Source organism: Streptomyces sp. NPDC004051, assembly GCF_053604275.1.
This window is the reverse complement of sequence record NZ_JBSGHG010000003.1, coordinates 1-224,658: the sequence shown is the minus strand read 5'-3', so window position 1 is coordinate 224,658 and position 224,658 is coordinate 1. Positions and strand designations below refer to the sequence as shown.

Annotated in this window: 208 protein-coding genes, 7 pseudogenes and 1 riboswitch (1 of these 216 only partly in view); of the genes and pseudogenes, 156 read left to right on the top strand and 59 right to left on the bottom strand. The window is 71.5% G+C overall.

The window, feature by feature from the left end; translation table 11 throughout:
• Positions 1-857: pseudogene (locus ACWEQO_RS06355) on the top strand (helix-turn-helix domain-containing protein); it begins 18 nt to the left of the window's first position.
• Positions 854-1,089: pseudogene (locus ACWEQO_RS06350) on the top strand (DUF397 domain-containing protein). The pseudogenes ACWEQO_RS06355 and ACWEQO_RS06350 overlap by 4 nt, the downstream one beginning before the upstream one ends.
• Here the strand turns inward: ACWEQO_RS06350 and ACWEQO_RS06345 are convergent.
• The gene (locus tag ACWEQO_RS06345; protein ID WP_452979513.1) at positions 1,073-2,530 is read right to left on the bottom strand and encodes an FAD-binding oxidoreductase; all 1,458 of its coding nucleotides are present in this window, start codon (positions 2,528-2,530) and stop codon (positions 1,073-1,075) included. The pseudogene ACWEQO_RS06350 and the gene ACWEQO_RS06345 overlap by 17 nt on opposite strands.
• A 335-nt stretch (positions 2,531-2,865) precedes the next feature.
• On the opposite strand from ACWEQO_RS06345, the gene gdhA reads away from it, so the two are divergent.
• From gdhA to truA, 33 genes are all read left to right on the top strand, one after another.
• The gene (gene gdhA, locus ACWEQO_RS06340) at positions 2,866-4,224 is read left to right on the top strand and encodes an NADP-specific glutamate dehydrogenase (protein WP_361449893.1); all 1,359 of its coding nucleotides are present in this window, start codon (positions 2,866-2,868) and stop codon (positions 4,222-4,224) included.
• A 114-nt stretch (positions 4,225-4,338) separates the two neighbouring features.
• A complete protein-coding gene (locus ACWEQO_RS06335; protein WP_361449896.1) occupies positions 4,339-4,671 on the top strand; it encodes a cupin domain-containing protein in 333 nt (110 codons plus the stop codon).
• 593 nt (positions 4,672-5,264) lie between these two features.
• A complete protein-coding gene (rpsJ, locus tag ACWEQO_RS06330) occupies positions 5,265-5,573 on the top strand; it encodes a 30S ribosomal protein S10 (RefSeq protein ID WP_003948644.1) in 309 nt (102 codons plus the stop codon).
• Positions 5,574-5,591: 18 nt separating this feature from the next.
• Entirely contained in the window at positions 5,592-6,236 is a 645-nt protein-coding gene (gene rplC, locus ACWEQO_RS06325; protein WP_202275736.1) for a 50S ribosomal protein L3, read from the top strand.
• Between the two features lie 7 nt (positions 6,237-6,243).
• Entirely contained in the window at positions 6,244-6,903 is a 660-nt protein-coding gene (gene rplD, locus ACWEQO_RS06320) for a 50S ribosomal protein L4 (protein ID WP_361449899.1), read from the top strand.
• On the top strand, positions 6,903-7,322 hold the full coding sequence (gene rplW / locus ACWEQO_RS06315; RefSeq protein WP_361449902.1) for a 50S ribosomal protein L23: 420 nt from the start codon (positions 6,903-6,905) through the stop codon (positions 7,320-7,322). The genes rplD and rplW overlap by 1 nt, the downstream gene beginning before the upstream one ends.
• 52 nt (positions 7,323-7,374) lie before the next feature.
• On the top strand, positions 7,375-8,211 hold the full coding sequence (rplB, locus tag ACWEQO_RS06310; protein ID WP_109381515.1) for a 50S ribosomal protein L2: 837 nt from the start codon (positions 7,375-7,377) through the stop codon (positions 8,209-8,211).
• Between the two features lie 12 nt (positions 8,212-8,223).
• Complete coding sequence (gene rpsS, locus ACWEQO_RS06305; RefSeq protein WP_003948639.1) at positions 8,224-8,505, top strand: 30S ribosomal protein S19; 282 nt, start codon at positions 8,224-8,226, stop codon at positions 8,503-8,505.
• 42 nt (positions 8,506-8,547) lie between these two features.
• Positions 8,548-8,895: a 50S ribosomal protein L22 gene (gene rplV / locus ACWEQO_RS06300; protein ID WP_030345431.1), complete on the top strand. Its 348-nt coding sequence runs from the start codon at positions 8,548-8,550 to the stop codon at positions 8,893-8,895.
• Positions 8,895-9,722, top strand: coding sequence for a 30S ribosomal protein S3 (gene rpsC, locus ACWEQO_RS06295; protein ID WP_004927271.1), 828 nt, complete (start codon positions 8,895-8,897; stop codon positions 9,720-9,722). The genes rplV and rpsC overlap by 1 nt, the downstream gene beginning before the upstream one ends.
• A 5-nt stretch (positions 9,723-9,727) precedes the next feature.
• Positions 9,728-10,147 (top strand): 50S ribosomal protein L16, encoded by a 420-nt coding sequence (gene rplP / locus ACWEQO_RS06290; RefSeq protein WP_109381513.1) that lies wholly within the window; start codon positions 9,728-9,730, stop codon positions 10,145-10,147.
• On the top strand, positions 10,147-10,371 hold the full coding sequence (gene rpmC, locus ACWEQO_RS06285; RefSeq protein ID WP_003974259.1) for a 50S ribosomal protein L29: 225 nt from the start codon (positions 10,147-10,149) through the stop codon (positions 10,369-10,371). The genes rplP and rpmC overlap by 1 nt, the downstream gene beginning before the upstream one ends.
• Positions 10,371-10,658 carry a 30S ribosomal protein S17 gene (gene rpsQ / locus ACWEQO_RS06280; protein WP_279334424.1) on the top strand — a complete coding sequence of 96 codons (288 nt, stop codon included), beginning with the start codon at positions 10,371-10,373 and terminating at the stop codon, positions 10,656-10,658. The genes rpmC and rpsQ overlap by 1 nt, the downstream gene beginning before the upstream one ends.
• 166 nt (positions 10,659-10,824) lie before the next feature.
• Entirely contained in the window at positions 10,825-11,193 is a 369-nt protein-coding gene (rplN, locus tag ACWEQO_RS06275; protein ID WP_003992364.1) for a 50S ribosomal protein L14, read from the top strand.
• 2 nt (positions 11,194-11,195) lie between these two features.
• On the top strand, positions 11,196-11,519 hold the full coding sequence (gene rplX / locus ACWEQO_RS06270; protein ID WP_361449910.1) for a 50S ribosomal protein L24: 324 nt from the start codon (positions 11,196-11,198) through the stop codon (positions 11,517-11,519).
• A complete protein-coding gene (rplE, locus tag ACWEQO_RS06265) occupies positions 11,519-12,076 on the top strand; it encodes a 50S ribosomal protein L5 (RefSeq protein WP_202275759.1) in 558 nt (185 codons plus the stop codon). Before rplX ends, rplE begins: the two co-directional genes overlap by 1 nt.
• A 5-nt stretch (positions 12,077-12,081) precedes the next feature.
• Positions 12,082-12,267 (top strand): type Z 30S ribosomal protein S14, encoded by a 186-nt coding sequence (locus ACWEQO_RS06260; protein ID WP_003948630.1) that lies wholly within the window; start codon positions 12,082-12,084, stop codon positions 12,265-12,267.
• 239 nt (positions 12,268-12,506) lie between these two features.
• Positions 12,507-12,905 carry a 30S ribosomal protein S8 gene (gene rpsH / locus ACWEQO_RS06255; protein WP_013001411.1) on the top strand — a complete coding sequence of 133 codons (399 nt, stop codon included), beginning with the start codon at positions 12,507-12,509 and terminating at the stop codon, positions 12,903-12,905.
• 24 nt (positions 12,906-12,929) lie between these two features.
• Positions 12,930-13,469, top strand: coding sequence for a 50S ribosomal protein L6 (gene rplF, locus ACWEQO_RS06250; protein ID WP_361449914.1), 540 nt, complete (start codon positions 12,930-12,932; stop codon positions 13,467-13,469).
• 3 nt (positions 13,470-13,472) lie between these two features.
• Positions 13,473-13,856, top strand: a complete 384-nt coding sequence (gene rplR / locus ACWEQO_RS06245) for a 50S ribosomal protein L18 (RefSeq protein ID WP_109381508.1) — start codon at positions 13,473-13,475, stop codon at positions 13,854-13,856.
• A 39-nt stretch (positions 13,857-13,895) separates the two neighbouring features.
• The gene (gene rpsE, locus ACWEQO_RS06240; RefSeq protein WP_109381507.1) at positions 13,896-14,501 is read left to right on the top strand and encodes a 30S ribosomal protein S5; all 606 of its coding nucleotides are present in this window, start codon (positions 13,896-13,898) and stop codon (positions 14,499-14,501) included.
• 2 nt (positions 14,502-14,503) lie between these two features.
• Positions 14,504-14,686 carry a 50S ribosomal protein L30 gene (gene rpmD, locus ACWEQO_RS06235; RefSeq protein WP_109381506.1) on the top strand — a complete coding sequence of 61 codons (183 nt, stop codon included), beginning with the start codon at positions 14,504-14,506 and terminating at the stop codon, positions 14,684-14,686.
• Between the two features lie 2 nt (positions 14,687-14,688).
• Complete coding sequence (rplO, locus tag ACWEQO_RS06230) at positions 14,689-15,144, top strand: 50S ribosomal protein L15 (RefSeq protein WP_023547373.1); 456 nt, start codon at positions 14,689-14,691, stop codon at positions 15,142-15,144.
• Positions 15,145-15,386: 242 nt separating this feature from the next.
• Positions 15,387-16,700, top strand: coding sequence for a preprotein translocase subunit SecY (gene secY, locus ACWEQO_RS06225; RefSeq protein WP_361449919.1), 1,314 nt, complete (start codon positions 15,387-15,389; stop codon positions 16,698-16,700).
• A complete protein-coding gene (locus ACWEQO_RS06220; RefSeq protein ID WP_361449922.1) occupies positions 16,700-17,353 on the top strand; it encodes an adenylate kinase in 654 nt (217 codons plus the stop codon). The genes secY and ACWEQO_RS06220 overlap by 1 nt, the downstream gene beginning before the upstream one ends.
• A 143-nt stretch (positions 17,354-17,496) precedes the next feature.
• Positions 17,497-18,333 carry a type I methionyl aminopeptidase gene (gene map, locus ACWEQO_RS06215; RefSeq protein WP_361449925.1) on the top strand — a complete coding sequence of 279 codons (837 nt, stop codon included), beginning with the start codon at positions 17,497-17,499 and terminating at the stop codon, positions 18,331-18,333.
• 255 nt (positions 18,334-18,588) lie between these two features.
• On the top strand, positions 18,589-18,810 hold the full coding sequence (gene infA / locus ACWEQO_RS06210) for a translation initiation factor IF-1 (RefSeq protein WP_003948620.1): 222 nt from the start codon (positions 18,589-18,591) through the stop codon (positions 18,808-18,810).
• Between the two features lie 65 nt (positions 18,811-18,875).
• Positions 18,876-18,989, top strand: a complete 114-nt coding sequence (rpmJ, locus tag ACWEQO_RS06205; protein WP_003974245.1) for a 50S ribosomal protein L36 — start codon at positions 18,876-18,878, stop codon at positions 18,987-18,989.
• Between the two features lie 207 nt (positions 18,990-19,196).
• Positions 19,197-19,577: a 30S ribosomal protein S13 gene (gene rpsM / locus ACWEQO_RS06200; protein WP_361157573.1), complete on the top strand. Its 381-nt coding sequence runs from the start codon at positions 19,197-19,199 to the stop codon at positions 19,575-19,577.
• Between the two features lie 65 nt (positions 19,578-19,642).
• On the top strand, positions 19,643-20,047 hold the full coding sequence (rpsK, locus tag ACWEQO_RS06195; RefSeq protein WP_003948617.1) for a 30S ribosomal protein S11: 405 nt from the start codon (positions 19,643-19,645) through the stop codon (positions 20,045-20,047).
• Between the two features lie 274 nt (positions 20,048-20,321).
• Positions 20,322-21,344, top strand: coding sequence for a DNA-directed RNA polymerase subunit alpha (locus tag ACWEQO_RS06190; protein ID WP_202275769.1), 1,023 nt, complete (start codon positions 20,322-20,324; stop codon positions 21,342-21,344).
• 185 nt (positions 21,345-21,529) lie between these two features.
• Complete coding sequence (gene rplQ / locus ACWEQO_RS06185; RefSeq protein WP_361449929.1) at positions 21,530-22,066, top strand: 50S ribosomal protein L17; 537 nt, start codon at positions 21,530-21,532, stop codon at positions 22,064-22,066.
• 76 nt (positions 22,067-22,142) lie between these two features.
• Positions 22,143-23,003, top strand: a complete 861-nt coding sequence (gene truA / locus ACWEQO_RS06180) for a tRNA pseudouridine(38-40) synthase TruA (RefSeq protein WP_452979490.1) — start codon at positions 22,143-22,145, stop codon at positions 23,001-23,003.
• A 48-nt stretch (positions 23,004-23,051) separates the two neighbouring features.
• Here truA and ACWEQO_RS06175 read toward each other — a convergent pair whose 3' ends face one another.
• Positions 23,052-23,870 (bottom strand): hypothetical protein, encoded by an 819-nt coding sequence (locus tag ACWEQO_RS06175; protein WP_452979487.1) that lies wholly within the window; start codon positions 23,868-23,870, stop codon positions 23,052-23,054.
• Positions 23,871-24,070: 200 nt separating this feature from the next.
• Here ACWEQO_RS06175 and ACWEQO_RS06170 point away from each other — a divergent pair, with 200 nt between their 5' ends.
• The 5 genes from ACWEQO_RS06170 (at position 24,071) to ACWEQO_RS06150 (ending at position 30,991) form a co-directional block, all read left to right on the top strand.
• On the top strand, positions 24,071-25,246 hold the full coding sequence (locus ACWEQO_RS06170; RefSeq protein WP_452979484.1) for a CapA family protein: 1,176 nt from the start codon (positions 24,071-24,073) through the stop codon (positions 25,244-25,246).
• Positions 25,247-25,453: 207 nt separating this feature from the next.
• On the top strand, positions 25,454-27,748 hold the full coding sequence (locus ACWEQO_RS06165) for a HAMP domain-containing protein (RefSeq protein WP_452979748.1): 2,295 nt from the start codon (positions 25,454-25,456) through the stop codon (positions 27,746-27,748).
• Between the two features lie 6 nt (positions 27,749-27,754).
• The gene (gene pgsB / locus ACWEQO_RS06160; RefSeq protein WP_452979480.1) at positions 27,755-29,344 is read left to right on the top strand and encodes a poly-gamma-glutamate synthase PgsB; all 1,590 of its coding nucleotides are present in this window, start codon (positions 27,755-27,757) and stop codon (positions 29,342-29,344) included.
• A 54-nt stretch (positions 29,345-29,398) separates the two neighbouring features.
• A complete protein-coding gene (locus ACWEQO_RS06155) occupies positions 29,399-29,881 on the top strand; it encodes a poly-gamma-glutamate biosynthesis protein PgsC/CapC (protein ID WP_109377689.1) in 483 nt (160 codons plus the stop codon).
• A 21-nt stretch (positions 29,882-29,902) separates the two neighbouring features.
• The gene (locus tag ACWEQO_RS06150) at positions 29,903-30,991 is read left to right on the top strand and encodes a C40 family peptidase (RefSeq protein WP_452979478.1); all 1,089 of its coding nucleotides are present in this window, start codon (positions 29,903-29,905) and stop codon (positions 30,989-30,991) included.
• Between the two features lie 103 nt (positions 30,992-31,094).
• On the opposite strand, the gene ACWEQO_RS06145 is transcribed toward ACWEQO_RS06150, so the two are convergent.
• Positions 31,095-31,979 (bottom strand): hypothetical protein, encoded by an 885-nt coding sequence (locus ACWEQO_RS06145; RefSeq protein WP_452979475.1) that lies wholly within the window; start codon positions 31,977-31,979, stop codon positions 31,095-31,097.
• Between the two features lie 394 nt (positions 31,980-32,373).
• Between ACWEQO_RS06145 and rplM the strand changes: the two genes are divergently transcribed.
• From rplM to glmM, 3 genes are all read left to right on the top strand, one after another.
• A complete protein-coding gene (gene rplM, locus ACWEQO_RS06140; RefSeq protein WP_202275777.1) occupies positions 32,374-32,817 on the top strand; it encodes a 50S ribosomal protein L13 in 444 nt (147 codons plus the stop codon).
• A 42-nt stretch (positions 32,818-32,859) separates the two neighbouring features.
• The gene (gene rpsI / locus ACWEQO_RS06135; protein ID WP_109377693.1) at positions 32,860-33,372 is read left to right on the top strand and encodes a 30S ribosomal protein S9; all 513 of its coding nucleotides are present in this window, start codon (positions 32,860-32,862) and stop codon (positions 33,370-33,372) included.
• A gap of 406 nt (positions 33,373-33,778) precedes the next feature.
• A complete protein-coding gene (glmM, locus tag ACWEQO_RS06130) occupies positions 33,779-35,137 on the top strand; it encodes a phosphoglucosamine mutase (protein ID WP_361449940.1) in 1,359 nt (452 codons plus the stop codon).
• A 230-nt stretch (positions 35,138-35,367) separates the two neighbouring features.
• On the opposite strand, the gene coaA is transcribed toward glmM, so the two are convergent.
• Positions 35,368-36,357 (bottom strand): type I pantothenate kinase, encoded by a 990-nt coding sequence (gene coaA, locus ACWEQO_RS06125; RefSeq protein WP_361449943.1) that lies wholly within the window; start codon positions 36,355-36,357, stop codon positions 35,368-35,370.
• A 149-nt stretch (positions 36,358-36,506) separates the two neighbouring features.
• Here coaA and glmS point away from each other — a divergent pair, with 149 nt between their 5' ends.
• The 8 genes from glmS to ACWEQO_RS06085 all read left to right on the top strand — a co-directional run bounded on the left by glmS (position 36,507) and on the right by ACWEQO_RS06085 (position 44,207).
• Positions 36,507-38,354, top strand: a complete 1,848-nt coding sequence (glmS, locus tag ACWEQO_RS06120; RefSeq protein ID WP_361449946.1) for a glutamine--fructose-6-phosphate transaminase (isomerizing) — start codon at positions 36,507-36,509, stop codon at positions 38,352-38,354.
• Positions 38,355-38,411: 57 nt separating this feature from the next.
• Complete coding sequence (locus ACWEQO_RS06115; RefSeq protein WP_109377859.1) at positions 38,412-38,783, top strand: holo-ACP synthase; 372 nt, start codon at positions 38,412-38,414, stop codon at positions 38,781-38,783.
• A 3-nt stretch (positions 38,784-38,786) separates the two neighbouring features.
• Positions 38,787-38,948, top strand: a complete 162-nt coding sequence (locus ACWEQO_RS06110; RefSeq protein ID WP_361449949.1) for a hypothetical protein — start codon at positions 38,787-38,789, stop codon at positions 38,946-38,948.
• Positions 38,949-39,106: 158 nt separating this feature from the next.
• Positions 39,107-40,561 carry an NAD(P)H-hydrate dehydratase gene (locus tag ACWEQO_RS06105; protein ID WP_452979469.1) on the top strand — a complete coding sequence of 485 codons (1,455 nt, stop codon included), beginning with the start codon at positions 39,107-39,109 and terminating at the stop codon, positions 40,559-40,561.
• Positions 40,562-40,692: 131 nt separating this feature from the next.
• On the top strand, positions 40,693-41,865 hold the full coding sequence (gene alr / locus ACWEQO_RS06100; RefSeq protein ID WP_452979466.1) for an alanine racemase: 1,173 nt from the start codon (positions 40,693-40,695) through the stop codon (positions 41,863-41,865).
• Positions 41,866-41,972: 107 nt separating this feature from the next.
• Positions 41,973-43,211 (top strand): alpha/beta fold hydrolase, encoded by a 1,239-nt coding sequence (locus ACWEQO_RS06095; protein WP_452979463.1) that lies wholly within the window; start codon positions 41,973-41,975, stop codon positions 43,209-43,211.
• A gap of 89 nt (positions 43,212-43,300) precedes the next feature.
• Positions 43,301-43,807 (top strand): tRNA (adenosine(37)-N6)-threonylcarbamoyltransferase complex ATPase subunit type 1 TsaE, encoded by a 507-nt coding sequence (gene tsaE / locus ACWEQO_RS06090; protein ID WP_361449961.1) that lies wholly within the window; start codon positions 43,301-43,303, stop codon positions 43,805-43,807.
• A gap of 199 nt (positions 43,808-44,006) precedes the next feature.
• Positions 44,007-44,207 carry a hypothetical protein gene (locus ACWEQO_RS06085; protein ID WP_452979458.1) on the top strand — a complete coding sequence of 67 codons (201 nt, stop codon included), beginning with the start codon at positions 44,007-44,009 and terminating at the stop codon, positions 44,205-44,207.
• Positions 44,208-44,234: 27 nt separating this feature from the next.
• On the opposite strand, the gene ACWEQO_RS06080 is transcribed toward ACWEQO_RS06085, so the two are convergent.
• Positions 44,235-44,819, bottom strand: a complete 585-nt coding sequence (locus ACWEQO_RS06080) for a hypothetical protein (protein WP_452979456.1) — start codon at positions 44,817-44,819, stop codon at positions 44,235-44,237.
• 175 nt (positions 44,820-44,994) lie between these two features.
• On the opposite strand from ACWEQO_RS06080, the gene tsaB reads away from it, so the two are divergent.
• The 6 genes from tsaB to ACWEQO_RS06050 all read left to right on the top strand — a co-directional run bounded on the left by tsaB (position 44,995) and on the right by ACWEQO_RS06050 (position 49,625).
• Positions 44,995-45,648 carry a tRNA (adenosine(37)-N6)-threonylcarbamoyltransferase complex dimerization subunit type 1 TsaB gene (gene tsaB, locus ACWEQO_RS06075; RefSeq protein WP_361449970.1) on the top strand — a complete coding sequence of 218 codons (654 nt, stop codon included), beginning with the start codon at positions 44,995-44,997 and terminating at the stop codon, positions 45,646-45,648.
• Positions 45,645-46,274, top strand: coding sequence for a GNAT family N-acetyltransferase (locus tag ACWEQO_RS06070; protein WP_452979453.1), 630 nt, complete (start codon positions 45,645-45,647; stop codon positions 46,272-46,274). Before tsaB ends, ACWEQO_RS06070 begins: the two co-directional genes overlap by 4 nt.
• A complete protein-coding gene (gene tsaD, locus ACWEQO_RS06065; RefSeq protein WP_452979450.1) occupies positions 46,267-47,394 on the top strand; it encodes a tRNA (adenosine(37)-N6)-threonylcarbamoyltransferase complex transferase subunit TsaD in 1,128 nt (375 codons plus the stop codon). Before ACWEQO_RS06070 ends, tsaD begins: the two co-directional genes overlap by 8 nt.
• Positions 47,391-47,651 (top strand): hypothetical protein, encoded by a 261-nt coding sequence (locus ACWEQO_RS06060; protein ID WP_452979448.1) that lies wholly within the window; start codon positions 47,391-47,393, stop codon positions 47,649-47,651. Before tsaD ends, ACWEQO_RS06060 begins: the two co-directional genes overlap by 4 nt.
• A gap of 118 nt (positions 47,652-47,769) precedes the next feature.
• The gene (locus tag ACWEQO_RS06055; protein ID WP_361449979.1) at positions 47,770-48,861 is read left to right on the top strand and encodes a LacI family DNA-binding transcriptional regulator; all 1,092 of its coding nucleotides are present in this window, start codon (positions 47,770-47,772) and stop codon (positions 48,859-48,861) included.
• Positions 48,862-48,992: 131 nt separating this feature from the next.
• Positions 48,993-49,625 (top strand): Uma2 family endonuclease, encoded by a 633-nt coding sequence (locus tag ACWEQO_RS06050; RefSeq protein ID WP_452979444.1) that lies wholly within the window; start codon positions 48,993-48,995, stop codon positions 49,623-49,625.
• 38 nt (positions 49,626-49,663) lie between these two features.
• On the opposite strand, the gene ACWEQO_RS06045 is transcribed toward ACWEQO_RS06050, so the two are convergent.
• A complete protein-coding gene (locus ACWEQO_RS06045) occupies positions 49,664-50,917 on the bottom strand; it encodes a class I SAM-dependent methyltransferase (RefSeq protein ID WP_452979441.1) in 1,254 nt (417 codons plus the stop codon).
• 157 nt (positions 50,918-51,074) lie between these two features.
• Here ACWEQO_RS06045 and ACWEQO_RS06040 point away from each other — a divergent pair, with 157 nt between their 5' ends.
• The 5 genes from ACWEQO_RS06040 (at position 51,075) to ACWEQO_RS06020 (ending at position 55,736) form a co-directional block, all read left to right on the top strand.
• On the top strand, positions 51,075-51,962 hold the full coding sequence (locus ACWEQO_RS06040; RefSeq protein ID WP_361449988.1) for a polysaccharide deacetylase family protein: 888 nt from the start codon (positions 51,075-51,077) through the stop codon (positions 51,960-51,962).
• Positions 51,962-52,738 (top strand): polysaccharide deacetylase family protein, encoded by a 777-nt coding sequence (locus ACWEQO_RS06035; protein WP_452979745.1) that lies wholly within the window; start codon positions 51,962-51,964, stop codon positions 52,736-52,738. The genes ACWEQO_RS06040 and ACWEQO_RS06035 overlap by 1 nt, the downstream gene beginning before the upstream one ends.
• Before the next feature lie 280 nt (positions 52,739-53,018).
• Positions 53,019-53,327 (top strand): co-chaperone GroES, encoded by a 309-nt coding sequence (groES, locus tag ACWEQO_RS06030; protein WP_109377710.1) that lies wholly within the window; start codon positions 53,019-53,021, stop codon positions 53,325-53,327.
• A 118-nt stretch (positions 53,328-53,445) separates the two neighbouring features.
• Entirely contained in the window at positions 53,446-55,071 is a 1,626-nt protein-coding gene (gene groL, locus ACWEQO_RS06025) for a chaperonin GroEL (RefSeq protein WP_361449994.1), read from the top strand.
• A 230-nt stretch (positions 55,072-55,301) separates the two neighbouring features.
• Positions 55,302-55,736 carry an ankyrin repeat domain-containing protein gene (locus ACWEQO_RS06020; RefSeq protein WP_452979436.1) on the top strand — a complete coding sequence of 145 codons (435 nt, stop codon included), beginning with the start codon at positions 55,302-55,304 and terminating at the stop codon, positions 55,734-55,736.
• Between the two features lie 70 nt (positions 55,737-55,806).
• Here ACWEQO_RS06020 and ACWEQO_RS06015 read toward each other — a convergent pair whose 3' ends face one another.
• Positions 55,807-56,580, bottom strand: a complete 774-nt coding sequence (locus ACWEQO_RS06015) for an SDR family NAD(P)-dependent oxidoreductase (RefSeq protein ID WP_361449999.1) — start codon at positions 56,578-56,580, stop codon at positions 55,807-55,809.
• Positions 56,581-56,697: 117 nt separating this feature from the next.
• Positions 56,698-57,378, bottom strand: a complete 681-nt coding sequence (locus ACWEQO_RS06010; RefSeq protein ID WP_452979432.1) for an MOSC domain-containing protein — start codon at positions 57,376-57,378, stop codon at positions 56,698-56,700.
• Positions 57,379-57,459: 81 nt separating this feature from the next.
• Between ACWEQO_RS06010 and ACWEQO_RS06005 the strand changes: the two genes are divergently transcribed.
• Entirely contained in the window at positions 57,460-58,356 is an 897-nt protein-coding gene (locus ACWEQO_RS06005; protein WP_361450005.1) for a LysR family transcriptional regulator, read from the top strand.
• A gap of 81 nt (positions 58,357-58,437) precedes the next feature.
• Here ACWEQO_RS06005 and ACWEQO_RS06000 read toward each other — a convergent pair whose 3' ends face one another.
• A complete protein-coding gene (locus tag ACWEQO_RS06000; protein ID WP_452979429.1) occupies positions 58,438-58,833 on the bottom strand; it encodes a WhiB family transcriptional regulator in 396 nt (131 codons plus the stop codon).
• A 379-nt stretch (positions 58,834-59,212) separates the two neighbouring features.
• Between ACWEQO_RS06000 and ACWEQO_RS05995 the strand changes: the two genes are divergently transcribed.
• From ACWEQO_RS05995 to ACWEQO_RS05980, 4 genes are all read left to right on the top strand, one after another.
• Positions 59,213-59,824 (top strand): response regulator transcription factor, encoded by a 612-nt coding sequence (locus ACWEQO_RS05995; protein WP_003948568.1) that lies wholly within the window; start codon positions 59,213-59,215, stop codon positions 59,822-59,824.
• Positions 59,825-60,315: 491 nt separating this feature from the next.
• The gene (locus ACWEQO_RS05990; protein WP_279334388.1) at positions 60,316-60,903 is read left to right on the top strand and encodes a sigma-70 family RNA polymerase sigma factor; all 588 of its coding nucleotides are present in this window, start codon (positions 60,316-60,318) and stop codon (positions 60,901-60,903) included.
• A gap of 175 nt (positions 60,904-61,078) precedes the next feature.
• Positions 61,079-62,581, top strand: a complete 1,503-nt coding sequence (gene guaB, locus ACWEQO_RS05985) for an IMP dehydrogenase (protein WP_361450012.1) — start codon at positions 61,079-61,081, stop codon at positions 62,579-62,581.
• 126 nt (positions 62,582-62,707) lie between these two features.
• Positions 62,708-63,832, top strand: coding sequence for a GuaB3 family IMP dehydrogenase-related protein (locus ACWEQO_RS05980; protein ID WP_361450015.1), 1,125 nt, complete (start codon positions 62,708-62,710; stop codon positions 63,830-63,832).
• 582 nt (positions 63,833-64,414) lie between these two features.
• Here ACWEQO_RS05980 and ACWEQO_RS05975 read toward each other — a convergent pair.
• A complete protein-coding gene (locus tag ACWEQO_RS05975) occupies positions 64,415-65,623 on the bottom strand; it encodes a nucleotide sugar dehydrogenase (RefSeq protein ID WP_452979424.1) in 1,209 nt (402 codons plus the stop codon).
• Between the two features lie 274 nt (positions 65,624-65,897).
• Between ACWEQO_RS05975 and ACWEQO_RS05970 the strand changes: the two genes are divergently transcribed.
• The gene (locus tag ACWEQO_RS05970; protein ID WP_361450021.1) at positions 65,898-67,604 is read left to right on the top strand and encodes a glycerol-3-phosphate dehydrogenase/oxidase; all 1,707 of its coding nucleotides are present in this window, start codon (positions 65,898-65,900) and stop codon (positions 67,602-67,604) included.
• A gap of 87 nt (positions 67,605-67,691) precedes the next feature.
• Here ACWEQO_RS05970 and ACWEQO_RS05965 read toward each other — a convergent pair.
• A pseudogene (locus ACWEQO_RS05965) lies at positions 67,692-68,732 on the bottom strand (serine hydrolase domain-containing protein).
• 171 nt (positions 68,733-68,903) lie between these two features.
• Here ACWEQO_RS05965 and ACWEQO_RS05960 point away from each other — a divergent pair.
• From ACWEQO_RS05960 to ACWEQO_RS05930, 7 genes are all read left to right on the top strand, one after another.
• Positions 68,904-71,030, top strand: coding sequence for a protein kinase domain-containing protein (locus ACWEQO_RS05960; RefSeq protein ID WP_452979420.1), 2,127 nt, complete (start codon positions 68,904-68,906; stop codon positions 71,028-71,030).
• Positions 71,031-71,183: 153 nt separating this feature from the next.
• Positions 71,184-73,721, top strand: coding sequence for a protein kinase (locus tag ACWEQO_RS05955; RefSeq protein ID WP_452979417.1), 2,538 nt, complete (start codon positions 71,184-71,186; stop codon positions 73,719-73,721).
• 285 nt (positions 73,722-74,006) lie between these two features.
• Entirely contained in the window at positions 74,007-75,623 is a 1,617-nt protein-coding gene (locus ACWEQO_RS05950; protein ID WP_452979742.1) for a protein kinase domain-containing protein, read from the top strand.
• Between the two features lie 63 nt (positions 75,624-75,686).
• A complete protein-coding gene (locus tag ACWEQO_RS05945; RefSeq protein ID WP_452979414.1) occupies positions 75,687-77,075 on the top strand; it encodes a serine/threonine-protein kinase in 1,389 nt (462 codons plus the stop codon).
• A gap of 99 nt (positions 77,076-77,174) precedes the next feature.
• Complete coding sequence (locus tag ACWEQO_RS05940; RefSeq protein WP_452979411.1) at positions 77,175-79,019, top strand: serine/threonine-protein kinase; 1,845 nt, start codon at positions 77,175-77,177, stop codon at positions 79,017-79,019.
• 121 nt (positions 79,020-79,140) lie between these two features.
• On the top strand, positions 79,141-80,757 hold the full coding sequence (locus tag ACWEQO_RS05935) for a succinic semialdehyde dehydrogenase (protein ID WP_452979408.1): 1,617 nt from the start codon (positions 79,141-79,143) through the stop codon (positions 80,755-80,757).
• 78 nt (positions 80,758-80,835) lie between these two features.
• On the top strand, positions 80,836-82,701 hold the full coding sequence (locus ACWEQO_RS05930) for a GMC oxidoreductase (RefSeq protein WP_452979406.1): 1,866 nt from the start codon (positions 80,836-80,838) through the stop codon (positions 82,699-82,701).
• A gap of 146 nt (positions 82,702-82,847) precedes the next feature.
• Here the strand turns inward: ACWEQO_RS05930 and ACWEQO_RS05925 are convergent, their stop codons facing one another.
• A complete protein-coding gene (locus ACWEQO_RS05925; RefSeq protein WP_452979404.1) occupies positions 82,848-83,885 on the bottom strand; it encodes a hypothetical protein in 1,038 nt (345 codons plus the stop codon).
• Positions 83,886-84,137: 252 nt separating this feature from the next.
• Between ACWEQO_RS05925 and ACWEQO_RS05920 the strand changes: the two genes are divergently transcribed.
• Positions 84,138-85,352, top strand: coding sequence for a hypothetical protein (locus ACWEQO_RS05920; RefSeq protein ID WP_452979402.1), 1,215 nt, complete (start codon positions 84,138-84,140; stop codon positions 85,350-85,352).
• Positions 85,353-85,688: 336 nt separating this feature from the next.
• On the opposite strand, the gene ACWEQO_RS05915 is transcribed toward ACWEQO_RS05920, so the two are convergent.
• On the bottom strand, positions 85,689-86,015 hold the full coding sequence (locus ACWEQO_RS05915) for a chorismate mutase (RefSeq protein WP_452979399.1): 327 nt from the start codon (positions 86,013-86,015) through the stop codon (positions 85,689-85,691).
• A 353-nt stretch (positions 86,016-86,368) separates the two neighbouring features.
• On the opposite strand from ACWEQO_RS05915, the gene guaA reads away from it, so the two are divergent.
• Positions 86,369-87,949 (top strand): glutamine-hydrolyzing GMP synthase, encoded by a 1,581-nt coding sequence (gene guaA / locus ACWEQO_RS05910; RefSeq protein ID WP_361450044.1) that lies wholly within the window; start codon positions 86,369-86,371, stop codon positions 87,947-87,949.
• A gap of 48 nt (positions 87,950-87,997) precedes the next feature.
• Here guaA and ACWEQO_RS05905 read toward each other — a convergent pair whose 3' ends face one another.
• Positions 87,998-88,471, bottom strand: a complete 474-nt coding sequence (locus tag ACWEQO_RS05905) for a pyridoxamine 5'-phosphate oxidase family protein (RefSeq protein WP_361450355.1) — start codon at positions 88,469-88,471, stop codon at positions 87,998-88,000.
• A gap of 308 nt (positions 88,472-88,779) precedes the next feature.
• Between ACWEQO_RS05905 and ACWEQO_RS05900 the strand changes: the two genes are divergently transcribed.
• Together ACWEQO_RS05900 and ACWEQO_RS05895 are read left to right on the top strand one after the other, a co-directional pair.
• Positions 88,780-90,072: a hypothetical protein gene (locus ACWEQO_RS05900; protein ID WP_452979396.1), complete on the top strand. Its 1,293-nt coding sequence runs from the start codon at positions 88,780-88,782 to the stop codon at positions 90,070-90,072.
• A gap of 160 nt (positions 90,073-90,232) precedes the next feature.
• A complete protein-coding gene (locus ACWEQO_RS05895; RefSeq protein ID WP_361450047.1) occupies positions 90,233-90,763 on the top strand; it encodes a DoxX family protein in 531 nt (176 codons plus the stop codon).
• A 50-nt stretch (positions 90,764-90,813) separates the two neighbouring features.
• Here the strand turns inward: ACWEQO_RS05895 and ACWEQO_RS05890 are convergent, their stop codons facing one another.
• Both ACWEQO_RS05890 and ACWEQO_RS05885 read right to left on the bottom strand, forming a co-directional pair.
• The gene (locus ACWEQO_RS05890) at positions 90,814-91,047 is read right to left on the bottom strand and encodes a hypothetical protein (protein ID WP_361450050.1); all 234 of its coding nucleotides are present in this window, start codon (positions 91,045-91,047) and stop codon (positions 90,814-90,816) included.
• Complete coding sequence (locus tag ACWEQO_RS05885; protein WP_361450053.1) at positions 91,034-92,416, bottom strand: PspC domain-containing protein; 1,383 nt, start codon at positions 92,414-92,416, stop codon at positions 91,034-91,036. The genes ACWEQO_RS05890 and ACWEQO_RS05885 overlap by 14 nt, the downstream gene beginning before the upstream one ends.
• A gap of 177 nt (positions 92,417-92,593) precedes the next feature.
• On the opposite strand from ACWEQO_RS05885, the gene ACWEQO_RS05880 reads away from it, so the two are divergent.
• Positions 92,594-93,886 carry an ATP-binding protein gene (locus tag ACWEQO_RS05880; protein ID WP_361450056.1) on the top strand — a complete coding sequence of 431 codons (1,293 nt, stop codon included), beginning with the start codon at positions 92,594-92,596 and terminating at the stop codon, positions 93,884-93,886.
• Positions 93,883-94,605 (top strand): response regulator transcription factor, encoded by a 723-nt coding sequence (locus ACWEQO_RS05875; protein WP_361450059.1) that lies wholly within the window; start codon positions 93,883-93,885, stop codon positions 94,603-94,605. The genes ACWEQO_RS05880 and ACWEQO_RS05875 overlap by 4 nt, the downstream gene beginning before the upstream one ends.
• Before the next feature lie 210 nt (positions 94,606-94,815).
• Here the strand turns inward: ACWEQO_RS05875 and ACWEQO_RS05870 are convergent, their stop codons facing one another.
• Positions 94,816-95,418 (bottom strand): GNAT family N-acetyltransferase, encoded by a 603-nt coding sequence (locus tag ACWEQO_RS05870; protein ID WP_452979389.1) that lies wholly within the window; start codon positions 95,416-95,418, stop codon positions 94,816-94,818.
• Positions 95,419-95,601: 183 nt separating this feature from the next.
• Between ACWEQO_RS05870 and ACWEQO_RS05865 the strand changes: the two genes are divergently transcribed.
• Positions 95,602-95,964: a DUF397 domain-containing protein gene (locus tag ACWEQO_RS05865; RefSeq protein ID WP_452979386.1), complete on the top strand. Its 363-nt coding sequence runs from the start codon at positions 95,602-95,604 to the stop codon at positions 95,962-95,964.
• Positions 95,965-96,068: 104 nt separating this feature from the next.
• Positions 96,069-96,422 (top strand): hypothetical protein, encoded by a 354-nt coding sequence (locus tag ACWEQO_RS05860; RefSeq protein WP_361450068.1) that lies wholly within the window; start codon positions 96,069-96,071, stop codon positions 96,420-96,422.
• Here the strand turns inward: ACWEQO_RS05860 and ACWEQO_RS05855 are convergent.
• Positions 96,400-97,425 (bottom strand): tellurite resistance/C4-dicarboxylate transporter family protein, encoded by a 1,026-nt coding sequence (locus ACWEQO_RS05855; RefSeq protein ID WP_452979383.1) that lies wholly within the window; start codon positions 97,423-97,425, stop codon positions 96,400-96,402. The two genes, ACWEQO_RS05860 and ACWEQO_RS05855, sit on opposite strands and share 23 nt — an antisense overlap.
• 51 nt (positions 97,426-97,476) lie before the next feature.
• Positions 97,477-98,697: an NlpC/P60 family protein gene (locus tag ACWEQO_RS05850; RefSeq protein WP_452979380.1), complete on the bottom strand. Its 1,221-nt coding sequence runs from the start codon at positions 98,695-98,697 to the stop codon at positions 97,477-97,479.
• Positions 98,698-99,051: 354 nt separating this feature from the next.
• Here ACWEQO_RS05850 and pcrA point away from each other — a divergent pair, with 354 nt between their 5' ends.
• Complete coding sequence (pcrA, locus tag ACWEQO_RS05845) at positions 99,052-101,535, top strand: DNA helicase PcrA (protein WP_452979377.1); 2,484 nt, start codon at positions 99,052-99,054, stop codon at positions 101,533-101,535.
• A gap of 92 nt (positions 101,536-101,627) precedes the next feature.
• On the opposite strand, the gene ACWEQO_RS05840 is transcribed toward pcrA, so the two are convergent.
• Both ACWEQO_RS05840 and ACWEQO_RS05835 read right to left on the bottom strand, forming a co-directional pair.
• Entirely contained in the window at positions 101,628-103,292 is a 1,665-nt protein-coding gene (locus ACWEQO_RS05840) for a M23 family metallopeptidase (protein WP_452979374.1), read from the bottom strand.
• Positions 103,293-103,492: 200 nt separating this feature from the next.
• Entirely contained in the window at positions 103,493-104,359 is an 867-nt protein-coding gene (locus ACWEQO_RS05835) for an esterase/lipase family protein (RefSeq protein ID WP_361450083.1), read from the bottom strand.
• A gap of 457 nt (positions 104,360-104,816) precedes the next feature.
• Between ACWEQO_RS05835 and ACWEQO_RS05830 the strand changes: the two genes are divergently transcribed.
• Positions 104,817-105,233, top strand: a complete 417-nt coding sequence (locus tag ACWEQO_RS05830; RefSeq protein WP_202275927.1) for a cobalamin B12-binding domain-containing protein — start codon at positions 104,817-104,819, stop codon at positions 105,231-105,233.
• Positions 105,234-105,318: 85 nt separating this feature from the next.
• Here ACWEQO_RS05830 and ACWEQO_RS05825 read toward each other — a convergent pair whose 3' ends face one another.
• The gene (locus ACWEQO_RS05825) at positions 105,319-107,055 is read right to left on the bottom strand and encodes a DUF5691 domain-containing protein (protein ID WP_452979370.1); all 1,737 of its coding nucleotides are present in this window, start codon (positions 107,053-107,055) and stop codon (positions 105,319-105,321) included.
• Positions 107,056-107,122: 67 nt separating this feature from the next.
• Positions 107,123-108,478: an SWIM zinc finger family protein gene (locus tag ACWEQO_RS05820; protein WP_452979367.1), complete on the bottom strand. Its 1,356-nt coding sequence runs from the start codon at positions 108,476-108,478 to the stop codon at positions 107,123-107,125.
• A 132-nt stretch (positions 108,479-108,610) separates the two neighbouring features.
• Between ACWEQO_RS05820 and ACWEQO_RS05815 the strand changes: the two genes are divergently transcribed.
• From ACWEQO_RS05815 to sucD, 5 genes are all read left to right on the top strand, one after another.
• Positions 108,611-109,780 carry an ATP-binding protein gene (locus ACWEQO_RS05815; RefSeq protein ID WP_452979364.1) on the top strand — a complete coding sequence of 390 codons (1,170 nt, stop codon included), beginning with the start codon at positions 108,611-108,613 and terminating at the stop codon, positions 109,778-109,780.
• Complete coding sequence (locus tag ACWEQO_RS05810; RefSeq protein WP_452979361.1) at positions 109,777-112,161, top strand: DUF5682 family protein; 2,385 nt, start codon at positions 109,777-109,779, stop codon at positions 112,159-112,161. Before ACWEQO_RS05815 ends, ACWEQO_RS05810 begins: the two co-directional genes overlap by 4 nt.
• Positions 112,162-112,223: 62 nt before the next feature.
• The gene (locus ACWEQO_RS05805; protein ID WP_361450098.1) at positions 112,224-113,387 is read left to right on the top strand and encodes a VWA domain-containing protein; all 1,164 of its coding nucleotides are present in this window, start codon (positions 112,224-112,226) and stop codon (positions 113,385-113,387) included.
• A 481-nt stretch (positions 113,388-113,868) separates the two neighbouring features.
• Complete coding sequence (gene sucC / locus ACWEQO_RS05800; protein WP_361450102.1) at positions 113,869-115,047, top strand: ADP-forming succinate--CoA ligase subunit beta; 1,179 nt, start codon at positions 113,869-113,871, stop codon at positions 115,045-115,047.
• A gap of 21 nt (positions 115,048-115,068) precedes the next feature.
• Complete coding sequence (gene sucD, locus ACWEQO_RS05795; protein ID WP_202278738.1) at positions 115,069-115,953, top strand: succinate--CoA ligase subunit alpha; 885 nt, start codon at positions 115,069-115,071, stop codon at positions 115,951-115,953.
• A gap of 114 nt (positions 115,954-116,067) precedes the next feature.
• Here the strand turns inward: sucD and ACWEQO_RS05790 are convergent, their stop codons facing one another.
• Entirely contained in the window at positions 116,068-117,252 is a 1,185-nt protein-coding gene (locus ACWEQO_RS05790) for a helix-turn-helix domain-containing protein (RefSeq protein WP_452979356.1), read from the bottom strand.
• Positions 117,253-117,348: 96 nt separating this feature from the next.
• Here ACWEQO_RS05790 and ACWEQO_RS05785 point away from each other — a divergent pair, with 96 nt between their 5' ends.
• Positions 117,349-118,995 (top strand): cell division protein PerM, encoded by a 1,647-nt coding sequence (locus ACWEQO_RS05785; protein WP_452979353.1) that lies wholly within the window; start codon positions 117,349-117,351, stop codon positions 118,993-118,995.
• A gap of 42 nt (positions 118,996-119,037) precedes the next feature.
• Here ACWEQO_RS05785 and ACWEQO_RS05780 read toward each other — a convergent pair whose 3' ends face one another.
• On the bottom strand, positions 119,038-119,820 hold the full coding sequence (locus ACWEQO_RS05780; RefSeq protein ID WP_452979351.1) for a hypothetical protein: 783 nt from the start codon (positions 119,818-119,820) through the stop codon (positions 119,038-119,040).
• Positions 119,821-120,213: 393 nt separating this feature from the next.
• Here ACWEQO_RS05780 and purN point away from each other — a divergent pair, with 393 nt between their 5' ends.
• Positions 120,214-120,852: a phosphoribosylglycinamide formyltransferase gene (gene purN / locus ACWEQO_RS05775; protein WP_452979348.1), complete on the top strand. Its 639-nt coding sequence runs from the start codon at positions 120,214-120,216 to the stop codon at positions 120,850-120,852.
• The gene (purH, locus tag ACWEQO_RS05770) at positions 120,849-122,411 is read left to right on the top strand and encodes a bifunctional phosphoribosylaminoimidazolecarboxamide formyltransferase/IMP cyclohydrolase (RefSeq protein WP_361450117.1); all 1,563 of its coding nucleotides are present in this window, start codon (positions 120,849-120,851) and stop codon (positions 122,409-122,411) included. Before purN ends, purH begins: the two co-directional genes overlap by 4 nt.
• 241 nt (positions 122,412-122,652) lie before the next feature.
• On the opposite strand, the gene ACWEQO_RS05765 is transcribed toward purH, so the two are convergent.
• Positions 122,653-123,231 (bottom strand): hypothetical protein, encoded by a 579-nt coding sequence (locus tag ACWEQO_RS05765; protein ID WP_452979346.1) that lies wholly within the window; start codon positions 123,229-123,231, stop codon positions 122,653-122,655.
• A 411-nt stretch (positions 123,232-123,642) separates the two neighbouring features.
• Between ACWEQO_RS05765 and ACWEQO_RS05760 the strand changes: the two genes are divergently transcribed.
• The 17 genes and pseudogenes from ACWEQO_RS05760 to ACWEQO_RS05680 all read left to right on the top strand — a co-directional run bounded on the left by ACWEQO_RS05760 (position 123,643) and on the right by ACWEQO_RS05680 (position 143,755).
• The gene (locus ACWEQO_RS05760) at positions 123,643-124,497 is read left to right on the top strand and encodes a bifunctional methylenetetrahydrofolate dehydrogenase/methenyltetrahydrofolate cyclohydrolase (protein WP_361450123.1); all 855 of its coding nucleotides are present in this window, start codon (positions 123,643-123,645) and stop codon (positions 124,495-124,497) included.
• Entirely contained in the window at positions 124,487-125,035 is a 549-nt protein-coding gene (locus tag ACWEQO_RS05755) for a DUF3017 domain-containing protein (RefSeq protein WP_361450126.1), read from the top strand. The genes ACWEQO_RS05760 and ACWEQO_RS05755 overlap by 11 nt, the downstream gene beginning before the upstream one ends.
• Positions 125,036-125,527: 492 nt before the next feature.
• A complete protein-coding gene (locus ACWEQO_RS05750) occupies positions 125,528-126,610 on the top strand; it encodes a DUF2690 domain-containing protein (protein WP_452979341.1) in 1,083 nt (360 codons plus the stop codon).
• Positions 126,611-127,065: 455 nt separating this feature from the next.
• Positions 127,066-128,055 carry a malate dehydrogenase gene (locus ACWEQO_RS05745; protein ID WP_361450132.1) on the top strand — a complete coding sequence of 330 codons (990 nt, stop codon included), beginning with the start codon at positions 127,066-127,068 and terminating at the stop codon, positions 128,053-128,055.
• A gap of 214 nt (positions 128,056-128,269) precedes the next feature.
• The gene (locus ACWEQO_RS05740) at positions 128,270-129,994 is read left to right on the top strand and encodes a hypothetical protein (RefSeq protein ID WP_452979338.1); all 1,725 of its coding nucleotides are present in this window, start codon (positions 128,270-128,272) and stop codon (positions 129,992-129,994) included.
• Positions 129,981-130,337, top strand: a complete 357-nt coding sequence (locus tag ACWEQO_RS05735; RefSeq protein ID WP_361450138.1) for a hypothetical protein — start codon at positions 129,981-129,983, stop codon at positions 130,335-130,337. The genes ACWEQO_RS05740 and ACWEQO_RS05735 overlap by 14 nt, the downstream gene beginning before the upstream one ends.
• Before the next feature lie 58 nt (positions 130,338-130,395).
• Positions 130,396-131,436, top strand: coding sequence for a hypothetical protein (locus ACWEQO_RS05730; RefSeq protein WP_452979335.1), 1,041 nt, complete (start codon positions 130,396-130,398; stop codon positions 131,434-131,436).
• A 211-nt stretch (positions 131,437-131,647) separates the two neighbouring features.
• A complete protein-coding gene (locus tag ACWEQO_RS05725) occupies positions 131,648-133,168 on the top strand; it encodes an aldehyde dehydrogenase family protein (protein WP_361450144.1) in 1,521 nt (506 codons plus the stop codon).
• Positions 133,169-133,344: 176 nt separating this feature from the next.
• Positions 133,345-134,880 carry a GMC family oxidoreductase gene (locus ACWEQO_RS05720; protein ID WP_361450147.1) on the top strand — a complete coding sequence of 512 codons (1,536 nt, stop codon included), beginning with the start codon at positions 133,345-133,347 and terminating at the stop codon, positions 134,878-134,880.
• The gene (locus ACWEQO_RS05715; protein ID WP_452979737.1) at positions 134,880-136,010 is read left to right on the top strand and encodes a quaternary amine ABC transporter ATP-binding protein; all 1,131 of its coding nucleotides are present in this window, start codon (positions 134,880-134,882) and stop codon (positions 136,008-136,010) included. Before ACWEQO_RS05720 ends, ACWEQO_RS05715 begins: the two co-directional genes overlap by 1 nt.
• On the top strand, positions 136,010-137,953 hold the full coding sequence (locus tag ACWEQO_RS05710) for an ABC transporter permease (protein WP_452979331.1): 1,944 nt from the start codon (positions 136,010-136,012) through the stop codon (positions 137,951-137,953). The genes ACWEQO_RS05715 and ACWEQO_RS05710 overlap by 1 nt, the downstream gene beginning before the upstream one ends.
• Before the next feature lies 1 nt (position 137,954).
• A complete protein-coding gene (locus tag ACWEQO_RS05705) occupies positions 137,955-138,911 on the top strand; it encodes an ABC transporter substrate-binding protein (protein ID WP_361450156.1) in 957 nt (318 codons plus the stop codon).
• Positions 138,911-139,174 (top strand): annotated as a pseudogene (locus tag ACWEQO_RS05700) (glutathionylspermidine synthase family protein); the annotation flags it as partial. The gene ACWEQO_RS05705 and the pseudogene ACWEQO_RS05700, both read left to right, overlap by 1 nt.
• Before the next feature lie 90 nt (positions 139,175-139,264).
• Positions 139,265-139,372, top strand: a riboswitch (ZMP/ZTP riboswitch).
• A 32-nt stretch (positions 139,373-139,404) separates the two neighbouring features.
• Complete coding sequence (locus ACWEQO_RS05695) at positions 139,405-140,853, top strand: glycine hydroxymethyltransferase (protein WP_452979327.1); 1,449 nt, start codon at positions 139,405-139,407, stop codon at positions 140,851-140,853.
• Between the two features lie 165 nt (positions 140,854-141,018).
• Complete coding sequence (gene trpS / locus ACWEQO_RS05690; RefSeq protein WP_452979324.1) at positions 141,019-142,026, top strand: tryptophan--tRNA ligase; 1,008 nt, start codon at positions 141,019-141,021, stop codon at positions 142,024-142,026.
• Between the two features lie 186 nt (positions 142,027-142,212).
• A complete protein-coding gene (locus ACWEQO_RS05685; protein ID WP_452979321.1) occupies positions 142,213-142,791 on the top strand; it encodes a 2'-5' RNA ligase family protein in 579 nt (192 codons plus the stop codon).
• Positions 142,792-142,843: 52 nt separating this feature from the next.
• Positions 142,844-143,755, top strand: a complete 912-nt coding sequence (locus tag ACWEQO_RS05680; RefSeq protein WP_452979318.1) for a YihY/virulence factor BrkB family protein — start codon at positions 142,844-142,846, stop codon at positions 143,753-143,755.
• On the opposite strand, the gene ACWEQO_RS05675 is transcribed toward ACWEQO_RS05680, so the two are convergent.
• Positions 143,703-144,974: a D-alanyl-D-alanine carboxypeptidase family protein gene (locus tag ACWEQO_RS05675; protein ID WP_452979315.1), complete on the bottom strand. Its 1,272-nt coding sequence runs from the start codon at positions 144,972-144,974 to the stop codon at positions 143,703-143,705. The two genes, ACWEQO_RS05680 and ACWEQO_RS05675, sit on opposite strands and share 53 nt — an antisense overlap.
• A gap of 172 nt (positions 144,975-145,146) precedes the next feature.
• On the opposite strand from ACWEQO_RS05675, the gene ACWEQO_RS05670 reads away from it, so the two are divergent.
• Positions 145,147-145,395: an SCO4848 family membrane protein gene (locus tag ACWEQO_RS05670; protein ID WP_361450174.1), complete on the top strand. Its 249-nt coding sequence runs from the start codon at positions 145,147-145,149 to the stop codon at positions 145,393-145,395.
• Between the two features lie 24 nt (positions 145,396-145,419).
• Positions 145,420-146,811, top strand: coding sequence for a metallophosphoesterase (locus ACWEQO_RS05665; RefSeq protein ID WP_452979311.1), 1,392 nt, complete (start codon positions 145,420-145,422; stop codon positions 146,809-146,811).
• Positions 146,812-146,874: 63 nt separating this feature from the next.
• Here ACWEQO_RS05665 and ACWEQO_RS05660 read toward each other — a convergent pair whose 3' ends face one another.
• Both ACWEQO_RS05660 and ACWEQO_RS05655 read right to left on the bottom strand, forming a co-directional pair.
• Positions 146,875-147,648 carry a TetR/AcrR family transcriptional regulator gene (locus ACWEQO_RS05660; protein ID WP_361450180.1) on the bottom strand — a complete coding sequence of 258 codons (774 nt, stop codon included), beginning with the start codon at positions 147,646-147,648 and terminating at the stop codon, positions 146,875-146,877.
• Between the two features lie 63 nt (positions 147,649-147,711).
• Positions 147,712-148,323, bottom strand: a complete 612-nt coding sequence (locus tag ACWEQO_RS05655) for a Uma2 family endonuclease (protein ID WP_452979308.1) — start codon at positions 148,321-148,323, stop codon at positions 147,712-147,714.
• A gap of 223 nt (positions 148,324-148,546) precedes the next feature.
• On the opposite strand from ACWEQO_RS05655, the gene ACWEQO_RS05650 reads away from it, so the two are divergent.
• The 3 genes from ACWEQO_RS05650 to ACWEQO_RS05640 all read left to right on the top strand — a co-directional run bounded on the left by ACWEQO_RS05650 (position 148,547) and on the right by ACWEQO_RS05640 (position 149,920).
• Positions 148,547-149,020: a TM2 domain-containing protein gene (locus ACWEQO_RS05650; protein WP_452979305.1), complete on the top strand. Its 474-nt coding sequence runs from the start codon at positions 148,547-148,549 to the stop codon at positions 149,018-149,020.
• The gene (locus ACWEQO_RS05645; RefSeq protein WP_452979302.1) at positions 149,013-149,435 is read left to right on the top strand and encodes a DUF2752 domain-containing protein; all 423 of its coding nucleotides are present in this window, start codon (positions 149,013-149,015) and stop codon (positions 149,433-149,435) included. Before ACWEQO_RS05650 ends, ACWEQO_RS05645 begins: the two co-directional genes overlap by 8 nt.
• 218 nt (positions 149,436-149,653) lie before the next feature.
• On the top strand, positions 149,654-149,920 hold the full coding sequence (locus ACWEQO_RS05640) for a TM2 domain-containing protein (protein WP_452979299.1): 267 nt from the start codon (positions 149,654-149,656) through the stop codon (positions 149,918-149,920).
• 101 nt (positions 149,921-150,021) lie between these two features.
• Here ACWEQO_RS05640 and ACWEQO_RS05635 read toward each other — a convergent pair whose 3' ends face one another.
• The 5 genes from ACWEQO_RS05635 to ACWEQO_RS05615 all read right to left on the bottom strand — a co-directional run bounded on the left by ACWEQO_RS05635 (position 150,022) and on the right by ACWEQO_RS05615 (position 154,284).
• Positions 150,022-150,801 carry a succinate dehydrogenase iron-sulfur subunit gene (locus ACWEQO_RS05635; protein WP_452979297.1) on the bottom strand — a complete coding sequence of 260 codons (780 nt, stop codon included), beginning with the start codon at positions 150,799-150,801 and terminating at the stop codon, positions 150,022-150,024.
• Positions 150,801-152,555 (bottom strand): succinate dehydrogenase flavoprotein subunit, encoded by a 1,755-nt coding sequence (gene sdhA, locus ACWEQO_RS05630; protein ID WP_361450198.1) that lies wholly within the window; start codon positions 152,553-152,555, stop codon positions 150,801-150,803. The genes ACWEQO_RS05635 and sdhA overlap by 1 nt, the downstream gene beginning before the upstream one ends.
• Before the next feature lie 19 nt (positions 152,556-152,574).
• The gene (locus tag ACWEQO_RS05625; RefSeq protein ID WP_361450201.1) at positions 152,575-153,057 is read right to left on the bottom strand and encodes a succinate dehydrogenase hydrophobic membrane anchor subunit; all 483 of its coding nucleotides are present in this window, start codon (positions 153,055-153,057) and stop codon (positions 152,575-152,577) included.
• A gap of 5 nt (positions 153,058-153,062) precedes the next feature.
• Positions 153,063-153,443, bottom strand: a complete 381-nt coding sequence (gene sdhC, locus ACWEQO_RS05620) for a succinate dehydrogenase, cytochrome b556 subunit (protein WP_279334318.1) — start codon at positions 153,441-153,443, stop codon at positions 153,063-153,065.
• Between the two features lie 235 nt (positions 153,444-153,678).
• A complete protein-coding gene (locus ACWEQO_RS05615) occupies positions 153,679-154,284 on the bottom strand; it encodes a 2-oxo-4-hydroxy-4-carboxy-5-ureidoimidazoline decarboxylase (protein WP_452979734.1) in 606 nt (201 codons plus the stop codon).
• Positions 154,285-154,599: 315 nt separating this feature from the next.
• On the opposite strand from ACWEQO_RS05615, the gene ACWEQO_RS05610 reads away from it, so the two are divergent.
• The 3 genes from ACWEQO_RS05610 (at position 154,600) to ACWEQO_RS05600 (ending at position 157,538) form a co-directional block, all read left to right on the top strand.
• A complete protein-coding gene (locus ACWEQO_RS05610) occupies positions 154,600-156,177 on the top strand; it encodes a beta-N-acetylhexosaminidase (RefSeq protein ID WP_452979731.1) in 1,578 nt (525 codons plus the stop codon).
• A 116-nt stretch (positions 156,178-156,293) separates the two neighbouring features.
• The gene (locus ACWEQO_RS05605; RefSeq protein WP_452979291.1) at positions 156,294-156,851 is read left to right on the top strand and encodes a hypothetical protein; all 558 of its coding nucleotides are present in this window, start codon (positions 156,294-156,296) and stop codon (positions 156,849-156,851) included.
• A 108-nt stretch (positions 156,852-156,959) separates the two neighbouring features.
• On the top strand, positions 156,960-157,538 hold the full coding sequence (locus tag ACWEQO_RS05600; RefSeq protein ID WP_361450210.1) for a hypothetical protein: 579 nt from the start codon (positions 156,960-156,962) through the stop codon (positions 157,536-157,538).
• A gap of 57 nt (positions 157,539-157,595) precedes the next feature.
• On the opposite strand, the gene ACWEQO_RS05595 is transcribed toward ACWEQO_RS05600, so the two are convergent.
• On the bottom strand, positions 157,596-158,090 hold the full coding sequence (locus ACWEQO_RS05595; protein WP_361450213.1) for a DUF1877 family protein: 495 nt from the start codon (positions 158,088-158,090) through the stop codon (positions 157,596-157,598).
• Between the two features lie 229 nt (positions 158,091-158,319).
• Here ACWEQO_RS05595 and ACWEQO_RS05590 point away from each other — a divergent pair, with 229 nt between their 5' ends.
• The 5 genes from ACWEQO_RS05590 (at position 158,320) to ACWEQO_RS05570 (ending at position 162,797) form a co-directional block, all read left to right on the top strand.
• Entirely contained in the window at positions 158,320-158,727 is a 408-nt protein-coding gene (locus tag ACWEQO_RS05590; RefSeq protein WP_452979728.1) for a hypothetical protein, read from the top strand.
• A 195-nt stretch (positions 158,728-158,922) separates the two neighbouring features.
• Complete coding sequence (locus ACWEQO_RS05585) at positions 158,923-159,540, top strand: RNA polymerase sigma factor (RefSeq protein WP_361450216.1); 618 nt, start codon at positions 158,923-158,925, stop codon at positions 159,538-159,540.
• A gap of 241 nt (positions 159,541-159,781) precedes the next feature.
• On the top strand, positions 159,782-160,609 hold the full coding sequence (locus ACWEQO_RS05580; RefSeq protein ID WP_452979286.1) for a hypothetical protein: 828 nt from the start codon (positions 159,782-159,784) through the stop codon (positions 160,607-160,609).
• 362 nt (positions 160,610-160,971) lie between these two features.
• Positions 160,972-161,646 carry an RNA polymerase sigma factor gene (locus ACWEQO_RS05575; RefSeq protein ID WP_361450221.1) on the top strand — a complete coding sequence of 225 codons (675 nt, stop codon included), beginning with the start codon at positions 160,972-160,974 and terminating at the stop codon, positions 161,644-161,646.
• Positions 161,646-162,797 (top strand): hypothetical protein, encoded by a 1,152-nt coding sequence (locus tag ACWEQO_RS05570; RefSeq protein ID WP_452979282.1) that lies wholly within the window; start codon positions 161,646-161,648, stop codon positions 162,795-162,797. The genes ACWEQO_RS05575 and ACWEQO_RS05570 overlap by 1 nt, the downstream gene beginning before the upstream one ends.
• A 214-nt stretch (positions 162,798-163,011) precedes the next feature.
• Here the strand turns inward: ACWEQO_RS05570 and ACWEQO_RS05565 are convergent, their stop codons facing one another.
• Positions 163,012-163,887 (bottom strand): L,D-transpeptidase family protein, encoded by an 876-nt coding sequence (locus tag ACWEQO_RS05565; protein WP_452979279.1) that lies wholly within the window; start codon positions 163,885-163,887, stop codon positions 163,012-163,014.
• Between the two features lie 331 nt (positions 163,888-164,218).
• On the opposite strand from ACWEQO_RS05565, the gene ACWEQO_RS05560 reads away from it, so the two are divergent.
• The 3 genes from ACWEQO_RS05560 (at position 164,219) to leuE (ending at position 167,179) form a co-directional block, all read left to right on the top strand.
• A complete protein-coding gene (locus ACWEQO_RS05560; protein WP_452979276.1) occupies positions 164,219-165,817 on the top strand; it encodes an acyl-CoA mutase large subunit family protein in 1,599 nt (532 codons plus the stop codon).
• Positions 165,818-165,909: 92 nt separating this feature from the next.
• Positions 165,910-166,485 (top strand): Uma2 family endonuclease, encoded by a 576-nt coding sequence (locus tag ACWEQO_RS05555; protein ID WP_452979273.1) that lies wholly within the window; start codon positions 165,910-165,912, stop codon positions 166,483-166,485.
• 43 nt (positions 166,486-166,528) lie between these two features.
• Entirely contained in the window at positions 166,529-167,179 is a 651-nt protein-coding gene (gene leuE / locus ACWEQO_RS05550; RefSeq protein WP_452979270.1) for a leucine efflux protein LeuE, read from the top strand.
• A 52-nt stretch (positions 167,180-167,231) separates the two neighbouring features.
• Here leuE and ACWEQO_RS05545 read toward each other — a convergent pair.
• Positions 167,232-168,377: pseudogene (locus ACWEQO_RS05545) on the bottom strand (acyltransferase family protein).
• A gap of 239 nt (positions 168,378-168,616) precedes the next feature.
• On the opposite strand from ACWEQO_RS05545, the gene ACWEQO_RS05540 reads away from it, so the two are divergent.
• Both ACWEQO_RS05540 and ACWEQO_RS05535 read left to right on the top strand, forming a co-directional pair.
• Positions 168,617-170,083: a glycosyltransferase family 29 protein gene (locus tag ACWEQO_RS05540; protein ID WP_452979268.1), complete on the top strand. Its 1,467-nt coding sequence runs from the start codon at positions 168,617-168,619 to the stop codon at positions 170,081-170,083.
• A complete protein-coding gene (locus ACWEQO_RS05535) occupies positions 170,080-172,413 on the top strand; it encodes a glycosyltransferase (RefSeq protein ID WP_452979265.1) in 2,334 nt (777 codons plus the stop codon). The genes ACWEQO_RS05540 and ACWEQO_RS05535 overlap by 4 nt, the downstream gene beginning before the upstream one ends.
• A gap of 97 nt (positions 172,414-172,510) precedes the next feature.
• Here the strand turns inward: ACWEQO_RS05535 and ACWEQO_RS05530 are convergent, their stop codons facing one another.
• Both ACWEQO_RS05530 and ACWEQO_RS05525 read right to left on the bottom strand, forming a co-directional pair.
• Complete coding sequence (locus ACWEQO_RS05530; protein WP_452979262.1) at positions 172,511-173,848, bottom strand: polysialyltransferase family glycosyltransferase; 1,338 nt, start codon at positions 173,846-173,848, stop codon at positions 172,511-172,513.
• The gene (locus ACWEQO_RS05525) at positions 173,845-174,825 is read right to left on the bottom strand and encodes a glycosyltransferase family 2 protein (protein WP_452979259.1); all 981 of its coding nucleotides are present in this window, start codon (positions 174,823-174,825) and stop codon (positions 173,845-173,847) included. The genes ACWEQO_RS05530 and ACWEQO_RS05525 overlap by 4 nt, the downstream gene beginning before the upstream one ends.
• 198 nt (positions 174,826-175,023) lie before the next feature.
• Between ACWEQO_RS05525 and ACWEQO_RS05520 the strand changes: the two genes are divergently transcribed.
• The 6 genes from ACWEQO_RS05520 (at position 175,024) to ACWEQO_RS05495 (ending at position 181,318) form a co-directional block, all read left to right on the top strand.
• Positions 175,024-176,391, top strand: coding sequence for a DUF6716 putative glycosyltransferase (locus ACWEQO_RS05520; protein WP_452979256.1), 1,368 nt, complete (start codon positions 175,024-175,026; stop codon positions 176,389-176,391).
• Positions 176,392-176,423: 32 nt separating this feature from the next.
• Complete coding sequence (locus ACWEQO_RS05515; protein WP_452979253.1) at positions 176,424-177,746, top strand: cytidylyltransferase domain-containing protein; 1,323 nt, start codon at positions 176,424-176,426, stop codon at positions 177,744-177,746.
• Between the two features lie 21 nt (positions 177,747-177,767).
• Complete coding sequence (locus ACWEQO_RS05510) at positions 177,768-178,706, top strand: N-acetylneuraminate synthase family protein (protein WP_452979725.1); 939 nt, start codon at positions 177,768-177,770, stop codon at positions 178,704-178,706.
• 49 nt (positions 178,707-178,755) lie between these two features.
• The gene (locus tag ACWEQO_RS05505) at positions 178,756-179,829 is read left to right on the top strand and encodes a hypothetical protein (RefSeq protein ID WP_452979250.1); all 1,074 of its coding nucleotides are present in this window, start codon (positions 178,756-178,758) and stop codon (positions 179,827-179,829) included.
• Positions 179,830-179,866: 37 nt separating this feature from the next.
• Positions 179,867-180,262, top strand: coding sequence for a contact-dependent growth inhibition system immunity protein (locus tag ACWEQO_RS05500; protein ID WP_452979248.1), 396 nt, complete (start codon positions 179,867-179,869; stop codon positions 180,260-180,262).
• A 630-nt stretch (positions 180,263-180,892) separates the two neighbouring features.
• Positions 180,893-181,318: a hypothetical protein gene (locus tag ACWEQO_RS05495; RefSeq protein WP_452979245.1), complete on the top strand. Its 426-nt coding sequence runs from the start codon at positions 180,893-180,895 to the stop codon at positions 181,316-181,318.
• Here ACWEQO_RS05495 and ACWEQO_RS05490 read toward each other — a convergent pair.
• The gene (locus ACWEQO_RS05490) at positions 181,263-181,703 is read right to left on the bottom strand and encodes a GNAT family N-acetyltransferase (protein WP_452979242.1); all 441 of its coding nucleotides are present in this window, start codon (positions 181,701-181,703) and stop codon (positions 181,263-181,265) included. The genes ACWEQO_RS05495 and ACWEQO_RS05490 overlap by 56 nt on opposite strands.
• A gap of 196 nt (positions 181,704-181,899) precedes the next feature.
• A complete protein-coding gene (locus ACWEQO_RS05485; protein WP_452979239.1) occupies positions 181,900-183,189 on the bottom strand; it encodes a helix-turn-helix domain-containing protein in 1,290 nt (429 codons plus the stop codon).
• Positions 183,190-183,359: 170 nt separating this feature from the next.
• Between ACWEQO_RS05485 and ACWEQO_RS05480 the strand changes: the two genes are divergently transcribed.
• Together ACWEQO_RS05480 and ACWEQO_RS05475 are read left to right on the top strand one after the other, a co-directional pair.
• A complete protein-coding gene (locus tag ACWEQO_RS05480) occupies positions 183,360-184,445 on the top strand; it encodes an S-(hydroxymethyl)mycothiol dehydrogenase (protein ID WP_452979236.1) in 1,086 nt (361 codons plus the stop codon).
• On the top strand, positions 184,442-185,071 hold the full coding sequence (locus tag ACWEQO_RS05475) for an MBL fold metallo-hydrolase (protein WP_452979233.1): 630 nt from the start codon (positions 184,442-184,444) through the stop codon (positions 185,069-185,071). The genes ACWEQO_RS05480 and ACWEQO_RS05475 overlap by 4 nt, the downstream gene beginning before the upstream one ends.
• Before the next feature lie 187 nt (positions 185,072-185,258).
• On the opposite strand, the gene ACWEQO_RS05470 is transcribed toward ACWEQO_RS05475, so the two are convergent.
• Positions 185,259-185,459, bottom strand: a complete 201-nt coding sequence (locus ACWEQO_RS05470) for a hypothetical protein (protein WP_452979231.1) — start codon at positions 185,457-185,459, stop codon at positions 185,259-185,261.
• Positions 185,460-186,018: 559 nt separating this feature from the next.
• Between ACWEQO_RS05470 and ACWEQO_RS05465 the strand changes: the two are divergent.
• Both ACWEQO_RS05465 and ACWEQO_RS05460 read left to right on the top strand, forming a co-directional pair.
• A pseudogene (locus ACWEQO_RS05465) lies at positions 186,019-186,596 on the top strand (IS607 family transposase).
• Positions 186,589-188,232: an IS200/IS605 family accessory protein TnpB-related protein gene (locus ACWEQO_RS05460; RefSeq protein ID WP_452979229.1), complete on the top strand. Its 1,644-nt coding sequence runs from the start codon at positions 186,589-186,591 to the stop codon at positions 188,230-188,232. Before ACWEQO_RS05465 ends, ACWEQO_RS05460 begins: the two are co-directional and overlap by 8 nt.
• A 4-nt stretch (positions 188,233-188,236) precedes the next feature.
• On the opposite strand, the pseudogene ACWEQO_RS05455 reads toward ACWEQO_RS05460, so the two are convergent.
• Positions 188,237-188,792 (bottom strand): annotated as a pseudogene (locus tag ACWEQO_RS05455) (class I SAM-dependent methyltransferase); the annotation flags it as partial.
• Between the two features lie 397 nt (positions 188,793-189,189).
• On the opposite strand from ACWEQO_RS05455, the gene ACWEQO_RS05450 reads away from it, so the two are divergent.
• From ACWEQO_RS05450 to ACWEQO_RS05410, 9 genes are all read left to right on the top strand, one after another.
• Positions 189,190-190,473 (top strand): amidohydrolase, encoded by a 1,284-nt coding sequence (locus ACWEQO_RS05450; RefSeq protein ID WP_361450373.1) that lies wholly within the window; start codon positions 189,190-189,192, stop codon positions 190,471-190,473.
• Positions 190,474-190,701: 228 nt separating this feature from the next.
• A complete protein-coding gene (locus tag ACWEQO_RS05445; protein ID WP_361450277.1) occupies positions 190,702-191,760 on the top strand; it encodes a BMP family lipoprotein in 1,059 nt (352 codons plus the stop codon).
• 315 nt (positions 191,761-192,075) lie between these two features.
• On the top strand, positions 192,076-193,125 hold the full coding sequence (locus tag ACWEQO_RS05440) for a BMP family lipoprotein (RefSeq protein WP_361450280.1): 1,050 nt from the start codon (positions 192,076-192,078) through the stop codon (positions 193,123-193,125).
• A 206-nt stretch (positions 193,126-193,331) separates the two neighbouring features.
• A complete protein-coding gene (locus ACWEQO_RS05435; protein ID WP_361450282.1) occupies positions 193,332-194,900 on the top strand; it encodes an ABC transporter ATP-binding protein in 1,569 nt (522 codons plus the stop codon).
• The gene (locus ACWEQO_RS05430) at positions 194,900-196,024 is read left to right on the top strand and encodes an ABC transporter permease (RefSeq protein ID WP_361450285.1); all 1,125 of its coding nucleotides are present in this window, start codon (positions 194,900-194,902) and stop codon (positions 196,022-196,024) included. Before ACWEQO_RS05435 ends, ACWEQO_RS05430 begins: the two co-directional genes overlap by 1 nt.
• A complete protein-coding gene (locus ACWEQO_RS05425; protein ID WP_452979224.1) occupies positions 196,021-197,295 on the top strand; it encodes an ABC transporter permease in 1,275 nt (424 codons plus the stop codon). The genes ACWEQO_RS05430 and ACWEQO_RS05425 overlap by 4 nt, the downstream gene beginning before the upstream one ends.
• Positions 197,292-197,705, top strand: coding sequence for a cytidine deaminase (locus tag ACWEQO_RS05420; protein WP_452979221.1), 414 nt, complete (start codon positions 197,292-197,294; stop codon positions 197,703-197,705). The genes ACWEQO_RS05425 and ACWEQO_RS05420 overlap by 4 nt, the downstream gene beginning before the upstream one ends.
• 94 nt (positions 197,706-197,799) lie before the next feature.
• On the top strand, positions 197,800-199,077 hold the full coding sequence (locus ACWEQO_RS05415; RefSeq protein ID WP_361450376.1) for a thymidine phosphorylase: 1,278 nt from the start codon (positions 197,800-197,802) through the stop codon (positions 199,075-199,077).
• Between the two features lie 122 nt (positions 199,078-199,199).
• A complete protein-coding gene (locus ACWEQO_RS05410; RefSeq protein WP_452979218.1) occupies positions 199,200-199,784 on the top strand; it encodes a Uma2 family endonuclease in 585 nt (194 codons plus the stop codon).
• A gap of 1 nt (position 199,785) precedes the next feature.
• Here the strand turns inward: ACWEQO_RS05410 and ACWEQO_RS05405 are convergent, their stop codons facing one another.
• Positions 199,786-200,706, bottom strand: coding sequence for an AEC family transporter (locus ACWEQO_RS05405; protein WP_452979215.1), 921 nt, complete (start codon positions 200,704-200,706; stop codon positions 199,786-199,788).
• Positions 200,707-200,844: 138 nt separating this feature from the next.
• Here ACWEQO_RS05405 and ACWEQO_RS05400 point away from each other — a divergent pair, with 138 nt between their 5' ends.
• On the top strand, positions 200,845-201,258 hold the full coding sequence (locus ACWEQO_RS05400; protein WP_452979212.1) for an STAS domain-containing protein: 414 nt from the start codon (positions 200,845-200,847) through the stop codon (positions 201,256-201,258).
• Here the strand turns inward: ACWEQO_RS05400 and ACWEQO_RS05395 are convergent.
• Both ACWEQO_RS05395 and ACWEQO_RS05390 read right to left on the bottom strand, forming a co-directional pair.
• The gene (locus ACWEQO_RS05395) at positions 201,142-202,158 is read right to left on the bottom strand and encodes a sigma-70 family RNA polymerase sigma factor (protein ID WP_452979209.1); all 1,017 of its coding nucleotides are present in this window, start codon (positions 202,156-202,158) and stop codon (positions 201,142-201,144) included. The genes ACWEQO_RS05400 and ACWEQO_RS05395 overlap by 117 nt on opposite strands.
• 170 nt (positions 202,159-202,328) lie before the next feature.
• Positions 202,329-203,654 (bottom strand): MFS transporter, encoded by a 1,326-nt coding sequence (locus ACWEQO_RS05390; protein WP_452979206.1) that lies wholly within the window; start codon positions 203,652-203,654, stop codon positions 202,329-202,331.
• A 63-nt stretch (positions 203,655-203,717) separates the two neighbouring features.
• Between ACWEQO_RS05390 and ACWEQO_RS05385 the strand changes: the two genes are divergently transcribed.
• Positions 203,718-204,671 (top strand): LysR family transcriptional regulator, encoded by a 954-nt coding sequence (locus ACWEQO_RS05385; RefSeq protein WP_452979203.1) that lies wholly within the window; start codon positions 203,718-203,720, stop codon positions 204,669-204,671.
• Between the two features lie 36 nt (positions 204,672-204,707).
• On the opposite strand, the gene ACWEQO_RS05380 is transcribed toward ACWEQO_RS05385, so the two are convergent.
• A complete protein-coding gene (locus ACWEQO_RS05380; RefSeq protein ID WP_361450312.1) occupies positions 204,708-205,487 on the bottom strand; it encodes an alpha/beta hydrolase in 780 nt (259 codons plus the stop codon).
• A gap of 112 nt (positions 205,488-205,599) precedes the next feature.
• Between ACWEQO_RS05380 and ACWEQO_RS05375 the strand changes: the two genes are divergently transcribed.
• The gene (locus ACWEQO_RS05375) at positions 205,600-206,757 is read left to right on the top strand and encodes an adenosine deaminase (protein WP_452979201.1); all 1,158 of its coding nucleotides are present in this window, start codon (positions 205,600-205,602) and stop codon (positions 206,755-206,757) included.
• A 136-nt stretch (positions 206,758-206,893) separates the two neighbouring features.
• A complete protein-coding gene (locus ACWEQO_RS05370) occupies positions 206,894-207,247 on the top strand; it encodes an ATP-binding protein (protein WP_361450318.1) in 354 nt (117 codons plus the stop codon).
• Between the two features lie 116 nt (positions 207,248-207,363).
• Here the strand turns inward: ACWEQO_RS05370 and ACWEQO_RS05365 are convergent, their stop codons facing one another.
• The 5 genes from ACWEQO_RS05365 to afsQ1 all read right to left on the bottom strand — a co-directional run bounded on the left by ACWEQO_RS05365 (position 207,364) and on the right by afsQ1 (position 211,507).
• On the bottom strand, positions 207,364-207,564 hold the full coding sequence (locus ACWEQO_RS05365) for a PspC domain-containing protein (protein ID WP_361450321.1): 201 nt from the start codon (positions 207,562-207,564) through the stop codon (positions 207,364-207,366).
• Between the two features lie 82 nt (positions 207,565-207,646).
• Positions 207,647-208,228: a VanZ family protein gene (locus tag ACWEQO_RS05360; protein ID WP_452979198.1), complete on the bottom strand. Its 582-nt coding sequence runs from the start codon at positions 208,226-208,228 to the stop codon at positions 207,647-207,649.
• A gap of 113 nt (positions 208,229-208,341) precedes the next feature.
• Entirely contained in the window at positions 208,342-209,022 is a 681-nt protein-coding gene (locus tag ACWEQO_RS05355) for a hypothetical protein (protein ID WP_361450327.1), read from the bottom strand.
• Entirely contained in the window at positions 209,019-210,833 is a 1,815-nt protein-coding gene (locus ACWEQO_RS05350; RefSeq protein ID WP_452979194.1) for an ATP-binding protein, read from the bottom strand. Before ACWEQO_RS05350 ends, ACWEQO_RS05355 begins: the two co-directional genes overlap by 4 nt.
• Positions 210,830-211,507: a two-component system response regulator AfsQ1 gene (afsQ1, locus tag ACWEQO_RS05345; protein WP_158101933.1), complete on the bottom strand. Its 678-nt coding sequence runs from the start codon at positions 211,505-211,507 to the stop codon at positions 210,830-210,832. Before afsQ1 ends, ACWEQO_RS05350 begins: the two co-directional genes overlap by 4 nt.
• Before the next feature lie 277 nt (positions 211,508-211,784).
• Between afsQ1 and ACWEQO_RS05340 the strand changes: the two genes are divergently transcribed.
• Positions 211,785-212,534, top strand: coding sequence for a SigE family RNA polymerase sigma factor (locus ACWEQO_RS05340; protein WP_361450334.1), 750 nt, complete (start codon positions 211,785-211,787; stop codon positions 212,532-212,534).
• Between the two features lie 202 nt (positions 212,535-212,736).
• Here ACWEQO_RS05340 and ACWEQO_RS05335 read toward each other — a convergent pair whose 3' ends face one another.
• A complete protein-coding gene (locus ACWEQO_RS05335) occupies positions 212,737-213,435 on the bottom strand; it encodes a uridine kinase (RefSeq protein ID WP_452979191.1) in 699 nt (232 codons plus the stop codon).
• A gap of 127 nt (positions 213,436-213,562) precedes the next feature.
• On the opposite strand from ACWEQO_RS05335, the gene ACWEQO_RS05330 reads away from it, so the two are divergent.
• Positions 213,563-213,901 (top strand): hypothetical protein, encoded by a 339-nt coding sequence (locus tag ACWEQO_RS05330; RefSeq protein WP_452979189.1) that lies wholly within the window; start codon positions 213,563-213,565, stop codon positions 213,899-213,901.
• Between the two features lie 372 nt (positions 213,902-214,273).
• Here the strand turns inward: ACWEQO_RS05330 and ACWEQO_RS05325 are convergent, their stop codons facing one another.
• Genes ACWEQO_RS05325 through deoC form a run of 3 tightly spaced genes read right to left on the bottom strand, consistent with a single transcriptional unit; the run spans position 214,274 to position 217,642 of the window.
• On the bottom strand, positions 214,274-215,254 hold the full coding sequence (locus tag ACWEQO_RS05325; RefSeq protein WP_452979187.1) for an aldehyde dehydrogenase family protein: 981 nt from the start codon (positions 215,252-215,254) through the stop codon (positions 214,274-214,276).
• Positions 215,247-216,683 (bottom strand): aldehyde dehydrogenase family protein, encoded by a 1,437-nt coding sequence (locus ACWEQO_RS05320; protein WP_452979184.1) that lies wholly within the window; start codon positions 216,681-216,683, stop codon positions 215,247-215,249. The genes ACWEQO_RS05325 and ACWEQO_RS05320 overlap by 8 nt, the downstream gene beginning before the upstream one ends.
• A 5-nt stretch (positions 216,684-216,688) precedes the next feature.
• Positions 216,689-217,642 carry a deoxyribose-phosphate aldolase gene (deoC, locus tag ACWEQO_RS05315; protein ID WP_452979720.1) on the bottom strand — a complete coding sequence of 318 codons (954 nt, stop codon included), beginning with the start codon at positions 217,640-217,642 and terminating at the stop codon, positions 216,689-216,691.
• Between the two features lie 112 nt (positions 217,643-217,754).
• On the opposite strand from deoC, the gene ACWEQO_RS05310 reads away from it, so the two are divergent.
• On the top strand, positions 217,755-218,480 hold the full coding sequence (locus ACWEQO_RS05310; RefSeq protein ID WP_452979181.1) for a PH domain-containing protein: 726 nt from the start codon (positions 217,755-217,757) through the stop codon (positions 218,478-218,480).
• Positions 218,481-218,551: 71 nt separating this feature from the next.
• Here ACWEQO_RS05310 and ACWEQO_RS05305 read toward each other — a convergent pair whose 3' ends face one another.
• From ACWEQO_RS05305 to ACWEQO_RS05295, 3 genes are all read right to left on the bottom strand, one after another.
• Positions 218,552-220,246, bottom strand: coding sequence for a phospho-sugar mutase (locus ACWEQO_RS05305; protein ID WP_452979178.1), 1,695 nt, complete (start codon positions 220,244-220,246; stop codon positions 218,552-218,554).
• 77 nt (positions 220,247-220,323) lie between these two features.
• Positions 220,324-221,148, bottom strand: a complete 825-nt coding sequence (locus ACWEQO_RS05300) for a purine-nucleoside phosphorylase (RefSeq protein WP_361462961.1) — start codon at positions 221,146-221,148, stop codon at positions 220,324-220,326.
• Positions 221,149-221,310: 162 nt separating this feature from the next.
• A complete protein-coding gene (locus ACWEQO_RS05295; protein ID WP_361462959.1) occupies positions 221,311-221,829 on the bottom strand; it encodes a gamma-glutamylcyclotransferase in 519 nt (172 codons plus the stop codon).
• 86 nt (positions 221,830-221,915) lie between these two features.
• On the opposite strand from ACWEQO_RS05295, the gene ACWEQO_RS05290 reads away from it, so the two are divergent.
• Together ACWEQO_RS05290 and ACWEQO_RS05285 are read left to right on the top strand one after the other, a co-directional pair.
• Complete coding sequence (locus ACWEQO_RS05290) at positions 221,916-223,376, top strand: NAD(P)H-quinone dehydrogenase (protein ID WP_361462957.1); 1,461 nt, start codon at positions 221,916-221,918, stop codon at positions 223,374-223,376.
• A gap of 198 nt (positions 223,377-223,574) precedes the next feature.
• A complete protein-coding gene (locus ACWEQO_RS05285; protein WP_361462954.1) occupies positions 223,575-224,537 on the top strand; it encodes a DeoR/GlpR family DNA-binding transcription regulator in 963 nt (320 codons plus the stop codon).
• The last annotated feature ends 121 nt before the right edge of the window (positions 224,538-224,658 follow it).

Genomic DNA, 224,658 nt, shown 5'->3' with positions numbered 1-224,658 from the left:
GCGGTACGGGTCAGGAGTGAGGCGGACGAGCCGGGGTGGGAGGTGGACCCGGACGACGAGTGGGGCGTCGCGGTCATCACCACGGTGGGGCGGCAGTTGAAGCTGCGGCGCGAGGCGATGGGCATGCGGGTCGGCGAGTTCGGGGCGGTGGTCGGGTACGGGGACGGCCTGGTCCACAAGGTCGAGGGCGGCAAGCGAATTCCCCGGCAGGGGTATCTGGACAGGGCCGACGAGGTGTTGGGGGCGGGCGGGCTCATCTCGGCGGCCTGGGAGGACGTGAAGAAGGTCCGGTACCCGAAGAGCGTGCGGGCGCTGGCGGAGCTGGAGGCCAAGGCGGTCGAGCTTGGCGTGTACGTCGGGCTCAGCATCCACGGGTTGTTGCGGACACCGGAGCATGCGCGAGCCTTGTTCGAAGCATGGCAGCCGCCGTACTCGGAGGAGGGGGCGGAGAGCCTGTTTGCTGCTCGCATGGCCCGGAAGTCGATCTTCGAGCGGTCTCCTGCTCCGGCTCTCAGCTTCGTCCTGGAAGAGACGACGCTGCGTCGGCGCGTTGGGGGCACGATGGTGTGGCGACAGCAGCTCGAACACCTGCTGGAGGTGGGGCGGTTGCGTAATGTCACGTTGCAGGTGATGCCTACCGGCGCGGGGGCTCACCCCGGCTTGGACGGCAGAATCGAGGTGCTGAAGTTCACCGACGGCGCGGCGGCAGGGCGTTCCGACGGTGCTTTCAGCGGACGGCCGACTTTCGATCCGAAGCAGCTGCGGATCCTTGAGCTGCGGTATGGGACGATCCGGGCGCAGGCTCTCCCCCTCGGGAGTCGCTGGCCTTCATCGAGCAAGTGCTGGGAGAGACGTGATCCGCAAGGCTTCTGTCGGGGACGCCTCTGAACCGGCCTGGTTCAAGAGCGGCTACAGCAACGGCCCCGACGGGAACTCCTGCGTCGAGGTCGCGATAGCGCCCCGTGCCGTTCACGGCCGTGACTCCAAGAACACGGGAGGCCCCGGTTCGTGGTCACCCGTGATGCTTGGGCGAACTTCCTGACGTACGCCTCGGAAGCTGACCCTCACCCTCTCAACTCTTCGGCTTGATGTTCGCGTTGAGGTGGAAGAGGTTCGCGGGGTCGTACGTCGCCTTGACCGCCGAGAGGCGTTCGTAGTTCGTGCCGTAGCCCTCGCGCAGAAGTCGCTCGCCCTCCTCGAGGAAGCCGGGGAAGTTGAGGTAGACGCCTCCGGTGGAGAACGAGCTCAGATCGGCGAAGGTCTCGCGCACCCAGGCCATGTTCTCGGCCGAGTCGGCCTCCGCCTCCCAGTTCGCCTCGATTCCGAGCAGGTAGGGGGCGTCGCGGTTGGCGAAGGCGGTCTCCTCCTCGCCGACGCGGGCCATGGCGCCGCCCTGGTACCAGACGTCGATGGTGCTGCGGGGCGAAGGCGCCGCGGCGGCGCGCTCGGCGAGCCGCTCGATCAGTTCGTCGCCGAGTTCGGGCACGTTCACGGACTTCCAGTAGTAGTGCAGGCCGTCGGGGTAGTCCTCGTCCAGGATCGCCTGGACCTCGGAGTAGGGCATGGGGCCGCTGAGGTCGAAGAGCGGGTCGGCGATCTCCCGCAGCGGCTGCAGCAGCCGCTCGCCCTCCACCGGGTCGCCCGGGTACGGCGCGAGCAGGGCGGTGAAGTCCTTCCCGTGCACCTCGGGCGGGAAGGGCTCCGCCGCGGGGACCTTGCCGAGGACTCCGATCGGGGCGAAGTCGTCCGGCCGCCGGGACAGGTACTGCTCGCAGGCCCGCAGCACCTCCCCGGTGCGGTCCGCGGGGTAGAGCACGAAGCAGAGGAAGACCTCCGGCCCGAGGGGATGCAGGCGGTACTCGAACGAGGTGACGACGCCGAAGTTGCCGCCACCGCCCCGGACCGCCCAGAAGAGGTCCTGGTTCTGGCTCTCGTCGGCGACCAGGAGTCGCCCGTCCGCGGTGACCACCCGTACGGACAGGAGGTTGTCGCAGCTCAACCCGTGTTTGCGCCGGAGCCAGCCCATGCCCCCGGACAAGGTCAGGCCGGCCGTCCCGGTCTCCGTCACCACGCCCAGCGGAGTGGCGAGCCCATGACGCTGGGTCTCCCGGTCGATGTCCCCCAACGTGCAGCCGCCCTGCGCGACCACCCTGCGCCGCTCCGGGTCGACGTCGACCCCTCGCATCTCCGACAGGTCGATGACCAGACCACCGTCGCAGACCGCCTGACCGGCGACGCCGTGCCCGCCCCCGCGCACGGCGACGAGCATCTCGTTGTCGCGGGCGAAGTCGACCGCGGCGGCCACGTCCTCGTCGCCCGCGCACCGGACCACCAGTGCCGGACGCCTGTCGATCATGCCGTTCCAGAGCTGTCGGGCCGGTTCGTATTCGGCCTCCCCGGGCCGGACGATCCGGCCCCGCAACCCGGAGGCGAACGCGTCCACCAGGGAGTTCGGAACGTCCGCCTGCCCGCCGCGCCGCCCTTCCTCCCCCTTGACCGGCGTGCCGCTGCGGCCGTGACTCCCGTCCATGGGGACCACCTCCCGGCTTTCAGCATCACGCCTGGCGGGAAGAGGTGCCATCCGGGATCCCTGCGTACCGTGGGACTCGTTGCCGAGGGCGGTCGCCTCCGGTCGAGGGCCCGCCCCGCCCGGCCGGGTCGGCCGTCCCGCGCTGCGTACGAAGGGTCTCAAATAGCGGACAATCGTGCGAGGCCCTTGGCCTTCTGCTTAACACATGAGTAACACTGAAGGGTCGACTGCTGTATCGAAAATCCACGAGGCGGTCGCCGTCCTGCGCGAGGCAATGGCGCCGCGCGCCCATCACCGGGCCCGTTCCGGTGTCAGCCGCGCCAGAAAGGGACCCCGTGACTTCACGACCCGACTTCACCTCCTCGCTCGAGCAGCTGCGTACCGAGATCCTGCGCCGCAATCCGGCCGAACCCGAGTTCCACCAGGCCGCGCGCGAGGTGCTGGACACCCTCGGGCCGGTGCTCAGGGCGCGTCCGGAGTACGCGGAACCGGGACTCGTCGAGCGGCTCATCGAACCGGAGCGGCAGATCATCTTCCGGGTGCCGTGGCAGGACGACCAGGGATGCGTTCACGTCAACCGCGGATTCCGGATCGAATACAACAGCGCCCTCGGCCCCTACAAGGGCGGTCTGCGTTTCCACCCCTCGGTGAACCTCGGGATCATCAAGTTCCTGGGCTTCGAGCAGGTCTTCAAGAACGCGCTGACCGGGCTCGGCATCGGCGGCGGCAAGGGCGGCAGCGACTTCGACCCGCAGGGCCGCAGCGACGCGGAGGTCATGCGTTTCTGTCAGTCGTTCATGACGGAGCTGTACCGGCACATCGGTGAGTACACCGACGTGCCGGCGGGCGACATCGGTGTCGGCGCCCGCGAGATCGGCTACCTGTTCGGCCAGTACCGTCGGATCACCAACCGCTGGGAGGGCGGCGTCCTGACCGGCAAGCGCGCCGGCTGGGGCGGCTCGCTGATACGGCCGGAGGCGACCGGATACGGCAACGTGCTGTTCGCGGAGGCGATGCTGCACGAGCGCGGCGAGGAACTGGAGGGCCAGACCGCGGTCGTCTCCGGATCGGGAAACGTCGCGATCTACACCATCCAGAAGCTGACGGCCCTCGGCGCCAACCCGGTGACCTGCTCCGACTCCAGCGGCTACGTGGTCGACGAGAAGGGCATCGACCTGGAGCTGCTGTGCCAGATCAAGGAGGTCGAGCGCGGCCGGGTGAGCGCGTACGCCGAGCGGCGCGGCGCCTCCGCGCGGTTCGTGCCCGGCGGGCGGGTCTGGGAGGTCCCGGCCGACATCGCCCTGCCGTCGGCGACGCAGAACGAGCTGAACGCGGACGCCGCCGCCGTGCTCATCCGCAACGGCGTGAAGGCGGTGTCGGAGGGCGCGAACATGCCGACGACGCCGGACGCCGTGCAGCTCTTCCAGAAGGCCGGAGTCGCCTTCGGGCCCGGCAAGGCCGCGAACGCGGGCGGGGTCGCGGTCAGCGCGCTGGAGATGACGCAGAACGCGTCGCGCACGACGTGGAAGGCCGACCAGGTCGAGAACGAGCTGGCCCGCATCATGACCGACATCCACAACACGTGCGCCGAGACCGCCGAGCGTTACGGCGCCCCCGGCGACTACGTCGCAGGCGCGAACATCGCCGGCTTCGAGCGGGTCGCGGACGCGATCCTGGCGCAGGGCGTCATCTGACGGTTCCGGTCTCGAGCGGGGGGAGGGCCGAGGGTCCTCCCCCCGCTCGGCCTGAGGGGGAGTACCCCACATGGCCCTGGTGTGCGCCTCACGCGGCCGGGAAGACTGGGCCGCATGCAGAAGCTCTCCCTCGACGCCCTCGCCCGCGAGCACCTCGAACGCGCTGCCGCCGCCTCCACCGGCCGCAGCGCGAGCACGGTCTACGGCGGCCACGAGCACGTCCTGCGCCAGACCCTCCTCGCCCTGACCGCCGGCACCTCCCTCGCCGAGCACGACAGCCCCGGCGAGGCGACCCTGCTGGTCCTGAGCGGTCGTGTCCGCCTCACCAGCGGCGACACCTCGTGGGAGGGCCGGACCGGCGACCTGCTCACCATCCCACCGGCCCGCCACGGCCTGGAGGCGCTGGAGGACGCGGCGGTGATCCTCACGGTCGCCAAGAAGGACTGAGAAGCCCGCGGGGATCCGGAGTCCTGGTGAGTGAACGTCTGTGCCGACAAGCGGAGTTGGCGCTGCCGGACGCTCACCGGGTGAGCGCCTCGGGCCGAGGCCTTCCGGTCGGAGCGGTAGCCCGGTGGGCCGCGGCGGGCGGGCATGGGCGGGAGCGCGCGCCGACAGGCGGCGGCGCCGTGTTTGACGCCGGGCGTCCCCGGGGTATTGTCATCGGCCCGATTGGCCAGCCCCCGCTCTTTGTGGCAAACTAGCGGGGTTGCTCGGTCGAGTGCCGATGCTGCGCGCCTCCCGCCGGGGGGACCGGAAGCGAGTCCCACAGTACTCGTCGTCCCACGCATTGTGCCGAGAGGCGCAGGGGCGGACGTACGGGAATCTTCCGGGAAGCGTCAGCGGGGTGCAGACCAGGCGCCCGGTGGGCCTCTCGCCCCCATCCGCGGTTCCGGAAGGGTCCGCACTCCCCATACAGGGAAGTTCCGACAAGGGGCATCCATGTCAGCGGGAATGCGACACGCCCGACCGCGTGGGTCGGAGGGGAGGGCGGGAACACCGGGTTCCGGAGCGTTTACGAGAGACAGGACTACGAAGTAGCCATGGCGGGACAGAAGATCCGCATCCGGCTCAAGGCCTACGACCACGAGGTCATCGATTCCTCGGCGAAGAAGATCGTCGAGACGGTGACGCGTACTGGTGCGTCGGTCGCGGGCCCGGTGCCGCTGCCCACTGAGAAGAACGTGTACTGCGTCATCAAGTCGCCGCACAAGTACAAGGACTCGCGCGAGCACTTCGAGATGCGCACGCACAAGCGCCTCATCGACATCCTCGACCCGACTCCCAAGACCGTTGACTCTCTGATGCGACTCGACCTCCCGGCCGGTGTCGACATCGAGATCAAGCTCTGAGGGCCGGTGATCTGAGAGATGACCAAGCAGATCAAGGGCATCCTGGGCGAGAAGCTCGGCATGACGCAGGTGTGGGACGAGAGCAACCGCGTTGTTCCCGTCACCGTCGTCAAGGCCGGGCCCAACGTCGTCACCCAGGTCCGTACGAACGACGTCGACGGCTACGAGTCCGTGCAGATCGCCTTCGGTGAGATCGACCCGCGCAAGGTGAACAAGCCCCTCAAGGGCCACTTCGCGAAGGCCGACGTCACCCCCCGTCGCCACCTCGTCGAGCTCCGCACCGCGGACGCCTCCGAGTACACGCTGGGCCAGGAAGTCACCGCCGAGGTGTTCGAGGCCGGCGTGAAGGTCGACGTGACGGCGAAGAGCAAGGGCAAGGGCTTCGCCGGCGTCATGAAGCGCCACAACTTCAAGGGCAACAACTCCTCGCACGGTGCCAAGCGTGTGCACCGCATGCCCGGCTCCATCGGCGGTTGCGCCACCCCGGGTCGTGTGTTCAAGGGCCAGCGCATGGCGGGCCGCATGGGCAACGAGCGGGTCACCACCCAGAACCTGACCGTCCACGCCGTTGACGCGGAGAAGGGTCTGCTGCTCATCAAGGGCGCGGTTCCCGGTCCGAACGGCGGCCTCGTCCTGGTCCGCACCGCGGCCAAGGGGGCCTGAGGTAACGATGAGCACTGTTGACATCCTTTCGCCGGCAGGCGACAAGGCCGGTACCGTCGAGCTCCCCGCGGAGATCTTCGGCGTGGAGAAGGTCAGCATTCCGCTGATCCACCAGGTCGTCGTCGCCCAGCTGGCTGCTGCCCGCCAGGGCACGCACAAGACCAAGACCCGCGGTGAAGTCCGTGGTGGCGGCAGGAAGCCGTACCGCCAGAAGGGCACCGGCCGCGCCCGTCAGGGCTCGACCCGTGCGCCGCAGTTCGCCGGCGGTGGCGTCGTCCACGGCCCGCAGCCGCGCGACTACTCGCAGCGGACCCCGAAGAAGATGAAGGCCGCGGCCCTGCGCCACGCTCTCACCGACCGGGCCCGCCACGACCGCATTCACGTCGTCACCGGCGTGATCGAGGGCGAGACCCCCTCCACGAAGGCCGCCAAGACGCTGTTCGGCAAGATCTCGGAGCGCAAGAACCTGCTCCTGGTCGTCGACCGCGCCGACGAGGCCGCGTGGCTGTCCGCCCGCAACCTGCCCCAGGTGCACATCCTGGAGCCGGGCCAGCTGAACACGTACGACGTTCTCGTCTCGGACGACGTGGTCTTCACCAAGACCGCTTTCGAGTCCTTCGTCGCCGGCCCGAACAAGGCCAACGACAACGAAGGGAGCGAGGTCTGATGGCTGTCCGTCACCCCTCCGTCGCCTCCAAGGCGGCGAAGAAGGCCAAGGAAGCGCGCCTCAAGAAGGCACGCCGCCACGCCACCGAAGGCAAGAACACCGTCGTCACCCCGGCGAGCAAGGCGTTCACGGACCCCCGTGACGTCCTGATCAAGCCGGTCGTGTCGGAGAAGAGCTACGCGCTCATCGACGAGAACAAGTACACGTTCATCGTCGCTCCTGGCTCCAACAAGACGGAGATCAAGGAGGCCGTGCAGGCGGTCTTCTCGGTCAAGGTCACCGGCGTCAACACGATCAACCGCCAGGGCAAGCGCAAGCGCACGCGCACCGGCTTCGGCCAGCGCACGGGCACCAGGCGCGCGATCGTGACCCTCGCCGAGGGCGACCGTATCGACATCTTCGGCGGTCCGACCTCCTGACGGAGGTCGGAACGTCCAGATTTCGGAACAAACTTCCGAGGACTGAGAGACAATGGGTATCCGCAAGTACAAGCCGACGACCCCGGGCCGTCGTGGCTCCAGCGTCGCCGACTTCGTCGAGATCACGCGGTCCACGCCGGAGAAGTCGCTGGTCCGTCCCCTGCACAGCAAGGGCGGCCGTAACAATTCCGGTCGTGTGACCGTTCGTCACCAGGGTGGCGGACACAAGCGCGCCTACCGTGTGATCGACTTCCGTCGTCACGACAAGGACGGCGTGCCGGCGAAGGTCGCGCACATCGAGTACGACCCCAACCGCACCGCGCGCATCGCGCTCCTGCACTACGCGGACGGCGAGAAGCGCTACATCCTCGCGCCGCGTGGCCTGAGCCAGGGCGACCGCGTCGAGAACGGTCCCGGGGCCGACATCAAGCCGGGCAACAACCTCGCCCTGCGCAACATCCCGGTCGGTACGACGCTGCACGCCATCGAGCTGCGTCCCGGCGGCGGCGCCAAGTTCGCCCGCTCCGCCGGCGCCTCGGTGCAGCTGCTCGCGAAGGAGGGCCAGATGGCCCACCTGCGCATGCCGTCCGGTGAGATCCGCCTGGTCGACGTCCGCTGCCGCGGCACCATCGGCGAGGTCGGCAACGCCGAGCAGAGCAACATCAGCTGGGGCAAGGCCGGTCGTAAGCGCTGGCTGGGCGTCCGCCCGAGCGTGCGTGGTGTGGTCATGAACCCGGTGGACCACCCGCACGGTGGTGGTGAGGGCCGTACCTCCGGTGGTCGCCACCCGGTGTCCCCGTGGGGCCAGAAGGAAGGCCGTACCCGGGCGCCCAAGAAGGCGTCGAACAAGTACATCGTCCGCCGCCGCAAGACGAACAAGAAGCGCTAAGGACGGGTTGAGATGCCTCGTAGCCTGAAGAAGGGGCCCTTCGTCGACGACCACCTGATCAAGAAGGTGGACGTCCAGAACGAAGCCGGCACCAAGAACGTCATCAAGACCTGGTCCCGTCGCTCGATGATCGTCCCGGCCATGCTCGGCCACACGATCGCGGTGCACAACGGCAAGACCCACATTCCGGTGTTCGTCACCGAGTCGATGGTCGGCCACAAGCTCGGCGAGTTCTCGCCGACGCGCACCTTCCGGGGTCACGTCAAGGACGACCGGAAGTCGAAGCGCCGCTAAAGGCGGGGTGGAATGACCATGACAGACACTGGAAGGACAACCATGGAAGCCAGGGCCCAGGCGCGGTACATCCGCGTCACGCCCATGAAGGCCCGCCGCGTGGTGGACCTCATCCGTGGCATGAACGCCACGGAGGCTCAGGCGGTCCTGCGTTTTGCCCCGCAGGCCGCGAGCGTGCCGGTCGGCAAGGTGCTGGACAGCGCCATTGCCAACGCCGCGCACAACTACGACCACACCGACGCCGACAGCCTCTTCATCTCCGAGGCGTACGTCGACGAGGGTCCGACCCTGAAGCGGTTCCGTCCGCGTGCCCAGGGTCGTGCCTACCGGATCCGCAAGCGGACCAGCCACATCACCGTGGTCGTCAGCAGCAAGGAAGGAACCCGGTAATGGGCCAGAAGGTAAACCCGCACGGGTTCCGGCTCGGTGTCACGACCGACTTCAAGTCGCGTTGGTACGCCGACAAGCTGTACAAGGACTACGTCAAGGAAGACGTCGCCATCCGTCGGATGATGACGTCCGGCATGGAGCGCGCCGGCATCTCGAAGGTGGAGATCGAGCGCACCCGTGACCGTGTGCGGGTGGACATCCACACCGCGCGTCCGGGCATCGTCATCGGCCGCCGCGGCGCCGAGGCCGACCGCATCCGCGGCGACCTCGAGAAGCTCACCGGCAAGCAGGTCCAGCTGAACATCCTCGAGGTCAAGAACCCCGAGACGGATGCTCAGCTCGTGGCCCAGGCCGTCGCCGAGCAGCTCTCCTCCCGCGTCTCCTTCCGCCGTGCCATGCGCAAGAGCATGCAGTCGGCGATGAAGGCGGGCGCCAAGGGCATCAAGATCCAGTGCGGTGGCCGTCTCGGCGGCGCCGAGATGTCCCGCTCGGAGTTCTACCGCGAGGGCCGTGTGCCCCTGCACACGCTCCGCGCGAACGTGGACTACGGCTTCTTCGAGGCCAAGACGACCTTCGGCCGCATCGGCGTGAAGGTCTGGATCTACAAGGGCGACGTCAAGAACATCGCCGAGGTCCGCGCCGAGAACGCCGCTGCCCGCGCCGGCAACCGCCCGGCCCGTGGCGGTGCCGACCGCCCGGCCCGTGGTGGCCGCGGTGGCGAGCGTGGCGGGCGCGGTCGCAAGCCGCAGCAGGCTCCGGCTGCCGAGGCCCCCAAGGCCGAGGCTCCCGCCGCCGCTCCGGCTGAGAGCACCGGAACGGAGGCCTGACCGACATGCTGATCCCCCGTAGGGTCAAGCACCGCAAGCAGCACCACCCCAGTCGCAGCGGCATGTCCAAGGGCGGAACGCAGGTCGCGTTCGGCGAGTACGGCATCCAGGCGCTGACCCCGGCGTATGTGACGAACCGCCAGATCGAGGCGGCTCGTATCGCCATGACCCGCCACATCAAGCGTGGTGGCAAGGTCTGGATCAACATCTACCCGGACCGCCCGCTGACGAAGAAGCCGGCCGAGACCCGCATGGGTTCCGGTAAGGGTTCTCCGGAGTGGTGGATCGCCAACGTCAAGCCCGGACGCGTCATGTTCGAGCTGTCGTACCCCAACGAGAAGATCGCCCGTGAGGCGCTGACCCGTGCGGCCCACAAGCTGCCGATGAAGTGCCGGATCGTCAAGCGCGAGGCAGGTGAAGCGTGATGTCGGCCGGTACCAAGGCGTCCGAGCTGCGCGAGCTGGGCAACGAGGAGCTTCTGGCGAAGCTCCGCGAGGCCAAGGAAGAGCTGTTCAACCTCCGCTTCCAGGCGGCGACCGGACAGCTCGAGAACCACGGCCGGCTGAAGGCCGTCCGCAAGGACATCGCGCGGATCTACACCCTGATGCGCGAGCGTGAGCTGGGCATCGAAACGGTGGAGAGCGCCTGATGAGCGAGAACAACGTGACCGAGACGAACACTGAGGCTCGCGGTTTCCGCAAGAGCCGCGAGGGCATCGTCGTCAGCGACAAGATGGACAAGACCGTCGTCGTCGCCGTCGAGGACCGCAAGAAGCACGGGCTGTACGGCAAGGTCATCCGCAGCACGAGCAAGCTCAAGGCCCACGACGAGCAGAACGCCGCCGGCGTCGGCGACCGCGTCCTCCTGATGGAGACCCGGCCGCTGTCCGCGACGAAGCACTGGCGCATCGTCGAGATCCTCGAGAAGGCCAAGTAGGTAGTTCCCGCAAGGGAATTCCCAAAAGTACGTTCCTGCGGGGCACCCCTCGCAGGACAGTTCCGCCAGGCTCCGACGGGGCTGCGGCGCTTGATCGAGCTCGACCGAGTTCGACCGGAAGCGCGTCAGCCCCGTCGGGGAACCGGCAGACAATCAGGAGATAGACGTGATCCAGCAGGAGTCGCGACTGCGTGTCGCCGACAACACGGGAGCGAAGGAAATCCTTTGCATCCGTGTGCTCGGTGGCTCCGGTCGCCGCTACGCGGGCATCGGCGACGTCATCGTCGCCACCGTCAAGGACGCGATCCCCGGCGGCAACGTGAAGAAGGGTGACGTCATCAAGGCGGTCATCGTTCGGACCGTCAAGGAGCGCCGCCGTCCGGACGGCTCGTACATCCGCTTCGACGAGAACGCCGCCGTCATTCTGAAGAACGACGGCGACCCCCGTGGCACCCGTATCTTCGGCCCGGTCGGCCGAGAGCTGCGCGAGAAGAAGTTCATGAAGATCATCTCCCTCGCGCCGGAGGTGCTGTGAGCATGAAGATCAAGAAGGGTGACCTGGTCCAGGTCATCACCGGCAAGGACAAGGGCAAGCAGGGCAAGGTCATTGCCGCTTACCCGCGCGAGGAGCGCGTCCTGGTCGAGGGTGTCAACCGGGTCAAGAAGCACACCAAGGCCGCCCCGACCGCCGGTGGTTCGCAGGCCGGCGGGATCGTGACCACCGAGGCCCCCGTCCACGTGAGCAACGTTCAGCTCGTCGTGGAGAAGGACGGCAAGAAGGTCGTGACCCGCGTCGGCTACCGCTTCGACGACGAAGGCAACAAGATCCGCGTTGCCAAGCGGACGGGTGAGGACATCTGATGGCTACCACCACCACTCCGCGTCTGAAGACGAAGTACCGCGAGGAGATCGCGGGCAAGCTGCGTGAGGAGTTCTCCTACGAGAACGTCATGCAGATTCCCGGCCTCGTCAAGATCGTGGTCAACATGGGTGTGGGCGACGCCGCCCGCGACTCCAAGCTGATCGAGGGCGCCGTGCGCGACCTCACCACGATCACCGGTCAGAAGCCGGCCGTCACCAAGGCCCGCAAGTCCATCGCGCAGTTCAAGCTGCGTGAGGGACAGCCGATCGGCGCCCACGTCACGCTCCGTGGCGACCGCATGTGGGAGTTCCTGGACCGCACCCTGTCGCTCGCGCTGCCGCGCATCCGCGACTTCCGCGGTCTGTCCCCCAAGCAGTTCGACGGCCGTGGCAACTACACCTTCGGTCTCACCGAGCAGGTCATGTTCCACGAGATCGACCAGGACAAGATCGACCGTGTCCGGGGTATGGACATCACCGTGGTCACCACGGCGACCAACGACGCAGAGGGCCGTGCCCTTCTCCGTCACCTCGGCTTCCCGTTCAAGGAGGCGTGAGCGAGATGGCGAAGAAGGCTCTCATCGCGAAGGCTGCTCGCAAGCCCAAGTTCGGAGTGCGCGGCTACACCCGCTGCCAGCGCTGCGGTCGTCCGCACTCCGTGTACCGCAAGTTCGGCCTGTGCCGCGTGTGCCTTCGTGAGATGGCTCACCGTGGCGAGCTGCCGGGCGTGACCAAGAGTTCCTGGTAATCCGGTAGTTCCGGACTCCCAGGGCTCTCGGTAAGCAACGGGAATCGGCGGGAGGCCCGCTCCACATGGCTTAGGCTTGTGGGGTTGGGCACCTGCCGTGCCCCGAAGCACGCGGGCGACAACCCGCTCATGTTTGCTTACTACGCCGTAGGTCCACCGCGCCGCACCCGTCCCGTCTCGGATCGGGGAGAGGGATGGCGCACCAGGAAACCACGGCGAGAGAGGCCGAAGGCCAATTCATGACCATGACTGATCCGATCGCAGACATGCTGACGCGTCTGCGGAACGCGAACTCGGCGTACCACGACTCCGTGACGATGCCGGCGTCCAAGATCAAGTCTCACATCGCGGAGATCCTCCAGCAGGAGGGCTTCATCACGGGCTGGAAGGTCGAGGACGCCGAGGTCGGCAAGAACCTCGTCCTGGAGCTGAAGTTCGGCCCCAACCGTGAGCGCTCCATCGCGGGCATCAAGCGGATCTCCAAGCCCGGTCTCCGGGTGTACGCGAAGTCCACCTCCCTGCCGAAGGTGCTGGGCGGCCTCGGCGTGGCGATCATCTCCACGTCGCACGGGCTCCTCACCGACAAGCAGGCCGGCAAGAAGGGCGTGGGTGGGGAAGTCCTCGCCTACGTCTGGTAGCGGAAGGGAACGGAGGAAACAGCTATGTCGCGCATCGGCAAGCTCCCCATCGCGGTTCCCGCCGGCGTGGACGTCACCATCGACGGCCGTACGGTCGCGGTCAAGGGCCCGAAGGGCACACTGACCCACACCGTGGTGGCACCGATCGAGGTCGCCAAGGGTGAGGACGGCGTGCTGAACGTCACCCGCCCCGACGACGAGCGTCAGAACAAGGCCCTGCACGGCCTGTCCCGCACGCTGGTGGCGAACATGATCACCGGCGTGACCCAGGGTTACGTGAAGAAGCTCGAGATCAGCGGTGTCGGTTACCGCGTGCTCGCCAAGGGTTCGAACCTGGAGTTCTCCCTCGGCTACAGCCACCCGATCCTGATCGAGGCCCCCGAGGGCATCACCTTCAAGGTGGAGTCCGCGACCCGTTTCTCGGTCGAGGGCATCGACAAGCAGAAGGTCGGCGAGGTTGCGGCGAACATCCGCAAGCTGCGCAAGCCCGACCCGTACAAGGCCAAGGGCGTCAAGTACGAGGGCGAAGTCATCCGCCGCAAGGTCGGAAAGGCGGGTAAGTAAGCCATGGCATACGGGCAGAAGATCCTCAAGGGCGACGCCTACAAGCGTGCCGCGATCAAGCGTCGTCACCTGCGGATCCGCAAGAAGGTCGCCGGCACCGCCGAGCGTCCTCGCCTGGTCGTGACCCGCTCCAACCGCCACATCGTGGCGCAGGTGATCGACGACCTGAAGGGCCACACCGTGGCGTCGGCGTCCACCCTGGACGCATCGATCCGCGGCGGCGAGGCCGACAAGTCCGCGCAGGCCAAGCAGGTCGGGGCCCTGGTCGCCGAGCGCGCCAAGGCCGCCGGTGTCGAGGCCGTGGTGTTCGACCGTGGTGGCAACCAGTACGCGGGGCGCATCGCCGCCCTGGCGGACGCCGCCCGCGAAGCCGGGCTCAAGTTCTGAGCCTGCCGTAGCTAGCGGAAACAGAGAGAGGTAATTCCAATGGCTGGACCCCAGCGCCGCGGTGGCGGTGCCGGTGGCGGCGAGCGGCGGGACCGGAAGGGCCGTGACGGCGGCGCAGCTGCCGCCGACAAGACCGCATACGTTGAGCGCGTCGTCGCGATCAACCGTGTCGCCAAGGTTGTGAAGGGTGGTCGTCGCTTCAGCTTCACCGCGCTGGTCGTGGTGGGCGACGGTGACGGCACCGTGGGTGTCGGATACGGCAAGGCCAAGGAGGTGCCGGCCGCCATCGCCAAGGGCGTTGAGGAGGCCAAGAAGCACTTCTTCAAGGTCCCCCGCATCCAGGGCACCATCCCGCACCCGATCCAGGGTGAGAAGGCTGCCGGTGTCGTGCTGCTCAAGCCGGCGTCCCCGGGTACCGGCGTGATCGCCGGTGGTCCGGTGCGTGCCGTGCTCGAGTGCGCCGGTATCCACGACGTGCTGTCGAAGTCGCTCGGCTCGCACAACCAGATCAACATCGTGCACGCGACCGTGGAGGCCCTCAAGGGCCTGCAGCGTCCCGAGGAGGTCGCGGCCCGCCGCGGTCTGCCGCTCGAGGACGTCGCCCCCGCGGCTCTCCTCCGTGCACGTGCCGGGGCGGGTGCGTAATCATGGCGCAGCTCAGGATTACGCAGGTCAAGTCCTACATCGGCAGCAAGCAGAACCACCGTGACACGCTGCGTTCGCTCGGCCTGAAGAAGGTCAACGACGTGGTCGTCAAGGAGGACCGCCCCGAGTTCCGCGGAATGGTGCACACCGTCCGCCACCTCGTGACGGTCGAGGAGGTCGACTGATCATGGCGGAGCAGAACCCGCTCAAGATCCACAACCTCCGTCCCGCCCCGGGCGCCAAGACCGCCAAGACCCGTGTGGGTCGTGGTGAGGCGTCCAAGGGTAAGACGGCCGGTCGTGGTACGAAGGGCACCAAGGCCCGTTACCAGGTTCCGGAGCGCTTCGAGGGTGGCCAGATGCCGCTCCACATGCGTCTCCCGAAGCTGAAGGGCTTCAAGAACCCGTTCAAGACCGAGTTCCAGGTCGTGAACCTCGACAAGCTGGCCGCGCTCTACCCCGAGGGTGGCGAGGTCACCGTCGAGGGTCTGGTGGCCAAGGGGGCCGTTCGCAAGAACAGCCTCGTCAAGGTCCTCGGCCAGGGCGAGATCTCCGTGGCGCTGCAGGTGACGGTCGACGCCGTCTCCGGCTCCGCCAAGGAGAAGATCACCGCCGCCGGCGGTACCGTCACCGAGCTCGTCTGAACCACTCAGGCGTGCCGATGACTTGAGCGATCCCTACCGGGGGTACCCCAACATTTGGGGTATCCCCGGTCGGTCGTTCCAAGGGCGGTGGTCTCGCCGGTAAGGTGGCCTGCACTGCCCACTTTCCCCGGGCGCCCCACTCGGGCACTCCGGAGGGAAGTTGTCCGTTACGTATTCGTCCCTCATCGGAATCTCACGACCATCACCCTTGACGCGGTTGCGCGGGGGTCGCAGGAGGCACCGTGCTCACCGCGTTCGCCCGGGCGTTCAAGACGCCCGACCTGCGCAAGAAACTGCTGTTCACGCTCGGCATCATCGTGGTGTACCGGATCGGTACGAACATCCCGATTCCTGGTGTCGACTATCGGAACGTCCAGATCTGTATCGACGCGGCCCAGGCGAACCAGGGCATCTTCGGTCTGGTCAACATGTTCAGCGGCGGCGCGCTGCTGCAGATCACGGTCTTCGCGCTGGGCATCATGCCGTACATCACGGCGAGCATCATTCTGCAGCTGCTGACCGTGGTGATCCCGCGCCTGGAAGCCCTGAAGAAGGAGGGCCAGGCCGGCACCGCCAAGATCACGCAGTACACGCGTTACCTGACGGTGGCGCTCGCCGTCCTGCAGGGCACCGGCCTGGTGGCCACCGCCCGCAGCGGCGCCCTCTTCCAGGGCTGCCCGGTGGCGAACCAGATCGTCCCCGACCAGTCCATGTTCGTGACCATCACCATGGTCATCACCATGACCGCCGGCACGGCCGTCGTGATGTGGCTCGGTGAGCTCATCACCGACCGCGGCATCGGCAACGGCATGTCGATCCTGATGTTCATCTCGATCGCCGCGACCTTCCCCTCCGCCCTGTGGGCCATCAAGGAGCAGGGCGACCTGGCGGACGGCTGGATCGAGTTCGGCACGGTCATGCTCGTCGGTCTGGTCATGGTCGGCCTGGTCGTCTTCGTCGAACAGGCCCAGCGCCGGATTCCCGTGCAGTACGCGAAGCGCATGATCGGCCGCCGGTCCTACGGCGGCACGTCCACCTACATTCCCCTCAAGGTGAACCAGGCGGGCGTCATCCCCGTCATCTTCGCCTCGTCGCTGCTCTACATTCCGGCGCTGATCGTCCAGTTCTCCAGCTCCACGGCGGGCTGGGCGAACTGGGTCACGAAGAACCTCGCCGACACCGGGGCCACGGCGCACATCATTCTGTACTTCTTCTTGATCGTTTTCTTCGCGTTCTTCTATGTGGCGATTACCTTCAACCCCGAAGAAGTCGCCGACAACATGAAGAAGTATGGTGGCTTCATCCCGGGCATCCGGGCTGGCCGACCGACCGCTGAGTACCTGAGCTACGTACTCAACCGGATCACCTGGCCGGGCTCGCTGTACTTGGGTCTGATCTCTCTCGTGCCGACGATGGCGTTGGCCGGTTTCGGGGCAAACCAGAACTTCCCGTTCGGCGGGACCAGCATCCTGATCATCGTGGGTGTCGGTCTCGAGACGGTGAGGCAGATCGAGAGCCAGCTCCAGCAGCGCAATTACGAAGGGTTCCTCCGCTGATGCGAATCGTCCTCGTCGGGCCGCCCGGTGCTGGCAAAGGCACCCAGGCCACCCGCCTTGCCGAGAAGCTGAGCATCCCCCACATCTCCACGGGCGACCTGTTCCGTGCCAACATCAGTCGGCAGACCGAGCTGGGCAAGCTCGCGAAGTCGTACATGGACGAGGGCAACCTCGTGCCGGACGAGGTCACCATCGCCATGGCGAAGGACCGTATGGAGCAGCCGGACGCCGAGGCCGGCTTCCTGCTGGACGGATTCCCGAGGAACGTCTCCCAGGCGGAGTCGCTCGACGAGCTGCTGGAGTCCGAGGGCATCACGCTGGACGCGGTGCTCGACCTGGAGGCCCCCGAGGCCGAGGTGGTCAAGCGGATCGCCGGGCGGCGGATCTGCCGCAAGGACTCCAGCCACGTCTTCCACGTGACGTACAGCAAGCCGAAGCAGGAGGGCGTCTGCGACGTCTGCGGCGGCGAGCTGTACCAGCGCGACGACGACGCGGAGGAGACGGTGCGCACCCGGCTGGAGGTCTACCACACGCAGACCGAGCCGATCATCGACTACTACCGGGCCCAGGGCCTCGTGGTGACGATCTCGGCGCTGGGTCCGGTCGACGAGGTCACCGGGCGTGCGCTGGAGGCGCTCAACCGCGATCAGTGACGGTGCGCGTCCGGCCGCGGTTCCCTGCGGGGGCCGCGGCCGACGTGTGCGCGGGGGAGGGGCGGACAGCCTCCCCCCGTATCGTTGACGGTGTCCGTATCTCTCTCCGGATATCCCTCCGGTCCAGAAAGGCCGTAGCCCTCATGGTGCAGATCAAGACCCCCGAGCAGATCGCCAAGATGCGTGAGGCGGGGCTGGTGGTCGCCGCCATCCACGCGGCCACGCGTGAGGCGGCCGTGCCCGGGGCCACGACGAGGGATCTGGACCAGGTCGCCCGCAAGGTGCTCGCCGAGCACAACGCCAAGCCGAACTTCCTCGGCTACGGCGGCTTCCCCGCGACGATCTGCACCTCCGTCAACGAGGTCGTCGTCCACGGCATCCCCTCCGACGAGGTCGTCCTCAAGGACGGGGACGTCATCTCCATCGACTGCGGCGCCGTCATCGACGGCTGGCACGGCGACGCGGCCTACACCGCCTTCGTCGGGTCGGGGCACGCGCCGGAGCTGGTCGAGCTGTCCCGGGTGACCGAGGAGTCGATGTGGGCCGGCGTCGCGGCCATGAAGCAGGGCAACCGGCTGGTCGACGTCTCCCGCGCCATCGAGACCTACATCCGCCGGCAGCCGAAGCCCGGCGGCGGGCGCTACGGGATCATCGAGGACTACGGCGGCCACGGCATCGGCACCGAGATGCACATGGACCCGCATCTGCTGAACTACGTCGACCGCCGCCGGGGCAAGGGACCCAAGCTGGTCCCGGGCTTCTGCCTGGCCATCGAGCCGATGGTCTCGCTGGGCACCGCGAAGACGCGGGTGCTGGAGGACGACTGGACCGTCATCACGACGGACGGCACCTGGTCCTCGCACTGGGAGCACTCGGTCGCGCTGACCGAGGCGGGACCGCTGGTGCTGACGGCGCCGGACGGGGGGAAGGCGAAGCTCGCCGAGTACGGGGTGACGGCGGCGCCCGACCCGCTGGCCTGACGGCGGCCCGCGCCGCGACCGCCGGTCGGAGGCCGCGGCGCGGCCGCTCGAAGCCTGTGAGGCGCCCCGGCGCCGGACCCGGGGCTCGGCGAAGCCCGCGGGTTAAGGATCTCGCGGCTGGGGCAGACTTTCTCGATTCGTCTTTCGGGGTGCCCTGACGTAGACTGACTCGTCGGCTCTTGTGCATCCGCATGCCTGCATGTGATCACGGTGCGCAGCGGAGTCGATCAAGGTAGTCGATTCGAAGGGCGAAGCGTGGCCAAGAAGCAAGGTGCCATCGAGATCGAGGGCACTGTCGTCGAGTCTCTTCCGAACGCCATGTTCAAGGTCGAGCTCCAGAACGGCCACCAGGTCCTGGCACACATCAGCGGCAAGATGCGTATGCACTACATCCGTATCCTCCCTGACGACCGGGTCGTGGTGGAGCTCTCTCCGTATGACCTGACCCGGGGTCGGATCGTCTACCGGTACAAGTGAGCAAGTAGATCTTGCCCCCTCCCCCTGCGGTGCGGGGGCACTGAGCCCGGAGAACTTCACATCCCATGAAGGTCAAGCCGAGCGTCAAGAAGATCTGCGACAAGTGCAGGGTGATCCGCCGTCACGGCCGGGTCATGGTTATCTGCGACAACCCGCGCCACAAGCAGCGCCAGGGCTGACCCGCACGATCCACCCTCTGCGACTTTCCCGCAGAACTTCGCGCGACGCGAGCAACATGTTCATACGCAGAACCCGAGCCGCACGGCTCGACACCCCCGGGCTCGGAGGCTGGGGACCCGGTTCGTACCAAATCGCCGGACCAGGCGAGGACGGCGGCCGGGGGACGGTTCTGTGGAAGACCTCCGACAACCAACTGGAGCCATTGAATGGCACGCGTTTCCGGTGTTGACATCCCGCGCGAAAAGCGCGTGGAGATCGCCCTCACCTACGTGTTCGGCATCGGCCGAACCCTTTCGCAGCAGACGCTGGCCGCTGTCGGCGTCGACCCGAACACCCGCGTTCGCGACCTCTCCGAGGAGCAGCTCGTCGCGATCCGCGAGTACGTCGACAACAACATCAAGACCGAGGGTGACCTCCGTCGCGAGATCCAGGCCGACATCCGCCGCAAGGTCGAGATCGGCACCTACCAGGGTCTGCGTCACCGTCGCGGTCTGCCCGTCCGCGGTCAGCGCACCAGCACCAACGCGCGTACCCGCAAGGGCCCGCGTCGCGCCATCGCCGGCAAGAAGAAGCCGGGCAAGAAGTAGTCCGCAGCGGACACCTGTCCACGGTCTTCGCTGTAGGACCGACCACCTCCCGTAGGAGTTTGTAGATGCCCCCCAAGGGTCGTCAGGGCGCTGCCAAGAAGGTGCGCCGCAAGGAAAAGAAGAACGTCGCTCACGGCCACGCGCACATCAAGAGCACGTTCAACAACACGATCGTGTCCATCACGGACCCGACCGGCAACGTGATCTCCTGGGCCTCCGCCGGCCACGTCGGCTTCAAGGGCTCCCGGAAGTCCACGCCGTTCGCCGCGCAGATGGCCGCCGAGTCGGCTGCCCGTCGCGCGCAGGAGCACGGCATGCGCAAGGTCGACGTGTTCGTCAAGGGCCCGGGTTCCGGTCGTGAGACCGCCATCCGTTCGCTCCAGGCGACCGGTCTCGAGGTCGGCTCCATCCAGGACGTCACCCCGACCCCGCACAACGGCTGCCGCCCGCCGAAGCGCCGCCGCGTCTGAGTCGTCGGTTCGGTCCGGTCGGCCTCCTGCTGGGGGTGCGGGGGTCGCCCCCCGCACGGTCGCAGCACGGCTGCCGCCCGCCGAAGCGCCGCCGCCTCCGAGTCGCGGTGTCGCGTCCGGGCCATCGGTCCGGTCGTAGTGGTTTTTTCGGGCGGTACGTTCCCTGTTCGGGTCGTACCGCCCGTACCCTTGCAGTACCCGCGCCTTTCACCGGGTGCGGTTTCCGTCGGGCGTCAAATAGCGGGCGTCCACGAGAGAAGGATTTGATCCACACATGCTGATCGCTCAGCGTCCTTCGTTGACCGAAGAGGTCGTCGACGAGTTCCGCTCCCGGTTCGTGATCGAGCCGCTGGAGCCGGGCTTCGGCTACACCCTCGGCAACTCCCTCCGCCGCACCCTCCTGTCGTCGATCCCCGGTGCCGCTGTCACCAGCATCCGCATCGACGGCGTCCTGCACGAGTTCACCACCGTGCCGGGCGTCAAGGAGGACGTCACCGACCTGATCCTCAACATCAAGCAGCTGGTCGTGTCCTCCGAGCACGACGAGCCCGTGGTGATGTACCTGCGCAAGCAGGGTCCGGGCCAGGTCACCGCCGCCGACATCGCGCCCCCGGCCGGTGTCGAGGTGCACAACCCCGACCTCGTCCTCGCCACGCTCAACGGCAAGGGCAAGCTGGAGATGGAGCTGACCGTCGAGCGCGGTCGCGGCTACGTCTCCGCCGTGCAGAACAAGCAGGTGGGCCAGGAGATCGGCCGTATCCCGGTCGACTCCATCTACAGCCCCGTGCTGAAGGTCACGTACAAGGTCGAGGCGACCCGTGTCGAGCAGCGCACCGACTTCGACAAGCTGATCGTCGACGTCGAGACCAAGCAGGCCATGCGTCCGCGTGACGCCATGGCGTCGGCCGGCAAGACCCTGGTCGAGCTGTTCGGTCTGGCCCGTGAGCTGAACATCGACGCCGAGGGCATCGACATGGGTCCGTCCCCGACGGACGCCGCTCTCGCCGCCGACCTGGCGCTGCCGATCGAGGAGCTGGAGCTCACCGTCCGGTCGTACAACTGCCTCAAGCGTGAGGGCATCCACTCCGTGGGTGAGCTGGTCGCGCGCTCCGAGGCGGACCTCCTCGACATCCGCAACTTCGGTGCGAAGTCGATCGACGAGGTCAAGGCGAAGCTGGCGGGGATGGGACTCGCCCTCAAAGACAGCCCGCCTGGCTTCGACCCCACCGCTGCAGCGGACGCCTTCGGAGCGGACGACGACGCGGACGCCGGGTTCGTAGAGACCGAGCAGTACTGAGCTCGGGCTCGACGGTTCGTTTTTGGCTGCGGGCCCGTTGTGGCTGGTCGCGCCCACGCGACGGAGTCGCATATCGACACCTCCCCGCGCCCCTTCGGGGCGCGGGGTCTCCGACAGGCGACCGCCTGCTCGGATACTGACTCCGGTACCTGATACGGCCGGGGCAGACACCTAGGAGACACACCATGCCGAAGCCCGCCAAGGGTGCCCGTATGGGCGGCAGCGCCTCGCACGAGAAGCTGATGCTCGCGAACCTCGCGAAGTCGCTCTTCGAGCACGGGCGCATCACCACCACCGAGGCGAAGGCGCGCAGGCTGCGCCCGTACGCCGAGCGTCTGGTCACCAAGGCGAAGAAGGGCGACCTTCACAACCGCCGTCAGGTGCTCCAGGTGATCACGGACAAGAGCATCGTCCACACGCTCTTCACCGAGATCGGCCCGCGGTACGAGAACCGTCCCGGTGGCTACACCCGTATCACCAAGATCGGTAACCGCCGTGGCGACAACGCGCCCATGGCCGTCATCGAGCTGGTCGAGGCCCTGACGGTCGCCCAGGAGGCCACCGGTGAGGCCGAGGCCGCGACCAAGCGCGCGGTCAAGGAAGACGCCCTGAAGAAGGACGAGGCCGTCGAGGCCGCCGAGGCTCCGGCCGAGGACGCCAAGGCCGACCTGACCAAGGACGAGGCCGCCGAGGCCCCGGCCGAGGACGCCAAGGACGCCTGAGGCAGCGCTGCTTCACGCTGAGCGGGTCCGCCCTTGTGGGGCGGGCCCGCTTTCGCGTGCCTGAGAGGATCTGTACGTGAGTGACGAAGTAGAGCCCGGACGCGTCCGTATCCGTCTCGATCTGTCCTACGACGGGACCGAGTTCTCCGGCTGGGCCAAGCAGGCCGGAGGCAGGCGGACCGTGCAGGGGGAGATCGAGGACGCCCTGCGGACCGTCACCCGGTCCGGGGAGACGACGTACGAGCTGACCGTGGCCGGCCGGACCGACGCCGGGGTGCACGCGCGCGGCCAGGTGGCCCACGTCGACCTGCCGGTCGAACTGTGGGCGGAGCACCGGGAGAAGCTGCTCAAGCGGCTCGCCGGACGGCTCCCGCGCGATGTGCGGATCTGGTCCCTCACCGAGGCCCCCGCGGGCTTCGACGCCCGCTTCTCCGCGATCTGGCGGCGCTACGCGTACCGCGTCACCGACCACCCCGGCGGGGTGGACCCGTTGCTGCGCGGTCATGTGCTGTGGCACGACTGGCCACTCGACGTCGACGCGATGAACGAGGCCGCCCGGCGGCTGCTGGGGGAGCACGACTTCGCCGCGTACTGCAAGCGGCGGGAGGGCGCCACGACCATCCGGACGCTCCAGGAGCTGAGCCTGCTGCGCGACGCGGACGGGGTGATCACGGCGACGGTCCGGGCCGACGCCTTCTGCCACAACATGGTGCGCTCGCTGATCGGGGCGCTGCTGTTCGTCGGCGACGGGCACCGCACGCCCGACTGGCCGGGCAAGGTGCTGGCGGCTGGCGTACGGGACTCGGCGGTACACGTCGTCCGCCCGCACGGGCTGACCCTGGAGGAGGTCGGCTACCCGGCCGACGAGCTCCTGGCCGCCCGCAACAAGGAGGCCCGCAACAAGCGCACACTGCCGACGACGGCACGGTGCTGCTGACCCGCGCCGCGTCCGCCTCGCCGCTCGGCCCCCTGCGCGGCACCTTGTTCAGCGCCCTGCTCCTTCCTCCGCCCAGGTCGTGAGCAGGCCCGACAGGGCGGCCACGACCTGGGCGGCGTCGGGGCCGTCGCCGCGGCCGTCCGGGGCCAGTTCCAGATGCAGGAAGGTGGCGTGGTGCTGCTGCGCCGCCCTGCCCTGGACGTTGGTGGTGCCCTCCAGGGGGCAGCGGGCCGACCAGCCCCGGCAGACCCGCAGTCCGTCCGTCTCCAGCCGGTCGGCCAGGGCGGAGGCCTCGCCGGGTGCGCTCTGCGCGGCGCCGCTGGAGAGGACGGCGTCGTAGCGGTCCACGGAGGATTCGGCGAAGCCGTGCAGCTGGATGCCGGGCACCCCGCGCTTCTGCAGTTCCACGACGATCAGGTGGAAGGCGCTGTCCTCGCGGTGGGCCACATCGGCGTTGCCGTCGCCTGCCCGGCGGTGAGCGCCGGCCAGGACCAACGCGCCGCCCGGATTGTCCTCCAGCAGGCGCACCCCGAGCGCCTCGGTCTTCCGGTCGGAGACGGGGTGCGGCACCTGTGCGTTCCAGCGGACGGTGGAGTCCGCGTTCAGATACAGGCGGCCCCAGCCTGTGCTCGCACCCTTGCCCGAAGCCGCGACCTCGTCGTAGCGGCGGCCGGTCGAGGTGTCGGTGAGGCGGGTCACGCGCAGGCCGATCGGGGCGAGGATCTCGCCCGCCTCGCGTGCGTCCCGGTCGAGGAGTCGTCCGATGCCGCGGGCGAGCCGGTCGCGCTGGTCGGAGTCGGGAGGCGTGTAGGGGTCGTCGCGATTGAAGGCCTCCGTGTAGCTGAGGACACGGCTGCGGAGATCCACCAGCTCCCGGGAGGCCGGAACAGTTTCCTCCGATTTTCGCTCCGGGTCGGCCTGGCAACCCGTCAATGTCAGAAAAAGCAGCAACAGGGCGATAACCGGACGGAAATGTGACTGTCTCGTAATGGATATTGGCGTGATGGCTGTGGGGACCGTGTGAACATGACCGAGTGACACTGCGCAAGTCTCTCCCTAAGGTTCGGGTGGCTGCCACCCTGGTCGCGCTGACCGGCCTGCTGGTCTCATGCGGTACGGCTGACGGTTCCGTGGAGCCGCAGGCCAAGCCGGGGGGACGTTCCTTCACCGTCGCGGCCACGGGTGACGTGCTCATCCACCCCGAGCTGGTCGACCAGGCCGCCAAGGACGCCAAGGAGACCGGTGAGGGAGAGAAAGGGCTGGACTTCGGGCCGCTGCTCGCCGGGGTGAAGCCTGTCATCAGTGAGGCGGATCTGGCCATCTGCCACATGGAGACACCCGTGGGCAAGCCGGAGGGCCCCTTCGAGGGGTACCCGGAGTTCCTGGTCCCGCCGCAGGTCCTGACGTCGTTGAAGGACGTGGGCTACGACACCTGCTCGACGGCCTCCAACCACACGTTCGACCACGGGCTGGACGGAGTGCGACGCACGCTGGACGTCATGGACGAGGTGGGCCTCGGACACGCCGGATCGGCGCGGTCGGCCAAGGAGGCGGAGCGGATCAACATCCGTGAGGTCGAGGGCGTCAAGGTCGCGCATCTCTCCTACTCCTGGGAGTCGTTCCTGAATCCGACGCCCGAGAAGCAGAAGTGGGCGTTGAACCGGCTTGACACCGGCGAGATCAAGAGGGCCGAGGCGCGGGCCCGTCAAGAGGGCGCCGAGGTGGTGATCCTCACGGTCCACTGGGGGCTGGAGCACTACAACGAGCCCAGCGTGCCGCAGTTGCAGCTGGCGCAGCGGCTCACCGAGGAGACGGGCATCGACCTCGTCATCGGCCACCACGCCCACGTCGTCCAGCCGATCCAGAAGGTGAACGGCACCTGGGTCGCCTACAGCCTCGGCAACCATGTGGCTCGGCACTCCTCGCCGACCGGACTGACCGAGGAAGGGGCCATCGGCTGGTTCGAGTTCCAGGAGACCACCGAAGGCTGGGACGTCACCGCGCGCTACCGCACCACGCTGGTGGACATTCCGCCCGAGGTGGAGGACGAGGAAGAGGTGCCCGAGGGCGCGGTGCGGGACCTCCGGCTGGTGGACGCCCAGCAGATGCTCGACGAGCCGGGGGACCTGTCCGAGGAGCGGCTCGCCCGCTACCGGCTGGCGATCGACCGGACCCGGGGCTTCCTCTACAACCGGGGGGCACCCGGCGGTGACGGCCTGGAACAGCTCTCGCTGGAGAAGTGACAGGTCCCACACCCGAAGTCCGCGCCGGGGGTGCAACCTTGTCGGCGTTTATCAGTCTATTTAGTGACGACGTCGCACGGCCGAGGTAGTGGTACCCCGGCGTACGTCCGGCGCTCGCGTCAAGACCAAGGAAGACCACCGGTGACATCGAGCCATGTCGCGCCGCCCTCAGCGCAGAGACAGCGCCGCAGCCGCAGACGGGCGGACATGCCCCTGCTCGGCGGCATCCGCCCGCCGATCGCGGTGCTGTGCGTACTGATCCTCGCCCTGGCCGGGCTGACCGCCAAGGTGCTCGGTCCCGGTGGTGACCCCGTCGTGCCCAAGGCGGTGCTCTCCTCCCAGCAGCACTTCGCCGAGGACGGGGCGATCGCCCTGCGTGCCTCGATCGACGAGCGGGTCACGGACCTGCGGCGCACTGCCACCGCGCTGAACGCCGGTAAGCCGGCCGAGCCGGAGGACGTCCTGTCCGACCTGGGCAGGACGTACCAGAAGTGGACCGGCACCACGGTGGTGGACCTGGAGAGCGGGGACGTGCTCGCCGCGCGTGGCGAACGCATCCCGCTCGCCTGGCTGGACGAAGAGGCCCTCACCGGAGAGACCGCCCTCGTCCCGCGGATGGTGCGGCTGGAAACCGGTGACGTCCGGCTGATGACCATGGTGGTCCTCGACTGGAAGGACCGTCCGCAGCAGCTGCTGATCGCCTCCAACAGCCTGTCCGTGCCGTCCATCACGCTGGGTCCCTTCCGCACCATGGCGGTCGTGGCACGGGACGGCGAGGTGCTCGCGACGGCCGGTTTCGAGCGGTCCGAGGCGCTCAACTCGGACCAGCAGCGCGCGGAGCTCGAATTCCTCCAGAAGCAGATGTCCGACCTGTCCGGCCAAGCGGCCGAGCGGGCGGAGCAGCACCCCGTCACCGCCAAGGCGCCAGGTTCCCGCGGCTACCCCGGCGTCAGCGGGAACCTGGTGGGCGACGACTACAACGGTCGCGTCGTCACCGTCGGCTACGCCTCCCTGGCTTCCTCCGACCCCGAGGAGAAGGACAGTGTCGCGGCGGGCCTCGGACTCACCGTCGTGGCCATGCTGCCCGTGGTCGCCGAGCAGAGCGTCGGCGCGGCGGACCGGGAACTGTACGGGCTGATCGCGGCCGGCGCCCTGGTGGTGCTCGGACTGCTGGCCGCCGCGGTGCTGTGGGCGCGGGTGCAGCGTCCGCTGCTGCGTCTGTTCCTGGAGTCCCGCCGGCTTGCCCGGGGCGACCTGACCCGTCCCGTCGGCACCTTCCGCGGCGGCGAAGCCGCCCGTATCGGCTCCGCCCTGGAACGGCTCCGGGGCCAGCTCGGCGGTCCGGGCGGTTCCGATGACCCCGGTGGGACGGGCGGCGGGAAGCCGGGCGGCCGGTTCCGGTTCGGCATCCGGGCGCAGCTCGTGGTGACCGCGGTGCTGCTGCTCCTGTGGTGCCTGCCGGTCGGCCTGCTGCTGAACCGCACCGACGACTCGGTCAGCGTGCCCGCCACCATGGTCAACGACCAGCGTGACCGTACCGACCTGGTGTCCGACCGGGTCCGCCGGGCGCTGAACGAGGCCCAGGCCGACCTGGTCTCCGCCTCCCGTCTCGTCGACGTGGCCGACCGGGACGCCACCGAGAACATGCTCAAGGACGCCCTGCGCAAGCACACCCGGTACGCGGCGCTGTACGTCGTCGACGCGGGCGGGGAGGTCGTCGCCCGCGCCGGTGGCGACCCGCACGACTGGAGCGACGACAAGAAGCTGCCCCTGGTCAGGGTGTCCGGGGAGGGCGGCAAGAAGCCGGTGCTCCAGGCCGGCGCCCCCGTGCCCGAGGAGAAGGGCGTCACCCTGGTGGGTGAGGTGCGGATCGAGTTCCTGAACTCACTGCTGAAACGTCCCGGCCTCGGTGAGGTCCGGGTGGTGGACCCCAAGGGCCGCACCCTCGCCGCCAGCAACGGCTTCCTCGCCTTCGAGAACTTGCCCCGCGAGGCCCTGACCGACCTGGTCCGGGCGGGCAGCGTGCAGGTCGGCGCCGGACCCGTCGAGAACGGGCTGCTCATCCGGGACGGCGGCAACATCACCGTCGCCGCTGCGGCTCCTTTCTCCGGCGGCGGTGTCGCCGCCGACATCGGCTGGACCGTGGTCAGCTGGCAGAACGCCGACCGCTTCCAGATCACCGCGTACGAGCGCGAGGACCGCAGTGTGCTCGCCGGCCTGCTCGGTCTCGCCGCGATCGTGGTCTGCCTGGGTTGGGTGCACCTGGTGGTCGCCCGGCCGCTGCGGGCCCTCGCCACCAGCGCCGAGAAGCTGGCCGACGGCGACCTGAAGTCGGTGCTCTACCCCACGTACCACGACGAGGTGGGAGCGGTCGTCCGAAGCCTCGAATTGATCCGTCAGCAGCTCCAGGCCCGCAGGCAGAACCAGTCCCGCCGCCCCGCCGAACCCCGGCCGACCGAGCCCCGACCCGGTGAACCCCGGCTCGGCGCCGGAGGAAGGTGACCCGCCGTGCTCTACCTCTACTTCGCCCTGCTGGTCTGCTGCGTGCTCCTGCTCGTCGCGGGCATCGTCGAGCAGCGCCGGCACTACGCCGCCCTGCACTCCATACCGTCCCGGGTGCTCGTCAACGGCATCCGGGGCAAGTCCTCCATCACCCGGCTGTGTGCCGGCGCCCTGCGCGGCGGTGACCTGACCACGGTCGCCAAGACGACCGGCACGGCCGCCCGCTTCATCCACCCGGACGCGACCGAGGAGCCGGTCTACCGCAAGTTCGGCATCGCCAACGTGGTGGAGCAGATCGGTATCGTCCGCCGGGCCGCCGCCTACCGGCCCGACGCGCTCGTCATCGAGTGCATGGCGGTCATGCCGGCCCTGCAGGAGGTCAACCAGAGCAAGCTGATCCGTTCGACGATCGGCGTGCTGTGCAACGTACGTGAGGACCACCTCGCCGAGATGGGCCCCACGCTCGACGACGTGGCCCGCTCGCTGTGCCGTTCCATGCCACAGGACGGCATCTGCGTCACCGCCGAGAAGGATCGTTTCGACATCCTTCAGGAGGAGGCCGACGCCCGGAACTGCAAGCTGATCTACGCGGACCCCGAGACGGTGACCGACGAGGAGCTGCGCGGCTTCAGCTGGTTCACGTTCAAGGAGAACGTCGCGATCGCCCTGGTCGTGGCCGAGCTGCTCGGGGTGGAACGCAAGGTCGCCCTGCAGGGCATGTACGACGCCCCGCCGGACCCCGGTGTGCTCTCCGTCGAGCGGTACGTGACCGAGGAGGGCAAGCGGCTCGCCTTCGCCAACGTCTTCGCGGCCAACGACCCCGAGTCGACGCTGATGAACATCAACCAGCTGCTCGACCTCGGCGCGATCAGCCGTCCGCTGAACGTCGTCATCAACTGCCGCCCGGACCGCGTGGAGCGAAACGGGCAGATGGGCGAGATCGTCCCCGACCTCCAACCGGACAACGTCTTCGTCATCGGGCACCCCGCCAAGAGCGCCATCGACGCCATCCCCGCCGAGTGGCGGGATCGCGCGGTGGACCTGGGCGGCGACCGCCGGGACGCGCACGAGTTCATGCCGGAACTGCTCGGCCGCATGGCCGACGGCTCCTCCCTCGTCGCCATCGGCAACATCCACGGCCAGGGTGAGGAACTCCTGGAGTACCTGGCCGAACTCCCGGCGGACGAGACACCCGAAGCGGAGCAGCCGGCCGACGCGGAGCGGACGTCGGCCCCGGATGACGCCGTTCCGGCGCAGCAGGTCCCCCGCCTGGACCCGTTCGCTGCCTACCCGACGGCGTACGAGGAGCGCTACCAGGCCTCTCAGACCCAGGAGATCCCCGTCATCCGCCGCAACCTCCTCGCCCAGCAGGCGGCGCTCCAGAAGCAGCAGGCCCCACAGGCCCCACAGGCCCAGGGGGGCCAGTACGAGCAGCAGGGCTGGTTCGCGCAGCGGCCCGCACAGGGTGTTCCGCAGCAGGGGCAGTACCAGGAGCACGCACCCGAGCAGGGACACCGGCCGTACTACGACGGGCCCGACGGCGGGCCCTGGCTTCCGACCGACGAGGACAGCGGTGGACCGCCCCCGCACCGCTGACCTCCCGCGGACCGACCGCCCTCCTTCCTACCGCACACCTGCCCGGAGACCCCGTTGATCACCGCCGCCCTGACCCCCGAGATGGCCGCCCTGGGCATCGCCATAGGTCTGTTCTTCTCGCTGCTGTGCTACCTCACCACCAACCTGTCGCCCGGCGGCATGATCACCCCGGGCTGGCTGGCGCTCACCCTCATCGAGGACCTGCAGCGCGCGGCGATGGTGGTGGGTGTGACCGCCCTGACCTACGCGGGCACCAAGGTGATGCAGCGACTGGTGATCCTTTACGGCAAACGGCTGTTCGCCGCGGTGGTGCTGCTGGGCGTGCTGCTCCAGGCCACCGTGATGATCGTGCTCTCGCTCGAGTTCCCTCTGCTGTACGGCAACCAGACCCTCGGGTTCATCGTGCCCGGTCTGATCGCCTATCAGATGGTGCGCCAGCCCAAGGGGCCCACTCTGCTGGCCACGGGCACCGTCTCACTCATGGCCTACATCGTCATCGCCGCCGGCCTGCTGCTCGGCGTCATGCCCACTGTCTGACAACAACCGAGGAGCATTTCGATGGCTGGGAAAGGGAAGAAGAAGACGCGCCACATCGTCCCCGGACTGGTGGTGCTCACGCTCGTCGCGGGGTCCGGCTACCTGACCGTGGAGCTGCGCAAGCAGGAGGCCCCCGCGGTCACCGAGGTCCGCAACGTCGGTGTCCTGGACGGCAACCGCGGGTCCGGGAGCGGGTCGGACGACGACAGCAAGGCGACCTGGTCCCGGCTGGAGAACCCGGCGCGCTCGGTGCTGCGCGGTGGCGACGGACAGATCATGGCGGTCCTCACCGACGGGGCGCGCACCGCGACGCTGACCGGGAAGGCCCGCACCTTCGAGGAGCCGACCTCGACCAAGTCCAAGGTGTCCACCCGGGACTGGGTTCGGCTGCTGCCTGAGGAGTGGAAGAAGGGCGCGGAGAAGGAGCAGTGGTTCAAGGACTGGTACGCCGAGAACAAGGACAGCGAGGAGGACGATCTCTTCGCGTTCGCCTTCCAGTACGTGGCCGGCGCCCCGGACAAGAAGGACGAGCAGGGCACGCTCTACGCCGGTGACGCCGACTTCGGCCCGCTGAACACCAGCGGCGCGGAAGGTGGCGACCTGCGCCTGGAGCAGTCCGACTTCTACGACTTCCTCGGCGTTCAGTACCCCTTCCGGGACGGTGCCGTCGGAACGCCGGAAGCCATGCGGGCCAGGGCCCTGGACTGCTCCGGCTTCATCCGTATGGTGCTCGGCTACCGCGCCCGCTATCCGCTGATGTCCCTGGACAGTGCCGTCGGCGACGGGCTGCCGCGTACCGCCAACGGCATGGCCCGCTCCAAGCTGGGCGCCGACGTGCTCCCGCTGACCGGGGTCTCCGCGGAGGATCGGCCCGCCAACATCGACCAGCTCCAGCCCGGCGACCTGGTCTTCTTCAAGCTCGACACGCGGACCAAGGAGCGGCTGGACCACGTGGGCATGGTGCTCGGCTACGACACCGAGGGCCACTTGATCTTCGTCTCCAGCCGCGAAGAGGTGAACGGCCCGACCATCGGCGACATCGGTGGTGTCTCCCGACTGGACGGCAACGGGTACTACGCGAAGACGCTGCGCAGCGCGAAGCGGCTGTGAGGCGCCGCTGAGGCAGCCGTGAGGCGGGGGGTGCGGGGCCGGCCGAGGGCGCGGTCGGCCCCGCGGGCGGTCGTGGCCCGGGCGGTCGTGGCCCGGGCGGTCGTCACTCGTTCGCGGCGGCCGATGCCTGGGCCTCGCCGCGGCGGCGGATCTGGCGGAAGGTGAACTCGGCGAGATCGTCACCGGTGCTGAAGACGGTCTTGTCCTGCTCCGTGACGTCCTTGGCGGAGGTGAAGCCGGACAGGGTGAAGTAGGCGTAGCGGCCGTAGGAGTTGGTGGTCGAGCGGCAGACCGCGCCGTCGCAGAACTCCTTGACGCCGCCGCCCGCGAGGGACTTGACGATGCTCCTCGTGTCGGCCTGCTGCTTGGCCCTGGCGGCCTGGGCCTCGGTGTCGAAGACGGCCACGCCCACCGTCACCGCGACGTCGTCCTTGGTGTAGGTGACCCGGAGCAGGCGGCTGCAGCCGTTGTCGGTGAGGACCTTGGGCAGCGTGGCCTTCGCGGCCGAGGCGCAGTCGCGGGTGTCGGCCGTCGGGCCCTTCTTGTACACCGTCTCGCCCATGGTGAGCTGCGTGCCCGGGAAGAGGACGTCCGGGGCCAGCGGCGCCCGGTCCTTCTTCACGCTGGAGACGAAGTCCTTCGGGTCCAGCGGCGGCGGGGCGCTCGTCGGGGCGAACGAGGGGACCGCGCCGGTCGGGCTCGGCAGGTCGGCGGTGGCCGGCACCTGGGAGGACGGCCCGCCCGCGACCTGGTTGCCGCCGTTCGACGAGACGACGCCCGTCGCCACGGCCGTGCCTATCGCGACGGTGGCGATCGCGCCGCCGCCGATGAGCAGCAGCCGGCGCCGTTTGTGACGTGTCTCGGACGCCTCGGCCAGTGCGGCCCAGTCGGGTGACTGGCTGTTGCCGCCCCCGCCGCTCCAGGGCTGCTGCGACTGCGGTTTCCAGGGATCCCACTGCGAAGGAGGTCCCCCCTGCCCATAACTCATGGGGCGCATCTTAGACGGGGCGCGGGGTGTGCCGGACCGCCCCAACCCCGCGTACGGACCACGGCGTTGCCGCCCCGGTGATGAGCAAAAGCGACATCTCCGGGTGGTTGGTGCACCCCATGGGCCGCGGCACGGCGGCGGACGGCTGTAGAGTCGGTGTCGCCCACGCCCGGAGGACTCGTTTTGACCCGTCCGGCCGAGGGCGGGTATTCTGCATGTTTGTTATGTGTATTGGCTTGCTCATTCTCACGTGAGGGGCCCTTACACCGGTCCACCGGGCCGATGACCAGCGACCAGCACGCGGTTTGCGTCACCGCGGTGCGGTCAGGGCTGTCGTGATCGTCTTCGGTGGCCATGTCAGGACCACTCACTGAAGAAGCGAAGGCTACGAACCGTGCGTACGTACAGCCCCAAGCCCGGCGATGTGACGCGCCAGTGGCACGTCATCGACGCTCAGGACGTCGTCCTGGGTCGTCTGGCCTCCACTGCGGCCTCCATCCTGCGCGGCAAGCACAAGCCGATCTACGCGCCTCACGTCGACACCGGTGACTTCGTCATCATCATCAACGCCGACAAGGTGCACCTCTCCGGCAACAAGCGGACCCAGAAGCTGGCGTACCGCCACTCGGGCTACCCGGGCGGTCTGCGCTCCGTCCGCTACGACGAGCTGCTGGAGAAGAACCCCGAGAAGGCCATCGAGAAGGCCGTCAAGGGCATGCTCCCCAAGAACACCCTGGGCCGTCAGATGCTCTCGAAGCTGAAGGTCTACGCGGGCGACCAGCACCCGCACGCTGCCCAGCAGCCGGTGCCGTTCGAGATCACCCAGGTCGCGCAGTAAGTCCGGCCACCCCCTAAGACTGAACAGAATCTGAGGAGCATCGTGGCCGAGACCACTGCCGAGCAGCCGCTCGAAGAGATCGACATCGACAGCTACACCACCGAGTCCGAGGTGCCCGTCGAGGGCGAGTACACCTCGGAGTCCATGGCCTCCCGCTTCGGCGAGCCGCAGCCGGCCGCCGGCCTGGGCCGTCGCAAGAACGCCATCGCCCGCGTCCGGATCATCCCGGGCTCCGGCAAGTGGAAGATCAACGGTCGCACCCTCGAGGACTACTTCCCGAACAAGGTGCACCAGCAGGAAGTCAACGAGCCCTTCAAGGTGCTCGAGCTCGAGGGTCGCTACGACATCGTCGCCCGCATCGCGGGTGGCGGCGTCTCCGGTCAGGCCGGTGCGCTCCGTCTCGGTGTCGCCCGTGCGCTGAACGAGGCGGACGTCGACAACAACCGCGGCGCGCTCAAGAAGGCCGGCTTCCTGCGCCGCGACGACCGCGCGGTCGAGCGGAAGAAGGCCGGTCTGAAGAAGGCCCGCAAGGCCCCGCAGTACAGCAAGCGCTGATTGCAGCTGCCCCTGCATGTACTCCGAACGCCCCGGCGGCACGCCACAGTGCCGCCGGGGCGTTCGTTTTCTCACTGCAGCAGGCGTATAACGACACAAGACGCTCGAAGGCTAATGTGATCGGATAGTTGGGTAGCGCCTGTCTTGGACCGCAGGTGCGGGGGCCCCGGGGCGGCGCGACCGTCGAACACCCCGAGCACCCCGAACACCCCGAACACCGCACCGGCAGCGCAACCGTCGAACGCGCCGGCCGGTCAAACCCCTCGGTACAGCTCACAACGCCTCGGCCGACACCACGGCACCGTTTCCGGCACCGTCCCCGGTTCCGCCTTCGGTACCTCTTTCGACAGGGCCGTCGACATGGTTTCGAGACGGCTTCGATACTGACGCTTCCTCAGGAGGACAAGTGGGACGACTCTTCGGCACGGACGGGGTGCGCGGCGTCGCCAACGCGGACCTGACCGCCGAGATGGCACTGGGTCTCTCCGTGGCCGCCGCGCACGTACTGGCCGAGGCGGGCACGTTCGAAGGGCACCGGCCGACCGCCGTGGTCGGACGCGACCCGCGGGCGTCCGGTGAGTTCCTGGAGGCCGCCATGGTCGCCGGGCTGGCGAGCGCCGGCGTGGACGTCCTGCGGGTCGGCGTGCTGCCGACGCCCGCCGTGGCGCACCTCACCGGAGCGCTCGGCGCGGACCTCGGGGTGATGCTGTCCGCGAGCCACAACGCCATGCCCGACAACGGCATCAAGTTCTTCGCGCGCGGCGGCCACAAGCTCGCCGACGAGCTGGAGGACCGGATCGAGTCCGTGTACGAGGAGCACCGCACCGGCGCCCCCTGGGACCGCCCGACCGGGGCCGGTGTGGGCCGTGTGCGGGACTACGAGGAGGGGCTCGACACCTACGTCTCCCACCTCGTCGGCGTCCTGCCGAACCGGTTGGACGGTCTGCGCATCGTCCTCGACGAGGCGCACGGCGCCGCCTTCCGGGTCTCGCCGGAGGCGTTCGCGCGGGCCGGGGCCGAGGTCATCACCATCGGCGCCCAGCCGGACGGGCTGAACATCAACGACGGCTGTGGTTCCACCCACCTGGACCGGCTGAAGGCCGCGGTCGTCGAGCACGGGGCCGACCTCGGCATCGCGCACGACGGCGACGCCGACCGGTGCCTGGCCGTCGACCACACCGGTGCCGAGGTGGACGGCGACCAGATCCTCGCCGTGCTCGCCCTGGCGATGCGGGAGCGTTCCGCACTGCGCTCCGACACCGTCGTCGCGACCGTGATGTCCAACCTCGGCTTCAAGCTCGCCATGGAACGCGAGGGCATCCACTTCGTCCAGACCGCGGTCGGCGACCGGTACGTCCTGGAGCAGATGAAGGAGAGGGGCTACGCCCTCGGCGGCGAGCAGTCCGGCCACGTCATCGTCCTCGACCACGCGACCACGGGCGACGGCACGCTCACCGGCCTGCTGCTGGCGGCGCGCGTCGCCGAGACCGGGCGTCCGCTGCGCGAGCTGGCCTCGGTGATGGAGCGGCTGCCGCAGGTGCTCATCAACGTGCCGGACGTGGACAAGTCCCGGGTGCGGACCTCCACGGAGCTCTCCGCGGCCGTGACGGAGGCCGAGCGCGAGCTGGGCGAGACCGGCCGCGTGCTGCTCCGTCCCTCGGGCACCGAACCGCTGGTCCGCGTGATGGTCGAGGCCGCCGACATCGACCAGGCCCGCACGGTCGCGGGACGCCTCGCGGACGCGGTGAAGTCGGCGCTGGGTTAGGTCCCGGGCCGGGACGCGGGGACCCGGGCGGGCGTTCGTACCGGCAGGCCCGGAAGCTTTTCCGGGCCGGCAGGGCCGGGGCGCCGGCGCCGGCGCCGCTCAGCCGGTCGGACAGGAGCCGCTCGGTGGAGCTCCGGGCCCGGGTCGTCCCGCCGTGGGCCGGGGCCGCGGCCGTGTCCTTCCCGGCCGGCGTGCCGGGTGAGGCACGGCGGCCGGGAAGGACACGGCCGTCACAGCTTGCGCAGCCGGAGGCGCTGGACCTTGTGGTCCGGGCCCTTGCGGACGACGAGGGTGGCGCGGCCGCGGGTGGGGGCGATGTTCTCCACCAGGTTGGGCTCGTTGATGGTGCGCCACATCGTGGCGGCGTAGTCGAGCGCCTCCGCCTCCGAGACCTGCGTGTACTTGCGGAAGTACGAGGACGGGTCCTGGAAGGCGGTCGCGCGCAGCTTGCGGAAGCGGCTGAGGTACCAGCGCTCGATGTCCTCGGTGCGGGCGTCCACGTACACGCTGAAGTCGAAGTAGTCGGCGAGACCGACGCGGGTACGGCCGTCCTTGCCCGGCAGCGCCGGCTGCAGGACGTTCAGCCCCTCGACGATCAGGATGTCCGGGCGGCGCACGGTGAGCAGCTCACCGGGGACGATGTCGTAGATGAGGTGGGAGTAGACCGGCGCCGTCACCTCGTCCTTGCCGGCCTTGACGTCGGCGACGAAACGGGTCAGCGCGCGGCGGTCGAACGACTCGGGGAAGCCTTTGCGCGACATCAGGCCGCGTGCCTGGAGCTCCTTGGTGGGCAGCAGGAACCCGTCCGTGGTGACCAGCTCGACGCGCGGGTGCTCGGGCCAGCGGGACAGCAGGGCCTGGAGCAGGCGGGAGACGGTGGACTTGCCGACGGCGACGGAACCGGCGACCCCTATGACGAAGGGGGTGCCGGACTGGGAGCCCTGTTCGCCGAGGAAGGTGTTCAGGGCCCCGCGCAGGCCGTCGGTGGCGCCGACGTAGAGGTTGAGCAGTCGGGACAGCGGGAGGTAGATGTCCCGCACCTCGTCGAGGTCGATGACGTCCCCGAGGCCGCGCAGCCGTTCCACCTCGTCGGCGGAGAGCGGCAGCGGCGTCTTGTGGCGCAGGGCGCTCCACTCGGCTCGGGTGAGGTCGAGGTAGGGAGTCGCCTCCGGCCGCTGCCGGTGGGCGCTCCGGGAGGTCGAGGAGGCCGGTGAGATCACGTTCCATTGTTAACGGAGTTCGAACGGGACGGCTGGTGTGCTGCGTCACTCTCCTCCCGGTGCGCCGGTGCCCGCGCACCGGTGGGAATTTCCGATGCCGGGCACGCGGCGGCCGTTCTCCGGACCTGACGGATCATAAGCTGCCGGGTATGTGCGGAATCGTGGGATACGTGGGGCCGCAGTCGGCGCTGGACGTCGTGACGGCCGGACTGAAACGGCTGGAGTACCGGGGCTACGACTCGGCGGGCGTGGCCGTCCTCGCGGACGGCGGGCTCGCCACGGCGAAACGGGCGGGGAAACTGGTCAACCTGGAGAAGGAACTGGCCGCCCGGCCGCTCCCCACCGGGGCGACCGGCATCGGCCACACCCGCTGGGCCACGCACGGCGGCCCCACCGACGCCAACGCCCACCCGCACCTCGACAACGCGGGCCGGGTCGCCGTCGTCCACAACGGCATCATCGAGAACTTCGCCGAACTGCGGACCGAGCTCGCCGAGCGCGGCCACGACCTGGCCTCCGAGACGGACACCGAGGTCGTCGCCCACCTGCTCGCCGAGGAGTTCTCCTCCTGCGCGGACCTGGCCGAGGCGATGCGCCTGGTCTGCCGCCGCCTGCTCGGCGCCTTCACCCTGGTCGCCGTCCACGCGGACGCGCCGGACATGGTCGTCGGCGCCCGCCGCAACTCGCCGCTCGTGGTGGGCGTCGGCGCGGGCGAGTCCTTCCTCGCCTCGGACGTCGCCGCGTTCATCGACCACACCCGCTCCGCGATCGAACTGGGCCAGGACCAGGTGGTCGAGCTGCGCCGGGACGGAGTCACGGTCACCGGCTTCGACGGCACGCCGGCGGACGTCCGCACGTACCACGTCGACTGGGACGCCTCCGCCGCCGAGAAGGCCGGGTACGCCTCCTTCATGCTCAAGGAGATCGCCGAGCAGCCGAAGGCGGTCGCCGACACCCTGCTGGGCCGCATCGACGGCTTCGGCACCCTCTCCCTGGACGAGGTGCGGATCCCCCCGGAGGCGCTGCGCGAGGCCGACAAGGTCGTCATCGTCGCCTGCGGCACGGCCTTCCACGCCGGGCTGATCGCCAAGTACGCCATCGAGCACTGGACGCGGATTCCCTGCGAGGTCGAGCTGGCGAGCGAGTTCCGCTACCGGGACCCGATCCTGGACCAGCAGACCCTGGTCATCGCCGTCTCCCAGTCCGGCGAGACCATGGACACGCTGATGGCCCTGCGGCACGCCCGCGAACAGGGCGCCCGGGTCCTGGCCATCTGCAACACCAACGGCTCGACCATCCCGCGCGAGTCGGACGCCGTGCTCTACACCCACGCCGGCCCCGAGGTCGCCGTCGCCTCGACCAAGGCCTTCCTGACCCAGCTGGTCGCCTGCTACCTGGTCGCCCTGTACCTGGCCCAGGTCCGCGGCACGAAGTACGGCGACGAGATCCGCGCCGTCGTCCGGGACCTGTCCTCCATCGCCGGGTCGGTGGAGCGCGTCCTGGGGACGATGGAACCGGTACGGGAACTCGCCCGCGCCCTCGCCCACGAGGACACGGTGCTGTTCCTGGGCCGGCACGTCGGCTACCCGGTCGCCCTGGAGGGCGCGCTCAAGCTCAAGGAACTGGCCTACATGCACGCGGAGGGCTTCGCCGCGGGCGAGCTGAAGCACGGGCCGATCGCCCTGGTCGAGGACGGGCTGCCCGTGGTCGTCGTCGTCCCGTCACCGCGCGGCCGCTCCGTCCTCCACGACAAGATCGTCTCCAACATCCAGGAGATCCGCGCCCGGGGCGCCCGCACCATCGTCGTCGCCGAGGACGGCGACGACGAGGTGACCCCCTACGCCGACCACCTCATCCGCATCCCACCGACCCCGACCCTCCTCCAGCCGCTGGTGGCCACGGTGCCGTTGCAGGTCTTCGCCTGCGAACTCGCCACCGCCCGCGGCAACGAGGTCGACCAGCCTCGGAACCTGGCGAAGTCGGTCACGGTCGAGTGAACCCGCCGGGCCCCGGCACCGCGGTACACCGCCCTGCACCGCCGTAAAGTGCTCGTCATGAGCATCATCGGGGTCGGGATCGACGTGGCCGAGATCGAGCGGTTCGCGGCGTCGTTGGAGCGGACGCCCGGGCTCGCGCGGCGGCTGTTCGTGGAGGGCGAGCTGCTGCTGGCGAGCGGGGAGCGGCGCGGGGTCGCCTCGCTGGCCGCGCGGTTCGCCGCCAAGGAGGCGCTGGCCAAGGCGCTCGGGGCGCCCGGTGGGCTGTACTGGACCGATGCCGAGGTGTACTGCGAGGACAGCGGGCAGCCGCGGCTGCGGGTGAAGGGGACGGTCGCGGCGCGGGCCGCCGAACTGGGCGTGCGGTCGTGGCACGTCTCGCTCAGCCACGACGCCGGCGTGGCCTCGGCGGTCGTGGTCGCGGAAGGGTGACGGGTGGCTGCCGCGGGACGGAGCCCGCTGGGGTTTCCCGGGGTCGGGGTCGAGCTGCCGGTGTGGGGGCAGGTGTTTCTCGGCATCGCGGCCGTGCTGGTCGTGGTGTTCGCGCTGGTGCGGATGGTCCGGCTGATGCGGCAGGGAGGCAAACGGCGCCGATGACCGGCCGGACGGGGAGCACCCGGCCGGTCGGCGGCACGGCATGCCGTCAGGGGATGCGACGGGCGTGCGGCCTTCGACCCCTTTCGGCCGGCTTTCGAGGTGCGGTGCGGCTTTCCGGACACGGGAGTCGGACGGTGCGGTGCGGGACACTCGGACGTATGCGGACTGCGTACAGCGTGGAGACGGTCAGGGCGGCGGAGCGGGAACTGATGGCGCGGCTGCCGGAGGGCGCGCTGATGCAGCGCGCCGCCGCCGGGCTCGCCGCGGCCTGCGCGGAGCTGCTGGGACGGGTCTACGGCAGCAGGGTCGTCCTGCTGGTCGGCAGCGGGGACAACGGCGGCGACGCCCTCTACGCCGGTGCCCGGCTGGCCCGGCGCGGCGCGGGCGTCACGGCGGTGCTGCTCGCGCCGGAGCGCGCCCATGCCGCCGGGCTCGCGGCGTTGCGCGGGGCGGGCGGCCGGGCCGTGGGGACCGGTGAGGGCGAGGAGTCGATCCGGCGGGCCGACCTCGTGGTGGACGGCATCGTCGGGATCGGCGGCAAGGGCGGGCTGCGGCCGGACGCGGTGCCGCTGGCCGAGGCCGCCGAGCGGTCCCGGGCCGCGGTCGTCGCCGTCGACCTGCCGAGCGGCGTCGACGCGGACACCGGAGAGGTCCGCGGCACCGCGCTCCGGGCCGACCTCACGGTGACCTTCGGGACGCACAAGCCGGGGCTGCTCGTCGATCCGGCACGGGAGTACGCGGGGTCGGTGCGGCTCGTCGACATCGGGCTGGAACTGCCGGGCGAGCCGGTGCTGGAGGCGCTCCAGCACGCCGACGCGGCACGGCTGCTGCCGGTGCCCGGCGCGGAGAGCGACAAGTACCGGCGCGGTGTCGTCGGGGTCGCCGCCGGGTCCGCCCGCTATCCCGGCGCCGCCGTGCTCGCGGTGTCCGGCGCGCTGCGGGGCGGCGCCGGGGCCGTACGGTACGTCGGTCCCGCCGCGCGGGACGTGATCGCCCGCTTCCCCGAGACGCTGGTGTCCGACCGGGGGCCGAAGCACGCCGGGCGGGTGCAGGCGTGGGTCGTCGGGCCCGGTGCAGGTGACGACGCCGGGCCCGTGGCGGAGGCGCTGGCGGCGGACGTACCGGTGCTGATCGACGCGGACGGGCTGCGGCTGGCCGACGCCTCGGCCGTACGGGCCCGCCGGGCGCCCACCCTGATGACCCCGCACGCCGGCGAGGCCGCCGCGCTGCTCGGCGTGGAGCGGGAGGAGGTCGAGGGCGGTCGGCTGGCCGCGGTGCGTGAACTGGCCGGACGGTACGGGGCGACCGTGCTGCTCAAGGGCTCCACGACACTGGTCGCCGACCCGGACGCCGGGACGGGTGCCGGGGCGGCGACGGCCGTACGGGTGAACCCGACCGGCACGTCCTGGCTGGCCACGGCCGGGAGCGGGGACGTCCTGTCCGGGCTGGCGGGCTCGCTGCTGGCCGCCGGACTGCCGCCGCTGGACGCGGGCAGCGCGGCGGCCTATCTGCACGGTCTCGCCGGACGATGCGCGGCGGACGGCGCGCCGGTGGGGGCGCACGACGTGGCGGAGGCACTCCCGGCGGCCTGGCGGGACGTCGTCCGAGGGTGAGTCCGGGTGCGGCCGGGGAAGGCCGGGGAGGGCCGGGGAGGGCCGGGGAGGGGTGCGGCCGGGAGGGACTGCCCGGTGCTCTCGTACCGTTCCCGGTGGGGTGCCGTACCACTCTGAGACACTGGGGTGCGATGAACGAGACAGATGCTGTGCGGGGCGCGACGCTGCGGGCCCGCGCCGAGATCGACCTGGGCGCGCTGCGCGCCAACGTGCGGAGCCTGCGCGCCCACGCGCCCGGCGCCGCCTTCATGGCCGTGGTCAAGGCGGACGGCTACGGGCACGGTGCGCTGCCGTGCGCGCGGGCGGCCGTCGAGGCCGGGGCGACCTGGCTCGGTACGGCCACCCCGCAGGAGGCCCTGGCGCTGCGCGCGCCCGGCGCCGGGGTGCCGGACGACGTACGCGTGATGTGCTGGCTGTGGACGCCCGGCGGGCCCTGGCGGGAGGCGATCGAGGCCGATCTCGACGTCTCCGTCAGCGGCCTGTGGGCACTGGAGGAGGTCACCGCGGCCGCGCGTCTCGCCGGACGGCCCGCGCGCGTCCACCTCAAGGCCGACACCGGCCTCGGGCGGGGCGGCTGCGTGCCCGGGGACTGGGCCGAGCTGGTCGCCGGGGCGCTGCGCGCCGAGGCCGACGGTCTGCTGCGCGTCGTCGGCCTGTGGTCGCACCTCGCCTGCGCCGACGAGCCGGGGCACCCCTCCGTCGAGGCCCAGCTCACCCGCTTCCGGGAGATGGTGGCGCAGGCCGAGCAGCAGGGCGTCGACCCCGAGGTCCGGCACATCGCCAACTCGGCCGCCACCCTCACCCTTCCCGAGAGCCACTTCGACCTCGTCCGGTCCGGCATCGCGCTCTACGGCGTCTCGCCCAGCCCCGAGATCGGCGCCCCCGCCGACTTCGGACTGCGTCAGGTGATGACCCTGACCGCCTCCCTCGCCCTGGTGAAGCACGTCCCGGGCGGAGAGGGCGTCGGGTACGGCCACCACTACGTCACCCCGGGCGAGACCACCCTCGGCCTCGTCCCGCTCGGCTACGCGGACGGCATCCCGCGGCACGCCTCCTCCGCCGGTCCGGTGCTGGTGGAGGGCAAGTGGCGCACGGTCGCGGGGCGGATCGCGATGGACCAGTTCACCGTCGACCTGGGCGGGGACGAGCCCCGGGCGGGCGCCGAGGCGGTCCTCTTCGGCCCCGGCGACCGCGGCGAACCCACCGTCGAGGACTGGGCGCAGGCCGCGGGCACCATCGGGTACGAGATCGTCACCCGGATCGGAACCCGCGTTCCGCGCGTCCATGTGAATACGGTGCCGTAGACCCGACGGCGTCGGCGCGGCGCCGTGGACGCGGCGCCACCGGCGCGGCGCCTGCGGCGGCGCCCGTCGCGGGCACGGCAGGCACGGAACAACGGAGGAGCCCGTACGTGAGCGAGAGCAGCGCGGAGGCGGTCACGACCGCCGTCAAGGCGGCCGCCGACTCCGCTGCCGCGTCGTCCGGCGGCTGGCGCCGGGCGACCGGTGTCGCCGGTGCCGCGCTGGGCGTGCTCGCGACGGGCGCCGCCGCGGGCGTCGCCATAGAGCGGATGACGGTCGGCCGGAGCATACGCAAGAAGGCCCGGCTCGCCCTCGACTCCACGGGACCCTACGGCTCGCTGCGCGGCACCCCGGGCACGGCGTACGCCGAGGACGGCACGGAGCTGTACTACGAGGTCGACGACCTCGACCCCGACCCCGCCGCCGCTCCCGCACGGCGCCGCCGGCTCTTCGGCCGCAAGCCGCCCGCCCCCGCCACCGTCGTCTTCAGCCACGGCTACTGCCTCAGCCAGGACTCCTGGCACTTCCAGCGGGCCGCGCTCCGGGGCGTCGTACGGACCGTGCACTGGGACCAGCGCAGCCACGGCCGCTCCGGGCGGGGCGCGGCCCAGACCGAGCGGGGCGAGCCGGTCACCATCGACCAGCTCGGACAGGACCTCAAGGCCGTCATCGACGCCGCCGCCCCCGAAGGGCCCCTGGTGCTGGTCGGGCACTCCATGGGCGGGATGACGGTGATGGCCCTCGCCGACCGGTACCCCGAGCTGATCCGCGAGCGGGTCGTCGCCGTCGCCCTCGTCGGCACCTCGTCGGGACGGCTCGGCGAGGTCAACTTCGGGCTGCCCGTGGCCGGGGTCAACGCGGTGCGGCGGGTGCTGCCCGGGGTGCTGAAAGCACTGGGACAGCGGGCCGAGCTGGTGGAGAAGGGGCGCCGGGCCACGGCGGACCTGTTCGCCGGAGTCATCAAGCGGTACTCGTTCGCGACCCGGGACATCGACCCGGTCGTCGCCCGTTTCGCCGAGCGGATGATCGAGTCCACCCCGATCGACGTCGTCGCCGAGTACTACCCGGCGTTCAGCGACCACGACAAGACAGAGGCCCTCGCCCACTTCGCCGGTCTCCCGGTGCTGGTGCTGGCCGGGGTGCGGGACCTGGTGACGCCCAGCGAGCACAGCGAGGCCATCGCCGGCCTGCTGCCGGACGCGGAACTCGTGCTGGTGCCCGACGCCGGGCACCTGGTGATCCTGGAGCATCCGGACGTGGTCACCGACCGCCTCGCCGACCTGCTCGCCCGCGCCGGGGCGGTGGCCACCCCGACTACCGTGGGTGCCTGTGACTCCGCCTCCCCCTGACAGGGGGCGGCTTCCGGTCCTCGGCTGCGGTCCAGCCCGAACCGGCCCCTTGCGGGGTGTGTTTACCGTACTACTGCGAGTGAGTGATGATGAAAGAAGTCGCAGCGTCGCCCCCGTCCGTCCGACTGGTCGTCGACTCCCCCGAGCAGATGCGGAATCTGGGCCGCAGGCTCGCCGAGCTGCTGCGCGCCGGCGACCTCGTGATGCTCACCGGTGAGCTGGGCGCGGGCAAGACCACGCTGACCCGCGGGCTCGGCGAGGGGCTCGGGGTGCGCGGTGCCGTCACCTCGCCGACGTTCGTGATCGCCCGCGTCCACCCGTCCCTGGGGGACGGCCCGCCGCTGCTCCACGTCGACGCGTACCGGCTCTCCGGCGGGCTGGACGAGATGGAGGACCTCGATCTCGACGTCTCGCTGCCCGAGTCGGTGATCGTCGTGGAGTGGGGCGAGGGCAGGATCGAGGAACTGACCGACGACCGGCTCCAGCTCGTCATCCACCGCGCGGTCGGCGACACGACGGACGAGGTGCGGCACGTGACGCTGACCGGTCTGGGCGACCGCTGGGCGGGCGCCGACCTGAGCGTGCTGTCGGCCTGAGCCGGAAGGCGTCGGCCCGAAGAGGTCGCGGGAGGGCGGGTGGAGGCCGGGCGGAGGCCGCCTCCCCGTATGTTCTCCCTATGTTCCGACAAGGTGTCGGCACGGTGTTGCGTTCGGCGTCCCGGGCGTGGTCACATGGTGTCCAGCTCGTGGTTAGGTCTGCCTAACCAAGTCCGCCCCCGGCCCCCAGGAGGCGTCCATGTCGGCCATCGAGAGCTCCAGCCGGACAGCCGGGACGACGACCGGGACACGGCCGCAGTCGTTCACCGGGGTTTCGATGAGGGACCTGCTGGCCGCCGGTGCGGCCGCCGCCGCGGTCTCCACCCCGCCCCGCGCCCCCGAGCCGCTGCCGCAGTCGCGGCCCACGGAGCCGACCGGCACCCACCGCGACGCCGCCTGACCTGTCGGGACGGGCCGCCGCCGACGGCTACCGGACGACGACTACCTTGCGGCCGATCGTCGCGAACTTCCACATCGCCATGCCGTCCGCCCGGGTCTCGCGGACACCGCCCGTGCGGACCTTCGGGTCGAGTCGCGGGGTCGAGCCGTCGACGGCCGCGCTGAAACCGATCACCGTGCCGTCGTTGTCGGCGAAGCGGACGACGTGCTCGACCGGGACACCGTCCGATCCGGTGACCTTCCCGGAGCGCGAGGTGACCCGGTAGGTGCCCGGCTCCGGATCCACCGTGCCGGGCTCGACCGTGAAGGTGCGCCTGACCTTGCCGCTCCTGTCGACGAGCCACACCCGGTCGGTGTCCAGCGCGTACACGACCCGGGTGCCCCGGCCGGAGCCTCTGGGCGGGGCCGTGAGGGTGCCGGTGTGCTGGGTGCCGTCCGCGCCGTCCGGGGCGTCGGCGCCCCGGTCGGCCCGCACGACGCCCGGGGAGGTGCTCGCGCGGGCGGCGTGCGGGTGGGCCGAGGCGCTCGACGCCGCCTGGTGCCCCAGGAAGGCGACCGTCGCGAGGGCGGCCGAGGTCAGTCCCGCCACGATCGCCGAACTGCTGCCCGCCACCACCCTCACCCCAGTCCCACATCTGCCGGCTGCCGCCCGCCGTCTGTCGCCTGCAACCTGTCAGTGATTGTCGGAAATGATCCGGAATTGTGCGTACGCCGATGCGACGGTAGCAGTACGTAGCCGTCCGACCGGGTCGTCCGACACGGGCCGTGGGGAGCCGTAGGCTGTTTGTGTGCTCTTGCTCGCTCTGGATACCGCCACCCCCGCCGTCACCGTCGCGCTGCACGACGGCGACGACGTCATCGCCTCCTCGAGCCAGGTGGACGCCCGCCGGCACGGCGAGTTGCTGCTCCCGGCCATCGACCGGGTGCTCGGCGAAGCCGGCCTGACGACGGGCGCCGTCACCGGGATCGTCGTGGGCATCGGTCCCGGCCCGTACACCGGGCTGCGGGTCGGCCTGATGACCGCGGACACCTTCGGGCTCGCGCTCGGCGTCCCCGTGCACGGTGTGTGCACGTTGGACGGCCTCGCCTACGCCGCCGACCTGGAGGGTCCCTTCGTGGTGGCGACCGACGCCCGCCGCAAGGAGGTCTACTGGGCGCGCTACGCCGACTCCCGCACCCGCCTCACCGACCCCGCCGTCGACCGCCCCGCCGACATCGCCGGGCAGGTCGAGGGCCTGCCCGCGGTCGGCGCGGGAGCGCTGCTGTACCCCGACACCTTCCCCAGGGCGCACGAGCCGGAGCACGTGTCGGCCGCGGCCCTCGCACGGCTGGCCGCCGAGCGGCTGGCGGCGGGGGAGGAACTGCCCGCGCCCCGACCGCTGTATCTGCGGCGGCCCGATGCCCAGGTCCCCAAGAACTACAAGGTGGTCACCCCCAAGTGACAGGACCCGAGAACGCCGTACTGCGCGAGATGCGCTGGTGGGACATCGAGCCGGTGCTCCAGGTGGAGCGCGAACTGTTCCCCGAGGACGCCTGGTCGCGGGGGATGTTCTGGTCGGAACTGGCCCATGCGCGCGGGCCCGCCGCGACCCGCAGGTACGTGGTCGCCGAGGAGGGCGGCCGCCTCGTCGGATACGCGGGGCTCACCGCCGCGGGTGCGCAGCCCGACGGCGACGGGGCGCCCGACGGTGACGGAGCCTCCGACGGGGGTGCCGCCGGGGTGGCCGACGTCCAGACCATCGCCGTCACCCGGGACCACTGGGGCACCGGCCTCGGTTCGCGGCTGCTGACGGAACTGCTGCGGGCGGCGACCGCGTTCGAGTGCGCCGAGGTGTTCCTGGAGTGCCGGATCGACAACGTCCGTGCCCAGAAGCTGTACGAGCGCTTCGGCTTCGAGACCATCGGGGTCAGGAAGGGCTACTACCAGCCGGGGAACGTGGACGCCCTGGTGATGCGCCTGACCGACCCGGCGGCCTCTGCGAACCCGCCGAACTCGATGAACCCGCAGGACCCGCAGGACCCGACGAACCCCGTGAACGGCGTAGAAGGAACCGAGACCCATGGCTGACGAACCCCTGGTGCTGGGGATCGAGACCTCCTGCGACGAGACCGGTGTCGGAGTCGTCCGGGGCACCACCCTGCTGGCCGACGCCGTCGCCTCCAGCGTCGACGAGCACGCACGCTTCGGCGGCGTCGTCCCGGAGGTGGCCTCCCGGGCGCACCTTGAGGCGATGGTGCCGACGATCGAGCGCGCGCTGAAGGAGGCGGGCGTGAGCGCCCGCGACCTCGACGGCATCGCCGTCACCGCCGGTCCGGGCCTCGCCGGCGCGCTGCTCGTCGGCGTCTCGGCGGCCAAGGCGTACGCCTACGCCCTCGGCAAGCCCCTCTACGGCGTCAACCACCTCGCCTCGCACATCTGCGTCGACCAGCTGGAGCACGGGCCGCTGCCCGAACCGACGATGGCGCTGCTGGTGTCCGGTGGACACTCCTCGCTGCTGCTGTCCTCGGACATCACCTCCGACGTCCGCCCCATGGGCGCCACCATCGACGACGCGGCGGGCGAGGCCTTCGACAAGGTCGCGCGCGTGCTGAACCTCGGCTTCCCCGGCGGCCCGGTCATCGACCGGTACGCGCGCGAGGGGGACCCGAACGCGATCGCGTTCCCGCGCGGGCTCACCGGTCCGCGCGATCCGGCGTACGACTTCTCCTTCTCCGGTCTCAAGACGGCCGTGGCCCGCTGGATCGAGGCCAAGCGGGCGGCGGGGGAGGAGGTCCCGGTGCGTGACGTGTCGGCGTCCTTCCAGGAGGCGGTCGTGGACGTGCTCACCCGCAAGGCCGTACGCGCCTGCAAGGACGAGGGCGTCGACCATCTGATGATCGGCGGCGGAGTGGCCGCCAACTCCCGGCTGCGGGCGCTGGCCCAGGAGCGCTGCGAGGCGGCCGGCATCCGACTGCGCGTGCCACGCCCCAAGCTGTGCACGGACAACGGTGCGATGGTGGCCGCCCTGGGCGCGGAGATGGTCGCCCGGAACCGGGCCGCCTCCGACTGGGACCTGTCCGCCGACTCGTCCCTCCCGGTGACGGAACCCCACGTCCCGGGCGAGCCCCGCAGCCACGACCACGCCCACAGCCATGACCACGACCACGACCACATTCATGAGGTCAGCAAGGAGAACCTGTACTCGTGACCGTCGCGTTGATGTGGGAGGCGCGGGCGGTACCCGACCGGGGCGAGGACCTGCTGGCCTGGGCGCGGACCCAGGAGCTCGACGGCGCCCCGCCCCTGCGCCGGGAGACCTTCCGCGCCCCGCAGGACCGCGTCCTGGTCATCACCTGGTGGGACGCCCCGTACGACGCCGCCCTCCCCGAACTTCCCGAACCGCCCGCCGAGTTGACCACCCGCCCGGTCCACCGCTGGCGCTTCGAGTCGGTGGCGGCGGACTGACCGGCGTCCCGCTCGATCGCCGAACGCCGAATGTTTCGGTCCTTGTCTCGAATATTCTGGGGTTCCGTGACGCGGAAGAGGCTTCGTGGAGGAGGTCCGCGGGGATACGATCGCCGCCATGACTTCCTCGCAGCCCGCTGAAAACCGGTCGCGAGGGCGCAGAGCGCAGACTGCGACCCTCGCCGAGATCGCCCGCGAGGCCGGTGTCTCCGCGCCGACTGTTTCGAAGGTGCTGAACGGGCGTGCCGATGTCGCCCCCGCCACCCGCAGCCGGGTCGAGGAACTGCTGCGCACCTACGGCTACCGGCGCCGACGTGCCGAGGCCACCCGCTCGCCGCTGATCGACCTGGTCTTCCACGAGTTGGAGAGCGCCTGGGCGATGGAGGTCATCCGGGGCGTGGAGAACGTGGCCAGGGACGCCGGACTGAGCGTCGTGCTCTCCGAGAGCGCGGGGCGGCTCACGCCGGGGCGCACCTGGGCCGACCAGGTCGCCGCGCGCCGTCCGCACGGGGTGATCCTCGTCCTGTCCGGCCTCGACGAGTCCGGGCGGGCGCTGCTGACCAGCCGGTCCATCCCGTTCGTGGTGATGGACCCGGCCGGCGACCCGGGCACCGACGTGCCCTCCATCGGCGCGACCAACTGGCAGGGCGGCCTCGCCGCCACCCGGCATCTGGTCGAGCTGGGGCACACCAGGATCGGGGCGATCAGCGGCCCCTCGCGGATGATGTGCAGCCGCGCCCGCATCGACGGTTACCGGGCGGCGCTGGAGACCGGCGGGCTCCCGGTGGACCCCGGGCTGATCATGTCCGGCGACTTCCACCACGAGACCGGTTACCGCCAGGGCCTCGCCCTGCTGCGCCGTGAGGACCGGCCCACGGCGGTCTTCGCCGGCAACGACCTCCAGGCGCTCGGTCTCTACGAGGCCGCGCGTGAGCTGGGCCTGCGGATCCCCGAGGATCTGAGCGTGGTCGGGTTCGACGATCTGCCGGTGGCCCGTTGGGTGGGGCCGCCGCTGACGACCGTACGGCAGCCGCTGACCGAGATGGCCGAGGCGGCGGCCAGGCTGGTCCTCGACCTGGGCAAGGGCGAGGACGCGGCGGCCGCGACCCGGGTGGAACTGGCCACCAGCCTGGTGGTGCGCAGCAGCACGGGAGCACCGCCGGCCGGGCGCGCCGGTGCCGCGGCGGACGGGAGGCTCGCGGGGCCGTGATCACTTGATCACCCGATCGGCTGAACGGTACCGGTTGCGGCGGGTGGCGGCTCTTCGTGGCCGTAGCGTCGCGGTGTCGCTTGTGCCGCAGTGGCGCCCGCGCCCACACTTGAAGGAGGAGGTGCTTCTCGATGACCGCTCTCGCAGAAGAGGTGGCCCCAGTGGCGTACAAGCCTGTTTCCGAGCCGGGTTCCGACCTGGACGAGGTCCTGTGGCAGGCGTGGAAGGCCATGGATCTCCCCGAGGGCTACCGGGCCGAGATCATCGAAGGGTCCATCGAGGTGTCGCCTACCGGTCGTCGTCGTCATGGCGTGCTCGTCAACCGTCTCCGCCGCGCGCTGGACGCCCACCTGGGGGAGAGCGGTTACGCGGCTCTCCAGGACGTCAACGCCATCCACCGTCAGAAGGCCTGGGTGCCCGACCTGTTCGTGGCCCCCCTCGATCTCGACGAGATCCCCGACGAGGACGGTCTCGGTGTGGACGCCGCCGGGGTCGGGATGGTCGTCCAGGTCACCTCGCCCGGCCACCGGAACCTCCAGCGCGACCGCGTCCGCAAGCGCCGGGAGTACGCCCGCGCCGGGATTCCGGTGTACGTGATCGTCGACGACTTCGACGACGAGGGAGCCGTGCTCGTCCTGACGTCCCCCGATCCCAAGAAGGCCAAGTACGCCGACGAGCACCGTGTCCCCTACGGCACCGACGCGGTGATCCCGGAGGGGCCGGCCAAGGGCTTCGCCGTCGGCAAGGCGATCGTCGGGTCCTGAGCCGACCCCGCGGGGCCTCACCGGGCCGCCTGCGGGCCTCACCGCACCGGGTGCCCCAGCAACATCGTCGGGGCGCCCGCGACGCGGGTGAGGAAGACCGTGACGGACTCGGGGCCGTGGGGTCTGGGCAGGGCCTTACGGCGGAGTTCCTCCGGTTCCACCGCCGATCCGCGCTTCTTGACGGTCAGTGTGCCGATGCGGCGCTCACGCAGCAGTGCCTTCAGCTTCTTGACGTTGAAGGGGAGCCGGTCGGTGATCTCGTAGGCGGTGGCGTACGGGGTGGGGCGGTGCTCGTCGGCGGTGACATAGGCGATGGTCGGGTCGATGAGCCCGCCGTCGAGCTGTTCGGCGACCTCGGCGACGAGATGGGCGCGGATGACGGCGCCGTCGGGCTCGTACAGGTACCGGCCGGGCGGGCGCACCTCGGGGTCCGGCAGTCCGCGGGAGAGGAGCGTGTGCGGGCCGGGCAGCAGGGTCGCCCGGATCGCAGGGGCCGCCGGGGTCGTAGGGGCCGCCGGGGTCGCGTCCTCCGCCCCGGCGGCAGAGGTCCGCCCGTGGCCGAACCACAGCACCGCCTCCTTCACCTCCCCGCCGTCCGAGATCCACTCGGCCTCCGCGTCGGCGGGGACGGCCTCGTGCGGGATGCCCGGTGCCACCTTCAGCGCGGCGGCGCGGGGCGCCCTGCGGGCCGCCTCGACCGCCCAGGACAGCGGCGGTGAGTAGGCCTCGGGGTCGAAGACGCGACCGCGGCCGCCCCGCCGGGCCGGATCGACGAAGACGGCGTCGTAACCGGCCGGGTCCACCTCCGTGACATCGGCCTCCCGCACCTCGATCAGCCCGGCCAGGCCCAGCTCGTCGGCGTTCGCGCGGGCCGCCGCCGCGGTGAGCGGGTCCCGGTCCACCGCCAGCACCCGGATCCCGGCCCGGGCCAGCGCGATCGCGTCCCCGCCGATCCCGCAGCACAGGTCGGCCACCGAGGTCACGCCCGACTCCTTCAGCCGCCGCGCCCGGTACGCCGCCACGCTCGCCCGGGTCGACTGCTCGACTCCGTTCGGCGTGAAGAACATGCGCGCGGCGTCCTGGGCCCCGAACTTCGCCACCGCCCGCTGCCGCAGGCGCGCCTGGCCGAGCGCCGCCGAGACCAGTTCCGCCGGATGCTCGCGGCGCAGCCGGGTCGCGACGGCGAGTTCTCGCGCCGGATCGGTGTCGCGCACCTCCTCGAGCAGGGCGCGGCCCTCGGGGGTGAGGAGCGGGGCGAGGGGCGAGGCGGAGAGGGGGGTGCGGTCGTTCACCGGCCCATTGTGGGTCAGGCGCGGGCCGGCTGTGGGCCAGTCGGTGGACGGTGTGCGGCCGGCCGCGGTGTCGGGCCGGCTCCGGGGCGGTGGACTGCGAGGATCCGGCTCCATGCGAGTAGTAGGACAAAACGATAAAAGACAGTCACGGTGGGGTGTGCGGGCAGGTGTTGCCGTACTCACCCTCGCAGCCCTCGCCCCCCTGGCCGCGGGCTGCGGAAAGGACTCCACCGCCCCGGACCCGGCCGAGGGCGGCCGGCGGCCCCTCGCCGCGCCCCCGGCCCGTGAGCACGGCCCCCACGCCGCCGAACCGCGCGCCGCGTACGCCGCGCGCGCGGCCGCCGCGAAACGCTGGGGGCTCCAGGAGGTGCCCCTGGCCGCCCCGCCGGCGCCCGGGAAGAAGCCGAGGATCACCACCCGTGAGGGCTTCGAGGTCGACGGCCACCGGCGACTGGACCTCCCCCCGGTCTTCACCACCGTCCCCACGGACGAGAAGGTCGTCTTCCTCACCATCGACGACGGCGCCGAGAAGGACCCGGCGTTCCTGCGCATGATGAGCGAGCTGAAGATCCCGTACACCGCCTTCCTCAGCGACTACGTCATCAGGGAGGACTACGGCTACTTCGAGGAGATGCAGGACCGGGGCGTCGGCCTGAACAACCACACCCTGAGCCACCCGCCCCTGCGCGGCCTGTCCTACGTCCGCCAGAAGCGCGAGATCTGCGGCATGCAGGACGTCCTCGAGGAGCGGTACGGCCACCGCCCCGTCCTGTTCCGCCCGCCGTTCGGCACCTATGACAAGAACACCCTGCGCGCGGCCAAGTCCTGCGGCGTCGAGTACGTCCCGCTGTGGAACGAGGAGGTCTTCGTCGACCGCTGGGACTACCGCGAAGGGGACGGGAAACTGCGCCCCGGCGACATCGTCCTCACCCACTTCCGGGGCCGGAACGAGTGGAAGGGCACCATGCCCGACATGATCCGCCGCTTCCTGGACAAGGTCACGGCCGAGGGGTACGCGGTGGGACGCCTGGAGGACTACCTGTGATCCGGCGGGGGGCGGCCGTGGCGGTCCTCCCGGCAGTGCTGGCGGCGCTGGCGGTGCTGGCGGCGTCGGCGGTGCTGGTGGGTTGCGGCCCGCCGGCCGGGCGGCCGGTCGTGGGCCCCGCCGGCCGAGGGGGTGGGGGCGCCGGGGGCGCGGGGGACGGAGCGGGGCAGTCGCCCGGCCGCGTCCCGCCCGTCGTGGACCGGGTGCCGACCCGGGACGCGGTCGTCTTCCTGACCTACGACGACGGCGCCGAACGCGACCCCCGTTTCATCGACCTCGTACGGCAGCGCCGCCTTCCCGTCAGCATGTTCCTCACGGACAGTGTGGTGGGGCCGGGCTACGGCCACTTCGCCCGCCTGCGTTCGGTCGGTGCGAGTCTGCAGAACCACACCCTCGACCACCCCGCCCTGCGCGGCCTGCCCTACGCCGGCCAGCGCGCCGAGATCTGCGGCCAGCAGCACAAGCTCCAGTCCCGCTTCGGCGTCCGTCCCCACCTCTTCCGCCCGCCCTACGGCACGTACGACGCCACGACCCTCCGCGCCGCCGCCGACTGCGGCATCACGGCGGTCGTGCTCTGGCGGGTGACGCTGGAGGGCGACGGCACCCTCACGTACGCCCGGGGCGCCCGCCGCCTGGGCCCCGGCGACATCATCTCCGTCCCCGCCGGTGAGATCCCGCCCCTGACCCTGGCGGAGCGGACGGCACGTCTGCTGCGCGGGCTGGAGGAACAGGGGCTGAGGGTCGGGAGGCTGGAGGACCACCTGCGGCACCGGTGAGCACCCGGCCCGTCCGGGGCGCTCCCGGGGCCGGTCGTCGGAGCGCCGGGCGGCCGCGCACACCCGTACGACCGACGCGTTCCACCGCCGACGCGAACACAGGGAATTGGCACTCCGCTTGACCGAGTGCTAATCGCGGTCATAGTCTCGGGTCTGGCACTCCCCCCTGGAGAGTGCCAACACACGCGACGGGCAGGTCCGGCACCCGCGACGACGGATCGACCTGGTCGCCACCTCAGACAGTTAACCCCGTGAGATCTCCGAAGGGGGAGGTCGGATCGTGACGACCGCCAGCTCCAAGGTTGCCATCAAGCCGCTCGAGGACCGCATCGTGGTCCAGCCGCTCGACGCCGAGCAGACCACGGCTTCGGGCCTGGTCATTCCGGACACCGCCAAGGAGAAGCCCCAGGAGGGCGTCGTCCTGGCCATCGGTCCGGGCCGCATCGAGGACGGCAAGCGCGTCGAACTCGACGTGAAGGTCGGCGACGTCGTGCTCTACAGCAAGTACGGCGGCACCGAGGTGAAGTACAACAACGAGGAGTACCTCGTTCTCTCGGCCCGCGACGTTCTCGCGATCATCGAGAAGTAAGTCACCTCGTAGCACATTTGCTCCGAAACTGCGCCCCTGGTCCCGACACGCTTACTGAGCCGGGGGCCCGGGGCGCAGTGATTTTTCACCCCTGATTTCCGAGAGGGCTCCCGCTGCCATGGCGAAGATCCTGAAGTTCGACGAGGACGCCCGTCGCGCCCTTGAGCGCGGCGTCAACAAGCTTGCCGACACGGTGAAGGTGACGATCGGTCCCAAGGGCCGCAACGTCGTCATCGACAAGAAGTTCGGCGCCCCCACCATCACCAACGACGGTGTCACGATCGCCCGCGAGGTCGAGGTCGAGGACCCGTACGAGAACCTCGGCGCCCAGCTGGTCAAGGAGGTGGCGACCAAGACCAACGACATCGCGGGTGACGGTACGACCACCGCGACCGTGCTGGCCCAGGCCCTGGTCCGCGAGGGCCTGAAGAACGTCGCCGCGGGTGCCTCCCCGGCCGCCCTGAAGAAGGGCATCGACGCCGCCGTCGCCGCGGTCGCCGAGGACCTCCTCGCCTCGGCGCGCCCGATCGACGAGAAGTCCGACATCGCCGCCGTCGCCGGGCTGTCCGCCCAGGACCAGCAGGTCGGCGAGCTCATCGCCGAGGCGATGGACAAGGTCGGCAAGGACGGTGTCATCACCGTCGAGGAGTCCAACACCTTCGGTCTGGAGCTGGACTTCACCGAGGGCATGGCCTTCGACAAGGGCTACCTGTCGCCGTACTTCGTGACGGACCAGGAGCGCATGGAAGCCGTCCTGGACGACCCGTACATCCTCATCACGCAGGGCAAGATCGGCTCCATCGCCGAGCTGCTGCCGCTGCTGGAGAAGGTCATCCAGGCCAACGCCTCCAAGCCGCTGCTGATCATCGCCGAGGACGTCGAGGGCGAGGCCCTGTCGACCCTGGTCGTCAACAAGATCCGCGGCACGTTCAACGCCGTCGCGGTCAAGGCCCCCGGCTTCGGCGACCGCCGCAAGGCGATGCTGCAGGACATGGCCGTCCTCACCGGCGCCACTGTCGTCTCCGAGGAGGTCGGCCTCAAGCTCGACCAGGTCGGCCTGGACGTGCTGGGCTCCGCCCGCCGTGTCACCGTCACCAAGGACGACACCACGATCGTCGACGGTGCCGGGAACAAGGAGGACGTGACCGGTCGCGTCGGCCAGATCAAGGCCGAGATCGAGGCCACCGACTCCGACTGGGACCGCGAGAAGCTCCAGGAGCGCCTCGCGAAGCTGGCCGGCGGCGTGTGCGTCATCAAGGTCGGCGCCGCCACCGAGGTGGAGCTGAAGGAGAAGAAGCACCGTCTGGAGGACGCCATCTCCGCGACCCGCGCCGCGGTCGAGGAGGGCATCGTCTCCGGTGGTGGCTCCGCGCTCGTCCACGCCGTCAAGGTCCTCGAGGGCAACCTCGACAAGACCGGCGACGAGGCCACCGGTGTCTCGGTCGTCCGCCGCGCCGCCGTCGAGCCGCTGCGCTGGATCGCCGAGAACGCCGGCCTCGAGGGCTACGTCATCGTCTCCAAGGTCGCCGAGCTCGAGAAGGGCAGCGGCTACAACGCCGCCACCGACGAGTACGGCGACCTGATCAAGGCCGGCGTCATCGACCCGGTCAAGGTCACCCGCTCTGCCCTGGAGAACGCCGCCTCCATCGCCTCCCTCCTGCTCACGACCGAGACCCTGGTCGTCGAGAAGAAGGAAGAGGAGGAGCCGGCCGCCGGTGGTCACGGCCACGGCCACGCCCACTGAGCATCCCGCTCGTGGCGGACGTCGGTGACCGACGTCCGTAGTCGGACACGCAGGCCCGGCACCGCTGCCCAGCGGCGCCGGGCCTGCGTGCTGTGCCGGTGCTCGCACTCGTGCGGGTGCCGCAGAGGGGAGCCCGTCGTCGCCGGCCCCGAGAACGGAGTGCCGCTGTCGGTGCCGGTCAGGGGATACGGATGGCCTTACTCCGTCCGTGATCGCTAGCCTCACCCACCATGAAACGGCGTCGGCAGAAGAAGCTCTCCCGTCAGCTCAGCGAAGCGACTGTGGCGGCCGACGCCGCCCGCGTGCAGGCACTCCTGCGGGCCGGAGCGGACCCGGAGCGAGGAGACGGGGACGGCACCACCCCTCTCTACCTGGCCTCCGTGCAGGGGGAAGCCGAGGTCGCACGCCTGCTCCTGGAAGCCGGGGCCCGCCCCGACACCGAGAGCAGTGGGGTCGGCTCGGACGGCACACCGCTGTGCGCGGCCGCGTGCTGGGGGCACACCGAGACCGTGCGCGAGCTGTTGGCGCACGGCGCCGACCCGAACCTCCGGGAAGACCGCGGAACAGGTTGGTCTCCCCTGGACTGGGCGGAGCGCGGCCCCCACCTCGAGACGGCCGCGCTCCTCGTCACAGCGGGAGCAGGACCCACCAGGAACACGAGATAGCCGTCCGGCGGCCCATGACCTGGCCGTCGAACCGCCGAGGCTCTCTTCGCAACAGGACCGGGCCGTGCCGTCAGCGCGGCCCGTACTTGCGGCCCGTCCGGGAGGAGAGGCCGCCCAGGAGGTCGCGCGGGACCAGCTTCGCCGCTCCCAGCAGGACCTTGTACCGCGGGTCCGGGATCGACACCGACTTGCCGCGGGCCAGGTCCGCGAGGGCCGCCTCCGCCACCTTGTCCGCGTCGAGCCACATCCACTTCGGGATGCTGTCCGTCCCCATCCCCGCCCGCTTGTGGAACTCGGTGCGGACGAAGCCGGGGCACAGCGCCATCAGGCGTACGCCGCTGCCCGCCAGATCCTGCGCCGCGCCCTGGGTGAACTGCACCACCCACGCCTTGGACGCCCCGTAGGTTCCGCGCGGCACGAACGCGGCGGTCGAGGCGACGTTCACGATGCCCCCGCGTCCGCGCTCCCGCATCGCCTCCGCCGCCGCCGACGTCAGCCGCAGCACCGCCTCGCAGTGGACCTTGAACATCCTCAGCTCGTCCGCCATCGGGACCTCGAGGTACCGGCCCTTGTTGCCGAAGCCCGCGTTGTTGATCAGCAGGTCGACGGGGTTCCTGCGGTCGCCCAGCCGCTCGGCCACCACCTCGATGCCCTTGTCCTCCGCGAGGTCGGCCCGCAGCACCTCCGCCTCGATGCCGTGGCGGTCGTGGAGCTCGGTCGCCTGCTCGCGGAGCCGGACGATGTCGCGGGCCACCAGCACCAGGTCGTGCCCGTCGGCTGCCAGCTTCCGTGCGAACGCGGCACCGATCCCGGCCGTCGATCCCGTAATCAGAGCGGTTGTCATGGCCCAAGACTAGTTACCCGGAGTCCGGGCGTCCGCCCGGCACCGCCGCCCGGCCGGTGCACTGAAGCCCGACCGGATCAGTCACCGGGGAAACGGTGCGACGCCCGTGGCTCTCCGTCAGGCCCCCCGGCCCGCCCCGTGCTTCGTCTCGTACTGCCGCGCCTTGGCCAGTGCCTCGGGGTGCAGCGTGTCCGCCGCCGCCAGCAGGCGCGGCAGCAGCGCCCGCTCCGTCGTCACCGCCCGGAACTGCAGCGCGACCGTCACCTCGTGGTCCGGCCGGTGCACCCTCCGTATCGTGTCGCCCGCCCGGACCTCACCGGGCCGGACGACCCGCAGATAGGCACCCGGCGCGCCCCGCTGCGTGAACCGCTTCACCCAGCCCTTCTCACCCAGATGGCCCTGGAAGGTGCGGCAGGGAATGCGTCCGGAGGTGACCTCCAGCACCACCTCGGACCCGATGCCCCAGCGCTCACCGATCAGGGTGCCGGACAGGTCGATCCCCGCCGTGGTGAGGTTCTCGCCGAACGAGCCGTTCGGCAGCGTGCGGCCCAGCACGCCCTCCCACTCGTCGAGGTCCTCGCGGGCCATCGCGTACACGGCCTGGTCATCGCCCCCGTGGTGCCGCGTCTCGCACACCGCGTCCCCGGCCAGCCCGCTCGCACCGACCCCCTTCGGCCCCGGCGCCGCCACCCGTACCGGCCCGTCCACCGGACGCTTGTCGATGCCGGTCACGCCCTCGGGCTGATCCGTGTACGGCACGGCTTGGGGACGCCCCAGGTTCACAGACAGAAGTTTCATGGGCTGCACGGTAAGCGATACGGGCCAAAGCGCCGAAGCGGTATTCGGCGTCGTGCCAAAGGGCGGCTTATCCTCGAGGATGTGATCGAAGCCCGTCATCTCCGTGTGCTGCGCGCCGTGGCCACCACCGGTTCGTTCTCCGCGGCGGCCCGGGAACTGGGCTGCACCCAGCCCGCCGTCAGCCAGCAGATGAAGGCGCTGGAAGGGTCCGTGGGCACGCCGCTGCTCATCCGCACCGGGCGCGAGATGCGCATGACGCAGGCCGGAGAGGTGCTGGTGCGCCACGCGGCCGGCGTTCTCGCCGGGCTGACCGCCGCCGAGGAGGAGGTCGCCGCCATCGCCGGGCTGCGGGCGGGGCGGGTGCGGCTCGTCTCCTTTCCCAGCGGCAGTTCGACGCTGGTCCCGACAGCCCTCGCCGCGCTGCGCGACGACCACCCCGGCACCCGTGTCTCCCTGGAGGAGGCCGAGCCGCCCCGGTCCGTCGAGATGCTGCGCGAGGGCGACTGCGACATCGCCCTCGCCTTCCGGTACGAGGGAGCGGCGGGTTCCGAGGAGTGGGACGACCTGGTCGTGCGCCCGCTGCTCACGGACCGGCTCGTGGGGCTGGTGCCCGAGCGGCACCGGCTGGCGCATGCTCAGTCCCTCGCCATAGGCGAACTCGCCGGGGAACCGTGGATCGCGGGCTGCCCGCGTTGCCGTGGTCAGCTGATCGAGGTGTGTGAGACGGCGGGCTTCACCCCGCGCATCGACTTCGCGACCGACGACTACCCCGCGGTGGCCGGCCTGGTCGGTGCGGGGCTCGGGGTGGCCGTCCTCCCCCAGCTGGCCCTCGAGTCCGTACGGCCCAGGGGGGTGCGCACGGTGGCCCTGGAGCCCGCGGTGCGGCGGGAGATCGTCGCGCTGACGCTTCCCGACCTCGCCCGGGTGCCCGCGGTCGACGCGACGCTCGACCGGCTGGCGCGGGCAGCCGGCCGGTAGGCCGGGCCCGGCGGGGGCCGTGGGACGCCGCCCGCGAAAAAACGAGGGTACGTGCGTACCCCGTGATGAAGAAACGTTCCTTCAGTTGTTCGAAGCGGTGTGCTCACCGGCGCTCGAGACCGACGCTGGGACCGGCACCGACACGGTCGGTGCCGCCGGTGACGAGCCCGCTGATGAGGCCGGGGACGACACCAGGCGGTGGCGCGCCCTGCCCATCAGCTCTTCGCGTTCGTCCTCGGTCAGGCCGCCCCACACGCCGTACGGTTCACGCACGGCCAGTGCGTGGGCGGCGCACTCGGCGCGTACCGGGCACCTCATGCAGACCTCTTTGGCCGAGTTCTCGCGAGCACTTCGTGCCGCCCCGCGCTCACCCTCGGGGTGGAAGAAGAGCGAACTGTCCACCCCGCGGCATGCGGCCAGGAGCTGCCAGTCCCACAGGTCCGCGTTCGGTCCTGGAAGGCGGGAGAAATCTGCCATTTCGTGACCCCTTGTAGCCATTCTGGGCGGATCCGTGTCCACGACCGTACAACTACGATCCAAGGAGATGAAAATATGACCCATTGCGAATCTAGCCTCAGACACCAGTAAATGGGAAGAAAAGGGTCCGAAAGGGGCATTGGTTGTGATGAAAGTTCGAGGGTCCCCCGCGCGTGTCTGCGCTGTGTTCGTCCCCTCACGTAGAGTGCCGAAGACAGCGGCCGGCCCCGTAACTCTTTCGAGTGACCGTCGTTGAGAGTGCGAGGCGGTTGAAGGAACAAGCGCTCGGGCGGGTGTCCGAAGCGGTCGACCGCACAGGTGACGATTTCGTACCAGCCTGGAGGCACAAGGTGACGCGCATCAGCTGCGGAGGGCGGCCATGACTTCCGTCCTCGTCTGCGACGACTCCCCGCTTGCCCGAGAGGCGCTGCGCCGCGCGGTCGCGACCGTGCCCGGCGTCGAGCGCGTGACGACGGCCGCCAACGGCGAGGAAGTCCTCCGCCGCTGGGGTGCCGACCGCTCGGACCTGATTCTGATGGACGTACGCATGCCCGGTCTGGGCGGTGTCGAGACCGTCCGGCGGCTGCTGTCCGCCGACCCCGGTGCGCGCATCATCATGCTCACCGTCGCCGAGGACCTCGACGGCGTGGCACTCGCCGTGGCCGCCGGCGCCCGCGGCTATCTGCACAAGGACGCCTCCCGCGCGGAGTTGCGCGCGACGGTCACCCAGGCACTCGCCGACCCGACCTGGCGGCTCGCCCCGCGGCGGCTGCGCTCGGCGGAGATGGGCGCCGCGCCCACGCTCACCGCGCGGGAGATCCAGGTCCTCGAGGGCATGAGTCACGGCCGCTCCAACGCCGAGATCGGCCGCGAGCTGTTCCTCTCCGAGGACACCGTCAAGACGCACGCACGGCGCCTCTTCAAGAAGCTCGGCGCGTCGGACCGGGCCCACGCGGTGGCGCTCGGATTCCGGTGGGGCCTGGTGCGCTAGGACCTGTCCTTCGGATCGGACCGGTCCCGGGGTGCGACATCGAGCGGCGGCCCGTGGGTACGCGGATGCCCCGCGCGGGCCGTTCCCGCCCGGACCGCACCCGCGCGGGGCCGCACCGATGACGGGCGACGCCACCGGTGCGAACCGCCGCCGCGCCGCCGGGTGCGGCGCGCGGTCCGGCGGGGCGGGCGCGCGGCTCGACCGCCCCGGACCGATCCGGACGACAGGTCCTGCGGCCGTCCGCTCATGCCTTGTCGGCAGAGGCGCGGAAAGCCCGGCCCACCAGGGCGCCGAAGCCGACCGCCGGGTGCCCTGTGCCTGTTTCGCGGCGGATGACGCATCCTTGAGGTGTGGAGTTCCTCGGGGACGAGTCGGTCGAGCGGAAGGGGAGGGCGCAGGGGATGAGTGCCGGCGCACCTGCTCATAACGCTTCGGTGCACAACAAGGGACGTGGTGCCGCGGAGCAGGGGACCGCAGGGCACCATGGACCGATGCGCGACGACGAGGCGGGCACTGCCCAAGGGGCGATCGGTGCGCTCGTCCACCGCGCTGTCGACGGGGACGAGCAGGCGACACACGATCTGCTCGCCCATGTCCACCCCCTGGCGCTGCGGTACTGCCGCACCCGCCTGTCCCGGCTCCCGGGCGACGCCCGGCACTTCGTCGAGGACCTCGCCCAGGAGGTCTGTGTGGCGGTGCTCCTCGCGCTGCCCCGCTACCGGGACACCGGCCGTCCCTTCGAGGCGTTCGTCTTCGCCATCGCCGCGCACAAGGTGGCCGACCTGCAGCGCGCGGCGATGCGTCATCCCGGTCTGACGGCCGTACCGTCCGACGAGATGCCCGAGCGTCCCGACGACTCCCTCGGCCCGGAGGAGCGCGCTCTCCTCAGCAGCGACGCCGCGTGGGCCAAGAAACTGCTGGCCAACCTCCCCGAGAACCAGCGCGAGCTGCTTCTGCTGCGCATCGCCGTGGGCCTCACCGCGGAGGAGACCGGCCAGATGTTGGGAATGTCACCCGGCGCCGTCCGGGTCGCCCAGCACCGCGCGCTGAGCCGGCTGCGAGCTTTGGCGGAACAGTGACCAGCACTGCGGAAACCATCCGCCGCCCGGCATGCCCTCGGGTGGTGAACGGGCATCCGGACGATTCCGTACGAACATACGAAGACCGGAACCGTGCGGAACCGTGGAATGGGACACCCCCACTTCCCGTTAGCATGGACATCCGCACCGATCAAGGCCATTTGGGGAAGGTGTCATGACTGCGAACGTCGACGGAGTGCCCGGAAAATTCGCGACACTCGGGCTGACCTACGACGACGTGCTGCTGCTGCCGGGTGCATCCGAGGTGCTCCCCAACGCGGTCGACACCTCGTCCCACATCTCGCGCAACGTCCGTGTGAACATCCCGCTGCTCTCGGCGGCCATGGACAAGGTGACCGAGTCCCGCATGGCGATCGCGATGGCCCGCCAGGGCGGCGTCGGCGTCCTGCACCGCAACCTGTCCATCGAGGACCAGGCCAACCAGGTCGACCTGGTGAAGCGCTCCGAGTCCGGCATGGTCACCGACCCGATCACCATCCACCCCGACGCCACGCTCGCCGAGGCCGACGCGCTGTGCGCCAAGTTCCGCATCAGCGGCGTCCCGGTCACCGACGGCGACAAGAAGCTGCTCGGCATCGTCACCAACCGTGACATGGCCTTCGAGACCGACCGCTCCCAGCGGGTGCGCGACGTCATGACGCCGATGCCGCTGGTCACCGGGCAGGTCGGCATCTCCCGCGTGGACGCCATGGAGCTGCTGCGCCGCCACAAGATCGAGAAGCTTCCCCTGGTCGACGACGAGGGCGTCCTCAAGGGCCTCATCACGGTCAAGGACTTCGTGAAGGCCGAGCAGTACCCCCACGCCGCGAAGGACTCGGAGGGCCGTCTGATCGTCGGTGCCGCCGTGGGCGCGAGCCCCGAGGCGCTCGAGCGTGCCCAGGCGCTCGCCGCGGCCGGGGTGGACTTCCTGGTCGTCGACACCTCCCACGGCCACAACAGCAACGCGCTCAGCTGGATGTCGAAGATCAAGTCGAGCGTCGGCATCGATGTCATCGGCGGCAACGTCGCGACGCGTGACGGCGCCCAGGCGCTGATCGACGCCGGTGTCGACGGGATCAAGGTGGGCGTGGGCCCCGGCTCGATCTGCACCACCCGTGTGGTCGCCGGCATCGGCGTTCCGCAGGTCACCGCCATCTACGAGGCGTCCCTCGCGGCGCGTCCGGCGGGCGTGCCGTTGATCGGCGACGGCGGTCTGCAGTACTCCGGCGACATCGGCAAGGCGCTGGCCGCCGGCGCCGACACGGTGATGCTCGGCAGCCTCCTCGCCGGCTGCGAGGAGTCACCCGGCGAGCTGCAGTTCATCAACGGCAAGCAGTACAAGTCGTACCGAGGCATGGGCTCGCTCGGCGCCATGCAGTCGCGCGGCCAGGCCAGGTCGTACTCGAAGGACCGCTACTTCCAGTCCGACGTCGCCTCCGACGACAAGCTCGTCCCCGAGGGCATCGAGGGCCAGGTGCCCTACCGAGGCCCGCTGGCCAACGTGCTGCACCAGCTCGTCGGCGGCCTGCGCCAGACCATGGGCTACGTGGGCGCCGCCACCATCGAGGAGATGGAGAGCAAGGGCCGCTTCGTGCGGATCACCTCCGCGGGCCTCAAGGAGAGCCACCCGCACGACATCCAGATGACGGTCGAGGCACCGAACTACAGCCGCAAGTAGGCAGCGGCCCCCGAGGGCGGTCCCGGAGCATCCGGGGCCGCCCTCGCCGTATGTCCGGCGCGCCGACCGCCACGGCCGTCGGGGATACTGGAAGGCGCTGCAACGCATCAGGGAAAGGCCACAGACGTGACTGAGATCGAGATCGGGCGAGGCAAGCGGGGCCGCCGGGCGTACGCCTTCGACGACATCGCCGTCGTCCCCAGCCGCCGTACGCGGGACCCGAAGGAGGTCTCGATCGCCTGGCAGATCGACGCCTACCGCTTCGAGCTGCCCTTCCTGGCGGCCCCCATGGACTCGGTCGTCTCACCGGCCACGGCGATCCGCATCGGCGAGCTCGGCGGCCTCGGTGTGCTGAACCTCGAAGGACTGTGGACGCGGTACGAGGACCCGCAGCCGCTGCTCGACGAGATCACCGAACTGGACGCCGAGTCGGCCACACGCCGTTTCCAGGAGATCTACGCCGCCCCGATCAAGGAGGAGCTGATCGGGCAGCGCATCAAGGAGGTGCGCGACTCCGGCGTCGTCACCGCGGCCGCGCTCTCCCCGCAGCGCACCGCCCAGTTCTCCAAGGCCGTCGTCGACGCCGGCGTGGACATCTTCGTGATCCGCGGGACGACGGTCTCCGCGGAGCACGTCTCCAGCTCGCACGAGCCGCTCAACCTGAAGCAGTTCATCTACGAACTCGACGTCCCGGTGATCGTCGGCGGCTGCGCCACCTACACCGCGGCCCTGCACCTGATGCGCACCGGTGCGGCCGGCGTCCTGGTGGGCTTCGGCGGCGGCGCCGCGCACACCACCCGCAACGTGCTGGGCATCCAGGTCCCCATGGCCACAGCGGTCGCCGACGTGGCCGCCGCCCGCCGTGACTACATGGACGAGTCCGGCGGCCGGTACGTGCACGTGATCGCGGACGGCGGCGTCGGCTGGTCGGGCGACCTGCCCAAGGCGATCGCCTGCGGCGCCGACGCGGTGATGATGGGCTCCCCGCTCGCGCGCGCCACCGACGGCCCGGGCAAGGGCAACCACTGGGGCATGGAAGCCGTCAACGAGGAACTGCCCCGTGGCAAGAAGGTCGACCTGGGCACCGTCGGCACCATCGAGGAGATCCTCACCGGCCCGTCCCACACCTCCGACGGCTCGATGAACCTCTTCGGCGCCCTGCGCCGCGCCATGGCCACCACCGGGTACAGCGAGCTGAAGGAGTTCCAGCGCGTCGAGGTGACGGTGGCGGACTCGCAGCACCGGCGATGACGTGACGCCGCGCTCGCCCCGAGCGCGGCGGACGCCCTTGAGAGTGATGACGGGGCCCGGCCACCCCACCGGCATGCGGGGTGGCCGGGCCCCGTCGTGTGTCCGGGTGGGGGAGTGGTGGTGGGGGCGCGTGGGGCGGTAGGGGGGGCGTGCGGTTGCTTTCGGGGTGAATGTCGGAGGAAAGGGCGTTTCGGGTCGATAGTGTCCGTGTTCGGCGGCTCGGCTCTCGGGGTCGCCCCCTTCCAAGGACACGTTCCGGACCTCGCCCTTCGGGGCCCGGACCGATTCCGAACGGACCGCCCAACCGGGCTGACGGGCGGCCTCGTGGGAGGGGGCGTGCCCATGGGTCGCCACCGCAAGCCCACCCGCTGGGACCGTATCCGTCTGTGGACGGTGAAGTGCCGGAGGAGGTGGGTCTTGCGGATCTTTGGATGGTGAGCGGCCACCCCTACGAGAACTAGGGGTGGACACTCCGTGATCCATCTGGGGCCTGCCACAGTTAGCCGCTGCGGTGGGCCCCACTTTTCTGTACGGTACCGGATTCGCCGGCGGCTGGAGCGCGGGCGTCCTGGGCGCCCCCTCTCACAACCGGTGCGCCGCCCCCGTCGGGGTGGCCCCGCGGGTGTCCAGCAGCAGCTGGGCCTTCACCGACAGGCCCTGCAGGTCGTACGTGCGGTGCTGCTGGAGCAGGATCGTCAGGTCGGCGTCGGCGGCGGCCTCGTACAGGGAGTCGGCGCGCGGGAGGGGCCGGTCGAGCACGCTCCAGGACGGCACGTGCGGGTCGTGGTAGCTGACGGAGGCGCCCAGCTCCATCAGCCGCGTCGCGATCTCCTGTGCGGGACTGCCCTGCTGGTCGGCGAGGTCGGCCTTGTAGGTGACGCCGAGGAGCAGCACGCGTGCGCCGCGGGCGGACTTGCCGTGTTCGTTGAGGAGCGCGGCGGCGCGCCGCACGACGTAGTGGGGCATCCGTCCGTTGACCTGCTGGGCGAGTTCCGCCATCCGCAGGGTGCGGCCGGTGTGGGCGGTCAGGTCCTGGGCGACGGCGTGGCCGCCGACGCCGGGGCCGGGGCGGAAGGCATGGAAGCCGAAGGGTTTGGTCTCCGCGCAGCGGATGACGTCCCACAGGTCGACGCCCAGGTCGTGGCAGAGCACGGCCATCTCGTTGACGAGGGCGGTGTTGACGTGCCGGAAGTTGGTCTCCAGCAACTGCACGGTCTCCGCTTCCCGTGGGCCGCGCGCGCGTACGACCTTGTCGGTGAGCCTTCCGTAGAACGCGGCGGCCGACTCGGTGCAGGCCGGGGTGAGCCCGCCGATGACCTTGGGGGTGTTGGCGGGGGTGAAGTCGCGGTTGCCGGGATCGACGCGGCTGGGGGAGTAGGCGAGGTGGAAGTCGCGGCCCGCGCGGAGCCCGGATCCGGATTCGAGCAGGGGGCGCAGGAGGCTCTCGGTCGTCCCGGGCGGGGCCGGCGACTCGAGGATCACCGTGGTGTGCGGGCGCAGCCGCGCGGCCAGGGTGCGGGCGGCGGTCTCCACCTGGCTGAGGTCCAGCCCGCCTTCCGCGCCGGGCGGGGCCGGTGCGCAGATGACCGCCGTCCGCACCCGGCCGAGTTCGGCCGGGCTGGTCATCACCCGGAACCCCTGCGCGACCATGCGGCGCAGTTCGGCGGGGCTGAGGGAGGCGGCCTCCGGGCCGGTCCGGTAGCCGATGGTGGGGATGCCGGCGGTGACGGCGGCCTGGGCCAGGGGCAGGCCGTAGGGGCCGAGTCCGATGACGGCGAGATCTGCGGGCATGGCGTGGGCCGTCCTTCCCAGTAACCGAAGCGGGGCAGGTGCGCAAGCCCTGTGGACAGAACGAGCGAGCGCAATGTCAGACTAGGAGTAAATATGACCGATTTGCTGTATTGATCGGTCGAGTTTCGGCGAGTCGCCGCACGGGTTGTCCACAGGCTGGGAGCCGAGCGGTGGCTGCGACCGGGCAACCCGGCCAGAATTTGGGCATGAGGGAGGGGGGACCGGGCTTCGCCCCACGGGTGCGGCCGATGCGACCGACGAGCGGGAGGCAGCGGTGAGGACAGCGACACTGGGACCGGCGGAGCGCGCCGAGTCACTCGCATCCATGGCCGAGCGTGAGCTGGACATCCTGGTGGTGGGCGGCGGTGTGGTGGGTGCCGGCACCGCGCTCGACGCCGTGACCCGTGGTCTGTCCACGGGACTGGTCGAGGCGCGTGACTGGGCGTCGGGCACCTCCAGCCGGTCCAGCAAACTCATCCACGGCGGACTGCGCTATCTGGAGATGCTCGACTTCGCCCTCGTACGGGAGGCGTTGAAGGAGCGTGGCCTGCTGCTGGGGAAACTCGCCCCGCACCTGGTGAAGCCGGTGCCGTTCCTCTACCCGTTGCAGCACAGGGGGTGGGAGCGGCTGTACGCCGGGGCGGGCGTCGCGCTCTACGACACCATGTCGATGGCCCCCGGGTACGGACGCGGGCTGCCCGTGCACCGGCACCTGAGTCGACGTCACGCACTGCGTGTGGCCCCGTGCTTGAAGAAGGAAGCCCTGGTCGGGGCGTTGCAGTACTACGACGCCCAGATGGACGACGCCCGGTTCGTGGCGACCCTGGTGCGCACCGCGGCGGCGTACGGCGCGCGGGTCGCCAACCGCGCCCGGGTGACCGGGTTCCTGCGTGAGGGCGAACGGGTCGTCGGCGCCCGGGTGCGGGACGCCGAGGGCGGCGGGGAGTACGAGATCCGCGCCAAGCAGGTCGTCAACGCCACCGGGGTGTGGACCGACGACACCCAGGCGATGGTGGGCGAGCGGGGCCAGTTCCACGTACGTGCCTCCAAGGGCATCCACCTGGTCGTCCCCAAGGACCGCATCCACTCCACGACCGGGCTCATCCTGCGCACGGAGAAGTCCGTGCTGTTCGTCATCCCGTGGGGCCGGCACTGGATCGTCGGGACCACGGACACCGGCTGGGACCTGGACAAGGCGCACCCGGCGGCGTCCAGCGCGGACATCGACTATCTGCTCGAGCACGTGAACTCGGTGCTCGCGGTCCCGCTCAGCAGGGACGACGTCCAGGGCGTGTACGCCGGCCTCCGGCCGCTGCTCGCCGGGGAGTCCGACGCCACCAGCAAGCTGTCGCGGGAGCACACCGTGGCGCATCCCGTCCCCGGACTCGTCGTGGTCGCGGGCGGCAAGTACACGACGTACCGGGTGATGGCCAAGGACGCGGTGGACGAGGCCGTGCACGGCCTCGACGTGCGCGTCGCCGCCTGCGTCACCGAGGACACGCCGTTGGTGGGCGCCGAGGGGTACCAGGCGTTGTGGAACGCACGGGCGCGGATCGCCGCGCGCACCGGACTGCACGTGGTGCGGGTCGAGCACCTGCTGAACCGGTACGGGACGCTGGCGGAGGAGGTCCTGGAACTGATAGCCCGGGACCCCTCGCTGGGCGAACCGCTGCAGGCGGCCGACGACTATCTGCGCGCCGAGATCACCTACGCCGCCTCGCACGAGGGAGCGCGCCACCTGGACGACGTGCTGACCCGGCGCACCCGCATATCGATCGAGACGTTCGACCGGGGTACGCGCAGCGCACGGGAGGCCGCCGAGCTGATGGCGCCGGTGCTGGGCTGGGACGAGGACCGGATCGAGCGCGAGGTGCAGCACTACGAGAAGCGGGTGGAGGCCGAGCGGGAGTCGCAGCGCCAGCCGGACGACCTGACGGCGGACGCGGCACGGCTGGGAGCGCCGGACATCGTTCCGATGTAGGCCGGTGCGAGTCGGGGCGCTTCCACCCGGCTTTCACTCGAACGAGTGTCGTGAACCGGGATCTCTGTTCTGAACCCGGGCGTTCTGTCAGGTGCGGGGGCAGAACTCGGCCGCGAGGACCGCGGGTACGAGACCGGGGTCCGCCATCGCGTCCGTGTTCACCCGGAGGGTGAGGACATGCCCGCCGTCGGCGGTGGTTGCGGTGCGCACGTAACTTCCGGAGATGTGTCCGTTGTGCCCCCACACGGTGGTGCCGCACGGAAGCTTCACGGGGAGCAGGCCCATGCCGTACGAGCCGTGTGCGGCGCGGGTGTCGAGCATCTCGCGCAGGTGACGCGGGGGCAGGAGTTCACCGCCGAGCAGACTCGTGTGGAAGCGGCCCGGATCGGTGAGCGTGGTCACCGGTTCGCCCGCGGCGCCGGCCACCCGCGGGTCGAGTTCGGTGACGTCGGTTCCGTCGGTGGCGTGGGCCCGGCCGTGCGGAGCGGGCAGCGAGGTGCGGGAGCCGGGAAAGGAGGTGCCCGTCAGAAGCAGAGGGGAGATGATGCGCCGCTCGCCTCGGTGGCGTACGAGTGACCGGTGACGTGTTCGACGGCCAGGCCGAGCAGCGCGTAGTTGGTGTTCGAGTAGGCGAAGCGGCCGGGGTCGGCCGGGGAGTGGGTGAGTGCGCTACGCAGTGCCTGACGCGGAGTGAGGGGGACGCTGCCACCGGTGTCCTTGGCGAAGTCGCACAGGCCGCTGGTGTGGTTGAGCAGGGAACGCAGGGTCGGCGCGCGACCGTCGTTGCCCGCTCCTCGCACCAGCCCCGGAAGATGTTTCTCCACGGTGTCGGAGAGCGACAGGCGGTGCTCGTCCGCCAGTTTGCAGGTCGACCGTCGCGATGAACGTCTTCGTGACGCTGCCGGCGCGGAAGTGGTCGGCCCGGGTGATGCCCTCGTCGGCGGAGGCGTGACGCGGGCCGGTCTCCTCCAGGACAAGGAGAGCCGCCGCCGAGGCTCCACCCTGTGTGACCAGCAGCGGAAGGAGGGAGTCCGCCGGCGGGACCGGCAGGGTCGAGGAGGCGGTCGGGGCCAGGGCGAGCGAAGCCACGGACACAGCGACGGCCAGCGGCGTCCGAGGCGGCGGCATTCCGGCTTCCCTCTCGTCGGAGGGACATCGTGCAAGGCGGCGGAACACGTCCTTCCCCCGGGTTCCGGATGTGTCGGGTATGAGGCGTCGCCAGAGGCACCCTGGGCGTGGAGCACTTGTCGGGTGAGGGACAATGAAGTCTCTGTCAGGGCGGGTTGCTTGAGGGGACGCATGTCGGAGCCGGAGCGGGCGGGGACATCCCGTCAGGACGAGAGCGCACGTCTCCTCGCCGGGCGGTACCGGCTGGGAGACGTGCTCGGCCGCGGCGGCATGGGGACGGTGTGGCGCGCCGTGGACGAAACCCTGGGCCGGACGGTCGCCGTCAAGGAACTCCGGTTCCCGTCGAGCATCGACGAGGAGGAGAAGCGGCGGCTGATCACACGGACGCTGCGCGAGGCCAAGGCGATCGCGCGGATCCGCAACAACAACGCGGTGACGGTCTTCGACGTGGTCCAGGAGGACGACCGGCCCTGGATCGTGATGGAGCTCGTCGAGGGCAAGTCGCTCGCCGAAGCCATCCGGGAGGACGGCCTGTTGGAGCCCCGGCGGGCCGCCGAGGTCGGGCTCGCGGTGCTCGACGTGCTGCGCTCCGCGCACCGGGAGGGCATTCTGCACCGGGACGTGAAGCCGTCGAACGTGCTGATCGCCGAGGACGGCCGGGTCGTGCTCACCGACTTCGGTATCGCCCAGGTCGAGGGCGACCCGTCCATCACCTCGACCGGCATGCTCGTCGGCGCCCCCTCCTACATCTCCCCCGAGCGGGCCCGCGGGCACAAGCCGGGACCGGCGGCCGACCTCTGGTCGCTCGGCGGGCTGCTGTACGCGGCGGTGGAGGGTGCGCCGCCGTACGACAAGGGTTCCGCGATCGCGACGCTCACGGCGGTGATGACCGAGCCGCTCGAGGAGCCCAGGAACGCGGGACCGCTCAGGGACGTCATCTACGGGCTGCTCAACAAGGACCCCGCCCAGCGGCTCGACGACACCCGCGCGCGGGCCATGCTGAGCGCGGTGATCCACGCACCCGGGGGCGGACGGAGCGATCCGGAGCCGGCGGACGCGACGAAGGTCGTGCCGCTGCCCGAACAGCCCGACGGGCGCGCCGGTGGCGGAAACAGGCGGGGCGAGGAGGCCGGGGAGCGGCTGCGCGGTGCGATGCGTTCCGTGCGGAAGGCGGCGGTGGCCGCCGGCTCGGCCGGTGCGGCGGCGACACGCGCCAAGTCCGGTAGCAGTACCGTCAGTTCGACGGCCGGTACGGCTTCCGCGGGCACGGTGTCCGGTGCGGTGGCCGGGACCCGGGCCGAGGGGCGGTCGGCTGTGGGATCCCCCTCGGGTTCCGGGCAGACCTCGGTCTCGACGCCGAATTCGTCCCGTGGCTCCGGCGCGGGCTCGGGCCCGACGCCGTATCCGGCACCCGGTACGGCGTCGAACCGGGCTCCCGGGGAGCGGAGTTCGGGATGGCCCGTGATGGCGCCGCCGGACCTGCCGACGAGGTCCGTGCCGAAGGCGTCGCTCACCGACGTGGTGCCGCGGCGGACGCTGGTGGTCATCGCGGTGGTCGTGGTGCTCGCCGTGCTCGGCACCGTGCTGGCCATCGTGCTCAGCAGCGATGGCGACGAGAACGGCGCGGGGGCGAAGGGCGGCGGCGCGGACAAGATCGCCTCCAGTCAGGCGCCCGGCGCCGACACCAAGAACGCCGAGGGCACCGAGGCCGACACCAAGAGCGCCGAGGACGGTACCGGTACCGACGGTGCGGCCAACGAGTCGGTGGACTCGGGAATCAGTACGGGAGGGGAACCGGAGTCCGACGACGCCGGTTCGGAGGAGAGCGAGGCCGACGACCCGGCCGGGGACGGCGACGGCGTCTCGGCGGTGAAGGCGACGCACAACGGGAGCCAGGGGTACTCGATCGGGCTGCCCGAGGGCTGGAAGTACCGGTCGACGGACGGGGCCGGGGACCGCTTCACCGGGCCCGACGGACAGCGGCTGCTCGTCGCCTGGACGTCCACGCCGAAGGGCGACCCGGTGGCCGACTGGAAGAACCAGGAACGCGGCATGGTGCGTTCGCAGTACCAGAGGATCCGCATAGAGGCGGTGGAGTACCGGGGGTGGAACACCGCCGACTGGGAGTTCACCTACATGGACGGGGGGACGAAGTACCGGACCATCGACCGGGGGTTCGTCGTCGACGGCCGGTACGGGTACGCGCTGATGTACTCGGCGAAGGCCGCCGACTGGGACGGTGAGCAGCGCAAGGGAACGTGGCAGGCGCTGACGCAGTCCTTCGAGCCCAAGTCCTGAGCATGGACGACCGCTTGATTGGGGAGTGAGATGTGGCATCCCCTCACTGCGGGTTGCCTCCGGCACGTATCGTGAGTGTTCGCAGACCGTACGCAGCCGGAACGGGCCGCTGGGCGAGCGGAACCGACCGACCATATCGCCGGGGGAGGCACAGTGGACGAATACGCGGGACGAGTTCTCGCCGACCGCTACCGCCTGCCGCTGCCTCCCTCCGACGAGTACGAACTGACCGAGACCCGCGCCTTCGACACCTACAGCGGGCAGGAAGTCCTGGTCAGGCAGGTGCCGTTGCCGGAGGTCGTCGAGGCCGAGGTGCTCGACGCGGAGGGGCTGCCCGACGGCTTCACGGCGCGTGACGGAAGCGTCCGGCGGGCCGCCGGACGTACCGGCGACCGCGCGGGGGTGCGGCGGCCCACCGATCCCGTGGCGCGGCGCGCGGTCGAGGCCGCGCAGGCCGCGGCGGCCATCCCCGACCACCCGCGGCTGGACCAGGTCTTCGACGTGTTCGCGGAGGGCGGTTCCCTGTGGATCGTCAGCGAACTGGTGTCCGCCCGGCCGCTGGCGGCGCTGCTGGCCGAACAGCCGCTGACTCCGTACCGGGCGGCCGAGGTCGCCTCGGACGTCCTGATGGCGGTGCGGGTCCTGCACGCCCACGGCTGGGTCCACCGGAACATCACCCCGCGCACGGTGCTGGTCTGCGACGACGGCCGGGTGATGCTCACCGGTCTCGCCGTCGGCGCGGCGGAGGAGGCGCTGTGCGGGTACGACCCGGTGCCTGCCGAGGATCCCCTGGTCGCGCCCCCTCCCGCTTCGGGGGCCCCCGCTCCTGGTGCGGCGGTTCCGGGCGCCGTCGTTCCGCATGCCGCGGCGCCGGGGGCGGGAGCGGCCGGTGAGCTGGGACCGGTGGCGCCCACGGGTACGGGCACGGGCGCCTCGGCCCCGCAGCGCACTCCGTCGTGGCCCCCCGGCTTCACGGCCGAGCCGGACCCGAACCCCGACGCCGCGCGGCGGGCCGCCATAGAGGCGCGGGCCGGCCGGTTGCCCGGGGGCGGCACGGCGAATCCGGCCAACGGCACTCCCGCCGTGGCGGCCCCGCGACCCGTCGACAGCGCCGGGGACGTCAGGGCCGCACGCGCGGGGGCAATCGCCGCGTACCGGGCGGGCACCCGCGCCGCCGCCCGGGTACAGGAGGCACAGCAGAGCGGCGCGGTCCCGCCGGGGCAGATCGCCGACCCCTACGGAGTGGGAACCACCGGCAGGCCCGACACCGCGTTGCCGCCCGGCGCTTCATCCTCGGCACCCGCGCTCGGTCCCGCGGCCGGTGCGGCGGACTCGGGAGGCTTCGCCCCGCCCGGCGGAACCGCCCCGCCCGCCCGCTGGGACGAGCCCGCGGCCCAGGCGCCGGCGCGCCGGGCACCCACCACCGCGCTGGCCGCCGAGCGGGCACGACAGGCGCGGATGGCCGTCGTCGGCCCCGTGACGGAGCGGTGGGCGCCGGAGCAGGCCGGGCCCGTGCACGAGAACTGGCAGCTGGCCGCGCCCATCGGCCCCGCGACCGATCTGTGGGCGCTGGGCGCGCTCCTGTTCCGGGCCGTGCAGGGCCACGCGCCCTACCCGGAGGAGTCGACGGCCGAACTGGTGCAGATGGTGTGCGCCGAGCCTCCCGCGTTCGCCGAGGAGTGCGGGCCGCTCAGGCCGGTCGTGGAGTCGCTGCTGCGTCAGGACCCGACCGAGCGGCTGGACTTCGAGGAGCTGCGCGGCTGGCTGCGTTCACTGGTGCGGTCGGCGCCCGAGCCGGAGGCCGGTGTACACGTCATAGCGGCACCGCCGGTCGACACCAGCCGGCTGCCCGTCGTGCGGCGCCGGGGCGAGCTGGTGCGCAGACGCCGCGCCGGGCTGCCCGCGCACCACGGACGGCACAAGCGGGCCAAACGGGATTCGGGATCACCGCGCCGGTTGGGCCGCACCCTGCTTCTGCTGGTGCTGTTCGCCATGGCCGCGGCGATCGCGTACGCCGTCCTGTTCATGCCGAAGGCCGGGGAGGAGACCGGGGGCGCGGGCACGGCCGACCGCACCGGCGCCACCCAAGAGGTCGGCGGGGTGTCCCCGTCGCGGGAGGCCGGCGGAGCGCCGGGCACCGACGGCTCCTCGACGAAGCCGGACGACCCGAAGAGCCCGGAGGGCGGCGCCGAGGAGTCGGCCGCGTCCAACGAGACGCAGACCACCGGCCCCGACGCCGCCAAGGGCTTCACCCTGCGCAAGGACCCGGAGGGCTTCCGGGTCGCCGTGGCCGAGGGCTGGCAGCGCACCGGGAAGAACGGCAGCGGCCAGGTCGTCTACTCCAGCGGCGACTTCGAGCTGATCGTCGTACCGGGCCGGGACAGCGCCTCGCGGTACGGCGACGACCCGATGGCCTATCAGCGCGACGACGAGCGTGAGCTCCAGCCGTACCGCGATTCCAGCTGGGCCACCTCCACCGGGTTGAAGACCATCGAGGTGGGCGGACGGGCCATGGCCGAGGGACAGTTCACGTGGACCGGCGGCGACGGGGGCGAGCTGTACGTCCGCAACCTCGCGGCGCTGATCGACGGCCGGTACCACGTCGTGCAGGTGCGGGGCCCGGAGGGGGAGCGGGACGAGGTGAGCCGGCTGTTCGAGCAGGCGTCGACGACGTACCGGTTCACCGGCTGATCAGGGAAGCGGCAAGAAAGCAGCGAGGAAGCAGCGAGGAAGCGGCGAGGGAACGGCAGGGAGGCGCCCGGGGGCCGTACGCCTCCGCAGGAGCTCCGGTTGCCTCCCGTCCCGTACGGCGACAACCGTCACAGTGCGGTCTCCATGGTCTCCCTTCGGTTCCCAGGGCCCGCCCGGGTGCCTAACCTGACGTTGTCAAGACCATTGCGGGGCAAGGTGAATGAGACACAGGGTCGGCTCGTCGCGGGCCGCTACCGGCTGGGTGAAACCATCGGCAGCGGTGGCATGGGCCGGGTGTGGCGCGCGCACGACGAGGTGCTGCACCGATCCGTCGCGGTCAAGGAGCTGACCGCCGCTCTCTACGTCTCCGAGAGCGAGCAGGCCAGGCTGCTGACGCGCACCCGCGCCGAGGCGCGCGCGGCGGCCCGGATCAACCACTCCGCGGTCGTCACGGTGCACGACGTACTGGAGCACGACGGCCGCCCGTGGATCGTCATGGAGCTGGTGGAGGGCCACTCGCTCGCCGACGCCGTCAAGGAGCGGGAGCGTGTCGAGCCCCGCGAGGCGGCGCGGATCGGTCTGTGGGTGCTGCGCGCCCTGCGGGCCGCGCACGCCGCCGGTGTGGTGCACCGTGACGTCAAGCCCGGCAACGTGCTCCTCGGCGGTGACGGGCGGGTGCTGCTCACCGACTTCGGCATCGCACAGATAGAGGGTGACACGGCGATCACCCGGACCGGAGAGGTCGTCGGCTCGGTCGACTATCTCGCACCCGAGCGCGTCCGCGGCCAGGACCCCGGCCCCTCCTCCGACCTCTGGGCGCTCGGCGCCACGCTGTACACGGCGGTGGAGGGCAGATCGCCGTTCCGCCGGACGTCCCCGCTGACCACCATGCAGGCGGTCGTCGAGGAGGAGGCCGGTGAGCCGCGGTACGCCGGCCCGCTCGCGCCGGTCATCAGCGCGCTCCTGCGCAAGGATCCGGCCATGCGGCCCGACGCGGCGGCGACCGAGCAGATGCTCGCCGAGGCCGCGGAGGGGCGTCGGCCGAACTCGGCGCAGATGTACGTGCCGACGCAGACCGTGGACACCCCCGCCCCCGCCCCCGCGTCCGGGTCGGCGCCGGTGCCGTACGGGCCCGGGGCGGGCGCGGGCACCACGGCGGTTCAGCCGCCTTCCGCCGCCGTGGCCGCCGGGTCCCGGCGGCGCGGACGTCCGCGCCTGATCGCCCTGGTCGTGGTCCTGGCCGCACTCGTCGGCGGGAGCACCGCGGTGCTGCTGCACGAGGGCGAGGGCAACGCACGGGGTGGCGGCGGCACTGCGGCGGAGCCTTTCGAAACGGCCTCACCCACGGCCTCACCCACGTCCACGGGCACCTCCACGGCCACGCCCGACGCGGCCGCCGGTACGGGCGAAGACACCGGGCAGGCGGACGGCCTGCCGGAGGGCTGGGTGCGCCGCACCGATCCCTTCGGCTTCAGCGTCGTCCTGCCCGGCGAGGACTGGGAGCGGGTCGTCTTCGACGAGGAGACCCGCCAGGTCGACTACACGCCCGACGGCGGCAAGCACTTCATCCGCATCGCCGCCGACGACTCCCCCGACTTCGACGACCCGTACGAGCACCTGAGAGACCTGGACCAGCAGATAGGGCAGCGGCTGGTCGACTACCGGCAGGTGGCCCTGGAGCCCCGCGTCTACCGCGACCGCAAGAGCGCGCGACTCGAGTACACCTGGACCGCACTGCCCAAGGACACCAGGTTCCCGGGGCCGTACCGGGCCGTCGACCAGATGTACCTCTCGCGCGGCGGGGTCGAGTACGCGCTCTACATGGCGGCCCCGGCCGAGGACTGGGCCACGACGAGCAAGCAGTTCGAAACGATCCTGCAGGGATGGCGCGAACCCCAGTAGCCGGGCGGGCTTGGCCGAATAGGCCTACCGGAGGGAACACATCCGGTGGGGCATGATGGGCCCATGGGGACCGAGGGGGAGCCCGGAAACGGGACGGCACGGAACAACGCCCGTGTCATAGCGGGCCGTTACCGGCTGGAGGAGAGACTCGGCCGCGGCGGTATGAGTGTGGTGTGGCGGGCGACCGACCAATTACTCGGGCGTGACGTCGCGGTCAAGGAACTCCCCCTCGACGAGACGCTCTCCGCGGCGGAGGCCCGGCGGCAGCGGGACCGTACGCTCCGTGAGGCACGCGCGCTCGCCCAGTTGAGCCACCCGCACATCATCGTCGTCCACGATGTCGTCGAGGACGACGAACGCCCGTACATCGTCCTGGAGTTGATCGACGGCGGATCGCTGGCCGACCGTATCGCCGCACGGGGACCGGTCGATGCCGCGGAGGCCGCGCGCATCGGCATCGATCTGCTCGGCGCGCTCCGAGGCGCCCACGCGGCGGGTGTCCTGCACCGTGACCTCAAACCCGCGAACGTGCTGCTGGAGCGCGGCACCGACCGGGTCGTCCTCACCGACTTCGGGATCGCCCGGGTGGCGGGGGCCACCACGCTCACCGAGTCCGGTTCCTTCGTCGGCTCGCCCGAGTACACCGCCCCCGAGCGGATGTCCGGGGCCAGGACCGGCCCCGAGTCCGATCTGTGGTCGCTCGGAGCCCTGCTGTGCACGGTGCTCAGCGGTGAGTCGCCGTTCCACCGGGACTCGATCGGCGGAGTCGTGCACGCGGTCGTGACCGACGAGATACGGCCACCCGCGCAGGCCGGGCCGATCCTGCCCGTCGTACGGGGCCTGCTGGAGCGCGACCCCGACCGGCGGCTGGACGCGGACCGGGCCGAGCGGATGCTGCGGGCCTTCCGCGAGACGGGCCGCACACCGGAGCACCCGCCGCTCGGACACCCCGTGGCGGCAGAGGCCGAGGGCCGAAGGACCGGCGGGGCGGCCGGCGGCAGCGGGACCGGGAGAGGAGCGGCCGGGCGCCCTCGCCCGGTCGACGGCCCCGCCGGGGAACACCCGGTCCGGCAGCCCACGCGGAGCGTGCTCGTGGCCGCGTTGGCCGTCGCCGCGATGGCGGGTGCCGGGGTGTCCGCGGCGGCGCTGCTCCTGGACCATGCCGGTGACGGGGCCGGAGGCGGCGGGGGCGGTACGCCGTCCAGCACGGGACCACGGACACCCGCGAGCCAGTCCCCCGAGCCCCGGCCGTCCGATACACCACGCCCGTCCCGCACGGGTCGTCCGTCGGCCACGCTGTCTCCCACAGCGGTGCCTCCCACGACCGTCCGCACGGCTCCCGGCGCGTCCGTCCCGTCCGGCACATCCGATATGCGGCCCGGCACACCGTCCGGTACGCCGTCCGATACGCCCTCCGGTGTGACGTCCGACGCGACATCACCGGCCGCATAGTGGCGTAAACGGGAGATAGGGCGCAGGCGGGGTCACGGGTCTGTGACCGGACGGTGTTCGAAGTGGCTCCGCGAGGGGTTGGCGCGATATGGATGGAGCATGAGCAGCCACGGGGGAGCCCGCCACGGTGGGGTAGACGAGCCGACGAGTTTTGATCTGCAACCGCCGGCCCCGAATCCGGACCGGGTTCCGAACCCGACCGTGCCCATGCCGCACCCCGGCAACCCGTACGCGTCCCCCACGCAGGCGGTGCCGCCGCAGGCGCACCCCCGGCAGGGACCGCCGCCGCAACCGTCCCACTCGCAGCCGCCGCCCTCCTCGCCGCCGCCTTCCTCGCCGCCGCCCTCCTCGCAGCCGTCGCGGGAACCCGGCGTCGGCCGGCTCATCGCCGGGCGCTACCGGCTGCTCTCCAAGCTCGGGCACGGCGGCATGGGCACGGTGTGGCGGGCCGCGGACGAGACGGTGGACCGCGAGGTCGCCGTCAAGGAGCCCCGCGTCCCGGACCACCTTCCCGAACGCGAACGCGCCAACGCCTTCGAGCGGATGCGCCGCGAGGCCCGTGCCGCGGCCCGGCTCGACCACCCGGCGGTGGTCAACGTCCATGACGTCGCGGTCGTGGACGGACAGCCGTGGATCGTGATGGAACTGGTCCAGGGCCGTTCGCTGGGCGCCGTACTGCAGGAGGAGGGCACCCTCTCCGCGCGCGAGGCGGCCAGGGTCGGCCTGGAGGTGCTCGGCGCGCTGGAGGCCGCGCACGCGGCCGGCGTCCTGCACCGGGACGTGAAACCGGACAACGTGCTGCTCGGCCGGCACGACCGGGTCGTCCTCACCGACTTCGGCATCGCCCAGATCGAGGGCGAGACCAACCTGACCGACACCGGCGGCTTCGTCGGTTCGCCCGAGTACATCGCGCCGGAGCGGGTGCTGGGCCAGCGCCCCGGCCCCGCCTCCGACCTGTGGTCCCTCGGTGTCGTGCTGTACGCGGCCACGGAGGGGGTCTCGCCGTTCCGGCGCAGCAACACGCCCGCGACGCTCCAGTCCATCCTCCACGCCGCGCCCGCGCCGCCGGCCGTTGCGCAGGGGCCGCTGGCCGAGGTCATCACCGGACTGCTGCAGAAGGACCCGGTGCACCGCCCGAACGCCGCGCAGGTCCGGGCGCTGCTGGAAGCCGTCGCCAACCCGCCCGCACCCCCGCCCGCACAGGTCGTCCACTCCCCGGGCCTCGGCGACGGATCCGGATCCGGGTCCGGGTCGACGTCCGGCGGCAAGGGCGGTGTTCGCATCGGTTACAGGACGCTGGCCGGTCTGGGGGCGGCGGTCGTCGCCGGAGCGATGGCCGCGTACCTGGTGATCGCGGACCCCTTCGCGGGGCCGCTGCCGGACGGCTGGGAGATCCACGAGGAGAAGGGCGTCGCGGCGTCCGTGCCGGTGCCGAAGGGCTATCAGCGGACCGTGCCCGACCGGGAGAGGGACAAGGCGCACTGGGTCCGGTACACGGACCACAGCGGCAGCATCTGGGTCGGCCTGACACTCGAGCGGAAGGCCGAGGACACCAACAACACCATCGAGGGCTCCGCCGACGCCGAGATGTACGACGACAACAAGCGCTTCAAGGAGAACGGCAACTACTCCCTCGACATGCCGGAGAACCCGACGACGCACCCGAGGCCCAACCTCACCCACAAGGGGAAGAAGGCCGCGGAGAACACCGTCGTCTACACCACGGACGACAGCCAGAACCCCCGCCCGCGCGAGCTGCGGATCTTCTACTACATGACCTCCGCCGAGGACATGTACAAGCTCACCATCAGCTACCCGGGCAAGGGAGACTTCACGGAGCGCGGGCGTGAGGTGGCGCAGACCGTGATCGACAACCTGGACATCGTGGAGTCCGCCGAGGGGGCCGCGAAGGAGTCCGCCGAGGAGTCGGCCAACGCACCCTGAACCGATCAACGCCCTGATCAGCGGGTTTGTTGCCAGCGTTCACTGGCGTGGTGGGTGAGCGGTCGGTGAATCCGTTACTGGCGGGTACACAAAGCGTCCGCGCGGGCATACCCTGCCGCTCATGACGGACGTGCAGACCATCCGGGACACCACCGGTACCAACCCCCTCGCCCCCGCCCCCGCGGGCGCCCGCACCGCGGCCGACGTGGTCACTCCCGAACTGGTCGCCCAGCTCACCAAGGGAGTCGTGGGTTCCGGGCGGACCGCCAACCACACGCCCTTCACCGGCGAGAAGCTGGCGGACCTCCCCGAGTCGACCCCCGAGGACGTGGAGCGGGCCTTCGCGGCGGCCCGCGCCGCCCAGGCCGTGTGGGCGCAGATCCCGGTACGACGCCGCGCCGCCGTACTGCTCCGGTTCCACGACCTGGTGCTGGAGCGCCAGGCCGAGGTGCTCGACCTGATCCAGCTGGAGACCGGCAAGGCCCGCCTGCACGCCCACGAGGAGGTCCAGGCCGTCGCCATCGCAGCCCGCCACTACGGCCGCCGGGCCGCCGCGTATCTGCGGCCCAGGCGCCACGCGGGCGCCGTGCCGGCCCTCACGAAGGTCACCGAACTGCGTCATCCGCGCGGTGTCGTCGGCCAGATCGCGCCCTGGAACTACCCGCTCGAACTGTCCGTCGGCGACGCGCTCCCGGCGTTCGTCGCGGGCAACGCGGTCGTGATGAAGCCCGACACGGAGACCTGCCTCACCGCGCTCTGGGCCCGTGACCTGCTGATCGAGGCCGGGCTGCCCGCCGACGTCTTCCAGGTCGTGCTCGGCGAGGGGCCGGTGGTCGGTCCGGAGGTCGTCCGGCACGCCGACTACGTCTCCTTCACCGGCTCCACCCGCACCGGCCGCGAGGTCGCCCAAAGCGCGGCCGCCCGCCTGGTCGGCGTCTCCCTCGAACTCGGCGGCAAGAACGCCATGCTGGTCCTGGACGACGCCGACCTGGACAAGGCCGCCGCCGGCGCCGTCCGCGCCTGCTTCTCCTCCGCGGGCCAGCTCTGCATCTCCATCGAGCGGCTGTACGTCCACGAGTCGGTCGCCGACGCCTTCCTGGAACGCTTCGCCGCCCGGACCCGCGCGATCCGCCTCGGCACCTCCCTGAGCTACGGCGCCGACATGGGCTCCCTGGTCGGCGAACGCCAGCTGGAGGCCGTCACCCGGCACGTGGCGGACGCCGTCGCGAAGGGCGCCGAGGTGATCGCGGGCGGCAGGGCCCGGCCGGACGTCGGACCATACTTCTACGAGCCGACCATCCTCGACGGCGTCCAGGAGTCCATGACCGTCTGCGCGGAGGAGACCTTCGGCCCGGTCGTCTCCCTCTACCGCTTCGGCTCCGACGACGAGGCCGTCGAACGCGCCAACTCCACTCCGTACGGCCTGAACGCCTCGGTCTGGACGAAGGACGCCCGGCGCGGCCGCGAGGTGGCCGCCCGGCTGCGCACCGGCACCGTCAACATCAACGAGGGGTACGCGCCCGCCTACGGCAGCGCCCAGTCGCCGATGGGCGGCATGAAGGACTCCGGCCTCGGCCGCCGGCACGGCTCCGAGGGCATCCTCAAGTACACGGAGGCCCAGACCGTCGCACACCAGCGGCTGCTGCCGATGGCACCCTCCCTCGGCCTGGACGACGAGCGGTACGCGGAGTTGATGAGCCGGAGCCTGCGCCTGATGAAGGCATTCCGTTTCCGCTAGCCCGCCCTGCCCCGCCCGCCCCGCCCGCCCCGCCCGCCCGAGCCGAGCCGGCACCGCGGCTTTCGACGAGGAGAGCACGTGTCACAGGAGAACTCCGCCCAGGACCGGAACGACGAACGCCAGGACGAGACGCTGCACGACACGGCGCACGACACGGCGCACGACGCCGTGTACGACTACGACGTCCTCGTCGTCGGCTCGGGCTTCGGCGGTTCCGTCACGGCCCTGCGCCTGACCGAGAAGGGCTACCGCGTCGGCGTACTGGAAGCGGGCCGCCGCTTCACCCGTGACTCCCTGCCGAAGAACTCCTGGGACCTGCGGAACTACCTGTGGGCCCCCAGGCTCGGCATGTACGGCATCCAGCGCATCCATCTGCTGGGCAACGTCATGGTCCTGGCCGGCGCGGGCGTCGGCGGCGGCTCCCTCAACTACGCCAACACCCTCTACGTACCGCCCGAGCCCTTCTTCGACGACCCGCAGTGGCGCGACATCACCGACTGGCAGGACGAGCTGAGGCCGTACTACGACCAGGCGCGGCGCATGCTCGGCGTACGGCTCAACCCGACGACGACCCCGTCCGACGTGCACCTGAAGGCGGCGGCCGAGCGGATGGGCGTGGGCGACACCTTCCACATGGCCCCGGTCGGCGTCTTCTTCGGTGACGGCGAGGACGCCGACGGCACGGTGCGGGCGAAGCCGGGGCGGGAGGCGGCCGACCCGTACTTCGGCGGGGCGGGCCCCTCGCGCCGGGCCTGCACCGAATGCGGCGAGTGCATGACCGGTTGCCGGCACGGTGCGAAGAACACCCTCAACGAGAACTACCTCCACCTCGCCGAGAAGGCGGGCGCGGTCGTCCACCCCATGACGACGGCCGTGTCGGTGACGGAGGACTCGCAGGGAGGGTTCGCCGTCGCCACGCTCCCCACCCACAACCGCCGCAAGGGCCGCGGGCGGACCTTCCGGGCCCACCGCGTCGTGCTGGCCGCGGGCACGTACGGCACCCAGACGCTGCTGCACCGGATGAAGGCCAACGGTCAGCTCCCGCACCTCTCGGACCGGCTGGGCGAACTGACCCGTACCAACTCCGAGGCGCTGGTCGGGGCGCAGACCGACGACCGCCGCTACCGCAAGGCGACGGGGGCGCCCAAGGTCGACTTCACCCGCGGTGTGGCCATCACCTCGTCGATCCACCCCGACGAGAACACCCACATCGAACCGGTCCGTTACGGCCGAGGCTCCAACTCGATGGGCGCCCTGTCGATCCTCCAGGTCCCGTACGCGGGCGGCGGTTCGGGCGCGGCCAGGGCGCTGGGCTGGCTGGGCAACGCGGCGAGGCACCCCTTGCTGATGATGCGTTCGCTCTCCAACCGGCGCTGGTCGGAGCGGACCATCATCGGCCTGGTGATGCAGTCGTTGGACAACTCCCTGACGACGTACCTGAAACCGTCCGGAGCGGGCCGCGGGCTGCTCACCGCGCGGCAGGGACACGGCGCCGCCAACCCCAAGCAGATCAAGGCGGCCACGGAGGGGGCGTCCGCCCTGGCGGCCGAGATCAACGGGTTCGCCGGTTCCAACATCGGCGAACTGTCGGGCATGCCGCTCACCGCCCACTTCCTGGGCGGCTGCCCCATCGGCGCCACCCGGGACACCGGTGTGGTCGACCCGTACCACCGCCTCTACGGTCACCCCGGCATCTCGGTCGTGGACGGGGCGGCGGTCTCGGCGAACCTGGGCGTCAACCCGTCCCTGACGATCACGGCACAGGCCGAGCGGGCCATGGCGTACTGGCCCAACAAGGGCGAACCCGACCCCCGTCCGCAGCAGGGAGCGGCCTACGAGCGGCTCCGGCCGGTCGAGCCGAAGGCGCCGGCGGTCCCGGCGGACGCGTTCGGCGCGCTGCGGCTGCCGTTCCTGGGGATGCCGACGGTGCCGCCGAGGAAGTAACCGCGACAGCCGGACCGTTCGGGCGGTCCTGACGGTCCTGACGGTCCGAGTGATCCGGAGAAGGAAAGAGGACCTGCGCCCCCCTCCGAGCGCAGGTCCTCTTCCTATGGCTGCGGCGTGTTCACGCCACCTTGCTCACGGCGTGCTCACGCCACCGAGCCGGCGTTGCGGCGACGCACCACGAACACCGCACCGACGCCGGCCGCGACGGCGGCACCGCCGAGGAGGCCGATCATCGGAAGCGCGGAGCCGGCACCGGTCTCGGCCAGGCTGCCGGTGACCTTCGGGGTGTCGGCGGCCGGCTTCTTGTCCGTGACGGGGGCCTTGCCGCCGACCTGCGGCTTGGTGCCCTCCGTGTTCGTACCGGCGGCCACGATCTGGAACTTGTACGACACCTCACCGAAGCCGGTGCACTCGCCGTCGCTGTCGCCGTAGATCGTCGCGCCGAGCGAGAAGCCGGCGCCGACCGGGGCGGAGGCCTTCACGTTGATCCGCATCGGGATGTTGACCTGGTAGCCGGCTTCGAGCTCGGTGCTGTAGCCGATGTAACCGACCGCGTAGCCGCCCTCGTTGAGGTCGGTCCAGATCTCGTCCTCCGGGTCCCAGACCTGCAGCTGGACGTGCTTGCTCCGGAACATGTCCTCCCAGTACTCGTCGGCGGAGGCGCCGGCGAAGTAGTCGAGGTCCTCGAGGGTGGAGTCGGAGTTGTTCACCACGTCCAGCGAGAACTTGTGCCAGCCGCTGCCCACCGAGATCTTGCCGGGCAGGCCGGAGAAGCCGACGTCGACCTTGGTGTCCTCGCATATGGACGGCTCGGGGTCCGGGGTCTCGGACTCCTCCGGCTCGGTCTCGCTGGGCTCGGGCTCGGGCTCTTCGTCGCCGGGCTCGCCGGTCTCGGTCTCGCTGGGCTCGGGCTCCGGCTCTTCGTCGCCGGGCTCGCCGGTCTCGCCGGGCTCGGTCTCGCCGGGGTTGGCAGTGTCGTCGGTCGTCTCGGTGGCGGACGGCTCCGGGGCAGGGGCGTCCGTCTCCGCCGGGTCGGTCTCTTCGGGGGCCACCTCGGGGGAGGAGGCGATCGGCGACGGGTTCGTCTCGTCAGTGGCGTACGCGGCCGGAGCCGCGAGGAGCGCAGCCGGGGCGATCACTGCTGTTGCGGCCGCAACAGCCATGGCACGGCGGAGCTTCATGAAGACCTCGGGAAGTCAGGTGTACCGCCGGTTGCGGTACGCGTCAGTGGGGAGGCCTCCGCGGTGGGGCGCGGGGTGTGGCCCGTGGTTCTGATGGTTTGATCACCGAACCCCGTGAATGGTTGTCCTGGATCTGACAGGAATTTTATGTGATGTGGATCACTCGTACGGGGTGATCGGTACGGGCGTACGCTCACCCTTCGATCCGCGTCGACGGAATCCGATCCCCCTGGACAGAAAGCGCATCCCCAAGTGCCCGAGCAGCCGTCCGAAGAACCCACGAGACCGGAGTCCTCCACTCCGCCCGACGATGTGTGGGACAAGTTCTTCGAGGACAGTGAGCGCGACATCCGCGCCACCGCCCCGAAGGAACCGTCCGCGCGGGCGCGGATGGTGACCGAGCGGCTGCGCGCCATGGACGAGGCGCAGGCCAGGTCGAACGGCGCCGGCGGAAAGCGCCGTCGGGGCCGGAACGGGCCCGCCGCCCAGCCCGAGGGGTGGCGCACCGGGCCCGCCTGGCAGGAGATGAACGGCCGCACCACGCGCCGGCGCACGGGCTGGAGTGTCGTCGGCGTACTGGTGGCCGTGGCGGTGGCCGTGGTCGCCGTCGACCCGTCCGGCGCGCGCTCCTGGCTGCCCGGCGGTCTCGGCGAGGACGGGGCGGACGGCGCCTCCGCCGCACCGCTCGCCCCCGAGACCGCCCGCCCCACGGGCGCCCCCTCCGCGGCCCTCGCCGATATGCCCACCCGGGAGCGGCCCTTCGCCGGCTCCCCGGCCGCACGGTGGGAGTCGGGAGCGGAGGCGATCCGGTTGCCGGAGGGGAGGGCGAAGGCCGTCAACGGCGTCTCCGCGGCCTCGGTCGGGGCGGCCCTGGAAGGAGCGAGGGACTTCCTGATCGCCTCGAACCTCGACCACGAGGTGATCATGGGGGCCGAGCCGAAGAAGGCGCTGGCCCTCCTCGACCCGTTGATGGGGGACTACCTCGCCGAGCTGCGCGCCGGTCTGCGCAGGCCCACGGTGGAGAACGACCCGGTGTGGATCTTCACCCGGTTCGACCCCGACGAGGTCGAACTGGTGGGCGATGTGAGGGTTCGCGGCCGTCTGGCGGTCGAGCCCGTGCGCGGAACCGAAGGGAAGGCCGTGGTCAAGGGTGACTACACCTTCGTGTACGCGCTCGCCCGCCCCGGTGGCGGCGAGGTGACCCGGGTGATCGCGCGCCGGGTGATCGAGGTGGAGGCGGTGGACCCCGCCAGGTTCCAGGCGACCGACGGACACATCTGGCTCGCCGACAGCAACAGCGAGATCGGCAACGACGACTGCCGCGAGGGCGACGGAGTGATACGCCCGCAGTTCCTCGCCGACCTGGAGAGCAGCCCCATGCCGACGGGGGAGGAGCGGGATCCGTACGACCGGAGCCGGGGCCTGGACGGGGCCACCGGAGAATGCGGCGTCGTGACCCGCACCTGACACCACGTCCCGCACGGGCGCCGACCGCGGGGGAGGGCCCCGCCGGTCGGCCCCGGGCGTCCCCGGAGCCGGCCGTTCTCCCGGGTGACCGGGCTGCTGTCCCCTGCCGTCCGGTCACCTGCCCGGAACGAGGTCCCACGACGCGCGGCACGATCCGCACGTCTCATCGCTCCGGCGAGCCACGCGTGGTTCTTTCGAGCCCGCCCCTGGCTGACACGGACACCCCTACCAACGGCACGACCACGGCTCCGGTCACGCGCCGTACGGGTGAGGAGGGATGCGTACGTGTGTGCCTGGCACGCGGATCCGGTGTCCGGTCGCCGGTGCTCGGCCGTTTCAGATCCTGCCGCGGCTCAGCTCCAGCAGGGTCATCGCGAGCGTGGTGCCCGACTTGCCCAGGGCCTCCCTGTAGTGGCTGAGGATCTCCATCTCGCGGGAGAGGTTCACGCGCCGGCCGCCGGAGGCGATCCGTTCCCGCTGGATGACGGCCGACACGGCCATCCGTTCCTGGACCAGGCCGATGATCCGATCGTCCAGGGCGTCAATCCGCTCGCGGGCACCGGTGATCACGTCGGCGGCCTCGGCGGTGCGGGCGCCGGTCCTCTCGGCGGTGGTGTTGTCGACGGTCGTGCTGTCGGTGGTGACGTCGGTGGTGGTGGCCATGACGGGGCTCCTCGCTGGATGTGTGGGGCGCCCCCGGATCGATCGGGTCCGAAAACGCCAGGCGCCCCGGACCTTGTCGGCCCGGGGCGCCTGGGAAGTCGCTTGTCAGTTGCTCAAGCAGCACGACCATGGCAGCCGGTGGGCCGGTTGCCATAGGTAAAGAAGAAAGCCGAGACGGCCGTGCGCGTGAACATGGGTCCCAGTATGCCGCGCTCGCCCCGGCCGTCCAACACGGGTGGTCGCATGGTGAGACGGACCCCTGCCGTGCAGGGGTGCCGGAGCCCGGAGAGGGCCGCATGCCCACCGGCTAGAATCGGAAGACACCAGACCCGCCCACCGCCGGAAGGCACCTCGTGTCATCAGCGACTTCCGCTGCCAACGCGCCCGACACCGTCCTGGTCGTCGACTTCGGCGCGCAGTACGCCCAGCTCATCGCCCGTCGCGTCCGCGAGGCGCGGGTCTACAGCGAGATCGTGCCGAGCACCATGCCGGTCGCGGAGATCCTCGCCAAGAACCCGGCGGCGATCATTCTCTCCGGCGGCCCCTCGTCGGTCTACGAGGAGGGCGCCCCCACCGTCGACCGCGCGCTCTTCGAGGCCGGTGTCCCGGTCTTCGGCATGTGCTACGGCTTCCAGCTCATGGCGCAGGCCCTGGGCGGCCGGGTGGACAACACCGGCGCACGTGAGTACGGCCGTACGGAGCTGCACGTCTCCAAGTCGTCCTCCACCCTCTTCGAGGGCACCCCGGACGAGCAGGCCGTGTGGATGTCGCACGGCGACGCCTGCTCCGCCGCCCCCGAGGGCTTCGCCGTCACGGCCTCCACGGACGTCGTCCCGGTCGCCGCCTTCGAGAACGACGACAAGAAGCTCTACGGCGTCCAGTACCACCCCGAGGTGATGCACTCCACGCACGGGCAGCAGGTGCTGGAGCACTTCCTGTACCGGGGCGCGGGCCTGAGCCCGAGCTGGACCACCGGCAGCGTCATCGAGGACCAGGTCGCCGCCATCCGCGAGCAGGTCGGTGACCGGCGCGCCATCTGCGGTCTGTCCGGCGGGGTGGACTCCGCCGTCGCCGCGGCCCTCGTCCAGAGGGCCATCGGTGCGCAGCTGACCTGCGTGTACGTCGACCACGGCCTGATGCGCAAGGGCGAGACCGAGCAGGTCGAGAAGGACTTCGTCGCCGCGACCGGCGTGCAGTTGAAGGTCGTGGACGCGTCGGAGCGGTTCCTGACCGCGCTCAAGGGCGTCTCGGACCCCGAGGAGAAGCGGAAGATCATCGGCCGCGAGTTCATCCGGGTCTTCGAGCAGGCCCAGGCCGAGATCGTCGCGGACGCGGGCCCGGCCGTGGAGTTCCTGGTCCAGGGCACCCTCTACCCGGACGTCGTCGAGTCCGGCGGGGGCACCGGCACCGCCAACATCAAGTCCCACCACAATGTGGGCGGTTTGCCCGAGGACCTCGAGTTCAAGCTGATCGAGCCGCTGCGCCAGCTGTTCAAGGACGAGGTCCGGATGGTCGGCCAGGAACTCGGCCTGCCCGAGGAGATCGTCCAGCGGCAGCCGTTCCCCGGCCCGGGACTCGGCATCCGCATCGTCGGCGAGGTGACCAGGGAGCGGCTCGACCTGCTGCGCGAGGCCGATGCCATCGCCCGCGAGGAGCTCACCGCGGCCGGCCTCGACCGGGACATCTGGCAGTGCCCCGTGGTCCTGCTCGCGGACGTCCGCAGCGTCGGTGTCCAGGGCGACGGCCGCACCTACGGCCACCCCGTCGTCCTGCGCCCGGTGTCCTCCGAGGACGCGATGACCGCCGACTGGTCGCGGCTGCCGTACGACGTCCTCGGGAAGATCTCGACCCGCATCACCAACGAGGTGCGGGACGTCAACCGCGTCGTCCTCGACGTGACCTCCAAGCCGCCGGGGACCATCGAGTGGGAGTAGTCCCCGTTCGGGCAGTCCCCGTTCGGGCAGTCCCCGTTCGGAGGGGGCTCACGTCCGTTTGAGCGTGCGCACCGGCTCACCGGGCTTCCAGACCTGGAGGACGAGATACGTCTCGTCCTCCACGTAGGTCCGCACGACCTCCGTCAACTCGGTGCGGAAGAGGTGGAACGGCTCCGGCGGTTCCACCTCTTCGGCGTACTCGCTCCTGGTGTCCGCGTCGTCGACCTCGAACGCGCGTCCGCTGATCCGCACGTCCCCGCCGCCCATGCCCGTCCCCGCCCCGGGGTTCGCCTGGAGCGCGAAGCGCGGGTCGCGGCGCAGATCGAGTGCCTTGAGCGAGTCCGGCATCATGCCGAGCCACAGCTCACCGTTGAGGAAGCGCACCTCCAGGCCGGTGGTGCGCGGCGACCCGTCCTTGCGCAGGGTCGCGAGAACGTGGTGGGTGTGCGCGCCGAAGCGCTCCTCCACGGTCTTCGCGAGATCGGGTTCGGCGGAGGTGAAGGCCTCCCAGTTCGTGTCCATGGAGTCCGTGTTCATGGGGTGAGTGTGACGCGGATACCGGACACCGTGTGTCGGGTATCCGCGGTGTCCTCCGGATGGAGCAGTGGGCACCGTACGGCGATCGTCGACGGGAGGCGCTGGTCGGCGACGGGCCGCCACGGGGGATCTCGTGGCCGGGTCAACACGGCGCCTCGAACTTCACCCGCTGACCGGACCTGCCGAGTGGGGAGGGCCGGACGTAGGGCACAATTCGCAGTCGTTGCCGTGGAGTTGCGTGCACCGATGGTGATCTTCAACGTGCGCGGACAGGGGAAAGGCGGGCTTCGGGCGTGGCGGTGCAGGAGGCGGACCCCACCGTGACGGGGTATGGCGCGGACATGGGCGCCCACGAGGGCGGCTGCGCCTGCGGGGACTGTCCGCACGGGGTGCGTGAGGGGCACCGGCGCGCGGTCGCCGCGTTCCTGCTGAAGCGGGAGGAGTACGCGGCCGGACAGGGGCTGCCCGCGGCGGTCGCCCACTCGGCGTCCGCGTCCCGCCAGTGGGTCTCGGAAGAGCTGGCGCAGGCCGCGGAACTCGTGGCCGAGCGGGGCCGGGCCGAGGGCGCGGCCTGGCTGGCGCGCCTGTGGCGCCGGACGGCGGTCGTGGTGTGGGCGGCGGTCGTGCTGCTGCTTCTGGGCCAGGCGCTCACGGCGATCGGCTCGGGCTGGAGTGCCGCCCGCACGGCCGGGTTGCTGGCCGCGCTGGTGGTGGCCGGCGCGCTGACCGCCGCTTCGTGGTTCCACCGGGCGCGGGGCGGGGTGCTGGCGCCGGTGATCGGGGAGGACAACCGTCTTTCCACGTCCCGCGCGGTGGCGGCCTCCTGGGTGCTGCTCCTGGCGTACGCGGTGCTGGTCCTGGTGGGACAGCTGGCGGTCGCCTCCGAGCCCAGGGAACGCGACGCGCTGATCGCGGGACTGGAACTGGCCCGCGGTGCGGGCGTGGTGACCGTACTCGCCGTGGTGTGCGGGATCGCCGTGGTGGTGCGGCGGGTGGTCGGACTGCGTGTGCAGGGGCAGCGGCTGCAGAAGGTACGTGCGGACCGGCCCCGGGCGGCCGATCTGCTGACCGACGACGCGGGACGGGGCTGCTTCGCCGACATCCAGTACGTCGTGATCAGCGCCGTCGCGCTGGTGTTCGCGGCGGTACGGCTGGCACGGCGGCCGGACCAGTTGCCCGATCTGCCGTGGGGGCTCGCGGTGGTCGTGCTGGTGTCGGCGGCGACCTATCTGGCGGGCAAGTACGCGGAGGGCGGCCGTCCGGTCATCCTCTCGGTGGTACGGGCGCGGGAGGCCGGGGACCTGGACGCGCCGATCCGGACCGGCGACGACATCGAGATCCGGGGCACCGGCTTCGTTCCGATGGGCGCGCAGGGAGCCGACCGGCTGGCCCGGATGGTGGTCCGGGTGGGAACGGTGCACGTCCATGTGCCGCTGGTGCCGGTGCGGGGCGGTTTCGACAACCCGACGGACGCCCTGCTGACCGTTCCGGTCCCGGCGGAGGTGGAACCGGGGCGGGTGGAAGTGCAGGTCGTCACGGCAGCCGGGGTGGAGACGAACCGGTACGCGATCGACGTGACGGACTGACGGACCGGCCGGACCGGTGGGCGCGGCCGGGTGGTCGAGCCGGGTGGTCCAGGTGACGTTCCGGAAAACCGGGGCGGTGAGGGATTGATCCGGCCTTGTTTGTCGTACGTATGGTCTGTCGAGGAGGTCTCGGTTCGGCGGTGAGAGGCGGCAGACGGCAATGACCCAAGGCATGCGCGTGGATACGTACAGCCCTCGCTTCGACGGCAGCAGGAACTGGCGGGACACCGCGACGCAGTACGCACTCCTGCCTCTGCGGATCTTCCTCGGCATCACCTTCATCTACGCCGGACTGGACAAACTCACCGACAGCGCGTTCATGAAGGACACCGGGGCCGGGTCGATCGGCGACATGATGCGTGCCGTCCGCGACTCCTCGGCCATTCCCGCACTGGTCGACATGTCCCTGGAGAATCCCGTCGCCTTCGGCTACGCCATCGCCTTCGGCGAGCTGGCCGTCGGCATCGGAACCCTCATCGGTCTGCTCGCCCGACCGGCCGCCCTCGGCGGTGCGCTGATCTCCCTCAGCCTGTGGCTGACGGTGAGCTGGGCCGCCGAACCGTACTACTACGGAAATGATCTTCCCTACCTCATGGGCTGGATTCCGCTGGTACTGGCAGGCGCACCCCTGCTCTCCGTGGACGCCGCCCTCCGGGGGCGCCGGCGACGCCGGGTGAGCAACTACCGGTAGGGCCGCCCCACCTGCGGCGAAAGCGCCGGTCCGGCCGCCGGCCGCCTCCGTCAGCTCGGTGACTTCGCCTGGCTCTCCCGGTCGCCGGACCGCCTGTTCCGGCGTATCAGGCCCGTCACGCCGCCCACCGCTGCGGCCAGGCACAGGCCGCCCCCGACGACGGGGAACACGACGAACCACGGGGTGTCCCAGGCGCCGCCCGCGTCTCCGGCGTAGAGCACGCCGGCGAGGGTGAGGAAGGCACCGGCGACCAGCCTGCCGGGCTGGAACTCATGACGTAACACGGCTCACCTCCGCCTGTCCGGTGCCGACCTGGAGCTCCAGGTGGAGCGTGCCCGCCTTCTCGACGCCCGCGGGCGGAGCCAGGGTCGCCTCCTCGCGCTTGTCGGGTGCCACGTCCACGTCCTTCCGCAGGTCGCCCGGCAACTGGATGTCGCCCAGCCCGACCTGGACGTTCAGCCGCACGGTCACGTTCTCGGGCACGATCACGTGGATGCGGCCCAGGCCGACATCGGCCCGTGTCGACACGGTCTGCCCTTCGGCCACCCGCACCTTGGACAGATCGAGGGTGCCGCTCCCCGTGCCCAGGTGGTACGCCGGGCGTATCTGTGCGACCGAGGCGGGCTTCCAACTGGTGCGCATCCACTCGGTGCCGATGTCCTCGGGCACGGCCGTGGAGGCGGCCAGCAGTCCCGCGGTGATGACCGCCAAGATGATCGACCCCGCCCCGGTGCGGCCCAGGAACGCGCTGACCGCCACACCGAGGCCGAAGACGGCGAGCGCACACGCGAGACCGGTCTGCAGGCTGGTGCCGAGCGGATGCTCCTGCCAGGTCAGGCCCGTGCCCAGGCCGGCCGCGAGCAGGGCGAACAGGAAGACCCAGCCGCCGATCCCGCGGGGCCCTCGAGGCTTGGCCGGCCGCGGGTGCGGGGGGCGTGCGGCGCCGCGGCCGGAGCCGTGGGGGTCGAGGCGGACGTCGACCACCGAGGCGATGTCCAGGTCGCGGGAGTTCCCCGGACCCCACAAGTAGCCCGTACCGCCGACGTGCGTGCCGTCCTTGACGATGGGATCGCGCCACCAGGAGGAGTAGGCGGCGGGAACCGGCGGCGCCTGGGGCTCCGGCGGGGCGTCGGCGGCGGCCTGGGCGGCGAGGGGGTCGGGGCTGGGGGCACCGCGGTGCCGGGACCAGTACCCGGCACCGGCGAGCAGCAGGGAGAGCATCACGGCGAAGCTCAGCACCCCGCCGTTGTTCAGCATGGTGAGGAAGACGCCGCAGCCGACCAGCGCGAAAAGTATCGCCGCCAGCGTGTGGCCGCCGACCCGGCCGGTCAGCAGTCTGCGCATCTCGTTCTCCTCCTCGCCCTCGTACGGGACGAGGAGCCAGGCGAAGCCGTAGAAGATGAGGCCGACGCCGCCGGTGGCGGAGAGCACCGCCAGCGTGATGCGGAAGATCACCGGGTCCATGTCGCACTGCCGGCCGAGCCCGGAGCACACTCCACCGATCATCTGGTGCCGGCGGTCGCGCCGGAAACGGTGCGGAGGCTCGGGCACGCCCGCCTCACCGGGCGGCCGCGGGGCCCCGCCGGAAGCGGCCTCTCCGACCGCGCCGGAGCCGGGCCCCGGGCCCGGCGCGGCGTGCTGGTGATCTGTCATGGGTCCATGGTGACGGGCGAGCCGCCGCGGCGGCAGTCGGGACGACCCTGGCCGGACCCTGATATCGGCCCTGAGGGGTGCCCGGGGGCTGCCCGAGGAGCCGGAACCGGAGATCAGGGGAGTCTCCGGGATCGACCCTGATGCCCCGGAACCGGGGACCGTGTGACCATCATTGACATGTCGGAAGCCGCAGCAGCGCCACTCGTCGAGCCGCGGCCGCCGCGCAAGCTCTACCGCAGCGGTGATGGACGCTGGCTCGGTGGTGTGGCGCGGGGGCTCGCCGGACACCTCGGGCTGCCCGTGATCTGGGTACGGCTCGTGTTCGTCGGTCTGTTCATGGCCGACGGCCTCGGCGCGCTGCTGTACGCCGCGTTCTGGTTCTTCGTACCGCTCGGCGTCGGCGGTGTGGACGCGCAGAAGCCGCCCCCGCTGGTCGGGACCGAGACCTCTCCGGACGGACGGCGCAGACTCGTCACCCGCAGACCGGACAAGGGCCAGATCGTCGCCCTGCTCCTCATGGTCGTCGTGGCCATGGGCTTCGTCGGCAGTGTGGACACGTCCAACGGCGCCAGGGTCTACCTCTGGCCGACCGTGCTGGTCGGCGCGGGCGTCGCCCTGGTCTGGCGGCAGGCCGACAACGCGCGCCGGGCCCGCTGGGTCGAGGTCGGCAGCCGCCGCCGTACGGTCACCCTGCTGCGGGGCGGCGCCGGCGTCCTGCTGGTCACGGCGGGTGTGTCGGGCATCTTCGTCCTGCGGGGCTCCGGTACCCACCTCGCGTCGGTGCTCCAGGCGGCCCTCGCGGTCCTCGTCGGGATCACCCTCCTCGCCGGCCCCTACCTCGTGCGCATGACCCAGGACCTCTCCGAGGAACGGCTGATGCGCATCCGCGCCCAGGAGCGCGCCGAGGTCGCCGCGCACGTCCACGACTCGGTGCTGCACACCCTCACCCTGATCCAGCGCAACGCCGAGAGCCCGGGGGAGGTGCGCCGCCTCGCCCGCGCCCAGGAGCGCGACCTGCGCAACTGGCTCTACAAGCCCGAGGGCACCGGCAAGGACGAGGACGAGGAGCCCACCACCCTCGCCGAGGCCGTGCGGCGCAACGCCGCCGAGGTGGAGGACAAGCACGGCGTCCCCATCGAGGTCGTCGTCGTCGGCGACTGCCCGCTGGACGAGAAGATCGGCCCGCAGATGCAGGCCGCGCGTGAGGCCATGGTGAACGCGGCCAAGTACGGTGGCGAGGGGGGTGCCGTACAGGTCTACGCCGAAGTCGAGGGAAGGACGGTCTTCGTGTCCGTCCGGGACCGCGGCCCGGGCTTCGACCTCGACTCGATACCCGCCGACCGCATGGGTGTCAGAGAATCGATCATCGGCCGCATGGAGCGCAACGGCGGCACGGCGCGGCTGCGCGCGGTGCCGGACGGCGGCACGGAGGTCGAGCTGGAGATGGAGAGGGCGGAGAACACGTCATGAGCGAGCCCACCGAGCCGACCGGGACGAACGGAACGGCGGGGCCGGCCGACGGCGCCGGACGTCATGTGCGTGTCGTCCTCGTCGACGACCACCGCATGTTCCGCACGGGCGTCCAGGCCGAGATCGGGCAGACCGAACAGACCGGCGTCGAGGTGATCGGTGAGGCCGCCGACGTCGACCAGGCGGTCACGGTCATCACCGCGACCCGGCCCGAGGTCGTCCTCCTCGACGTGCACCTGCCCGGTGGCGGAGGCGTGGAAGTGCTCCGCCGCTGCGCGCCGCTGATGGGCGACGCCGAGCAGCCGGTCCGCTTCCTCGCGCTCTCGGTCTCGGACGCGGCGGAGGACGTGATCGGCGTGATCCGGGGCGGCGCCCGCGGATACGTGACCAAGACGATCACCGGGACCGACCTGGTCGACTCGATCTTCCGGGTCCAGGAGGGCGACGCCGTCTTCTCCCCCCGCCTGGCTGGCTTCGTCCTCGACGCCTTCGCCTCGACCGACGCCCCGCCGGTCGACGAGGACCTCGACCGCCTCACCCAGCGCGAACGCGAAGTGCTGCGGCTGATCGCCCGCGGCTACGCGTACAAGGAGATCGCCAAGCAGCTCTTCATCTCCGTGAAGACGGTCGAGTCCCACGTCTCGGCGGTCCTGCGCAAGCTCCAGCTCTCCAACCGCCACGAACTCACCCGCTGGGCGACGGCACGGCGCCTGGTGTGACCGCCCGGTAGGTGCCGCTGTGATCACTCCGTGCCTGACCTGTCGCAGCGAAGGCTGAGCGAATCTCGTCGAAGGCCGAGCGCCGAGCGGATCGGGACCGTATGGGAAGAAACAGGGTGACGTGCTCGCACCGCACATGGCGAGCGCTGTGCACGCCAGGAAACCTGATGTCCAGGCTCCGATTTCTCCCGCGTTGCGGGCCCCGGAGCCCTACCGCGGATCCCTGCGCATGCACCACGTGCGGGGGCCGGAGCCGGGGAGCAGGACCTCGGCTGTGACCTTGAAACCGAGGCGCTCGTAGAACGTCACGTTCCTCTCGCTGGAAGTTTCCAGGAACGCCGGGCGCTCGGCACGTTCGGCCGCCTCGATGCCGGGGATCAGCACCGCGGTACCAAGGCCCCGCCCCTGGGATCCGGGGGCGACCCCCACCGTGTTGAGGAACCACGCCGGCTCCTGCGGTCGATACGGAGCGACGGCCTGCTCCGCGGAATCGTAGGCGGCGGTCCGGTCACCGATGAGATCGCCGAGCAGTGGGCCGATCTCGGCGAAGGCAGGCGAGGGGTCCTGGTCGGGAGTGGCCCAGACAGCGACGGCGCGGCCCGCGTCGGCAACCCACACGCGGCCGTACACCATCCCGATGCGGGTCAGGCAGAGTTCTTGGAAGCGCCGGATCCGGGCCTCGTGGTTGTCTGCGGCGATCACGTGCCGGGTGAAGGGATAGTCGACGAAGGCCCGGGTGAGGGTGTCGACCGCGATGGGGACGTCGGCATCGGTGACGGGACGTACGTCAGGGGCGTCCTGGTGCTGTGGCATGCCGATTGAACGATCTTGACGGCAGGTGAATTCCTGGTCAGAGGTCGGGCGGCGAGGCATGCAGCGGGCGCCGCGTACGAGGCGAGGACGTCACCGGGGGCTCGGCCCGTCCGGTCTCACGCGGCTCGGGCGCTCAGCCTCCGCTGCGACGGGTCACGCTGGGGCCGGTCGGAGGAGGGCTGCATGCTGCTGCGTTTCCGTATGGCGGACGTACAGTCGCTGAGCGCCGGAGGTCAGCGTCCTGCATGCCAGTCCGGAGAAGGTAAGTGCACTCACACAGACCCATGCAATGATCCGCATGCACTGCCTTGGCGTGGAGGAGTCGGCCACGTTCATCAGAAGGGTGGCAGAGGAGCCATGAGTGAACGCCTCACCTGGTACAAGTCCAGCTATAGCGACAGTCAGGGCGGTGCCTGCCTCGAAGTAGCACCCTGCCCCCGCGCCGTCCACGTCCGGGACTCGAAGCTCGGGTCCCGGAGTCCTCGGTTCGCCGTTGCCGGAGGTGCCTGGGCTGCTTTCGTCGCGTATGCGCGTACCGGAGCCTGAGCTTCGAGGGGCGGGTGCTTTCCGGCAGGGCGTAGCTCCACAGCCGTGGCCGTCGCATCGGGCCGGTGTCGGGTGTGGGGTGGGGGGTGGTTAGGCTCCGGCTCATGGACGTGCTCATTCATGTTTTCGTCGGACTGCACATCATCGGTATCGCGTCGCTGCTCGGTGGGTTCCTCACCCAGATGAAGGCCATGGGGCAGGGGACCGCGCGCTTCGTGCCCGCGATGCTGCACGGCGCGCTGACGATGCTGGTCACCGGTATCGCTCTGGTCGGGCTCAACGAGGCGCAGGGCCATTCCGTCGACCACATCAAGATCGGCGTCAAGCTGGCCCTGCTGATCGTGATCCTCGGCCTGGTCTACGTGAAGCGGGACGACGAGAAGGTGGACAAGGGCCTGTTCGGGCTGGTCGGACTGCTGACCACGGCGAACATTTTCATCGCCGTGCTCTGGACCTGACGAAGGCCGACAGGGAACCAGACATGATCACGGTCCGCGCGGAGGTCGCCGCGCCGACGGCGACCGCCAGCCAGGCGGCCACCGAGATCCACAGCAGCACACGCCCCAGGCCGTCGAGCCATGGGAACCCGAGGGCGGCGGACGCGGAGAGCGTCGCCGCCGCCGTCATGCCGAGGGGGAAGACGGTCGCCCAGCGCCGTGTGTCGTAGGCCGGCCGCGGCCGGACGGCCTCGGCGGCCAGCAGCGCCGCGTACCAGGCCAGGCCCAGCACCAGCAGGGCGACGGTCGTCAGGCGCAGGACACCGAAGTCGTCGTTGTTCCACAGATACAGCCGGGAGCTGTCGGCGGTGAGCAGCCTGGCCCCGGCGAGCGACGAGATGGCGATGGCACCGCCCGCGACCCAGTGGTCCCCGGCCCCCTCGAGCACCTGCCGGGGGTCGAAGCGGAACAGGGCGAGCCCGTAGAGCACCAGCCCGGACCAGAACAGCACCAGTGCCACCCGTGCGAGCCAGGCCGCCGACCCGGCCGCGGCGAGCGTGGCGCCCAGGACGGCGAGCCCCTGCGTGGCCACGCAGGCCATGAACACGGAGCCGGGCATGTGCGGCCGCCAGCGTCGCACGACGAGGACGAGCAGCACCGGCCAGAGCACGGCGGCCAGTGCGAGCAGCGCCCCGGCCAGGGCGTCGTGGCCGAGTGCGGACACCCGCGTGCCGAGCACGGCCGTCGCGGCGACCGCGGTGAGCGAGTCCGGGCTCTCCGCCTCCGACACCCACCGCTCCCGCTCCCGCAGCAACCGCAGGACGAACTCCGCCGCCAGCCCCAGCCAGGCGGCGCAGGCGAGTACGAGGAGGACCAGGGAGAGGACCTCCCACCCCGCCGTCTGCAAGGCCACGGACACTATGCCGGTCGCCATCACGGCGGAACCGGCCGCCGGGGAACGCTGCGCCCACCAGGCGCGGAAGGCGGAGGGCGAGGGGGTGGGGGCAGGGTCGGGGGCGGGCATGGGGCGATGTTAGAAGAACCCGCCGCGCGCGAGGGCGCGGCAGGCCGGGGGTCAGGCCGGGCGGACCACGCTGTGGATCGACGACTCGCCGTCGTAGAAGACCGACTCCTCGCGGACGTAGGTGCCGGGCTTCGGCGCGTGGATCATCATGCCGTTGCCGACGTAGACGCCCACGTGTGTGATGTCGTCGTAGAAGAAGACGAGGTCGCCGGGTTGTGCCTGGGAGAGCGGGACCGTGGTGCCGGCGGCGACCTGGTCGTAGGTGGTGCGGGGGAGGGTGACGCCGGCGGCCTTCCAGGCGGCCTGGGTGAGGCCGGAGCAGTCGTAGGAGCCGGGGCCGGTGGCGCCCCAGACGTAGGGCTTGCCGATCTGCGCGCGGGCGAAGGCGAGGGCCTTCTCGGCCTTGGCGGCGTACGAGGAGTCCGTCGAGGTCGGGGTCGAGGGCGGAATCGAGGTCGAGGGCGGCGTCGACGGCGAGGGCGACGGGGCGGTCGTCGAGCCGGAAGAGCCGGAGGCGTCGGACGCGCCGCTCTCCCGCTGGGCCTCCTCCTCGGCCTTCTGCTGCTCCGCCTGCCGGCGGGCGAGCTCGGCGGCCTCGCGGGCGGCCTCCTCCTGCTTCTTCTCCTCGGCCGCCGCGAGCCGCGCCTTCTCCTCGGCGTCCAGCTTCGACAGCAGCTCGCGCGCGGTGCTGAGCTTCTTCTGGACGGCAGCCTTCGCGGTCTTCAGACCGTTCTGCGACTCGGTGAGCTCCTCGAGGCTCTCGGTGGCCTCCTGCCGCTTCTCCATCGTCTCGGACTGCTGGGTGACGTAGTCGTCGACCGCTTCCTTCTGGCGGCCGGTCATCCGGTCCATCAGCCGGCTCTGGTCGAAGAAGTCCTGCGGGGAGTCCGCGAGCAGGAAGGTCGCCGTGTCCGGGACGCCCGAGCCGGTCCGGTACTGGTCGGCGGCGAGGGAACCCAGTTCCTCCCGCGCCTCGTTGAGCCGCTGGGTGCGCTGGGCCACGTCGTCGAGGAGGGTGTCGACGCGCTTGCGCTGCTTGGTGGTCCTCTCCTTGGCCGCGTTGTACTTCTCGGTCGCCGACTCCGCCTGGCGGTACAGGTCGTCGACCTTCTTCTCGATCTCCTCCAGACTCGGCCGGCCGTCGTCCGAGGGGGCGGCGTCGGCGGTCTGGGACAGCAGGGCGACGGAGGTCAGGGCCGCCGTGGCGATGGCGGGGGTCCGTTTGCCGGCCACGCGCGTACCGGGGGTGCGCGACTTGCGGTGCGACGCCAAGGGAGGCGACTCCTTCCAACGTTCTGCCTGCGGGGCGGCGGCAGGGGGACTTCCAGGCCGTCATCGCTCCGGGGAGGGCCAGGGACCGGCTGCCGCGACGGCGGTGACGGACTCGGCGGAGGCCGCTCGGCCCGGCGGGGTTCGCCGGTGGGGACGCACGACCAGCCCGAACCGTAGCCAACTCATGTGGCTCGTGTGAAGGTTGATGGGTGATATGCCCGATACGTTTTCGTGACCTTCTTCGTCACGTCACGCAGGGTGAGGCCGTGATGCTGGAGGGTGGGGGTGCGGTGCGGGGCGATGTTTCCGGGGCGGCCACGGCTTGTCGGTGAGGCGGCCTAGACTCGGAGAGCGATGAGCAGCCTCTTTGACGACAGCTTCCTGGCGGACCTCCAGGCCCAGCGGGGCCCCGGGGACGAACCCCCGCCCCCGCCCGAGGACGATCATGCGCCGGAGGAGGTTCCGGACGATCTGTTCGGCGGGAAGTTCGACGTGCCGCCGGACCGGGACACCCACTACCGCGACGGCGCCCCGCGCCCGGTGCTGGACCCCGCCGCCCTCCTGGAGGGACTGAACGAGAACCAGCGCGCCGCCGTCACGCACTCCGGTTCCCCGCTGCTCATCGTGGCCGGCGCCGGCTCCGGCAAGACCCGGGTGCTCACGCACCGCATCGCGCACCTGCTCGCCGCGCGGGGCGTCCACCCGGGCCAGATCCTCGCGATCACCTTCACCAACAAGGCCGCCGGCGAGATGAAGGAGCGGGTCGAACAGCTCGTCGGCCCGCGCGCGCACGCGATGTGGGTCATGACGTTCCACAGCGCCTGTGTGCGCATCCTGCGCCGCGAGAGCAAGAAGCTCGGCTTCACGTCGTCGTTCTCCATCTACGACGCGGCCGACTCCAAGCGCCTGATGGCCCTGGTCTGCCGTGACCTGGACCTCGACCCGAAGCGCTTCCCGCCCAAGTCCTTCAGCGCCAAGATCAGCAATCTGAAGAACGAGCTGATCGACGAGGAGGACTTCGCCGCGCAGGCGGCCGACGGGTTCGAGAAGACGCTCGCCCAGGCCTACGCGCTCTACCAGTCGCGGCTGCGCGAGGCGAACGCGCTGGACTTCGACGACCTGATCATGACGACGGTCAATCTGCTGCGCGCCTTCCCGGACGTCGCCGAGCACTACCGCCGCCGTTTCCGGCACGTCCTGGTGGACGAGTACCAGGACACCAACCACGCCCAGTACGCGCTCGTGCGCGAGCTGGTCGGCGGCTCCGAGTACCCCGGCGGCACGCAGCCGGCCGCGCACGACCTGCCGCCCGCCGAACTGTGCGTGGTGGGCGACGCCGACCAGTCGATCTACGCCTTCCGCGGCGCGACGATCCGCAACATCCTCCAGTTCGAGGAGGACTACCCGAGCGCGACGACGATCCTGCTCGAGCAGAACTACCGCTCCACGCAGACGATCCTCAGCGCCGCCAACGCCGTCATCGAGCGCAACGAGTCCCGCCGCCCCAAGAACCTGTGGACCAACGCGGGCACCGGCGCGCAGATCACCGGATACGTCGCCGACACCGAGCACGACGAGGCCCAGTTCGTCTCCGACGAGATAGACCGCCTCACGGACGCGGGCGTGGCCAAGGCGGGGGACGTCGCCGTCTTCTACCGCACCAACGCCCAGTCCCGGGTCTTCGAAGAGATCTTCATCCGGGTCGGCCTGCCCTACAAGGTCGTCGGAGGCGTCCGCTTCTACGAGCGCAAGGAGGTCCGGGACGTCCTGGCCTACCTGCGGGTGCTCGCCAACCCCGAGGACTCGGTGCCGCTGCGCCGCATCCTCAACGTCCCCAAGCGGGGCATCGGCGACCGCGCGGAGGCCATGATCGACGCGCTCTCCCAGCGCGAGAAGATCAGCTTCCCGCAGGCGCTGAGGCGTGTCGACGAGGCGTACGGCATGGCCGCGCGCTCCACCAACGCGGTGAAGCGGTTCAACACGCTGATGGAGGACCTCCGTACGATCGTCGAGTCCGGCGCGGGCCCGGCGACGGTCCTGGAGGCGATTCTCGAACGCACCGGCTACCTCGCCGAGTTGCAGGCCTCCACCGACCCGCAGGACGAGACCCGGATCGAGAACCTCCAGGAACTCGCCGCCGTGGCGCTGGAGTTCGAGCAGGAGCGGGGTGAGGACGAGTCGGTCGCGCTGTCCGACTTCCTGGAGCAGGTCGCCCTGGTCGCCGACTCCGACCAGATCCCCGACGAGGACGAGGACGGTTCCGGCGTCATCACCCTGATGACCCTGCACACCGCCAAGGGCCTGGAGTTCCCCGTCGTCTTCCTGACCGGCATGGAGGACGGCGTCTTCCCGCACATGCGCGCCCTCGGGAACACCAAGGAGCTGGAGGAGGAGCGGCGCCTGGCGTACGTCGGCATCACGCGTGCGCGTGAGCGGCTGTACCTCACCCGGTCGACGCTGCGCAGCGCCTGGGGGCAGCCCTCGTACAACCCGCCCTCGCGTTTCCTGGAGGAGATCCCGGCCACCCATCTGGAGTGGAAGCGGACGGGGGCGAGTTCTCCGGTCTCCTCCGGACCGGTGTCCGGGGTGGCGGCCTCGCTGTCGTCGTCCCGCTCCCGCTCGGCGGCGGCGGGCGCCTCCGGCTTCGCCACGCGCCGGGCCGCCGAGAAGTCGGCGGTGTCGCTGGCGGTCGGGGACCGGGTCACGCACGACCAGTTCGGGCTCGGCACCGTCGTCGGGGTGAAGGGGACGGGCGGCAACGCCGAGGCGACGATCGACTTCGGGGACGCCAAGCCGAAGCGACTGCTGCTGCGGTACGCGCCGGTCGAGAAGCTGTAGCCGGGAGCCGGGAGCCGGGAGCGCCCGGTTCCCGGGGCGATGGCCGTCCGGCATCCGGTACCCGGAGCCGGGCGGCAGGGGCGGAGGGCGGTCTACGTCGGGTCGAGGCCGTGGCTGCGGAACCAGGCCAGTGGGTCGATCGCCGAGCCGCCGCCCGGGCGGACCTCGAAGTGGAGATGCGGGCCGGTGGAGTTGCCCGAGTTCCCGGAGAAGGCGATCGGCTGGCCGGCCTTCACGGCCGTACCGGAGGGGACCTGGTAGCTGGAGAGGTGGCAGTACCACGTCTCCGTGCCGTCCATCGCGGTCACGATCATCATGTTGCCGTAGGCGCTGTTGTACTGGGTGCGGACCGTGCCGTCGGTCGCGGCCATCACCGGTGCGCCGTACGAGACGGGGAAGTCGATTCCGCTGTGCACGGACATCCAGTTGATGCCGGACTGGCCGTAGTAGGCGCTGAGGCCGTGCTGCGCGACGGGGAGCGCGAACTTCGGGCGCAGCCGCTCCTTGCGGGCCGCCTCCTCTGCCGCCGCCTTGCGGTCGGCCTCCTGCTGGGCCTTCAGGTCGATGCGCTCCTGGGTGCGACTGGCCCGGTCGGCGAAGTCGTTGGCCCCGGCGGAGAGGCTCTCGAGCTGGGTGTTGAGTTCGTTGTTGACGGTGGCGGGCTGCACCGGCGGCGGGTCCGCCGCGGTCGTCCTGGTCTCCGGGCCGCCGCTGTCCTCGGCCAGGTCACCGACCGAGGCCGCCGCGATGCCGGCGACACCCATCACACACGCCGAGGGCACGGCCACCGTCAGCAGCGCGGAGCGCTTGGCGGGCGTGCGGCGGCGGGAACGGGAGCCGCTGCGGGAGGCCGTGCGCGGCGCGGGCAGCGGGGCGGGCTCCTCCTGCTCGTCGAGCAGCGGGGCCGCCGTGGACGGGTCACCGGTGTCGTCCGGCGTGTCGTGTCCGGCGGCGGAGGACCGCAGGTCCGGGTGCAGCTCGAACGTGGAGGTGGGCTGCTGGTCGAACGGTAGGGGCTGCTCCTCGTGGGAGGAGGGCTCGTAGGACTCGGAGACCTGCGTGGCCGTGACCTGCGTGGCCGTGGCCTGTGGGGCCGAGTCGCCGTCGGAGTTCCACTGCGTGGCGTCGTAGGCGCCGGTGTCGAAGGTCTGGGTGCCCCAGTACCACTGCTGGGTCGGATCGGGGGTGCTCTGGGCCTGGTCGGGTTGGAGCCAGGCGCCGGCGTCCCACTGGCCGCTCGCGTCGGGTGCCGTGGCCTGCGGCGGGACCGTGGGCAGTTGCTGCCCGGTGGTCCAGGCGGTCGCGTCGTGACCGCCCGTGTCGTAGGCGGTCTGTTGCTGGGCCGGGTACGCGTCGTGGTAGGCGGCGTCGTGGCCGCCCGCGGACCAGTCCCCGGTGGCGTACGAAGCAGGGTCGTGACCGCTGCCCGAGAGATCGCCGAAGAGGGGGTCGGCGGTGAAGGCCGAGGCGGCCGGGGTGCCGGTTCCGAAGCCCGTGGGGTCGTAAACGCTGGTGTCGTAGCCGCTGTACGCGGTGAAGTCACCGTACGGGGCTTCCTGGGCGCCGTAGGACGCGTAGTGCGCCGAGACGGCGTCGGAAGCCGGGGGCGGGGCCATTGTCCCCGACGGGTGACGGTCGTTCACCAACTTCTCTTTCGCCTCGACAACAGGGGCTGGCAGAGCAGTGCGGCGACTGTACCCGGCGGTATGCGGGCGCGACAATCTTCCGCAGGTTTCGCGCGCGCAGGAAACGGGCATTCGGTTGCGTTTTGGCGGCGGATATTCACGGTCTTGGCTTTGTGTTCGAAATCCGTTCGAGATCTGTGTGTGTTCGCGTCGCCAAGTCGGCCGGAGGGGGCAGCTGTTGTTCGGGTGGAAAGTGCCGCCGCCGCGGCTGCCGAGGGGTGTGCGTTTCGGGCGTGTCGCCCGCTTTTCGTCACGCCACCGTCACACCGCCGTCAGGCCACCGTCAGGCCGCCCGCGTGGCCGGTGGTCGGCTCTCCGGGGTGTGCCGCGTCCAGGACCTCCCGTATGCCGGTCGCCACGGCGGGGTGCACGGGCAGGGCGAGGTGGCCGACGCCGCCCACCCGCACGTTCTGCGCGATCAGGTCCTGATGCTCGATGCAGGCCGATTCCAGCGGGTCCATGATGTGGTCGAGGTCGCTCCAGAAGGCGACGAAGCGGGTGCGGCAGCCGGGCGCGGGGCGGGCGAGCTCCTCGACCACCGGTGAGCCGGGGCGCATCTGGCGCACGATGGGGTGCGCGTTGGCCAGTGGCGCGACGCGCGTGCCGGAATGCGGGGTGCCGAGTGTGACGAGGGTCCGCACGCGGGCGTCGCCGCCCAGGCGCTGCGCGTAGTACCGCGCGATCAGCCCTCCGAGGCTGTGCCCGACGATGTCGACGCGGCTGCTGCCGGTGCGCTCGCACACTTCCTCTATGTGCCGGCCCAGCAGTTCGGCCGCGACGCGGATGTCGCAGGTCAGCGGAGAGTAGTTGAGCGACTCGACCTGCTGCCTGCCGTGCTGGGCGAGACTGCGGCGCAGCAGCAGGAACACCGAGCGGTTGTCGATGAAGCCGTGCAGCAGCACGACCGGGGGGCGGCACTCCGTCGGCAGCTTCGCGGTGCCGTCCGGCGGGGGGAGCTCGGGCGTCGTGTCCCGCCGCTCCTGCACGATGCCGGCGGGATAGAGGAGCATGTGGCCCACCAGGATGGCGAGCTCCAGGGCGGTGGCCTTCAGCAGGGCGGTGGAGAGACCTGCCAGCCGGCTCGGCACCAGGCGCCGGCACAGCGGCAGGAAGGGGAGTACTGCCTCCGTGACCTTCATGGCCGACCTCCTGTCGGCACGCGAAGGACAGCTCTGTCCCCCATGTGCCCTCGTGGGGCTCACCACGAAAAGCGGTCGACACCGCGCCCGTCAGGAGCTTTGGCCGGTCGCGGCGGTGGGGACGACCTCGTGACGAATCCCCTGTACGCATGTTCCCACTGTTGTCCGTGTGTCGCACGGGCAGCGGTGCCCGGCTCGTGAGGCGCCGGAACGGTGCGCGGTGAACATGTTCCTCTGTGTGATTTCCCCCTCGGTCCGCACCGTGAAACTGCCGCTTGCGGGATGCTGGGGATAACGTCCGTTCACTCACTTCTCCGGTCCGGTGCGGGCCGGACGTCTGTACCTTGGCGGCGTATTCGGTGGGCGGCGGAGGCGTGCGGCACGTGACGGGTGCGGCATGGCTTGTATGTGCGGTATTTCTCGGTACGGATGGATGTAGTCGCTTCAGGAGGCAGTAATGGGTGTGGCAGCCGGTCCGATCCGCGTGGTGGTGGCCAAGCCGGGGCTCGACGGCCACGATCGTGGGGCCAAGGTGATCGCGCGGGCCCTGCGCGACGCCGGTATGGAGGTCATCTACACCGGGCTCCACCAGACTCCCGAGCAGGTCGTCGACACCGCGATCCAGGAGGACGCCGACGCGATCGGCCTGTCCATCCTCTCCGGTGCGCACAACACGCTCTTCGCGGCGGTGATCGAGCTGCTGAAGGAGCGGGACGCGGCGGACATCCTGGTCTTCGGCGGGGGGATCATCCCCGAAGCGGACATCGCTCCGCTGAAGGAGAAGGGCGTCGCGGAGATCTTCACCCCGGGGGCGACGACGGCGTCGATCGTGGACTGGGTGCGCGCGACCGTGCGGCAGCCCGCGGAGGCGTAGACCCGGCCCGGGACCCTGCTCCGATGCGGACCGCGGCCGCGCCGGCCACGGTCGGCGCGGCCGTCCCCGCGCCCCGTCCCCGCGGTCACCCGCGGGGACGGGGCGCGGGGGTCGTGGCGGGGGAGTCGGGAGCGGCCGGGGGCGCCGGGGTCAGCTCCGCCAGCATCGCGGCGCGCAGCCGCAGTGTGGTGACCAGCCGCTGGAACGCCTCCGACCAGTAGTCGCCGGAGCCCGGCGAGGCGTCCTCCGGCTCCTCCGGTGCGGCCAGGAGCGCATCGAGGTGGCCTGCCTCCGAAGGGTCGAGGCAGCGCTCGGCCAGCCCCATGACACCGCTGAAACTCCAGGGATAACTCCCCGCGTCCCGGGCGATGTCGAGCGCGTCCACCACGGCCCGGCCGAGTGGTGGCGCCCACGGCACCGCGCACACGCCGAGCAGCTGGAACGCGTCCGGCAGTCCGTGTGTCCCGATGAACCCCGCCACCCACTCGGCTCGTTCGGCCGCGTCCAAGGTGCCGAGCAGCCTGGCCCGTTCGGACAGGGACACCGCTCCCGGGCCGCCCGCCTCCACCGCGGCGGGCTCGCCGAGCAGCGCCCGCGACCACTCCGCGTTCCGTTGGCGCACCGCAGCGCGGCACCACGCCGCGTGCAGTTCGCTCCGCCAGTCGTCCGCCACGGGGAGGGCCACGATCTGCCGGGGGGAACGTCCGCCGAGCCGCCGCGACCAGGTGTTCAGGGGGGCCGCCTCCACCAGTTGGCCCAGCCACCACGACCGTTCGCCCCGGCCCGCGGGAGCCTTGGCCGTCACCCCGTCGCGCTCCATGTCCGCGTCGCACTCGTGCGGCGCCTCGACGGTGAGGGTGGGCGTCTCCCGGGTGTGGTCCACGGCCACGCACACCGCGGCCCGGACCGCCATACGCTCCGCGAGGGCCGAACCGGGCAGCGCCGACAGCAGCTCGGCGGCCGTCGCCCGTACGTTGCGGCTGCGGTCGGCGAGCGCCAGCTCCAGGAACGGCTCGTCGTCCGGGGAGAGGCGGGTGCGCAGCGAGTCGAGGAACATCAGCCGGTCCTCGGCCCGCTCCGTCGCCCAGGTCGTCGCGAGGAGTTCTCGTGCGGCGGCGGGCCGACGGGAGCGGAGGGTGGCGAGCAGGGCGACCCGTTCCGCGAAGAGGCCCTCCTGCCAGAGCCGCAGGGACGGCTCCGTGTTCCAGGGGTCCCCGGGATCCCCGGGCTCCTCGGCCCCCGGCAGTGCCATGTCCCTTCCCCGCGCCGAGCGCAGGGCGAACCGCCAGTCCGGGTTGAGGCGGGCCAGCCACAGAGCGCGCGGCCCCGCGAAACGCAGGGCCGCCGCCCGCAGGTCCGTCCGTCCCCGCGCGGCGTCGAGCAGCGCGGGCAGCACCGGGGCGGGCGCCGCGAAGCCGTGGGCGTTCGCCGCCGCCAACCACTGGGGCAGCAGCTCCATCAGGTCCGGCGCCGTGCCCCGGCGGCCGCCGCCGGAGGGGCCGGGGCGGTCGGCGAGCAGCATCGTGAGCCTGCGGGCGGCGGCGGGCGGCAGCGCGGGGCGCGGGTCCCGGGGCGCCGGTCGCGGACGCTCCGCCGCCCTGGCGGGACGCAGTCCGGCGCGACGCCGCACGGTCGCCACGGCCGCCGCGTCCAGCAGGGCCTTCGGGGCGTCCGCGCCGGGAGCGGCGCCGGCCGGGGTGCGCCGGTCCGTCCCCAGCAGCGCCGCGGTGACGAGGTCCTCCCAGGCGCCCGGGAGGGACGGGTCCGCAGGGTGTGGCGCCGACGCGGCCGAGGGTACGGCCGGTACGGAGGTCCTGCTCATGGGCTTCCTTTCCGTCGGACGGCCGGGAGCGGCAGAAGGCGGGCGGGACCGATGATGTGCGGGCGGCTCAGCACAGCGGCACCACCTCGCCGGGCCCCTCCGGCCAGGCCGCCAGCGGGGTGAACCCCTGGTGGCCGCACTCGCCGAAGACCGTGACCGGCGCACCGCCCGAGAGGGCGACGAGACGCCACAGGCCGGGGCGGGAGCACGCGGCCGCGGTGAGCGGCAGGGCGGCGTCCTCGTCGGCGTCCGCGAGCTGCCAGGAGTCGCCGTCCGGCGCAGGTGTCACCCGGCCCAGGGTCACCGGAACGGAGTCCAGCCAGGGGTCGTCGCGCAGCGCCTCGCCGTACCGGGCGGCGGCCCGGGCCGTCGTCGTCCCGGGGGGACGCCCGGCCGTGGGGGCGGGCGCCGCGAACCGCTCGCCGAGCGCCACCCGCACCTGACCGGCGCCCGGGTAGGCGGACAGTTCCGCGTCCAGGGCCAGCCCCACCGGCAGCGCGAGCTCCGGAGCGCGCCCCGCGGCCCCGTAGGAGAGGAGCAGCGCGGTGCGCCGCGAGTCCGTGCCGTACAGCCAGATCCGGCGGGTCGTCAGGCGCGCGTCCGCCGAGTCGTACTGGGCGAGGACCAGCCAGCGGTCCCGCACCGGCGGACCGTCCGCCGAGGCCGGCAGGCCGACGCGGGAGCGGACGGTCGCGGCCAGCCCCCTCGGCAGCCGATCACGGCGCAGCCAGCCCTGACCGAGGAGGTGGAGCAGCGCGCACTCCTCCAGCAGCCGCACCGGCCACTCCGGACCCGTGCCCGGAAGCGCCCCCAGCTCACGGACCCTGGTGGCCAGCCCCTGCGCCTGCGCGTCGACCATGCGGGCCGCCGTCTCCTCCCACAGGCCGTACCCGGGCCGCTCCGCCGTGGCCAGTCCGCCGCGGAGCAGATCCGTCAGCCGCTGCTCCAGCTCCGACGCACCCGCGGTGACCCGCTCGGCCCGGCGCTCCGCCCGGCGCCGGGCCGCCTCCGGATCGGCGGGCCCGGACGGGGAGCCCGACGGGACCGCGGCCCGGCTCCGTCCCGCGGGCCCGCGCCTGGCCGTGAGCCACTGCCCGGCCCACTCCGGCGCCTTTGCCCGCGGCACCGCCCCCTCGTCACCCGCCCAGAGCAACAGCAGGCCCAGGGCGTGCTTGCACGGGAACTTACGACTCGGGCAACTGCACCGGTACGCGGGCCCGGAGGCGTCCGCGACGTCGACCACCGTCCGGTACCGCTTGCCGCCGCCGCCCTCGCACAGCCCCCACACCGCCCCCTCGCCCGAACCGCCGGCCTCGGACCACGGACCGGCCGCGCCGAGCTTGCTTCCCGCTGTGCGCGACGCGGGGTCAGGAGCCAGGGCCAGCACCTGCTCCACGGTCCAGCGCACCCCCTGCTGAGTCATGTCGTCGAAGGTAGATCCCCCCACTGACAATCCACCTCGCATCCGCGTTCTCCCAGGTCACAGTGATTGTCAGTGGGGTGGTGCACGGTGGGTGCCAGATCCGAACCGGCCGAGCTGGAGGGGGACTCCGCCATGTCCGTGTCTGTCGAACCGACGCCCGGCGAACCGACGTCTGTAGCCCCGGCATCCGTCGATCCGAGCCGGAACGGCCCCGTGCCCGCGGCCGAGGTGCTGCGGGCGCACGCCGAGGACGCCTTCGCCGCCGAACTCACCGCGCTGGCCGCGCAGGACGACCGTCCGCGGCCGGCCCGCTGGAAGCTGTCCCCGTGGGCCGTCGCCACCTACCTGCTCGGCGGCACACTGCCGGACGGCACCGTGATCACACCGAAGTACGTCGGCCCGCGCCGCATCGTCGAGGTCGCCGTCACCACCCTGGCCACCGACCGCGCCCTGCTGCTGCTCGGCGTGCCCGGCACCGCGAAGACCTGGGTGTCCGAGCACCTGGCCGCGGCGGTCAGCGGCGACTCCACCCTGCTGGTCCAGGGCACCGCCGGCACACCCGAGGAGGCCATCCGCTACGGCTGGAACTACGCCCGGCTGCTCGCTCACGGCCCCAGCCGCGACGCCCTCGTGCCCAGCCCCGTCATGCGCGCGATGACGGAGGGGCGGACGGCCCGGATCGAGGAACTGACCCGGATCCCGGCCGATGTGCAGGACACACTGATCACGATCCTGTCGGAGAAGACGCTGCCGATACCGGAACTGGGCCAGGAGGTGCAGGCGGTCCGCGGCTTCAACCTGATCGCCACCGCCAACGACCGGGACCGGGGGGTCAACGACCTGTCCAGCGCCCTGCGCCGCCGGTTCAACACCGTGGTGCTGCCGCTGCCCGAGACGCCCGAGGCGGAGGTCGACATCGTCTCGCGCCGGGTGGACCAGATCGGCCGCTCCCTCGACCTGCCGCCCGCACCCGACGGCATCGACGAGATCCGCCGTGTCGTCACCGTCTTCCGCGAGCTGCGCGACGGGGTCACCACCGACGGCCGGACGAAGCTGAAGTCGCCCAGCGGCACCCTGTCGACCGCCGAGGCGATCTCCGTGGTCACGGGCGGGCTGGCGCTGGCGGCCCACTTCGGGGACGGCGTGCTGCGGGCCGGGGACGTCGCGGCGGGCATGCTCGGCGCGGTCGTCCGCGACCCGGTGGCGGACCGCGTCGTCTGGCAGGAGTACCTGGAGACCGTCGTCCGTGAACGCGACGGCTGGAAGGACTTCTACCGGGCCTGCAGGGAGGCGGGCGCGTGAGCGAGGCGGAGCTGCCCGGCGGCCGCCGGGCAGCGGGGCCGCTGCTGCTCGGAGTGCGGCACCACGGGCCGGGGTCGGCGCGGGCGGTCCGGGCGGCCCTGGAGCAGGCCCGTCCGGGGGCCGTTCTGATCGAGGGCCCGCCGGAGGCGAACGATCTGATTCCGCTCGCCGCGGACGACGGCATGCGTCCGCCGGTCGCCCTGCTCGCCCATGCGGTGGACGAGCCCGGCCGCTCGGCGTTCTGGCCGCTCGCCGCGTTCTCCCCGGAGTGGGTCGCGATCCACTGGGCGCTGGAGCACGGCGTCCCGGCCCGCTTCATCGACCTGCCGGCCGCTCACACCCTGGCCCGGGGAAGGGACGAGGCGAGCGACGGAGCGCAGCCGGACGACGGAGCGCAGGCGGACAACGGGCAGCAGGGCGGTGTGCGGATCGATCCGCTCCGGGTGCTGGCCGAGGCCGCCGGGTACGACGACGCCGAGCGGTGGTGGGAGGACGTCGTCGAGCACCGCGGAGCGGGGGAGGAAGGCGACGCGCTCGCCCCGTTCGCCGCGCTGGAGGAGGCCATGACGGCGCTGCGGGAGGTGTACGGCAGCGGGGGAGACGACCGGGACCTCGTGCGCGAGGCGTACATGCGGCTCCAGGTCCGGGCGGCGCAGCGGGAGTCCGGGAGCGGCGTGGCCGTCGTCTGCGGGGCCTGGCACGTGCCCGCGTTGCGGCGGAAGACCGCCGTCACCGCCGACCGGGCCCTGCTCAGGGGTCTGCCGAAGGTCAGGACGGACATGACGTGGGTGCCGTGGACGAACCGCAGGCTGTCCCGGTTCAGCGGCTACGGCGCGGGCATCGACTCGCCCGGCTGGTACGGGCATCTGTTCGGCGCGGAGGACCGGCCGGTCGAGCGGTGGATGACGAAGGTGGCGGGGCTGCTGCGCGCCGAGGACCGGATCGTCTCCTCCGCCCATGTCATCGAGGCGGTACGGCTGGCGGAGACGCTCGCCGCGATGCGCGGCCGGCCCCTGCCCGGACTGGGTGAGACGACCGACGCGGTGCGGGCGGTGATGTGCGAGGGCTCCGACGTGCCGCTGGCACTGGTGCACGACCGGCTGATCGTCGGTGACGTGCTCGGCGAGGTGCCGGCGACGGCCCCCGCGGTGCCCCTGCAGCGGGACCTCACCCGGACCCAGCGCCGGCTGCGGCTGAAACCCGAGGCCGCGGAGCGGGAACTGGAACTCGACCTGCGCAGGGAGACCGACGGGCAGCGCAGCAGGCTGCTGCACCGGCTGCGGTTGCTCGGCGTCGGCTGGGGGGAGCCGGCGGCCTCGTACGGAAGCACGGGCACGTTCCGGGAGGCCTGGCGGCTGTGCTGGGAGCCGGAGCTGTCCGTACGGGTCGCCGAGGCCGGGACATGGGGGACGACCGTACTCGCCGCCGCGACCGCCAAAGCGGAGGCGCACGCCGTCGCGGCGCGGGACCTGGCCGCCGTCACCGGGCTCGCCGAGCACTGCCTCCTGGCCGAACTGCCCGACGCACTGCCCACGGTGATGCGGATACTCACCGACCGCGCGGCCCTCGACACGGACGTCGGCCGTCTCGCCCGGGCCCTGCCCGCCCTGGTCCGCTCGCTGCGCTACGGCGATGTGCGCGGCACCGGCACCGCGGCCCTGGCCGAGGTCGCCGCCGGACTGGCGGAGCGGGTCCTGATCGGTCTGCCCCCGGCCTGCGCCGGACTGGACGCGGACGCCGCCGACGAGATGCGGCGCCATCTCGACGCCGTGCACGGGGCGGTGGGGCTCCTCGGCGACGTCCCCGCGCCGGGCCACGGGGGCCTGCGCGCCCGCTGGGCGTCGGCACTGCGGACGCTGGCGACACGGGACACCGTGCCCGGTGTCGTACGGGGGCGGGCGGCCCGCCTGCTGCTGGACGACGGGGAGTCGGCGCGGGACGAGGCGGCCCGGCAGATGGGGCTGGCGCTGTCGTCACCGGGTACGTCCCCGGCGGACGCGGCGGCGTGGATCGAGGGGTTCGTCGGCGGCTCGGGGGACGGACTGCTCCTCGTCCACGACGAGCGGCTCCTCGGACTGGTCGACGCGTGGCTGACGGGAGTGCCGGCGGAGGCGTTCACGGACGTGCTCCCGCTGCTGCGGCGCACCTTCTCGGCGTACGAGCCCGGGGTGCGGCGCACGCTCGGCGAGCTGGTCCGGCGCGGGCCGGGGGCACGGGGCGGCGCGGCGGGCGCCGGGAGCGGGGCGCCCGGCTTCGCGGCCGGCCTCGACGCCGACCGGGCGGACGCGGTCCTGCCCGTGGTGCGGCTGCTGCTGGGGCTGGGACCGGGAGAGGCGGACGGCGGGGGCACGGGCGCCGACCTGGTGGGAGCGGCGCGATGACGGCCACCCGGCCACCGGACGGAGGAGCACCGGACGGAGGAACAGGGGACGGAGGGGGACGTATGACGGCAGCGGTGACGGACCCGGCGCGGGAACGGCTGCGCCGGTGGCGGCTGGTGCTCGGCGGGGATGCGGCCGACGGCACCGGATGCGCGCTGTCCGGCCAGGACGCCGCCATGGACGGAGCGCTCACCGCGCTCTACGGCAAGGGGGACAAGCCGCGGACGGGGCGGGAGCGTTCGGCGGGGCTGGGGGCGTCCGCGCCGTCGGTGGCGCGCTGGCTCGGGGACATCCGGACCTACTTCCCCTCCTCCGTCGTCCAGGTCATGCAGCGCGACGCCATCGACCGGCTGGGGCTCGCCACCCTCCTGCTGGAACCGGAGATGCTGGAGGCGGTCGAGGCCGACGTCCATCTCGTGGGCACGCTGATGTCACTCGGCAAGGCGATGCCCGACACGACGAAGGAGACGGCGCGGGCCGTCGTCCGCAAGGTCGTCGACGAACTGGAGAAGCGGCTCGCCACCCGCACCCGGGCCACCCTCACCGGCGCCCTCGATCGGAGCGCCCGCGTCAGCAGGCCCCGCCACCACGACATCGACTGGAACCGCACGATCGCGGCCAACCTCAAGCACTACCTCCCCGAGCACCGGACGGTCGTGCCCGAGCGGCTCATCGGCCACGGGCGTGCCGCGCGGTCCGTGAAGAAGGAGGTCGTCCTCTGCGTCGACCAGTCCGGGTCGATGGCGGCGTCCGTCGTCCACGCCTCGGTGTTCGGGGCGGTGCTCGCGTCCATGCGGTCCCTCAGCACGCGGCTCGTCGTGTTCGACACGGCGGTGGTCGACCTCACGGACCGGCTCGACGACCCCGTCGACGTGATCTTCGGTACCCGGCTCGGCGGGGGCACGGACATCAACCGGGCGCTGGCGTACTGCCAGTCGCGGATCACCCGGCCCGCGGAGACGGTGGTCGTACTGATCAGCGACCTCTACGAGGGGGGCATCCGCGACGAGATGCTCAAGCGGGTCGCGGCGATGCAGGCGTCGGGGGTGCGGTTCGTGACGCTGCTGGCGCTGTCCGACGAGGGGGCGCCCGCCTACGACCGGGAGCACGCGGCGGCCCTCGCCGCGCTGGGCGCGCCGGCGTTCGCCTGCACGCCGGACCTGTTCCCGGAGGTGATGGCCGCGGCGATCGAGAAGCGGCCGCTGCCGATACCGGACCCGGGGTGAGGAACCCGGAGGAACGGACCGCGAAGCAGGTTGCGCACCCGCGCAGGCCCTCCCCCGGCCGCCCGGGCGCGAGCCCGCCTCGTACACCCTGTACGCCCCGTATGCCCTGTTCACCCCCATGCGCCTCGTACGCCCCATGTGCCTCGCGCATGGGGCACCTGACCCGCGAGTAACAAGGGCTTCGCGGGCCTGTCCGACCTCGGACGGCCGAACGTCACCGGGCCGGTCCCCGCCCGGTGGGGTCTTGTGCGGGTGGCACGGTGTGTCACGGTTTCCGGCATCATGTGACAGGTCTCACCGCTCAGATGTGACCTGCGATTTAGATACATCTTGCAACCGGGGATAACCTGCGAGACGGACATGCCGCGCGCTCGGACACCGTGTGCGCTCCCCTTGTGACACTGCGGACGTAGTCACGTTGCCCTTCGCGGCACGCCCACGCATCCAACGAATCGCGAATCACTGATAGGGACGGAAGCGCGTGGACCTGTTCGAGTACCAGGCGAGGGACCTCTTCGCCAAGCACGATGTACCGGTGCTGGCCGGTGAAGTCATCGACACGCCTGAGGCGGCGCGCGAGATCACCGAGCGTCTGGGCGGCAAGTCCGTCGTCAAGGCCCAGGTGAAGGTCGGTGGACGCGGCAAGGCCGGCGGCGTGAAGCTGGCGGCCACACCGGACGAGGCCGTCGCCCGGGCGACGGACATTCTCGGGATGGACATCAAGGGCCACACGGTCCACAAGGTGATGATCGCCGAGACCGCTCCGGAGATCGTCGAGGAGTACTACGTCTCCTTCCTCCTCGACCGTGCCAACCGCACGTTCCTCTCCATCGCCTCCGTCGAGGGCGGCATGGACATCGAGGAGGTGGCGGCCACCCGCCCGGAGGCCGTCGCCAAGACGCCGGTGGACGCCAACGAGGGCGTGACCCCCGAGAAGGCGCGCGAGATCGTCGAGGCCGCGAACTTCCCGGCCGAGGTGGCCGACAAGGTCGCCGACATCCTCGTCACCCTGTGGAAGACCTTCATCGCCGAGGACGCGCTCCTCGTCGAGGTCAACCCGCTGGCCAAGGTCGCCTCCGGTGACGTCCTCGCCCTCGACGGCAAGGTCACCCTGGACGACAACGCCGAGTTCCGGCACCCCGACCACGAGGCGCTCCACGACAAGGCCGCGGCCAACCCGCTCGAGGCCGCCGCCAAGGAGAAGAACCTCAACTACGTCAAGCTCGACGGCGAGGTCGGCATCATCGGCAACGGCGCCGGGCTCGTGATGAGCACCCTGGACGTCGTCGCCTACGCCGGTGAGGCGCACGGCGGCGTCAAGCCCGCCAACTTCCTCGACATCGGCGGTGGCGCCTCCGCCGCCGTCATGGCGAACGGCCTGGAGATCATCCTCGGCGACCCGGACGTCAAGTCCGTGTTCGTCAACGTCTTCGGAGGCATCACCGCCTGCGACGAGGTCGCCAACGGCATCGTGCAGGCGCTGCAGCTGCTCGCGGACCGGGGCGAGGAAGTCACCAAGCCGCTGGTCGTGCGTCTGGACGGCAACAACGCCGAACTGGGTCGCAAGATCCTCTCCGACGCCAACCACCCGCTGGTGCAGCGCGTGGACACCATGGACGGCGCGGCCGACAAGGCCGCCGAGCTCGCGGCCGCGAAGTAAGGGACGAGGGACAGAACAGCCATGGCTATCTTCCTCAACAAGGACTCCAAGGTCATCGTCCAGGGCATGACCGGTGCCACGGGCATGAAGCACACCAAGCTCATGCTGGCCGACGGCACGAACATCGTCGGCGGTGTGAACCCGCGCAAGGCCGGCACCTCCGTCGACATCGACGGCAACGACATCCCGGTCTTCGGCACGGTCGCCGAGGCGATGGAGAAGACGGGCGCGAACGTGTCCGTCCTCTTCGTACCCCCGGCCTTCGCGAAGTCCGCCGTCGTCGAGGCGATCGACGCCGAGATCCCGCTCGCGGTCGTCATCACCGAGGGCATCGCCGTCCACGACTCGGCCGCGTTCTACGCGTACGCCGTGGAGAAGGGCGACAAGACCCGGATCATCGGCCCCAACTGCCCGGGTCTGATCAGCCCCGGTCAGTCGAACGCCGGCATCATCCCGGGCGACATCACCAAGCCGGGCCGGATCGGCCTGGTCTCGAAGTCCGGCACGCTGACGTACCAGATGATGTACGAGCTGCGGGACATCGGCTTCTCCTCGGCCGTCGGCATCGGTGGCGACCCGGTCATCGGCACGACGCACATCGACGCGCTGGCCGCGTTCGAGGCCGACCCCGACACCGACCTGATCGTGATGATCGGTGAGATCGGCGGCGACGCCGAGGAGCGGGCCGCGGCCTACATCGCGGAGAACGTGAAGAAGCCGGTCGTCGGCTACGTCGCGGGCTTCACCGCGCCCGAGGGCAAGACCATGGGCCACGCCGGCGCCATCGTCTCCGGTTCGTCCGGCACCGCCCAGGCGAAGAAGGAGGCCCTCGAGGCCGCGGGCGTCAAGGTGGGCAAGACGCCGACCGAGACGGCCAAGCTGGCGCGCGAGCTCCTCGCGGGCTGAGCGACCGCAGCACACGAGTGGGCCCGTTCCCTCAGGGGGACGGGCCCACCGTCGTCTCAGGCTCAGGCCCAGGCCCAGGCTCAGGGGCAGGCCCAGGCTCCGGCTCGGGCCCCCTCACCGCGGCTGCGGTGCCAGCCGTTGCGGGCCGTGCTGCAGCTCCTTCCGGAGCTTGCTCCGCAGCTCTCGCTTCCGCTCCGAGAGGGGGCCGGGGGCCATCTGCGGCGGTACCCCCTGGACGGTCTCCCCGGGCGGTGGCGGCGGGTCGTAGCGGGTGGGCGCCGTGGCCAGGGTGAACGCGGTGACGCCGATCAGCGCGACCGTGAAGGCGACGACGGCCCGGGTCCAGAACCGGGCCCTGCGCTCGCTGCCGTCCCGCACCTCCGGCGGCTCGGCGGACCGCAGGTGCTCGCAGGAGGCCAGCTCGGTCAGCCGTTCGTGCAGCACCCGCGGATCCGACAACTCCGGCAGCCGGTCCGCGACGATCTCGTGCGCGTGCAGCAGCCGGCTCACCGCCGCCCGCGTGCTGGCCTCCGTCTCCGCCGCGACCTCCGGCAGGTCGAGGCCGACACCGTCGTGGAGCACGAGTGTGCGGCGGTACGGCGGTGGCAGGAGCAGCAGGACGTCCAGCAGTTCCCGCTCGGCCGGCTCCGAGGGCGGCGGTTCCGGTCGCCGGTGGCGGGGCCGCAACCGGTGCCACGGGGACAGCGCCCACTCGTGTGCCGCCGCACGCACCCAACCGGCCGGGTCGCGGTCGCGGGCCACTTCGGGCCAGCGGTCCCAGGCCAGCTGGAAGGCCCGCTCGACCGATTCGCGGGCCAGTCCCCGGCGGCCGGACAGCAGATACGCCTGCCGTACGAGCGCCGGGGCGCAGAAGGCGTACAGGGCGTCGAAGGCCTGAGCGGGTGTCAGGGCGGAGGGATCGCCGCCCACCCGGCCGGACGGGGCGGGGGCCGGCTCGGGACGCTCGGAGCGGCCGAGGTGATCAAGGGAATCAAGGAGATCGGGGAGATCGGGGAGATCAGGGTGTTCGAAGGGCCGCCCGGGCCGTTCGGACCGCCTGGGTCGCCCGGACCGCCCGGGTCGCCCCGCGGGCGCGGGTGCCGGTGTGGCCGCCAGCAGTTTCGCGTACGCCTCCCGCTTCCGGCCGCGCGGTGTGCCGCGACCGGACTCCCACGCGCGCACCGTCTCGCGGCTGACGCCGATCCGCTTCGCGAGCTGAGCCTGCGTCAGCGAGCGGGATTCACGCAGGCGTCGCCGTTCCTCGGGCGAGGGGAGGGGGGTGGCGGGGCTCCGTGTCACAGGACGCCCCTTCGCGCAAAAAGGCACATAAAGTTATATTGAGCGACACAACGGCGCTTCGCCCGTTACGCCGGGAAAGCGCGTGTCGTTGGGAGCATGGCGGGCGTGATCCAGACGACTGCCCGCCGCTCGAGGCCCGCCCTGCTGCTCGCCCGGATGCGTGACCACCGGCCCGGACTGACCTCCGGTCTCCTCGGCGGCGCTCTCGCCGCGGGACTCGGACTCGCCGCGTTCGCCATGCTCGTGATCCTGCTGTGGATCAGTTCGCCCTACCCCGACAGCGGACCTGACGGCGCGTTGCACATCGCGGCGGCGCTGTGGCTGCTGGCGCACGGCACCGAGCTGATCCGCGCCGACACGCTCTCCGGTGTGCCGGCGCCCGTGGGCGTTCCGCCGCTGCTGCTGCTCACGGTCCCGGTGTGGCTGCTGCACCGGGCGGCCCGCGACGCCACGGACGGGGAGGCGTCGGACGGGGACGCGTCGGACGACGCTCCGCTCGTCGACGGCCCGACGGCATGGGCGGGCGTCGTCCTCGGCTACCTGGCCGTCGGTGTGCCCGCCGCGCTCTATGCCGCGGGCGGTGCGCTGCGGCCCGCGTGGGCGTCGGTGGTCGTGTGCATTCCGCTGGTCGCCGTGCTGGCCGCGGGGGCGGGGGTGTGGCGGGCGTACGGCTGCCCCAGGGGGCCGCTGGAACAGGCTGTGGGAGCACTGCTGCCGAGGAGGGCACGCCATCTGCTCCTCGGCCCGGACGGCCGCCTCGGGGTCGCGGCACGCGCGGCGGCGGCCGGGGCCGCGGTGCTCGTCGGCGGCGGGGCACTGCTGCTGACGGTGTCGCTGGTGTGGCACGGCGGGGAGGCCCAGGCGGCCTTTCTGCGGCTGACGGAGGGATGGTCGGGGCGGGCCGCGGTGCTGCTGCTCGGCGTCGTGCTGCTGCCGAACGCGGCGGTGTGGGCGGCGGCCTACGCGCTGGGCCCCGGGTTCCTCCTCGGGGTCGGCAGCGCCGTGACCCCGCTCGCCTCCGCCCCGGCCCCGCTGCTGCCCGCCTTCCCGCTGCTGGCGGCGGTGCCGGACGCGGGACCGGGAACGCCGGTGAACTGGGCGGCCGGAGCGGTGCCGTTGGCGGCCGGTGTGGTGACGGGGTGGCTGGTCGGGAAGGGCGCCACGGAGGCCGCCGGGTGCCCGGCGCCGGACACGGCCTGGTCGCGGAGCCTGACGGTCGGCGCCGCCGGGACGGCGGCGGTGTTGTGTGCGGCCCTGCTGGCGCTGTCCGCCGCGCTGGCGGGCGGGCCGATGGGGGGCGCGGCGCTCTCCCGGTTCGGGCCGGTGTGGTGGCAGACGGGAGGCGCGACGCTGGCGTGGCTCGGCCCGCTGGCCATGGCGACGGCCCTGGTGGTACGGGCACGGCGGTGCCGCCCGCCGCAGGACGAACCGGCGGCACGGACACCGGTGAAGGCGCCGGCGGAGGCACGGGCGCAGGCGTGGTTGCGGGTGCGGGTGCCGAGGATGCCGAGGATCGGGAGGCCGCGCAGGCGGCCGGCGAAGGACGGGCCGCGCACCACGGGCGCGCGGCGGCCCCCGGCCGCCTCCAGCCCCTACGACCTCCTGCCCGCGGACCCCGCCCCGGCCGGACCCGCTGCTCTCCCGCCCCCCGCCGTTCTCCCGACCCCCCGCACTCCCACGGTTCCCCCCGCGCCCCGCGCTCCCGGTCCCCCGGACACACCAGAGCCGCCCCCTGCGCTGTGAGGGGGCGGCTCTGGTGTGCGGGAGCGGCTGTCGGCAGGTCTCTCAGTCGGCCGTCCCGAGGAAGTTCCGGAGCCCGTCCGGCAGGAGGGTCTCGCAGGACTGCCTGGCCTGCTGGGTGAGGGCGTCCTGCGTGCAGGTGTAGTAGTCCCGGTACACCAGCTGTGCCGTGAAACTGGCGGCGACCAGGACGAGCGCCAGGGAGGCCGTGACCAGCCCGCTCACCGCGGCCGTGGTCTGCGGACGGCCGGTCTGCGCCGGCGCCGGGGAGTCGGGGTCGGAGGCCGCGCGGGGCTTGGCGCGCAGGGCGCTGATCGCCCAGTACAGGGCGAGCGCGCCCAGCAGCAGTGCGACGTAGGGCCAGCTGAACAGGGCGAAGAAGAAGGCCCACATGCCGGACAGCAGGGAGTAACGCGCCCGGCGCTGGACCGGGTCCGTCGGGTCCCAGCGCAGGCCGGGGCCCTGGGGGCCGCCCTTCCCGCCGTTGCCGCCGTTCTGCCCCTCCGGGCCGCGCGGGCGCTCGCCGAAGCCGCCCGAGGAACGGCCGGGCTGCCGGTCGCTCCACCGCCCGCCCCACGGGGAGCGGCCGCCGTCCCCGCCCTCGTCGCCGGACGGGTGCCGGGGCTGCCAGGGCTGGTCGGGGGTCCCCTCCGGGGGCGGCGCGAACGGGTTGTTCTCCTCGGAGCCGCGGCGCCGCTCGCCGCCGCCCCCGTCCCGGGGCGTCTCGGGAGGTGAGGAGTGGCGCTCCCGCAGCAGCACGGCGCCACGCTCCCCTCCCTGCGCCGACGGCTGGGGGAACGTGAGGAATCGCAGGCTGCGGTCCGGCATCAAGTGAGCGTCTTCCCCTTTTGGACGAAGTGCGACTTCGACGAAGTGCGACTGATCGAGTACGACTGGCTACGGACGACTTCCACGGCCGAGCCGGAATGTTCCGCCCGCCCCCGGCCCCGGGCCCCTCCTGAGAACGCTCGGCGCACAGGAGGCGTTCCCGGGCGACCCGAGCGTTCCCGGGCGTCCGGGAACGTTCCCGGACCGGCTCTTCCCAGACGCTACCTTCCAGCCACGCCCCCGTCCCGTGGGGGCCGTCCCGTGTGCCGGTATCGTTGCTGACGGTCGGCCGCTTCGTAGGCTTCCCCGTATCCGAGGGGGCGAAGCATTCGTACGAATATACAAAGCGCTGTGTCCCCGACCGCACGAGCGCTCCCGAGAAAGGGCCCCACCGTGGCTGCCGAGCCCGTGGCCGAGCGCCCCAGGCGCCTCGTCGTGCTGGTCTCCGGATCCGGCACCAACCTGCAGGCGCTCCTCGACGAGATCGCCGCCACCGGCGCCGGTGCGTACGGAGCCGAGATCGTGGCCGTCGGCGCCGACCGTGAGGGCGTCGAGGGGCTCGCCCGCGCCGAGCGCGCCGGGCTGCCGACCTTCGTGTGCCGGGTCAAGGACTTCGCCGACCGCCAGGAGTGGGACGCGGCGCTCGCCGAGGCGGTCGCCGCCCACGAGCCCGACCTCGTGGTGTCCGCCGGGTTCATGAAGATCGTGGGCAAGGAGTTCCTCGCGCGCTTCGGCGGGCGGTTCGTCAACACCCACCCCGCCCTGCTGCCCAGTTTTCCCGGAGCCCAAGGGGTACGGGACGCGCTCGCGTACGGCGCCAGGGTCACCGGCTGCACCGTCCACTTCGTCGACGACGGTGTCGACACCGGGCCGATCATCGCGCAGGGCGTGGTGGAGGTCCGGGACGAGGACGACGAGAGCGCGCTGCACGAGCGCATCAAGGAAGTCGAGCGAAGGCTGCTCGTCGAGGTCGTGGGGCGGCTCGCCCGCAACGGCTATCGCATCGAGGGACGAAAGGTAGTTATCCAGTGACCGCCGAGAGCAACAAGCGGGCCATCCGACGGGCGCTCGTCAGCGTCTACGACAAGACCGGGCTCGAGGAGCTCGCCCGTGGCCTGCACGAGGCGGGCGTCGAACTCGTCTCCACCGGGTCCACTGCCGGCCGCATCTCCGCCGCGGGCGTCCCCGTCACCAAGGTCGAGGAGCTGACCGGCTTCCCCGAGTGCCTGGACGGCCGGGTCAAGACCCTGCACCCGAAGGTGCACGCCGGCATCCTCGCCGACCTGCGCCTCGACAGCCACCGGCAGCAGCTCGGCGAGCTGGGCGTGGAGCCGTTCGACCTGGTCGTGGTCAACCTCTACCCGTTCCGTGAGACCGTCGCCTCCGGTGCGACGCCCGACGAGTGCGTGGAGCAGATCGACATCGGCGGCCCCTCCATGGTCCGCGCCGCCGCCAAGAACCACCCGTCCGTCGCCGTGGTCACCGACCCCGCCCGCTACGCCGACGTCCTGTCCGCGGTCCGCGACGGCGGCTTCGACCTCACCACCCGCAAGCGGCTGGCCGCGGAGGCCTTCCGGCACACCGCCGCGTACGACGTGGCGGTGGCCTCCTGGTTCGCCTCCGACTACGCCCCCGTCGACGAGTCGCCGTTCCCCGACTTCCTCGGCGCCACCTGGGAGCGCAAGAACACCCTGCGCTACGGCGAGAACCCGCACCAGCCCGCCGCTCTGTACGTCTCCGGCACGGGCGGCCTCGCCGAGGCCGAGCAGCTGCACGGCAAGGAGATGTCCTACAACAACTACACCGACACCGACGCCGCGCTGCGTGCCGCGTACGACCACGCCGAGCCGGCCGTCGCGATCATCAAGCACGCCAACCCGTGCGGCATCGCGACCGGCGCGGACGTCGCCGAGGCGCACCGCAAGGCGCACGCCTGCGACCCGCTGTCCGCGTTCGGCGGCGTGATCGCGGTCAACCGGCCGGTGTCCAAGGAGATGGCCGAGCAGGTCGCGGAGATCTTCACCGAGGTCATCGTCGCGCCGGACTACGAGGACGGCGCCCTCGAAGCCCTCGCCAAGAAGAAGAACATCCGCGTGCTGCGCGCCCCCGAGGCCCCGGCCGCCCCCGTCGAGGTGAAGCCGATCGACGGCGGCGCCCTGCTCCAGGTCGCCGACCGCCTCCAGGCCGAGGGCGACGACCCGGCCACCTGGACGCTGGCCGGCGGCGAGGCCCTCTCCGAGGCGGAGCTGGCCGAGCTGGCCTTCGCGTGGCGGGCCTGCCGGGCCGTGAAGTCCAACGCGATCCTGCTCGCCAAGGACGGCGCCTCGGTCGGCGTCGGCATGGGCCAGGTCAACCGCGTCGACTCCGCGAAGCTGGCGGTGGAGCGGGCCGGCGCCGAGCGCGCCCGGGGCTCCTATGCCGCCTCGGACGCCTTCTTCCCCTTCCCGGACGGCCTGGAGGTCCTCACCGAGGCGGGCGTCAGGGCCGTGGTCCAGCCGGGCGGTTCGGTCCGTGACGAGCAGGTCGTCGAAGCGGCGAAGAAGGCCGGCGTGACGATGTACTTCACGGGCACGCGCCACTTCTTCCACTGACGGATCGGATCGTCCGCCCGGCCGCTCACACGGGCGACCGGGCGGACGAACCCCCTGCTCGTCCTCCCACCTCGTAGCCGGCCGGCCCCGGGGACACCACGGGCGCGCCGGCCCGGGCCGGAGACGGCCCCTGCCGCTTCCGCCGTTTCCGGATCCGCTCGCCCCGGACGCGCCGAGGGCCGTGTCCCACCCGTCAGGGGAGACACGGCCCTCGGCGGCGGTGTGCTCGGGGCGGTCGCCCTCAGTAGCGCGGGCGGTTGAACCAGGCGCTGCCCGCGGCGTTGCCGACGAACACGGCGATCAGGACCGCCAGCACCGTGTGGATCAGGCCCACCACGATGAAGGGGTAGATGCCGAGGATGGCGGTGATGATGCCGAAGATCAGCGCGGTGATGCGGACACCGTTGCCGCCCTTGCCGAACTTGACGGCCAGCACGAGCGCGAACACGCCCCACGCCAGCGCGAACAGGGTCAGACCCCAGAGCAGGCCGGACGAGTAGTCGGCGAGCTGCTCGAACGCGGGCTCCTCACTCAGCGCCGGATCGTTCTTCGCGGCCTCCACGCCCACGGCACTGATCGCGAACAGCGCCACGCCGATGAGCTGCAGGCCCACGATGACCCACAGCAGCACACGGGCCGTGCTCACCGTTCCCGGCATGGACGTCGGCACCGGGGCGCCGGGGTAGGCGCCCACCGGCGGCGCCGCCGGATAGCCGTACCCCTGCTGGGACTGCTGGGGATAGCCGTACCCGGGGGCGCCAGGGGGCTGCTGGCCCTGCGGCGGCTGGCCGTAGGGGTTGTTCGGGTCGCCGAAACTCATGGCGCTTCTTCCTCCGTTGTCGCTGCGGGTGCGGGGACGACGCGGGGCGCAGGTCGGAGGAAGTTCTGCAGACGCGGTCCGTCCCCCCGGTTCTTGCCCGCGGCACCGTGTCGTTCATCGTTCTTGACCGATCTGCCGGTTGTCCAGCCGCAGGCGGTATGTGTTGTGCAAGTGCAACATTGCTGATCTTGGCCGGATACAGGTGAAACACGGCCGGTTCGAGGGTGGACTGAAGGTGAAGTACGGGATTGCGAATCCCACGGTCGCCCGGAGCCGCGCCCGGAGCCGCGCCCGGAGCCGCGTCCGGAGCGCGGGCCGAACCCATCCGGAGCGCATTCGGAGTGCGGGCCGAGTGCGGGCCGAGTGCGTGCGGATTGGAACCGGGGCCCGGTCATCCGCGAGGATGGGGCCATGACCGCCCAGATTCTCGATGGCAAGGCCACCGCAGCCGCGATCAAGTCCGATCTGACCGCCCGCGTGGCGGCGCTGAAGGAGAAGGGCGTCACGCCCGGCCTCGGCACGATCCTCGTCGGCAACGATCCCGGCAGCCAGAAGTACGTCGCCGGCAAGCACCGCGACTGCGCCCAGGTCGGCATCGCCTCCATCCAGCGGGAGCTGCCCGAGACGGCCACGCAGGAGGAGATCGAGGCGGTCGTCCGTGACCTGAACGAGGACCCGGCCTGCACCGGATACATCGTCCAGCTGCCGCTGCCCAAGGGCATCGACGAGAACCGCATCCTCGAACTCATGGACCCGGACAAGGACGCCGACGGCCTCCACCCGATGAACCTCGGCCGCCTCGTCCTGAACGAGCCGGCCCCGCTGCCCTGCACCCCCAACGGCGTCCTCACCCTGTTGCGCCGCTACGGCGTGGAGATCAAGGGCGCCGAGGTCGTGGTGGTCGGCCGCGGAGTGACCATCGGCCGCCCGATGCCGCTGCTGCTGACCCGGCGCAGCGAGAACGCCACCGTGACCCAGTGCCACACCGGCACCCGCGACCTGTCGGCGCACCTGAAGCGCGCGGACATCATCATCGCCGCCGCCGGCTCCGCCCATCTGGTCCGCGCGGAGGACGTCAAGCCCGGTGCGGCCGTCCTGGACGTCGGGGTCTCCCGCAACGCCGAGGGCAGGATCGTGGGTGACGTCCACCCGGACGTGGCCGAGGTGGCCGGCTGGGTCTCCCCGAACCCCGGCGGTGTCGGTCCGATGACCCGGGCCCAGCTGCTGGTCAACGTGGTGGAGGCGGCGGAGCGCAGTGTCGGCTGACAGCGAGGCCCGCGAGGCGCGGGCGCCCGGGTCGGAGCCGGAGCCGCCGTCGGCCTCGGCGCAGGCCGAGGACGGCACGGCGCCCGAACTCGCCAAGGCCCCCGATCCGGTCAGCGCACCCGACGCCGAGGGCAAGCCGCGGCGCACCACCCGTCGCTTCCCGCGGTTCACCAGGGACACCGCCCGCCCGGAGGGCGGTGGCCGGGCCGCCCCCGGCGACGCTCCCGCGCCCGCCCGGCAGTGGCCGATCCTCGCCGTGCTGCTCACGGCCGGGCTCGGCCTGCTGCTGACCGTGTTCGACCTGTTCCGGAGCGGCACGCTGCTGATCGGCGTGGCGCTGCTGGCGGGCGGAGTGCTCCGCTGGGCGCTGCCGGATGTCGGCATGCTCGCCGTGCGCTCCCGCTTCACGGACATCGTCACGTACGGCGTGCTGGGACTGGCGATCGTGCTGCTGGCGCTGATGATGCAGCCCAAGCCGCTGCTGGAGATCCCGTTCCTGGAGGACACCCTGCACTTCACGGTCGGCGATCAGCGGTAGGGGCCTGTCCCGGGACGGTCCGGGGGATCCGGGGGGCGTAGCGGAACGGTCACTTCCGTGCCACAGCGCCCGGACAGCCGTTGAACAGCGAGTTCGCCGTGCAGGAAGGTTGTTTCCGGCGGCGGCCCGCCCTTTCACGGGGGTGAGGACGGGCCGCCGTTCACGACAGGGAGGGCGCCTCGGACGACCGGCGGGACCGCCAGGACCGCCGGGACCGCCGGGATGATCCTGGCGGACCCGAACGATCCGTGCCACCCTCCCGTGTTGTGCCCGGTTCTGGTCGGTCGAGGGGGCTGCCGGTGGGAGACTGGGCCACGAGCGGGTGAGCGCGCGACGGCGCACGCCCGTGGCCCTGACGCTCCTGTGCGCCCCCACCCCGGGAACTGAGATCCTGACCGGCGGCATCCATGTGGGTAGCCGGAGCGGCGACTCGGCGGAGGGCCACCACACGCGAGGGACATACCAGTACGACCGGGGGAAGAGGGGGAAGCAATGCCTCGTTGGAAGGCCTTGCCGGATGAACTCGATCCGCAGATCAAGGAGTTCACGAGCCAGCTCAGGCGCGTGGTGGACCGCAGCGGTCTGAGCGTCGCGTCGGTCTCCGACAGCACGGGCTACAGCAAGACGTCCTGGGAGCGTTATCTGAACGGCCGGCTGCTCGCGCCCAAGGGCGCGATCGTGGCCCTGGCCGAGGTCACCGGGACCAATCCGGTGCACCTGACCACCATGTGGGAGCTGGCCGAGCGGGCCTGGAGCCGTTCGGAGATGCGGCACGACATGACGATGGAGGCGATCAGGATCTCGCAGGCGCGCTCCGCGCTGAGCGAGTTCGCCGGACCGTCGTCGCACGGCAGGGGCGGCAAGGGCGGTGGCGCTCCGGCCCGGCCGGGCGTCGCCGGACCGGTCGGCGTCTCACCGGGCGTGCCGCCGCAGCCGACCCCCTCGGACGTCCGTGACGCCTCCGGGACGAACTCCTGGGGCATGGCCGGGTACCCCGGGCCCGCCCCCTCGGGCCGCCGCGACGCAGCCGCCCCTCCCGAGCCGCCCCGAGGCGGCGGCGGCCGTGGCGGCTCCGGCGGGCCGGACGGCAAGCGGCGGACGGGGATGTTCCTCACCGGTGCCGTCGGAGTGCTGGTGGTGATCGCCTCCGCGTTCTACGTCACCGGGATCGACGACGGCAAGAAGGCCGAAGCCGGGAAGTCCCCCTCGCCCACCGCCTCCGCCCCCGCGGAGCTGCCCGCCGGAGTGAAGTGCAGCGGCGACGACTGCGACGGCAAGGACGCGGAGAACATGGGGTGCAGCGGCGAGCTGGTGACCACCACGCAGACGGCGACCGTCGGCGCCACCACGGTCGAGGTCCGCTACAGCAAGACCTGCGGCGCCGCGTGGGGCCGGATCACCCAGGCCGCGCAGGGGGACGAGGTCGAGATCGCCGGCGGCAGGTCGAAGCAGAGCGACAGCATCACCGAGGTCGGCGACACGGTCGCCTACACCCCGATGATGGCGGTCGAGAGCGGCGCACAGGCCAAGGCCTGCGTGGTACTGGCCTCCGGCGAGAAGGGGTGCACGGAGTAGGGGGAGCGGTGCCGAGGCGGCGACCCGCAGGCGCGCCGCGAAGCCGCCCGTGGAGCCGCACCCGAAGTTCGTGGCGCGGTGTGTGCATGGGACGGCGGAACCGGGGCACGCGAACCTCACCCCCCACGGGAGTCCGGCAGGATCGGTCCCCCGATCGGCGGCCGCCTCCGACCCTCTCCCGGACCGGCGGCCGCCTTCCCCCGGGCACGCTCGTGTACGCGTTCGTCACCCTGTGGGGCTGACCACACGGAGCCTGCACGTCCACGATCGTGGATGCCGCGATAGCCTGACCGCTGGATCTCTCTTGACGCCAAGAGATCGATCACCGGTAATCGCCACGATGATCCGTCCGCACCGGTGATCGATCATCGTGGCGGGCACCGGTCACGCACCGGAGCGGGATCCGTACCCCGGGGCCGGGACGCCCCACCGCCAGCTGTCATACGGAGAACGCCATGACCCGCACTCCCGTGAACGTCACCGTCACCGGCGCGGCCGGCCAGATCGGTTACGCCCTTCTCTTCCGCATCGCCTCAGGCCAGCTGCTCGGCGCGGACGTGCCGGTCAAGCTGCGCCTGCTGGAGATCACCCCCGCGCTCAAGGCGGCCGAGGGCACGGCCATGGAGCTGGACGACTGCGCGTTCCCGCTCCTGCAGGGCATCGACATCACGGACGACCCGAACGTGGCCTTCGACGGCGCCAACGTGGCCCTGCTCGTGGGTGCCCGCCCGCGCACCAAGGGCATGGAGCGCGGTGACCTCCTGGAGGCCAACGGCGGCATCTTCAAGCCGCAGGGCCAGGCCATCAACGCCCACGCCGCGGACGACATCCGGGTGCTGGTGGTGGGCAACCCGGCCAACACCAACGCGCTCATCGCCCAGGCCGCCGCCCCGGACGTACCGGCCGAGCGCTTCACCGCGATGACCCGGCTGGACCACAACCGCGCGCTGACCCAGCTGGCGAAGAAGACGGGTTCGACGGTCGCCGACATCAAGCGCCTGACCATCTGGGGCAACCACTCCGCCACCCAGTACCCGGACATCTTCCACGCCACCGTCGCCGGAAAGAACGCCGCCGAGGTCGTGAACGACGAGAAGTGGCTGGCCGAGGAGTTCATCCCGACCGTCGCCAAGCGCGGTGCCGCGATCATCGAGGCCCGTGGCGCCTCGTCGGCCGCCTCCGCCGCCAACGCGGCCGTCGACCACGTCCACACCTGGGTCAACGGCACCGCCGACGGCGACTGGGTCTCCATGGGCATCCCGTCGGACGGCTCCTACGGCGTCCCCGAGGGTCTGATCTCCTCCTTCCCGGTCACCGTGAAGGACGGCACGTACGAGATCGTCCAGGGTCTGGAGATCAACGACTTCTCCCGCGCCCGCATCGACGCCTCGGTCAAGGAGCTCGAGGAGGAGCGCGAGGCGGTCCGCGGCCTCGGCCTCATCTGATCACTCCGTCCGATCATGGACCACGGGCCCCGCACCGGTACCGACCGGTGCGGGGCCCGTCCGCGCGGGGGACGGAGTTCTGGCCAGGCGTTGACGCGTGTCACATGATCGCACTCTTGACAAACCAGTTCCCCTTGGCCTAGCGCCTCCCCTATGCTGATGGCTCGTCAACCCTTCTGTCACCGAAGGCGCACGCAGCATCGGGGGGACTGGCATGAGCACTGTCCACGTGCCGCAGCAACCGCACCACCCGGACGGCCCGGCCCCGCCGGAGGTCCTGTCCGTCCCGCCGCACACGAGCGAGGCGACCCGGCTGCTGTGCGGGGGCGTCTACCTGGACCCCGAGTACCGCGACCGCGTCATCGACGAGCTGTACCTCCACGAACAACGCTTCGTGGCGCCGTCGCTGGGCATCGACGCCGCCCGGGTCCTCGCCCATGCGCTGCGGGCCCGTCGACAGGAGCTGCGCTGGTCCGCGGGGATCGCCGGGCTCTGGGTGGTGGGCACGGCGGTGACCGGCGGGCCGTTGGCCGGCCTGTTGCTGGCCGGCCTGCTGCTCGGCCTCGCGCCCTGGGCCAGGGGCGGTGCCCAGCCGCCGCCCCCGCACCGGCAGCTGTTCGCATCCGTGCTGAGCTGGGGAGGCCGCGTCCTCTTCGCGGTGTACGCGGTGCTGGTCGTCGCCGCGGCCTTCGGGGCCGGTCCCGGCGGCTCCGGTTCCTCGTCCGGTTCGTACGGGTCGAGTGATCCCGACGCTCTGGGTCTGCCCTTCGTCGAGGCGGTCGAGCCCTGGCGTGCCTGGCTGGGCATCGGTGTCGTCGTCCTGGTCGCGTGGTGTGCGACGGCCCAGCGTGAGGGGTTCGCCCGCGTGTTGGGCATGGAGCTGTCCCCGCGGCACTTCCCGGATGTGGCGAACGACCCCGCGGAAAGGGGAGAGGGGGAGCGGTTCGCCCGGCTGATGCGGCGCGTCCGGCGGGAGCAGCACACTCCGCTGATCATGTACGACGAGGAGCGTCCGTTCTGCGGATCGGGCGCCGCGTACGACACCTGGGTGCTCGCCGTGGAGCTCCGGCCGGACGAGGGGCTGAAGAACCGGCAGCCGCTCGGCAACCGTGTGATCCTCGACCGGGTCCGGCCACTGATCGAGCAGCTCCGTGAACCGGCCGAGCACGCGAGCACCCCTGTGCGCGACCGGCTGCGCGGACTGGAGATCGACGAGTGCGTGTTCCTCCCCGTGGAGGGATTGACCGACCGCGACCAGGCCACCTACACGCCGGAGGCGTTCGAGCGGCACCTGCTGCGGGCGGTCGAGGAGGGCGGCGAGAAGCGGCGGCACTTCCTGCGGATCCGGGTCGGCGCCTGGGGGGAGGAACTGGGCGTCACGGTGTACGTGCGGGTCCACACCCAGGGCCGCATGCTCATGCTGGAGATCGCCCCGCACGTCATGCCCCCGGTGCGCCGGGAGTTCAAACGCGCCGACCACGTCGCGCACGCGGTCCGCACCGGCCCGATGCTGGACAGGATCGTCTCGGCGGCCACCCTGACGCCCGGCTCCGCGGGCCGGGCTCTGGTCTCCCTGTTCCGCGGCGCGGTCTTCGGGTGGCGGCTGCTCACCGGGGACCACCGGAGCGCGCTGCCCGAGGGGCCCGCCCTCTCGGTGCGCGAGTTGGCCGCGACGGCTGCGCAGTCCACGTTCCAGGAGATGGACGTGGCCCGCTATCTCCGGAGCATTCAGGACCGCGTCGGGCACGGGGTGCGCCTGGCGCTCGCCGACGCCGGTTACGAGACCGGCGAGTTCGTCCAGAAGATCGTGAACATCAGCAACGGCGCGGTCAACATCAACCGGGTCGAGGGCTCCACCTTCGCCATCGGTGAGAACTCCAGCGCCACCACCGGCGGCCCCGTGCCGCAGAGGGGAGCCTCCGACGATGACGGCACGTGAGGAGCCGGGCGTCCGCCTGGGGGACGTCCACGGCAGTACCTTCGCCATCGGCAGCAACGCGCACGCGGAGAGCCACCACGGCACCCCGGCGTCGCGCGACGCCGCCGCGGAGGAACTGCTCGCCGCGGTACGGGAACTGCGGGCCGATCTGGCCCGGCTGCGGCAGAGCGAGCAGACCGCACGCCTGGACGAGGCCCTGGCGGACACCGAGGAGGAGATCGACCGGACCGGTACGGCCGCGGAGAGCCGTCGGCGGCGGCTGCGCGATCTGCTCGCGGACGCCGAAACCATCACGGGACTGCTCGCCTCGGCGGGGACCGTGGCGGGCCTGCTCGGGATGTGACGCCGACGGGCGGCACGACGCGGGGAACGCGAAGAGCGAGGAAAACGAGGGGGAAGCGATGGGCGGAGCACCGCGGTACTGGAACGAGGAGGCCCAGCGCTGGGAGGAGGGGGGCGCGGGGGAGCGCGGAGGGACGGAGGACGCGGCCGTACCGGCCGTACCGCCGCCCCCTGCCGTGCCGCCGCCCCCGGCTGCTCCGCCCTCCGGCACTCCCACCCTCACGAGCCTCCAGTGGTCGGGCGGCGGTGCCTCGCCGGCCGCGTGGACGTCCCCCGAGCTGCCCCACACCCTCGGGGAAGAGCCCGTCCCGCCCGGGCACCCGGCACCGGCTCGGTACGGGCTCGACCGGAGGCGGCTGTGGGCCGTGACGGGCGGGGCCGCCGTGGTCGGGGTGGTCGTGGGGCTGGTGCTGATCCAGACCCTGGGAGGCGGCGAGGGGGCGCACGGCCAGGGAGACGGCAGGGCCCCCTCGGCGGGCGTGTCACAGTCCGCCGGGTCCGGGCCCGGGTCCGGGACCTCCGGACCGGAGGAGCCGCCCGTCCCGAGCCGACCGCCGTCCTCCACCGACCGGTCCGGGCCGTCCGCCCCGGACCCGGACGGCACCGTCCCCGCCGGTTACGACCGGTACGCCGACTCCGAGGGCTTCACCATCGTCCGCCCCGCGGGATGGGTCCGTAGCAGCGTGTCCTCCCAGTACGGCATGGACGTGGTCAACTACCGCAGTCCCGACGGCGGCAGGCGGCTCCAGGTGTTCGAGGTGGCGGAGCCCTCGCCTGACGCGTCGTACGAACTGTTCCTCTCCGACGCCACCCCGAAGGCCCCCGGGTTCGAGCAGCTCTCCCTGGAGACGCTGGACGACGGCGACTTCACCGGCTCCCGGCTGGAGTACCTCGCCGACTCGTTCAGGGAAGAGCCCGACATCGGAACCTGGCACGTCGTCGACCTGCGCTTCCAGGCCGCCGACGGCAAGCTGTACGCGCTCGCCGCCTACGGGGCCGACTCCGACGGCCACGAGGACGAGCGCGAGCTGATCCGGATCGCCCTCGAACACTTCTGCCCGCCGGACACCACCTGTGGGACGGCCACGAGCTCCGGCTGAACCGAACCCGGCCGGATGTACGGGTCGTTTTCGGCTGCTTTGCTCGCGTGGTGTGTGGCGTTGCGCACTTCCCGCAGGAAATCGCGCATGCATTCGGAACCCGGGGGAAGGCGCCATCCCGTTCCGTGGGTGACGCCCGTGTGACTCGACCTGGTCACTGGACCTGTGTCACTCATGGGCGCTGAACAGGAACGGAAGGCAGCAGACGGTCATGGCGGACAGTACAGAGCTTCAGGTGCGCACCTCGATCCACGCGGGAGGCGAGTGGCGGGCGGCCCTCTCGGGGGCCACCCGCGAGATCCTCGACCCCGCGGACGCGCTGCCGTTCGCCGTGGTCGCGGAGGGCGACGAGAAGGACGCCGACCTGGCGGTGGCCGCCGCCCGGCGGGCGTTCGACGAGGGCCCGTGGCCGCACACCCCCGTCGCCGAGCGGGCCGCGCTGCTGCGCCGCGTCGCCGCTCTCCTCGTCCGGGACCGGGAGAAGCTCGGCCTGCTGGAGAGCCGGGACGCGGGCAAGACCGCAGAGGAGGGGCGCGTCGACATCGACTGTGTCGCCGACGCCTTCCGCTACTTCGCCGACCTGGTCGCCGGGGAGGCCCCCGGCCGGGTCGTCGACGCGGGTTCCGCCGACGTCCACAGCGTCGTCGTGCACGAGCCGGTCGGCGTCTGCGCCATGATCACGCCCTGGAACTATCCGCTGCTCCAGGCCAGCTGGAAGATCGCCCCCGCCCTCGCGGCCGGGAACACCTTCGTCGTCAAGCCCAGCGAGATCACCCCGCTGACCACTGTGGCGCTCATCGACCTGCTGATCGAGGCGGGGCTGCCCGCCGGGGTCGCCAACATCGTCACCGGGCCCGGTCACACCGTGGGCGCCCGGCTCGCCGAGCACCCCGACGTCGACCTGGTCTCCTTCACCGGCGGACTGGTCAGCGGCGCCAAGGTCGCCCAGGCCGCCGCGCCGGGTGTGAAGAAGGTCGCCCTCGAACTCGGCGGCAAGAACCCCAACGTGGTCTTCGCCGACGCCTGCGCCACCAAGGACGGCTTCGACACCGCCGTCGACCAGGCGCTCAACGCGGCCTTCATCCACAGCGGCCAGGTCTGCTCGGCGGGCTCCCGGCTCATCGTCGAGGAGTCGGTCCGTGACCGCTTCGTCACCGAACTCGCCCGCCGCGCCGAGAAGATCAGGCTCGGCCGGGGCACCGCGGACGGTGTCGAGTGCGGACCGCTGGTCTCCGAGCAGCAGCGCGACAAGATCGAGGCGTACGTCGCCTCCGCGCTGAAGGAGGGGGCGGTGCTGCGCTCCGGCGGCAAGCGGCCCGAGCCGTCCGCCGACCGGCCCGAGGCCGGCTACTTCTACGAGCCGACCGTCCTCGACCACTGCCACCGCGAGATGCGGGTGGTGCGCGAGGAGGTGTTCGGACCGGTCCTCACCGTCGAGACCTTCCGCACCGAGGACGAGGCCGTCGCCCTCGCCAACGACACCGAGTACGGGCTGGCCGGCGCCGTCTGGACCGCCGACGCGGGCCGCGCCCGGCGGGTGGCCGGACGGCTGCGCCACGGCACCGTGTGGATCAACGACTTCCACCCCTACCTCCCGCAGGCGGAGTGGGGCGGCTTCGGCAAGAGCGGAGTGGGCCGCGAACTCGGCCCGGCCGGCCTCGCCGAGTACCGCGAGACCAAGCACGTCTACCAGAACCTCGCGCCGAAGCCGGTGCGTTGGTTCGCGGGCTGAGCCGCCGCCACCGAACGGCGCCCGGAACGGACGCGGTGCGTGCGGCCCTGGCCGCACGCACCGCGTGACGCCGTACTGCCCGGAACCGCGCCCCCGGTCACCCCTCGGCGCCCCAGCGCCCTTCAACACCCTTTGTTCCCCTGTCCCGTCCCCGAGTCCCCGTAGGAGCAGCCTCCATGCCGGAACACGTCCACGAGCACACGTACGACTACGTCGTCATCGGCGGCGGTACCGCAGGATCGGTCATCGCCTCCCGGCTGACCGAGAACCCGGACGTCACCGTCGCGGTCATCGAGGGCGGCCCCAGCGACGTCGGCCGCGACGACGTGCTGACCCTGCGCCGCTGGATGGGCCTGCTCGGCGGCGAGCTGGACTACGACTACCCCACCACCGAGCAGCCGCGCGGCAATTCGCACATCCGGCACAGCCGGGCCCGGGTCCTCGGCGGATGCTCCTCGCACAACACCCTGATCGCCTTCAAGCCGCTCCCGTCCGACTGGGACGAGTGGGAGCAGGCCGGCGCCGAGGGCTGGGGCGCGGTGCAGATGGAGGCGTACTACGCCCGGCTCGAGAACAACATCGTCCCGGTCGACGAGAAGGACCGCAACGCCATCGCCCGTGACTTCGTCGACGCCGCCCAGAGCGCGCTGGGCGTGCCGCGGGTCGAGGGCTTCAACAAGAAGCCGTTCGACGACGGCGTCGGCTTCTTCGACCTCGCCTACCACCCGGAGAACAACAAGCGCTCCTCGGCGTCGGTCGCCTATCTGCACCCGGTGATGGACGAACGCCCCAACCTGACGATCATGCTGGAGACCTGGGCGTACCGGCTGGAGCTGAACGGCACCCGCGCCGAGGGCGTCCACGTCCGCACCGAGGACGGCGAGGAGATCCTCGTACGGGCCCGGAAGGAAGTCCTGCTGTGCGCCGGCGCGGTCGACTCGCCCCGACTGCTGCTGCACTCCGGCATCGGTCCGAAGGCCGATCTGGAGGCGCTCGGCATACCCGTGGCGCACGACCTCCCCGGGGTCGGCGAGAACCTGCTCGACCACCCCGAGTCGGTGATCGTCTGGGAGACGAACGGACCCATCCCGGACAACTCCGCGATGGACTCCGACGCGGGCCTGTTCGTGCGCCGCGACCCCGAACACGCGGGCCCCGACCTGATGTTCCACTTCTACCAGATCCCGTTCACGGACAATCCGGAGCGACTGGGCTACCAGCGGCCGGAGTTCGGCGTCTCCATGACCCCGAACATCCCCAAGCCGAAGAGCCGCGGCAGGCTCTACCTGACCAGCGCCGACCCCGAGGTCAAGCCCGCGCTGGACTTCCGCTACTTCACCGACGAGGACGACTACGACGGCCGCACCCTCGTCGACGGCATCCGCATCGCCCGCGAGATCGCGAGGACCGAGCCGCTGGCCCACTGGCTCAAGCGCGAGGTGGCCCCCGGCCCGGACGTCACGGGCGACGAGGAGCTCAGCGAGTACGCCCGCAAGGTCGCCCACACCGTCTACCACCCGGCGGGCACCTGCAAGATGGGCGCGGCGGACGACGAAACAGCCGTCGTCGACCCCGAGTTGAGGATCCGCGGCCTGCAGGGCATCCGGATCGCCGACGCCTCCGTCTTCCCGACCATGACCGCCGTGAACCCGATGATCGGCGTGCTGATGGTCGGCGAGCGGGCCGCCGATCTGATCGGGAGTGATGCGTGATGGGTGCCGCCGCTCCCGCCGCCCCGGCCGCTTCCGCCGGCTCGGAGGCCGACTCACCCGTCTTCTCCGTCGACGGGCTGTGGAAGGTCTTCGGCCCGAAGGCCGACCGTGTGCCCGGCGATCCCGAACTGACCGCGCTCGACCCGGCCGGACTGCGCGCCCGCACCGGCTGCACGGTCGCCGTCCGGGACGTCTCCTTCGACGTCCGCAAGGGCGAGGTCTTCGTCGTCATGGGACTGTCCGGCTCCGGCAAGTCCACGCTGGTGCGCTGTCTGACCCGGCTGATCGAGCCGACCGCGGGCGCCATCGCCATCGACGGCGAGGACGTCCGCGCCATGGACAGGGGACGGCTGCGCGAACTGCGCCGCCGCCGCGCCGCCATGGTCTTCCAGCACTTCGGCCTGCTGCCGCACCGCACCGTCCTCGACAACGTGGCCTACGGCCTCGAGATCCAGGGCATGGGCAGGGCGCAGCGGCGCGCCAAGGCCGCCGAGGTCGTCGCCAAGGTCGGCCTGGAAGGCATGGAGCAGCGCAGACCCGGGCAGCTCTCCGGTGGTCAGCGCCAGCGCGTCGGGCTCGCCCGCGCCCTCGCCGTCGACCCCGAAGTGCTGCTTTTCGACGAGCCGTTCAGCGCGCTCGACCCCCTCATCCGGCGCGACATGCAGGAGGAGGTGATCCGGCTGCACCGCGAGGAGAGCCGCACGATGGTCTTCATCACGCACGACCTGAACGAGGCCCTGAAGCTGGGCGACCGCATCGCCCTCATGCGCGACGGACGGGTGGTCCAGCTGGGCACCCCCGAGGAGATCGTGGGCTCGCCCGCCGACGACTACGTCCGTGACTTCGTCCGGGACGTCCCGCGCGAGCAGGTCCTCACCGTCCGTACGGCGATGCGCCCCGCCACCTCGGCGGAAGCGGCCGGCAGCGGCCCCGCCGTCCGCCCGGACGCCACGGTGGCGGAGGCCGTCGAGGCCGTCGCCCGCGGGGGCGGCCCGGCCCGGGTCCTCGACGAGGGCCGCTGCCTGGGCGTCGTCGACTCCGACGCGCTGCTGTCGGTGATCGCCGGGACGGGGCGCTCCGCGGAGACGGAGCAGCCCGCCGGGACGGAGCTGCCCGGGGAGGCCGTCTGATGGCGACCGTCACCGCAGCCGTCCCCCGGACCGGCCGGTCCGGTCTGCTCGGACACCTCGCCGTGCGCAAGCTCCTGCTGCTCACCGTGGCCGCCGCGGTCCTCGTCCCGTTCGCCGTCGCGCGCTGGGCCGGCGGCAGCTGGCCCGAGGCGCTGACCGTGGACCTCTCCGGACCGCTGGCCGGGGCCAGCGACTGGATCATCGACAACCGGGACTCCCACCCCCTCTTCCTGTACTTCTTCGGCCACGTCAGCAACGTCGTCGTCGTCACCGTACGAGCCGTCTACCTCGCCCTCCTCGCCGTCGGATGGGCGGGGGTGACCGCTCTCGCCGGGCTCGTCGCCTGGCGCGTCGCGGGCGTCCGCCTCGCGCTCGGCACCGCCGTCGCGTTCCTCGCCTGCGGAGTGCTCGGCATGTGGGTGCCCACCATGCAGACGCTCGCCCTGATGGTGGTCGCGGTCACCGCATCCGTCGTCGTCGGTGCGCTGCTCGGACTCGCCGCCGGACTCTCCGACCGGATGGACCGCGTCCTGCGCCCGGTCCTGGACACCATGCAGGTGCTCCCTGCCTTCGCCTACCTCCTGCCGGTCGTGCTGGTCTTCGGCATCGGCGTCCCGGCCGCCGTCCTCGCCACGGTCGTCTACGCCGCGCCGCCCATGGCCCGGCTGACCTCGCTCGGTCTGCGCGGCGCCGACAAGGAGGTGCTGGAGGCGGTCGAGTCGCTCGGCGCCACCTCCCGCCAGCGCCTGCTGACCGCCCGCATCCCGCTGGCCCGCAAGGAACTCCTCCTGGGACTCAACCAGACGATCATGATGGCGCTGTCCATGGCCGTCATCGCCTCGGTGATCGGCGCGGGCGGTCTCGGCGACCGCGTCTACCAGGCGCTGGCCTCCGTCGACGTGGGCGCGGCCCTCGCCGCCGGCATCCCGATCGTGCTGCTCGCCGTCGTCCTCGACCGGGTGACCGGCGCGGCCGGGGCGAACCTCGGCGAGGCGCCCCGGCCCCGCACGCACTGGCTGTACGTCGTGGCCGGCGCCGCGGCCGTGGCCGTCGCCGGACGGCTGACGGCACGCCTGGAGTGGCCCGACGGATGGGTGGTGTCCCTGGTCGAACCGGTCAACCGGGCCGTCGGCTGGATGACCGACCACCTGTACTCGGGCGTCCCCGTCGTCGGCGGCACCGCCGACTGGGCCGCCCGCTTCACCACCTGGGTCCTCGACCCGGTCCGCGACGGACTGCAGTGGCTGCCCTGGTGGTCGGTGCTGCTCGTGGTCGCCGCCCTGGCCTGGCTGATCGGCACCTGGCGCACCGCGCTCACCGCCGTCCTCGCCATGGCCGCCATCGGGGTGCTCGGCGTGTGGGAACCGTCCCTCGACACGCTCTCCCAGGTCCTCGCGGCCGTCGCCGTCACCCTGGTCGTCGGCTTCGCGACGGGCATCGCCGCGGCACGCAGCGACCGCGTCGACCGCCTGCTGCGGCCCGTGCTGGACGTGTTCCAGACGATGCCGCAGTTCGTGTACCTGATCCCGGTCGTCGCCCTGTTCGGCGTCGGCCGCGCCCCCGCCGCCGCGGCGGCCGTCGTCTACGCGCTGCCGGCCGTCGTCCGCATCACCGCGCAGGGGCTGCGCCAGGTCGACCCGGCGGCCCTGGAGTCGGCCCGCTCGCTCGGCGCGACCAGTGCCCAGCAGCTGCGCCAGGTCCAGCTCCCGCTGGCCCGCCCGGCGCTGCTCCTCGCCGTCAACCAGGGCGTGGTCCTGGTCCTCGCCGTCGTCATCATCGGCGGCATGGTCGGCGGCGGCGCACTCGGCTACGACGTCGTCTTCGGCCTCGCCCAGGGCGACCTGGCGACCGGCCTGGTCGCCGGCGCCGCGATCGTCTGCCTGGGCCTGATGCTCGACCGGGTGACCCAGCCCACCGAACGCCGCGCGAAGAAGGGAGCCTGACATGCGACGCCGTACGACCTCCGCGGCGGCCGGAGCCTTCGCGCTCGCGCTGCTCACCGGCTGCGGTGCCGCGGACATGACCAAGCAGGCCTCGCCGTACGCCAACGCCAAGGGCGCCCGGACGGTGAACCTGGCGGTGCAGTCCTGGGTGGGCTCCCTGGCCAACGTGGCCGTCGCCCAGTACCTGCTGGAGAACGAGCTCGGCTACCGCGTCGACGTCGTCCAGGTCGACGAGGTGCCCGCCTGGGACGCGCTCAGCCAGGGCCGGGTCGACGCGATCCTGGAGGACTGGGGCCACCCCGAACAGGAACAGCTGTACGTCGAGGAGAAGAAGACGATCGCGCGCGGCGGCGACCTCGGGGTCACCGGGCACATCGGCTGGTACATCCCGACGTACTTCGCCGAGCAGCACCCCGACCTGAAGAGCTGGAAGGACCTCAACCGGTACGCCGACCGGTTCCGCACCGCGGAGAGCGGCGGCAAGGGCCAGCTGATGGACGGCTCACCGGCCTACCTCACCCACGACAAGGCCCTGGTGAAGAACCTGGAGCTGGACTTCAAGGTGGTGTTCGCCGGCTCCGAGGCCGCGCTGCTCACCCAGATCAAGCAGTTCGCCAAGGAGAAGAAGCCCTTCCTCACCTACTGGAACACCCCCCACTGGCTGTTCGAGAAGGTGCCGATGACCGAGGTGATGCTGCCCCCGTACGAGGAGGGCTGCGACGCCGACCCGGCGGAGGTCGCCTGCGCCTATCCGACCGCCCCGCTGCAGAAGTACCTGAACGCGGACTTCGCGCGGGACGGCGGCGAGGCGGCGGACTTCCTGAAGAAGTTCGCATGGTCCACCGAGGACCAGAACGAGGTCTCCCTGATGATCGCCGACCAGAAGCTGACGCCTCAGGAGGCGGCGGAGAAGTGGGTGGACGGGCACGAGTCCACCTGGAAGGAATGGCTGTCCTGACGGCCGGTCCGGTCCGGGCCGGGCCGGGCACGAGGCGTGGTCCCGGGTCCGCCGAACACGGTGGGCCCGGGACCACGCCAAGCGTGCGCAGGAGGTCACATGCCGTTCAACAGCAGTTGGCCCCGCTGCCCGCCTTCGACGGCAACCACGTCGTCCTCGGCGCCTGGACCGTCGGGGACGAGTCCGCGGGCCTGGGCATCCGCGAGTCGTCGGGCCTGATAACGGACGAGTACGCTCGCTTCCTGCCCCATGTGATCCTGTGAACAGGACTCAGGGGGATTGCCCCTCCAGGGGGCGCTGTCGCCCGCAGGGTGGACGTCTTTCCGTGGCGCTCCGTGCCACCCGGTAGTGTGGCCGTGGGTCGTGACTGGCGCGTCGGGATGGAGCAACCATCGGGAAGCGGCCCCCGGAACGGTGACCAGCCGGGACCGGCACATGTGCCGTGCGCCTGGGCCATGCCGTGAACGCCGAACGCCACGTCCGGAGGTCCCCGATGTCCGTCGAGCCCCTCTCCACCGCTTCCACCGCCTTCCGCTCCGCCCTCGACGTGATCCGCGCCGTCGAGCCGCGCGTCGCCGACGCCATCGGCCAGGAGGTCGCCGACCAGCGCGAGATGCTCAAGCTGATCGCCTCCGAGAACTACGCCTCCCCGGCCACCCTCCTGGCGATGGGCAACTGGTTCAGCGACAAGTACGCCGAGGGCACCGTCGGCCGCCGCTTCTACGCCGGCTGCCGCAACGTCGACACCGTCGAGTCGCTCGCCGCCGAGCACGCCAAGGAGCTCTTCGGCGCCCGCCACGCCTACGTCCAGCCGCACTCCGGCATCGACGCCAACCTGGTCGCCTTCTGGTCCGTGCTCGCCCAGCGCGTCGAGGTGCCCGCCCTGGAGAAGGCCGGAGCCCGCCAGGTCAACGACCTCTCCGAGGCCGACTGGGCCGAACTGCGCCGCGCCTTCGGAAACCAGCGCATGCTCGGCATGTCCCTGGACGCCGGCGGCCACCTCACCCACGGCTTCCGCCCGAACATCTCAGGGAAGATGTTCGACCAGCGTTCCTACGGCACCGACCCGGCCACCGGCCTGATCGACTACGAGGCGCTGCGCGCCTCCGCCCGCGAGTTCAAGCCGCTGATCATCGTCGCCGGCTACTCCGCCTACCCCCGGCTGGTGAACTTCCGGATCATGCGCGAGATCGCCGACGAGGTCGGCGCCACGCTCATGGTCGACATGGCCCACTTCGCCGGTCTCGTCGCCGGCAAGGTCCTCACCGGCGACTTCGACCCGGTCCCGCACGCCCAGATCGTCACCACCACCACCCACAAGTCGCTGCGCGGCCCGCGCGGCGGCATGGTGCTGTGCGACGACTCCCTCAAGGACCAGGTCGACCGCGGCTGCCCGATGGTCCTGGGCGGTCCGCTCCCGCACGTCATGGCCGCCAAGGCGGTCGCCCTGGCGGAGGCCCGGCAGCCCTCCTTCCAGGACTACGCCCAGCGTGTCGTGGACAACTCCCGGGCCCTCGCCGAGGGCCTGATGCGCCGCGGCGCCACCCTGGTCACCGGCGGCAGCGACAACCACCTCAACCTGATCGACGTCGCCACCTCCTACGGCCTCACCGGCCGCCAGGCCGAGGCCGCCCTGCTCGAGTCGGGCATCGTCACCAACCGCAACAGCATCCCGGCCGACCCCAACGGCGCCTGGTACACCTCCGGCATCCGCATCGGCACCCCCGCGCTGACCACCCGCGGTCTGGGCACCGCCGAGATGGACGAGGTCGCCGGTCTCATCGACCGGGTCCTGACCACCACGGAGCCCGGCACCGCCAAGTCCGGCGCCCCCTCCAAGGCCTCCCACGTCCTCGACGCGAAGACCGCCGACGAGATCTCCCGCCGCGCCACCGACCTGGTCGCCGGCTTCCCGCTCTACCCGGAGATCGACCTCGGCTGACACCCCCGGGGCCCCTTCCGTCCGGGACTCCCGGCAGCCGGCCGGCTCCTGACACGACCACCCGCGCGGCGGTCCGGCACCCCACCGGACCGCCGCGGACGGAACGGGACCCCCTGTCCCGAACCAGTGCCCGACCGCCCCCCGCGGCCTGAGACAATGGTGAGCATGGCTTCTCCGCGCGTGCTCTCCGGTATCCAGCCGACCTCCGGCTCGTTCCACCTCGGCAACTACCTCGGTGCCGTCCGCCAGTGGGTCGACATGCAGAACACCCATGACGCGTTCTACATGGTCGTCGACCTGCACGCGATCACGGTCCCGCAGGACCCGAAGCAGCTGCGCGAGAACACCCGGGTCGCCGCCGCCCAGCTCCTCGCGGCCGGCCTCGACCCGGACCGCTGCACGCTGTTCGTCCAGAGCCACGTCCCCGAGCACGCGCAGCTCGGCTGGCTGATGAACTGCATCACCGGCTTCGGCGAGGCCTCCCGGATGACCCAGTTCAAGGACAAGTCCGCCAAGCAGGGCAGCGACCGGTCCACCGTCGGCCTGTTCACCTACCCGATGCTGATGGTCGCCGACATCCTGCTCTACCAGGCCGACCAGGTCCCGGTCGGTGAGGACCAGCGCCAGCACCTGGAGCTGACCCGCGACCTCGCCGAGCGCTTCAACCAGACCTACGGCGACACCTTCACCGTCCCGAGCGCGTACATCCTCAAGGAGACGGCGAAGATCTACGACCTTCAGGACCCGACCGCCAAGATGAGCAAGTCGGCGGCCACCCAGAAGGGTCTGATCAACCTGCTCGACGAGCCGAAGGCCACCGCGAAGAAGGTCAGGAGCGCGGTCACGGACACCGACACGGTGGTCCGTTTCGACCGCGAGCACAAGCCCGGCGTCAGCAACCTCCTGACGATCTACTCGACCCTCACCGGAACAGGTGTCGCCGAATTGGAGGACCGGTACGCCGGCAAGGGCTACGGTGCGCTGAAGACGGACCTCGCCGAAGCCGTGGTCGAGTTCGTGACCCCCTTCCGGGAGCGCACCCAGCAGTACCTGGACGACCCCGAGACGCTCGACTCGATCCTGGCCAAGGGCGCGGAGAAGGCGCGTGCCGTCGCCGCGGAGACCCTCGCCCGGGCCTACGACCGGGTGGGCTTCCTGAGCGCCAAGCACTGAACGGACCGGGGCGCCGGCCGTACTGAACGCGACCCGGGCACCGGTCCGTACCACCGGGTGAGCGCCGTACATCACGCCGGCTGCGCCTGCCCGGGACGGGGCCGTGGTCGTACAGTCGGGTGGAGGTGGCCGCTTCGGCGGTCACCTGGTGCTCGGCGGAATCACCATCACAACGAAGGAGACGACGTGGGGACCGTAACGATCGGTGTGTCGATCGCGGTCCCGGAGCCCCACGGCAGCCGGCTTCAGCAGCTGCGCGCGGGCTTCGGCGACGCCGCTGCTCACGGTATCCCCACGCATGTCACCCTGCTGCCGCCGACGGAGGTCGACGAGGGCGACCTGGCGGCCGTCGAGGCGCATCTGAGCGAGGTCGCCGCGACCGGGCGGCCGTTCCCCATGCGGCTGTCGGGCACCGGCACCTTCCGGCCGCTGTCGCCGGTCGTGTTCGTCCGGATCGCGGAGGGCGCCGAGGCCTGCACCTGGCTGCAGAAGCAGGTCCGCGACGCGTCCGGTCCCGTCGCCCGTGAGCTGCAGTTCCCGTACCACCCGCACGTCACCGTGGCGCACGGGATCGACGAGGCGGCGATGGACCGCGCCTTCGAGGAGCTCGCCGACTACGAGGCGCACTGGCCCTGCACCGGCTTCGCGCTCTACGAACAGGGCGCCGACGCGGTCTGGCGCAAGCTGCGGCAGTTCCCGTTCGGCTCGCCGGCGGTGCCGCCGCAGGCCGGGCGCGCGGACTGCGGCTCCGTCTCCGCGCACTGACCGGGTCCCGGGGCCGGGTTCCGGCTTCGCGGGACGGGGGCAGAGACGGTTCATGGACTGGCTGAAGAAACTCCCGGTCGTCGGCCCGTGGGCGGTGCGGCTGACGCGCACGCACGCGTGGCGGTCGTACGAGCGGATGGACCGCGTGCACTGGACGCGGCTGGCCGCCGCGATGACGTTCACCAGTTTCGTCGCGCTGTTCCCGCTGCTCACCGTCACCGCCGCGATCGTCGCCGCCACACTCGGCCGGGAGCAGCAGGACGCCCTCCAGGAGAAGATCACCCAGCAGGTGCCCGGCATCTCCGACCAGCTCGACATCAAGGGCCTGGTGGAGAACGCGGGCACCGTGGGCCTCATCGCCGGCGCCGTCCTGCTGTTCATCGGCATCAGCTGGGCCGGATCCATGCGCGAGTGCCTGCGCGCGGTGTGGGAGCTGCCCGACGAGGAGGAGAACCCCGCCCTGCGCAAGGCCAAGGACGCGGGCATTCTCGTCGGGCTCGGCGGCGCGATCCTGGTCACCCTGGGCGCGTCTGCCGTCGCCTCCGCGATGGTCGGCCGGATCAGCAGGGGCATCGGGCTGGAGGAGGGCGGCTGGGGCGGGATCGTGCTGCAGGTCGCGGCCTTCGCCGTCGCCGTGGGCGCCGACTTCCTGCTCCTGCTGTACGTGCTGACCCTGCTGCCCGGCGTCGAACCCGCCCGCCGCCGGCTGGTGGTGGCCGCGCTCATCGGCGCGGTCGGTTTCGAACTGCTGAAACTGCTGCTCAGCGGTTATCTGCAGGGGGTGGCGGCGAAGAGCATGTACGGCGCGTTCGGCGTCCCGGTGGCCCTGCTGCTGTGGATCAACTTCACCGCGAAACTGGTCCTGTTCTGCGCCGCCTGGTCCGCGACGGCGCAGAACGAGGAGACCGGGCTCACGGACGCGGGCGGCGGCGCACCAGATCCGGCAGCGGCCAACGGCGGTTGACCAGGAACGCCCCGCCCGCGAGCAGCACCAGCGCCCCGCCCGCGACGGCGAGCGCGGTGCCCATGCCGTCGGCGCCGCCCCCGGTCGCGGCGCTCGCCACCGGTTCGGCGCCCGCGGCGCCGCCCGCCTCGCCGGGGGAGGCGGAGGCGTCGGGCCGGGCGCCCGCCTGCACGGCGCTCCTCGGCGCCACCAGCTCACCCACCGGCTCGACCTTGCCGGTCGCCTTGAAACCCCAGTCGAAGAGCTTCGCGGTCTCCTCGTAGACCGCGTTGCTCCCGCCCTCCTGCGGGTTCATCACGGTGACGAGCAGCACGGTGCCGCCCTGCTCGGCGACCCCGGTGAAGGTCGCGCCCGCGTTGGTGGTGTTGCCGTTCTTCACACCCGCTATGCCCTCGTAGACGGGCATGCCGTAGGCGCCGGACAGCAGCCGGTTGGTGTTCTGGATCTCGAAGGACTTGCGGACCTTCTTGCCCTTCTTGTTCTTCTTCGTCTCGCCCGGGAAGTCGGCGCGGACCGTCGAGGCGTACTCCCGGAAGTCCTTCTTCTGCAGTCCGGAGCGGGCGATCAGCGTCAGGTCGTACGCGGACGACACCTGGCCCTCGGCGTCGTAGCCGTCCGGGCTCACCGCGTGCGTGTCGAGGGCCTGGAGCTCCTCGGCGTGCTCGTTCATCTCCCGGACGGTGGCCTCGACGCCCCCGTTCATGGCGGACAGCACCCGCACGGCGTCGTTTCCGGAGCGGAGGAAGACGCCCAGCCACAGGTCGTGGACGGTGTAGGTCTCCTCCTCCTTGATGCCGACCATGCTGGAGCCGGGGCCGATACCGGCGAGGTCGGAGGGGGCGACCCGGTGCTCGGCGGCTCCGGGCCACTTCGGCAGCAGCGTGTCGGCGAACAGCATCTTCAGGGTGCTCGCCGGGGCCAGCCGCCAGTGCGCGTTGTGCGCGGCGAGCACCTCGCCGGACTCGGCGTCGGCGACGATCCAGGAACGGGCCGACAGTTCCTTCGGCAGCACCGGCACCCCGCTCGCGAGGTTGACCTGCGTTCCCGGCTGTCCGAGCCGGGCGCCGCCCACCGACGACATGGTCGCCGGGGGAGTGGCCGAAGGGCTGCTCGAAGGGTTCGGCGCCGCGAGTGCGACGGGAGCGGTCAGCGCGGCGGACAACAGAACGGCGGAAGCGATCAGCAGCGATCGCCGGATGGAGTTCTTGGGTGCGGGCACGGACGGAAACGTACATGCCCCGCCTGTGGAAGTCCCCCTTCCGTCCCCACCCCGCGAACGGAACCGGACACCGTCCGGCGATACTGGATCCATGCCGTGCCCGTCCGGGGAAAACCCCCTGGCCTTCTGGCCGCCTCCGGGTGCCCGGCGTCGCGATGAAAGGTTCGATCTGGTGAAGCTCAGCCGCCCCGTCTCCTGGTTCCTGCTCGCCTTCGGGGTGTGGAGCTGGATCATCTGGGTCACTTTCGTCAGGAACCTGGTCAAGGACGGCAGCGGGCTCGCGTTCGACGACGGCGAGCCGACGGCGTACTTCTGGGTCCATCTGCTGCTGGCCGTCGTCTCCTTCGTATGGGGGACGGTCATCGGAGTCATCGGGTTGCGCGGTCTGCGCGCACTGAGCCGGACGTCACGGACGTCGTAACGGAAAACTGGGGAACACCGCACCGTGCCCATCCTCTTCGTCCTCGTCCCCCTGCTGGTCCTCGCCGTACTGGTGACGGGCAACTGGTACATGTGGCGCCGCCTGTTCCACGACACGACCCGGGGGCCGGGCGCCGTGCGCCGTTGGGGGGCCCTGTTCTTCATCGGGTGCTGGGCGCTGACCTTCGCGGCCTTCTTCACCACGCGCAGCAGTGCCCCGTTCTGGCTCAAGCAGGTCCTGGCCTGGCCCGGCTACCTCTGGGTGGCCCTGTGCCTCTACCTGTTTCTGGCGGTGCTCGCGGGCGAGGTCGTACGCCCGGTGCTGCGCCGGGTCCTGGAGCGCCGGGCGGCGCGGCGGACGGCACCGCCGCACGAGGAGCCGGCGCCGATACCCGCGGGGGCGGCGGCCGCCGCACCGGGGTCGGACACCCCTGACCCCAGCGGCGTTTCCGGGGCTCCCGGCACCCTCGACCCGGCCGCTCCGGACTCCGGCCCCGATGCCCCGGGGACCCCCGCTGCTCCTGAAGCCTCTGACGTCCCTCAAGCCTCTGACGCTTCCGAAGCCCCTGACGCTCCTTCAGCGCCCGCCGGCCCCTCCCGGCGTCTCTTCGTCTCCCGGGTGGTCGCCGGGGCCGCCGCCGCTGCGGCCGTCGGGACGGTCGGGTACGGCACGGCCGACGTGGTGCGCGGACCGCGGGTGAAGCGGGTCACCGTGCCGCTCGCCAAGCTGCCCCGCGCGGCGCACGGTTACCGGATCGCGGTGGTCAGCGACATCCACCTGGGGCCCGTTCTCGGCCGGGGCTTCGCGCAGAGGGTCGTCGACACGATCAACTCGACCCAGCCCGACCTGATCGCCGTCGTCGGCGATCTGGTGGACGGCAACGTGAAGGAACTCGGCCCGGCCGCGGCCCCCTTGGCGCAGCTGACGGCGCGGCACGGTTCCTTCTTCGTCACCGGGAACCACGAGTACTTCTCCGGCGCCGAGGAGTGGGTCGAGGAGGTGCGTCGGCTCGGCCTGCACCCCCTGGAGAACGCCCGCACGGAACTCCCGCACTTCGACCTCGCCGGGGTGAACGACCTGGCCGGTGAGAACTACGGCCAGGGCCCCGACTACGCGCGGGCGCTCGGCGACCGGGACCGGGACCGCGCGTGCGTGCTCCTCGCCCACCAGCCGGTGATGGTCCACGAGGCCGTCGACCACGGGGTCGACCTCCAGCTCTCCGGCCACACCCACGGCGGCCAGCTCTGGCCCGCCAGCTACCTCGCCGCCGCCGCCAACCCGACCCTCGCGGGTCTGGACCGGTACGGCGACACCCAGCTGTACGTCAGCCGCGGAGCCGGCGCCTGGGGCCCGCCGACCCGGATCGGCGCGCCGTCGGACATCACGGTGATCGAACTGGCGTCGAAGCAGACCTGACGGCGGCTTCGGGCGTCTCCGCTCCGGGCGCCTGCGCTCCGGGCGCCTGCGCGCGGGGCGCGGTCAGCCGAGCGGTGCGGGGCGGCCGTGCTCGGCGGGTGCCGTGCCGCGGGGCTTCGCCGGATCGGGCAGGACCCCGGTCAGGCCCGGCAGGAAGTCGGTGAACAGCTCGTGGACCTCGCGGACCAGCGGGCGCAGCACGCGGAACCGGGACAGGGCGACCCCCCGCGCGGCGATGCGGGCGCCGCGCTCGGCGAGGCGGTGGCTGCGCGTGCGGTCCTCGGTGCGGTCGAAGATCCAGTACAGGACGAGGCCCATCTGGGCCAGCCACAGCAACTCGGGCAGCACCTCCCGCAGTTCCGGTGCGACCTTGGCCTCCGATCCGGCCAGCACCTCCCGGTGGACGGCGATCGCCTGCGTGCGCGCGTGCTCCGACTCGGGGGAGAAGGGGCTGAGCGGGCTGTCCGGGTCGGCGGCGTTCTTGAAGAACTGCACCGCGAACTCGTGGTACGGCGTGGCGATGTCCAGCCATGCCTTCAGCACGCCCGCGAGCCGTGCCTCCAGCCCGGTCTCCCGGTCCAGGATCTCCCGGACCACCAGCCGGTGCTCGGCGGCGATCCGGTCGTAGAACCCCTGGATCAGGTGTTCCTTGCCCTCGAAGTAGTAGTACGCGTTGCCGACGGAGACCCCGGCCTCCGTGGCGATGGCCCGCATGGTCGTCCTGTCGTACCCGCGCTCCCGGAACAGCCGCATGGCCGTCTCCAGGATCAGGGCGCGGGTCTGCTCGGACTTGCTGGGTGCGGCACCCTCGCCGGGACCGTCGTTCTTCGCGCACACGGGAGGAGAGCCTAACCGGACGCCGGCGGTGATCCCGAGCCGGCTGCGGGAGCTCCGCGCTCCTCAGTCGTCCGTCCGGGGCTGCCCGGCCCGGAGGATCTCGGTCACGTCCAGGGTGACCTTGGCGCCGATGGAGTCGGGGAGGGTGACGAGCTCACCGGGGACGTGCGGGCGGTGCATCCTGTACTCGTTTCCGGTGGGGCCGGTGAGGACATGGAGGCGTTGGTGTTTGCGATCTACGATGACGTAGACGGGGACCTTCGCCTCCGCGTACGCACTGACCTTGGCGCGCAGGTCGGCCCGGTAGTTGCTGGAGGTGACCTCCAGGACGAGGCGGAAGCAGATCGGGTCGTAGCAGTTGTTCTCGACGTAATGGTCCTCGTAGTCGGCATCCACGAGAGAGAGGTCGGGGACCGCGTAGTCCTCGGCACCGCTCGGCAGCCAGAGACCGACGCCTTGGACCACCTTCGAGTCCGCGCTGTGAAGGCCTGCCGTCACGAACGGCAACATGAGGTCGGTCAGGACTACGGCGTGCGGGCCGTCCGGTGGCGGGGTCACGAGGAGCTGGCCTCCGATGATCTCGACGCGGTAGCCCGGAATGCGTTCCATGAGACGGTTCGCCTCCGCGATCAGCGGACGCTCGTCGTGGGGCCGCTCGACGGATGCTGCGGACATCACGTGCCTCCCAGGGGCTGGTGTCGAGACCATCATCGTAGGGCGGGCGACGCCTTCATGGCCTGTGCGGCAGGGTTCACCCGATGGTGTGGCATATGCCCAAGGGGTCCGTTCCCGGTAGGAACGGACTCCTCGGTGACCGGGGCGGGGACCGGCTTCTCTTTGTTGTCCGTGTCCTGCAAACTGACTGGCAGTTCCCGCATTCACCAGGAGAGACACCACCGTGAGCGAACAGCCGCAGCAGCCGTCCCAGCCGCCTGGTTTCGGCCCTCCGAACCCCGACGCGGCCGGTAAGTCCGGCCCCTACGGCTACCCGCAGGCCGGCCAGCCCGGCCAGCCCGGTTACGGCTACCCCCAGCAGTCCCCCGGCCAGCCCGGCTACGGCTACCCGCCGCCCGGCTACCCGCAGGCGGGCTACCAGCAGCCCCCGGGGTTCCCGCAGGGCGACCCGCACGCGCCCTACGGGTACGACCCCTACGGCCGCCCCTACTCCGACAAGTCGAAGATCGTCGCCGGTGTCCTCCAGCTCTTCATCGGCTCCCTGGGGATCGGCCGGTTCTACGTCGGTTCGGTCGGCATCGGCATCGCCCAGCTGCTCACCTGCGGCGGCCTCGGCATCTGGGCGCTGGTCGACGGCATCATGTATCTGGTCAGCAACGACCGCACGGACGAGCAGGGGCGGATCCTGCGTGGCTGACGCGGCCCGTTCCGCGCCGGCCGGGGGGCGGCGACCGCGGTGGCATCCCGCGGCGCCCCCCGTGGCACTGCTGGTCGCGGGCGCCGCGGGCGCCGCCTACCTGTGGGGCACCAATCCGCACGAGCCCGGCCATGTCCTGCCCCAGTGCCCGTTCCGGGCCGTCACCGGCCTGCTGTGCCCGGCCTGCGGCGGCACCCGCATGGCGTACGACCTGATGCACGGTCACTTCGCCGCGGCCTGGCTGGACAACCGGGCCCTGCTGCTCGCCACGCCGCTCGTGCTGGTGCTGTGGGGGCGCTGGACGATCGAGGGCCTGCGAGGCCGCGCCTGGTCACCTCGGTTCGCCCCCTGGGTCCAAACCCTGATCCTGCTGACGGCGGTGGCTTGGACGGTGGCCCGCAACCTCGTCCGGTGACACGCGTGATCACGGTACGGGAACGTTTGTTCCTCCCCTCTCCCTCCTCGCCGACCTGGCCGTTTACGCTCCTCACGCGCAGGGGGGACGGCTGACGGACCGTGGGCTGTCGCGCGTGGTCGTGTACGCGGTCGGCGGATGCTCCCTCCTGGGCGGTCTGGGCAGAGTCGCCCGGCACCCACCGCTTTCCTCCTCCGTTCTTCCCCAGGAGTACCGCCATGACCGTCCCCCCCAACCCCAAGGCCCCCTTCGGCGTCGACCCGCAGGGTCGTCCGTACTCGGACAAGTCGAAGATCGTCGCCGGTATTCTCCAGCTCTTCCTGGGCGGCCTGGGGATCGGCCGGTTCTACGTCGGTTCGGTCGGCGTCGGCATCGCCCAGCTGCTCACCTGCGGCGGCCTCGGTGTCTGGTCGCTGATCGACGGCATCATCTTCCTGGTCAGCAACGACCGCACCGACAAGGAAGGCCGCGTGCTGCGCGGCTGACGTCGTCGTCCGGCTTCTGCCCGGCGGCACGAACGGACCGAGGGCCCCGATCCGGTGGATCGGGGCCCTCGGCCGTCACGGCGCGGAGCGTCGGAGGAACCTCAGAAGCGGCGCGTGATGAGCGCCCGCTTCACCTCCGCGATCGCCTTGGTGACCTCGATGCCGCGCGGGCACGCGTCCGTGCAGTTGAAGGTCGTCCGGCAGCGCCAGACGCCGTCACGGTCGTTGAGGATCTCCAGGCGCTGCTCGCCGGCCTCGTCACGCGAGTCGAAGATGAAGCGGTGCGCGTTGACGATCGCGGCCGGACCGAAGTACTGGCCGTCGTTCCAGAAGACCGGGCACGAGGACGTGCAGGCGGCGCACAGGATGCACTTCGTCGTGTCGTCGAAGCGCTCGCGGTCCTCGGCGGACTGCAGCCGCTCACGCGTGGGCTCGTTGGTCTCCTTCGTGATCAGGAAGGGCATCACGTCCCGGTAGGCCTGGAAGAACGGCTCCATGTCCACGACCAGGTCCTTGAGGACCGTGAGGCCCTTGATGGGCTCGACCGTGATCGGCTTCTCGGGGTTGAGGTCCTTGATCAGCGTCTTGCACGCCAGGCGGTTGGTGCCGTTGATCCGCATGGCGTCGGAGCCGCAGATGCCGTGGGCGCAGGAGCGACGGAAGGTCAGGGTGCCGTCCAGGTCCCACTTGATCTTGTGCAGACCGTCGAGGACGCGTTCCTTGGGGTCGATCTCCAGCTGGAAGTCTTCCCAGGTCGCCTCCGCCGAGACCTCCGGGTTGAACCGGCGGATCCGGAAGGTGACGGTGATGTAGGGGGAGGCGGCGGAGCCGGGCTCGGGCGAGCCGGCCGCGTCCGCCTTGTCCAGAACAGGGGTAGCCATCAGTACTTACGCTCCATCGGCTGGTAGCGGGTCTGGACGACCGGCTTGTAGTCGAGACGGATGGACTCGGTGCCGTCGTCGCCCACCTCGCGGTACGCCATGGTGTGGCGCATGAAGTTGACGTCGTCGCGGTTCGGGTAGTCCTCGCGGTAGTGACCGCCGCGGGACTCCTTGCGGGCCAGTGCGGAGACGGCCATGACCTCGGCCAGGTCGAGCAGGTTGCCCAGCTCGACGGCCTCCAGCAGGTCGGTGTTGAACCGCTTGCCCTTGTCCTGGATGGCGACGTTCCTGTAGCGCTCGCGCAGCTCGCCGATCTTCTCGACCGCCGTCTTGATCGTCTGCTCGGTGCGGAACACCATGACGTTGGCGTCCATGGTCTCCTGCAGCTCGCGGCGGATCTCGGCCACCCGCTCGGTGCCGGTGGAGGTCCGCAGCCGCTCGATCTGCTCGGCGACGAACGACTCCGGGTTCTCCGGGAGCTCGACGAAGTCGGCCGTGTGCGCGTACTCGGCCGCCGCGATGCCCGCCCGCTTGCCGAACACGTTGATGTCCAGCAGCGAGTTGGTGCCCAGGCGGTTGGCGCCGTGCACCGACACGCACGCGACCTCGCCGGCCGCGTACAGGCCCGGCACGACGGTGGTGTTGTCCGCCAGGACCTCGCCCTGGACGTTCGTCGGGATGCCGCCCATGGCGTAGTGCGCGGTCGGCTGGATCGGGATCGGGTCCGTGTACGGCTCGATGCCCAGGTAGGTGCGCGCGAACTCGGTGATGTCGGGCAGCTTGGCGTCCAGCTGCTCCGGCGGGAGGTGGGTCAGGTCCAGGTAGACGTGGTCGCCCTCGGGACCGCAGCCGCGGCCCTCGCGGATCTCCGTGTAGATGGAGCGGGACACGACGTCACGGGAGGCGAGGTCCTTCATGACCGGCGCGTACTTCTCCATGAAGCGCTCGCCGTCCTTGTTGCGCAGGATGCCGCCCTCACCGCGGGCGCCCTCCGTCAGCAGGATGCCCATCCGCCAGATGCCGGTCGGGTGGAACTGGAAGAACTCCATGTCCTCCAGCGGCAGCCCGCGCCGGTACACGGCCGCCTGGCCGTCACCGGTCAGGGTGTGCGCGTTGGACGTCACCTTGAAGAACTTGCCGTTGCCGCCGGAGGCGTAGATCACGGACTTCGCCTGGAAGACGTGGAGCTCACCGGTGGCCAGCTCGTACGCCACCACACCGGCCGACTTCCTGACGCCGTCGACCTCGGTGATCAGCTGGTCCAGGACGTAGAACTCGTTGAAGAACTCCACGCCCTCCTTGACGCAGTTCTGGTACAGCGTCTGAAGGATCATGTGACCGGTGCGGTCGGCCGCGTAGCAGGAGCGGCGGACCGGGGCCTCGCCGTGGTTGCGGCTGTGGCCGCCGAAGCGGCGCTGGTCGATGGTGCCGTCCGGGGTCCGGTTGAACGGCAGGCCCATCTTCTCCAGGTCGAGGACGGAGTCGATGGCCTCCTTCGCCAGGATCTCGGCGGCGTCCTGGTCGACCAGGTAGTCACCGCCCTTGACCGTGTCGAAGGTGTGCCACTCCCAGTTGTCCTCCTCCACGTTGGCCAGCGCGGCGGCCATGCCGCCCTGCGCGGCGCCCGTGTGGGAGCGCGTGGGGTAGAGCTTGGTCAGCACGGCGGTGCGGCTGCGCTTGGTCGCCTCGATGGCCGCGCGCATGCCCGCGCCACCGGCGCCGACGATGACGGTGTCGTACTTGTGGATCTTCATGAGTCTCGCAGCCCCGTGCCTAGCGGATGTTCGGGTCGAAGGTGAAGATCACCAGCGTGCCCAGCAGGATGGTGAACACCGTGGCGGTGTAGAGGAGGCCCTTGAGCCACAGCCGGGTGTTCGTGCGCTCCGCGTAGTCGTTGATGACCGTGCGCAGGCCGTTCGCTCCGTGCAGCATCGCGAGCCACAGCATCAGCAGGTCCCAGACCTGCCAGAACGGCGAGGCCCAGCGGCCGGCCACGAAGGCGAAGCCGATCTTGGAGACGCCGCCGTCCAGGACGAGCTGGATCAGCAGGTGTCCGATGACCAGGACGACCAGGACGACACCGGACAGGCGCATGAACAGCCAGGCGACCATCTCGAAGTTGCCCCGGGTGCTCTTCGGGGTCTTCTTGGTGCGGGCGCGGGGCGGCTCGATCACGGGCGCAGGGTTGTCGACCGAGTAGAGCGAGTCGCCTTCGACGGGGCCGATGCCCGAGGCGGTGGATTCAGTCGTGGACATTGGCGTCAGCTCCCGAACAGTTCACGAGCGGCGTGGCCGAGCACGGGGTAGATCGCTCCGAGCATCAGCACGACCCACACGGCGACGACGGTCCAGAGCATCTGCTTCTGGTACCGGGCGCCCTGGAGCCAGAAGTCGACGGCGATGACGCGCAGGCCGTTGAGCGCGTGGAAGAGCACGGCGGCCACGAGGCCGTACTCCAGCAGCGCGACGATCGGCGTCTTGTACGTGGCCACGACGGTGTCGTAGGCCTCCGGGGACACGCGCACGAGGGCGGTGTCCAGCACGTGAACGAACAGGAAGAAGAAGATGAGGACGCCGGTGACTCGATGAGCCACCCAGGACCACATTCCTTCCCGGCCGCGGTACAGCGTTCCAGCCGGCACGGAAATTTCCTCCGGGAGCGGTGGTTGGGGCCGCGCCGGCTTCTCCGTGTCGGTCGGGCCCGGCCGGGTACGGTCCACCGGCCCCTAGCATCGTAGCCACGTGTTGCCGGGAGGCGGACAGGGGCCCTGCCGCTGTGATCGAACTGGCACGCTTACGGGCTAGAGAAGCGGCTTCTGGGCGGGATGTCCGGTGGCGGGCCGGGAACGGCGCCGCCGGGGCGGGTGCCGCGGCCTGTCAGCGGTCCCCGTCCGAGAGGAGAGCGGTCAGGCGGCCCCGTGCCAGGCGCCGGAGTTCCTCCCCCGCGACCAGACGCTCCTCCTCCGGATCGTTGGCCAATCGTGACCGGATGCCCTCGAGGACGTGGTCCAGGACCTCCTCCGGCTTCAGGTCGTCCACGTAGATGACGAACGGGTGCCCGAACCGGCTCTCGTAGGCCGCGTTGGCGGCGTCCAGCGCCGTGTGGGCGGCGGAGTAGGCGTCCTCCGGAAGGCCGGGGAGGGCCTCCGCGGCCAGGGCCGCGAGGCGCTCCGCGCGGGGCAGGTCGTAGGCGGCCTCGTCCGCTGCCGCCAGGAGGGAGTCCAGGTCCGGGTACGGACGGTGGGTCGCGACGCGCACCGCCCAGCCGGGGCTGTGCAGGCAGGTCAGCAGGGCGCGCTCGGCGTCCTCGGCGGACGCCGCGTTGAAGCGCTCCAGCGGGGACGGGGCACCGTGGGGCGCGTCGGTCGGGCCGGACGTGTCGGGCGTGGGCGTGCCGCGCGACTGTCCGGGTATGGCGACACGGCCGGGGCGATGCGGGAGACGGTACGCAGGCAGCGTGAGTCCTCGGGGTGTCACGGGGATCGGTGGGTGGGCCCGTCGATGGGGCTGGGTGTCGGGGTGTCGGGGTGTCATGAGGAGGTGAGGCGGTGGGGTGACGAGGTGGTGAGGGATCGGGCGGCGGGTGGTGTGAGAGTTGTGTCGTCACGTTATCGAGTGAGTCCATGACGTGTCCGATCGATATCCGAAATTCACCCGGACGGGAGAGTTTCGGAACAGCCCGTCGATGCCCCTCACCCGTACGGGTCGTAGGTTGGCCGTGTGAGTCAGCACAGGCAGGGCAGGCGTCGGGGTCGTCGGGCGCGTAGGGCATCGGTTCAGGAGAAGCGGCGGCGGACGCTGCTCGTGGCCCTGGCCGCGGGCGCGGTGGTCGCGGCGTCCGGGGTGGGCCTCGGGCTCTGGGCGGCCTCGGACGACGCCGGTTCCGCCGCCTCCCGGTCCGGGAACTCCGCGGGCTCGCCGCCGGAGCCGAGCCCCACCCGCTCCTACCCGCTGTCCGAGGCGCCCCGGACCATACCCGCCGTCCGCGAGCACAGCGCCGAGCGCGGCCCCGGCTGGCGTCCCGAGCGCGGCCACCGGGTGATCGTCGGCGATCCGGCGCTGGCCGACGAGGGCCGCCTCATAGCCGGTGAGCTGGGCCTGACGTACGCGGGGCAGAAGGACGACGAGCGCGCCGGGGACCTGCGCCTGGTGCTGAACAAGGACAAGGGCGCGAACCCCGAGGCGTACACCATGACCGTGCGGGGCGGCCGGGTGACCGTCAGCGCCCCCGCCGAGGCGGGCGTCTTCTACGGCACCCGCACCCTCAAGCAGCAGATACGCGGCGCCGAGACCGCTCCCGAGGGCGTGGTGCGCGACGAGCCCGCCAAGCAGCGGCGCGGCATGATGCTGGACGTCGCGCGCAAGCATTTCACCGCCGACTGGATCGAGGACCGGGTCCGTGAGCTCGGCGACCTGAAGTTCAACGAGCTGGGGCTGCACTTCTCCGACGACCAGGGCTTCCGCATCGAGTCCGACTCGCACCCGGAGATCGTCTCCGAGCAGCACCTGACCAAGGCGCAGGTCAAGCGGATCGTCGACCTCGCGGCGAGCCGGCACATCACCGTCGTGCCCGAGATCGACTCGCCCGGACACCTCGGCGCGGTCATCGCCGCCCATCCCGACCTCCAGCTGCGCAACGTGAACGGCGGCGTGGTGCGCGGCGCGATCGACATCTCCAAGGCCGAGTCCGCCGAGATCGTCGACGACCTGCTGGACGAGTACGCCGGACTCTTCCCCGGCGGCCAGTGGCACCTCGGCGCCGACGAGTACCAGGCGCTGGTGGTCTCCGACCCGGAGGCGTCGTTCCCGGGCCTGGCCGCCGCGGCGCGGAAGAAGTACGGCTCCGGCGCCACCGTCGAGGACCTGGCCACCGGCTGGCTCAACGACCGTGCCGACACCGTCCGCGCCCACGACCGCACACCCCGCGCCTGGAACGACGGCTTCTTCAAGGGCGGCTCGGTGAAGGCGGCCGAGGACGTCCAGATCGCCTACTGGACCGGCAAGGAGATCGGCGCCCGCCAGCCGGTGGAGTACCTGAGCGAGGGCCGCGAGGTCGTCAACTACAACGACGAGTTCCTCTACTACGTGCTCGGGGAGCCGCACACCTTCGTCTACCCGACGGGCGAGCGGATCTACGAGCAGTGGACGCCGCTGGTGCTGCGCGGCACCACCGCGGTGCCCGCCAAGTACGACGGACAGATCCTCGGCGGGTCCTTCGCCGTCTGGTGCGACCTGGCGAACTCCCAGACCCAGGAGCAGGTCGCGGCCGGGATACGGATGCCGCTGCGGGCGACGGTGCAGAAACTCTGGCACCCGGACGGCGAGCCGGAGCTGTCCTGGGCGGAGTTCCGGGCCCTGGCGGACGAGCTGGACTGAGGCGGCGGTTGCGACAAGGTCACGAACGGACGGATTGCGGCGTATTCCTGCGAACCCCCGTGCGACTGTGGTGGTCTTCTGTCGAGCCGAGACCGACACGGGGGGAATACCGGCACATGGGCTACTGGGGGTATTTCGTCGTGGGTCGCGGCGAGCGGCCGCTCGCCGAACTGGACGCGCTGGCCGGCGCCCGGGGCATGACCCTGCGCACGTCGGCGCCGGGCGGCTGGCAGCTCTGGGAGTACCCGAGCGGCGACGGCGGCATCGGGAGCATGAACGACCTCGCCGGACAGACGGGCGCGCCCGCGCTGTTCGGCTACGTGATGGACAGCGCCTGCGCGGTGGTGGAGGCGGCGGCGCCGGAGAGCGGCGCGTGGACCACCTGCCTGGCGCGCGCCGCGATGGCGGACCGCCTCGGCGCGGGAACGGACGGCGGGCGGGACGACGGGGAGGAGAGCGGTGTCCGGCGGGAGGGACTCACGCTGGAGGACTACTTCCTCGAGCCCCGGGACGCCGCGGACCGTGCCGTCGAATGGGCCGCCGAGGCCGGGCACACCGTGTCCGCCGGGGCACTGGTCGAGATCCTGACCGCCGAGCCCGGCCCCGGTCCCGGGCCCGTGGCCGAAAACCTCCTCTTCCGCTTACTCGACCGGCTCGGAGTGGTGCCTCTGTGACACTCCCGGGCCGTCGCACGCAGTAAGGGGAAATGCGGCCTCCGCCCCGTGAGGTCCGTGAAGGGGGCCTTGTCAGGGGCCTGCGAAGACCCGCTGAGGGAGACGTTGATGAGTCTGGTGGAACTGATCGCGCAGGCGGACGAGCGCGGGCTGGCCGCGAGCGGTCTGGCTTGTTTGGACCGGTGTGTGCCGCTGCTGGGCGGCGACGACGAGACGCTGCGCCCCCTGTGGGGGAGCCTCGCCGAGGACGCCGCCGCCGACGACTGGGCGCAGCGGCTGGAGCAGACGCGGGGCAAGCTGGACGGGGCGGTCGACGGGGCCGCCGACGGTGACGCCGTGGCGCTCGCGCACCGGATGCTCGCCACCGCTCCCGCCGAGCGCTCCGCGCCCGTGCTGGAGGAGTGGGTGCACGACTGCTCCGTCACCGCGCTGCGGATCCACCGGATCCTGGACGGCGGTGCTCCGCACGAGGACGTGGCGGACGGGATCGCGGCGGCCCGCAGGGGCCGTACGGAGGGGCTGCCGCTGTCGCCGCTGGCCGCCGCCGAACTGCGCCGCCAGATCACCGTTCTGGAGGTCCTGGCCGGTCACGGCCCGGCCGGACTGCGCCGCGCGCTCGAGGTGTCGACGGAGGGCCGCCGCGTACTGGTCGCCGCGCTGTCCCGCCGGAGCCGCAGGGACGGCTGAGGGACGATCGAGGGACGACTGAGGAACGGCTGGCCGGCGGGGGGCGGTCGTCCGGGGTCAGGGCAGGAACCACTTCACCACCGCCTCCCGCCGCCGTGCCGTGCACGTGTAGAACGCGGTCAGGTCGCGGTGGGCCGCCGCGAAGGCGTCGCGCGCCTGCGGTTCCAGGCCGGGCCCGCCGTAGCGCGGGAGGATCCGGTCCCGGGCCCGTCGCCACAGCGCGTCGAAGTCGGCGGTCTCCAGGAAACCGGCGACGCGGCCGGCCTGGGCCGAGGTCAGCAGCAGGAAGGGCGGCCGGTCCGGGCCGGGCGGGACGACCGGGCGGCCGCCGAGGACTACGTGGGCGGGCGGGCCGTCCGGAGCGTGCCGCGGGGCCGTACCGGTGTAGAGGAACTCCTGGTCGAGGTATCCCTTGTCCAGGATCTCCTCACGGTGCCGGCCGATGCGTTCGCGCACGGCCTCCCAGTCGTCCTCGAACAACCGCAGCAGCCAGGCGGGGCTGTTGCGCAGGGCCGGGGACGGCACGGCGCGCAGATGGAAGTACGTACTCATCGAAGACAGGAGCGCGGCGCACCCCCGATCCGTCACCCCCGTGTCGACATCCCCGCCGAATCCCGGCCGAACGGGCACGGTCTGTGACCGCGGTGCGGTGGCCCTGGGGCGGTTCTGCGCAGGTTGCGGGATCGGGCGGAATCGCGGTGACGAATCCGTCGGCCCGAGCGCTCTACCGAGTGTGACGACTCCGATGACCCCGACGACTCCGATGACCCCGGCGGCCGTGATGACCCCGACGGCCGCGCCGACTGCGACGGCGCAGCAGGGGACCAGGCCCTCGGCCGCGACCAAGCCCGTGCGGTGGGCGGCGGACACCGTGACGACGATGCGTGAAGGGGCGGGGCTGCGACTCGACTACTCGGTGCGCAGTCTGTGGAGCGTCGACCGCACGATCGAGGAGATACGCCGGGAGGCGGCCCCGTACGCCGCCGTGGAGACGGTGCTGCGCGGATTCGGCGCCTATGCCGGTGAGGTGATCGTGCGCCGGACCGGAGGAGAGTGGTGGGCCTCGGGCGGCGACCACTGGGTCCGCACCCCCGACGGCCGCTTCTGGGACCCCGTGGACGAGGCCCGCCGCTGCTACACGGGAGACGGCTCACTGCGCCTGCTGTGCCGGGACGCGTCGCGGACGTGACGCGCGGCGCGTGCGGTCACGGCGCCCGGCCGGTCCGTGGCCCCTCGGTCCCTCGCAACGGGAGGGACGCACAAGGCGGCTGACGGGCTGTGACATTTTCGTGGCGCCGGACGCTGATGACCGTGGGGCGGGCTGCGACCCGAGGTGTCGCACCGGACGGTCGCCCCGTGAACCCGGTACGGACGAGGACGGTTCTTGGGCAAGGGAGGGGTGCCCCGTCGCGCGAAGGCGCACGACGGGGAGCTGGGCGCGGCCGTCGCGCGGGCCCAGGACGGGGACGAGGCCGCCTTCGCCGTGGCCTACCGGCTCGTCCAGCCCGGACTGCTCGGGTACGTGCGCGGGCTGGTCGGTGACGACGCCGAGGACGTGACGTCGGACGCCTGGCTGGAGATAGCCCGCGACCTGGGCAGGTTCAAGGGCGACGGGGCGGGGTTCCGGGGCTGGACGGCGACCGTCGCCCGACACCGGGCGCTGGACCACCTGCGCCGGCAACGGGTGCGGCCCCGCCCCTCGGCACTGGAACAGGACGTGCTGGACCTCCCCGGCCGGCAGAGCACGCACGAGATGGCGCTGGAGGCCATCTCCACGGAGCACGCCCTGGCGCTGGTCGCGGGACTGCCCCGGGACCAGGCCGAGGCCGTACTGCTGCGGGTGGTCGTCGGCCTCGACGGCCCTGCCGCCGCCCGCGTCCTCGGAAAGCGGCCGGGCGCGGTACGGACGGCCGCGTACCGGGGGCTGAAACGCCTGGCCGCCCAACTGGGCGGCGAGGGTGTGACGGATGAGGCCTCCCGGACGCTGGGTGAGTCGAAGTGACCCGTTCCCGGGACGGCGTGTGAGGGCGGACGGGGGCGGGGCCCCGCCCGGACCGGCAGGCCCCGGCGACCCGCGGCCCTCGGCCCGCCAGGCGGTCTGAACAGGCCGGACGCGCGGAACGTATGCGTCGGTCAGGCCGTACCGACCTGGTCCGCGGGGCACGCGGGCCGCGCGGACCGGCCGTGCCGGGCGGGGCGGGGCCGGGGTGGACCGGGTGGATCGAGCAGGGACGGAAACGGACATGGGTGAGCGGAGGAACGACGGTGCGCCGTCCGGCCGTCGGCACGGGCGCCCCGAGGGCGTGTCGCGGGGCCGCCCCGGCTCCGGTCCGCACGCCGTCCGCGGCACCGAGGACATCGAGGCACTGCTCGTCCGGGCGCTGGTCCGGGAGGACGTCGACCACGAGGCCGAGCAACGGGCCGTGGCCGCGTTCCGGGAGGCGCGGGAGACGGGCGCGCACCGCACCGGCGCCCTCACCCGGCGCCGGGACGACTGGCGGCCGCGGGAGCGGCGGCTCGGTCGCTTCTCGGTGAAGGCCACCTTCTCCGTCCTGGTCGTCGGCCTCAGCCTGGGAGGGGTCGCCGTCGCCGGGATCGGCGCGGACGGCCCGGTGACGGACGGCCCCGGGGACGAAGGGAACCGGAGCCCCACCACGGCCCCGACCGACACCACGGCTCCGGCCGACGTCCCGGCGCCGGCCGACACCACGGCTCCGGCCGGTGCTCCGGCGTCCGGGAGCCCGTCCGCCGGCCGGTCCTCCGGCGCCGGTGCGGACTCCTCGCCGGGTTCCGACCCCGCCGCGCCGGAGCGCCCTGCCCGGGCCCGGGACGTCGAGGCCCACTGCCGGGCGTACGAGCGGGTCGAAGGGCGCGGCAGGGCGCTGGAGTCGGTCGCCTGGAAGCGGCTCGTCGAGGCGGCGGGCGGCGCGGCGAACATCGACGCGTACTGCGCCGAGCGGCTGCGGCCGACGACGGGTGCGGCGAAACCCGGCGGCACCGGAGCTTCGGGCAACGGCGCGGGCGACAGCCGGGGCACACCCGCTCAGCCGGGTGGCGGGAAGAACCCGTAGTCCCGTCCCGTCGGCCGCCGAGACGACGGCCGGGGCCGCCACCCCCCACAGGAGAGGCCCCGGCCGTCGCGCGGCACGGGCCGCGCGGCGGCCCGTAACCCCTACAGCGTCAGTTGTGCGTTTTCTGTCACACCGGCAGGTCACAGCTCTGTGGAACCATGCACGAAATCGGGGACGGGCATGGACGAGGAGAGGTTTCAGGTCGTAACGTGCCTTTCGCGTCAGGCCGTGAAGGACAACCGACCACCACCGTCACTGGCCGTGGAGCAGGCCCTAGAGTTCCGTAACTGATCGAATGACCACGACGGCGAGTACCCGGTCCGCGGAAGCGGCGCCGGCTGAGGCGCAGAAGGGCGCGCGCGGTGTTGGGGGACGACGCGGAGTTGACCACCGCGGTGAGGGCGGCACAGGACGGGGACGAGACCGCGTTCCGGACCGTGTACCGGGCCGTGCATCCGCGGTTGCTGGGGTACGTGCGCACACTGGTCGGCGATCTCGACGCGGAGGACGTGACGTCCGAGGCATGGCTGCAGATCGCCCGGGACCTGCAGCGGTTCAGCGGTGACGCGGACCGGTTCCGCGGCTGGGCCGCCCGGATCGCCCGCAACCGCGCCCTCGACCACATACGCATGCGCGGGCGCCGCCCCGCGATCGGCGGCGACGAGACCGAACTGACCGGCCGGGCCGCGGCGTTCGACACCGCCGACCGGGCCATCGAGGCGATGGCCACCGACGGCGCCCTCGCCTTCATCGCCCGACTGCCGCAGGACCAGGCCGAGGCCGTCGTCCTCCGGGTGGTCGTGGGCCTCGACGCGAAGACCGCCGCCGAGACGCTGGGCAAACGACCGGGCGCCGTCCGCACGGCCGCGCACCGGGGCCTGAAACGGCTGGCCGAGATGCTCGACGATGATCCGGAGGCACATCCGGAATCCGCCGGAGCACTCGACGCCCTCCCTCACCAGAGAGAACCGCGTCGCCCCGCGGTGACGTCCGCGAGTGTGACGCATATGCGAGCGCGGACGCAGAAGGACATGTGATGGCCGACGAGCAGTACAGGTGGCTGAACCGCGAAATTGCGGAGCGACTGCTGAACGGAGAGCCACTCGAAGCTGCCGACCCGGCCACCCACGACCAGGCGGAACGCCTCGCCCGAACGCTCGGCGCGCTCTCCTCCCCCTCCTCGCCCCCGTCGGCCGACGAGGAACTCCCGGGTGAGGCCGCCGCGTTGGCAGCCTTCCGCAAGGTGCGCGAGGAACGCACGGCACAACCGCACGCCGACCCGTCCGCCGTGTCCGACCCGGCCGCCGCGGACCGGGCCGGGACGCGGTCCGCCGACGCCGGGCTGATCCGTATCGGCACCCCGGGCGCGGACGGTTCCGGAGCCCGGCGGGGACCCCACTGGGCACGTTTCGCGCGTTACGGACTGGCGGCCGCGCTCACTGTGGGCATGTTCGGTGGAGCGGCGGTCGTGGCCGCGACCGGCGTCCTGCCGACGTCCTCCGCGGGGTCCTCGGGCTCCGGCCCCACGGCCTCCGCCACGGCCACTCCCGAACACCCCCAGCAGCCGCCCCCGACGAAGGGGGACCCGCGGGACGGAGCCGTGCCGGAGGCCGAGCCGGGCAAGCGTCCCGGGGACGGCGAGGCGGTCACGGGGCAGGGGGACGGGCCGGGCGGCGACAAGGACACCGACGAGGACGACGGTACGGCGGTGCGGCAGGGCGACCCGGTGGTCGGCGCCGGCCGCGGGCACATCGCCTCGGCCTGCCGTGCGCTGCGCGACGGCAGGAAGCTCCAGGGGCACCGCAGGCACGCCCTGGAGGAGGCCGCGGGCGGCTCCTCCCAGGTTGGGCCGTACTGCGAGAAGGTCCTGGCCGCCCGAGGCGGGGAAACCGGCTCAGGAGGCGGCACGAGCTCCGGCGACGGCTCCGGTTCCGGCTCCACGGAGCAGAACAACGGCGACCCCGACACCCGCGGCAAGGGCAAGCACAAGGGCAGGGGCCACGGCAACGGCAACGGTGGCAACAAGGGCAACAAGGGCAACGGGAACAACGGCAACCAGGGCGCGGGCAAGGGCAACGGCGGCAACAACACCGACAATGCCGACAACAACGGCAACAACGGCAACAACGGCAACAACGGCAAGGGTGACGGCGACAACAACGACAAGGCTGCCGACCAACCCGGCTGACCTGCGACTTTGTCGGCCTTGCTCGGCTCTTGGCCGCCAGGTGTGACGTTTTTCGCCGCCGGTACGCAGTAATGAGTGAGCCGACTGGTCATCGGCTTTCGCACGGAGCCAGGGTTCCCCCCGTACCTGTGGCTCGTGCACCTCGGCGCGGGCGGGACACGTTCCCCCGGTCCCGCCCGCGCCCTTTCCCGCCCCGCGTGCCCGCGCGGTGCGCTCACCCGTGGACGACGACCTTGTCGCCGGTGCGCACCTGTCCGTACAGCCGGGCGATGGCAGCCTCGTCCCGCACGTTGACGCAGCCGTGCGAGGAACCGGCGTAGCCCCGTGCGGCGAAGTCCGCCGAGAAGTGCACGGCCTGGCCGCCGCTGAAGAACATGGCGTACGGCATCGGCGAGTCGTAGAGCGTCGACCAGTGGTCGCGGGACTTCCAGTAGACCTGGAAGACCCCGTCACGGGTCGGTGTCGGGTCGGCGCCGAAACGGACGGGCAGCGTCATCACGGTCCGCCCGTCGATCATCCAGCGCAGGGTGCGGGTGGACTTGCTGATGCACAGCACCCGGCCCGTCCGGCACCGGGCGTCGGGGGCGGCGGCGGGCTGGCCGCCCATCAGGTACAGCTCCCACTTGCCCGGTTCGCGCGTCATGCCGAGCAGCCGCTGCCAGGTGACGGTGTCGGTCCTCCCGGTCCGCGGCAGTCCGCGCTTGCCCTGGAACCCCTCGACCGCCTTCCTCGTCCGGTCGTCGTACGTCCCGGTGGGGCCGTCGAACAGCCAGGCGACCTGACGCAGCCGGGCCTGGAGCTCGCGGACGTCGCGCCCCGAGTCGCCGGGCGACCAGAGCACCCGCGCGGGCGGCCGCGGCGGCGCGGCGGTCTCCGCACCGTCACGGCGGCCCTTCCCCTCGCCGCCGGAACCGGAACCGGAACCGGAGTCCGGGAGCCGGTACGCGGGCGGTGTCCCGCTCGGTCTCTCGACGTGCATCGGTGACCGCCGCCCGCCGTCGGCGTCGACGGGTTGCACCTTGCACCCCACGGCACCGCCGGTCAGGGCGGCCAGCGCCAGGAACACGGCCACCGCTCTCCCCGCCCCCATGCCCGTACTACACACGTGGCCCCCCGGGTCGTCCGACCGGTCGTGGTCGGTCGTCATCTAGGTTTTTTCCCTGAGATGTTCCCCGGACGTGACCGCTTCCGAACCACGGGGCATGGTGGTGGTGACGGGAAGACGGCCGGGTCCGCGTGTGCTGTGAGCGCGGTCCCACCGGCCCTGTGAGCAAGGTCCCAGCGTGCGCCTCTGCACCGGGCCGCACCCGCACGGCTACAGTCCGTCGAAGCGTCGGCTCTTTACTGGCGGGTAGTTGCGGTAACTGACGGGTAACAGGCGAGCGGGCCGAGCAGCACCGCTCAGCGGGAGGCATCACACCATGGCGCGCGAGTCGGGCAGTGCCCGGACCACCGAGAGCGGACTGCCCATCGAACCGGTCTACGGGCCGGACTCCCTCGAGGGCTGGGACCCGGCCGAGCAGCTGGGCGCCCCGGGCGCCTACCCGTTCACCCGGGGCGTGTACCCGACGATGTACACCGGCCGTCCCTGGACGATGCGCCAGTACGCCGGTTTCGGCACGGCCACCGAGTCCAACGCGCGGTACCAGCAGTTGATCGCCAACGGCACGATGGGCCTGTCGGTCGCCTTCGACCTGCCCACCCAGATGGGCCACGACTCGGACGCCCCGATCGCCTCCGGCGAGGTCGGCAAGGTGGGCGTCGCCATCGACTCGATCGACGACATGCGGGTGCTGTTCGGCGGCATCCCGCTGGACCAGGTCTCGACGTCGATGACGATCAACGCGCCCGCCGCCCTCCTGCTGCTCCTGTACCAACTGGTCGCCGAGGAGCAGGGCGTGCCGGCCGGCAAGCTCACCGGCACGATCCAGAACGACGTGCTGAAGGAGTACATCGCGCGCGGGACGTACATCTTCCCGCCGAAGCCCTCCCTCCGGCTGATCGCCGACATCTTCAAGTACTGCCGGGCCGAGATCCCGAAGTGGAACACGATCTCGATCTCCGGCTACCACATGGCCGAGGCGGGCGCCTCCCCCGCGCAGGAGATCGCGTTCACGCTGGCCGACGGCATCGAGTACGTCCGTACTGCGGTCGCGGCCGGGATGGACGTCGACGACTTCGCCCCGCGGCTGTCGTTCTTCTTCGTCTCCCGGACGACGATCCTGGAGGAGGTCGCCAAGTTCCGGGCGGCACGCCGGATCTGGGCGCGGGTGATGAGGGAGGAGTTCGGGGCTAAGAACCCGAAGTCCCTGATGCTGCGTTTCCACACGCAGACCGCCGGTGTGCAGCTGACGGCCCAGCAGCCCGAGGTCAACCTGGTCCGCGTCGCCGTCCAGGGCCTGGCGGCGGTGCTCGGCGGCACCCAGTCCCTGCACACCAACTCCTTCGACGAGGCCATCGCGCTGCCCACCGACAAGTCCGCCCGCCTCGCCCTGCGCACCCAGCAGGTCCTGGCCTACGAGACGGACGTGACGGCGACCGTCGACCCCTTCGCGGGCTCCTACGTCATCGAGAGGATGACCGACGAGGTGGAGGCCGCGGCGCTGGAGCTGATGCAGAAGGTCGAGGACCTCGGCGGCGCGGTCAACGCCATCGAGCACGGTTTCCAGAAGAGCGAGATCGAGCGCAGCGCCTACCGCATCGCCCAGGAGACCGACTCCGGCGAACGGGTCGTGGTCGGCGTCAACCGCTACCAGCTCGACGCGGAGGAGCCGTACGAGCCGCTGCGCGTCGACCCGGCGATCGAGGCCCAGCAGGCCGAACGCCTGGCCAAGCTCCGCGCGGAGCGCGACCAGGGCGCCGTGGACTCGGCACTCGCCGCCCTGAAGAAGGCCGCGGAGGGCGAGGACAACGTCCTGTACCCGATGCGCGAGGCCCTGAAGGCGCGGGCGACGGTGGGCGAGGTGTGCAACGCGCTGCGGGAGATCTGGGGGACGTACGTGCCCAGCGACGCGTTCTGACCTGGGCTGTTAATCCATACGAGTGATCATGGGCGGTATTCGACCCGCCCCGGTTACTCTCGTGGAGAGTGGGCCCCGAAAAGGAGGACGCCATGGCCGTACTGCAGCAGGAGCTGACCCTGGGCGAGGCTGCCGACCAGCTTGCCCGTGCACTGCCTGGCCACCGCGTGGAGATTCTCCAGGGGAGGCTCACTGTGACACCGCCGCCGGATGGCTCGCATCAGCTTGCGCTGACCAAAATCGGTAGGGCGTTCGACCGTGCTGGGATCACCGAGACCGGGCTGGAATACGTCCAGGGTGTCGGGCTCTGGTTGCCGACACTGCCGGCGGACTTCGCGATCCCGGACTTCTCCGTTGTCGACGAGGACTTCCGCGACGCCTACGTCACCAAGAACTACTACGCGCCGAACGTCTTCCGCCTCGTCGTCGAGATCACGTCGTCGAACTGGTCGGACGACCTCGGCCCCAAGGTCGAGTGCTACGCCCAGGCGGGCATCCCGGCCTACCTGGTCGTGGACCGCAAGCACGATGAGGTCCTGCTCTACACAGAACCGGCCGAAGGCAAGTACCCCGGCCCTCAGCGCTTCAAGCGCGGTCAGGACGTGGCCCTCCCGGAGTCGGTCGGCGTGCACGTGGAGCTCTCCGTGGACACACTTCTCGACGGCTGAAATACCGGCGCGGAGTGTCGCAAACTCGTGCGACACTCCCTCCATGTTCGGCGTCACAGACCTCCCCACCTACCTGGCAGGGCTCGTCCTCATCGTGCTGCTGCCCGGCCCCAACTCCCTGTACGTGCTGTCCGTCGCCGCCCGCCGGGGCGTACGGGCCGGGTACACCGCCGCGGCCGGGGTCTGGTGCGGGGACGCCGTGCTGATGACGCTGTCGGCCGCCGGAGCCGCCTCGCTGCTCCAGGCGAACGCCTTCCTGTTCGGGATCGTGAAGCTGCTGGGCGCCGGATATCTGACCTGGCTCGCCATCGGCATGCTCCGCGCCGCCTGGACGATGTGGCGCACGCGCCGGGAGTACGACCCGGCCGGGGTCCCGGCCGCCGCCACCGCCGCGGAGCGGCCCTTCCGCCAGGCGTTCGTCATCAGCCTCTTCAACCCGAAGGCGATCCTGTTCGTCGTCGCCTTCTTCGTGCAGTTCGTCGACCCGGGTTACGCCTATCCCGCCCTGTCCTTCGTGATCCTCGGAGCCATGCTCCAGCTCGCCAGCGGCCTCTACCTCAGTGCGCTGATCTTCGGCGGCACCCGGCTCGCCGACGCCTTCCGCCGCCGCCGGAGCCTGTCGGCGGGCGCGACCTCGGCGGCGGGCGCCTTGTTCCTGGGCTTCGCGGTGAAGCTGTCGCTGGCGAGCGCGTAGGGCCGCGCCCGCCCGGTCGGCGGGCAGGTGGCTGTCCGAGGGCTGCCGGTGGTCAGGCAGCCTCGGACGGTGGCTTGGCGGAGGGCCGAGACAGCAGGGTCCGGATCTTCGGGGTCAGGGCGTCCTCCGCATACCGGTTCAGCAGCCAGGCCAGTGCCAGCATCGCGGCGATGGTCAGGGCGAAGGTCTCCGCCGAACCGATGCCCAGGCCGCGGTGCAGGGCGTGGATGACCACCCAGCCCAGGTGCTCGTGGACCAGGTAGAACGGGTAGGTGAGGGCGCCCGCGACGGTCAGCCAGCGCCAGTTCGCCCGGTCCAGCCGGCCCAGCGCGACGGCGGCGACCGCGACGAAGCCGAGCGTGACGATCAGGACGATGCCGAACGAGGTCCGGTGGGAGAAGGCGTCCGGGCTCGGCGCGTGCCACAGGTCCCGGACCGCGTAGTGCTGGCCGATCAGCCAGCTCACCCCGACGGTGCCCCAGGCGTAGGAGTCCCTGCGGTCGCGGTGGACCAGGTAGAGGCCGATGCCGCCGACGAAGAACGGGGCGTGCTCGGGCATGAGGACGAGGTCGAGCAGCGGCTCGTTCGCGCCCTCGGCGATCGCGGCGGCCAGGATCCACAGCGCGCAGAACAGGATCACCCGCCGCCGGCTCGCCCCGGGCATCACCACGCACAGGGCGAACAGCGCGTAGAAGCGGACCTCCGCCCACAGCGTCCAGCACACGCCCAGCACCCGGTCCACGCCGAGCGGCTGCTGGAGCAACGTCAGGTTCACCAGGGCGTCGCTCGGTGAGACCGCCTCGTGGACGACCACCGGCAGGGCGAACACCGCCGTCACCAGCAGGACCGCCACTCAGTAGGCGGGCAGCAGCCGGGAGGCGCGGGAGGCGAAGAACGACCGCAGCGGACGGCCCCAGCCGCTCATGCAGATGACGAAACCACTGATCACGAAGAAGACCTGGACGCCGAGGCAGCCGTACGAGAAGTACGCGTGCAGGGTGGGGAACTGCTCCTTCGGCGAGCTTCCCCAGGCGGTGGTGACCTCGCCGCCCCGCCCGCCGTAGTGGTAGGCCGCGACCATCAGCGCGGCCAGCAGCCGCAGCCCGTCCAGGGCGCGCAGCCGGGGCCGCCCGCGCGGTTCCCCCTTCTCCGCCTGCCGGGTCGTTCCGGGCGCCGGACGGGCGAGCGTGCTGGTCAAGGAAAGCCCCAGGGGTTCATGATTCCGGCCGGTTCCGGCCGCGGACACGTCAGCACGCTAGTCCGAGGAACGGAGGGCAATCGGACGCCGGGCCAACGATTCCCCCTCCGGTAGAGGCGAGTTCACCTGGATGTCGTTTTGGATTTCTAGATTCTCCCAACATCTTCCCTACGGGGAAGAAAAGCAGCCAATGCTGTCGCACAGTGCGCGAGCAGCTGGTTCGGCAAAACAGGAGTGCCATGACGACGGTTCAGAAAAGACGGGCACGTGTGAGTGGAGGGGAGCTGGACGACTGCCTGCATGCCTGTGCGGTGCACAGCGGCAAACTCGTGGGCAGTGTGGACCGCCGTAGAATCGAACTTGCCGAGCAGCTGCGCACGTTGCTCGTCGTGGTCACGACCGGTTCCGCCGCCACCGCCGCGCCGGCCGCGCCGAGCGGTGCCGCCGCCCGTCTCAAGCGGGTCGTCAAGGGTGCGTCGACCCCGGCCTCCGGCATCCCGAACAACGTGCTGGACGCCCTGCTCGCCGTCGCCAACAAGGCCCTGGAGTGCGGCTACGACGACGAGCTGGACCTCGCGCTGGTCATCAGCGACACCGTCCTCGCCCAGCGCAGGAACTCCCGCGCCGGCTGGCGACTGCGCGCCCGGCTGATGGAGGCGCTCGGCGACGAGACCGAGGCCGTGCCCGCCTACGAGCGGTACCTGGGCCTCACCGACAGCGACGGGTTCGGCGTCGCCGCGAAGATCGCCGGACTGCGGGTCGCGGGGGAGAAGGACCGGGAGCTGCTGGCCCTGCTGCGGCGCCAGTGCCCGCGCGCCGAGGAGTTCGCCCGCGGCCCCGCCACCGACGTGTGGGCCGAGGGCCTGGCCGCGCACGCCGCGGGGGACTGGTCCGGGGCCGAGCCGCGCATGGTGGGAGCGCTCCTGGCGCTGGCCGCCGAGGGGGCGCCGGTCGCGGACCGGCAGGAACTGCTGGGCCAGTACCTGGAGTTGCGCGCCGCGCGCGGCGACGTCGACCTGCCCGCGCTCACCGAGGTCCTCGCCCTCTACGCCGAGCAGCGCCGCAACCGGATGCGCGGCCCCGTCGCCGACCCCACCATCGGCGGCGTGCAGTGGATCAGCCTGGGCGAGTTCCGCAACCAGGTGGCGGGCAAGTCCGTCTGCCTCATCGCCAACTCGGGCAGGGTCGGCTCCAGTTCCATGGGCGCCGAGATAGACGCCTACGACCTGGTGGTCCGCTTCAACTCGTACCGCATCGACGCCGGGCACACCGGCGGGCGCACCGACATCCACGCCACCATCCACAAGCACGGGTTCAACTGGGACCAGCGGGTCACCACCCGGCTCGTGTTCGGCGGCGTCTCCGGCGACTGGAAGTACTCCCTGCGCAACCGCCTGGTGCCCGGCGCCCAGCAGTTCCTCGGCGACGAGTCGCTGCGCTGGCCCGTGCGCAACATCGGCAGGCTCGGCGCCGACGTCTGGTCGGGCATCCCGACCACCGGCTTCAACATGCTGTTCCTGCTGGACTTCCTGGACGTCAGCCCGACCCTGGACCTGATCGGCTTCGACTTCTACGAGAGCGGCGCCTACCGCGTGCCGGAAGCCATGAAGATGCCGATCACCTCCGTGCACGAGTACACCAGCGAGAAGGAATGGGTCATGCAGCGGGCCCAGCGAGTGACCGACATGAGGATATCCCTGCGATGACCAGCATCCCCGGGGCCGCGACCACGGCCCCCCAGGCACCGGCCCTCTCGTCGGACGCGCTCACCGGCAAGCGCCGCGTCGCCTTCGCCTCCTACGTGGACGAGAACTACCTGCCCGGCTTCCTCGCCCTGCTGCGCAGCCTCGCGCTGTCCAACCCGGGCGTGTGCGAGGACTTCGTCGTGCTCCACGACGACCTGCGCCCCGGCTCGATCGCCCGGATCCGCGCCCTGCACCCCCGGATCGTGCTGCGCCGGGTGAACGCCGAGCACTACGACACGTACAAGAAGGGCGACCAGGACAACTACCTGGTCCGCAAGGCGTACTTCATCCTCGACGTCTTCCGGCTGCGCGAGTACGACACCGTCATCACGCTCGACACCGACATGGTCGTCCTCGGCGACCTCGGTGAACTGCTGCGGCTGCGCGAGGGCCTGGCGGCCGTCCCGCAGTTCTTCTACGGGCAGCACAAGCTGAACTCCGGGCTGCTGGTCATCCAGCGCGAGTACCTCAGCGACGCGTTCTGCGCCGAGCTCGACGCCACCGGACGCAGCGGCGACTACGAGCTCGACAAGCACGACCAGGGCATCCTCAACGCCGTGCTGGACGGCGACTTCGTCCGCCTCGACGCCCGCTACAACTTCGTCAAGCGACGGCTCTCCGGCGACCTGCCGGTCCCCGAGGACACCGCGATCCTGCACTTCACCGGCCGCCACAAGCCCTGGCAGGGCGGCGAGGCCGGATACGGCCGGGCGGAGGAGCGCTGGCGCGAGTTCGAGCTGTCCGACGCCGACTTCCAGGCCGCCTACCTGGCGCTGTCCGGCACCCTCCACCACGACCTGCTGGTGCACCTCGGCACCCCGCACGTCGCGCGCACCGGTGACGTGGAGAGCGCCCGCAGGGTGGCCGCCGCGCACATCGCGGCCGGCGACTACCAGGACGCCGTCGACATCCTGAGCAGTGTGCACCTCCCGCTCGACGAGGCCTGGGCGCACGAGGTGTTCGGCCACGCCCTGATGAGCGTCTCCCGCCACGAGGAGGCCAGGGCCCAGCTGCTGCTGGCCGCCGCCGCCCCCAACCGGGCCGCCACCGCCTACGCCCGGCTCGCCCAGATGGCCTGGGTGCACGGTGACGACGCCGAGGCGCTGCGGCACGCCACCGCCGGAATCTCCGTCGACCCCACCCACCGTTCGAGCCGGCTGTGGGCCCAGCGCGCCGCCTCCGTGCCCGGGCAGGAGCTGGGCGGCGCCGAGGACCAGCTCGCGCACGTCGCCTTCTACATGGACCGCCAGGGCAACGCCGGTGACAAGCTGCTGCCGGAGACGGTCCGGCTGGGCTTCGGCCCGGACACCACCTCCCGCCGCTGGCACTCCGTGCACGCCCACCGGCTGTTCGACCGAGCCGCCCTGGAACGGGTCAACACCCGGCGCGGCCTGGTCATCGGCGGCGGCGGACTGTTCATCCCGGACACCATGCCCAACGGCAACAGCGCCTGGCAGTGGAACGTGCCCGACGAGCACCTGCGCGGCATCGACGTGCCGATCATGGTGTACGCGGTCGGCTTCAACGCCTTCGACGGGCAGTCGTACCGGGCCGGGCGGTTCCGCGAGAGCCTGCGCCTGCTGGTGGAGAAGTCCGCGTTCTTCGGCCTGCGCAACCACGGCTCCATCGCCAAGGTACGGGCCATGCTCCCGGACCACCTGCACGACAGGGTCCGCTTCCAGCCCTGCCCCACCACGGTCAGCCGCCAGCTGGTGCCCGGCTGGACCGACCCGGCCGGGCGCGAGGACACCGTCCTGCTGAACGCCGCCTACGACCGGGCCGGTCTGCGCTTCGGACACGACTACGGGCACTTCCTCGCGGAGATCGCCAAGGCCGTGCGCGGCATCGGCGCGCACACCGAGGTGCGGTGCGTGGCGCACTCGCTGGACGACGAGCGGATCGCCTTCGACCTGCGCCGCGAGCACGGCATCTCGCTGCCGGTGATCCCGATGTACGACTTCGACAACGACGCCATCCGGGACCTGTACGCGAGGACCCGGCTGGTCATCGGCATGCGCGGGCACGCCGGGATGATCCCCTTCGGGGTGGGCACGCCGATCATCAGCCTGATCTCGCACCCGAAGATGGCGTACTTCCTGGCCGACATCGAGCGCCCCGAGTGGGGTGTCTCCGTGCACGACCGGAACCTGGGCGCGGTGCTCACCGAACGGGCGATCGGCATCCTGGACGCCCACGCGGCGACCGTGGCCGACGTCCACGAGCGTCAGCGGACGCTGTGGAAGGTCACCGAGGAGAACGCGGCCGACCTGCGGGTGATCCTCGGCGCGTGAGACGGGGGGAGCCCCCGCGGCCGGTCCCAGACGCTCCGGGACGGGCCGCGGGGGCTCACACGTGCGTGTGCGCGGGCCTGCTCATGCGCAGGCGCGCTCAGCGGCGGGCCATCGCCCGGCGCAGTCTGCGCGCCCTGCGCACGACCTTGCGGGCCGTGGCGTTGCGCGACAGGAAACCCAGCCGGCGCGGCACCCCGCCGGGCAGCCCGAGGGAGGTCAGCCGCTTCTTCTTGAAGTACCGCCGGGTGCCGCCGTCCAGCCGCGTCGACAGGTACCGCTCCGCCTCGGGACGCAGCCCCGGCAGGATCCTCGGCTGCATGGTGAAGCCGACGGCGCGGACCAGGTCGCCGAGCGCGTCGGCGTCCATGGCCCCGCGCCGCTCGGCGACCGCCGCCGGGTCCGTCGGCGCCGGCAGCAGCGCGTCCACGACGGTGACCGGGATCCGGTTGCTGTTCTGGTAGGGCGTCAGCCGGTCCAGCAGGGTGTCCGTGCCGACCCGGGCGACCGGCAGGCCGTACAGGGCGGACGCGGTCAGCAGGGCCGTGGAGAAGCAGCCGACGACCAGGGCCGGGCACATCCGCTGGTACAGCACCTCGGCCAGGACCGGGGTGTCCACCACCGTGAGGTCGACGCCGAGCCGCTCGGCCTCCTCCTCCAGGGTGCGGGTGAAGCGCGCCGGGGCCGTGGGGTGCGGCTTGAACACCACCCGGCGGTGACCGAGGCGCACCGCGCCCTCCAGCATCCGCACATGCAGGTTCTCCTCCTCCTCGGCGGAGAGGATGTCCAGCGCGGAGAGGTACTGGCCCAGCAGCAGCGCGGGCTCCGCCACATCGGGCAACTCGGCGCCGGTGTCGACCAGTTCGGCCAGCACTTTGGTGAACGCCGAGGTCGCCACCACCTCCGGCGCCACCCCGAACTCGGTGAGCAGCAGCGGCTCGAGCCCCGGCACCAGGTCGAGGTGGAGCAGCCGCTCCACCCGGGTGCCGACCAGCGGGTCGATCTTGTTGCGGGTGGGGCCGTAACTCATCAGACCGTCCGCGTAGACGGTGACGGGCGCGTCGGTGAAGATCTGCGCCACCCCGAGCGCCGGGTTGACCTGGATGGACTCCACGGCGAGCGCCACGTCGTCGTCGCCGATCCCCCAGGCGAGGCGCAGATACCGCTCCCACATCGGCACGTCGTCCAGGCGCGGTTCCCAGCCGCCGGGGTGGAACGGGAAGATCGCCTCGTTCCACGAGCGCACGTCGTCGAACCGGGACCGCAGGTGCTCGAACCCGGGCATCTCGTCCACGGCGGGCGTCGTCTCGGGCGTCGTCGCGTTGTTGGAGACCAGCAGGATCCGCCGGCCGGCCGGGGCGAAGCAGCCCGAGTCCAGGGCGGCGGCGAGGGTGGCCGCCCCGTAGAGGGTCGACGCCATGAAGATCTGAGTGGTCACGCGGCGACCTCCGAGGCCGGCACCGGACGGCGGCGCAGCCGGCGCAGCCGGCCGGCGCGCTCGGTGTCCATCGAGTCGAGCGCCTCGTCGAGCACGTCCTGCGGCATGCGCCGCAGCGCGGCGGTGCCCATGTCCTTCAGTTTCCGGGCCACGGGCGGCTCGAACCTCTCGATGGATCCCAGGTGGTGGGAGATGATGGCGCAGTAGGTGCGCACGGCCTTCGGCAGCAGGGTCGCCGCATCCGCGTCCCGCGCCGTCTCCTCGATCACCTGGTCGAACGCGCGGATGAAGTCGAGCTGCCGGGCGTCGCCGATCTGGGTCAGCGACGAGGAGACACCGCGCCGGTAGAACACCCCGAGCAGGCCGGTCACCGCGAAGGACTCCGCCTCCCGGTGCAGCTTCCAGATCCAGGGCCGGTCCTCGGCGGTGCGCAGCCCGTCGGTGAAGTGCAGCAGGCCCCGTTCGACGAGCCTGCGGTGGTAGACGCCCGCCCAGGCGTAGGCGTAGTCGACGGAGGTGGTCCGGTGGGCGGGCAGGATCGCGTCGCGCGGGTCGAGCGGCACGTTGCGCCGGCCGTGCGGGACGCGGTGCACGGTACGGGCCCGCGCCGTGCACTGCACGTGGTCGGTGCGGACGAAGTCGCAGTCCAGTTCCTCGATCACGGAGACCAGCCGGGCGCAGTGGCCGGGCGCCAGCCAGTCGTCACCGTCCAGGAAGGTGAGGTACTCGCCGCGGGCCCGGTCGATGCCGGTGTTGCGGGCGGTCGCGAGACCGCCGTTCTGTTCGTGTCTCACCAGCACCGCCCCCGGCAGCTCGCGCTCCGCGCGCGCCAGGAGATCCGCGGTTCCGTCGGTCGAATAGTCGTCGACGAGAATGAATTCGAAGTCGTCCCGCGCGTTGGCGCGCAGACTTCGCAGGGCATCGGGGACGTATGGGCGCACGTTGTAGAACGGCACGATGACGGAGAGCTTGGGCACGTCGGTGACGTTAGGCGGCGGCCCGTCATTCGTCTTTACCCGAACCTTGATGCGTGGTGAACGACGCGTGTCGAAGCAGTGAAGCGGACAATTTCCCGGGCGCGGGGCGGGCCGATTCGTCATTCGGCGATCTTCTGTTAACCATTTGTTGGATTTCGGTTGGGCCGCTGCTGGAAATTGCTTCCTAGCGTCTTCGTCGTGCCAGTAAGTGCAACGAAGACCCTGCGAGTCGCCGTCCTCGCGGATTCCGACACCCGGTGGAAATGGGGCGCGCTCACCGCGAACCGCATCGCCCCGGAGCATTCGGACATCCGGCTGGACGGTTATCTCCTGCGGGGCCGTGCGACTCCCACCGCCCGTCAGCTCGAAGAGGTCGGCGTCCGGGCGGACGCCCTCCACGAGGTGACCGCGGTCCAGTTCCTGCACGCCGTGCGGGAGGAGCCGTACGACGTCCTGGTCCTCGCCCTGGTGGGCGGCGGCGTCCAGGCGATGCTGCACGGACTCGGACGGGTCTGGCAGGACGGCCCGGCCGGCCGGCCGGAGCGGCCCGTGGTGGTCACCGGATACGTGGGCGTCGTCTACGAGAAGCTCGCCGACGGCCTGCTGCTGCGCCACGGCGCCGACCTCGTCCTCGCCAACTCCCGCCAGGACGCGGACCGTTTCCGCGCCGTGTACGAAGGAGTGGGCGCCGACGCCGGCTCGGTGACCGAGGTCGCGCTGCCCTTCCTCGGCGGCGCCGCCCACACCGGCGAGCACGACCCGTCCGCGCAGCAGGGGCGCAGGCCCTACACGGTGGTCTTCGCCGCCCAGCCCTCCGTCCCGGAGAGCCGCAAGGACCGCGCCTACCTGCTGGACCGGCTGATCGAGCACGCCCGCCGGCACCCCGAGCGCGAGGTGCTGCTCAAGCTGCGCTCCAAGCCCGGCGAGCACACCACGCACATCGAGGAACTGCCGTACCAGAAGCTGGTCCAGCGGTGCGACCCGCCGGCCAACTTCCGCCTGGTGTACGGGCACATGGGCGAGGTGCTGGACCGCACCGACCTGCTGGTCACGATCAGCTCCACGGCCGCCCTGGAGTCCCTGCACCGGCGCATCCCGACCGTCGTCCTCACCGACCTCGGGGTGCGCGAGGCGCTCGGCAACCACCACTTCGTCGGCTCCGGCTGCCTCGCCTCCTGGGACCAGCTCGACGCCGGACACCGGCCGGTGCCGGACGAGGAGTGGGTGTCCCGGCAGGGCGTCGCCGCTGGGGGCACCCCCTCTGGGGGAGGCTCGTACGCCACCGCCTTCGACGCCGCCCGCGCCCGCGTCGCCGAACTGCTCGACCGCCCCGGCGGCCTGCCGCCGCTGGCCCCGTACTACACGCCCGTCACCGCGCCCGGCTACCTGCCCGGCCTGCTCGCCCGCCACCACCTCGGCCCGGACGGCACCCCGCTGCCCGGCGCCCCCGCCGCCGACAAGGAGCCCGGACCGGTCCGGCAGATCGTGCGCCGCGCGGCGCGCGGCGCCTACCGGCACGGCGTCCAGCGGGTGGCCCCGGTGATCCGCCGGATGGGCGAACTGTGACCGCCTCCCTTCCTGCTCGAGGAGCTGATCCCATGACCGAACCGCAAGTGGACCGGGGCGGTGCGCCGGTGAGACGAGTACTCGCCGTGATCCCCGCACGCGGCGGCTCCAAGGGCGTGCCCGCGAAGAACCTCGCACCGGTCGGCGGCGTGCCCCTGGTGGTCCGCGCCGTCCGCGAGTGCCGGGCCGCGCGCCACGTCACGGACGTCGTCGTCTCCACCGACGACCAGGCCATCGCCGCCGCCGCCCGGCAGGCCGGCGCCGAGATCGTGCTGCGCCCCGCCGCCATCGCGGGCGACCTCGCCACCTCCGAGGCCGCCGTCCTGCACGCCATGGACGCCCACGAGGCCCTGCACGGCGCACCGGTGGACGTCGTCCTGCTCGTCCAGTGCACCAGCCCCTTCCTGGTCCGCGAGGACATCGACGGGGTGGCCCGCGCGGTCGCCGAGCAGGGCGCCGACACGGCGGTGACCGTGGCCCCCTTCCACGGCTTCGTCTGGCGGGACGCGACGGACGCGACGGACGTGACGGACGCGACGGACGCGACGCCGGACACCGGCGCCGACCCGGCGACGGGCGGCTTCGGCGTCAACCACGACAAGTCGTTCCGCCCCCGCCGCCAGGACCGCCCCCAGGACCTCCTGGAGACCGGCGCCGCCTACGCGATGGACGCGGCCGGCTTCCGCGGGCACCGGCACCGCTTCTTCGGCCGGACCGAACTCGTCCGCACCGACCCCGCGCGGGTCCTGGAGATCGACGACCCGCACGACCTCGCCCGCGCCCGCGCCCTCGCCCCGCTCTTCGACGCGGAACTCCCCCAAGCTCTCGACTCCGCTCGAGCAGGGGGGACCCCCATCGGCGCTCTACCGACCGCGGAAGACATCGACGCGGTCGTCCTCGACTTCGACGGCACCCAGACCGACGACAGGGTGCTGATCGACGCCGACGGACAGGAGTTCGTCGCCGTGCACCGCGGCGACGGACTCGGCATCGCGGCCCTGCGCAGGTCGGGCCTGAAGATGCTGATCCTGTCCACGGAACAGAACCCGGTCGTCGCCGCCCGCGCACGCAAGCTCAGGCTCCCCGTGCTGCACGGCGTCGACCGCAAGGACCTCGCACTGAAGCAGTGGTGCGAGGAACAGGGCATCGCGCCCGAGCGCGTGCTCTACGTCGGCAACGACGTCAATGACCTCCCGTGCTTCGCCCTCGTGGGCTGGCCCGTGGCGGTCGCGAGCGCCCACGACGTCGTGCGCGGCGCCGCACGCGCGGTCACCACCCTCCCCGGTGGCGACGGCGCCGTCCGGGAGATCGCCGGCTGGATCCTCGGACCCTCTCTCGATTCCCTCCCCACGTAAGGAAACACCGTCATGAGCACCGTGAACCCCAGCTCCCGCATCCGCCGCTTCGGTACCCGCGAGGCCGGCCCCGGCCGCCCCGTGTACGTCACCGGTGAGATCGGCATCAACCACAACGGCGACATCGAGAACGCGTTCAAGCTGATCGACGCCGCCGCCGAAGCCGGCTGCGACGCCGTCAAGTTCCAGAAGCGCACGCCCGAGATCTGCACCCCGCGCGACCAGTGGGACATCGAGCGCGACACCCCCTGGGGCCGGATGACGTACATCGACTACCGCCACCGCGTGGAGTTCGGCGAGGAGGAGTACGGCCAGATCGACGCCTACTGCAGGAAGAAGGGCATCGACTGGTTCGCCTCCCCGTGGGACACCGAGGCCGTCGCCTTCCTGGAGAAGTTCGACGTCCCGGCCCACAAGGTCGCCTCGGCCTCCCTCACCGACGACGAGCTGCTGCGCGCCCTGCGCGCCACCGGCCGCACGATCATCCTCTCCACCGGCATGTCCACCCCGAAGCAGATCCGCCACGCGGTCGAGGTGCTGGGCAGCGAGAACATCCTGCTCTGCCACGCCACCTCCACCTACCCGGCGAAGGCCGAGGAGCTGAACCTGCGGATGCTCGACACCCTCCAGCAGGAGTTCCCGAACGTCCCGATCGGCTACTCCGGCCACGAGACCGGCCTGCAGACCACCCTGGCCGCGGTCGCCCTCGGCGCCACCTTCGTCGAGCGCCACATCACCCTGGACCGCGCCATGTGGGGCTCCGACCAGGCCGCGTCCGTCGAGCCGCAGGGCCTGAGCCGCCTCGTCCGCGACATCCGCACCATCGAGGCCTCCCTCGGCGACGGCGTCAAGAAGGTCTACGAGTCCGAGCTGGGCCCGATGAAGAAGCTCCGCCGGGTCCCCGGCGTCGTCGCCGAGGCGGAGATCGCCGCGGCCGCCGGCGAGCCGCTGACCGTCTGACCTTCCCCCCACCCACCATCCCCTTGACGACGGGAACGGTCGTACGTCGATGAGCCCCCGCGCCGGGAACGCCGGCTCCCACACTCTCGCCTTCGTCGAGAGCCCGGTACAACTGCTGAACGTGCTGGAGTGGGCGCACGCGCATGCGCCCGGCGCGGGGCTCACCCTCGTGGTGCTGTCCCCCGTCGACCCCATGACCCGCGGCCAGTTGCGCCGCATGTCCGAACTGGCCCGCGAGGAGGGCCACCAGGTCCGCTGGGAGGAGGCGCGCGGCGGAGCCGGCGCACCCTTCCGGACCATCGCCGGCCTGGCCGGCCCGCTGCGCCGGGCCGACCGCGTCCTCCTCGGGGACCCCTTCTCCCGGTACGTACAGCTCCTGCTGACGATCACCCGGGCCCGCGACCTCGTCGTCGTCGACGACGGCACGGCGACCATGGAGTTCGTCGGCCAACTCGCGCGCGGCGAACGCCTGGTGCGCTGGCACCGCAAGGGCGGCCGGCGCGGCCCCCGGGACCTGCTCCTGGCCCCGGTGTCCGGCGTCGCCCGGCGCAGGCTCACCCCGGGCAGCCGGCGCCGGGTGGAGGTCTTCTCCTCGATGCCGGTGGCGGACATCCCGCCCGGAGTCACCGTCAGCGCCAACGCCTTCGCCTGGACCCGGGCCCGGTTCGGCCCGCCCCGCATCACCCGGACCGCCGACATGGTGGGCACCTCCCTGGTGGAGACCGGCGTGGTGGACGCCGACGCCTACCTGGAGGCCGTCCGCTCCCTCGCCAAGGCCCACGGCGCGACCCGCTACTTCGCCCACCGCCGCGAAAGCACCGAGAAACTCCACCGGCTCGCGGTCGAGACGGGCCTGGAGATCGTCCGCCCCGAACTCCCCCTGGAGCTGATCGCCCGCCGGGGCCCCATCGGCGGCACCGTCCTCAGCTTCCCGTCGACCGTCGTCCACACCCTCCCCCTGGCCCTGTCCGGCACGGAGGTGCGCATCGCGGTCTGCGACATCAACCCCGCCTGGCTCACCGAGAACGCCTCCCCCCGCGCCCAGGGCTTCCTCTCCGGCGTCACCGGCACCGCCCGCGACATCCACCGCCTGTCGGCGGTCTCGGCGGCGCCGGCGGTCTGAGGCCCGTTCGACACCTGCACCGTGGGACGATCGGCCGGTGACTCGATTCGTAGCGCGTGATCGCTCCCTTGAGGAGCTCGAGCGCGACCGCCGGCCGGCCCCACCGGCTGGCGCGAGCCGTCTTGTCGTGACGGCGCACGCGCTTCGACGGAGACCGATCGGCGAGTTGACCGTCGAGGACATGCGTCTGTTGATCGGACAGAATGTCGGCCTTGCTCATCTCCTGCCGCTTGCCCTGGAGGTGTTGAGGGACGACCCGATGGCGGAGGGCGACATGTACGAGGGTGATCTGCTGTCCGCCGTACTGACCAGGAAGCCGGCGGTCTGGAGCGATTTGCCCGAGGCCAGACGGGAACTCGGTGTGATCGTGTCGGGATTGACCGACCTGTCGCCGCCTCTGGTGCGGGAGGTCGAGAGGTTCCTGGCTCCCTGATGCCCCGTTCCGGCTGTTCCGCCGGAGGCAGCCCTCGTGCTGCCCCGCCTGGCTCACCGAGAACGCCTCACCCCGGCCCAGGGCTTCCTCCCAGTGCCTGTGTCTGAACCTCCCTTTGGATCTTTGGACGGGTCTGGGCCGGCGGCGTGTCCGGGGTCAACGGGCCTGGTCTCGGTCGGCGTTGTCCTGGGTGCGGTTCGTGGCTGAGGCCGGGTGCCGTGCTGCGGGCGGTGTACTGCTCGGGGGCGTGTCGTTGCAGGCAGGGGCGCCGGATGCGGCGGTTGAGGCTGTGGGTGGCGGCACTTGAACGGGGCGAGGGCCGCAGGGCCTGTCCGGAGTGCGGGGCTGTCTGGGCGGCCGGGGTGGATCACCGCGGCAACGCGGTTCACTGCTCGCCGCGTTGCCGGAAGGAGGCCTGGGGTCGCCGCAGGGTGGCGTTCGTCCAAGCGTCGGCCTGACGCTTGAGCGAACAGTTCACGAACCGAGGCAACGGTCGGAACGTTCAGTTCTTCCCATCTCCGGCCATGGTCGGCGAACGATCTGCCGGTACGAGGAATCTGACGGAAAGGCCGGAACTTTTCGCCAGCGGGCCGGTCCGCCGGGCCCCGACCGCAAGGGATGGTGGCCACCGTGCCCACCGCCACGATCGGTCATGTCACCCGCGAGCGCTACGAGCAGATCACCGCCTCCGACCGGGAACCGGTCGGACAGACGCAGCGCATCCAGCTCGCCATCGGGGACCATGCGCTGGAGATCGAGCCCGTGCAGCAGATCGGCGGAGCCCACCCGGCCCCCGGAGAGGACCTGTTCGACGTCGACGCCTCGTTACGGATCTGTGCCGATGACCTGGGGCTGACGCTGAGCACGGTCCGCAGCTACCGGTTCGCCGCCCACCGATGGCCCGCCGGGCAGCCCGTCCGGCCGAAGAGCGAAACGTCGCCCCGTACTGCTTGGCGCAGGCGGCCTGATCCCCCTCGGCTGCCGAAATGGCTGGCGTTCCTCACCGTTCTCGGCTCCCGTCCATCGAGCGGTACATGCCGATCGAGTGGTGCGTAGCGGTGTCGGCGAAGCCGAACTTCTCGTACAGGAAGCGCGCAGGGCCGTCCGCGATCAGTGAGACGTAGGCGGTAGCGGGCGCCCGGCGTTCCAGCTCTTCGGTGAGTGCGGCCATGATGCGCTTACCGAGTCCTTGCCCCTGGTGTGCGGGGTGCACGCATATGTCCACGACCTGAAACGCAGTGCCGCCGTCACCGATGATCCGCCCCATGCCGATGGGCTCACTGTCGTGATGGAGGACTACGCCGTACCACGTGTTGGGCAAGGCGAGCGCGACCGCCTCGGGGGCTTTGTCGGAGAGCCCTGCGTCGGTGCGCAGGCGGCGGAAGGTTTCGACGGAAGGTACACCCACGCACAGACTGTAAGGACCGCTAACCCATTTCATGTATTACATGCTAGGGCATGCGTCATGCCGATTGCCACCTTGGTCCAGACAAGCCGTGGGGTGGCCGACGCAGGAAGCACTCAGTCACGTGCCTCACGGCATGGCTGAACCAGAAACAGGCCCTCAAGCGTCATCGGCGCAGCCCGCGACGTCCAACGCCTGTCGGCGGTGGTGCCGGCGTGAACGGTGGTGACGGTCACGGCTCCACTCGGCCCCCGGCCGCCGGCCCCTGCTCGTGCCCGTTCAGGGCCAGCGCCGCGGCTTCACCCCGTGAGCTGACCTCGAGTTTCCTCAGCACTCCGGTGACGTGGAACTTGACGGTGCTCTCGGTGATTCCGAGTGCGTCGGCGATGGCCTTGTTCCGCCTGCCCTGCGCGAGAAGGTGCAGAACCTCCTGTTCCCGCGCGTTGAGGCTCGACAGCCTGGTCTCCCCGGTCCGGACGGCCGGCGGGTCGAAGGGAAGGGCGATGCCGGCCCGGCTTCCCCAGCCCGGCACGGCGTCGAGGCTGACCGTGGCGCCGAGCGTGCGGGCGCGGCCTTCGAGCTGGTGTGACAGGGCGCGCACGTCCACGCTCCCGGACTCCTGTTCCCGCACGTCGATCCGCAGTGACGTGTCGTCACAGGTCCAGGCGACGCGCAGGCGCGACGGACCCGGTTGCGCGGTGAGGGCCAGCACCGCGGTCCGGGTCATCGCGCGGGCGGCGTAGGCGACTTCTCCGGGCAACGGCCGCGCCGCCTTGGCCGGCGGCACGAACTCGACGTGCGCTTCGTGATGCTTGAGCAGGTGCCGGATGTCCCTGCGCAGCTTCGTGAACGCGGCCGAAGCCGGTTCCTCGCTCAGGGCCAGATCGGACTTCTGGGCGGAGCGCAACGCCACCAGTGCGACGGAGGCGGACTCGGTCGCGGCCACGCGGGCACGGCGATCGTCGAGGGCGGTGGCGCGCAGCGTGTTCAGGATGGCCACCAGCGCACTCTCGTGCGCCGTCGCCATCTCGGTGATGGTGCGGGCCCGCTCACTGGAGGCCGCGCGTGACTCGGCGAGGTAGTCCGGGCTCGCCTGCGCGACCTGCTGGCTGATCGAGGTCGCGACGATCCCGAAGAGGGCCGACAGGGCGGCGGGCTGCGGGAGCTGCTTCCGGGAGCCGCGCGGCACGAGGACGAGCAGCGTGCCGACCGGGTCGCGGACGGCCCAGACGGCGCGGGCGGCCCCGCCGATCGCCGCCGTGGTGCTGAGCGGCCGGCCGGGCTCGACGAGGGCCTTCAGCTGCTCGAGTTCGTCGATCGTGACCTTGTTGACCATTTCGGTCGCACCGGCGACCTTCCGCGGCCGGCCGGTGCACTCCTTGGTGAAGACGACGAGCGCGGTGTGCGGCCACCGGTCCGACAGGAAGCGGGAGAACCGGCGTGCGATCTCGTGCAGCGGACCTTCGATGACCTCTCGCAGTGCGAGAACATCCGCCTCCGGCGGTGCCTTCGTGTCGAACATTCCATGCACCCTAGCCGGTCCGGCCGCAGTCCGAAGGTCGAGGTTCTCCTGGTCCTTCGTGCAGGTGGCCCGTCCTTGGTCCGGGGCTAACGTCGGGGTCGTAGAGGGCATGCGCCGGCGCGCATGCGTTTCGACCTACTGACAACCGACTGACAGAGGAACCAGCTCAGATGCCACAGCAGGTCCGCGGTGTGATCGCCCGCTCCAAGGGAGCTCCGGTCGAGCTCACCGACATCGTGATTCCCGATCCGGGACCGGGTGAGGTCGTCGTCGCGGTCGCCGCGTGCGGCGTGTGCCACACCGATCTGACCTACCGAGAAGGCGGTATCAACGACGACTTCCCGTTCCTCCTCGGACACGAGGCCGCCGGCACCGTGGAGAGCGTCGGCGAAGGCGTCGACTCGGTGCGGCCCGGCGACTTCGTCGTCCTGAACTGGCGTGCCGTGTGCGGCCGGTGCCGGGCCTGCAGGCGCGGGCGTTCCCAGTACTGCTTCGACACGTTCAACGCGAGCCAGAAGATGACCCTGACCGACGGGACGGAGCTCACCCCGGCGCTCGGCATCGGCGCTTTCGCGGAGAAGACCCTGGTCCACGCCGGACAGTGCACCAAGGTGGATCCGTCCGTGGACCCCGCCGTCGCGGGTCTGCTCGGCTGCGGTGTCATGGCCGGCCTGGGCGCCGCCGTCAACACCGGCGGGGTGGGCCGCGGGGACTCGGTGGCCGTCATCGGCTGCGGCGGCGTGGGCGACGCGGCCGTCGTCGGGGCTCGGCTGGCGGGCGCATCGAAGATCATCGCAGTGGACCGGGACGAGAAGAAGCTGGCCTGGGCGGCCGACCTGGGCGCCACCCACACGGTCAAGGCCGGCGAGACCGACGTCGTCGCCGCGATCGCCGAACTGACGGGCGGCTTCGGCGCCGATGTCGTCATCGACGCGGTCGGCCGACCCGAGACGTGGAAGCAGGCGTTCTACGCACGCGACCTCGCCGGCACCGTCGTGTTGGTGGGCGTGCCCACGCCGGAGATGAAGCTCGAACTGCCGCTCCTCGACGTGTTCGGCCGCGGCGGCTCCCTGAAGTCGTCCTGGTACGGCGACTGCCTGCCGGAGCGCGACTTCCCGATGCTCGTCGACCTGCACCTGCAGGGCAGGCTGCCGCTGGAGAAGTTCGTCTCCGAGCGCATCGCGCTCGACGAGGTCGAGAAGGCATTCCACACCATGCACGCCGGTGAGGTGCTGCGTTCGGTGGTGATCCTGTGAGCGGCCTGCGTGTCGAGCGCGTGGTCACCTCCGGCGTTTTCGCCCTCGACGGCGGCACGTGGGACGTCGACAACAACGTCTGGCTCGTCGGCGACGACGACGAGGTCGTGATCGTCGACGCGGCGCACGACGAGCAAGCGATCATCAAGGCGGTGGGAGACCGGAACGTGCTGGCCGTCGTGTGCACGCACGCTCACAACGACCACGTCACCGTCGCACCGCACCTGTCCCGTGAGCTCGAGGCGCCGGTCCTGCTGCACCCCGGCGACCGGGAGTTGTGGGAGATGACCCACCCCGGCCAGGCCTTCGAGCAAGCGAGCGACGGGCAGCGCCTCGACGTGGCGGGCACGGCACTCGAGGTGATCCACACCCCGGGGCACTCTCCCGGGTCCGTCTGCCTGCACCTGCCCGAAGCCAAGGTGCTGTTCACCGGGGACACGCTGTTCTCGGGCGGCCCCGGAGCCACGGGCCGTTCGTTCTCCGACTTCCCCACCATCATCGGGTCCATCCGCGACCGGCTGTTCACGCTGCCGGAAGAGACCCGTGTCCACACCGGACACGGCGACGGCACCACGATCGGCGCCGAGGCGCCGTACCTGGCCGAATGGATCGCCCGCGGCCACTGAGCCGACCCCGAGCCGGCGAACGACCGGCGACAGCGCCTTCGTCGTGATCATGTGAGCCCTGGGCGGAGCGCATGATCACGACGAAGGCCGCCTCAGTGTCCGGAAAATGTTCGGGCGAGCGATCCGATTCGAGATGCCGATCGACGTCGGAAGCCAAAAGAGCGAGCTGAGCAGCCTTGTGGAGCCTTCAGGGGGACTGGCGCTGCGAGCGCCGGGCCGAGAGGAGAGTGATACCGAGGACTCCGCCTGCTCCACTGCCGAACACCAGGCCCATCGCCATGTTGTCGAAGACAGCCAGCCCGAGCACGAGCCCGACTGCGATGCCGATCGGCATGCCTACAACAAGCCCTGTGCTGTTGGACGGTACTTTGGCACCCTCGTTTTTCATCACACGATCATGTGCCGAACGAGTTCCCGGAAGCCAGCCCTCATACGGCCAACCTTCGAGGCCGGCCAGACCTTGGAGACCAAGCTCAAAAAAAGGGGGGCGGACGAGGGAAGTGCTTGGTCTACCAGCGGGCGAGGATCGCTTCCGGGATGCTGAAGAGTCCACCGCAGCGAACGCAGTGGGCGTGGCCGAACAGGTAGGAGAGTGTGCCCGCGACCTCGGGATGCCCGTCGGAGAGGGCGCGTGCGCGGAGCCTGGGCAGCGGCCCGTCAGCGGTGGCTGGGTCCTGAGACCGTTTCCGTCGGCCGGGGCCTTTTCCGACTGTCACCCCGGGCCTGCCCCCGTTGACCCGCTGGAAGGCGTTCCCGGTCTGCGGGCTAGGGGGGCGCGCGGGGGCGCTTCTCGTCGTCGGTCGGCTCCCGCAGGGTCTGGGCGGTGAGTTCCAGGCCCGCCTCGGTCAGGTGGGCGATGACCGAGGCGGGGGGTTCGAGCTGCTGCCTGGTTGGTTCACTCTGGTGAGTGATGGTGCATTCGGGTGAGTGTCATTACGGTCGTGTTCGTGAACCTCAGAGAGCGGGCGAAGGCGCAGGGCGTGCATCCGCAGACCGCGTATCGCTGGTTCCGTGAGGGGATGCTGCCAATACCGGCTCAGCGGGTCGGCCCGCGCACAATCCTCGTGAACATCGAGACGAAGCACCGCGCCGGAAGCTGCTGGCGGTCTGGGCCTGTACGCCCGTGTCTCCTCCTCCCACGCTCAGAAAGCCGACCTGGAACGCCATGGCCCGGCTGATCTGCGGGGCCGCGACCACAGGCCGGCCCGTGGTACGTGTGGAGTCGGAGATCGCGTCCGGCATGAACGGCGCACGCCCGAAGGTGAAGCGACTGCTGGCCGACCCTGCCGTGACCACGGTGGTGGTGGAGCACAAAGACCGTCTCGGCCGTATGAACGTCGAACTCGTTGAGGCCGCGCTTTCCGCGCATGGCCGTCGTCTCGTTGTCCTGAACGACGGCGAGGTCGAAGACGGCCTTGTGCAGGACATCGTGGACGTGCTGACACCGTTCTGCGCCCGCCTGTACGGTCACCGGTCGGCAAAGAACCGCGCCCGCAAGGCGCTGGAGGCCGCCGAGCATGGCTGACAAGCGCAAAGTCCTGCGGCAGATTGCCCGGCCGTTCGTCGCCGAAGGCCCGTCCGGCGTCAGCATCCGCGACCGGCTCAAGGGCCTGACCGCCGAGGACGAGAAGGTCTTACGGGCGGTGGGCGAGCACATGGGCCGCCTCGCCTCCCGAGACCTGGCCCGCAGGTGCCGTGACGGCCTGGACCACTCCACCGATACATGGGCGCAGCGTAAGCGGGAGCTGACCGTGGAGTCCTCTTCCCGGTGGGCCGGTTCGGTCACCTCCCACACCCACGACCAGTGGGGTCTGTCCCGCCGCGCCCAACACTCCCACCTGCAGTCCCTGGACGCTGGGATCCGTACGCTCCGGCAGCGCCTATCCCTCCCGGTCGGGGAGAAGGGCAGCCGGGGCAAGCCCGGCGGCTACCGCAGCCGGCACGAATGGTTTCAAAAGACGCGCCGCCTGGCGATCCTCGAAGAACGGTACGAGCAGGTCAGCGCCGAACGTGAAGCCGGGCGCGTCTCCGTCGTACGCGGTGGGCGCCGACTGTTCAGGCAGCGCCACCACCTCACCGCCGCCCAGAAGACGCCCGAGCGGTGGCGCCAGGAGTGGGACGCCACCCGCTGGTTCCTGACCGCCGACGGCGAGTCCGGCAAGCGGCACGGCAACGAGACGATCCGCGTCACCCCCAACGGCGAGATCAGCATCAGGCTGCCCGCACCGCTCGCCGACCGGGCCAACGCGAAGCACGGCCGCTACGTCCTCTCCGCTCGCGTCAGTTTCCCGCACCGAGGCGCCGAATGGCGCGACCGCGTCACCGCCAACCGGGCTGTGGCCTACCGCATCCACTTCAGCACCGCCTCAGACCGCTGGTACCTCGAGGCGTCCTGGACCCGCAAAGATCTGCCGGTCGTCCCCCTCGACGCGCTGCGTGCCGACGGAGTGATCGGGGTGGACACCAACGCCGACCACCTGGCCGCCTGGAGACTGGACGAACACGGCAACCCCGTAGGAGAGCCGCGCCGGTTCGACTACGACCTGACCGGCACCACCAGCCATCGCGACGCACAGATCCGCCACGCCCTCACCCGCCTCCTCCACTGGGCGCGAGCCACCGGTGTACAGGCCATCGCGATCGAAGACCTGGACTTCACCGACTCCAGGACACGAGAGAAGCACGGCTGCAAGAAACGGTTCCGGCAGCTCATCTCAGGCATACCCACCGGCCGCCTCCGCGCACGCCTGTTGAGCATGTGCGCCGAGGCCGATATCAGCGTCATCGCCGTGGACCCGGCCTACACCTCGATGTGGGGAGCGAAACACTGGCAGAAGCCACTGACCGGCAAGAGCCGCAAGACCAGCCGACACGCCGCCGCTTCGGTGGCAATCGGCAGGCGCTCTCTTGGACACCGGATCAGGCGACGGACGGCACCGCCCCCTGCGCACCAGAGTGATGCGCAGGGGCATCGGACCGCCCAGGCTCGACCCGGCACCCGAAAGAGCGAGGAAAACCGCCCCCGCGTACCCGGACCACGGACACGATCCGCTGGCGCCGGACGCGGACGGAACGCGGTGGACCAGAACGCCCACAACCGTTCGGGGCGTTCGGCTGAGCATGGGTTCTGGCAGCAGGACTCACTACCGCTCAGTCTTTAGGAACGGTGCGCCAGTGGTAGTCCAGGGAGACGGGGCGGCCGAAACGCTCGTCCAGGTGCAGGCCGCCGTCCTCGTCGCCCGTCTGGAAGGCCAGCAGGACCGGGGCGCCGGGTGCCAGGACGCGGTGGAACTCGGCGAAGAGGCCGGTGAGGTGGTCGTCGGGGATGTGGATGACCGAGTACAGCGCCACGATGCCGCCCAGCGTCCCGGCCGGCAGGTCCAGCGCGGTCATGGAGCCCACGTGGAACCGCAGACCCGGATGTGCCGTGCGGGCCAGGGCCACCATGCGGGGGGGAGAGGTCGACTCCGAAGACCGGCAGGCCGAGCCGGTGCAGCCGCGCGGTCACGTGTCCGGGGCCGCTGCCGAGGTCGGCGACCGGCAGCCGGGTGGTCCCCTCGCCCGGCCCGGCGGTCCGGGCGAGGTCCGCGAAGGCCGTGAGCAGGGCGCGTTCCAGGGGCAGATCGGCCAGGCCGTCGGCGAACCGGTCGGTGTACTCGTCGGCGATGGCGTCGTACGAGACACGGGTGGCGCGGAGGAACTCCGGCGGATCGGCACGCATGGCCCCGCACCCTATCGGCGGAATCCGGGGCCCCGGAGGCGCTTTCACCCGGACGCATGGGCGGCGGCGGTGGCACGGGTGTCGGGTCCGGCACCCGAACCGGTCGGCGTGCCCCGGGCGATGCGTGGTACACCGAGGAGAGGTGAAGTGCGGTGAAACGGGTGCCGGAGAGCGGCGGAGCGAGGGCCGAGGCGCAGCGGAACGGCCGCTGTGACCGATGTCATGCGCCGGTGGGCCGGGTGGCCTCATACTCCGTGCAAGAGCGACGAGTTTACCCATCCCGATGTACGGCTATGCGCGGGGCCGCCGGTTTTTCTTCCCCTGACAGACTGATTTTTCTTGATCAGGGAGCAGCGGACCGTCCCGGCGTCCTACCCTTCAAAGGGTGAAGCAACTGATGTCACTGGAGTCCGAGGTCGATCTGCCCGGAGGAGCGGTGCTTCCGGGCGCCCTTCCCGAAATGCTGCGCACCGAGCTCATCGCGTTCCGGCGCGACCTGCACATGCACCCCGAGCTCGGCAACCAGGAGTTCCGCACCACCGCGGCGATCAAGGAGCGGCTCGAGCGGGCCGGCCTCGCGCCCCGCGTACTCTCCAGCGGGACCGGCGTCATCTGTGACATCGGGGTGACGGACGCCACCGGCATCGCCGCCGACGCGCCCGCGGACATCGGCACGGGCATCGACGCGCCCGCAGGCGTCGGCACGGGCATGCTCGCCATGCGCGCCGACATCGACGGCCTGCCCATCCCCGACATGAAGACCGGGTGCCCGTACCGCTCCACCGTGCCCGACCGCGCGCACGCCTGCGGCCACGACGTGCACACCACCGTGGTGCTGGGCGCCGGGCTGGTCCTCGCCGAACTGCACCGCCAGGGCCTGCTGCCCCGGCCGGTGCGGCTGATCTTCCAGCCCGCGGAGGAGGTGCTGCCCGGCGGCGCCTCCGAGGCCATCGTGGACGGCGCGCTCGACGGGGTCGGGCGGATCATCGCCGTGCACTGCGATCCCCGGGTCGACGCCGGGCGGATCGGGCTGCGCCAGGGCCCCATCACCTCCGCCTGCGACCGCCTGGAGATCGCCCTCGACGGCCCCGGCGGCCACACCGCCCGCCCGCATCTGACCACCGACCTGGTCACCGCCGCCGCCCGGGTCGTCACCGACGTGCCCGCCCTGGTGGGCCGGCGGGTCGACAGCCGCAGTGGGCTCGCCGTGACCTGGGGCAGGATCGAGTCGGGCCACGCGCCCAACGTCATCCCGCAGCACGCCGAACTCTCCGGCACCGTGCGCTGCCTCGACCTGAACACCTGGCTGCTGGCCCCCGACCTCGTGGTCGCCGCGATCGACGAGGTGGCCAACCTGCACGGCGCCAAGTCGGAGATCAACTACGTGCGCGGGGTCCCCCCGGTGGTCAACGAGGCCGGCGTCACCGAGCTGCTGCGGGACGCCATGATCGCCCGGCGCGGCTCGGAGTCCGTGGAGAGCACCGAGCAGAGCCTCGGCGGCGAGGACTTCTCCTGGTACCTGGAGCGGGTCCCCGGCGCCATGGCCCGTCTCGGGGTCCGCCCTCCGGGCGAGCGCACCGTGCGTGATCTGCACCAGGGCGACTTCGACGTCGACGAGCATGCCATCACCGTCGGGGTCGAACTCTTCACCGCCGCCGCCCTGCTGGACGCCCTGCGGTAACTGCCCCTGGTTCCCTTCCATTTGAGCTCCCCCTGCGCTCCCCCCTGCGCTTCGCTCGTGCTCCGTGCGCGCGTGCGCCGGGGGGAGCGCAGGGGTGATGCGTGTGCCACGGTGGCGGCACGAATGGATAACAGCCCCGCGGCCCCCCGTTCCCAGGAGTGTCTACGCGCGTTAATCTGCGCCGGACCGAGCACCCGATGAGGGGCTTTGCGGAATGGGGAACTTCAGATGCGTCGGATATCCAGACTGACTCGCGTCGCGGTGGGCGTCGCGTCGCTCGCACTCGCCGCCACGGCCTGCGGCGGTACCAGCAGTGACAGCGGCAGCAAGGGCGACAGCGGCGGCACCAAGAAAGACCTCGGTCTCGCCATCGCCTACGACATCGGCGGCCGGGGTGACCAGTCCTTCAACGACGCCGCGTACGCCGGCCTGAAGCAGGCGCAGAAGGAGTTCGGCTACAAGACCGCCGACATCGAGCCCACGGACGGCGAGACCGACGCCGACAAGGAGCAGCGGCTGATCTCGCTGGCCAAGCAGGGCTACGACCCCGTCATCGGCGTCGGCTTCGTCTACACGGCGGCGGTGGAGGCCGCGGCCGCGAAGTACCCCGACACCACCTTCGGCATCGTCGACTCCGTGGTCGAGGGCGAGAACGTGGCCTCCCTGGTCTTCGCCGAGGAGCAGGCCTCCTACCTCGCCGGTGTCGCCGCCGCCAAGGCCACCAAGACGAAGACGGTCGGTTTCGTGGGCGGTGTGGACATCCCGCTGATCCACAAGTTCCGGGCCGGCTTCGAGCAGGGCGTCAAGGACACCGACCCGAAGATCAAGGTCCTCTCGCAGTTCCTCACGCAGACCGCGGAGGAGGGCGGCTTCTCCAGCCCGGACAAGGGCAAGGCCGCCGCCGAGGGCCAGATCGAGAAGAAGGCCGACGTCGTCTACCAGGCGGCCGGTCTCTCCGGGCAGGGCGTGATCGAGGCCGCCGCCAAGGCGAAGGTCTGGGCGATCGGCGTCGACTCCGACCAGTACCAGCAGGAAGCCCTCGCCGGCTACAAGGACTTCATCCTCACCTCCGCCACCAAGGAGGTCGACGGTTCGGTGTACGCCCTCGCCAAGTCCGTCGAGGACGGCAAGCCGCGGACCGGCACCCAGGTCTTCGACCTGAAGGCGGACGGCGTCGGCCTCTCCGAGAGCAACCCGAAGATGGCCGAGATCAAGGGCCTGACGGACGCCGTGGCCAAGGCCAAGGAGGGCATCGTCGACGGCTCCATCAAGGTCAGGTCGGAGTGATCTGAGTAACTCGGGTGATCCGGGTGATCAGGGTCGGCCGCCGATAGCGGCCGGCAACGAGGGAACGTCGACCGTGGCGTCGAGCACCGGGCGGGCACCTGAACAGGTGCCCGCCCGGCCGCGTCAACTCCCGTGCCGCGCACGACCCCTCCCCTGTTCGCGATCGGAAACGACGCGGTGCGGCGGGGAGGCGGATCGGCCACGAGCCCATAACAAGGTGGACAGAAGGGTTTTCCTGGGAGGTCTACGCGCGTTAATCTGCGGCGAGCAGCGCCGTAGCCGAATCGTCCGGCGCCTGTACGAAGGAGCACCCCCATGCGCCGGTTTTCCCGGATCACGGTCGCAGGCGCAGCGACCGCCTCTCTGGCCCTCACGCTCTCCGCCTGCGGCGGTACCTCCACCTCCTCCGGTGCGTCGGAGTCCGAGGGCGACAAGGGCATCGCCATCGCGTACGACGTCGGCGGTCGGGGTGACCAGTCCTTCAACGACGCCGCGTACGCCGGCCTGGCACAGGCGAAGAAGGAGTTCGGCTACAAGACCACCGACGTCGAGCCCACCGACGGCGAGACCGACGCGGACAAGGTGCAGCGGCTGACCTCGCTGGCCAAGCAGGGCTACGACCCCGTCATCGGTGTCGGCTACCTCTACGCCTCCGCGGTGAAGCAGGCCGCGGAGAAGTACCCGGACACCACCTTCGGCATCGTCGACGACTCCACCGTCGAGGCCGACAACGTGGCCGACCTGGTCTTCGCCGAGGAGGAGGCCTCCTACCTGGCCGGTGTCGCCGCCGCCGCGACCACCAAGACGAAGACGGTCGGTTTCGTGGGCGGTGTGGACATCCCGCTGATCCACAAGTTCCGGGCCGGCTTCGAGCAGGGCGTGAAGGACACGAACCCGGACGTCAAGGTCCTCTCGCAGTTCCTCACGCAGACCGCGGAGGAGGGCGGCTTCTCCAGCCCGGACAAGGGCAAGGCCGCCGCCGAGGGCCAGATCGAGAAGAAGGCCGACGTCGTCTACGCGGCGGCCGGTCTGTCCGGTCAGGGTGTCATCCAGGCCGCCGCCGCCAACAAGGTCTGGGCGATCGGTGTGGACTCCGACCAGTACCACCACGAGGCCCTGGCGAAGTACAAGGACTGGATCCTCACCTCGGCGATGAAGGACGTCGCCAAGTCCGTGTACAAGCTGGCGCAGTCGGTCGAGGACCGCAGCCCCCGGACCGGTATCCTCACGGGCGATCTGAAGTCGGGCGAGGTGAGGCTGTCGAACTCGAACCCGAAGTTCGCGGACAACGCCAAGCTCCAGGACGTCGTCGAGACGGCCAAGAAGGACATCATCAGCGGCAAGATCAAGGTCAAGTCGAGCTGAGCCCGCAAGTCCTGAGCAACGTGTAACCCACGGGGTCGCGACCGCTCGACAGGGTGCGGGGAGTAAGCTCCCCGCACCCTGTCTGTTCGGTGCGCCGCCCCCTTTGATGCCGTCGGGGCGCTACGCGCGTAGACGACCCCCGTCCCCAGGAGTGCGCCATCAACGCGTCCAGCAGCCCCCCGGCCGGAGCTGCGGTCAACGAATCGGTGACCGCCGTCGAACTCGCCGGGATCACGAAGCGTTTCCCGGGCGTCGTGGCCAACCACGACATCCATCTCACGGTCCGCAAAGGGACCGTGCACGCCCTCGTCGGTGAGAACGGGGCCGGTAAGTCGACGCTGATGAAGATCCTCTACGGCATGCAGAAGCCGGACGAGGGCACCATCACGATCCACGGCGAGCAGGTCGCCTTCTCCTCGCCGGCCGACGCCATCACCCGCGGCATCGGCATGGTCCACCAGCACTTCATGCTCGCCGACAACCTCACGGTCCTCGAGAACGTGGTGCTCGGCAGCGAGAAGCTCCACGGCATCGGCGCGAAGGCCCGGCGCAGGATCAAGGAGATCTCCGACCGCTACGGCCTCGGCGTGCGCCCCGACCTGCTGGTCGAGGAGCTCGGTGTCGCCGCCCGCCAGCGCGTGGAGATCCTCAAGGTCCTCTACCGCGGCGCCACCACGCTGATCCTCGACGAACCCACCGCCGTCCTGGTCCCGCAGGAGGTCGACGCGCTCTTCGACAACCTGCGCGAGCTCAAGGCGGAGGGGCTGTCGGTCATCTTCATCTCCCACAAGCTGGGCGAAGTCCTCTCCGTGGCCGACGACATCACCGTCATCCGCCGCGGCACCACCGTCGGCACCGCCGTGCCCGCCGAGACCACCCCGCGCGAGCTCGCCGAGATGATGGTCGGCAGCGAACTGCCCACGCCGCAGACCGCCGAGTCCACGGTCACCGACCGCCCGGTGCTCACCGTCGACAAGCTGCGCCTGGCGGCCCCCGGCGGCAAGGCCCTGCTCGACGACATCAGCTTCACCATCCACGAGGGCGAGATCCTCGGCATCGCCGGCGTCGAGGGCAACGGCCAGACCGAACTGGTCGACGCGCTCATCGGCCTGCGGACCGCCGACTCCGGCGTCATCCGGCTGGCCGACGAGGAGATCACCGCCTGGCCCACCCGCCGGCGGCGCGAGGAGGGCATCGGCTACATCCCCGAGGACCGGCACCGCCACGGGCTGCTGCTCGAGTCCCCCCTCTGGGAGAACCGTATCCTCGGCCACGTCACGGAGAAGCCCAACGCCAAGGGCGTCTGGCTGGACCTGAAGGCCGCCCAGAAGGACACCCGCCGCATCGTCGAGAAGTACGACGTCCGCACCCCCGGCATCGACGTCACCGCCGCCTCCCTCTCCGGCGGCAACCAGCAGAAGCTGATCATCGGCCGCGAGATGAGCCACCGGCCCCGCTTCCTGATCGCCTCCCACCCCACCCGCGGTGTGGACGTCGGCGCGCAGGCAGCGATCTGGGACCACATCCGGGAAGCGCGCCGCGAGGGCCTCGCCGTTCTCCTGATCTCCGCCGACCTGGACGAGCTGATCGGTCTGTCCGACACCCTCCGGGTGATCTACGACGGCAGGCTGGTCGCGGACGCCGACCCCACGACCATCACCCCGGAGGAGCTCGGCACCGCCATGACGGGTGCGGCCACCGGACACCTCGAAAGCGAAGAGACCCCCGAGACCCGGGCCGACGCCCCCCGGTCTCCGGAAGGCGAGGCCCGCTGATGAAGAAGTTCGACAAGGAGCGTGTGCTCCTCGCGGTGGCCGGCCCGGTCATCGCGCTCGCCGTGGCCTTCGTGCTCAGCGCGATCGTGCTGCTCGCCTCGGGCAAGAGCCCGGTCGAGCCGTTCGCCCTGATGTTCGAGCAGGCGATGTTCTCCGACATCCAGGTGCTGATCATCAACCAGGCCTCGATGTACTACATCGCGGCCCTCGCGGTGGCCATCGGCTTCCGGATGAACCTCTTCAACATCGGTGTCGACGGCCAGTACCAGCTCGCCGCCATGATGGCCGCCGTCGTCGGCGCCCACGCCAACCTGCCGGCCGCCCTGCAGATCCCGCTGCTGCTGCTCACCGCCGTGCTCACCGGCGCCTTCTGGTCCGGCATCGCCGGTGTCCTCAAGGTCACCCGCGGGGTCAGCGAGGTCGTCGCCACGATCATGCTCAACGCGATCGCGACCTCGGTGATCGGTTACCTGTGGCTGCCGACCGTCTTCGGCGTCAAGGTCGGCAACAACAACACCACCGGCGTGATGCACGAGTCCGGCTGGGTCCCCGGCATCGACATGGGCGAGGCCGGCGAGATCTACGGCCTGGTCGTCCTCGCCGCGCTCCTCGGCATCGGCTACTGGGTCGTCCTCAACCGCACCCGCTTCGGCTTCGACCTGCGCGCCTCCGGCGCCTCGCAGACCGCCGCCGCAGCCAGCGGCGTCAACCCCAAGCGCATGGTGCTCAGCGCCATGCTGATCTCCGGCGGCATCGCGGGCCTCGCGGGCCTGCCGATCCTGCTCGGCGACACCCACACCTACAGCCTGAACTTCCCGACCGGCATCGGCTTCCTCGGCATCGGCATCGCCCTGCTCGGCCGCAACAGCCCGGTCGGCATCGCCTTCGCCGCCCTGCTGTGGGCCTGGCTCGACAAGGCCTCGCCCGAGCTGGACTTCCACGGCTACGACAAGGAGATCGCGGTCATCATGCAGGGCCTGATCGTGCTCTCGGTCGTCGTCTCCTACGAGACCGTCCGCGAGTGGGGCCTGCGCCGCCAGCAGCGCCAGGTCGGCGCGGAACTCGCCGCGGGTCACGTCCTCGGCGCCGACAACAACTCCACGAAGGAGGTGGCCGGCCGATGACCGCCCCGACCACAGCGACCGACGTCAACCAGCCCTCGCTGCAGCCCGCGGCACCCACCGGCCGCCGCATGTCGTGGCCCGTGCTGCTGCTGGTCGTCGCCGGCGCACTGGCCCTGGTCTCGATCGTCCGCATCATCACCGGCGCGGACGGCATCACCAACGTCAGCCAGATGTCCACCGCCCTCCAGCTGGCCGTGCCCATCGGCCTCGCCGGACTCGGCGGTCTGTGGGCCGAGCGCGCGGGCGTCGTCAACATCGGTCTCGAGGGCATGATGATCCTCGGCACCTGGTTCGGCGCCTGGGCCGGATTCCAGTGGGGTCCGTGGACCGGCGTCCTCGTCGGCCTCATCGGCGGCGCCCTCGGCGGACTGCTGCACGCCTTCGTCACCGTCACCTTCAACGTCAACCACATCGTCTCCGGTGTGGCCATCAACATCCTCGCCCTCGGCGCCACCCGCTACCTCGCCCCGCTGGCCTTCGAGGGCCACCAGGGCGGCTCCGCCAAGCAGTCCCCGGCGGTCGAGTCGCTCGGACACTTCACCGTGCCGGGACTCTCCGAAGGACTGCGCGACCTCAACGAGAAGGGCTGGTTCCTCGTCTCCGACATCGCCGGCCTGCTCGGCGGACTGGTCACCAACGTCTCCTGGCTGACCCTCGTCGCCATCGCGCTCGTCCCCGCGAGCTGGTGGATCCTCTGGCGCACCGCCTTCGGCCTGCGGCTGCGCTCCTGCGGCGAGAACCCGGTCGCCGCCGAGTCCCTCGGCGTCAACGTCTACAAGTACAAGTACATCGCCGTCATCGTCTCCGGCGCCCTGGCCGGCCTCGGCGGTGTCTTCCTGTCCATCGTCGCCAACCCCTTCTACCTGGAGGGCCAGGTCAGCGGGCGCGGCTACATCGGCCTCGCCGCGATGATCTTCGGCAACTGGATGCCGGGCGGCCTCGCCATCGGTGCCGGGCTCTTCGGCTACACCGACAGCCTCAACCTGCGCGGCGGCTCCGCCAACGTGCACGCACTGCTGCTGCTCGGCGCGCTGCTGCTGGTCATCGGCGCGATCTGGCTGGTGATCCGCAAGAAGTACGGGCACGCGCTCGTCACCCTGGTCGTCGGCGCCCTGGTCTACGCCTGGTACGCCGGCACCAACGAGGTCCCCAACCAGGTCGTCGCCGCCACGCCGTACGTCATCACCCTGGTCGTCCTCGCCCTGTCCGCGCAACGGCTGCGCATGCCGAAGGCGGACGGACTGCCCTACCGGAAGGGACAAGGCAAGTGACCCGGCCCGAGGCCGCCGCGGCCGACGTCGACTGGGAGGCCCTGCGCGCGGTCGCGCGCGAGGCCATGACCCACGCGTACGTCCCCTACTCGGGCTACCCGGTCGGTGCCGCCGCCCGGGTCGACGACGGGCGCACGGTCTCCGGCTGCAACGTCGAGAACGCCAGTTACGGGCTCGGCCTGTGCGCCGAGTGCGGGCTGGTCTCGGAGCTGCACCGCACCGGGGGCGGCCGGCTCACGCACTTCACCTGCGTGGACGGCGGCGGCGAGATCCTCGTCCCGTGCGGCCGGTGCCGGCAGCTGCTGTACGAGTTCGGCGGTGCCGAGCTGCTGCTGGAGACCCCGGCGGGCGTCCTGCCGCTGTCTCAGATGCTGCCCCAGGCCTTCGGCCCGCAGCACCTCGCCAAGTAATCCCCCTGCGGCCCCTCCGGTCGACCGCCACCACCGTCGGCCGGAGGGGCCGCGCCGTACTCTCCGCACTCCGGAAGGAATGCCAGCCATGGCCATGGACGTCATCTCCGTCATCCGCACCAAGCGGGACCGCGGCGAACTCAGCGACGAGCAGATCGACTGGGTCGTCGACGCGTACACCCGCGGGGAGGTGGCCGACGAGCAGATGTCGGCCCTCGCGATGGCGATCCTGCTCAACGGCATGAACCGGACCGAGATCGCCCGCTGGACGGCCGCGATGATCGCCTCCGGCGAGCGCATGGACTTCTCCTCGCTCTCCCGCCCCACCACCGACAAGCACTCCACCGGCGGCGTCGGCGACAAGATCACCCTGCCGCTGGCCCCGCTGGTCGCGGCCTGCGGCGCGGCCGTCCCGCAGCTCTCCGGCCGGGGCCTCGGCCACACCGGCGGCACCCTGGACAAGCTGGAGGCGATCCCGGGCTGGCGGGCACTGCTGTCCAACGAGGAGATGCTGTCCGTGCTGGACGGCGTGGGCGCCGTCATCTGCGCGGCCGGCGACGGACTGGCCCCCGCCGACAAGAAGCTCTACGCCCTGCGCGACGTGACCGGCACCGTCGAGGCGATCCCGCTGATCGCCTCCTCGATCATGTCGAAGAAGATCGCCGAGGGCACGGGCGCGCTGGTCCTGGACGTGAAGGTGGGCAGCGGCGCCTTCATGAAGACCCTGGAGGACGCCCGCGAACTGGCGTCCACGATGGTCGGCCTCGGCACCGACCACGGCGTGCGGACCGTCGCCCTGCTCACCGACATGTCGACCCCGCTCGGCCTGACCGCGGGCAACGCCCTGGAGGTCCGCGAGTCGGTGGAGGTCCTGGCGGGCGGCGGCCCCGCCGACGTCGTCGAACTCACCCTCGCCCTGGCCCGCGAGATGCTCGACGCGGCCGGCCTCGAGGACGCCGACCCGGCGAAGGCCCTGGCCGACGGCTCCGCGATGGACGTCTGGCGCCGCATGATCGCCGCCCAGGGCGGCGACCCGGACGCGCCCCTGCCGACGGCGCGCGAACAGCACGTGGTGACGGCGACCGCCTCCGGCGTCCTCACCCGCCTGGACGCCTACGACGTCGGTGTCGCCGCCTGGCGCCTCGGCGCGGGCCGCGCCCGCAAGGAGGACCCGGTGCAGGCGGGCGCCGGCGTCGAACTGCACGCCAAGCCCGGCGACACGGTCACCGAGGGCCAGCCCCTCCTCACCCTCCACACCGACACCCCGGACCGCTTCGCCTACGCCCTGGAGGCGGTGGCCGGCTCGTACGACATCGCGGCCCCCGGCACCGCCTTCACGGCCACCCCGGTGGTGCGGGAACGCATCGCCTGACCTGCGCCCACGGCCGGAGGCCGCTGTCGGATACGGCCCTTTCGGGTGAACGGGATCGGTGGACCGCCACCGGTCCCGTTCGGCATGCTGTAGTCGGTGACGCACCGATAGGAGAAACCGCCATGAGCGTACTCGCCGTGAGCCAGGACCCCGAGCAGAGCTGGGACGACCTCGTCCGGTTCTGGGAGGAGATGGAATGGCCCGAGGGCAGCAAGGTGGAGATCATTGAGGGAATCATCACCGTGTCACCTGCTCCCGCGTACCGCCACAACGTGATCGCGGCCCGCATTCAGCGGCGTCTTTACTCTGTGATTCCCGAGCACTGGGAAATCTTCCAGACTCAGGAAATCGCCGTGCCCTCACGTCTGGGGATGTTCATTCCGGACCTTCTGGTGGCCCCGGTTCGGGACGACTCGGAGACGGAAAACCACATGCCCGCAGCCCTCGCCGAACTCGTCGTCGAGGTGACCTCCAAGTCCAACGCGCGCCACGACCGCGTCAGTAAGCCCGCCGCCTATGCCACCGCGGGCATCCCGCTGTACCTCCTCGTCGACCGCTGGGCCCCCGACGGCCCGACCGTGACGCTCTTCGGCGAACCGCACGGTGATGTCTACCGTCCCCTGGACTCCGTGAAGTTCGGCGAGCCCATCAAGCTTCCCGCTCCGTTCGACCTCGTCATCGACACCGGCGAGTTCCCCGAGAGCTGAGTCACCCCAGCAGCGCCGCCGCCACCACCAGTACCGGCACCGCCAGCAGGGTCGACACCAGGATCGCCTCCCGGGCCAGGGCCTCGCCGACGCGGTAGCTGCTCGCGAACGTGAAGATGTTCTGCGCGGCCGGCAGCGCCGAGGTGACCACCACGTCGAGCAGCTGGGCCCCGCGCAGCCCGAAGACCCCTGCCGCCAGCGCCCAGGCGACCACCGGCTGGCCCACCGACTTCAACGCCACGGCGAGCAGCACCGCACCGCGCTCACCGCTTCGCAGGGGCGGGGCGCTGCCGCGCAGCGAGATGCCGAACGCGAGCAGGACCGCCGGCACCGCCATGTTGCCGATCAGCGTCACCGGGTCCATGACCGGGCCGGGGATCTCCAGTCCGGACGCCGACACCGCCACCCCCGCCAGCGAGCCCAGCGCGACCGGGTTCCGCAGCGGGGTGAGCAGCCGCTGCCACAGCGGCAGCTTCTCCCCGGCGGTCGCCAGGTCCAGGACCGTCAGCGCGACCGGGGTGACCATCACGAGCTGGAACAGCAGCACCGGCGCCACCAGCGAGGCGTCGCCGAGGACGTACACGGCGATCGGGATGCCGAGGTTGCCGGAGTTGACGTAGCTGGAGCACAGGGCGCCGATGGTGGTGCGGCCCACGCCCCAGCGGCGTACCACGCCCACCGCGACGAAGACGCCGGCCACCGCGGCCGTGCTCAGCGCGGTGACCAGCAGCCGGCCGGAGAAGACCACCGACAGGTCCGCCTCGGCGAGAAGGGTGAACAGCAGGGCCGGTGAGGCCACGTGGAAGGCGAGCTTCGTCAGCACCTCGTGGGCCTGCCGGCCCAGATACCCCCGGCGGCCGATCACATAGCCGACGGCGATGACCACCGCGATCACCGCGAAACCGCTCAGCACCCCCTGCACGGCGGCTCCTCGCCGGAGCGGCGGGCATCGGAGGTCGCGGGCGGGCAGGGTATGTGGCGCATACAGGTAACCCTCGGGGAAGGTCATGCTCGGGTCAATGTGATCTTCCCGGTGCCCGCAGGCCGACGGGAGAGCGCGATGAATTACGCGCCCGTGCCCGGTCTACCGCTCGTGGATGCCAGGACACCGCCCGTACTCGTGCTGCGCGGCCCCGTCACCCGGGACGGGGTGAGCGGGCCGAGCGATGCGCTGCGGGCACTGCTGGACGACGGCGACGGCGACGGCCGCGGAGGCGGTCGGGGCGGCGGAACCGTCGTCTGTGACGTGGGTGGGCTGGGGCCGCCGGGTCTCGCCGCTGTGAACCTGCTCGCCCGTCTCCAGCTCCTGGCCCGCCGGACCGGGGGTCGGATACGGCTGCGCGACCCCGACCCCGCCCTATGCTCCCTGCTCGACCTGGTCGGCCTCCGCTTCGAGGTGGAGGGGCAGCCCGAACAGGGGGAACCAGCGCCCGGTGTCGAGGAAGCAGTGGAACCCGGTGATCCGGCCGTCTGAGATCTCCAGCACCTGGACCGCCCACGGCGTGAAGCCAGCCGCCTCCGGGTCCGGCTTGTAGTGGGCGAACCCCGGCAGGCCGTTGGCCTGGAGAGGCAGCAACCGCGAATCCGCGCAGGAGGCGCCCAGCGTCGTCATGAAGCCCGTGATGTCGGCGGAACCGGTCAGCCACAGGTCGAACGGCGGCATCGTCATGATGGCGTCCTCGTGCAGCAACGCCGTCAGCGCCGCCATGTCGTACCCCTCGAACGCCGCCACATAGCGCTCCAGGAGCTTCTGCTGCTCCTCGTCCAGCGGGTCGGAGACGGACGCGTCGGCGCCCGGCTGCCTCCGCTCCGCGAGCGTCGCCCGCGCCCGCTGCAACGCGCTGTTGACGGAGGCCACCGAGGTCTCGAGCAGCTCCGCCACCTCGCTCGCCCGCCAGGCCAGCACCTCCCGCAGCAGCAGCACCGCCCGCTGCCTGGGCGGCAGCTGCTGGAGCGCGGCCATGAAGGCGAGCCGCACGGACTCCTTGGCGACCGCCGCCTCCGCCGGGTCCTCGACGGCGGGCAGCACCCGGGAGTCCGGCACCGGCTCCAGCCAGGTGTGGTCCGGCCGCGGCGAGAGGGCCGCCCGCGCCAGCGGGGTCGACTCCGTCAGGTCCATCGGCCGGGCGCGCTTGTTGCCCGCCGTCAGCATGTCCAGGCAGACGTTGGTCGCGATGCGGTACAGCCAGGAACGCAGGCTGGAGCGGCCCTCGAACTTCTCGAAGCTGCGCCAGGCACGGACCATCGTGTCCTGCACCGCGTCCTCCGCCTCGAAGGAGGAGCCGAGCATCCGGTAGCAGTACCCGGTCAGCTCGACGCGGTGCGCCTCGAGCCTGGCGTCGAGACCGGTCGTCGTCGCCGTGTCGTTCGTCATCGTCCACCCGCCCCTGTGGCCTGTCCGCGGCGCGCCTTCGCACCCAGCACCTCGGAAGCTACCGCAGCGCACTGACAACGGCCCCGCGAGCGGACGAACGCGCAGGTCGAAGAGGCGGGTCCGGCGGGCGGAAGGAAACCCTCCGCCCGCCGGACCGGGCGTGTGCGGCCTCACGCGGGGGCGAGTCGCCGCCGCTCCACCCGGGCCGCCCGGGTGCCCAGCACCGTGATGGTCACGGCGCCGGCCACCGCCATCAGGCCGACCCCCACCGTCCCGGCCCAGCCCTCCGAGTGGAAGGCGAGCGCGCCCACCGTGCTGCCCACGCTGGAGCCGACGTAGTAGGCGGACTGGTACAGCGCCGACGCCTGGGCGCGGCCCTCGGTGGCCGTCCGGCCGACCGCCGAGGACGCGACCGCGTGGCCCGCGAAGAAGCCTCCGGTGATCAGCACCAGGCCCAGCAGGATCAGCGACAGCGAGCCGGCCAGGGACAGCAGCAGGCCCGCCGCGGTGGTCCCGCCCGCCGCGTACAACGCGCCCCGACGGCCCAGCCGGTCCACCAGCCGCCCCGCCGCCGACGCCGACACCGTGCCGACCAGGTAGACCAGGAAGATCGAGCCGACGACGCCCTGGGAGAGCGAGAAGGGCGCCTCGCTCAGCCGGTAGCCGATCACGGTGTAGACCCCGCCGAACACCGTCATGAACAGTGCGCCGATCGCGTAGAGGCGCCGCAGCAGCGGGTCGGCGAGGTGGCCGCGGACCGCGCCGGCCAGCACGCGCGGGCGCAGCGAACCCGGCCGGAAGTGCCTCGGTGCCGGCAGCAGCAGCCGGAACGCCACCGCGCACGCCACCGCGAGCACCCCGATCACGCCGACGGCGACCCGCCAGCCCCACTCCTGCGCCACCCATCCGGTGACGATCCGGCCGCTCATCCCGCCGACGCTGTTGCCCGCGACGAACAGTCCGATCGCGGTCACCAGTGCCCTGGGCCTGACCTCCTCCGCGAGATACGCGGTCGCCGACGCGGGCACCCCGGCCAGGGCCGCCCCCTGGAGCGCCCGCAGCGCCACCAGGGCGCCCAGCGACGGGGCGAAGGGGACCAGCAGTCCGACGGTCACCGCGACGGCCAGGGAGGCCGTCATGACCGTACGGCGTCCGTAGCGTTCCGACAGCGCGCTCATCGGCAGCACGAACAGGGCCAGACCGCCGGTGGCCGCCGCCACCGTCCAGCTCGCGTCGCCCGCGCTCACGCCGAGGTCCCCGGAGATCAGCGGCAGCAGAGCCTGGGTGGAGTACAGCAGCGCGAAGGTCGCGACACCCGCCAGGAAGAGGGCGAGGCTCATCCGTCGGTAACCGGGGCCGCCGGGGGCCGTCCGGGAGTCGGGGCCGCCCGGGGCGGACGGCGCGGAGGGAGCGGTGGGGGGAGTGGTGGAGGGAGAGGGAGTGACGGGCGGACCGGCGTCCACGCGGGTGGACGCCTCGGTACTGACGGAAGACATGCATCGAACCTAAGGAGGGCCCCGCTCATCCGTCCAATGCATGGAATCGCCATAATCGTTCCCATGGTGCATCAGCAGAGGTCACAGAGGAAGCTGTCACCGTCCGGTGACACAGAAGACATCGTCGCGCTGCTCGCGCCACGTCTCGTTCACTTCGCCGGCGTCGCCCGCACGGAGCACGTCACCCGGGCCGCCCAGGAGATGCAGGTCCCGCAGTCCACGCTCTCCCGGTCCATGGCCCGCCTCGAACACGACCTGGGCGTCGACCTGTTCGCCCGGCACGGCCGCACCCTCTCCCTGACCCCCGCCGGCCGCACCTTCCTCGCCTCCGTCGAACGCGCCCTCGCCGAGGTCGAGCGGGCCGCCGACGAGGTGCGCGCCGACGCCGACCCGGCCACCGGCAAGGTCGCCTTCGGGTTCCTGCACACCATGGGCGCCGAGACCGTGCCCGGCCTGCTGCATGCCTTCCGCGCCGACCACCCGCGCATCCGCTTCAGCCTCGTCCAGAACTACGGCGAGGCCATGCTGGAGCGCCTGCGCGCGGGCGAGCTGGACCTGTGCCTGACCTCCCCGGTCCCGGACGCCCCCGACCTCGTCGCCCGCCGCCTGGACGAGCAGAAGCTGCGCCTGGTCGTCCCCGCCGACCACCGGCTCGCCGGCCGGCGCCGTATCCGTCTCGCCGAGGCCGCCGACGAGACGTTCGTGACCCTGGAGCCCGGATACGGTCTGCGCCGCATCACCGACGACCTCTGCGCGCAGGCCGGTTTCCGGCCCCGGGTCGCCTTCGAGGGCGAGGAGGCGGAGACCCTGCGGGGCCTGGTGGCCGCCGGCCTGGGCGTCGCCCTGCTGCCCCCGCCGGCCGTGCCGCGCCCCGGGGTGGTGGAACTGACCGTCACCTCCCCGCGGGCGGCCCGCGAGATCGGCGTCGCCTGGCTGGCCGACCGCCCGGACACCCCGCCGGTGGCGGCCTTCAAGAAGTTCCTGCTGTCGAGAAGGGGCCACCTGCTCCCGGACTGAACGGGGCCCTCCCGGCGATCCGCCGCCCGCCGCCCGTCACCTGCCGCCTGCCGCCCGCCGGCGCAGCGACGCGCCGAACCCCGAGGCCAGCGGCATCCGCAGCCCCAGGGGCGGGGGAGCCGCCAGGGCGTCCTGCACCGGACGGGAGAACGCCCGCCCGAACAGCGTCCCCATCACGAAGTCCTCGCACAGCGCCAGCACTTCGGCCCGGTACTGGTTCAACCCGTGTTTGTCGGCGTGCACTTCGAAGCGGCACACGTTCCGGTTCGCCTTCTTGATCCGCGCCGCCAGCCGGAAGGACAGGTCCGGGTCGGCCCGCGCGTCACGCGTGCCGTGCACGATCAGCACCTGCCGTCCGGCCAGCTGCTTCACCGGTTCGGGGGCCGCGGCCACATCCTCCTCGGGCAGCCAGGGGGCCAGCGCCAGTACGGAGCTGACGGCCTCGTGGCCGCCCGCGTGCAGCGCCGCCCGGCCGCCCATGCCGAGACCGGCCAGGCACACGGGGACGTCCCCGTAGAGCCGCACGATCTCGTCCACGGCCCAGGTGGCGTCACGCGCGAGATGCGCCTCACCGCCGTTCCAGCCCCGGTAGCGGTAGTGGACGACATGGGTGGCGAGACCCTCGGCCCGGCCCGCGCGGCCGAGACGGTGTCCCAGGGCGCGTACGGAGGCGGCCGCCACCACGGGGGACGGTCTGCGGCTGGAGACCGGCTCGCCGCCGGGGAGCAGCAGCACCGCGCCGCCCACCGTCCTCGGCTTCGGGCCGAGCACCCTCCCCAGCCGGGCCGTGCGCGCCGGTGTCGCTTGCTGTGACATGGCAGCAGAGTGTCAGAAGCCCCGGTGTACGCCACCCTCGCGTGCGGTCACCGTTACGTATCGACGGATTCGCACACCGGTGATCTACGCGCGTAGGCGTTAGAGTGCGGCAATGACGAGCCAGACCACCGCGAACACCCCGACCCCGGACCAGATCCGCCGGGCGCCCAAGGTGCTGCTGCACGATCACCTCGACGGCGGCCTGCGCCCCGGCACGGTCGTCGACCTGGCCCGCGCGGCCGGCTACTCCGGGCTCCCCCAGAGCGACCCCGACAAGCTCGGCCTCTGGTTCCGGGAGGCCGCCGACTCCGGTTCCCTGGAGCGGTACCTGGAGACGTTCTCGCACACCGTCGGGGTCATGCAGACCCGGGACGCCCTGGTGCGGGTGGCCGCCGAGTGCGCCGAGGACCTCGCCGCGGACGGTGTCGTCTACGCCGAGGTACGCTACGCCCCCGAGCAGCACCTCGAAGGCGGGCTGACCCTCGAAGAGGTCGTCGAGGCGGTCAACGAGGGCTTCCGGCAAGGGGAACGGCGGGCGCGGGAGGACGGGAACCGCATCCGCGTCGGCGCCCTGCTCACCGCGATGCGGCACGCCGCGCGGTCCCTGGAGATCGCCGAACTCGCCAACCGCTACCGGGACCTGGGCGTCGTCGGCTTCGACATCGCGGGCGCCGAGGCCGGTCACCCGCCCACCCGGCACCTCGACGCCTTCGAGTACCTCAAGCGGGAGAACAACCACTTCACCATCCACGCCGGCGAGGCCTTCGGGCTGCCGTCCATCTGGCAGGCCATCCAGTGGTGCGGCGCCGACCGGCTCGGACACGGGGTGCGCATCATCGACGACATCCAAGTCCACGACGACGGCTCGGTCGAACTCGGCCGGCTTGCCTCCTACGTCCGGGACAAGCGCATCCCGCTGGAGCTGTGCCCCAGCTCCAACCTGCAGACCGGGGCGGCGGCCTCGTACGCCGAGCACCCCATCGGCCTGCTGCGCCGGCTGCACTTCCGGGTCACGGTGAACACCGACAACCGCCTGATGTCGCACACCGGCATGAGCCGGGAATTCGAGCACCTGGTCGAGGCGTTCGGCTACACGCTCGACGACATGCAATGGTTTTCCGTCAATGCGATGAAGTCGGCGTTCATTCCTTTCGATGAACGGCTGGCCATGATCAATGACGTCATCAAGCCCGGATACGCCGAGCTGAAATCAGAATGGCTGTTTCGTCAGACCGCCGCCACCAGCGGTTCTGTGACCGAAGAGGACTGACCGGGGCGTTCGTGGATTCCGGGAGGGCGGGCGGCCTTCACCGTTCGTCCGCATTTCGAGGTTTGCGGCGGGCGGCGCCGGGTGTTTACGGTCGAGGACCGCTCGTTCCCCCCATTCCATTTCGAGGACGCATTTCATGAAGCAGTCTGCTGCCAAGACCCTCGGTGTCGCCGTTCTCGGCGCCGCCTTCGCCGCCGTCGGTGCGGGTACCGCAAGCGCAGCCCCGGCCGTCCCGAACGCCGATGCCGCACTGGACACCGTCGCCCAGAGCCTTCAGACGGAGGACGTCTCCCGTGTGGCGCCGGGCACGGACGGGGCCCTGCAGACGGGAGGGGACGTGGTCGGCACGGGCATGACGACCGCGCGGCCGGTCGCCGAGCAGCTGACCTCCGAGGGTCCCCAGGAGCAGGTCGGCGGTCTGCTCGGGGGCCTGCCGACGAAGGGACTGCCCACGCAGGGTGTCTCCGTCAACGGGGCGCCGCTCGGCTGACCTCTGACCTCGGATCTCCTCACCGCGCAGGCCCACCCGCGCGGACCCCTGCCGATGGGGCGCACCCCGAGTCCGGGGCGCGCCCCATCGGCGTTCGCGCGGAGCGGCGCCCGCACTCACCAGGCCGTGCGCGTCTTGCCCTCCGACGGGAACAGGATCCACAGCACTATGTAGAGCAGGAACTGCGGCCCGGGGAGCAGGCACGAGACCAGGAAGATCACGCGCATCGTGGTCGCGGAGGTGCCGAAGCGCCGGGCCAGCGCGGCGCACACGCCGCCGATCACACGGTTGTCGGTGGGGCGGACGAGGCTGGACATCGTGGACTCCTTCGTGGTGTGTGCGGTGCGGTGGCCCGCGGCGCCGCGTCGGCTTCCGTCGGCTGTTCCACCGCTCTCCACACTACGGAGACGAAGGGGGCAAAGCGTCACTCCACGGGGCGATCCCGACCCTGGGAATCGTCGGGGTCCGACCCTGAGCCGGCTCCTCCTGGCGCATGGTGCCGCCGGTCCGGGGTACGGCCCGGCGGCGCAGCCAGGCACGGCCCGCCGGCACCACGGCGACATGCGCGAGCGCCGCACCCACCGTGTTCAGCAACAGCGCGTCGACGTCCACCACCCTGCCGGGCACCGTGGTCTGCAGCATCTCGATGCCCAGCGACAGCAGGGCCGCCGCGGCCATGATGCGGGCCAGCGAACCCAGTGGCGAGACGGTCAGCCTGCCCCCCGCCATCGGCAGCAGCACACCCAGCGGAGCGAGCAGCGCGAGCCCTTCACCGACCCGGCGGGCCCCGGCACCCCAGCCCAGCGCGAAGTCGGCCCGGATGCCGTCGAAGAGCCGCAGGTTGGCGGGCATCACCCAGGGGACGTTCAGGGGGCGCAGCGTGCACCAGGCGACGAACACGAGGTACGCGGCCAGGAGGAGACCTCCTGTCACACGGAGACGGGACGCGGCGGTGCCGCCGACGGAGCCTTGACGCTGCACGAAACCCTAGACGCGACGCCCGGCGGAATCGGTTCCGGCAAGTGCCCCGCCCACCGGGTGAGGCATGCGCCACACCCCCGCCGGCCGCGGCCCGTGGCACCCGCCCCGCGCGGTCACCCCTCGGTGACCGCCGTGGACGGTGGTTCCGTGCCGCCCGGACGGGCCCGGACCTCATCCGTGCACCGGTAGCGGCGCGGCGACTCGTCGTCCTGTCCGCCCAGGACCACCGAGCCGTCGCCCTCGGCCGCCGCCGAGTCGGAGAAGGTGCAGACGATCTGCGCGAGCGCGTAGGACGTCAGACTGCCCGGCGCGGAACTCAGGCGCAGCGCGTCCCCCGGGTCGCCGGGCCGCGGACCGCTCACGGTCATCCCGCCCCGTACGTTCGTCGTGTACCCCGCCTCCTTCTCGGCCGGCGTCGGCGGCGCCGAGAGCTGGTCCAGCAGGCCCTGCGCCACCAGTGCGCGCCGCTGCCCGGAGTCCGCCGCGCCCTCCGGCACCCCCACGGTCCGGTCGACGGCCATCAGCGACGAGCCGCAGAGCAGGAACACCCGCACCGGCAGGCCCCGCGCGGGCTGCGCCGCCCCGTCCGCCTCGGCCTGCGAACAGCGCACCCGGGAGGGCGCCGGACCGAAGTCGGTCGGCACCTCGGTGGCCCGGATCCCGCACCCGGAGAGCAGGACGCCGAGCGCGGTCACGGCCAGCAGCCCCGGCAGCCGCCGTGTGCGGCGTACACCTCGTGCACCTCGTGCACCGCGTATGCCCGTCGGGCGCGGAGCCGTCCCACGTATGTTCATCGGGCGTCCTCGGCGTCCTCTGCGCTGTCGGCGTTCTTGGTGTTCCCGGCCTTCGCGGCGTTCTTGGCGTTCTCGCTGTTCGCAGTGTTCCCGGTGCTCTCGGCGGGCCCGTCCTCCCGCCCGGTCGGGGCGGAGACGTCCCGCGGCAGCCGCAGCGTGAACACCGCCCCACCCTCGGGGGAGTTGGCCGCGGTGATCTCGCCACCGTGGGCATGGGCGTTCTCCAGCGCGATGGACAGCCCCAGACCGCTGCCCTCGGAACGCGGCCGGGAGGCACTGGCCTTGTAGAAGCGGTCGAAGACATGCGGCAGGACGTCCTCGGGGATGCCCGGCCCCTGGTCCCGCACCTCGATGACCACCGCGCCTCCGGGCAGGGCGCCTTCGCCCCCGGTGCCTCCGCCGTCAACGCCCGTACCGAGGTCTTCCCCGGCGCCGCCCTCGCGGGCCCCGCCGTCCTGGTGCTCCCCGCCCTCCGGACCGCCCCCACCGGTCTCACCGTTCACGGTGTCCGCGCCGTCGCCGCCGTCCTCGCGGTCCACGCGCACCGACACCCGTACCGGCGAGCCGCCGTGCTTGAGCGCGTTGCCTATGAGGTTGGCCAGGATCACGTCCAGCCGTCGCGGGTCGATCCGGGCGTGGATACCGCGCTCCGCGTCCCACTCGACCGCGTCCAGCCAGGCACGGGCGTCGATGCAGGCGGTGATCTGGTCGGCGATGTCGACGTCGTCGAGGACGAGGCGGGCGGTGCCCGCGTCGAAGCGGGTGACCTCCATCAGGTTCTCGACCAGGTCGTTGAGCCGCCGCGTCTCGCTGACCACGAGCCGTACGGCGGGCTCGATCATCGGGTCGATGCCGCCGCCCTCGAACTCCAGCTCCTCCTCGAGGACTTCCGTCACCGCCGTGATCGCGGTCAGCGGAGTGCGCAGTTCGTGACTCATGTCCGCCACGAACCTGCGGGACGCCTCGTCCCGCGCGGCCATGTCGGCCACCCGTTTCTCCAGCGCCTCGGCCGCCTTGTTGAACGTCCGGGACAGATCGGCCAGTTCGTCCGTCCCCGAGACCCTCAGCCGGGTGTCCAGTCTGCCCTCGCCGAGCCGCCGGGCGGCGATCCCGAGCCGCTGCACCGGCTTCAGCACGGTCGTCGCCGCGGCCTGCGCCAGCAGGGCGGAGCCGATCAGGGCGAGACCGGTGGCGATACCCAGCGACCAGGCCAGCGAGTTGAGGTCCTTGGCCTCAGGCTCCAGCGACTTGAGCATGTAGCCGGTCGGCCCGCCGCCGATCGTCCGGGTGCCCGCCACCAGATAGGGGGTGCCGCCGTGGACGGTCCGCTGCCAGTACAGGCGGTAGGGGTGCTTGTTGGTCGAGGTGATCTTCTGCCGCTCGTTCACCGCCTTGCGCAGCGAGGCCGGCACGTCCTGGGCCGAGAAGCCGCTCAGCCCGCCCGAACTGCCGTACACCGTGCGGCCCTGCGGGTCCTCGGCGATCAGCAGCACCGAGAACCGCTGACTGCTGTTGGCCATCTGGCCCGCGGTGCGCTGCAGTTCCTCCTGCGTCGGATGCTCCGGCAGCGCCCCCGCCCGGTTCTGCATCTCCTGCTCGAAGTCGCCCAGCACCGCGTCCTGGGTGCGGGTGAGCACCGCCTCGCGGTTGAGCCAGTACGCGATGCCCGAAGCGGAGACCGCGGCGGTGAGCGCGACCAGCCCGAACACGACCACCAGCCGAAGCCGCAGACTGGTGAAGCGCAGCCGCGACCAGACCCCCTTGCGCGCCGCGGACCAGCCGCGGGAACTCTCCTGGTGCTCCTGTGTCACTGAGGCGGGTCCAGTCGGTAGCCGACACCGCGCACGGTACGGATCAGGGTCGGGGACGACGGTACGTCCTCGACCTTGGCGCGCAGCCGCTGGACGCAGGCGTCCACCAGACGCGAGTCGCCCAGGTAGTCGTGCTCCCACACCAGCCGCAGCAACTGCTGCCGGGAGAGCGCCTGGCCGGGCCGCCGGCTCAGTTCGAGCAGCAGCCGCAGCTCGGTCGGGGTCAGCTGGAGGTCCTCGCCGTTCTTCGTCACGGTCATCGCCGAGCGGTCGATGACCAGGCTGCCGAAGGTCGCCGCGTCGTTGGACTCCCGCTCCCCGCGGCGCAGCACCGCCCGGATCCGGGCGTCCAGCACCCTGCCCTGCACGGGTTTGACCACGTAGTCGTCGGCACCGGACTCCAGGCCGACCACCACGTCGATGTCGTCGTTGCGCGCGGTCAGCAGGATGATCGGCAACTGGTCGGTGCGCCGGATGCGCCGGCACACCTCGAATCCGTCGATGCCGGGCAGCATCACGTCCAGCACGATCAGATCGGGCCGTTGCTCGCGCAGCAGCTTCAGTCCGTCCTCACCACTGGCAGCGGTCGCCACGCGGTGGCCCTGGCGCGTGAGTGAGAGCTCCAGGGCCGTGCGGATGGCGTCGTCGTCCTCGATCAGCAACAGGGAAGGCACGGGCTCATTCTGTCCCATGGAGGGCTCCCGGTTCGACCCGTGGAGACAGAAGCACGGGGGACCGGCATCCGGACGGCCACGCGCGCCGACACCCGTCAGGGCGCCGCGGTCGACGACCGGAGCCCGGCGTGGCGGCCCCTGTGACAGCTCTGTGACAGTCGGCGGACACGGCCATGAAGTCGCCCGGGCAGGATTTTCGTCACCGGCACAACAGCACAACAGCACAACAGCACAGCAGCACACGAAGACACCGGAAGTCCACGACGGGGGGCGCGAGATGAACACGCTGCACGGCACTGGCTCCAGCGCGGTTGTCACGCGTCTGCACGACGTGCACCGAGCCGGTGAGAAGTCCGGTGCCCTGGGCAAACGGGGGTGCGCTCGCGGTGCCGGGCGTCACACCGTCTGCATGACGGTGGTCGACGCGCCCACGGGGGAAACGAACACGGGGGAAACACGCGGGGGAAGCGGGTACGGGGAGGCAGAGGGGGAGCGCCGTTCGCTGTCGGAGGTGGAGTTCACCACCTACGTCCAGGAGCGACGCGCCTCCCTGTACGCGACCGCCTACCACCTGACCGGCGACCGCTTCGAGGCCGAGGACCTGCTGCAGAGCGCGCTGTTCTCGACCTACCGGGCGTGGGACCGGATCAGCGACAAGGCCGCGGTCGGCGGATACCTCCGCCGCACCATGACCAACCTGCACATCAGCGCGTGGCGCCGCCGCAAGCTGAACGAGTACCCGACCGAGGAGCTGCCGGAGACGGTCGGCGACACGGACGCGATGCGCGGCACCGAGCTGCGCGCGGTCCTGTGGCAGGCGCTGGCCCGGCTGCCCGAGCTCCAGCGCACCATGCTGGTCCTGCGCTACTACGAGGGGCGCACGGACCCGGAGATCGCGGACATCCTCGGCATCAGCGTCGGCACGGTGAAGTCCAGCATCTGGCGGTCGCTCCGCCGGCTGCGCGAGGACGAGGTCCTCAGCTTCGGCCGTGACCGGGAGGACGCCTTCGGCGAACTGGTCGCCTGAAGGTACGGGGGAACGGGGGGGGAACCGGGAAACCGGAGAACGGGGGAAACGGGGGAGGAAAACGGGGAACCGAGGGATCGGGGGATCTCGAGGGGAACCGGGGGAAACGGGGGACCACGGGGGGAGCACGAAGGAGCGGGGCTGGAGGGCCGGGGGGCCTTTCCGGTCCCGCTTTCGTGCGTGCGCGCCGGGTCCGCCCCGGCTACGCCGACCGCGCGGCCGACCTCGCACCCGAGTCCGCGCCCGCGCCGGAGTCCTCGGTGCGCGTGCCCGGCCCGCCCTGCCCGTCGCCGCCGCCGACCCCCGCCGCCGCCAGGCGGCTCAGGGCCTCCTCGCGGTCGCAGGCGTACGCGCCGAGCGAGGTCTGGCGGGCGATGATCGACTGCTCCAGCCGCATCAGCCGCCAGCCGCGCCGCAGCAGGAAGGGGATGGACTTGCGCCCCTCCCTGAGGTCCCGCAGGAAGCGGCGGCGGAAGGTCTTCACCGGGCCGCGGCTCAGGCACAGCGCGTCGGCCAGGAGGCCCAGCTCGCCGCAGCGCGTGACGATCTCCGCGGCGAAGATGCCCTCCGCGATGAACAGCGGAGCCCCGCCGATGTCGACCGCGTCCGCACCGGTCCGGGCGCTGAGGGAGATGTCGTACACGGGCACGTCCGTACGGCCCGTGCGGCACAGCCGGTCGATGGCGGCGACGGCGGCGTCCGCGTCCCACGAGCCGGGGTGGTCCCAGTCGATGTCGGAGCTGCCCGCCACCAGGGGCAGCGTCGGGTCGTCGCCCTCCTTGTAGAAGTCGTCGAGACGCAGCACCGGAAGGCCGGAGCGGGCCGCGAGGAGGGACTTGCCGGAGCCGGAGGGGCCGCAGAGCAGCACGACTCGCGCGGAGAAGGGCGACTGGGAACTCACGGGACACCAGTCTGAGGCATCAGCCGTGCGGCGTACGCCCCGCAGTACGGCTTTGAAGCACGCATCACACATCAACTACTCTTCGCGACGAATCGATCACCCAGCGAAGGTAATAGGTGGCACAGCGATGGCCCGACACAAGGCACCCAGGACGCCGACCGCCCGACGAACTCTGGCGGTCCTCGCGACGGCGGGTGCGGCGCTCGGCCTCGGTGCGGCCACGGCGTCGGCCGCGAACTCCGAGACGGTCCTCGACGACACCGGCCAGGTCGTCGGCACGGTCGCGGACCTCAAGCCCAACCCGCTCGCCGGCACGGGAGTGGACCCGCTCGACAACGGCGTCGGCACCCAGGTCGCCGACTTCCAACCGGTGGACTCCCGCTCGGTCACCGGCCCGGTCACCCAGGCACCGTCGCTCGGCAGCATCCCGGTGGCGGGGCAGGCGACGGACACGCTGAGGGGCTGACCCCCCGCCTCGTCCGTCCTGCGGGGAACGGTCCTTGACGCCGTCGACGAACGGCCGCCAGGCCGCTCCGTCCGGCATCGGGGCGGGCCTGGTCGCGTCCTTGCCGTCGCGGACGGAGCCGGCGGGTTCGAGGTTCCGGGCGGGCCGGGCCGGCAGGGGCGCGGGCACCGCCCCGCTCCGGCGGCCGGACCCGACGGAGGCCCGCCGGGGCGCCCATCGTGCGTACTCCTTTTGACCGCCCCGCTCGGGATCTTCGGTCACCGACCGCCGTCGCCCAGGGTGGGGGGTGTTCGGCGAAGGCCGCGGCTCCTCCGGACGGAGGAAAGCCGCGGCCCGGTTCCTGCGGGGATTCCTGTGGGGCGCAGGGGTCGGTCAGTAGGCGGAGCCCGATGCGCCCAGGGAGCCGGTCGGGTGCCAGACCGTCTTGGTCTCCAGGAAGGCCGTCATGCGGTCCGTGCCGGGAGTTGCCGACCAGTTGTCCACAGGCTGTGGACGCAGGACGCGCTTGAGGTTGTCCGCCGCCGCGATCTCCAGTTCCTTCGCCAGCACCTCGTCGGCGCCGGCCAGGTCGATCGCGTTGACGTCCTGGTGCGCGGCCAGCGGCGCGGCGATCTCCGCCGTACGGCCGGAGAGGACGTTGACCACGCCGCCGGGCAGGTCGGAGGTGGCCAGGACCTCGCCCAGGGAGAGGGCGGGGAGCGGGGACCGCTCGCTCGCGATCACGACCGCCGTGTTGCCGGTGGCGATCACCGGGGCGACCACCGAGACCAGGCCCAGGAAGGACGACTCCTGGGGCGCCAGGACGGCGACCACACCGGTCGGCTCGGGGGAGGACAGGTTGAAGTAGGGGCCCGCGACCGGGTTTCCGCCGCCGACCACCTGGGCGATCTTGTCGGTCCAGCCCGCGTACCAGACCCAGCGGTCGACCGCCGCGTCCACCTGGCCGGCCGCCTCGGAGCTCGACACTCCCTCGGCCTCGGCGACCTCCCGGACGTACTGGTCCCTGCGGCCCTCCAGCATCTCCGCGACGCGGTAGAGGATCTGGCCCCGGTTGTACGCCGTCGCGCCCGACCAGGCGCCGAACGCCTTGCGGGCGGCGACCACCGCGTCCCGCGCGTCCTTGCGGGAGGCGAGCGGTGCGTTGGCCAGCCAGTTGCCCTTCGCGTCAGACACCTCGTACACCCGGCCGCTCTCGGAACGCGGGAACTTCCCGCCGACGTACAGCTTGTAGGTCTTGAGGACCGAGAGCCTCGGTTCGGCCCTCTCGCCCTTCTGGACCTTGCCGCTCTTCTCGCCCTTGTGGGCCTTCTCGGCCTTCTCGGCCCTCTCGATCTTCTCGGACTTATCAGACATCGAGGTACGCCTCCAGGCCGTGGCGGCCGCCCTCGCGGCCGAAGCCCGACTCCTTGTAACCGCCGAACGGCGAGGTCGGGTCGAACTTGTTGAACGTGTTGGACCAGACGACACCCGCGCGGAGTTTGTTCGCCACCGCCAGGATGCGCGAGCCCTTCTCCGTCCAGATGCCCGCCGACAGGCCGTACGGCGTGTTGTTGGCCTTGGCGACCGCCTCGTCGGGCGTCCGGAAGGTGAGGACCGACAGCACCGGGCCGAAGATCTCGTCGCGGGCGACCGTGTGCGCCTGGGTGACGCCCGTGAACAGCGTCGGGGCGAACCAGTAGCCGTTCTCCGGGAGTTCGCAGGCCGCCGACCAGCGCTCGGCGCCCTCCGCCTCGCCCTGCTCGACGAGCGAGGTGATGCGTTCGAGCTGCTGCGCGGAGTTGATCGCGCCGATGTCGGTGTTCTTGTCCAGCGGGTCGCCGAGGCGCAGGGTGGTGAGCCGGCGCTTGAGGGAGTCCAGCAGCTCGTCGTGGATCGACTCCTGGACGAGCAGGCGGCTGCCCGCGCAGCAGACCTGGCCCTGGTTGAAGAAGATGCCGTTGACGATGCCCTCGACGGCCTGGTCGATCGGGGCGTCGTCGAAGACGATGTTGGCGCCCTTGCCGCCCAGTTCGAGGGTGAGCTTCTTGCGGGTGCCCGCGACCGTGCGCGCGATCTGCTTGCCGACGGCGGTGGAGCCGGTGAAGGCGACCTTGTCGACGTCCGGGTGGGCGACCAGCGCGGCTCCGGCGCGGCCGTCGCCGGTGAGGATGTTGACGACGCCCTTGGGGAGACCGGCCTGGCGGCAGATGTCCGCGAAGAAGAGCGCCGAGAGGGGGGTGGTCTCGGCGGGCTTCAGGACGACCGTGTTGCCGGTCGCCAGCGCCGGGGCGATCTTCCACGCCAGCATGAGGAGGGGGAAGTTCCAGGGGATGACCTGGCCCGCGACGCCCAGCGGCTTCGGGTTCGCGCCGTAGCCGGCGTGGTCGAGCTTGTCCGCCCAGCCCGCGTAGTAGAAGAAGTACGCGGCGACCAGGGGGAGGTCCGCGTCGCGGGTCTCCCTGATCGGCTTGCCGTTGTCGAGGGTTTCGAGGACGGCGAGTTCGCGGCTGCGTTCCTGGATGATGCGGGCGATGCGGAAGAGGTACTTCGCGCGCTCGGAGCCCGGGAGCGCCGACCACTTCTCGAAGGCCTTGCGGGCGGCCCGCACGGCGCGGTCGACGTCCGCCTCACCGGCCTCGGCGACCTCGGAGAGGACCTCCTCGGTGGAGGGGGAGACGGTCTTGAAGACCTTGCCGTCGGCCGCCTCGGTGAACTCGCCGTCGATGAACAGGCCGTACGAGGAGGCGATGTCGACGACCGAGCGGGACTCGGGCGCCGGCGCGTAGTCGAAAACAGGTGCCATGGTGATCAGTCCACCGTCACGTAGTCGGGGCCGGAGTAGCGGCCGGTGGCCAGCTTCTGGCGCTGCATCAGCAGGTCGTTCAGCAGGGAGGAGGCGCCGAAGCGGAACCAGTGGTTGTCCAGCCAGTCCTCGCCGGCGGTCTCGTTGACCAGGACGAGGAACTTGATCGCGTCCTTGCTGGTACGGATGCCGCCGGCCGGCTTCACCCCGACCTGGACACCGGTCTGCGCGCGGAAGTCGCGGACCGCCTCCAGCATCAGGAGGGTGTTCGCGGGCGTGGCGTTCACCGCCACCTTGCCGGTCGAGGTCTTGATGAAGTCCGCGCCGGCCAGCATGCCGAGCCAGCTCGCCCGGCGGATGTTGTCGTACGTCGACAGCTCGCCCGTCTCGAAGATGACCTTGAGGCGGGCGCTCGTCCCGCAGGCCTCCTTCACGGCGGTGATCTCGTCGTACACCTTCAGGTAGTTCCCCGCCAGGAACGCCCCGCGGTCGATGACCATGTCGATCTCGTCCGCACCGGCGGCGACGGCCTCCCCGACGTCGGCCAGCTTGACCGCGAGCGGGGCGCGGCCGGCCGGGAAGGCGGTCGCGACGGAGGCCACCTTGACGGTGGAGCCGGCGACCGCCTCCTTCGCCGTGGCCACCATGTCGGGGTAGACACAGACCGCGGCCGTGGCGGGGGCGGTGCGGTCGCTCGGGTCGGGGCGGACCGCCTTCGCGCCGAGCGCCCGGACCTTGCCCGGGGTGTCCGCGCCTTCCAGCGTCGTCAGGTCGACCATCGAGATGGCGAGGTCGATGGCGTACGCCTTCGCGGTCGTCTTGATCGAGCGGGTGCCGAGCGAGGCGGCACGCGCCTCCAGGCCGACCGCGTCGACACCGGGCAGCCCGTGCAGGAAGCGGCGCAGCGTGCCGTCGGACGCGGTGACGTCACTGAGAGCGTGTGGTGCAGTGGAGGACATGGTCACCAGCCGAGCATATCTACGCGCGTAGCGGCTGTACAGCCCTCCCACCCTTTTCCGACCCGCCCACCACCCGCCGGCGCGTGCGGACCCGTCGGGCAGAATCGGGGGCATGAGCACCCCAGAGCAGCAGCCGTCCGACCCGGAGCCCGGCGGCGGGCACGAGTCCGAGGGCCCCGAGGCCGAGGACCGGGTGTACCGGTCGACCCCGGGCATGGCCGGTGGCGTGCTGCTGCTGGCGATCGTCGGCTGGCTCTGCGTCGACGCCGTGGTCTCCGGCGAGGGCCGGGCCCCGTGGCTGGCGCTCGCCACGCTGCTGGCGATCGTGCCCCCGGTGGTCGCCTACACCCTGCTGCCCGCCGTGTACGCCGGCGAGGACCGGCTGCGCGTCCGCAACCCCTTCCGCACGATCGTGCTGCCCTGGGGCCGGATCGCCGCGCTGCGCGCCGGCTACACCAACGAGGTCGTCTCCGACACCGGCGCCAAGTACCAGCTGTGGGCCCTGCCCGTGTCCCTGGGGGCCCGCAAGCGGGCCGCGCGGCGGGAGATGCGGGCCGCGGGCGAGCGGGCGCAGGGCGTCGACGTCCGCACCGCGGGGCGGGCCCCGAGGGCGGGCGGAGCGTCCCGGTACGGGGGTGCCGCGTCCGCGCCGGGCGGAACGGAGGCGCCGGAGCGGGCGCCGAGCGACCGCGCGATGGACGAACTGCGCGAGCTGTACGCGGACCGGCAGAGCGCGGCGAGCGCGCAGGGCGAGGTGAGCGTGCGCTGGTCCTACGAGATCCTGGCCCCGACGCTCGCCGGGGTGATCCTGCTGGCGGTCCTGCTCACCGTCACCTGAGCCCGGCAGAGCGACGGAACGACGGGAGGGGGGTCCGCGGAACTGCGGACCCCCCTCCCGTTTCCGGTCGCTCAGATACCGGCCGCCGCCTTCAGGTCCTGCTTGAGCGCGGTCAGCAGGGCGGCCGCCCTGGCGCGGGCCGCGGGCAGGCCGGCCCGGTCGGCGACCGGGACGACGACCTCCAGGTAGCACTTCAGCTTCGGCTCCGTACCGCTCGGACGGACGATGACGCGGGCACCCTGAAGGGTGTAGCGCAGGCCGTCGGTGGGCGGGAGGGCGTCCGTGCCGCGGGTCAGGTCCTCGGCCCGGGTGACGGGCAGGCCGGCCAGTGCGGTCGGGGGGTTCTCGCGCAGGCGGCGCATGGCGTCCGCGATGAGCGACAGGTCCTCGACACGGGCCGACAGCTGGTCGGTCGCGTGCAGGCCGTGGGCCACGGCGAGGTCGTCGAGGAGGTCCAGGAGGGTGCGGCCCTCCGCCTTCAGCTCGGAGGCCAGCTCGGCCAGGAGCAGCGCGGCCGTGATGCCGTCCTTGTCGCGCACGCCCTCCGGGTCGACGCAGTAGCCCAGCGCCTCCTCGTAGCCGTAGCGCAGGCCCTCCACCCGGGCGATCCACTTGAAGCCGGTCAGGGTCTCCTCGTGCGGCAGCCCCGCCTGCTCGGCGATACGGGCGAGGAGGGTCGAGGAGACGATCGACTCGGCGAACGTGCCGGTCGCGCCGCGCCGGACCAGGTGGGCGGCGAGCAGGGCGCCGACCTCGTCACCGCGCAGCATGCGCCAGTCCCCGCCGCCGGCGCCCGCCCCGCCGGGGTCCTTGACGGCCGCGGCGCAGCGGTCGGCGTCCGGGTCGTTGGCGATGACCAGGTCGGGCTCGGCCTCGCGGGCCTTCGCGAAGGCCAGGTCCATCGCGCCGGGCTCCTCCGGATTGGGGAACGCGACGGTGGGGAAGTCCGGGTCGGGCTCGGCCTGCTCGGCGACCAGGACCGGCTCCGGGAAGCCGGCCCGGGCGAACGCGGCGAGCAGGACGTCCTTGCCGACACCGTGCATCGCGGTGTAGACCGTGCGGGCGGTCCGGGGGGAGCCCTCGGCCAGGACGGCGTCCGTGCGGGCGAGGTAGGCCTCCAGGACGGAGTCGTCGAGGGTCTGCCAGCCGGTGGTGGGGCGGGGCACGTCGTCCAGGGACCCGACGGCCGCGATCTCGGCGGCGATCTCCGCGTCGGCCGGGGGGACGATCTGGGACCCGTCGCCGAGGTACACCTTGTAGCCGTTGTCCCGGGGCGGGTTGTGGCTGGCGGTGACCTCGACCCCGGCGACCGCGCCGAGGTGCCGGACGGCGAAGGCGAGCACCGGGGTGGGGAGGGGGCGGGGGAGGACGGCCGCCCGCAGACCGGCGCCGGTCATCACGGCGGCGGTGTCACGGGCGAAGTCCGCCGACTTGTGCCGGGCGTCGTAGCCGATCACGACGAGGCCGGCCGTGCCGTCCCCGTGGGGGGACCCCTGCTTCCTGAGGTACGCGGCGAGGCCGGCGGCGGCGCGGATGACGACGGCGCGGTTCATGCGCATCGGGCCGGCGCCCAGTTCGCCGCGGAGACCGGCGGTGCCGAACTGGAGGGTGCCGCTGAAGCGGGCGGCCAGTTCGGCAACGCCGTCGGCGTCGTCCGTGGTGCTCCCGGTGCTCCTTTCGAGGAGCGCCGCGAGTTCCGCACGGGTCTCGGGGTCGGGGTCCTCGGCGAGCCAGGTGCGGGCCCGGGCGGTCAGGTCGTCGTGCACGTGTCGGTCAGCCTCTCGAATGGTCGGTGAGTCGTCCCGCCCCGCCCCCGGCCCTTGCCGCCGGGGGCCGCGGACGGCTACAGGCGGCCCAGTACCCGGGTCAGGAGGGTGCCCATGCGGGCGGCGGAGTCCCGGCCCGCCTGGAGGACCTCCTCGTGGTTGAGCGGTTCACCGGTCATACCGGCGGCGAGGTTGGTGACCAGGGAGATCCCGAGCACCTCCGCGCCCGCCTCCCGCGCGGCGATGGCCTCCAGCACCGTCGACATGCCCACCAGGTCCGCCCCGATCGCCCGTGCCATGCGGATCTCCGCCGGGGTCTCGTAGTGCGGGCCGGGGAACTGGGCGTAGACGCCCTCCTCCAGGGTGGCGTCGATCTCCTTGCAGAGGGCGCGCAGCCGGGGGGAGTAGAGGTCGGTGAGGTCGACGAAGTTGGCGCCGACGATGGGGGAGGTGGCCGTGAGGTTGATGTGGTCGCTGATCAGGACCGGCTGGCCGGGGCGCATGCCCTCGCGCAGGCCGCCGCAGCCGTTGGTCAGGACGATCGTCTTGGCGCCGGCGGCGACGGCGGTGCGCACGCCGTGGGCGACGGAGGCCACGCCGTGGCCCTCGTAGTAGTGGGTGCGGCCCAGGAAGACCAGGACCCGCTTGGCGCCGAGGCGGTACGAGCGGATCTTGCCGCCGTGACCCTCGACCGCCGGCGGCGGGAAGCCGGGCAGCTCGGTGACCTGGAGTTCGGCGTCGGGTGAGCCGAGGGCGTCCACGGCCGGTGCCCAGCCGGAGCCCATCACGAGGGCGACGTCGTGGGTCTCGGCGCCCGTGAGCTCGCGCAGGCGCGCGGCTGCGGCGTCGGCTGCGGCGTGGGGGTCGCCCTGGATGTCGTCCGGAAGAAGAGAAGCGTTCACGCGGATGAGGGTAGCCGGTCTTCGCCTACGCGCGTAGATGTCAGAGCTCGCGGGCGTGCGATCGTTGTCTTGTCGTTTCCGGACGGACCTTGCCGACTCGGTTCCGAGGAGGCCTCGCCGGCTCCGGCGGGCGGGTTCCGGCGGTCCGGCCCGGGCGCGGGTTCAGCAGGGGCGTTTGCGCAGTTCCATCACGTAGTCGTGGGGGGCGCCCGCGGATTCCGCCGCGTCGGCGATCTCGCCGAGGTAGCGGGCCGAGGGGAGGCCGCCCTCGTAGGCGTTCAGGACGTAGGTCCAGGCGGGTTCCTCGCCGTCCAGGGTGTGGACCCGGACGCGGGTGCGCCGGTAGATGTCCAGGCCCGTGCCCTCCCAGCGGTCCAGGGACTCCTCGTCCATGGGGGCGATGTCGTACAGCGCGACGAAGACCTGGGCGAAGTGGTCCTCGACGATCGTCGCGAGCGCGCCGCCTCCCGCGGCCGGGCCGGTGGGCTCGACGGACTCGACGGGACCGGAGGGCTCGGCGGGATCAGCGGATCCGCTCGGCCGGTGCACGCCCAGGTTCTCGCCCCCGAAGGTCAGTCGCCACCCGTTCAGCCAGCCGGTGGCGCGCAGCGGCGAATGCGGGGCGCGGCGGGACATCAGCCGCGCGTCGAGGTTGCCGGCGTACGCGGCGTAGAGCGACATGGGGGAGAGCGTACGGCAGCGGCACCCCGGGTCCCTCCGGTAACAGGGGAGCCACGGGGACGGCCCCCGGACGGTCGCACGGTGAAGTGTGCGGGACAATGGAGCATGTGACTCGGATCGTGATCATCGGCGGCGGACCCGGCGGATACGAAGCGGCGCTGGTCGCCGCGCAACTCGGCGCGGAGGTGACCGTCGTCGACTCCGACGGTCTGGGCGGGGCGTCGGTGCTCACCGACTGCGTGCCCTCGAAGACCCTGATCGCCACGGCCGAGGTGATGACCACCTTCGACTCCTCCTACGAGGAGCTCGGCATCATCGTGGCCGACGACACCCCGCACGTGGAGCAGGCCGCCCGGGTCGTGGGCGTGGACCTGGGGAAGGTGAACCGCCGGGTGAAGCGGCTGGCCCTGGCCCAGTCGCACGACATCGCCGCGTCCGTGACGCGGGCCGGCGCGCGGGTGCTGCGCGGGCGGGGGCGGCTCGAGGGCATGCAGGCCCTGGACGGGTCGCGCAAGGTCGTGGTCCGGGCCGCCGACGGGTCCGAGGAGACGCTGACCGCCGACGCGGTGCTCATCGCCACCGGCGGTCACCCCCGCGAGCTGCCCGACGCGCGGCCCGACGGCGAGCGCATCCTCAACTGGACACAGGTGTACGACCTGAACGAGCTCCCCGAGGAGCTCATCGTGGTCGGTTCCGGTGTGACCGGCGCCGAGTTCGCCGGTGCCTACCAGGCGCTGGGGTCGAAGGTGACGCTCGTGTCCTCGCGCGACCGGGTGCTGCCGGGCGAGGACCCGGACGCCGCCGCGGTGCTGGAGGACGTCTTCCGCCGGCGCGGCATGAACGTCATGGCGCGTTCGCGCGCGCAGTCCGCCAAGCGGGTCGGGGACCGGGTGGAGGTGACCCTCGCCGACGGGCGGGTCATCACCGGATCGCACTGCCTGATGGCCGTCGGCGCCATCCCGAACTCCGCGGGCATGGGGCTCGAGGAGGCCGGGGTCAGGCTGCGCGAGTCGGGGCACATCTGGACCGACCGGGTCTCCCGGACCACCGCCCCGGGCGTGTACGCGGCCGGCGACGTCACCGGCGTCTTCGCGCTGGCGTCGGTGGCGGCGATGCAGGGGCGGATCGCCATGTACCACTTCCTGGGCGACGCGGTGGCTCCGCTGAACCTGAAGACCGTCTCGTCGAACGTCTTCACCGACCCCGAGATCGCCACCGTCGGCTACAGCCAGGCCGAGGTCGACTCCGGGAAGATCGACGCGCGGGTCGTGAAGCTGCCGCTGCTGCGCAACCCCCGCGCGAAGATGCAGGGCATCCGCGACGGCTTCGTCAAGATCTTCTGCCGGCCGGGCACCGAGATCGTGGTGGGCGGCGTCGTCGTGGCGCCCCGCGCCTCGGAGCTCATCCACCCCATCTCGCTCGCGGTCGACAACAACCTGACGGTCGAGCAGATCGCGAACGCCTTCACCGTGTACCCCTCGCTGTCGGGATCGATCGCCGAGGTGGCGCGGCAGCTGCACACGCGCAAGGTGACGGGAGAGTCCTGACGGCCCGGCAGCCCGACGGTCAGGCAGCCTGACGGCTGAAACCAACTCCTCGTCGGTCACGGGGAGTTGCCGGATGAGTGTTCGGAACATCTGGGGCGACTAGGGCTTATACCACTCGGCGGTCGGGTGCGCGAACAACTTCTGCTATTCAGCGCAAAGTGCTGAAAGCAGACGGTCGTCGGCGTTACTGTCAGTTTTGTGTTCGCTGCAGAACGTCGCCAATTGATCCTCGAAATGGTGCGAGCGAACGGGGCCGTGTCGCTCCGTGAACTCGCCCGCGTCGTCCAGACCTCCGAAGTGACCGTACGGCGGGACGTGCGCGCGCTGGAGGCAGAAGGACTCCTCGACCGCCGGCACGGCGGTGCGGTACTCCCGGGTGGGTTCACCCGGGAGTCCGGTTTCCCGCAGAAGTCACATCTCGCGACCGCCGAGAAGACCGCCATCGCCGACCTCGCCGCCGGTTTCGTGGAGGAGGGCGAGGCCATCGTGGTCGGGGCGGGCACCACCACACAGGAGCTGGCCCGCCGGCTGGCCCGGGTGCCCGGTCTGACCGTCGTCACCAACTCCCTGCTCGTGGCCCAGGCGTTGGCGCACGCCAACCGGGTGGAGGTCGTGATGACCGGCGGTACGCTCCGCGGTTCGAACTACGCCCTCGTCGGCAGCGGGGCCGAGCAGTCCCTCCAGGGACTGCGGGTGTCCAGGGCGTTCCTCTCCGGGAGCGGGCTGACCGCCGAGCGGGGACTGTCCACGTCCAACATGCTGTCGGCCTCCGTCGACCGGGCGCTGGTGCAGGCCGCCGCGGAGGTGGTGGTCCTCGCCGACCACAGCAAGCTCGGCATGGACACCATGTTCCAGACCGTGCCCACGGACGTCATCACCCGCTTGGTGACGGACGAGCCGCCCGCGCACGACGACCGCGCTGGCACCGAGTTGCAGGCGCTCGCCGACCAGGGCGTGCAGATCGCCGTGGCCGGGGCGCCGGGAGGTGCCGCGGGCTCGGGGGGTGAGCCGGCCCCGGCACGGCAGCAGCAGCGCCGGGACATGCCGCTGCCGGGGCCGCGTCGACAGGGGCCGGGGCTGCGTTCGGCCGTCGCCCTGGGAGCGGCCGAGCAGGCCCAGAGCGCGGAGCGGGCACGCGTCGCGGACCTGCGCAGGCGGTGATGACGCCGGGCGCCCGGGGGGCTGGGTGGCCCCGTCGGGCGCCCGGCGGGTGCGCCGAGCAGTGTTGCGGCCGGGCCGTCAGTCCTTGATCTCGCAGATCACCGCGCCGGAGGTGACCGAC

What these genes read in the sequence shown, in the direction of transcription:
- ACWEQO_RS06345 (WP_452979513.1), bottom strand. Translation starts at nt 2,530, where the DNA reads ATGGACGGGAGTCACGGCCGCAGCGGCACGCCGGTCAAGGGGGAGGAA.
- ACWEQO_RS06335 (WP_361449896.1), top strand. Translation starts at nt 4,339, where the DNA reads ATGCAGAAGCTCTCCCTCGACGCCCTCGCCCGCGAGCACCTCGAACGC.
- rpsJ (WP_003948644.1), top strand. Translation starts at nt 5,265, where the DNA reads ATGGCGGGACAGAAGATCCGCATCCGGCTCAAGGCCTACGACCACGAG.
- rplC (WP_202275736.1), top strand. Translation starts at nt 5,592, where the DNA reads ATGACCAAGCAGATCAAGGGCATCCTGGGCGAGAAGCTCGGCATGACG.
- rplD (WP_361449899.1), top strand. Translation starts at nt 6,244, where the DNA reads ATGAGCACTGTTGACATCCTTTCGCCGGCAGGCGACAAGGCCGGTACC.
- rplW (WP_361449902.1), top strand. Translation starts at nt 6,903, where the DNA reads ATGGCTGTCCGTCACCCCTCCGTCGCCTCCAAGGCGGCGAAGAAGGCC.
- rplB (WP_109381515.1), top strand. Translation starts at nt 7,375, where the DNA reads ATGGGTATCCGCAAGTACAAGCCGACGACCCCGGGCCGTCGTGGCTCC.
- rpsS (WP_003948639.1), top strand. Translation starts at nt 8,224, where the DNA reads ATGCCTCGTAGCCTGAAGAAGGGGCCCTTCGTCGACGACCACCTGATC.
- rplV (WP_030345431.1), top strand. Translation starts at nt 8,548, where the DNA reads ATGGAAGCCAGGGCCCAGGCGCGGTACATCCGCGTCACGCCCATGAAG.
- rpsC (WP_004927271.1), top strand. Translation starts at nt 8,895, where the DNA reads ATGGGCCAGAAGGTAAACCCGCACGGGTTCCGGCTCGGTGTCACGACC.
- rplP (WP_109381513.1), top strand. Translation starts at nt 9,728, where the DNA reads ATGCTGATCCCCCGTAGGGTCAAGCACCGCAAGCAGCACCACCCCAGT.
- rpmC (WP_003974259.1), top strand. Translation starts at nt 10,147, where the DNA reads ATGTCGGCCGGTACCAAGGCGTCCGAGCTGCGCGAGCTGGGCAACGAG.
- rpsQ (WP_279334424.1), top strand. Translation starts at nt 10,371, where the DNA reads ATGAGCGAGAACAACGTGACCGAGACGAACACTGAGGCTCGCGGTTTC.
- rplX (WP_361449910.1), top strand. Translation starts at nt 11,196, where the DNA reads ATGAAGATCAAGAAGGGTGACCTGGTCCAGGTCATCACCGGCAAGGAC.
- rplE (WP_202275759.1), top strand. Translation starts at nt 11,519, where the DNA reads ATGGCTACCACCACCACTCCGCGTCTGAAGACGAAGTACCGCGAGGAG.
- ACWEQO_RS06260 (WP_003948630.1), top strand. Translation starts at nt 12,082, where the DNA reads ATGGCGAAGAAGGCTCTCATCGCGAAGGCTGCTCGCAAGCCCAAGTTC.
- rpsH (WP_013001411.1), top strand. Translation starts at nt 12,507, where the DNA reads ATGACCATGACTGATCCGATCGCAGACATGCTGACGCGTCTGCGGAAC.
- rplF (WP_361449914.1), top strand. Translation starts at nt 12,930, where the DNA reads ATGTCGCGCATCGGCAAGCTCCCCATCGCGGTTCCCGCCGGCGTGGAC.
- rplR (WP_109381508.1), top strand. Translation starts at nt 13,473, where the DNA reads ATGGCATACGGGCAGAAGATCCTCAAGGGCGACGCCTACAAGCGTGCC.
- rpsE (WP_109381507.1), top strand. Translation starts at nt 13,896, where the DNA reads ATGGCTGGACCCCAGCGCCGCGGTGGCGGTGCCGGTGGCGGCGAGCGG.
- rpmD (WP_109381506.1), top strand. Translation starts at nt 14,504, where the DNA reads ATGGCGCAGCTCAGGATTACGCAGGTCAAGTCCTACATCGGCAGCAAG.
- rplO (WP_023547373.1), top strand. Translation starts at nt 14,689, where the DNA reads ATGGCGGAGCAGAACCCGCTCAAGATCCACAACCTCCGTCCCGCCCCG.
- ACWEQO_RS06220 (WP_361449922.1), top strand. Translation starts at nt 16,700, where the DNA reads ATGCGAATCGTCCTCGTCGGGCCGCCCGGTGCTGGCAAAGGCACCCAG.
- map (WP_361449925.1), top strand. Translation starts at nt 17,497, where the DNA reads ATGGTGCAGATCAAGACCCCCGAGCAGATCGCCAAGATGCGTGAGGCG.
- rpmJ (WP_003974245.1), top strand. Translation starts at nt 18,876, where the DNA reads ATGAAGGTCAAGCCGAGCGTCAAGAAGATCTGCGACAAGTGCAGGGTG.
- rpsM (WP_361157573.1), top strand. Translation starts at nt 19,197, where the DNA reads ATGGCACGCGTTTCCGGTGTTGACATCCCGCGCGAAAAGCGCGTGGAG.
- rpsK (WP_003948617.1), top strand. Translation starts at nt 19,643, where the DNA reads ATGCCCCCCAAGGGTCGTCAGGGCGCTGCCAAGAAGGTGCGCCGCAAG.
- ACWEQO_RS06190 (WP_202275769.1), top strand. Translation starts at nt 20,322, where the DNA reads ATGCTGATCGCTCAGCGTCCTTCGTTGACCGAAGAGGTCGTCGACGAG.
- rplQ (WP_361449929.1), top strand. Translation starts at nt 21,530, where the DNA reads ATGCCGAAGCCCGCCAAGGGTGCCCGTATGGGCGGCAGCGCCTCGCAC.
- ACWEQO_RS06165 (WP_452979748.1), top strand. Translation starts at nt 25,454, where the DNA reads ATGCCCCTGCTCGGCGGCATCCGCCCGCCGATCGCGGTGCTGTGCGTA.
- ACWEQO_RS06150 (WP_452979478.1), top strand. Translation starts at nt 29,903, where the DNA reads ATGGCTGGGAAAGGGAAGAAGAAGACGCGCCACATCGTCCCCGGACTG.
- ACWEQO_RS06145 (WP_452979475.1), bottom strand. Translation starts at nt 31,979, where the DNA reads ATGAGTTATGGGCAGGGGGGACCTCCTTCGCAGTGGGATCCCTGGAAA.
- glmS (WP_361449946.1), top strand. Translation starts at nt 36,507, where the DNA reads ATGTGCGGAATCGTGGGATACGTGGGGCCGCAGTCGGCGCTGGACGTC.
- ACWEQO_RS06115 (WP_109377859.1), top strand. Translation starts at nt 38,412, where the DNA reads ATGAGCATCATCGGGGTCGGGATCGACGTGGCCGAGATCGAGCGGTTC.
- ACWEQO_RS06105 (WP_452979469.1), top strand. Translation starts at nt 39,107, where the DNA reads ATGCGGACTGCGTACAGCGTGGAGACGGTCAGGGCGGCGGAGCGGGAA.
- alr (WP_452979466.1), top strand. Translation starts at nt 40,693, where the DNA reads ATGAACGAGACAGATGCTGTGCGGGGCGCGACGCTGCGGGCCCGCGCC.
- tsaE (WP_361449961.1), top strand. Translation starts at nt 43,301, where the DNA reads ATGAAAGAAGTCGCAGCGTCGCCCCCGTCCGTCCGACTGGTCGTCGAC.
- ACWEQO_RS06085 (WP_452979458.1), top strand. Translation starts at nt 44,007, where the DNA reads ATGTCGGCCATCGAGAGCTCCAGCCGGACAGCCGGGACGACGACCGGG.
- tsaD (WP_452979450.1), top strand. Translation starts at nt 46,267, where the DNA reads ATGGCTGACGAACCCCTGGTGCTGGGGATCGAGACCTCCTGCGACGAG.
- ACWEQO_RS06055 (WP_361449979.1), top strand. Translation starts at nt 47,770, where the DNA reads ATGACTTCCTCGCAGCCCGCTGAAAACCGGTCGCGAGGGCGCAGAGCG.
- ACWEQO_RS06050 (WP_452979444.1), top strand. Translation starts at nt 48,993, where the DNA reads ATGACCGCTCTCGCAGAAGAGGTGGCCCCAGTGGCGTACAAGCCTGTT.
- groL (WP_361449994.1), top strand. Translation starts at nt 53,446, where the DNA reads ATGGCGAAGATCCTGAAGTTCGACGAGGACGCCCGTCGCGCCCTTGAG.
- ACWEQO_RS06020 (WP_452979436.1), top strand. Translation starts at nt 55,302, where the DNA reads ATGAAACGGCGTCGGCAGAAGAAGCTCTCCCGTCAGCTCAGCGAAGCG.
- ACWEQO_RS06015 (WP_361449999.1), bottom strand. Translation starts at nt 56,580, where the DNA reads ATGACAACCGCTCTGATTACGGGATCGACGGCCGGGATCGGTGCCGCG.
- ACWEQO_RS06010 (WP_452979432.1), bottom strand. Translation starts at nt 57,378, where the DNA reads ATGAAACTTCTGTCTGTGAACCTGGGGCGTCCCCAAGCCGTGCCGTAC.
- ACWEQO_RS06000 (WP_452979429.1), bottom strand. Translation starts at nt 58,833, where the DNA reads ATGGCAGATTTCTCCCGCCTTCCAGGACCGAACGCGGACCTGTGGGAC.
- ACWEQO_RS05995 (WP_003948568.1), top strand. Translation starts at nt 59,213, where the DNA reads ATGACTTCCGTCCTCGTCTGCGACGACTCCCCGCTTGCCCGAGAGGCG.
- ACWEQO_RS05990 (WP_279334388.1), top strand. Translation starts at nt 60,316, where the DNA reads ATGCGCGACGACGAGGCGGGCACTGCCCAAGGGGCGATCGGTGCGCTC.
- guaB (WP_361450012.1), top strand. Translation starts at nt 61,079, where the DNA reads ATGACTGCGAACGTCGACGGAGTGCCCGGAAAATTCGCGACACTCGGG.
- ACWEQO_RS05975 (WP_452979424.1), bottom strand. Translation starts at nt 65,623, where the DNA reads ATGCCCGCAGATCTCGCCGTCATCGGACTCGGCCCCTACGGCCTGCCC.
- ACWEQO_RS05960 (WP_452979420.1), top strand. Translation starts at nt 68,904, where the DNA reads ATGTCGGAGCCGGAGCGGGCGGGGACATCCCGTCAGGACGAGAGCGCA.
- ACWEQO_RS05950 (WP_452979742.1), top strand. Translation starts at nt 74,007, where the DNA reads ATGGGCCGGGTGTGGCGCGCGCACGACGAGGTGCTGCACCGATCCGTC.
- ACWEQO_RS05945 (WP_452979414.1), top strand. Translation starts at nt 75,687, where the DNA reads ATGGGGACCGAGGGGGAGCCCGGAAACGGGACGGCACGGAACAACGCC.
- ACWEQO_RS05940 (WP_452979411.1), top strand. Translation starts at nt 77,175, where the DNA reads ATGAGCAGCCACGGGGGAGCCCGCCACGGTGGGGTAGACGAGCCGACG.
- ACWEQO_RS05935 (WP_452979408.1), top strand. Translation starts at nt 79,141, where the DNA reads ATGACGGACGTGCAGACCATCCGGGACACCACCGGTACCAACCCCCTC.
- ACWEQO_RS05925 (WP_452979404.1), bottom strand. Translation starts at nt 83,885, where the DNA reads ATGAAGCTCCGCCGTGCCATGGCTGTTGCGGCCGCAACAGCAGTGATC.
- ACWEQO_RS05915 (WP_452979399.1), bottom strand. Translation starts at nt 86,015, where the DNA reads ATGGCCACCACCACCGACGTCACCACCGACAGCACGACCGTCGACAAC.
- ACWEQO_RS05905 (WP_361450355.1), bottom strand. Translation starts at nt 88,471, where the DNA reads ATGGACACGAACTGGGAGGCCTTCACCTCCGCCGAACCCGATCTCGCG.
- ACWEQO_RS05895 (WP_361450047.1), top strand. Translation starts at nt 90,233, where the DNA reads ATGACCCAAGGCATGCGCGTGGATACGTACAGCCCTCGCTTCGACGGC.
- ACWEQO_RS05885 (WP_361450053.1), bottom strand. Translation starts at nt 92,416, where the DNA reads ATGACAGATCACCAGCACGCCGCGCCGGGCCCGGGGCCCGGCTCCGGC.
- ACWEQO_RS05880 (WP_361450056.1), top strand. Translation starts at nt 92,594, where the DNA reads ATGTCGGAAGCCGCAGCAGCGCCACTCGTCGAGCCGCGGCCGCCGCGC.
- ACWEQO_RS05875 (WP_361450059.1), top strand. Translation starts at nt 93,883, where the DNA reads ATGAGCGAGCCCACCGAGCCGACCGGGACGAACGGAACGGCGGGGCCG.
- ACWEQO_RS05870 (WP_452979389.1), bottom strand. Translation starts at nt 95,418, where the DNA reads ATGCCACAGCACCAGGACGCCCCTGACGTACGTCCCGTCACCGATGCC.
- ACWEQO_RS05865 (WP_452979386.1), top strand. Translation starts at nt 95,602, where the DNA reads ATGCTGCTGCGTTTCCGTATGGCGGACGTACAGTCGCTGAGCGCCGGA.
- ACWEQO_RS05860 (WP_361450068.1), top strand. Translation starts at nt 96,069, where the DNA reads ATGGACGTGCTCATTCATGTTTTCGTCGGACTGCACATCATCGGTATC.
- ACWEQO_RS05855 (WP_452979383.1), bottom strand. Translation starts at nt 97,425, where the DNA reads ATGCCCGCCCCCGACCCTGCCCCCACCCCCTCGCCCTCCGCCTTCCGC.
- pcrA (WP_452979377.1), top strand. Translation starts at nt 99,052, where the DNA reads ATGAGCAGCCTCTTTGACGACAGCTTCCTGGCGGACCTCCAGGCCCAG.
- ACWEQO_RS05840 (WP_452979374.1), bottom strand. Translation starts at nt 103,292, where the DNA reads ATGCCCGTTTCCTGCGCGCGCGAAACCTGCGGAAGATTGTCGCGCCCG.
- ACWEQO_RS05835 (WP_361450083.1), bottom strand. Translation starts at nt 104,359, where the DNA reads ATGAAGGTCACGGAGGCAGTACTCCCCTTCCTGCCGCTGTGCCGGCGC.
- ACWEQO_RS05830 (WP_202275927.1), top strand. Translation starts at nt 104,817, where the DNA reads ATGGGTGTGGCAGCCGGTCCGATCCGCGTGGTGGTGGCCAAGCCGGGG.
- ACWEQO_RS05825 (WP_452979370.1), bottom strand. Translation starts at nt 107,055, where the DNA reads ATGAGCAGGACCTCCGTACCGGCCGTACCCTCGGCCGCGTCGGCGCCA.
- ACWEQO_RS05820 (WP_452979367.1), bottom strand. Translation starts at nt 108,478, where the DNA reads ATGACTCAGCAGGGGGTGCGCTGGACCGTGGAGCAGGTGCTGGCCCTG.
- ACWEQO_RS05815 (WP_452979364.1), top strand. Translation starts at nt 108,611, where the DNA reads ATGTCCGTGTCTGTCGAACCGACGCCCGGCGAACCGACGTCTGTAGCC.
- ACWEQO_RS05805 (WP_361450098.1), top strand. Translation starts at nt 112,224, where the DNA reads ATGACGGCAGCGGTGACGGACCCGGCGCGGGAACGGCTGCGCCGGTGG.
- sucD (WP_202278738.1), top strand. Translation starts at nt 115,069, where the DNA reads ATGGCTATCTTCCTCAACAAGGACTCCAAGGTCATCGTCCAGGGCATG.
- ACWEQO_RS05785 (WP_452979353.1), top strand. Translation starts at nt 117,349, where the DNA reads ATGGCGGGCGTGATCCAGACGACTGCCCGCCGCTCGAGGCCCGCCCTG.
- ACWEQO_RS05780 (WP_452979351.1), bottom strand. Translation starts at nt 119,820, where the DNA reads ATGCCGGACCGCAGCCTGCGATTCCTCACGTTCCCCCAGCCGTCGGCG.
- ACWEQO_RS05765 (WP_452979346.1), bottom strand. Translation starts at nt 123,231, where the DNA reads ATGAGTTTCGGCGACCCGAACAACCCCTACGGCCAGCCGCCGCAGGGC.
- ACWEQO_RS05760 (WP_361450123.1), top strand. Translation starts at nt 123,643, where the DNA reads ATGACCGCCCAGATTCTCGATGGCAAGGCCACCGCAGCCGCGATCAAG.
- ACWEQO_RS05750 (WP_452979341.1), top strand. Translation starts at nt 125,528, where the DNA reads ATGCCTCGTTGGAAGGCCTTGCCGGATGAACTCGATCCGCAGATCAAG.
- ACWEQO_RS05745 (WP_361450132.1), top strand. Translation starts at nt 127,066, where the DNA reads ATGACCCGCACTCCCGTGAACGTCACCGTCACCGGCGCGGCCGGCCAG.
- ACWEQO_RS05740 (WP_452979338.1), top strand. Translation starts at nt 128,270, where the DNA reads ATGAGCACTGTCCACGTGCCGCAGCAACCGCACCACCCGGACGGCCCG.
- ACWEQO_RS05735 (WP_361450138.1), top strand. Translation starts at nt 129,981, where the DNA reads ATGACGGCACGTGAGGAGCCGGGCGTCCGCCTGGGGGACGTCCACGGC.
- ACWEQO_RS05730 (WP_452979335.1), top strand. Translation starts at nt 130,396, where the DNA reads ATGGGCGGAGCACCGCGGTACTGGAACGAGGAGGCCCAGCGCTGGGAG.
- ACWEQO_RS05725 (WP_361450144.1), top strand. Translation starts at nt 131,648, where the DNA reads ATGGCGGACAGTACAGAGCTTCAGGTGCGCACCTCGATCCACGCGGGA.
- ACWEQO_RS05720 (WP_361450147.1), top strand. Translation starts at nt 133,345, where the DNA reads ATGCCGGAACACGTCCACGAGCACACGTACGACTACGTCGTCATCGGC.
- ACWEQO_RS05715 (WP_452979737.1), top strand. Translation starts at nt 134,880, where the DNA reads ATGGGTGCCGCCGCTCCCGCCGCCCCGGCCGCTTCCGCCGGCTCGGAG.
- ACWEQO_RS05710 (WP_452979331.1), top strand. Translation starts at nt 136,010, where the DNA reads ATGGCGACCGTCACCGCAGCCGTCCCCCGGACCGGCCGGTCCGGTCTG.
- ACWEQO_RS05705 (WP_361450156.1), top strand. Translation starts at nt 137,955, where the DNA reads ATGCGACGCCGTACGACCTCCGCGGCGGCCGGAGCCTTCGCGCTCGCG.
- ACWEQO_RS05695 (WP_452979327.1), top strand. Translation starts at nt 139,405, where the DNA reads ATGTCCGTCGAGCCCCTCTCCACCGCTTCCACCGCCTTCCGCTCCGCC.
- trpS (WP_452979324.1), top strand. Translation starts at nt 141,019, where the DNA reads ATGGCTTCTCCGCGCGTGCTCTCCGGTATCCAGCCGACCTCCGGCTCG.
- ACWEQO_RS05680 (WP_452979318.1), top strand. Translation starts at nt 142,844, where the DNA reads ATGGACTGGCTGAAGAAACTCCCGGTCGTCGGCCCGTGGGCGGTGCGG.
- ACWEQO_RS05655 (WP_452979308.1), bottom strand. Translation starts at nt 148,323, where the DNA reads ATGTCCGCAGCATCCGTCGAGCGGCCCCACGACGAGCGTCCGCTGATC.
- ACWEQO_RS05640 (WP_452979299.1), top strand. Translation starts at nt 149,654, where the DNA reads ATGACCGTCCCCCCCAACCCCAAGGCCCCCTTCGGCGTCGACCCGCAG.
- ACWEQO_RS05635 (WP_452979297.1), bottom strand. Translation starts at nt 150,801, where the DNA reads ATGGCTACCCCTGTTCTGGACAAGGCGGACGCGGCCGGCTCGCCCGAG.
- sdhA (WP_361450198.1), bottom strand. Translation starts at nt 152,555, where the DNA reads ATGAAGATCCACAAGTACGACACCGTCATCGTCGGCGCCGGTGGCGCG.
- ACWEQO_RS05625 (WP_361450201.1), bottom strand. Translation starts at nt 153,057, where the DNA reads ATGTCCACGACTGAATCCACCGCCTCGGGCATCGGCCCCGTCGAAGGC.
- ACWEQO_RS05605 (WP_452979291.1), top strand. Translation starts at nt 156,294, where the DNA reads ATGGGCTACTGGGGGTATTTCGTCGTGGGTCGCGGCGAGCGGCCGCTC.
- ACWEQO_RS05600 (WP_361450210.1), top strand. Translation starts at nt 156,960, where the DNA reads ATGAGTCTGGTGGAACTGATCGCGCAGGCGGACGAGCGCGGGCTGGCC.
- ACWEQO_RS05595 (WP_361450213.1), bottom strand. Translation starts at nt 158,090, where the DNA reads ATGAGTACGTACTTCCATCTGCGCGCCGTGCCGTCCCCGGCCCTGCGC.
- ACWEQO_RS05590 (WP_452979728.1), top strand. Translation starts at nt 158,320, where the DNA reads ATGACCCCGACGGCCGCGCCGACTGCGACGGCGCAGCAGGGGACCAGG.
- ACWEQO_RS05580 (WP_452979286.1), top strand. Translation starts at nt 159,782, where the DNA reads ATGGGTGAGCGGAGGAACGACGGTGCGCCGTCCGGCCGTCGGCACGGG.
- ACWEQO_RS05570 (WP_452979282.1), top strand. Translation starts at nt 161,646, where the DNA reads ATGGCCGACGAGCAGTACAGGTGGCTGAACCGCGAAATTGCGGAGCGA.
- ACWEQO_RS05565 (WP_452979279.1), bottom strand. Translation starts at nt 163,887, where the DNA reads ATGGGGGCGGGGAGAGCGGTGGCCGTGTTCCTGGCGCTGGCCGCCCTG.
- ACWEQO_RS05560 (WP_452979276.1), top strand. Translation starts at nt 164,219, where the DNA reads ATGGCGCGCGAGTCGGGCAGTGCCCGGACCACCGAGAGCGGACTGCCC.
- ACWEQO_RS05555 (WP_452979273.1), top strand. Translation starts at nt 165,910, where the DNA reads ATGGCCGTACTGCAGCAGGAGCTGACCCTGGGCGAGGCTGCCGACCAG.
- leuE (WP_452979270.1), top strand. Translation starts at nt 166,529, where the DNA reads ATGTTCGGCGTCACAGACCTCCCCACCTACCTGGCAGGGCTCGTCCTC.
- ACWEQO_RS05540 (WP_452979268.1), top strand. Translation starts at nt 168,617, where the DNA reads ATGACGACGGTTCAGAAAAGACGGGCACGTGTGAGTGGAGGGGAGCTG.
- ACWEQO_RS05535 (WP_452979265.1), top strand. Translation starts at nt 170,080, where the DNA reads ATGACCAGCATCCCCGGGGCCGCGACCACGGCCCCCCAGGCACCGGCC.
- ACWEQO_RS05515 (WP_452979253.1), top strand. Translation starts at nt 176,424, where the DNA reads ATGACCGAACCGCAAGTGGACCGGGGCGGTGCGCCGGTGAGACGAGTA.
- ACWEQO_RS05505 (WP_452979250.1), top strand. Translation starts at nt 178,756, where the DNA reads ATGAGCCCCCGCGCCGGGAACGCCGGCTCCCACACTCTCGCCTTCGTC.
- ACWEQO_RS05490 (WP_452979242.1), bottom strand. Translation starts at nt 181,703, where the DNA reads ATGAAATGGGTTAGCGGTCCTTACAGTCTGTGCGTGGGTGTACCTTCC.
- ACWEQO_RS05485 (WP_452979239.1), bottom strand. Translation starts at nt 183,189, where the DNA reads ATGTTCGACACGAAGGCACCGCCGGAGGCGGATGTTCTCGCACTGCGA.
- ACWEQO_RS05480 (WP_452979236.1), top strand. Translation starts at nt 183,360, where the DNA reads ATGCCACAGCAGGTCCGCGGTGTGATCGCCCGCTCCAAGGGAGCTCCG.
- ACWEQO_RS05470 (WP_452979231.1), bottom strand. Translation starts at nt 185,459, where the DNA reads ATGAAAAACGAGGGTGCCAAAGTACCGTCCAACAGCACAGGGCTTGTT.
- ACWEQO_RS05460 (WP_452979229.1), top strand. Translation starts at nt 186,589, where the DNA reads ATGGCTGACAAGCGCAAAGTCCTGCGGCAGATTGCCCGGCCGTTCGTC.
- ACWEQO_RS05450 (WP_361450373.1), top strand. Translation starts at nt 189,190, where the DNA reads ATGTCACTGGAGTCCGAGGTCGATCTGCCCGGAGGAGCGGTGCTTCCG.
- ACWEQO_RS05445 (WP_361450277.1), top strand. Translation starts at nt 190,702, where the DNA reads ATGCGTCGGATATCCAGACTGACTCGCGTCGCGGTGGGCGTCGCGTCG.
- ACWEQO_RS05440 (WP_361450280.1), top strand. Translation starts at nt 192,076, where the DNA reads ATGCGCCGGTTTTCCCGGATCACGGTCGCAGGCGCAGCGACCGCCTCT.
- ACWEQO_RS05430 (WP_361450285.1), top strand. Translation starts at nt 194,900, where the DNA reads ATGAAGAAGTTCGACAAGGAGCGTGTGCTCCTCGCGGTGGCCGGCCCG.
- ACWEQO_RS05425 (WP_452979224.1), top strand. Translation starts at nt 196,021, where the DNA reads ATGACCGCCCCGACCACAGCGACCGACGTCAACCAGCCCTCGCTGCAG.
- ACWEQO_RS05415 (WP_361450376.1), top strand. Translation starts at nt 197,800, where the DNA reads ATGGACGTCATCTCCGTCATCCGCACCAAGCGGGACCGCGGCGAACTC.
- ACWEQO_RS05410 (WP_452979218.1), top strand. Translation starts at nt 199,200, where the DNA reads ATGAGCGTACTCGCCGTGAGCCAGGACCCCGAGCAGAGCTGGGACGAC.
- ACWEQO_RS05400 (WP_452979212.1), top strand. Translation starts at nt 200,845, where the DNA reads ATGAATTACGCGCCCGTGCCCGGTCTACCGCTCGTGGATGCCAGGACA.
- ACWEQO_RS05395 (WP_452979209.1), bottom strand. Translation starts at nt 202,158, where the DNA reads ATGACGAACGACACGGCGACGACGACCGGTCTCGACGCCAGGCTCGAG.
- ACWEQO_RS05390 (WP_452979206.1), bottom strand. Translation starts at nt 203,654, where the DNA reads ATGTCTTCCGTCAGTACCGAGGCGTCCACCCGCGTGGACGCCGGTCCG.
- ACWEQO_RS05385 (WP_452979203.1), top strand. Translation starts at nt 203,718, where the DNA reads ATGGTGCATCAGCAGAGGTCACAGAGGAAGCTGTCACCGTCCGGTGAC.
- ACWEQO_RS05380 (WP_361450312.1), bottom strand. Translation starts at nt 205,487, where the DNA reads ATGTCACAGCAAGCGACACCGGCGCGCACGGCCCGGCTGGGGAGGGTG.
- ACWEQO_RS05375 (WP_452979201.1), top strand. Translation starts at nt 205,600, where the DNA reads ATGACGAGCCAGACCACCGCGAACACCCCGACCCCGGACCAGATCCGC.
- ACWEQO_RS05370 (WP_361450318.1), top strand. Translation starts at nt 206,894, where the DNA reads ATGAAGCAGTCTGCTGCCAAGACCCTCGGTGTCGCCGTTCTCGGCGCC.
- ACWEQO_RS05365 (WP_361450321.1), bottom strand. Translation starts at nt 207,564, where the DNA reads ATGTCCAGCCTCGTCCGCCCCACCGACAACCGTGTGATCGGCGGCGTG.
- ACWEQO_RS05355 (WP_361450327.1), bottom strand. Translation starts at nt 209,022, where the DNA reads ATGAACATACGTGGGACGGCTCCGCGCCCGACGGGCATACGCGGTGCA.
- ACWEQO_RS05340 (WP_361450334.1), top strand. Translation starts at nt 211,785, where the DNA reads ATGAACACGCTGCACGGCACTGGCTCCAGCGCGGTTGTCACGCGTCTG.
- ACWEQO_RS05330 (WP_452979189.1), top strand. Translation starts at nt 213,563, where the DNA reads ATGGCCCGACACAAGGCACCCAGGACGCCGACCGCCCGACGAACTCTG.
- ACWEQO_RS05325 (WP_452979187.1), bottom strand. Translation starts at nt 215,254, where the DNA reads ATGTCTGATAAGTCCGAGAAGATCGAGAGGGCCGAGAAGGCCGAGAAG.
- ACWEQO_RS05320 (WP_452979184.1), bottom strand. Translation starts at nt 216,683, where the DNA reads ATGGCACCTGTTTTCGACTACGCGCCGGCGCCCGAGTCCCGCTCGGTC.
- deoC (WP_452979720.1), bottom strand. Translation starts at nt 217,642, where the DNA reads ATGTCCTCCACTGCACCACACGCTCTCAGTGACGTCACCGCGTCCGAC.
- ACWEQO_RS05310 (WP_452979181.1), top strand. Translation starts at nt 217,755, where the DNA reads ATGAGCACCCCAGAGCAGCAGCCGTCCGACCCGGAGCCCGGCGGCGGG.
- ACWEQO_RS05295 (WP_361462959.1), bottom strand. Translation starts at nt 221,829, where the DNA reads ATGTCGCTCTACGCCGCGTACGCCGGCAACCTCGACGCGCGGCTGATG.